This window comes from Mitsuaria sp. 7 (assembly GCF_001653795.1).
Lineage (GTDB): Bacteria > Pseudomonadota > Gammaproteobacteria > Burkholderiales > Burkholderiaceae_C > Roseateles.
On the sequence record NZ_CP011514.1, the window covers coordinates 1,246,809 to 1,471,256 of the forward strand.

General features: G+C 69.0%; 204 protein-coding genes and 6 tRNA genes (2 of these 210 running past the window's edge). 100 read left to right on the forward strand and 110 right to left on the reverse strand.

Annotated features, from left to right (window positions below):
• The 4 genes from ABE85_RS05505 to ABE85_RS05520 all read left to right on the forward strand — a co-directional run.
• On the forward strand, positions 1-242 hold the final stretch of the coding sequence (locus tag ABE85_RS05505; protein ID WP_067270940.1) for a DUF1365 domain-containing protein. It extends 751 nt beyond the left edge of the window; 242 of the gene's 993 nt are visible here — the last part of the coding sequence; its start codon lies beyond the left edge, outside the window; it ends in the stop codon at positions 240-242.
• The gene (locus ABE85_RS05510) at positions 235-1,527 is read left to right on the forward strand and encodes a cyclopropane-fatty-acyl-phospholipid synthase family protein (RefSeq protein ID WP_231993236.1); all 1,293 of its coding nucleotides are present in this window, start codon (positions 235-237) and stop codon (positions 1,525-1,527) included. The genes ABE85_RS05505 and ABE85_RS05510 overlap by 8 nt, the downstream gene beginning before the upstream one ends.
• A gap of 128 nt (positions 1,528-1,655) precedes the next feature.
• Entirely contained in the window at positions 1,656-2,198 is a 543-nt protein-coding gene (locus tag ABE85_RS05515) for a GAF domain-containing protein (protein WP_067270944.1), read from the forward strand.
• A gap of 251 nt (positions 2,199-2,449) precedes the next feature.
• The gene (locus tag ABE85_RS05520; protein WP_067270947.1) at positions 2,450-3,085 is read left to right on the forward strand and encodes a DVUA0089 family protein; all 636 of its coding nucleotides are present in this window, start codon (positions 2,450-2,452) and stop codon (positions 3,083-3,085) included.
• A gap of 129 nt (positions 3,086-3,214) precedes the next feature.
• Here the strand turns inward: ABE85_RS05520 and ABE85_RS05525 are convergent, their stop codons facing one another.
• Positions 3,215-3,457: a hypothetical protein gene (locus ABE85_RS05525; RefSeq protein ID WP_067270951.1), complete on the reverse strand. Its 243-nt coding sequence runs from the start codon at positions 3,455-3,457 to the stop codon at positions 3,215-3,217.
• Positions 3,458-3,701: 244 nt separating this feature from the next.
• Entirely contained in the window at positions 3,702-4,142 is a 441-nt protein-coding gene (locus ABE85_RS05530) for a hypothetical protein (RefSeq protein ID WP_409072594.1), read from the reverse strand.
• Positions 4,143-4,498: 356 nt separating this feature from the next.
• On the opposite strand from ABE85_RS05530, the gene ABE85_RS05535 reads away from it, so the two are divergent.
• Complete coding sequence (locus tag ABE85_RS05535; protein ID WP_067270954.1) at positions 4,499-4,717, forward strand: hypothetical protein; 219 nt, start codon at positions 4,499-4,501, stop codon at positions 4,715-4,717.
• A gap of 3 nt (positions 4,718-4,720) precedes the next feature.
• On the opposite strand, the gene ABE85_RS05540 is transcribed toward ABE85_RS05535, so the two are convergent.
• The gene (locus ABE85_RS05540; protein WP_067270957.1) at positions 4,721-6,499 is read right to left on the reverse strand and encodes a VWA domain-containing protein; all 1,779 of its coding nucleotides are present in this window, start codon (positions 6,497-6,499) and stop codon (positions 4,721-4,723) included.
• Between the two features lie 289 nt (positions 6,500-6,788).
• Between ABE85_RS05540 and ABE85_RS27885 the strand changes: the two genes are divergently transcribed.
• Both ABE85_RS27885 and ABE85_RS05545 read left to right on the forward strand, forming a co-directional pair.
• Positions 6,789-6,953, forward strand: a complete 165-nt coding sequence (locus ABE85_RS27885) for a hypothetical protein (protein WP_197507211.1) — start codon at positions 6,789-6,791, stop codon at positions 6,951-6,953.
• A 144-nt stretch (positions 6,954-7,097) separates the two neighbouring features.
• On the forward strand, positions 7,098-8,825 hold the full coding sequence (locus ABE85_RS05545; protein ID WP_067270959.1) for an NAD(P)/FAD-dependent oxidoreductase: 1,728 nt from the start codon (positions 7,098-7,100) through the stop codon (positions 8,823-8,825).
• Positions 8,826-8,976: 151 nt separating this feature from the next.
• Here ABE85_RS05545 and ABE85_RS05550 read toward each other — a convergent pair whose 3' ends face one another.
• Positions 8,977-10,122, reverse strand: coding sequence for a lytic polysaccharide monooxygenase (locus ABE85_RS05550; protein WP_067270961.1), 1,146 nt, complete (start codon positions 10,120-10,122; stop codon positions 8,977-8,979).
• Positions 10,123-10,252: 130 nt separating this feature from the next.
• On the reverse strand, positions 10,253-11,458 hold the full coding sequence (locus ABE85_RS05555; protein ID WP_197507213.1) for a lytic polysaccharide monooxygenase: 1,206 nt from the start codon (positions 11,456-11,458) through the stop codon (positions 10,253-10,255).
• Between the two features lie 167 nt (positions 11,459-11,625).
• On the opposite strand from ABE85_RS05555, the gene ABE85_RS05560 reads away from it, so the two are divergent.
• The 23 genes from ABE85_RS05560 to ABE85_RS05670 all read left to right on the forward strand — a co-directional run bounded on the left by ABE85_RS05560 (position 11,626) and on the right by ABE85_RS05670 (position 33,412).
• Complete coding sequence (locus tag ABE85_RS05560; protein WP_231993238.1) at positions 11,626-12,684, forward strand: LysR family transcriptional regulator; 1,059 nt, start codon at positions 11,626-11,628, stop codon at positions 12,682-12,684.
• Between the two features lie 46 nt (positions 12,685-12,730).
• Positions 12,731-14,185: a 3-isopropylmalate dehydratase large subunit gene (gene leuC / locus ABE85_RS05565; RefSeq protein ID WP_067270969.1), complete on the forward strand. Its 1,455-nt coding sequence runs from the start codon at positions 12,731-12,733 to the stop codon at positions 14,183-14,185.
• Between the two features lie 27 nt (positions 14,186-14,212).
• The gene (leuD, locus tag ABE85_RS05570) at positions 14,213-14,863 is read left to right on the forward strand and encodes a 3-isopropylmalate dehydratase small subunit (protein WP_067270972.1); all 651 of its coding nucleotides are present in this window, start codon (positions 14,213-14,215) and stop codon (positions 14,861-14,863) included.
• Positions 14,864-14,870: 7 nt separating this feature from the next.
• A complete protein-coding gene (gene leuB / locus ABE85_RS05575) occupies positions 14,871-16,004 on the forward strand; it encodes a 3-isopropylmalate dehydrogenase (protein ID WP_067270976.1) in 1,134 nt (377 codons plus the stop codon).
• Between the two features lie 132 nt (positions 16,005-16,136).
• Positions 16,137-17,267 carry an aspartate-semialdehyde dehydrogenase gene (asd, locus tag ABE85_RS05580; RefSeq protein ID WP_067270979.1) on the forward strand — a complete coding sequence of 377 codons (1,131 nt, stop codon included), beginning with the start codon at positions 16,137-16,139 and terminating at the stop codon, positions 17,265-17,267.
• Between the two features lie 336 nt (positions 17,268-17,603).
• Positions 17,604-20,315 (forward strand): FimV/HubP family polar landmark protein, encoded by a 2,712-nt coding sequence (locus ABE85_RS05585; RefSeq protein WP_231993239.1) that lies wholly within the window; start codon positions 17,604-17,606, stop codon positions 20,313-20,315.
• Positions 20,316-20,429: 114 nt separating this feature from the next.
• Positions 20,430-21,212 carry a tRNA pseudouridine(38-40) synthase TruA gene (gene truA / locus ABE85_RS05590; protein WP_067270986.1) on the forward strand — a complete coding sequence of 261 codons (783 nt, stop codon included), beginning with the start codon at positions 20,430-20,432 and terminating at the stop codon, positions 21,210-21,212.
• A 28-nt stretch (positions 21,213-21,240) separates the two neighbouring features.
• A complete protein-coding gene (locus ABE85_RS05595; protein WP_067270989.1) occupies positions 21,241-21,876 on the forward strand; it encodes a phosphoribosylanthranilate isomerase in 636 nt (211 codons plus the stop codon).
• A 58-nt stretch (positions 21,877-21,934) separates the two neighbouring features.
• The gene (trpB, locus tag ABE85_RS05600) at positions 21,935-23,245 is read left to right on the forward strand and encodes a tryptophan synthase subunit beta (RefSeq protein WP_067270991.1); all 1,311 of its coding nucleotides are present in this window, start codon (positions 21,935-21,937) and stop codon (positions 23,243-23,245) included.
• Positions 23,242-24,039: a tryptophan synthase subunit alpha gene (gene trpA, locus ABE85_RS05605; RefSeq protein ID WP_067270994.1), complete on the forward strand. Its 798-nt coding sequence runs from the start codon at positions 23,242-23,244 to the stop codon at positions 24,037-24,039. Before trpB ends, trpA begins: the two co-directional genes overlap by 4 nt.
• A 60-nt stretch (positions 24,040-24,099) precedes the next feature.
• Positions 24,100-24,972, forward strand: coding sequence for an acetyl-CoA carboxylase, carboxyltransferase subunit beta (gene accD, locus ABE85_RS05610; protein WP_067270997.1), 873 nt, complete (start codon positions 24,100-24,102; stop codon positions 24,970-24,972).
• A 98-nt stretch (positions 24,973-25,070) separates the two neighbouring features.
• On the forward strand, positions 25,071-26,468 hold the full coding sequence (folC, locus tag ABE85_RS05615) for a bifunctional tetrahydrofolate synthase/dihydrofolate synthase (RefSeq protein WP_082938351.1): 1,398 nt from the start codon (positions 25,071-25,073) through the stop codon (positions 26,466-26,468).
• 164 nt (positions 26,469-26,632) lie between these two features.
• A complete protein-coding gene (locus tag ABE85_RS05620) occupies positions 26,633-27,604 on the forward strand; it encodes an SPOR domain-containing protein (protein WP_082938352.1) in 972 nt (323 codons plus the stop codon).
• A gap of 65 nt (positions 27,605-27,669) precedes the next feature.
• Positions 27,670-28,158, forward strand: coding sequence for a CvpA family protein (locus ABE85_RS05625; RefSeq protein WP_067271001.1), 489 nt, complete (start codon positions 27,670-27,672; stop codon positions 28,156-28,158).
• A gap of 70 nt (positions 28,159-28,228) precedes the next feature.
• Positions 28,229-29,740, forward strand: coding sequence for an amidophosphoribosyltransferase (purF, locus tag ABE85_RS05630; protein WP_067271005.1), 1,512 nt, complete (start codon positions 28,229-28,231; stop codon positions 29,738-29,740).
• Positions 29,740-30,975, forward strand: coding sequence for an O-succinylhomoserine sulfhydrylase (locus ABE85_RS05635; RefSeq protein ID WP_067271008.1), 1,236 nt, complete (start codon positions 29,740-29,742; stop codon positions 30,973-30,975). Before purF ends, ABE85_RS05635 begins: the two co-directional genes overlap by 1 nt.
• A complete protein-coding gene (gltX, locus tag ABE85_RS05640) occupies positions 30,972-32,372 on the forward strand; it encodes a glutamate--tRNA ligase (RefSeq protein ID WP_067271012.1) in 1,401 nt (466 codons plus the stop codon). The genes ABE85_RS05635 and gltX overlap by 4 nt, the downstream gene beginning before the upstream one ends.
• Positions 32,373-32,516: 144 nt before the next feature.
• Positions 32,517-32,592, forward strand: a tRNA-Ala gene (locus ABE85_RS05645).
• A gap of 43 nt (positions 32,593-32,635) precedes the next feature.
• Positions 32,636-32,711: transfer RNA gene (locus ABE85_RS05650), tRNA-Glu, on the forward strand.
• A gap of 185 nt (positions 32,712-32,896) precedes the next feature.
• Positions 32,897-32,973 (forward strand) — tRNA-Asp (locus ABE85_RS05655).
• A 47-nt stretch (positions 32,974-33,020) separates the two neighbouring features.
• Positions 33,021-33,096 (forward strand) — tRNA-Ala (locus tag ABE85_RS05660).
• A 62-nt stretch (positions 33,097-33,158) separates the two neighbouring features.
• A tRNA-Glu gene (locus ABE85_RS05665) sits at positions 33,159-33,234 on the forward strand.
• Positions 33,235-33,335: 101 nt separating this feature from the next.
• Positions 33,336-33,412, forward strand: a tRNA-Asp gene (locus ABE85_RS05670).
• Between the two features lie 67 nt (positions 33,413-33,479).
• Here ABE85_RS05670 and ABE85_RS26800 read toward each other — a convergent pair.
• On the reverse strand, positions 33,480-33,785 hold the full coding sequence (locus ABE85_RS26800; RefSeq protein WP_082938353.1) for a helix-hairpin-helix domain-containing protein: 306 nt from the start codon (positions 33,783-33,785) through the stop codon (positions 33,480-33,482).
• 16 nt (positions 33,786-33,801) lie between these two features.
• Positions 33,802-34,479, reverse strand: coding sequence for a transcriptional repressor LexA (gene lexA / locus ABE85_RS05675; RefSeq protein ID WP_231993356.1), 678 nt, complete (start codon positions 34,477-34,479; stop codon positions 33,802-33,804).
• A gap of 114 nt (positions 34,480-34,593) precedes the next feature.
• On the opposite strand from lexA, the gene ABE85_RS05680 reads away from it, so the two are divergent.
• The gene (locus tag ABE85_RS05680) at positions 34,594-35,529 is read left to right on the forward strand and encodes an asparaginase (RefSeq protein WP_067271018.1); all 936 of its coding nucleotides are present in this window, start codon (positions 34,594-34,596) and stop codon (positions 35,527-35,529) included.
• Between the two features lie 94 nt (positions 35,530-35,623).
• Here ABE85_RS05680 and ABE85_RS05685 read toward each other — a convergent pair whose 3' ends face one another.
• The 10 genes from ABE85_RS05685 to queF all read right to left on the reverse strand — a co-directional run bounded on the left by ABE85_RS05685 (position 35,624) and on the right by queF (position 45,385).
• Complete coding sequence (locus ABE85_RS05685) at positions 35,624-36,058, reverse strand: organic hydroperoxide resistance protein (protein WP_067271022.1); 435 nt, start codon at positions 36,056-36,058, stop codon at positions 35,624-35,626.
• 49 nt (positions 36,059-36,107) lie between these two features.
• On the reverse strand, positions 36,108-36,656 hold the full coding sequence (locus ABE85_RS05690) for a MarR family winged helix-turn-helix transcriptional regulator (protein ID WP_067271025.1): 549 nt from the start codon (positions 36,654-36,656) through the stop codon (positions 36,108-36,110).
• Positions 36,657-36,820: 164 nt separating this feature from the next.
• The gene (locus ABE85_RS05695) at positions 36,821-38,827 is read right to left on the reverse strand and encodes an ATP-binding cassette domain-containing protein (protein ID WP_067271029.1); all 2,007 of its coding nucleotides are present in this window, start codon (positions 38,825-38,827) and stop codon (positions 36,821-36,823) included.
• Positions 38,824-39,735: a 50S ribosomal protein L3 N(5)-glutamine methyltransferase gene (gene prmB, locus ABE85_RS05700; RefSeq protein WP_067271032.1), complete on the reverse strand. Its 912-nt coding sequence runs from the start codon at positions 39,733-39,735 to the stop codon at positions 38,824-38,826. The genes ABE85_RS05695 and prmB overlap by 4 nt, the downstream gene beginning before the upstream one ends.
• Positions 39,732-40,883: a succinyl-diaminopimelate desuccinylase gene (gene dapE, locus ABE85_RS05705; protein WP_067271036.1), complete on the reverse strand. Its 1,152-nt coding sequence runs from the start codon at positions 40,881-40,883 to the stop codon at positions 39,732-39,734. The genes prmB and dapE overlap by 4 nt, the downstream gene beginning before the upstream one ends.
• 48 nt (positions 40,884-40,931) lie before the next feature.
• Positions 40,932-42,098, reverse strand: a complete 1,167-nt coding sequence (locus ABE85_RS05710) for a PilT/PilU family type 4a pilus ATPase (protein ID WP_067281971.1) — start codon at positions 42,096-42,098, stop codon at positions 40,932-40,934.
• A 142-nt stretch (positions 42,099-42,240) separates the two neighbouring features.
• Positions 42,241-43,059 (reverse strand): 2,3,4,5-tetrahydropyridine-2,6-dicarboxylate N-succinyltransferase, encoded by an 819-nt coding sequence (dapD, locus tag ABE85_RS05715; RefSeq protein WP_067271040.1) that lies wholly within the window; start codon positions 43,057-43,059, stop codon positions 42,241-42,243.
• Positions 43,060-43,176: 117 nt separating this feature from the next.
• Entirely contained in the window at positions 43,177-44,439 is a 1,263-nt protein-coding gene (dapC, locus tag ABE85_RS05720; RefSeq protein ID WP_067271043.1) for a succinyldiaminopimelate transaminase, read from the reverse strand.
• A 65-nt stretch (positions 44,440-44,504) separates the two neighbouring features.
• On the reverse strand, positions 44,505-44,930 hold the full coding sequence (locus tag ABE85_RS05725; RefSeq protein WP_067271045.1) for an SET domain-containing protein: 426 nt from the start codon (positions 44,928-44,930) through the stop codon (positions 44,505-44,507).
• Positions 44,931-44,953: 23 nt separating this feature from the next.
• Entirely contained in the window at positions 44,954-45,385 is a 432-nt protein-coding gene (gene queF / locus ABE85_RS05730; RefSeq protein WP_067281975.1) for a preQ(1) synthase, read from the reverse strand.
• A gap of 357 nt (positions 45,386-45,742) precedes the next feature.
• Between queF and smc the strand changes: the two genes are divergently transcribed.
• The 4 genes from smc (at position 45,743) to ABE85_RS05750 (ending at position 51,921) form a co-directional block, all read left to right on the forward strand.
• Entirely contained in the window at positions 45,743-49,255 is a 3,513-nt protein-coding gene (gene smc, locus ABE85_RS05735) for a chromosome segregation protein SMC (protein WP_067271048.1), read from the forward strand.
• A gap of 67 nt (positions 49,256-49,322) precedes the next feature.
• A complete protein-coding gene (locus tag ABE85_RS05740) occupies positions 49,323-50,438 on the forward strand; it encodes a cell division protein FtsZ (protein WP_067271050.1) in 1,116 nt (371 codons plus the stop codon).
• A 218-nt stretch (positions 50,439-50,656) separates the two neighbouring features.
• Positions 50,657-51,247: a hypothetical protein gene (locus ABE85_RS05745; protein ID WP_067271053.1), complete on the forward strand. Its 591-nt coding sequence runs from the start codon at positions 50,657-50,659 to the stop codon at positions 51,245-51,247.
• A 5-nt stretch (positions 51,248-51,252) separates the two neighbouring features.
• The gene (locus ABE85_RS05750; protein WP_067271056.1) at positions 51,253-51,921 is read left to right on the forward strand and encodes an RES domain-containing protein; all 669 of its coding nucleotides are present in this window, start codon (positions 51,253-51,255) and stop codon (positions 51,919-51,921) included.
• Here ABE85_RS05750 and ABE85_RS05755 read toward each other — a convergent pair.
• Positions 51,914-52,588: a phosphoribosyltransferase gene (locus ABE85_RS05755; protein ID WP_067271059.1), complete on the reverse strand. Its 675-nt coding sequence runs from the start codon at positions 52,586-52,588 to the stop codon at positions 51,914-51,916. The genes ABE85_RS05750 and ABE85_RS05755 overlap by 8 nt on opposite strands.
• A gap of 248 nt (positions 52,589-52,836) precedes the next feature.
• Here ABE85_RS05755 and ABE85_RS05760 point away from each other — a divergent pair, with 248 nt between their 5' ends.
• Together ABE85_RS05760 and ligD are read left to right on the forward strand one after the other, a co-directional pair.
• Positions 52,837-53,865, forward strand: a complete 1,029-nt coding sequence (locus tag ABE85_RS05760) for a Ku protein (protein ID WP_067271062.1) — start codon at positions 52,837-52,839, stop codon at positions 53,863-53,865.
• Between the two features lie 28 nt (positions 53,866-53,893).
• The gene (ligD, locus tag ABE85_RS05765) at positions 53,894-56,563 is read left to right on the forward strand and encodes a DNA ligase D (RefSeq protein ID WP_067271065.1); all 2,670 of its coding nucleotides are present in this window, start codon (positions 53,894-53,896) and stop codon (positions 56,561-56,563) included.
• On the opposite strand, the gene ABE85_RS05770 is transcribed toward ligD, so the two are convergent.
• The gene (locus ABE85_RS05770) at positions 56,541-60,185 is read right to left on the reverse strand and encodes an ATP-binding protein (protein WP_067271069.1); all 3,645 of its coding nucleotides are present in this window, start codon (positions 60,183-60,185) and stop codon (positions 56,541-56,543) included. The genes ligD and ABE85_RS05770 overlap by 23 nt on opposite strands.
• A gap of 193 nt (positions 60,186-60,378) precedes the next feature.
• Here ABE85_RS05770 and ABE85_RS05775 point away from each other — a divergent pair, with 193 nt between their 5' ends.
• Positions 60,379-61,716 carry a hemolysin family protein gene (locus ABE85_RS05775; RefSeq protein WP_310732601.1) on the forward strand — a complete coding sequence of 446 codons (1,338 nt, stop codon included), beginning with the start codon at positions 60,379-60,381 and terminating at the stop codon, positions 61,714-61,716.
• Here ABE85_RS05775 and ABE85_RS28715 read toward each other — a convergent pair.
• The 8 genes from ABE85_RS28715 to ABE85_RS05815 are packed head-to-tail and all read right to left on the reverse strand — an operon-like array spanning position 61,696 to position 70,190.
• Entirely contained in the window at positions 61,696-62,328 is a 633-nt protein-coding gene (locus ABE85_RS28715; RefSeq protein WP_067271074.1) for a lytic transglycosylase domain-containing protein, read from the reverse strand. The genes ABE85_RS05775 and ABE85_RS28715 overlap by 21 nt on opposite strands.
• Positions 62,328-63,407, reverse strand: coding sequence for a hypothetical protein (locus ABE85_RS05785; RefSeq protein WP_067271077.1), 1,080 nt, complete (start codon positions 63,405-63,407; stop codon positions 62,328-62,330). The genes ABE85_RS28715 and ABE85_RS05785 overlap by 1 nt, the downstream gene beginning before the upstream one ends.
• A 10-nt stretch (positions 63,408-63,417) precedes the next feature.
• Positions 63,418-65,265, reverse strand: coding sequence for a GspE/PulE family protein (locus tag ABE85_RS05790; RefSeq protein ID WP_067271080.1), 1,848 nt, complete (start codon positions 65,263-65,265; stop codon positions 63,418-63,420).
• A gap of 8 nt (positions 65,266-65,273) precedes the next feature.
• Entirely contained in the window at positions 65,274-65,999 is a 726-nt protein-coding gene (locus ABE85_RS05795; RefSeq protein ID WP_067271083.1) for a hypothetical protein, read from the reverse strand.
• On the reverse strand, positions 65,983-67,392 hold the full coding sequence (locus tag ABE85_RS05800) for a type 4b pilus protein PilO2 (RefSeq protein WP_067271086.1): 1,410 nt from the start codon (positions 67,390-67,392) through the stop codon (positions 65,983-65,985). Before ABE85_RS05800 ends, ABE85_RS05795 begins: the two co-directional genes overlap by 17 nt.
• A 14-nt stretch (positions 67,393-67,406) precedes the next feature.
• On the reverse strand, positions 67,407-69,047 hold the full coding sequence (locus ABE85_RS05805; protein ID WP_067271091.1) for a hypothetical protein: 1,641 nt from the start codon (positions 69,045-69,047) through the stop codon (positions 67,407-67,409).
• A complete protein-coding gene (locus ABE85_RS05810; protein ID WP_067271094.1) occupies positions 69,044-69,526 on the reverse strand; it encodes a TcpQ domain-containing protein in 483 nt (160 codons plus the stop codon). The genes ABE85_RS05805 and ABE85_RS05810 overlap by 4 nt, the downstream gene beginning before the upstream one ends.
• Positions 69,527-69,539: 13 nt before the next feature.
• Positions 69,540-70,190 carry a hypothetical protein gene (locus tag ABE85_RS05815; RefSeq protein ID WP_067271099.1) on the reverse strand — a complete coding sequence of 217 codons (651 nt, stop codon included), beginning with the start codon at positions 70,188-70,190 and terminating at the stop codon, positions 69,540-69,542.
• An 89-nt stretch (positions 70,191-70,279) separates the two neighbouring features.
• Here ABE85_RS05815 and ligA point away from each other — a divergent pair, with 89 nt between their 5' ends.
• Complete coding sequence (gene ligA, locus ABE85_RS05820; protein WP_067271103.1) at positions 70,280-72,403, forward strand: NAD-dependent DNA ligase LigA; 2,124 nt, start codon at positions 70,280-70,282, stop codon at positions 72,401-72,403.
• A 252-nt stretch (positions 72,404-72,655) separates the two neighbouring features.
• Here ligA and ABE85_RS05825 read toward each other — a convergent pair whose 3' ends face one another.
• Positions 72,656-73,933, reverse strand: coding sequence for an MFS transporter (locus ABE85_RS05825; protein WP_067271106.1), 1,278 nt, complete (start codon positions 73,931-73,933; stop codon positions 72,656-72,658).
• A 157-nt stretch (positions 73,934-74,090) separates the two neighbouring features.
• Between ABE85_RS05825 and ABE85_RS05830 the strand changes: the two genes are divergently transcribed.
• Positions 74,091-74,681, forward strand: coding sequence for a TetR/AcrR family transcriptional regulator (locus ABE85_RS05830; RefSeq protein WP_067281979.1), 591 nt, complete (start codon positions 74,091-74,093; stop codon positions 74,679-74,681).
• On the opposite strand, the gene ABE85_RS05835 is transcribed toward ABE85_RS05830, so the two are convergent.
• From ABE85_RS05835 to ABE85_RS05845, 3 genes are read right to left on the reverse strand one after another with little or no spacing between them, the layout of a single operon-like run.
• On the reverse strand, positions 74,644-75,534 hold the full coding sequence (locus tag ABE85_RS05835; protein ID WP_067271109.1) for a DMT family transporter: 891 nt from the start codon (positions 75,532-75,534) through the stop codon (positions 74,644-74,646). The two genes, ABE85_RS05830 and ABE85_RS05835, sit on opposite strands and share 38 nt — an antisense overlap.
• On the reverse strand, positions 75,531-76,112 hold the full coding sequence (locus ABE85_RS05840; RefSeq protein ID WP_082938357.1) for a methylated-DNA--[protein]-cysteine S-methyltransferase: 582 nt from the start codon (positions 76,110-76,112) through the stop codon (positions 75,531-75,533). The genes ABE85_RS05835 and ABE85_RS05840 overlap by 4 nt, the downstream gene beginning before the upstream one ends.
• Positions 76,109-77,656, reverse strand: coding sequence for a DNA-3-methyladenine glycosylase 2 family protein (locus ABE85_RS05845; RefSeq protein WP_231993240.1), 1,548 nt, complete (start codon positions 77,654-77,656; stop codon positions 76,109-76,111). The genes ABE85_RS05840 and ABE85_RS05845 overlap by 4 nt, the downstream gene beginning before the upstream one ends.
• Before the next feature lie 181 nt (positions 77,657-77,837).
• On the opposite strand from ABE85_RS05845, the gene ABE85_RS05850 reads away from it, so the two are divergent.
• Both ABE85_RS05850 and ABE85_RS05855 read left to right on the forward strand, forming a co-directional pair.
• Complete coding sequence (locus tag ABE85_RS05850) at positions 77,838-79,226, forward strand: phosphomannomutase/phosphoglucomutase (RefSeq protein WP_067271116.1); 1,389 nt, start codon at positions 77,838-77,840, stop codon at positions 79,224-79,226.
• Between the two features lie 7 nt (positions 79,227-79,233).
• Positions 79,234-80,547: a 3-deoxy-D-manno-octulosonic acid transferase gene (locus tag ABE85_RS05855; protein ID WP_157521970.1), complete on the forward strand. Its 1,314-nt coding sequence runs from the start codon at positions 79,234-79,236 to the stop codon at positions 80,545-80,547.
• A 56-nt stretch (positions 80,548-80,603) separates the two neighbouring features.
• Here the strand turns inward: ABE85_RS05855 and ABE85_RS05860 are convergent, their stop codons facing one another.
• On the reverse strand, positions 80,604-81,725 hold the full coding sequence (locus tag ABE85_RS05860) for a GTP pyrophosphokinase family protein (RefSeq protein ID WP_067271119.1): 1,122 nt from the start codon (positions 81,723-81,725) through the stop codon (positions 80,604-80,606).
• A 130-nt stretch (positions 81,726-81,855) separates the two neighbouring features.
• On the opposite strand from ABE85_RS05860, the gene ABE85_RS05865 reads away from it, so the two are divergent.
• Positions 81,856-82,110: a DUF1488 family protein gene (locus ABE85_RS05865; RefSeq protein WP_067271123.1), complete on the forward strand. Its 255-nt coding sequence runs from the start codon at positions 81,856-81,858 to the stop codon at positions 82,108-82,110.
• 7 nt (positions 82,111-82,117) lie between these two features.
• On the opposite strand, the gene ABE85_RS05870 is transcribed toward ABE85_RS05865, so the two are convergent.
• On the reverse strand, positions 82,118-84,655 hold the full coding sequence (locus tag ABE85_RS05870; RefSeq protein ID WP_082938359.1) for a GspE/PulE family protein: 2,538 nt from the start codon (positions 84,653-84,655) through the stop codon (positions 82,118-82,120).
• A gap of 178 nt (positions 84,656-84,833) precedes the next feature.
• Between ABE85_RS05870 and pcp the strand changes: the two genes are divergently transcribed.
• From pcp to ABE85_RS05885, 3 genes are all read left to right on the forward strand, one after another.
• Positions 84,834-85,472 (forward strand): pyroglutamyl-peptidase I, encoded by a 639-nt coding sequence (gene pcp / locus ABE85_RS05875; protein WP_067271126.1) that lies wholly within the window; start codon positions 84,834-84,836, stop codon positions 85,470-85,472.
• A 189-nt stretch (positions 85,473-85,661) separates the two neighbouring features.
• Complete coding sequence (locus tag ABE85_RS05880) at positions 85,662-85,874, forward strand: hypothetical protein (protein ID WP_067271130.1); 213 nt, start codon at positions 85,662-85,664, stop codon at positions 85,872-85,874.
• Positions 85,844-87,850 (forward strand): DUF692 domain-containing protein, encoded by a 2,007-nt coding sequence (locus ABE85_RS05885; RefSeq protein WP_197507215.1) that lies wholly within the window; start codon positions 85,844-85,846, stop codon positions 87,848-87,850. Before ABE85_RS05880 ends, ABE85_RS05885 begins: the two co-directional genes overlap by 31 nt.
• Here the strand turns inward: ABE85_RS05885 and tolA are convergent.
• The 4 genes from tolA to ybgC all read right to left on the reverse strand — a co-directional run bounded on the left by tolA (position 87,828) and on the right by ybgC (position 90,629).
• On the reverse strand, positions 87,828-88,745 hold the full coding sequence (tolA, locus tag ABE85_RS05890) for a cell envelope integrity protein TolA (protein ID WP_067271136.1): 918 nt from the start codon (positions 88,743-88,745) through the stop codon (positions 87,828-87,830). The two genes, ABE85_RS05885 and tolA, sit on opposite strands and share 23 nt — an antisense overlap.
• 22 nt (positions 88,746-88,767) lie before the next feature.
• Entirely contained in the window at positions 88,768-89,208 is a 441-nt protein-coding gene (gene tolR / locus ABE85_RS05895) for a protein TolR (protein WP_067271139.1), read from the reverse strand.
• A 15-nt stretch (positions 89,209-89,223) separates the two neighbouring features.
• Positions 89,224-89,916: a protein TolQ gene (tolQ, locus tag ABE85_RS05900; RefSeq protein WP_067271142.1), complete on the reverse strand. Its 693-nt coding sequence runs from the start codon at positions 89,914-89,916 to the stop codon at positions 89,224-89,226.
• Positions 89,917-90,092: 176 nt separating this feature from the next.
• A complete protein-coding gene (gene ybgC, locus ABE85_RS05905) occupies positions 90,093-90,629 on the reverse strand; it encodes a tol-pal system-associated acyl-CoA thioesterase (protein ID WP_082938361.1) in 537 nt (178 codons plus the stop codon).
• Between the two features lie 105 nt (positions 90,630-90,734).
• Between ybgC and ABE85_RS05910 the strand changes: the two genes are divergently transcribed.
• Positions 90,735-90,962: a hypothetical protein gene (locus ABE85_RS05910; RefSeq protein ID WP_067271145.1), complete on the forward strand. Its 228-nt coding sequence runs from the start codon at positions 90,735-90,737 to the stop codon at positions 90,960-90,962.
• A gap of 52 nt (positions 90,963-91,014) precedes the next feature.
• Here ABE85_RS05910 and ABE85_RS05915 read toward each other — a convergent pair whose 3' ends face one another.
• On the reverse strand, positions 91,015-92,214 hold the full coding sequence (locus ABE85_RS05915; protein WP_067271147.1) for a pyridoxal phosphate-dependent aminotransferase: 1,200 nt from the start codon (positions 92,212-92,214) through the stop codon (positions 91,015-91,017).
• A 243-nt stretch (positions 92,215-92,457) separates the two neighbouring features.
• On the opposite strand from ABE85_RS05915, the gene ABE85_RS05920 reads away from it, so the two are divergent.
• Entirely contained in the window at positions 92,458-93,801 is a 1,344-nt protein-coding gene (locus ABE85_RS05920) for a hypothetical protein (RefSeq protein WP_067271150.1), read from the forward strand.
• A 3-nt stretch (positions 93,802-93,804) separates the two neighbouring features.
• Here ABE85_RS05920 and ABE85_RS05925 read toward each other — a convergent pair whose 3' ends face one another.
• Positions 93,805-94,926, reverse strand: a complete 1,122-nt coding sequence (locus tag ABE85_RS05925) for an ABC transporter substrate-binding protein (protein ID WP_067271155.1) — start codon at positions 94,924-94,926, stop codon at positions 93,805-93,807.
• 209 nt (positions 94,927-95,135) lie between these two features.
• Between ABE85_RS05925 and ABE85_RS05930 the strand changes: the two genes are divergently transcribed.
• Together ABE85_RS05930 and ABE85_RS05935 are read left to right on the forward strand one after the other, a co-directional pair.
• A complete protein-coding gene (locus tag ABE85_RS05930; RefSeq protein WP_067271158.1) occupies positions 95,136-96,977 on the forward strand; it encodes a glycoside hydrolase family 15 protein in 1,842 nt (613 codons plus the stop codon).
• 11 nt (positions 96,978-96,988) lie between these two features.
• Positions 96,989-97,792, forward strand: a complete 804-nt coding sequence (locus ABE85_RS05935) for a glucose 1-dehydrogenase (RefSeq protein ID WP_067281992.1) — start codon at positions 96,989-96,991, stop codon at positions 97,790-97,792.
• Here the strand turns inward: ABE85_RS05935 and ABE85_RS05940 are convergent.
• Positions 97,743-98,801: a homoserine dehydrogenase gene (locus tag ABE85_RS05940; protein ID WP_067271161.1), complete on the reverse strand. Its 1,059-nt coding sequence runs from the start codon at positions 98,799-98,801 to the stop codon at positions 97,743-97,745. The two genes, ABE85_RS05935 and ABE85_RS05940, sit on opposite strands and share 50 nt — an antisense overlap.
• Before the next feature lie 172 nt (positions 98,802-98,973).
• Between ABE85_RS05940 and ABE85_RS05945 the strand changes: the two genes are divergently transcribed.
• The gene (locus ABE85_RS05945; RefSeq protein ID WP_067271165.1) at positions 98,974-99,522 is read left to right on the forward strand and encodes a nuclear transport factor 2 family protein; all 549 of its coding nucleotides are present in this window, start codon (positions 98,974-98,976) and stop codon (positions 99,520-99,522) included.
• 21 nt (positions 99,523-99,543) lie between these two features.
• Here ABE85_RS05945 and ABE85_RS05950 read toward each other — a convergent pair whose 3' ends face one another.
• Complete coding sequence (locus tag ABE85_RS05950) at positions 99,544-100,467, reverse strand: LysR family transcriptional regulator (RefSeq protein ID WP_067271167.1); 924 nt, start codon at positions 100,465-100,467, stop codon at positions 99,544-99,546.
• 198 nt (positions 100,468-100,665) lie between these two features.
• On the opposite strand from ABE85_RS05950, the gene ABE85_RS05955 reads away from it, so the two are divergent.
• Complete coding sequence (locus ABE85_RS05955) at positions 100,666-102,018, forward strand: MFS transporter (RefSeq protein ID WP_067271172.1); 1,353 nt, start codon at positions 100,666-100,668, stop codon at positions 102,016-102,018.
• 99 nt (positions 102,019-102,117) lie between these two features.
• Here the strand turns inward: ABE85_RS05955 and nusB are convergent, their stop codons facing one another.
• From nusB to ABE85_RS06015, 12 genes are all read right to left on the reverse strand, one after another.
• Positions 102,118-102,642 carry a transcription antitermination factor NusB gene (gene nusB / locus ABE85_RS05960; protein ID WP_067271176.1) on the reverse strand — a complete coding sequence of 175 codons (525 nt, stop codon included), beginning with the start codon at positions 102,640-102,642 and terminating at the stop codon, positions 102,118-102,120.
• On the reverse strand, positions 102,639-103,103 hold the full coding sequence (gene ribH / locus ABE85_RS05965; protein ID WP_067271179.1) for a 6,7-dimethyl-8-ribityllumazine synthase: 465 nt from the start codon (positions 103,101-103,103) through the stop codon (positions 102,639-102,641). The genes nusB and ribH overlap by 4 nt, the downstream gene beginning before the upstream one ends.
• A 12-nt stretch (positions 103,104-103,115) precedes the next feature.
• Positions 103,116-104,237: a bifunctional 3,4-dihydroxy-2-butanone-4-phosphate synthase/GTP cyclohydrolase II gene (gene ribBA / locus ABE85_RS05970; RefSeq protein WP_067271181.1), complete on the reverse strand. Its 1,122-nt coding sequence runs from the start codon at positions 104,235-104,237 to the stop codon at positions 103,116-103,118.
• Between the two features lie 84 nt (positions 104,238-104,321).
• A complete protein-coding gene (ribD, locus tag ABE85_RS05975; protein WP_067281995.1) occupies positions 104,322-105,416 on the reverse strand; it encodes a bifunctional diaminohydroxyphosphoribosylaminopyrimidine deaminase/5-amino-6-(5-phosphoribosylamino)uracil reductase RibD in 1,095 nt (364 codons plus the stop codon).
• A 94-nt stretch (positions 105,417-105,510) separates the two neighbouring features.
• On the reverse strand, positions 105,511-106,044 hold the full coding sequence (locus tag ABE85_RS05980) for a prepilin-type N-terminal cleavage/methylation domain-containing protein (RefSeq protein WP_197507217.1): 534 nt from the start codon (positions 106,042-106,044) through the stop codon (positions 105,511-105,513).
• A gap of 19 nt (positions 106,045-106,063) precedes the next feature.
• Entirely contained in the window at positions 106,064-107,170 is a 1,107-nt protein-coding gene (locus ABE85_RS05985; RefSeq protein WP_067271187.1) for a hypothetical protein, read from the reverse strand.
• Positions 107,167-107,868 (reverse strand): PilW family protein, encoded by a 702-nt coding sequence (locus tag ABE85_RS05990; RefSeq protein WP_067271189.1) that lies wholly within the window; start codon positions 107,866-107,868, stop codon positions 107,167-107,169. The genes ABE85_RS05985 and ABE85_RS05990 overlap by 4 nt, the downstream gene beginning before the upstream one ends.
• 11 nt (positions 107,869-107,879) lie before the next feature.
• Positions 107,880-108,359 carry a type IV pilin protein gene (locus ABE85_RS05995; RefSeq protein ID WP_197507218.1) on the reverse strand — a complete coding sequence of 160 codons (480 nt, stop codon included), beginning with the start codon at positions 108,357-108,359 and terminating at the stop codon, positions 107,880-107,882.
• A gap of 32 nt (positions 108,360-108,391) precedes the next feature.
• Positions 108,392-109,000, reverse strand: a complete 609-nt coding sequence (locus tag ABE85_RS06000) for a GspH/FimT family protein (protein WP_067271192.1) — start codon at positions 108,998-109,000, stop codon at positions 108,392-108,394.
• Between the two features lie 238 nt (positions 109,001-109,238).
• Positions 109,239-109,682, reverse strand: coding sequence for a transcriptional regulator NrdR (nrdR, locus tag ABE85_RS06005; RefSeq protein ID WP_067271194.1), 444 nt, complete (start codon positions 109,680-109,682; stop codon positions 109,239-109,241).
• A 16-nt stretch (positions 109,683-109,698) separates the two neighbouring features.
• The gene (glyA, locus tag ABE85_RS06010; RefSeq protein ID WP_067271197.1) at positions 109,699-110,949 is read right to left on the reverse strand and encodes a serine hydroxymethyltransferase; all 1,251 of its coding nucleotides are present in this window, start codon (positions 110,947-110,949) and stop codon (positions 109,699-109,701) included.
• A gap of 399 nt (positions 110,950-111,348) precedes the next feature.
• Entirely contained in the window at positions 111,349-112,197 is an 849-nt protein-coding gene (locus ABE85_RS06015) for a lytic transglycosylase domain-containing protein (protein WP_067271200.1), read from the reverse strand.
• 306 nt (positions 112,198-112,503) lie between these two features.
• Between ABE85_RS06015 and ABE85_RS06020 the strand changes: the two genes are divergently transcribed.
• Entirely contained in the window at positions 112,504-114,057 is a 1,554-nt protein-coding gene (locus ABE85_RS06020; protein WP_067271204.1) for a UbiD family decarboxylase domain-containing protein, read from the forward strand.
• 249 nt (positions 114,058-114,306) lie between these two features.
• On the opposite strand, the gene ABE85_RS06025 is transcribed toward ABE85_RS06020, so the two are convergent.
• Entirely contained in the window at positions 114,307-115,074 is a 768-nt protein-coding gene (locus tag ABE85_RS06025) for a YdcF family protein (protein WP_067271207.1), read from the reverse strand.
• Positions 115,075-115,162: 88 nt separating this feature from the next.
• Between ABE85_RS06025 and ABE85_RS06030 the strand changes: the two genes are divergently transcribed.
• From ABE85_RS06030 to ABE85_RS06060, 7 genes are all read left to right on the forward strand, one after another.
• Positions 115,163-119,182 (forward strand): DUF748 domain-containing protein, encoded by a 4,020-nt coding sequence (locus tag ABE85_RS06030; protein WP_157521974.1) that lies wholly within the window; start codon positions 115,163-115,165, stop codon positions 119,180-119,182.
• 76 nt (positions 119,183-119,258) lie between these two features.
• Entirely contained in the window at positions 119,259-119,834 is a 576-nt protein-coding gene (gene msrA, locus ABE85_RS06035) for a peptide-methionine (S)-S-oxide reductase MsrA (RefSeq protein WP_067271215.1), read from the forward strand.
• On the forward strand, positions 119,834-120,589 hold the full coding sequence (locus ABE85_RS06040) for an ABC transporter ATP-binding protein (protein WP_067271218.1): 756 nt from the start codon (positions 119,834-119,836) through the stop codon (positions 120,587-120,589). The genes msrA and ABE85_RS06040 overlap by 1 nt, the downstream gene beginning before the upstream one ends.
• Positions 120,586-121,797, forward strand: a complete 1,212-nt coding sequence (locus ABE85_RS06045) for an FtsX-like permease family protein (protein ID WP_067271221.1) — start codon at positions 120,586-120,588, stop codon at positions 121,795-121,797. Before ABE85_RS06040 ends, ABE85_RS06045 begins: the two co-directional genes overlap by 4 nt.
• Positions 121,798-121,964: 167 nt before the next feature.
• The gene (locus tag ABE85_RS06050) at positions 121,965-122,528 is read left to right on the forward strand and encodes a DUF3299 domain-containing protein (protein WP_067271225.1); all 564 of its coding nucleotides are present in this window, start codon (positions 121,965-121,967) and stop codon (positions 122,526-122,528) included.
• Between the two features lie 29 nt (positions 122,529-122,557).
• A complete protein-coding gene (locus ABE85_RS06055; RefSeq protein ID WP_067271228.1) occupies positions 122,558-122,998 on the forward strand; it encodes a hypothetical protein in 441 nt (146 codons plus the stop codon).
• Positions 122,999-123,164: 166 nt separating this feature from the next.
• The gene (locus ABE85_RS06060) at positions 123,165-125,306 is read left to right on the forward strand and encodes a TonB-dependent receptor (protein WP_082938364.1); all 2,142 of its coding nucleotides are present in this window, start codon (positions 123,165-123,167) and stop codon (positions 125,304-125,306) included.
• Positions 125,307-125,386: 80 nt separating this feature from the next.
• Here ABE85_RS06060 and pdxH read toward each other — a convergent pair whose 3' ends face one another.
• Positions 125,387-126,022 (reverse strand): pyridoxamine 5'-phosphate oxidase, encoded by a 636-nt coding sequence (pdxH, locus tag ABE85_RS06065; RefSeq protein WP_067271229.1) that lies wholly within the window; start codon positions 126,020-126,022, stop codon positions 125,387-125,389.
• 152 nt (positions 126,023-126,174) lie between these two features.
• Here pdxH and ABE85_RS06070 point away from each other — a divergent pair, with 152 nt between their 5' ends.
• Positions 126,175-126,819, forward strand: a complete 645-nt coding sequence (locus ABE85_RS06070) for an NTP transferase domain-containing protein (RefSeq protein WP_067271231.1) — start codon at positions 126,175-126,177, stop codon at positions 126,817-126,819.
• A gap of 1 nt (position 126,820) precedes the next feature.
• Here ABE85_RS06070 and ABE85_RS06075 read toward each other — a convergent pair whose 3' ends face one another.
• Positions 126,821-127,444: a gamma-glutamylcyclotransferase gene (locus ABE85_RS06075; RefSeq protein ID WP_082938365.1), complete on the reverse strand. Its 624-nt coding sequence runs from the start codon at positions 127,442-127,444 to the stop codon at positions 126,821-126,823.
• Between the two features lie 306 nt (positions 127,445-127,750).
• Here ABE85_RS06075 and edd point away from each other — a divergent pair, with 306 nt between their 5' ends.
• On the forward strand, positions 127,751-129,571 hold the full coding sequence (gene edd / locus ABE85_RS06080; protein WP_067271235.1) for a phosphogluconate dehydratase: 1,821 nt from the start codon (positions 127,751-127,753) through the stop codon (positions 129,569-129,571).
• 44 nt (positions 129,572-129,615) lie between these two features.
• Positions 129,616-130,251 (forward strand): bifunctional 4-hydroxy-2-oxoglutarate aldolase/2-dehydro-3-deoxy-phosphogluconate aldolase, encoded by a 636-nt coding sequence (locus tag ABE85_RS06085; protein WP_067271238.1) that lies wholly within the window; start codon positions 129,616-129,618, stop codon positions 130,249-130,251.
• A 153-nt stretch (positions 130,252-130,404) separates the two neighbouring features.
• Here ABE85_RS06085 and ABE85_RS06090 read toward each other — a convergent pair whose 3' ends face one another.
• Positions 130,405-130,941: a PaaI family thioesterase gene (locus ABE85_RS06090; protein ID WP_231993241.1), complete on the reverse strand. Its 537-nt coding sequence runs from the start codon at positions 130,939-130,941 to the stop codon at positions 130,405-130,407.
• A 180-nt stretch (positions 130,942-131,121) separates the two neighbouring features.
• On the opposite strand from ABE85_RS06090, the gene ABE85_RS06095 reads away from it, so the two are divergent.
• Positions 131,122-131,625 carry a MarR family winged helix-turn-helix transcriptional regulator gene (locus ABE85_RS06095; protein ID WP_082938367.1) on the forward strand — a complete coding sequence of 168 codons (504 nt, stop codon included), beginning with the start codon at positions 131,122-131,124 and terminating at the stop codon, positions 131,623-131,625.
• Positions 131,626-131,652: 27 nt separating this feature from the next.
• Here the strand turns inward: ABE85_RS06095 and xth are convergent, their stop codons facing one another.
• The 4 genes from xth to ABE85_RS06115 all read right to left on the reverse strand — a co-directional run bounded on the left by xth (position 131,653) and on the right by ABE85_RS06115 (position 135,065).
• Complete coding sequence (gene xth, locus ABE85_RS06100) at positions 131,653-132,417, reverse strand: exodeoxyribonuclease III (protein WP_067271246.1); 765 nt, start codon at positions 132,415-132,417, stop codon at positions 131,653-131,655.
• 76 nt (positions 132,418-132,493) lie between these two features.
• The gene (locus ABE85_RS06105; protein WP_067271250.1) at positions 132,494-133,846 is read right to left on the reverse strand and encodes a type II toxin-antitoxin system HipA family toxin; all 1,353 of its coding nucleotides are present in this window, start codon (positions 133,844-133,846) and stop codon (positions 132,494-132,496) included.
• A 4-nt stretch (positions 133,847-133,850) separates the two neighbouring features.
• Complete coding sequence (locus tag ABE85_RS06110) at positions 133,851-134,135, reverse strand: helix-turn-helix transcriptional regulator (RefSeq protein WP_067271254.1); 285 nt, start codon at positions 134,133-134,135, stop codon at positions 133,851-133,853.
• 201 nt (positions 134,136-134,336) lie between these two features.
• A complete protein-coding gene (locus ABE85_RS06115; RefSeq protein WP_310732602.1) occupies positions 134,337-135,065 on the reverse strand; it encodes a pyridoxamine 5'-phosphate oxidase family protein in 729 nt (242 codons plus the stop codon).
• On the opposite strand from ABE85_RS06115, the gene ABE85_RS06120 reads away from it, so the two are divergent.
• Positions 135,064-135,840, forward strand: coding sequence for a spherulation-specific family 4 protein (locus ABE85_RS06120; RefSeq protein WP_197507219.1), 777 nt, complete (start codon positions 135,064-135,066; stop codon positions 135,838-135,840). The two genes, ABE85_RS06115 and ABE85_RS06120, sit on opposite strands and share 2 nt — an antisense overlap.
• Before the next feature lie 69 nt (positions 135,841-135,909).
• Here ABE85_RS06120 and ABE85_RS06125 read toward each other — a convergent pair whose 3' ends face one another.
• From ABE85_RS06125 to ABE85_RS06175, 11 genes are all read right to left on the reverse strand, one after another.
• Positions 135,910-136,269, reverse strand: a complete 360-nt coding sequence (locus ABE85_RS06125; RefSeq protein ID WP_067271263.1) for an RNA-binding protein — start codon at positions 136,267-136,269, stop codon at positions 135,910-135,912.
• Between the two features lie 187 nt (positions 136,270-136,456).
• Positions 136,457-137,599 carry an aromatic ring-hydroxylating dioxygenase subunit alpha gene (locus ABE85_RS06130; RefSeq protein ID WP_067271265.1) on the reverse strand — a complete coding sequence of 381 codons (1,143 nt, stop codon included), beginning with the start codon at positions 137,597-137,599 and terminating at the stop codon, positions 136,457-136,459.
• Positions 137,596-138,294, reverse strand: a complete 699-nt coding sequence (locus ABE85_RS27890; protein ID WP_067271269.1) for a (2Fe-2S)-binding protein — start codon at positions 138,292-138,294, stop codon at positions 137,596-137,598. The genes ABE85_RS06130 and ABE85_RS27890 overlap by 4 nt, the downstream gene beginning before the upstream one ends.
• Before the next feature lie 32 nt (positions 138,295-138,326).
• Positions 138,327-140,300 carry an IucA/IucC family siderophore biosynthesis protein gene (locus ABE85_RS06140; RefSeq protein WP_067271272.1) on the reverse strand — a complete coding sequence of 658 codons (1,974 nt, stop codon included), beginning with the start codon at positions 140,298-140,300 and terminating at the stop codon, positions 138,327-138,329.
• The gene (locus ABE85_RS06145) at positions 140,297-140,896 is read right to left on the reverse strand and encodes a GNAT family N-acetyltransferase (RefSeq protein ID WP_067271276.1); all 600 of its coding nucleotides are present in this window, start codon (positions 140,894-140,896) and stop codon (positions 140,297-140,299) included. The genes ABE85_RS06140 and ABE85_RS06145 overlap by 4 nt, the downstream gene beginning before the upstream one ends.
• Complete coding sequence (locus tag ABE85_RS06150) at positions 140,880-142,106, reverse strand: MFS transporter (RefSeq protein ID WP_067271280.1); 1,227 nt, start codon at positions 142,104-142,106, stop codon at positions 140,880-140,882. Before ABE85_RS06150 ends, ABE85_RS06145 begins: the two co-directional genes overlap by 17 nt.
• On the reverse strand, positions 142,097-143,518 hold the full coding sequence (locus ABE85_RS06155; protein WP_067271283.1) for a lysine N(6)-hydroxylase/L-ornithine N(5)-oxygenase family protein: 1,422 nt from the start codon (positions 143,516-143,518) through the stop codon (positions 142,097-142,099). The genes ABE85_RS06150 and ABE85_RS06155 overlap by 10 nt, the downstream gene beginning before the upstream one ends.
• Before the next feature lie 129 nt (positions 143,519-143,647).
• Positions 143,648-144,181, reverse strand: a complete 534-nt coding sequence (locus ABE85_RS06160; protein ID WP_067271286.1) for a sigma-70 family RNA polymerase sigma factor — start codon at positions 144,179-144,181, stop codon at positions 143,648-143,650.
• A 1-nt stretch (position 144,182) separates the two neighbouring features.
• Entirely contained in the window at positions 144,183-146,678 is a 2,496-nt protein-coding gene (locus tag ABE85_RS06165; RefSeq protein ID WP_197507220.1) for a TonB-dependent siderophore receptor, read from the reverse strand.
• Between the two features lie 93 nt (positions 146,679-146,771).
• A complete protein-coding gene (locus tag ABE85_RS06170; RefSeq protein ID WP_067271290.1) occupies positions 146,772-147,803 on the reverse strand; it encodes a FecR domain-containing protein in 1,032 nt (343 codons plus the stop codon).
• Positions 147,800-148,333 carry a sigma-70 family RNA polymerase sigma factor gene (locus ABE85_RS06175; protein WP_067271292.1) on the reverse strand — a complete coding sequence of 178 codons (534 nt, stop codon included), beginning with the start codon at positions 148,331-148,333 and terminating at the stop codon, positions 147,800-147,802. Before ABE85_RS06175 ends, ABE85_RS06170 begins: the two co-directional genes overlap by 4 nt.
• A 225-nt stretch (positions 148,334-148,558) precedes the next feature.
• On the opposite strand from ABE85_RS06175, the gene ABE85_RS06180 reads away from it, so the two are divergent.
• Both ABE85_RS06180 and ABE85_RS28290 read left to right on the forward strand, forming a co-directional pair.
• Complete coding sequence (locus tag ABE85_RS06180) at positions 148,559-149,134, forward strand: hypothetical protein (RefSeq protein ID WP_067271295.1); 576 nt, start codon at positions 148,559-148,561, stop codon at positions 149,132-149,134.
• 205 nt (positions 149,135-149,339) lie between these two features.
• Entirely contained in the window at positions 149,340-149,957 is a 618-nt protein-coding gene (locus ABE85_RS28290; RefSeq protein WP_067271298.1) for a PEP-CTERM sorting domain-containing protein, read from the forward strand.
• 130 nt (positions 149,958-150,087) lie between these two features.
• Here ABE85_RS28290 and ABE85_RS06190 read toward each other — a convergent pair whose 3' ends face one another.
• From ABE85_RS06190 to ABE85_RS06215, 6 genes are all read right to left on the reverse strand, one after another.
• On the reverse strand, positions 150,088-151,761 hold the full coding sequence (locus tag ABE85_RS06190; RefSeq protein ID WP_067271301.1) for a hypothetical protein: 1,674 nt from the start codon (positions 151,759-151,761) through the stop codon (positions 150,088-150,090).
• A gap of 142 nt (positions 151,762-151,903) precedes the next feature.
• Complete coding sequence (locus tag ABE85_RS06195) at positions 151,904-152,482, reverse strand: DUF4337 domain-containing protein (protein WP_067271305.1); 579 nt, start codon at positions 152,480-152,482, stop codon at positions 151,904-151,906.
• A gap of 64 nt (positions 152,483-152,546) precedes the next feature.
• Positions 152,547-153,053: a dihydrofolate reductase gene (locus tag ABE85_RS06200; protein WP_067271308.1), complete on the reverse strand. Its 507-nt coding sequence runs from the start codon at positions 153,051-153,053 to the stop codon at positions 152,547-152,549.
• Positions 153,054-153,094: 41 nt separating this feature from the next.
• Positions 153,095-154,312: a hypothetical protein gene (locus ABE85_RS06205; RefSeq protein ID WP_067271312.1), complete on the reverse strand. Its 1,218-nt coding sequence runs from the start codon at positions 154,310-154,312 to the stop codon at positions 153,095-153,097.
• A 10-nt stretch (positions 154,313-154,322) separates the two neighbouring features.
• A complete protein-coding gene (locus tag ABE85_RS06210; RefSeq protein ID WP_067271316.1) occupies positions 154,323-154,625 on the reverse strand; it encodes an antibiotic biosynthesis monooxygenase in 303 nt (100 codons plus the stop codon).
• Positions 154,622-156,358 carry an FAD-dependent oxidoreductase gene (locus tag ABE85_RS06215; RefSeq protein ID WP_067271320.1) on the reverse strand — a complete coding sequence of 579 codons (1,737 nt, stop codon included), beginning with the start codon at positions 156,356-156,358 and terminating at the stop codon, positions 154,622-154,624. The genes ABE85_RS06210 and ABE85_RS06215 overlap by 4 nt, the downstream gene beginning before the upstream one ends.
• A gap of 121 nt (positions 156,359-156,479) precedes the next feature.
• Here ABE85_RS06215 and ABE85_RS06220 point away from each other — a divergent pair, with 121 nt between their 5' ends.
• Entirely contained in the window at positions 156,480-157,190 is a 711-nt protein-coding gene (locus tag ABE85_RS06220) for a response regulator transcription factor (protein WP_067271323.1), read from the forward strand.
• Here ABE85_RS06220 and ABE85_RS06225 read toward each other — a convergent pair.
• Genes ABE85_RS06225 through ABE85_RS06235 form a run of 3 tightly spaced genes read right to left on the reverse strand, consistent with a single transcriptional unit; the run spans position 157,130 to position 160,446 of the window.
• Positions 157,130-157,777, reverse strand: a complete 648-nt coding sequence (locus ABE85_RS06225; RefSeq protein ID WP_197507221.1) for an Isoquinoline 1-oxidoreductase subunit — start codon at positions 157,775-157,777, stop codon at positions 157,130-157,132. The genes ABE85_RS06220 and ABE85_RS06225 overlap by 61 nt on opposite strands.
• Positions 157,774-159,972 carry a molybdopterin cofactor-binding domain-containing protein gene (locus ABE85_RS06230; protein WP_067271326.1) on the reverse strand — a complete coding sequence of 733 codons (2,199 nt, stop codon included), beginning with the start codon at positions 159,970-159,972 and terminating at the stop codon, positions 157,774-157,776. The genes ABE85_RS06225 and ABE85_RS06230 overlap by 4 nt, the downstream gene beginning before the upstream one ends.
• A gap of 3 nt (positions 159,973-159,975) precedes the next feature.
• Complete coding sequence (locus ABE85_RS06235; protein WP_067271329.1) at positions 159,976-160,446, reverse strand: (2Fe-2S)-binding protein; 471 nt, start codon at positions 160,444-160,446, stop codon at positions 159,976-159,978.
• A gap of 206 nt (positions 160,447-160,652) precedes the next feature.
• On the opposite strand from ABE85_RS06235, the gene ppk2 reads away from it, so the two are divergent.
• Positions 160,653-161,576 carry a polyphosphate kinase 2 gene (gene ppk2 / locus ABE85_RS06240; protein WP_157521980.1) on the forward strand — a complete coding sequence of 308 codons (924 nt, stop codon included), beginning with the start codon at positions 160,653-160,655 and terminating at the stop codon, positions 161,574-161,576.
• Between the two features lie 144 nt (positions 161,577-161,720).
• Positions 161,721-164,270 carry a PKD domain-containing protein gene (locus ABE85_RS06245; RefSeq protein ID WP_082938369.1) on the forward strand — a complete coding sequence of 850 codons (2,550 nt, stop codon included), beginning with the start codon at positions 161,721-161,723 and terminating at the stop codon, positions 164,268-164,270.
• Positions 164,271-164,333: 63 nt separating this feature from the next.
• Here ABE85_RS06245 and ABE85_RS06250 read toward each other — a convergent pair whose 3' ends face one another.
• Positions 164,334-165,077: an SDR family oxidoreductase gene (locus ABE85_RS06250; protein WP_067271342.1), complete on the reverse strand. Its 744-nt coding sequence runs from the start codon at positions 165,075-165,077 to the stop codon at positions 164,334-164,336.
• A 102-nt stretch (positions 165,078-165,179) separates the two neighbouring features.
• Between ABE85_RS06250 and ABE85_RS06255 the strand changes: the two genes are divergently transcribed.
• Both ABE85_RS06255 and ABE85_RS06260 read left to right on the forward strand, forming a co-directional pair.
• Complete coding sequence (locus tag ABE85_RS06255) at positions 165,180-166,127, forward strand: AraC family transcriptional regulator (RefSeq protein ID WP_067271346.1); 948 nt, start codon at positions 165,180-165,182, stop codon at positions 166,125-166,127.
• Positions 166,124-166,486 carry a hypothetical protein gene (locus ABE85_RS06260; RefSeq protein ID WP_067271349.1) on the forward strand — a complete coding sequence of 121 codons (363 nt, stop codon included), beginning with the start codon at positions 166,124-166,126 and terminating at the stop codon, positions 166,484-166,486. Before ABE85_RS06255 ends, ABE85_RS06260 begins: the two co-directional genes overlap by 4 nt.
• Before the next feature lie 74 nt (positions 166,487-166,560).
• On the opposite strand, the gene ABE85_RS06265 is transcribed toward ABE85_RS06260, so the two are convergent.
• From ABE85_RS06265 to ABE85_RS06280, 4 genes are all read right to left on the reverse strand, one after another.
• Positions 166,561-167,112 (reverse strand): tetratricopeptide repeat protein, encoded by a 552-nt coding sequence (locus ABE85_RS06265; RefSeq protein WP_067271352.1) that lies wholly within the window; start codon positions 167,110-167,112, stop codon positions 166,561-166,563.
• A gap of 102 nt (positions 167,113-167,214) precedes the next feature.
• Entirely contained in the window at positions 167,215-168,564 is a 1,350-nt protein-coding gene (gene gorA / locus ABE85_RS06270; RefSeq protein WP_067271355.1) for a glutathione-disulfide reductase, read from the reverse strand.
• A gap of 128 nt (positions 168,565-168,692) precedes the next feature.
• Positions 168,693-170,174, reverse strand: coding sequence for a HAMP domain-containing sensor histidine kinase (locus ABE85_RS06275; protein WP_067271364.1), 1,482 nt, complete (start codon positions 170,172-170,174; stop codon positions 168,693-168,695).
• Positions 170,171-170,839: a response regulator gene (locus ABE85_RS06280; protein WP_067271367.1), complete on the reverse strand. Its 669-nt coding sequence runs from the start codon at positions 170,837-170,839 to the stop codon at positions 170,171-170,173. The genes ABE85_RS06275 and ABE85_RS06280 overlap by 4 nt, the downstream gene beginning before the upstream one ends.
• A gap of 154 nt (positions 170,840-170,993) precedes the next feature.
• Between ABE85_RS06280 and ABE85_RS06285 the strand changes: the two genes are divergently transcribed.
• Entirely contained in the window at positions 170,994-171,299 is a 306-nt protein-coding gene (locus ABE85_RS06285; protein ID WP_067271370.1) for a hypothetical protein, read from the forward strand.
• 26 nt (positions 171,300-171,325) lie between these two features.
• Positions 171,326-172,135 carry a MipA/OmpV family protein gene (locus ABE85_RS06290; protein ID WP_067271373.1) on the forward strand — a complete coding sequence of 270 codons (810 nt, stop codon included), beginning with the start codon at positions 171,326-171,328 and terminating at the stop codon, positions 172,133-172,135.
• Between the two features lie 38 nt (positions 172,136-172,173).
• Here the strand turns inward: ABE85_RS06290 and ABE85_RS06295 are convergent, their stop codons facing one another.
• From ABE85_RS06295 to ABE85_RS06305, 3 genes are read right to left on the reverse strand one after another with little or no spacing between them, the layout of a single operon-like run.
• Positions 172,174-172,965: a carboxymuconolactone decarboxylase family protein gene (locus ABE85_RS06295; protein ID WP_409072575.1), complete on the reverse strand. Its 792-nt coding sequence runs from the start codon at positions 172,963-172,965 to the stop codon at positions 172,174-172,176.
• The gene (locus ABE85_RS06300; RefSeq protein WP_067271380.1) at positions 172,943-173,440 is read right to left on the reverse strand and encodes a cupin domain-containing protein; all 498 of its coding nucleotides are present in this window, start codon (positions 173,438-173,440) and stop codon (positions 172,943-172,945) included. Before ABE85_RS06300 ends, ABE85_RS06295 begins: the two co-directional genes overlap by 23 nt.
• A 23-nt stretch (positions 173,441-173,463) precedes the next feature.
• On the reverse strand, positions 173,464-174,219 hold the full coding sequence (locus ABE85_RS06305) for an SDR family oxidoreductase (protein ID WP_067271384.1): 756 nt from the start codon (positions 174,217-174,219) through the stop codon (positions 173,464-173,466).
• 117 nt (positions 174,220-174,336) lie between these two features.
• Between ABE85_RS06305 and ABE85_RS06310 the strand changes: the two genes are divergently transcribed.
• A complete protein-coding gene (locus ABE85_RS06310) occupies positions 174,337-175,227 on the forward strand; it encodes a LysR family transcriptional regulator (protein ID WP_067271387.1) in 891 nt (296 codons plus the stop codon).
• A gap of 43 nt (positions 175,228-175,270) precedes the next feature.
• Here the strand turns inward: ABE85_RS06310 and ABE85_RS06315 are convergent, their stop codons facing one another.
• From ABE85_RS06315 to ABE85_RS26805, 5 genes are all read right to left on the reverse strand, one after another.
• On the reverse strand, positions 175,271-175,966 hold the full coding sequence (locus ABE85_RS06315) for a response regulator transcription factor (RefSeq protein ID WP_082938371.1): 696 nt from the start codon (positions 175,964-175,966) through the stop codon (positions 175,271-175,273).
• 10 nt (positions 175,967-175,976) lie between these two features.
• A complete protein-coding gene (locus ABE85_RS06320; RefSeq protein WP_067271390.1) occupies positions 175,977-177,890 on the reverse strand; it encodes a HAMP domain-containing sensor histidine kinase in 1,914 nt (637 codons plus the stop codon).
• A gap of 3 nt (positions 177,891-177,893) precedes the next feature.
• A complete protein-coding gene (locus tag ABE85_RS06325) occupies positions 177,894-179,147 on the reverse strand; it encodes a DUF4397 domain-containing protein (protein WP_157521984.1) in 1,254 nt (417 codons plus the stop codon).
• Positions 179,148-179,334: 187 nt separating this feature from the next.
• Complete coding sequence (locus ABE85_RS06330) at positions 179,335-180,084, reverse strand: sugar nucleotide-binding protein (protein ID WP_067271397.1); 750 nt, start codon at positions 180,082-180,084, stop codon at positions 179,335-179,337.
• A gap of 30 nt (positions 180,085-180,114) precedes the next feature.
• The gene (locus tag ABE85_RS26805) at positions 180,115-180,720 is read right to left on the reverse strand and encodes a response regulator (RefSeq protein WP_082938372.1); all 606 of its coding nucleotides are present in this window, start codon (positions 180,718-180,720) and stop codon (positions 180,115-180,117) included.
• A gap of 58 nt (positions 180,721-180,778) precedes the next feature.
• Between ABE85_RS26805 and ABE85_RS06340 the strand changes: the two genes are divergently transcribed.
• Positions 180,779-181,345: a thermonuclease family protein gene (locus tag ABE85_RS06340; RefSeq protein WP_067271402.1), complete on the forward strand. Its 567-nt coding sequence runs from the start codon at positions 180,779-180,781 to the stop codon at positions 181,343-181,345.
• A gap of 49 nt (positions 181,346-181,394) precedes the next feature.
• Here ABE85_RS06340 and ABE85_RS06345 read toward each other — a convergent pair whose 3' ends face one another.
• The 4 genes from ABE85_RS06345 to ABE85_RS06360 form a co-directional block, all read right to left on the reverse strand.
• Positions 181,395-182,177, reverse strand: a complete 783-nt coding sequence (locus tag ABE85_RS06345; protein ID WP_231993242.1) for a zeta toxin family protein — start codon at positions 182,175-182,177, stop codon at positions 181,395-181,397.
• Positions 182,155-182,415: a hypothetical protein gene (locus ABE85_RS06350; protein ID WP_231993243.1), complete on the reverse strand. Its 261-nt coding sequence runs from the start codon at positions 182,413-182,415 to the stop codon at positions 182,155-182,157. Before ABE85_RS06350 ends, ABE85_RS06345 begins: the two co-directional genes overlap by 23 nt.
• Before the next feature lie 41 nt (positions 182,416-182,456).
• Positions 182,457-183,284: a thymidylate synthase gene (locus ABE85_RS06355; protein ID WP_067271406.1), complete on the reverse strand. Its 828-nt coding sequence runs from the start codon at positions 183,282-183,284 to the stop codon at positions 182,457-182,459.
• A gap of 129 nt (positions 183,285-183,413) precedes the next feature.
• Entirely contained in the window at positions 183,414-185,153 is a 1,740-nt protein-coding gene (locus ABE85_RS06360) for an ABC transporter transmembrane domain-containing protein (RefSeq protein WP_231993358.1), read from the reverse strand.
• Between the two features lie 294 nt (positions 185,154-185,447).
• Between ABE85_RS06360 and ABE85_RS06365 the strand changes: the two genes are divergently transcribed.
• From ABE85_RS06365 to ABE85_RS06380, 4 genes are all read left to right on the forward strand, one after another.
• Positions 185,448-185,972, forward strand: a complete 525-nt coding sequence (locus ABE85_RS06365; RefSeq protein ID WP_067271414.1) for a MarR family winged helix-turn-helix transcriptional regulator — start codon at positions 185,448-185,450, stop codon at positions 185,970-185,972.
• A 98-nt stretch (positions 185,973-186,070) separates the two neighbouring features.
• Positions 186,071-187,534 carry an efflux transporter outer membrane subunit gene (locus ABE85_RS06370; RefSeq protein WP_067271417.1) on the forward strand — a complete coding sequence of 488 codons (1,464 nt, stop codon included), beginning with the start codon at positions 186,071-186,073 and terminating at the stop codon, positions 187,532-187,534.
• A gap of 96 nt (positions 187,535-187,630) precedes the next feature.
• A complete protein-coding gene (locus ABE85_RS06375; protein WP_067271432.1) occupies positions 187,631-188,878 on the forward strand; it encodes an efflux RND transporter periplasmic adaptor subunit in 1,248 nt (415 codons plus the stop codon).
• Complete coding sequence (locus tag ABE85_RS06380; protein WP_067271445.1) at positions 188,875-190,503, forward strand: DHA2 family efflux MFS transporter permease subunit; 1,629 nt, start codon at positions 188,875-188,877, stop codon at positions 190,501-190,503. Before ABE85_RS06375 ends, ABE85_RS06380 begins: the two co-directional genes overlap by 4 nt.
• 119 nt (positions 190,504-190,622) lie before the next feature.
• On the opposite strand, the gene ABE85_RS06385 is transcribed toward ABE85_RS06380, so the two are convergent.
• From ABE85_RS06385 to ABE85_RS06405, 5 genes are all read right to left on the reverse strand, one after another.
• Positions 190,623-191,036: a response regulator transcription factor gene (locus ABE85_RS06385; protein ID WP_067282030.1), complete on the reverse strand. Its 414-nt coding sequence runs from the start codon at positions 191,034-191,036 to the stop codon at positions 190,623-190,625.
• Positions 191,037-191,065: 29 nt separating this feature from the next.
• Positions 191,066-193,291, reverse strand: a complete 2,226-nt coding sequence (locus ABE85_RS06390; protein WP_067271448.1) for an AsmA family protein — start codon at positions 193,289-193,291, stop codon at positions 191,066-191,068.
• A 68-nt stretch (positions 193,292-193,359) separates the two neighbouring features.
• Positions 193,360-194,853 (reverse strand): phosphatidylserine/phosphatidylglycerophosphate/cardiolipin synthase family protein, encoded by a 1,494-nt coding sequence (locus ABE85_RS06395; RefSeq protein WP_067271451.1) that lies wholly within the window; start codon positions 194,851-194,853, stop codon positions 193,360-193,362.
• A gap of 4 nt (positions 194,854-194,857) precedes the next feature.
• The gene (locus ABE85_RS06400; RefSeq protein ID WP_067271454.1) at positions 194,858-195,394 is read right to left on the reverse strand and encodes a bacterioferritin; all 537 of its coding nucleotides are present in this window, start codon (positions 195,392-195,394) and stop codon (positions 194,858-194,860) included.
• A 35-nt stretch (positions 195,395-195,429) separates the two neighbouring features.
• Positions 195,430-195,606 carry a DUF1328 family protein gene (locus tag ABE85_RS06405; protein WP_067271457.1) on the reverse strand — a complete coding sequence of 59 codons (177 nt, stop codon included), beginning with the start codon at positions 195,604-195,606 and terminating at the stop codon, positions 195,430-195,432.
• Between the two features lie 261 nt (positions 195,607-195,867).
• Between ABE85_RS06405 and ABE85_RS06410 the strand changes: the two genes are divergently transcribed.
• Both ABE85_RS06410 and ABE85_RS06415 read left to right on the forward strand, forming a co-directional pair.
• A complete protein-coding gene (locus ABE85_RS06410) occupies positions 195,868-196,410 on the forward strand; it encodes a hypothetical protein (RefSeq protein WP_067271460.1) in 543 nt (180 codons plus the stop codon).
• Positions 196,411-196,432: 22 nt separating this feature from the next.
• Complete coding sequence (locus ABE85_RS06415; RefSeq protein WP_067271463.1) at positions 196,433-196,636, forward strand: hypothetical protein; 204 nt, start codon at positions 196,433-196,435, stop codon at positions 196,634-196,636.
• 108 nt (positions 196,637-196,744) lie between these two features.
• On the opposite strand, the gene ABE85_RS06420 is transcribed toward ABE85_RS06415, so the two are convergent.
• Positions 196,745-197,404, reverse strand: a complete 660-nt coding sequence (locus ABE85_RS06420; protein WP_067282033.1) for an OmpA family protein — start codon at positions 197,402-197,404, stop codon at positions 196,745-196,747.
• A 353-nt stretch (positions 197,405-197,757) separates the two neighbouring features.
• Between ABE85_RS06420 and ABE85_RS06425 the strand changes: the two genes are divergently transcribed.
• On the forward strand, positions 197,758-198,987 hold the full coding sequence (locus ABE85_RS06425; protein WP_082938374.1) for an EAL and HDOD domain-containing protein: 1,230 nt from the start codon (positions 197,758-197,760) through the stop codon (positions 198,985-198,987).
• A 4-nt stretch (positions 198,988-198,991) separates the two neighbouring features.
• Here ABE85_RS06425 and ABE85_RS06430 read toward each other — a convergent pair whose 3' ends face one another.
• The 4 genes from ABE85_RS06430 to ABE85_RS06445 all read right to left on the reverse strand — a co-directional run bounded on the left by ABE85_RS06430 (position 198,992) and on the right by ABE85_RS06445 (position 204,413).
• Positions 198,992-199,657, reverse strand: a complete 666-nt coding sequence (locus ABE85_RS06430; protein WP_067271469.1) for a response regulator transcription factor — start codon at positions 199,655-199,657, stop codon at positions 198,992-198,994.
• 105 nt (positions 199,658-199,762) lie between these two features.
• Positions 199,763-200,917, reverse strand: a complete 1,155-nt coding sequence (locus ABE85_RS06435) for an HlyD family type I secretion periplasmic adaptor subunit (RefSeq protein ID WP_067271473.1) — start codon at positions 200,915-200,917, stop codon at positions 199,763-199,765.
• 59 nt (positions 200,918-200,976) lie between these two features.
• The gene (locus ABE85_RS06440; protein WP_157521986.1) at positions 200,977-203,061 is read right to left on the reverse strand and encodes an ATP-binding cassette domain-containing protein; all 2,085 of its coding nucleotides are present in this window, start codon (positions 203,059-203,061) and stop codon (positions 200,977-200,979) included.
• A gap of 158 nt (positions 203,062-203,219) precedes the next feature.
• Positions 203,220-204,413 carry a TolC family protein gene (locus ABE85_RS06445; RefSeq protein WP_197507223.1) on the reverse strand — a complete coding sequence of 398 codons (1,194 nt, stop codon included), beginning with the start codon at positions 204,411-204,413 and terminating at the stop codon, positions 203,220-203,222.
• Positions 204,414-204,828: 415 nt separating this feature from the next.
• Between ABE85_RS06445 and ABE85_RS26810 the strand changes: the two genes are divergently transcribed.
• The 6 genes from ABE85_RS26810 to ABE85_RS06475 all read left to right on the forward strand — a co-directional run bounded on the left by ABE85_RS26810 (position 204,829) and on the right by ABE85_RS06475 (position 211,262).
• Positions 204,829-205,188: a four-helix bundle copper-binding protein gene (locus ABE85_RS26810; protein WP_082938377.1), complete on the forward strand. Its 360-nt coding sequence runs from the start codon at positions 204,829-204,831 to the stop codon at positions 205,186-205,188.
• A gap of 248 nt (positions 205,189-205,436) precedes the next feature.
• Positions 205,437-206,090 (forward strand): MEDS domain-containing protein, encoded by a 654-nt coding sequence (locus ABE85_RS06455; RefSeq protein WP_197507224.1) that lies wholly within the window; start codon positions 205,437-205,439, stop codon positions 206,088-206,090.
• Between the two features lie 5 nt (positions 206,091-206,095).
• Entirely contained in the window at positions 206,096-207,700 is a 1,605-nt protein-coding gene (locus ABE85_RS06460) for an ATP-binding protein (RefSeq protein ID WP_197507226.1), read from the forward strand.
• A 9-nt stretch (positions 207,701-207,709) separates the two neighbouring features.
• Positions 207,710-208,624, forward strand: coding sequence for a response regulator transcription factor (locus ABE85_RS06465; protein ID WP_082938379.1), 915 nt, complete (start codon positions 207,710-207,712; stop codon positions 208,622-208,624).
• A gap of 7 nt (positions 208,625-208,631) precedes the next feature.
• The gene (locus tag ABE85_RS06470) at positions 208,632-210,794 is read left to right on the forward strand and encodes a GAF domain-containing protein (protein ID WP_067271501.1); all 2,163 of its coding nucleotides are present in this window, start codon (positions 208,632-208,634) and stop codon (positions 210,792-210,794) included.
• A 114-nt stretch (positions 210,795-210,908) separates the two neighbouring features.
• Complete coding sequence (locus ABE85_RS06475; protein ID WP_067271503.1) at positions 210,909-211,262, forward strand: DUF1428 domain-containing protein; 354 nt, start codon at positions 210,909-210,911, stop codon at positions 211,260-211,262.
• A gap of 36 nt (positions 211,263-211,298) precedes the next feature.
• Here the strand turns inward: ABE85_RS06475 and ABE85_RS06480 are convergent, their stop codons facing one another.
• Positions 211,299-212,240: a Crp/Fnr family transcriptional regulator gene (locus ABE85_RS06480; protein ID WP_067271504.1), complete on the reverse strand. Its 942-nt coding sequence runs from the start codon at positions 212,238-212,240 to the stop codon at positions 211,299-211,301.
• Between the two features lie 341 nt (positions 212,241-212,581).
• Between ABE85_RS06480 and ABE85_RS06485 the strand changes: the two genes are divergently transcribed.
• Entirely contained in the window at positions 212,582-212,875 is a 294-nt protein-coding gene (locus ABE85_RS06485; RefSeq protein WP_067271506.1) for a hypothetical protein, read from the forward strand.
• A gap of 4 nt (positions 212,876-212,879) precedes the next feature.
• Here the strand turns inward: ABE85_RS06485 and ABE85_RS28295 are convergent, their stop codons facing one another.
• The gene (locus ABE85_RS28295; RefSeq protein ID WP_082938380.1) at positions 212,880-214,049 is read right to left on the reverse strand and encodes a glycosyl hydrolase; all 1,170 of its coding nucleotides are present in this window, start codon (positions 214,047-214,049) and stop codon (positions 212,880-212,882) included.
• 285 nt (positions 214,050-214,334) lie between these two features.
• On the opposite strand from ABE85_RS28295, the gene tssA reads away from it, so the two are divergent.
• The 10 genes from tssA to tssH all read left to right on the forward strand — a co-directional run.
• Positions 214,335-215,396, forward strand: coding sequence for a type VI secretion system protein TssA (tssA, locus tag ABE85_RS06495; protein WP_082938381.1), 1,062 nt, complete (start codon positions 214,335-214,337; stop codon positions 215,394-215,396).
• 80 nt (positions 215,397-215,476) lie between these two features.
• Positions 215,477-215,986, forward strand: coding sequence for a type VI secretion system contractile sheath small subunit (gene tssB, locus ABE85_RS06500; RefSeq protein WP_067271509.1), 510 nt, complete (start codon positions 215,477-215,479; stop codon positions 215,984-215,986).
• A gap of 51 nt (positions 215,987-216,037) precedes the next feature.
• A complete protein-coding gene (tssC, locus tag ABE85_RS06505; RefSeq protein ID WP_067271512.1) occupies positions 216,038-217,537 on the forward strand; it encodes a type VI secretion system contractile sheath large subunit in 1,500 nt (499 codons plus the stop codon).
• Between the two features lie 228 nt (positions 217,538-217,765).
• The gene (locus tag ABE85_RS06510) at positions 217,766-218,245 is read left to right on the forward strand and encodes a type VI secretion system tube protein Hcp (protein WP_067271515.1); all 480 of its coding nucleotides are present in this window, start codon (positions 217,766-217,768) and stop codon (positions 218,243-218,245) included.
• A gap of 196 nt (positions 218,246-218,441) precedes the next feature.
• On the forward strand, positions 218,442-218,939 hold the full coding sequence (locus ABE85_RS06515) for a type VI secretion system tube protein Hcp (protein WP_067271518.1): 498 nt from the start codon (positions 218,442-218,444) through the stop codon (positions 218,937-218,939).
• A gap of 57 nt (positions 218,940-218,996) precedes the next feature.
• Positions 218,997-219,800 (forward strand): type VI secretion system accessory protein TagJ, encoded by an 804-nt coding sequence (locus tag ABE85_RS06520; RefSeq protein WP_067271522.1) that lies wholly within the window; start codon positions 218,997-218,999, stop codon positions 219,798-219,800.
• 13 nt (positions 219,801-219,813) lie between these two features.
• Entirely contained in the window at positions 219,814-220,308 is a 495-nt protein-coding gene (gene tssE, locus ABE85_RS06525) for a type VI secretion system baseplate subunit TssE (RefSeq protein WP_067271540.1), read from the forward strand.
• 4 nt (positions 220,309-220,312) lie between these two features.
• Positions 220,313-222,229, forward strand: a complete 1,917-nt coding sequence (gene tssF, locus ABE85_RS06530; RefSeq protein WP_067271545.1) for a type VI secretion system baseplate subunit TssF — start codon at positions 220,313-220,315, stop codon at positions 222,227-222,229.
• Entirely contained in the window at positions 222,226-223,530 is a 1,305-nt protein-coding gene (gene tssG, locus ABE85_RS06535) for a type VI secretion system baseplate subunit TssG (RefSeq protein ID WP_082938383.1), read from the forward strand. Before tssF ends, tssG begins: the two co-directional genes overlap by 4 nt.
• Positions 223,527-224,448, forward strand: the 5' portion of a protein-coding gene (gene tssH / locus ABE85_RS06540) for a type VI secretion system ATPase TssH (protein WP_067271549.1). It continues 1,730 nt past the right edge of the window; 922 of the gene's 2,652 nt are visible here — the first part of the coding sequence; the start codon lies at positions 223,527-223,529; its stop codon lies off the right edge, out of view. The genes tssG and tssH overlap by 4 nt, the downstream gene beginning before the upstream one ends.

Genomic DNA, 224,448 nt, shown 5'->3' on the forward strand with positions numbered 1-224,448 from the left:
ATCCGCTGCTGACGCTGAAGGTGGTGGTCGGCATCCATTGGGAAGCGCTGCGGCTGTGGCTCAAGGGCGCGAAGCTGCAGCAGCGGCCTGCCGCGCCGGACCATCCGATGACCATCGTCCGTGCGGGAGGCTCGACCCGAGCTGAAGCGCCTCGACCTGAGTCGATGCCTCCTCAGCCGATGGCCTCCGAGCCGACGTCCCCTGAACATCCCGATTCTTCCAAGGCGACCTTGCATGCATGACGAGAGCTCGTTCATGACCGCGCCCGCGGTCCTCGAGATCACCCCGGCGACAGTGAGCGGCGACCGGCTCGGCGCACGCCATGAATCGCTGCGGCGCGTGCTGTCCCGCATCCAGCTCGGGCGGCTCGCGCTGACCTTGCCCGACGGTCGCTGCGTCGAGGTGGTCGGCCCTTATCCCGGTCCGGCCGCCGCCCTGCACCTGCATCGCTGGCGACCGGCGTTGCGACTGCTGCTGCAAGGCGACCTCGGACTCGCGTTCTCGTACCGCGACGGCGACTGGAGCACGCCCGACCTGACGGCGCTGCTGTCGTTCGGGATCGCCAATGAGAAGGCGATCGGTGCCGTCGCAGAAACGCGCGGCCCTGCGCGCTGGTTCTCACGTTTCCTGCACCGCGCGAACGCCAACACGCGCAGCGGCAGCCGCCACAACATCGCCGCGCACTACGACCTCGGCAACCGCTTCTACGAGCGGTGGCTCGATGACAGCATGCTGTATTCGAGTGCCTTGTATGAGGAAGAAAACGGTGCGTCGCGCCACCCGGACCACGGCGTCGACGTCGACCTGCCATCGCTGGAGCAGGCGCAGGCGAGACGACTGGATCGCATCATCGAGTTGCTGGACCTGCGTGCCGGCCAGCGCGTGCTGGAGATCGGCTGCGGCTGGGGCACGCTGGCGGCGACCCTGGCCAAGCGCTGCGGTGTGGAGGTGGTCGGTCTCACGCTGTCGACCGAGCAGCTGCGTTTCGCGCAGGCGCGCGCCGAACAGTGGGGCGTGGCCGACCAGGTCGACCTGCGCTTGCAGGACTACCGCGATGTCGAAGGACGCTTCGATCGCATCGTGTCGATCGAGATGATCGAGGCGGTGGGCGAGGCGTACTGGCCGGTCTATTTCTCGACGCTGCGCGACCGGCTCGCGCCCGGCGGCGCGGCCGTGCTGCAGGCGATCACGATCGACGAGCAGCATTTCGAGCGCTATCGCGCGAACCCGGATTTCATCCAGCGCTGCATCTTCCCCGGCGGCATGCTGCCGACGCCGGAGCGCATGGCCGAGGAGGCCCGCAAGGCGCGCCTCAGCTTCTCGACGCAGGCGCGTTTCGGGCGCGGTTATGCGGCGACCCTGGTCGAGTGGCGCCGCCGTTTCCTGGCCGAGTGGCCCGCGATCGAGGCGCAGGGCTTCGACCTGCCGTTCAAGCGGTTGTGGGAGTACTACCTCTGCTATTGCGAAGCGGGCTTCCGCTCCGGGCGGGTGGATGTCGGGCTGTACCGGCTGGCCCACGCGGGCTGAGGTGCCCCGGCGTGCAGGCGCCCGGACGAGTTCCTACAAGCGGTAACCGCCGCGACCCTTCGCTGCCGTGGCCTGCGCCGCTTGGGTAGCATGTCCCTTCCGATTCCATCCTCACTCTGCCTGCGCCGATGTACGACCGCCCGTTCACCGCTCATTCCCTCGAAGTTGCCATTTCCGAGCTGCTCGCCGCGACATCGGACGGATACGACCCTGACCTCGACGCGCGGATCACGGGTGTGCTGAAGGGGCTGCGTGAGCAGCTCGACATGGACGTCGTCTTCGTGTCGGAGTTCCAGGACGGCGAGCGGGTGTTCCGTTTCGTGGATGGCGAGTCGGCGATCGCTGTGAAGGTCGGTGATTCGGCGCCGCTGGAGCAGAGCTACTGCCAGCGGATCGTCGAGGGCCGCGCGCCGGAACTGATGACCAACGCCGCAGCCGTGGCGGCCGAGCTGGCACTCCCGCCGACGCCGGTGCCCATCGGCGTGCACCTGAGCACGCCCGTCGTGCTGTCCGACGGCCGCATCTTCGGCACGGTGTGCTGCTTCAGCCTCCAGCCGAACCCGGCGCTGCGCTCCGAGGACCTGTCCCGGTTGAAGGGCTGCGCGCGCCTCGTGGCACGCAAGGTCGAGGCGCAGGACTTCCTGGACACGCTGCCGTTCGAGAACGATTGAGCGCAAGGCGCGGAGGTAGTTGGTCGTACCGCTTAGGCAACCTGCCTGACGCTTTCAACCTCACGGATAGCGGTGATGTCCTTTTAAGCAGTGACGCAAATGTCAGTGCACAAAGGGACACGAAAAGCGTCGAATATCTTTACATAATCCTCACGTGGTCATGATCGCGCCCAAACGAATCAACGACTTACGCGTTTGGCATGTCCCTTGCTTTTGTTACGTCGGTTCAAACGACAACAGAGGGAAGAGGAATGTTCAAGAAGACGTTGATGGCGCTGGCCATGACCGTGATGGCAGGCGTCGCCGCGGCGGCACCGGTGGTGGTCAAGGGCTCCATCTACAACCTCGATCGCGACGGCGACGGTCGGCAAGAGAGTCGGAAGATCTCGCAAGTGGCGTTCAGCGTTTCGGCAGGTACGCACGTGTTTTTCGATTCGCTGGTGCGTGAGTCCACGGGCGTGGACTTGAACGGCGACGGCCGCATCACCGGGTTCGACAACTTCATGATGCTGCTGCGCGGCAGCACCGAACTCTTCGAACAGGACGACTCCAGCGAGACATTCGCCGACGGCTCGGTCCACTCGTACGATTCGGCCTATGGCTACACGTTCTCGCAAGCCGGCACCTACATGATCACGCTGAGTCAGCTGTCCTACAGTGTCGCGGACGCGTTGGCGGGCTACACGACGACCTCCCTTTTCCGCAACTACGACGGCCCGGACAACACGTTCGGCGCGTGGCAACTGACGATGACCGCCACCAACGGCACGCTGAACGTGCTGTCCGTTGACGGCCAGAGCGTTCCCGAGCCGGCTTCGCTGGCGCTGGCCGGCCTGGCGCTGGCGGGTGTGGGCGTGGCGCGTCGCAAGCAGGCCCGCAAGGCCTGATCGACACGCTGAGTCGCGCGACCTCCGGGTCGCCTTCGGATGCAGAGGAACGGGAGGCCGACGGCCTCCCTTTTTTCGTTCTGCGTTCAGTGCGAGCGCTGTTGCAGTGGCCGCTTCTCGCGGATGGGGTCAGGACTTGAGGTCCGGCCGCGGCACCGCCCAGCGATAAAGCTGCTCCTCGAAGCCGGCCAAGGCGACGACGCGCAGCAGCACGTCGAGTTCATCGAGCACCTGGCCGATCACCGCATGGTCATGGGCGAGCCGGGCTGCGGAGTCGTCGGCGCGCATCACCGCCACGTGGTGCTGCAGCAGGTGGATGCGGTCGCAGAGGCCGTCGAAGGCCGCGCGGGTCGTGATCTTGCGGTTCAGCACGACGCACCTCGATTCGAGGCTTCATGCGTCGTGAGGCCGAAGGCCGTCGTCGCGATCGGGGAGGGGGAGGGATGGAAGTTCGGCATGGGTCTGAAGGGTCATGGCTGTGGAACACCTGAGACCTATCGTCGCGAACGGCGGCGATTCGCGCCATGACCGACTTCAGTGAACGTGGCCGGTCCTATGCCTGGGATCAGTAGGGAGGCCGACTTGGACCCGGGAGGTCGCAGGGGTTCCCGACGTGTCACTTCAGCTTGTGATCCTCGCGCTTGGCCTCTTGCATGGCCTCGGGCTCGAGTTCCTCGGCGGAGCGGTTCAGATGGATGAACAGGCCCCAGCCGGTGAGCAGCGCCCCCACCGCGAAGACCATCGCCGCGGCGTGCAGCAGCAGCGTGGAGTCGGAATGCGCCGCGCGGAAGGTGGCGACCAGGGCCTCGATCGCGAGCGCGACGACGATGACGACCATGAATCGCGACAGGAAGCGTCGCACGCGCGTCGGCGCGCTGATGTGGGCGCTGCGGATGACTTCCTCTTCGGTGATCGTCTGCGCGATCTGCAGCGCCACGACGGCGGCGGCGAGCACGCCCATCGCCTCGATCACCAGTTGCGCGGCCTCGTCGTTCCAGTCGAGGTGGAGCGCCATCCACGCCTCCTTCGCCGCGATGGCGAGCAGCAGCAGCGCCATGGCCGTGAAGAGCAGCGCCAGTGCCGCATGCACGACGGAAAACCCGCGCAGCAGCAGCGGGACGGTGTCCTCGTCGGAAGAGGGCGGCTCGCGGTCGGGGGAGGGCGCGTTCGGCTTCATCCAACCACGTTAGGCGACGCGGACGGCGAAGTCTGTAGGAAGGGCCGCCATGTCGGTGACGGACGAGGCGCGAGGCTTCACGAAACGGACCCGAAATGGACCCCAAACGGACCGGAATCGTCCCTCATACTATTGTTCGGTCGGCGTGGCGGAACGTAGACGCCCTGCCTCAGCAGGCCCTGCAAAGGGTGCAGGCTTCGACACCTGTCGCCGGCCCCCCACAAGAAGGAAGTGAAGTGAAGACGATCGACGAGATGTTGAACCTGGACCTGATCACGGTGGCCCAGCACCAGGAGATCGATGCGTGGATCGCCCGGGCCAGCTCGCCGGAGGAGATCCTGCAGATGCCCGCCGAGCTCTGGCAGGCCGTCGAGCGCGCCAGCGAAGCGATGGGCGTCGACGTGGACCTGCTTCGCCCGCCGGCGCTGGACGCCGGCGGTCACGCGATCGAGTAAGCCTCAGCGCTTCAGACTGGCCGACAGCTCGGCCAGTCTGGCGAACTCCGCGCGGTGACCGTAGCGGTCCTCACCGCGCGCGCCACGCGCCAGCGGCACGAACTGGTCCGGGCCGTAGTCGCCGATCAGCGAACTGCCGCGCAACCACTGACCCCACGCGGCCACCGCCACCGCGAAGCGCGTGTCGGCATCCTGCTCGGCCAGTGCCGGCATCGTCGCCGGCCTGGCGACCGGCAGTTCGACCAGTTGGCTCGCCGACTGGCCCGGCGCCTTGTAGCGCAGCTTGATCCACGCCAGCTCGCCGTGCTTGTCGGTGCGTGGCGCCTCTTTCGCCGTCCGCTTCGTCGACGCCTTGCCTTCGCTGCCCCCATTTCCGTAGCGCAGCGGATCGACCGTGCCCTTCGCGCCAGCCGGGATGAATTCGTACAGGGCCGTGACCTGATGACCGGCGCCGATGTCGCCCGCGTCGACCTTGTCGTTGTTGAAGTCCTCGCGCTTGAGCGCATGCAGTTCGTAGCCGATCAGCCGGTACTCCTGCACCGTCGCCGGGTTGAACTCGACCTGCAGCTTCAGGTCCTGCGCGATCGTCGCCAGCGTCGAGGTCATCTCGTTGACCAGCACCTTGTGCGCTTCCTGCAGCGAATCCAGGTAGTGGTAGCTGCCGTTGCCGGTGTCGGCCAGCTTCTTCATCAGCGCTTCGTTGAAGTTGGACTGGCCCACGCCCAGCGCCGTCAGCGTCACGCCGCTCTGGCGCTCGCCTTCGATCATCTTCTTGAGCGCCTCCTGGCTGGTCTCGCCGACGTTGAGGTCGCCGTCGGTGGCGAGCAGCACGCGGTTGATGCCTTCCGGGATGAAGGAGTCGCGGGCCTGCGCGTAGGCGAGCTTGAGGCCGCCTTCGCCGTAGGTGCCGCCGCCGGCCTGGAGCTGGTCGATCGCACTGTTGATCACCGACTTCCGGTCGCCGGGCGTCGGCGGCAGCGCGATGCGCGTGCCGTTGGCGTAGGTGACGAGGCTCACCCGGTCCACCGGACGCAGCTGCGCGGTCAGCAGCTTCAGCGCCGACTGCACGAGGGGCAGGCGATCCTCCGGGCCCATCGAGCCGGAGACGTCGACCAGGAACACCAGGTTCGCCGGCGGCAGGCTCGCCTTGGCGATGTCCTTGCCCTTGATCGCGATGCGGATCAGGCCGCGCTCGGTGTTCCACGGCGAGGCCAGCACCTGGGCGCGGACCTTGAACGGATCGCGCTCGCCGGCTTCGGGGCCGGCGGCGTCGAAGCCGAAGTAGTTGACCAGTTCCTCGACCCGCACCGCGTCCTGCGGCGGCAGTTGGCCGCGGTTGATGAAGCGGCGGACGTTCGAATAGCTGCCCGTGTCGACGCTCGCGCTGAAGGTGGAGACGGGATTCTCGGAAGACCGCTGCCACGGGTTCTCCGCGTACGTCGTGTACTTGGCCGTGGACACCGGCCCGATGTACGCCGGCGGGCTGGCCCAGCGCTGGACGAGGCCGGAACTCGCCACCGCGACGCGGTCCGGCAAGGTCGAGGCCGGAGCGGGTGCAACCGGCGCCGCGGCGGTGATCGGCTTGAGGGGCTCCGTGGCGCGTCGCGCCGCCTCCTGTCGGGGCGGCGCCGTCTTGGCCTCGGTGGCGCGCGATGCTTCCTGCGAGCGTTCGTCCGCGGCGCGCTGATCCGGCGCCGGGGAGGTGGTGCAAGCGGCCAACGTGGCCAGCGAGGCCGCCAGCAGGACAACCTGCACGGTGGCGGAACGGGACGGCAATGGCATGGGTTTCTCCCTCTGTGGTGCGGCCGGCCGGCGCCTCGGACACCGTCCTGGCCGGATGCGAGTCATCGTCGCAATGACCCGATCGACGGTCAACGGAACCGAGGGGGGATGGTTGACAGGCCGCCGTCCCCGCAGCGGGGGAGAGCGGGGACCCCTCCGGCGCGTGTAAACTCCCGCCCTTCACCGTATTTCCGACGCTGCTCCAGGCAACCGGTCGCCCATTCGGGTCCGAGGCCGGCGAGTCTGTGACTTCGGGCAGGTGTTTTTCAGTTCATTTACCGGAGCCAACATGGGCAACAAGATCATCACCGAAGCCGATCGCAAGGCTTCCCCCCGTCCGACCGCACCGAATGGCGTGACCATCACCACCCATCGCGGCCAGAAGAGCAGCCTCGAGCGCGGTTCGCACACCCGCTCGAAGAAGAACCCGGGCAAGCGTCCGCACTCGGGTTGAGGTCGCGGGGAGTCCCTCCCCATCGATCCGACAACAGGCCCATGCCCTCCGGCGGGGCCTGTTTTGTTTTCAGCGAGGCGCATGGCCTGAATGCATGACCTGCGCGCATGACCTGACCCTCGCGCCGCTGCCCGATCAATCGCCATGATCCGCATCAACGAACTCCGACTGCCCCTCCACCATCCCGAGGAGGCGCTGCGCCCCGCCGTCGTCGAACGGCTCGGCATCCCCGATGCGCAGCTCACCGCCTTCACCGTCTTCAAGCGCAGCTACGACGCCCGCAAGAAGTCCGCGATGGTGCTGATCTATTCCATCGACTGCGAAATCAACGGTGGCGGCGACGCCGCCGCCGAAGACGCGCTGCTCCAGCGCCACGCCGGCGACACGCACATCAAGCCCTCGCCCGACACCGCCTACCGGTTCGCCGGTCATGCGCCGGACGACTTCTTCACCGCGTACGCCGGTGGCCCTGGCGAGGCCGGCGAACGTCCGCGTCCCCTCGTCATCGGCTTCGGCCCCTGCGGCCTCTTCGCGGCGCTGATCCTGGCGCAGATGGGCCTGCGGCCCATCGTGCTCGAACGCGGCAAGCAGGTCCGCGAGCGCACCAAGGACACCTGGGGCCTGTGGCGCGAAAGCGTGCTCGACCCCGAATCGAACGTCCAGTTCGGAGAAGGCGGCGCGGGCACCTTCTCCGACGGCAAGCTCTACAGCCAGATCTCCGATCCGCGCTTCCTCACGCGCAAGGTGCTGACCGAGTTCGTCAAGGCCGGCGCGCCGGAAGAGATCCTCTTCGTCAGCAAGCCGCACATCGGCACCTTCCGCCTAGTGAGCATGATCATCAAGATGCGGGCCGACATCGAGAGCCTGGGCGGCGAGATCCGTTTCCAGCAGAAGGTCACCGACCTCCTCATCGAGCCCGGCGCGGACGGCCAGCGGCACGTGCGGGGCGTGACGCTCGCGTCCGGCGAGCAGCTGCGCGCCGACCATGTTGTCATCGCGCTCGGCCACAGCGCGCGCGACACCTTCACGATGCTCCACGCGCGCGGCGTCCACATGGAGGCCAAGCCGTTCTCCATCGGCTACCGCATCGAGCATCCGCAGTCGATCATCGACAAGGCCCGCTTCGGCCCCAACGCCGGTCATCCCATCCTCGGCGCGGCCGACTACAAGCTGGTCCACCACGCGGGCAACGGCCGCTCGGTCTACAGCTTCTGCATGTGCCCCGGCGGCACCGTGGTCGCGGCGACGTCGGAGCCCAACCGCGTCGTCACCAACGGCATGAGCCAGTACTCCCGCAACGAGCGCAACGCGAATGCGGGCATCGTCGTCGGCATCACGCCCGAGGACTACCGGCAGGATGGGAAGAAGGACGGCAGCGCCGTCAATCCGCTGGACGGCTTCGCGTTCCAGCGCTTCTGGGAATCGCGCGCCTATGAACTCGGCGAAGGCAACTACCTGGCGCCGGCGGCGCTGGTCGGCGACTTCGTCAAGCGCCAGCGCAGCACTGCGCTGGGCAGTGTCGAGCCGAGCTACAAGCCGGGCGTCACGATGACCGACCTGCAGCAGAAGGGCAATGGCAGCCTGCCGCCGTACGCGCTGGACGCGATCCGCGAGGCGCTGCCGGCCTTCGAGCGCCAGATCCGCGGCTTCGCGATGAACGACGCGGTGCTGACGGGCGTGGAGACGCGGACGTCATCGCCGCTGCGCATTACGCGCGGCAAGGACTACCAGAGTCTGAACGTCCGCGGCCTGTATCCGGCGGGCGAGGGCGCCGGCTATGCCGGCGGCATCATGTCCGCAGGGGTGGACGGCATCGAGGTGGCCGAGGCGGTGGGGAAGTCGCTGCTGGGTCTCGACGGGGTCAAGGACTGACCCCGACTGCCTGTCGCGTCGGACGCCCCCCGCGCACCATGCCGCATCGCGGCAGAGGGTGCCGGGGTCGCCGGGGAGGAATGCGGAGCCTGCGACGCGATTGACGACACGGTGACCCCGGCACCCTCTGCCGGCGCTCAGTGGTGGCAGTTCAGACCGGCTGCCAGAGCGTTGTCGCGACCGCAGGATTCCATCCCGCGCCGACATAGGCCGTGTGCGCCTGCAGGCAGCGGTACTGCTTGCCGGCGTAGCTCACGATCTGCCCGACGGTATAGCTGGGTCCTTCGGTCCAGGTGGTCGTGCCCGGCGGGGTCGTCGGAGGGGTCGTCGGCGGCGTCGGCAGGATCACGTCCAGCGCATAGCTCGCGCCGGAGTTCGCGTTCTGCAGGTAGACGTCCATGACCGTCGCGCCGCCCGGCACGACGACGCTGCCGCCCTGCAGGGTGCCGACCTTCACGTAGCCCGAGGTCTGGTTGACCTTGGTTGCGAGCTGGCCCAGCCACGCGGCCTTGGTCGTTGCCGCGGTCAGCACTACCGGGATCGTCTCCAAGTCATTGCCTGCGCTGTTGAACACCCGCAGCTTCACCTGGCTGCCCGACGGCAGGTCCTGCGCCGCCGAGACCTGGCCGATCTGCTTCAATCCCGTCGGGGTGCCGGGCGGCACCGTGCCTCCGCCGAAATCCACGTCGGAGCAGGCATAGAAGGCCTCGGTGCTGTCCGCCCGTTGCCAGGCCGAGAACAGCACATGCTTGCCGGTGCGCCGGGGCAGGTTCAGCTTCATCGTGTAGGTCTTGCCCACCGTGACGATCTGGTCCGGGCCGAGCTGCTGGACCTGCTCCAGGTCCGACCAGCGCAGCGGCGAGGTCGTGGGATTCCAGCCGTCGCGCGTCATGAAGAAGGTCCAGTTCAACGAGCGGTGCGGCGCGGTGGCGTTGTAGCGGTACTCGTACTTGCCGTCGGCGCCTGGCGAGTAGGCCGTGCTGGGCCAGTCCGCCCGGGCGAGGTCGAAGCCCTTGAACTTCTCCTGTCCGCCGGCGCAGATCTTGAGGTCGGGCACCACCGCCTTGTGGTTGCCGTTGGCGGCGGCCTGGTTGACGCCGTTCCAGTCGTAGATGGCCTGCTCGCCGCCGAACGCGATCGCGGCCTGGCAGGCTGGCAGCGACGGGTTCTTGTAGCAGTTGTACTGGCGCGAGATCGGGAACTCCGGCGCGCCGTGGGCGAGGGCGGCGCTCGGGGCGAGCGCGGCGGACAGCGAAGCCAACGCGAATGCGCCGGCGAATCGGGCACGGAAAAGCATCAGGGTCTCCTTGAGGTGGTGGTGATGCCGTGACGCGCGGGCCCGACGCGCACCAAAGCAAGACCACCTTATTACCTCAAAGAGACCAATACAAGTTCAAGACCGGTAACAGGCGTCGCCGGTCATGCCGTTACAGCGGCTGCCACAGCACGTTGATCGAGCCGACGGCGTCCGGACTCCAGCCCGCGCCCTTGTAGGCGGTATGAGCCTGCAGGCAGCGGTACCGGCGATCCTTGCGGGTCACGACGTCGCCCACCCGATAGGTCTGACCTTCGACCCAGGTGTCGGACGAGGAGATCGGCTGCTGGACCGGCGTCTTCGCGACGCCAGCGGGAGGCTGGGGCGGCGTCGCCACAGGCTGCGTGCTCGGCAGCTTGAACTCCAGCACGGCGCTGACGCCGCTGGTGGCCTGGACCGCATAGACATCCATGACGGTGATGTTGGCCGGTACGACGACGGTACCGCCTTGCAGCGCGCCCATCTTCACGTCGGGCGAGCTCGCGTTGACCTGCTGCGCGATGCGCGCCAGCCAGGCGGCCTTGGCCGTCGGGCTGTTCAGCGTCGTGACGATCTTGTCGCGATCGCCGCCCTGCTTGTCGAAGACGCGCAGGGTGATCTGGGCGCCCGCCGGCAGGTCCTGTGCCGCGGACACCTGGGCGATCTGCTTCAGCGCGGAGGCGATGGCCGGCGGCGTGGCGCCGGTGCCGCCGAAGTCCACGTCGGAGCATGCGTAGAACGCCTCGCCGCTGTCCGAGCGCTGCCACACCGAGTACAGCACCTGCTTGCCGGTGCGCCGGGGGAGGGACAGCTTCATTGTGTAGGTCTTGCCGACGGTCTGCATCTGGTCCGGACCCAGCTCGGCCACCAGGTCGAGATCGGACCATTTCATCGCACGCGCCGACGCGTCGAAGCCATCGCGCGTCAGGTAGAACTTCCAGTTCAGCGTGCGGTGGGGGGCGGTGGCGTTGTAGCGGTATTCATACTTGCCGTCGGCGCCTGGAGAGTAGGGCGTCGCGACCCAGTCGGCCCGCGGCAGGTCGAAGCCCTTGAACTTCTCCTGGCCGCCAGCGCACAGCTGGTGGTCGGGCACCACCGCCTGGTGGTTGCCGTAGGCACCGCCCTGGTTGACGCCGTTCCAGTCGTAGATGGCCTGCGGGCCGCCGAAGGCGATCGCGGCCTGGCAGGCGGGCAGCGAGGGGGTGCTGAAGCAGTTGTAGACACGTGCGATGGGGTAGTCCGGGGCGCCGTGCGCTTGTGCGGGCGCCTGCGGCGTCAGGGTGCCGGCGAGTGCGGCGAGCGCCGCAGCGCTCAAGTGTCGAATCTGGGAGAAGGTCACTCGATGTCCTCGGGAAGGTTTGAGACCCGAATTCTTCGAAATTCGAACCGTCAGGTCACTTGCACCGGCTGAGAGGCTTCGTGATCGGGACTGCTTCACATCTGCTACGGGGTCCTGCAAAGAGGGATGAGGTCACAGCGAAGCCGCCACGCCTCCGTCATCGTGGATTGAAAATTCAAGACTTCGCATATCGCGAAGTTGATATCATTAATGCCGGTAGTCTTCAATTTGGGACGAAGGCTAAAGTTCAACCCAGCCGCCGCCACACCATGCGCCTCGACCTCACCACCTTGAATCTCGTGCTGGCGATCGAACAGACTCGATCCATCACCCGCGGGGCCGAGCGCGAACATCTGGCGCTGGCCGCGGCCAGCAAACGGATCTCCGACCTGGAGACGCGCCTCGGCGTGCAGCTGTTCGAGCGCCGCGCCCGCGGCGTCGAGCCCACCGAGGCCTGCCGGGCCCTGGTCCGCCACATCCGCTCGCTGCATGCGTCGCTGCATGCGCTGGAGAGCGAGGTCGTCGAGTTCGCCCGCGGCATCAAAGGCCACCTGCGCATCGCCGCCAACGCCGGCGCGATCGCGGAGGCGCTGCCGCCCGATCTGGCCGCGTTCTCGCAGGCCCATCCGCAGATCCGCATCAGCCTGGAAGACCAAACCAGTGCCGAGGTGCAGGCCGCCGTGGCCGAAGGCCGGGCCGATGTCGGCGTCTTCACCGCGCCGCTGCTGGACAACCGGCTGCAGACCTGGTCCTACCGCAGCGGCCGCCTCGCGGTGCTGGTGCCTGCAGGTCACGAGCTCGCCGGGCGCGAGTCGGTCAGCTTCGACGACCTGCTGGATCATGACCTCGTCGGCCTGCACAGCGGCGCCGCGGCGCAGGAGCTGATGATGCAGGAAGCCATGACCCGCGGCCGCACGCTCAAGGCGCGGCTGCAGGTGCGCGGCTTCGACGCGATCGCGCAGCTGGTCGAGGCCGGTCTGGGTGTCGCGGTGATGCCCGACGCGCCGTCGCGCCGTTTCGCGCAGGTTTTCGACGTGAAGCGGCTGACCCTCGATGAAGCCTGGGCCCAGCGCGACTATGTTCTGGGTGTGGCCCGTCAGGAACGCCTGCCGACCGTCGTCCAGCGTTTCGTCGACGCGCTGTGTCCGGCCGCCAAGGAAGCGGCCGCCACGTCCGTGAATCCCTCGATTCCTGCGAATCCTGTTTCCAAGGCCGGCTCGAAGTGAGCCGCAACGACAGCCATCTTTCCCTGAAGTGATGGAGAGCCATCCCATGACCGCCAACATCTCCAACGCCGCAAACGCCGTTCCGGCCGGTTCGCCCCGCACCCTCTACGACAAGCTCTGGGACGAACACGTGGTGCACACCGAGGAGGACGGCACGTCCGTCCTCTACATCGACCGCCACCTCGTCCACGAGGTCACCAGCCCGCAGGCCTTCGAAGGCCTGGACCTGGCCGGCCGCAAGGTCTGGCGCCTGTCGGCCAACCTGGCCGTCAGCGACCACAACGTGCCCACGACCGATCGCAGCCAGGGCATCGCCGATCCGGTGTCGCGCCTGCAGGTCGACACGCTGGACAAGAACTGCGACCGCTTCGGCATCACGCAGTTCAAGATGAACGACAAGCGCCAGGGCATCGTCCACGTGATCGGGCCGGAGCAGGGCGCCACGCTGCCCGGCATGACGGTCGTCTGCGGCGACAGCCACACCTCCACGCACGGCGCCTTCGGCGCGCTGGCGCACGGCATCGGCACCTCCGAGGTGGAGCACGTGCTGGCCACGCAGACGCTGCTCGCAAAGAAGGCGAAGAACCTGCTGATCAAGGTCGAGGGTCAGGTCATGCCCGGCGTCGGCGCCAAGGACATCGTGCTGGCGATCATCGGCCGCATCGGTACCGCCGGCGGTACCGGCTACACGATCGAGTTCGCCGGTAGCGCCATCCGCGCGCTGTCGATGGAAGGCCGCATGACCGTCTGCAACATGGCGATCGAGGCGGGGGCGCGCGCCGGCCTGATCGCCGTCGACGAGACGACGATCCAGTACGTGAAGGGCCGTCCGTTCACGCCGTCCGGCGTCGAATGGGACCAGGCCGTCCAGTACTGGCGCACGCTGCACACGGACGCCGGCGCGAAGTTCGACGCGGTCGTGGAGCTCGACGCCGCGCAGATCCGTCCGCAGGTCACCTGGGGCACTTCGCCCGAGATGGTCCTGTCCATCGACGACCGCGTGCCCGATCCCGACAAGGAGAAGGACGCCGTCAAGCGCGGCGCCATCGAGCGCGCGCTGCAGTACATGGCGCTGGAGCCCAACAAGGCGATCAACGACATCCGCATCGACAAGGTCTTCATCGGCAGCTGCACCAACAGCCGCATCGAGGACATGCGCGAGGCCGCGGCCGTCGTGAAGCGGCTGGGCGGACGCGTCGCCGGCAACGTCAAGCTGGCGATGGTCGTGCCGGGCTCGGGCCTGGTGAAAGCGCAGGCCGAGGCCGAAGGACTCGACCAGATCTTCAAGGCCGCGGGCTTCGAATGGCGCGAGCCGGGCTGCTCGATGTGCCTGGCGATGAACGCCGACCGGCTGGAGCCGGGCGAGCGCTGCGCCTCCACCAGCAACCGCAATTTCGAAGGCCGGCAGGGCGCCGGCGGCCGCACCCACCTGGTGAGCCCCGCGATGGCCGCCGCCGCCGCGATGGAAGGCCACTTCGTCGACGTTCGCAGAATCGCCTGAGCCCCGAGGACCGACAGGACACCCGCCATGGACAAGTTCACCGTGCACAAGGGCCTCGTGGCCCCGATGGATCGCGAGAACGTCGACACCGACGCGATCATCCCCAAGCAATTCCTGAAGTCGATCAAGCGCAGCGGCTTCGGCCCGAATCTCTTCGACGAGTGGCGCTACCTCGATCACGGCGAGCCGGGCCAGGACCCGGCCAGCCGCAAGCCCAATCCGGACTTCGTGCTGAACCAGCCGCGTTATCAAGGCGCGTCGGTGCTGATCGCACGCGGCAACTTCGGCTGCGGCTCCAGCCGCGAGCACGCGCCCTGGGCACTGCAGCAGTACGGCTTCCGCGCGCTGATCGCGCCGAGCTTCGCCGACATCTTCTTCAACAACACCTTCAAGAACGGCGTGCTGCCGATCGTGTTGCCGGAGAGCCAGGTCGCGCGCCTGTTCGACGAGGTGTTCGCCTTCCCCGGCTACCAGCTGACGGTGGACCTGGAGCGCCAGGTCGTCGTCAAGGCTGACGGCGAGGAGCTGCCCTTCGACGTCCAGCCGTTCCGCAAGTACTGCCTGCTGAATGGCTTCGACGACATCGCGCTGACGCTGCGTCACGCCGACAAGATCAAGGCCTTCGAGGCCGAACGCATCGCCACCAAGCCGTGGCTCAACAACCGAATTACTCGCTGAGGACCTTATGAAGATCGCAGTCCTGCCCGGTGACGGCATCGGCACCGAAATCGTCGCGGAGGCCGTCAAGGTCCTGAACGTGCTCGACCTCCCGTTCGAGCTCGAGACCGCGCCTGTCGGCGGCGCCGCCTACGAGGCCTCCGGCCACCCGCTGCCCGAGGCGACGCTCAAGCTCGCGCAGGACGCGGACGCGGTGCTCTTCGGCGCCGTCGGCGACTGGAAGTACGACAAGCTCGAGCGCGCGCTGCGTCCCGAGCAGGCCATCCTCGGGCTGCGCAAGGCGCTGGGGCTGTTCGCCAACTTCCGCCCGGCGATCTGCTACGAGCAGCTCACGCATGCGTCCAGCCTCAAGCCCGAGCTGGTCGCCGGCCTGGACATCCTGATCATCCGCGAGCTCACCGGCGACATCTACTTCGGCCAGCCGCGCGGCCGCCGCACCGCCGTCGACGGCCACTTCCCCGGCAGCGAGGAAGCCTTCGACACGATGCGCTACTCGCGCCCCGAGATCGAGCGCATCGCCCACGTCGCCTTCCAGGCCGCGCGCAAGCGCAGCAAGCGGGTCACGTCGGTCGACAAGGCCAACGTGCTGGAGACCTTCCAGTTCTGGAAGGACGTGGTCACCGAGGTCCACAAGGACTACCCGGACGTGGCGCTCGACCACATGTACGTCGACAACGCCGCGATGCAGCTGGTCAAGGCGCCCAAGAAGTTCGACGTCGTCGTCACCGGCAACATGTTCGGCGACATCCTGTCGGACGAGGCCGCCATGCTGACCGGTTCCATCGGCATGCTGCCCAGCGCCTCGTTGGACAAGAACAACAAGGGGCTCTACGAACCCAGCCACGGCAGCGCGCCGGACATCGCCGGCAAGGGAATCGCCAATCCGCTGGCTACAATCCTTTCTGCTGCCATGATGCTCAAGTTCTCCCTCAACCAGCCCGAAGCCGCCGCTCGCATCGAGTCGGCGGTTCAAGCCGTGCTGGCCCAGGGTCTGCGTACCGCGGACATCTGGAGCGAGGGCACCCAGAAGGTGAGCACCCGCGAGATGGGTGATGCCGTCGTCGCCGCCATTGCTTCGGGCAAAGGCGTCGCCACGACCGCTTCGACCATTGCGACCACGACCAAAACCATCAAGAGCTAGTCCGCTCCGGTTCGTCTCGCCCCACCTCACACACCCGGCGAAGCGAGCCGGGCAGGCTCCCAGGGTGTGTGACGGTGTTTGGGCGATGCTCGGCCAGCAGTGCCGGGCCTTTCAATGAACGAAGGTACGCAAATGACGACATTGGTTGGTTTGGTGGGATGGCGCGGCATGGTCGGCTCGGTGCTGATGGACCGCATGGCGCAGGAGCGCGATTTCGACCTGATCGAGCCGCTGTTCTTCAGCACTTCGAACGCCGGTGGCACCGCCCCGGCCTTCGCGAAGAACGAGACGGCGCTGCAGAACGCTTTCGACATCGACCAGCTCAAGCGCTGCGAGATCATCATCACCTGCCAGGGCGGCGACTACACCAGCGAGGTCTATCCCAAGCTGCGCGCCGCGGGCTGGAACGGTCACTGGATCGACGCCGCGTCCACGCTGCGCATGGCCGACAACGCCGTGATCGTGCTGGACCCGGTCAACATGCCGGTCATCAAGAACGCGCTGTCCAAGGGCGGCCGCGACTGGATCGGCGGCAACTGCACCGTCAGCTGCATGTTGATGGGCGTGGGGGCGCTGTACAAGGCCGGCCTGGTCGAGTGGATGTCCACGCAGACCTACCAGGCCGCGTCCGGCGGCGGCGCGCAGCATATGCGCGAGCTGCTGACCCAGTACGGCACGCTGAACGCGGAAGTGAAGTCGCTGCTGGACGACCCCAAGAGCGCCATCCTCGAGATCGACCGCAAGGTCATCGCCAAGCAGCGCGGGCTGTCCGCCGACGAGATCGCCAACTTCGGCGTGCCGCTGGGCGGCTCGCTGATCCCGTGGATCGACAAGGACCTGGGCAACGGCACTTCCAAGGAAGAGTGGAAGGGCATGGCCGAGACCAACAAGATCCTCGGCCAGGGCGAAGGCTTCGGCACCGCCGCCATCCCGGTCGACGGCTTCTGCGTGCGCGTGGGCGCGATGCGCTGCCACTCGCAAGCCCTGACCCTCAAGCTGCGCAAGGACGTGCCGCTGGACGAGATCGAGGCCATGATCGCCGCGGACAACGAGTGGGTGAAGGTCGTGCCCAACACGCGCGAGGCCACGATCAAGGACCTGACCCCCGTCGCCGTCACCGGCACGATGACGATCCCGGTCGGTCGCATCCGCAAGCTGGCCATGGGGCCGGAATACGTCGGCGCGTTCACCGTCGGTGACCAGTTGCTGTGGGGCGCGGCGGAGCCGCTGCGTCGGATGCTGCGCATCCTGCTGGATCGTTGATCGGCAGCTTGCCGGTCGTCGTCGACACGACGCCGGCTGGCGCCCGAAGTTCTGAAAGCGGTGGCCATGCCACCGCTTTTTTCATGCCGGTTAGGGATTGCCAGGGGACGTGCGCGTTGCCTTCTAGCGACAAGCCCGTAACGAGCTGTGAATCAAGACTGACTCATCGTTGTTATTCATGAGCTACCTCAGCAACGATGCGTATATGCTTGCCACCGTTGTGATTTTCTACCGCGGGAATGGCTGGGAGCCTGCCCGGGCGCATCAGTCGCACAACAACAATACGTCAGACAGGCGGTCCTTTGGATGGGCCGCCTTGTTGCTTTGGGGGACGCCTTGAAAAAACATGCGAGCGCATATGCGCGATTTGCGCTGAGCCAGGTGGCCGCGGTCACCGCGCTGGGACTGGCGGCGGGTTCCGCTTACGGCCTGGGGCTTGGAAAACTGACGGTGCAATCCGCGCTCGGCGAAACGCTGCGCGCGGAAATCGACGTCAGCAGCCTCACGCCGGAGGAAGCCAGCTCGCTCAAGCTGCGCGTCGCGCCGCCCGAGTCCTATCGGGCTTCGGGTCTGGACTACAACGCGGTGCTGGCCAGCACGCAGGTGCAACTGGCCCGTCGCGCCGACGGCCGGCCTTTCCTGCGCCTGAGCAGCGACCGCGCGGTCCAGGAACCGTTCGTCGATGTCATCCTCGAGGTGAACTGGTCGAGCGGCCGCCTGACCCGCGAGTTCACGCTGCTGTTCGATCCGCCGAGCAACACCAATGTCGCGCGTACGGTCGAGCCGACCACGTCTCCGGTGATCTCGGCGCCCGCGTCGACGCCGTCCGTTGTCGCGCCGCCGCCGGTGGCTCGCGCGCAGGCGCCGGTGTCGTCCGGACCCGCCACGCCGGTGGCACAGCCGCCCGCGCCGGCCACGGCCCGCGCGCCTCGTCCCGCGCCGTCGCCCGCTGCGGCGGCACCGGCCACGCCCGGCTCCGAATACACGGTCCAGCCCGGCGATACGCTGTCGCGCATCGCGGGTCGCACCCAGCCGTCCGGCGTGTCGCTGGACCAGATGCTGGTCGGCCTGTACCGCAGCAACCCGGACGCGTTCATCAGCCAGAACATGAACCGGCTGAAGTCGGGCGCCGTGCTGTCGGTGCCGGGCAGCGAGTCGGTCCAGTCGATCACGCCGCAGGAGGCGCGCCGCGTCATCCAGGCGCAGAGCAGCGACTTCGGCGGTTATCGCCAGCGTCTGGCGGAAGCCGCGCCCGCGCTGAAGGCCGAAGAGAACAGCCGTCAGGCCAAGGGCTCCGTGCAGGCGTCCGTCGAGGACCGCAAGCCCGCGACCTCCGCCGCTCCGGACAAGCTGACGCTGAGCAAGCCCAGTGGCGTTGCCGGTGCCGAGAGCAAGGTGTCCAAGGACACCGAGAAGAAGGATTCGGCGGCCAGAGTCGCTGAGCTGACGCGCAATGTGGAAGAGCTGAAGAAGCTCTCGACCGCCGCGTCGAAGCCGGCTGCGGCGACCACCGCGGCTGCTCCGGCTCCCGCGCCTACGCCGGCTCCCGCACCCGCACCCGCTCCGGCTGTTGTGCCACCGGTGACCGTCGCCGCGAATGTGCCGGTTGCCGCGTCGGAAGCGCCCGCCGCTTCCGCGCCGGCCTCGGCCGCCGTGGCTGAAGTCCCGGCTTCGCGCCCGGTCGCCGCCTCCGCGCCGCGCGCCGTGCCGGCGCCCAAGCCCGAACCCGAGGAGCCCGGCTTCCTCGACTCGCTGAGCGACTATCTGCCCGCGCTCGTGGCCGCCCTGGCCGTGATCGCCGGCGGCATCGGCTACAACCGCTGGCGCGCTCGCCGCGACGCGGCCTCGCGTTCCGAGACGGCCTTCGCGGAAAGCCGCCTGGCGCCCGACTCGTTCTTCGGTCACAGCGGCGGACAGCGCGTCGACACGCGCGACGCGTCGACGACCGGCCAGTCGTCGATGAGCTACTCGCTGAGCCAGCTCGATGCGATCGGCGATGTGGATCCGGTCGCCGAAGCCGACGTCTACCTGGCTTATGGCCGCGACCTGCAGGCCGAGGAAATCCTGAAGGAAGCGCTGCGCGCCAATCCGGAGCGCCTGGCCATCCGCCTGAAGCTCCTGGAGGTCTACGGCAAGCGTCGCGACATCAAGGGCTTCGAGCAACTGGCCGTCCAGCTGTTCGCCGAGACCAGAGGTCAGGGCGAGGATTGGGCGAAGGTCCAGGAACTCGGCCGTCAGGCCGATCCGGAAAATCCGCTGTACCAGCCCGGCGGCGCGCCGACGATGTTCGAGAACGACGACGAGCGTCCCGAGCCGATGAACGCGAGCACCTTGCCCGCGACCGGCATGGCGCATCCGGGTGGCGGCGCGTTGGCCCGCGCGGCGGCGACCGCCGCGGCCGCCGCTGCAGCCACCCCGCGCGACAGCGGTCCGTCCAGCCTGATGGATCTGGATCTGGATCTGGACCTGGGTTCACCGCCGGCGCCGGCCCCTGCGATGGCCGCCACGCAAGCGCTGCCGTCCTCCGCCAGCCAGGCCCCGATGAACATGGACCTGGACCTGAGCACGCCGCCGGCACCGGCCGCCGCCAGCGCCCGTGAACTCGAGTTCGACCTCGGCGACCTGGATGACCTGGGTGGCAGCACGCCGGCCTCGGCGCCCGCGCAGGATCCGTCGTCGCTGGACTTCGATCTGTCGAGCATCGACCTGGACTTGCCGGCCGACGCGCTGGCCGGCCGCGACGAGCGCACGATCGGCAAGGTGAACGACGTCGAGGACATCTCGTCCATCGATCTGCCTGATCTGGACGCGCTGCCTGATGCGAAGCCGACGACGCGCGACACGATGAGCCTGGACGACCTGGGCGTCGACCTCGACAGCATCGATCCGAACGACGGCGAGGCCCTGCAACGTCAGTTGGAGCTGGCCGAGGAGTTCCGCCAGATCGGCGACACCGAAGGCGCGCGCGACGTGCTGCAGGAGCTGGTCGGCAAGGCCGACGGTCCGATGCGCGCCCGTGCGCAGCAGATGCTGGACCAGCTTCGCTAAACTGCGGTCGGTTCACGACAAGGCGCTCGGCCTGGCCGGGCGCCTTTTCTTTTTGGCCGTTCACTTTCCGGCCATCCTTTGCTGACATCGAATGTCCGAGAGCTGGAGACCTGCATGCGCGTGGCGCTGGGCGTGAGTTACCGCGGCGAGGCCTACAAGGGCTGGCAGAGCCAGCCGGGCGGCGGGACCGTGCAGGATGCGCTGGAGGCGGCGCTCGCCCAGTTCATCGCGCAGCCGGTCCGCACGATCTGCGCCGGCCGCACCGACACCGGCGTCCATGGTCTGAACCAGGTCGTCCACTTCGATTCGCCGGTGGAGCGGGAAGTCTTCTCGTGGGTTCGCGGCGTCAACCGTTACCTGCCCCGCGACATCGCGGTCCAGTGGGCCGCATTTCCCGGCGAGGACTTCCACGCGCGCAACCTGGCGCGCGGTCGCCGCTACTGGTATCTGCTGCTGGAATCGAACGTGCGACCCTCGATCCAGGCCGGCGGCGTCGGCTGGACCTTCCGGCCGCTGGACGGCGACGCGATGCGGGACGCGGCCTCGCGGCTGGTCGGCGAGCACGACTTCAGCTCCTTCCGTTCCGCGGAGTGCCAGGCGGCCTCCCCGGTGAAGATCCTGCGCGGCATCGAGATCCACAAGCGCGGTCCTTACTGGCGCTTCGAGTTCGATGGCATCGCCTTCCTGCATCACATGATCCGCAACATCATGGGCTGCCTGATCGCCGTGGGCGCCGGACAAAAGCCGCCGTCATGGATGGACGAGGTCCTGGCCGCGCGGTCCCGCGATGCCGCGGCGCCGACCTTTCCTCCGGACGGGCTGTACTTCGTCGGCCCGAGCTACGACGATCACCTGAACCTGCCGCGCCACACGGCGCCCATGGATTGGCTGCCGTGAAAGGCCGATCCCGACACCGATGAGTCCCATGAGCCGAACCCGCATCAAGATCTGCGGCCTGACCCGCGAAGCCGATGTCGACGCCGCCGTCGAGGCCGGCGCCGACGCGATCGGGCTGGTCTTCTACGAGAAGAGCCCACGCGCCGTCACCGTCGAACGAGCCGCCACGCTGGCGCGGCGCCTGCCGCCGTTCGTGACGCCGGTGGGCCTGTTCGTCAACGCGTCGCCCGATTCGATCCATGCGGCGCTGGCCGCGATCCCGACCTTGACGCTGCAGTTCCACGGCGATGAAACGCCCGAGGACTGCGATCGCTGGACGCGTCCGTATCTGCGGGCGGCACGGATGGCGCCGGGCTTCGATTTGCTAGACTTCGCCACTCGGTTCTCCCACGCCCAGGCCGTGCTGCTCGACGCTTTCGTCGACGGCTACGGTGGCGGCGGAAAGGTCTTCGATTGGTCACTGCTGCCTCCAAGCGTTCCCTCTCCGGTCGTTTTGTCTGGTGGGTTGAGTGCAGCCAACGTGATCGATGGCGTGCTGAAGGTGCGGCCCTGGGCCGTTGATGTCAGCTCCGGCGTGGAGGCCTCCAAGGGCCTCAAGGACGCCGGCAAGATCCGCCAGTTCTGCGATGCCGTGCGCGAGGCCGACCGCCTGAAGTCGACCTGAATCCCTGCTTCCGATCCCTGCGGGGTCACGCACGCGCCATCCTCATTGAGGACCCCTCATGTCCAAGACTTCCATTCCGTTCGTGACCGGCCCGCTCGCGGGCTACGCGCAGCCGGACGCGCAAGGCCGTTTCGGCCCCGTGTCCACCGCCAACTCCCACGGCTACTACGGTGGCCGCTTCGTCGCCGAGACGCTGATCCACGCGCTCGACGAGCTCAACGAGGCTTACGCGCGCTACAGCCAGGACCCGGAGTTCATCCGCGAGTTCCAGTACGAGCTGGCGCATTTCGTCGGCCGGCCGAGTCCGATCTATCACGCCAAGCGGCTGAGCAGCGAGCTGGGCGGCGCGCAGATCTTCCTCAAGCGCGAGGACCTGAACCACACCGGCGCGCACAAGGTCAACAACACCATCGGCCAGGCGCTGCTGGCCAGACGCATGGGCAAGAAGCGCGTCATCGCCGAGACCGGCGCCGGCCAGCACGGCGTGGCCACCGCGACGATCTGCGCCCGCTACGGCATGGAGTGCGTGGTGTACATGGGCTCCGAGGACGTGAAGCGCCAATCGCCGAACGTGTACCGGATGAACCTGCTCGGCGCGCGCGTCGTGCCGGTGGAGTCCGGGTCGAAGACGCTCAAGGATGCGCTCAACGAAGCGATGCGCGATTGGGTCACCAACATCGAGTCGACCTTCTACATCATCGGCACCGTGGCCGGCCCGCACCCCTATCCGATGATGGTCCGCGACTTCCAGCGCGTCATCGGCGACGAGTGCCTCGTGCAGATGCCCGAGATGACCGGCAGACAACCCGACGCGGTCATCGCCTGTGTCGGTGGGGGCAGCAACTCGATCGGGATCTTCTATCCGTACATCCCGCACCAGGACGTCCGCCTGATCGGCGTCGAGCCGGCGGGGCAGGGCGTCGAGACCGGCAAGCACGCCGCTACCTTGACGGCGGGGTCGCCGGGGGTGCTCCATGGCAACCGGACCTACCTGCTGCAGGACGACGCGGGGCAGATCATCGAGACCCATTCGATCTCCGCCGGCCTGGACTATCCGGGCGTCGGACCGGAACACGCCTACCTGAAGGACACCGGCCGCGCCGAGTACGTTGTCGCCTCCGACGCCGAGGCGCTCGCCGCCTTCCACCGGCTGTGCCGCACCGAGGGCATCATCCCCGCGCTCGAATCGAGCCATGCGCTGGCGCATGCGCTCAAGCTCGCGCCGACGATGCGTCCCGACCAGCATCTGCTGGTCAACCTGTCCGGTCGCGGTGACAAGGACATCGGCACCGTCGCCGATCTGTCGGGCGCCGAGTACTTCGACCGGCCCTCGATGGCCGGGCACGCCGTGAAGGGAGGTGCGCAATGAGCCGCATCCAAGCCACCTTCGCCCGCCTGGGCGCCGAAGGCCGCAAGGCGTTGATCCCGTACGTCACCGCCGGCGATCCGTATGCCGACGTGACCGTCGAGCTGATGCTGGCGATGGCGAAGGCCGGTGCCGACGTCATCGAGCTCGGCGTGCCGTTCTCCGACCCCATGGCCGACGGCCCGGTGATCCAGAAGGCCAGCGAACGCGCGCTGGCCAAGGGCATCACGCTGACGCACGTGCTGGAAATCGTCCGGGACTTCCGCAAGCAGGATGACGCGACGCCGGTCGTGCTGATGGGCTACGCGAACCCGGTCGAGCGCTTCGGCCTGGAGCGTTTCGTCACCGAGGCCAAGGCCGCCGGCGTCGACGGCGTGCTGGTCGTCGACTATCCGCCCGAGGAATGCGAGCACTTCGCCGCCGCGCTGAAGGCGCAGGGGCTGGATCCGATCTTCCTGCTGGCACCGACCTCCACCGACGATCGCGTCGCGCGCCTGGGGCGGCTGGCCAGCGGTTACGTCTACTACGTCTCCCTGAAGGGCGTGACCGGCGCCGGCCACCTGGACACCGACGCCGTCGCCCAGGCGATGCCCCGCCTGCGCCAGCACGTGAGCATCCCTCTCGGGGTCGGATTCGGCATCCGGGACGGGGCCACGGCAGCCGCCGTGGCGCGCCATGCGGACGCGGTGGTGATCGGTTCGGCCCTCGTCCAGCTGATCGAGTCCCAGACAAGGGATAATGTCGCGATCCAGGCGGCGGCCTTCATCCGAGACATCCGCGCCGCGCTGGACGCCTGAACGGGGCCGATTGCGGCGATTTCCCGTTCGATCGTCCGGCCTTAGCTATAGGAGCCCGCCATGAGTTGGCTTGAGAAACTGCTTCCCCCGAAGATCCAGCAGACCGATCCCGACCAGCGCCGCACGGTGCCGGAAGGCCTCTGGATCAAGTGCCCGTCCTGCGAAACGGTGCTGTACAAGACCGACCTCGAGCAGAACGTCAACGTCTGCCCGAAGTGCGGCCACCACCACCGCATCGGTGCCCGCGCCCGCCTGGACGCGTTCCTGGACGGCGAAGGCCGTTACGAAGTCGGCCAGGAAGTGCTGCCTGTGGACGCGCTGAAGTTCAAGGACAGCAAGAAGTATCCCGACCGGCTCAAGGAAGCGCTGGAATCGACCGGCGAGACCGACGCGCTGGTCGTCATGGGCGGCGCGGTGATGAGCATCCCGGTCGTCACCGCCTGCTTCGAGTTCGACTTCATGGGTGGCTCCATGGGCTCCGTGGTCGGCGAGCGCTTCGCGCGCGGCGTCGAGACCGCGCTGGAACAGAAGACCCCGTTCATCTGCTTCACCGCCACCGGCGGCGCGCGGATGCAGGAAGGCCTGCTCTCGCTGATGCAGATGGCCAAGTCCAACGCCGCGCTCACGCGCCTGGCCAAGGCGAAGCTGCCCTACGTCAGCGTGCTGACCGACCCGACGATGGGCGGTGTTTCGGCGAGCTTCGCCTTCGTCGGTGACATCGTCATCGCCGAGCCCAAGGCGCTGATCGGCTTCGCCGGCCCGCGCGTCATCGAGAACACCGTGCGTGAGAAGCTGCCCCCCGGCTTCCAGCGCGCCGAGTTCCTGATGGAGAAGGGCGCCATCGACATGATCGTCGACCGCCGCAAGCTCCGTGAGGTCATCGCCCGCAATCTGGCCATCCTGCAGCGGCAGAGCTCCGACGCGGTCGCCTGACGTTCGCGGCTGCGAACCACCCCCGGGGTGGTGACGGTACTCAGCACGGCCAGACCACTCCCGGTCTGGCCGTCTTCATTTGAGCCTTGGAATTCCCGATGTCCTCCTCTTCGTCCCCCTCAGCCGTCTCGAACGATCTGTCCATTCCCGTGTTGACCCCCGGCGGCAACGCGCAGCAGGTGCTCGACGCCTGGCTGGCCCGCTGCGAGCGGCTGCATCCGAAGGAGATCGACATGACGCTGGCCCGCGTCGCCGAGATGCGCCAGCGCCTGAACCTGAACTTCGGTCCGGACACGCCGGTCGTGATGGTCGCCGGCACGAATGGCAAAGGCTCGACCTGCGCCATGCTGGAGAGCGTCGCGCTGCAGGCGGGATACCGCGTCGGTCTGTACATCAAGCCGCACCTGGTGCACTTCCAGGAGCGCTGCCGCGTCGGCGGCCGGCCGGTCGACGCCGCGGCGCTGCTGCCGCACTTCGAGGCGGTGGAAAAGGCCCGAGGCGAACTGGCGCTGACCTACTTTGAATTCACCACGCTGGCGATCCTGCACAAGCTGGCGTCGGAGCCGCTGGACCTGGTGATCCTGGAAGTCGGCCTCGGCGGTCGCCTGGACGCGGTGAACGTCATCGACGCCGACTGCAGCGTCATTACCAGCATCGATCTGGATCACACCGAGTACCTCGGCCCCGACCGCGAGTCCGTCGGCCGCGAGAAGGCGCACATCATGCGGCCGGGCAAGCCGGCGATCGTGTCCGATCCGATGCCGCCGGCCTCGATCGCCGCGTATGCCGACTCCATCGGTGCCGACGTGCGCCAGCTCGGGCGCGACTTCAGCTATTCGGGCGACCGCCAGCAATGGCAGTGGGTCGGACGTGCGCGTCGCTACAGCGGCATGTCCTACCCGGCGCTGCGCGGCGTCAACCAGTTGCTGAACGCCTCCGGCGTGCTGGCGGTTTTCGAGGCCCTGTATGAGCGGCTCCCGATCTCCGCGCAGGCGGTGCGCGCAGGCCTGGCGCTGGTCGAGTTGCCGGGACGGTTCCAGGTGATCCCGGGCTCGCCGATGCTGGTGCTGGACGTCGCGCACAACCCGCACGCGGTCGCGGCGCTGGCGCAGAACCTCGACCAGATGGGCTTCTACCCGCGTACCCGGGCCGTCTTCGGCGCGATGGCGGACAAGGACCTCGCCAACATCCTCGCGCGCATCGCTCCGCTGATCGATCACTGGCATTTCTGCGACCTGCCGATCGCACGTGCGGCGACCGCCCAGGCGCTGCAGGCGCGTTTCGACGAGGCGCGCGCGGCCGGCACGCTGCAAACGCCGAAGGAGGTCGGTGCGTCGCTGCATCCGGACCCCGCATCCGCCCTGGCCGCGGCAGCGGCCGAGGCGGACCCCGCTGATAGAATTTTGGTCTTCGGTTCGTTCTTCACCGTGGGCGGCGTGCTCAGGAACGGCATCCCGAGACTGGGCGGCGGCGTCCAGCCGGAAGCCGAGTCTTGAAGCGGGCGGCATTGAGCGCTTCGCAACGCTGCATTCGAAACGTTCGCAGTTGAAGTCGGCGGCCCTGTCCGTACTTACGGAGGGGCCGCTTTCCACTCCGGGGCCCAGGGTCCCGGAGACACTCCCGCGGCGACGGCGCGGCATCAACCAGGTCCTCCGAGTACATGGGTTTTCTGTCCTTCCTGAAGCGCGGCGAAGCGAACGACTCCGGCGACCGAGGCGGTGAACGGGCCGAACGAGGCCGTTCCGGCGACGGTGGACGCGGTCGCGCCCGCGGCGGCGCCGAGGCGGTCGACGATGTCCAGCAATTGCGCCTGCGTGCGCGCCGGCGCCTGATCGGCGCCGCGGTGCTGGTGGGGGTCGCGGTGATCGTGTTCCCCTTGCTGTTCGAGACCCAGCCGCGGCCGATCGCCGTCGACCTGCCGATCGACATCCCGCGCAAGGACGGCGCAACGCCGTTGACGATTCCCACGCCGACTGCCCAGACCTCCCGCAGCCAGGCTGCTGGCGCCGATGCCGGTCGCGGCATCATCACGGAGTCCGCCGAACAGGCAGCGACTGATCGCCCGGTCCCGCCGCCGGAAGCGCCTCGCGACCCGGTCGCCGATCAGGTGGCCCAGGCCATGCCGCCGACGCGCATGGAGACCAAGCCCGACGATCGCGCGACGATCGCCGAGCCCGCCCGCCAGGCGCGGGTGGAGCCCAAGCCGGAGCACAAGCCCGAGGTCAGACCCGAGACGAAGCCGGAGCGCAAGCCCGAACCCAAGGTCGACGCCAAGCCCGAACGCAAGCCTGACCCGAAACCCGATCCGAAACCCGACACGCGCTCGGCGGATGCCGCGCGCGCGCAGGCGCTGCTGGAAGGGCGTCCGTCCTCCGACAAGAAGCCCGACGCGGCGGCGGCCGGCACGCGCTTCATCGTGCAGGTCGGCGCCTACGCGGATGGCAAGGCGGCGCAGGACGTGCGGGCGAAGGTCGAGCGCATGGGGCTCAAGACCTACACGCAGGCCGTCGACACGGCGGACGGCAAACGCATCCGCGTGCGGGTGGGGCCGTTCAACTCGCGGGAAGAGGCGGACAAGGTCGCGACCAAGGTTCGCGGCGGCGGCCTGTCCTCGGCCGTGCTGACGCTCTGACGGGCCGGCACGGAGCACCTCACGATGCACGACCATGAATCCTGCGCGCAAGCCCGATCGCCGCGATGAACTGGGTCGACCTCGCGCTGCTGGGCCTGCTGGTCGTCTCGGTGCTGTTGGGCGCCTGGCGCGGCCTGGTCTTCGAGCTGATGACGATCGCCGGCTGGCTGGTCGCCTATGCCGCCGCGCCCTTCGTGGCGCCGTTCATCGAGGGCCTGCTGCCGGCGGAGAAGATCGGCCCGGCGCTGATCCATGCTGTCGGACTGGTGCTGGCCTTCATGCTGGTGCTGCTGATCTGGGGCCTGGGCGCGAAGTTGATCCGGGCGCTGATCCACGCGACGCCGCTGGGCGTGCTGGACCGGCTCGGCGGCGCGGGCTTCGGCGTGCTGCGCGCGGTGCTGCTGGCGCTGCTGGCGACCGTCATCGTCGACATGACGCCGGCCGTGCGGTCGCAGCCGTGGACCGAATCGCAGATCGCGCCCTGGCTGCAGGCCACGCTCACGCAGGTGAAGCCGCTGTTGCCCGCGGCCCTGCAAGACTACATTCCGGCCTGAGCGTCACAAGCGCCCCGGCCGTCGCTTTTTCGTCGTTTCCCTCCCGTTCCCGAAGCATTAAGGACTCCCCATGTGCGGCATCGTCGGTGTGATTTCCAAGGCGCCGGTCAACCAGCTGATCTATGACGCGCTGCTGCTGCTGCAGCATCGCGGCCAGGACGCGGCCGGCATCGTCACGATGCAGGGTCAGAAGTGCTTCATGCACAAGGCGCGCGGCATGGTGCGCGACGTGTTCCGCACCCGCAACATGCGCGGGCTGCCCGGCACGGTCGGCCTCGGCCAGGTCCGCTATCCGACGGCCGGCAACGCCTATTCCGAGGAAGAGGCGCAGCCGTTCTACGTCAACGCGCCCTACGGCATCGTGCTGGTCCACAACGGCAACCTCACCAATGCGCATGCGCTGAAGGACGAGCTGTTCGAGGTCGATCGCCGCCACATCAACACCGAGAGCGACACCGAAGTCCTGATCAACGTGCTCGCGCACGAACTCGAAATGGCCGGCCGCGACCTGCCGCTGACGCCGGCGCAGATCTTCAAGGCCGTGGGCACCGTGCACAAGCGCATCAAGGGCTCCTACGCCGTGATCGCGCTGATCGCCGGTCACGGTCTGCTGGCCTTCCGTGATCCGTACGGCATCCGCCCGCTGTGCTTCGGCCAGGCGGCCGATGGCGAGGTCATGGTCGCCAGCGAAAGCGTGGCGCTCGAAGGTACGGGTCACGTGCTCACGCGCGACCTTGCGCCCGGCGAAGCGCTGTTCATCGACACCGCAGGCACCGTCCACACGCAGCAATGCGCCGAGAACCCGACGCTGAACCCCTGCATGTTCGAGTTCGTCTACCTGGCGCGCCCGGACTCGGTGATGGACGGCATCTCGGTCTACCAAGCCCGCCTGAACATGGGCGAGACGCTGGCCCAGCGCCTGATCTCGACGATCCCGCCGAGCGAGATCGACGTCGTCATCCCCATCCCTGAATCGAGCCGCCCGTCAGCGATGCAACTGGCGCACCGCATCGGCAAGCCGTACCGCGAGGGCTTCGTCAAGAACCGCTACGTCGGCCGGACCTTCATCATGCCGGGCCAGTCCACGCGCAAGAAGTCGGTGCGCCAGAAGCTCAATGCGATCGGCCTCGAATTCAAGGGCCGCAACGTGCTGCTGGTCGACGACTCCATCGTGCGCGGCACGACCTCCAAGGAGATCGTCCAGATGGCCCGCGAGGCCGGCGCGAACAAGGTCTACCTGGCCTCGGCCGCGCCGCCGGTGCGTTTCCCCAACGTCTACGGCATCGACATGCCGACGAAGGAGGAACTGATCGCCCACGGCCGTTCGATCGAGGAGATCCGCCAGTTCATCGGCGCCGACGCGCTGATCTACCAGGACGTCGACGCGATGAAGCGCGTGGTGGGCCAACTCCGCCCGGGGCTGAACGGCTTCGAGGCCTCCTGCTTCGACGGCACGTATATCACCGGCGACGTGTCGGTCGAGGACTTCGCGACCATGCAGGCGCAGCGCAAGTCGCAGCCCGAGGAAGAGGACCTGCCGGCGCGCAGCCGCCTGGCGCTGCAGAGCGGCGGAGACCAGTGATGAGCCATGAGAAGAAGGGCGGCATTCCGCGCGTAGACCTGCCGGCCGACGTCCGGCTGGACACGCTTGCCGTGCGCGAGGGCCTGCCGCCTTCGCCCTGGGGTGAGAACTCGGAAGCGCTGTACCTGACCAGCTCCTTCGTGCATCCGGACGCGGCCACCGCCGCGCGCCGTTTCGCCAACGAGGAAGAGGCCTTCGTCTACAGCCGCTTCTCGAATCCGACGGTCATGATGATGGAGCGCCGGCTGGCCGCGCTCGAAGGCACCGAGGCCTGCATCGCGACCTCGTCGGGCATGTCCGCGATCATGCTGCTGGTCATGGGCCTGCTGAAGTCCGGCGATCACGTGGTGTGCTCGCGCTCGGTGTTCGGCTCGACCATCAAGCTGCTGCAGGGCGAGTTCGGCAAGTTCGGCGTGCAGACGACCTTCGTATCGCAGACCGACCTGGCCGAGTGGAAGAACGCGCTGCAGCCCAATACCAAGCTGCTGTTTGCCGAGACGCCGACCAACCCGCTGACCGAGGTCTGCGACGTCGCCGCGCTGGCGGAGATCGCGCATGCGCACGGCGCGCTGCTGGCGGTCGACAACTGCTTCGCGTCGCCTGCGTTGCAGCAGCCCACGAAGATGGGGGCGGACTTCATCATTCATTCCGGCACCAAGTACCTGGACGGTCAGGGCCGCGTGATCGCCGGCGCGATCTGCGCCTCGGCCAGGCACGTCGACGAGGTGTTCACGCCGGTGATGCGCTCGGTGGGCATGTCGCTGTCGCCGTTCAATGCGTGGGTCGTGCTCAAGGGCATGGAGACGCTGTCGGTGCGCATGAAGGCGCAGACCGCCAGTGCCGCGGTGCTGGCCGGATGGCTGGAAGCGCATCCCGCCGTCGAGCGCGTCTACTACCCGGGCCTGAAGTCCCATCCGCAGCATGAGCTCGCGATGCGCCAGCAAGGCGGGCAGGGCGGGGCGGTGGTGTCGTTCATCGTGAAGAGCCATGCGGACGACAAGGGCCGCGCCGCGGCCTTCCACGTGATCGACCGGACGAAGATCTGCTCGATCACCGCCAATCTCGGCGACACCAAGACCACTATCACGCATCCGGCCAGCACCTCGCACGGTCGGCTCACCGAGCCGCAGCGCCAGGCGGCCGGCATCACGCAGGGCCTGATCCGCGTCGCGGTCGGCCTGGAAGACATCGAAGACATCAAGGCCGACCTGGCCCGCGGTTTGAATTCCCTATGACGACTCCCTCCACCCCGGTCCGCACCCGCATCGCCCCGTCGCCGACGGGTTTCCTGCACCTCGGCACGGCGCGCACGGCGCTGTTCTCGTGGGCCTACGCGCGGCATCACGGCGGCGAATTCGTGCTGCGCATCGAGGACACCGACGTCGCGCGTTCCACGCAGGACTCGGTCGACCAGATCCTGGCCTCGATGAAGTGGCTGGGCCTCGACTACGACGAGGGTCCGGTCTACCAGATGCAGCGCCTGGAGCGCTATCACGCGGTCATCGAGCAGATGATCGCGGCCGGCACCGCCTACCGCTGCTACTGCTCGCCCGAAGAACTCGCCACGATGAAGGCGGGCCAGGAGGCGCGCGGCGAGAAGCGCCGCTACGACGGCACCTGGCGTCCGGAACCGGGCAAGACGCTGCCCGCGATTCCCGCGGGCATCGAGCCGGTGGTGCGCTTCAAGAATCCGATCGACGGCGACGTGACCTGGGACGACCTGGTCAAGGGATCGATCACGATCAACAACCGCGAGATCGACGACCTCATCCTGCTGCGTCCGGACGGCGTGCCGACCTACAACTTCGCGGTCGTGATCGACGACTGGGACATGAAGATCACGCACGTCTTCCGCGGCGACGAGCACATCAACAACACGCCGTGGCAGATCAACCTCTTCCACGCGCTGGGCGCGGCGCTGCCGGCGTTCGGCCACATTCCCGTGATCCTGGGCGACGACGGCCTGAAGCTGTCCAAGCGCCGCGGCGCGGTCAGCGTCACGGCGTATGAGGAGAACGGCTACCTGCCCGAGGCGATGCTGAACTACCTGTCGCGCCTGGGCTGGAGCCACGGCGACGACGAGCTGTACAGCGTGGCGCAACTGGTGTCGTGGTTCGACGGCAGCCATCTCTCGAAGAGTCCCGCTCAATGGGATCCGGCCAAGCTGGAATGGGTCAACGCCCATTACATCAAGCAGGCCGACGACGCACGTCTGGCGGCATTGGTCGCGGCGCAGTTGGCCAAGCGCGGTCTGGCTGCGCCGGAGCGCCTCGAAGCGATGTGCGGGGTGTTCAAGGATCGTTGCAGCACCACGGTGGCGTTGGCGGACTGGCTGGCGATGTATGTGTCGCCCGTGACGCCGACCGATGCCGATCGAGCCCAGCACCTGACCGATGCGGTGAAGCCGGCTGTGCTGGCGTTGGCGGACAAACTCGAAGCGCTGCCCGTGTGGGACAAGGCCTCGATCAGCGGCGCCATCAAGGAAACGATTGGCGCTCACGGCTTGAAGATGCCGCAACTGGCGATTCCCGTGCGCGTGCTGGCCTGCGGTCGTTCGCAGACGCCGTCGGTGGATGCGGTGCTGGAACTTTTCGACAAAGAAATTTTGTTGAACCGCTTGCGTTCCGTTTAAAACTCGATCTATACTCTCGTTCTCGCTTGAACAGCGCGACGTTCGAAACGAACTTCGAAGCGGCAGACGATGAATCAAAACGGGGAGCGCGAGCTCCCCGATGAAATTCAAGAAGCCGAAAAGAATTCGAATCGAATCCCCGAAGGGGGTATAGCTCAGCTGGGAGAGCGCTTGCATGGCATGCAAGAGGTCAGCGGTTCGATCCCGCTTACCTCCACCAAACTTCAGTTTGTGTGGCGCGCGGTTCAAGGGAAAAAAGTCCAGTCCCCTTCGTCTAGAGGCCTAGGACACCACCCTTTCACGGTGGCTACAGGGGTTCGAATCCCCTAGGGGACGCCAAGTTTCGAACTTGGTTACTGTCCAGAGATTGAACGAGAAAATCAAAAAATTCTTCGGAAATCGATTTGATCGTTATCAAAATCAGGTACAGTAACGAAATCGACGCAGCGATGTCATCAAGTAGTTCTTGATGATGTTTAAGCGGGAAGAGTTTGATGCGACAGATCCAAAGATCTTGAGTATCTGGAGTGGTAGTTCAGTTGGTTAGAATACCGGCCTGTCACGCCGGGGGTCGCGGGTTCGAGCCCCGTCCACTCCGCCAACACAGTTGAGACTCGGGCGGCGTACCGATTCGATGCGAAAGCATTCGGGGGTATAGCTCAGCTGGGAGAGCGCTTGCATGGCATGCAAGAGGTCAGCGGTTCGATCCCGCTTACCTCCACCAGAATACCTTCGGGTGTGACGGTTGCACAGTACGCGCAGTTCGAGTCAAGACAAGCAGGTCCTGTCCCCTTCGTCTAGAGGCCTAGGACACCACCCTTTCACGGTGGCTACAGGGGTTCGAATCCCCTAGGGGACGCCAAGTTTGACAAGGCTTGGCTGCACTCGGTTCTGAATGGAATCGATGGTTTGCAGCGAAACTTGTTCGCAAATGATATCGATGCACTCAATAGCGTCGTATCTGGAGTGGTAGTTCAGTTGGTTAGAATACCGGCCTGTCACGCCGGGGGTCGCGGGTTCGAGCCCCGTCCACTCCGCCAACATTAAAACCCTGTCGATGCAAATCGGCAGGGTTTTTTCTTTGGCTGTTTGTTGTTTGATTTCCGATCAGAGATCTGGATACTCGCGCTTTCGTTGCGCCGTATAACTCCACCAATCTCGGGGAGGGCTGCCATTCATGAAGTCGACGGCGGCCATATAGGTATCGAGGACGCAGGGATCGTGGCGTTGACCGGTGAGCCTGCAAATCCGCTGATAAAGCGAGAAAGCATCGGCACCCACGAGATCCGCCGGCTGTCGAATCCCCATCAACTCAAAATTCCGCACCATTGCCGGTCCGATGTTGGGGATCTGTCGCAAGCTCGCACATTCGGCGGCCGAGGCCGCCTTGATGTGCGTCTTTCGCGCGCTCATGGCGTGAGCGCAGCAGTCAGTGGAAACCGCCGGAGCGGATCAACCCGACCGCCAGGCCTTCGATCGAGAACTCTTCGTCGGGCGTGACCTCGATGGGGGCGAAGTCCGAGTTCTCGGGCAGCAGGCGAATGCCGTCGGCATGACGCTGGAAGCGCTTCACGGTGACTTCTTCACCGATGCGCGCCACGACGATCTGGCCATTGCGCGCCTCGCTGATCTTCTGCACGGCGAGCAGGTCGCCGTCCATGATGCCGATGTCCTTCATGCTCATGCCCTTCACACGCAGCAGGAAGTCCGGCGCCTTCGAGAACATCGAAGGGTCGACGCTATAGTGCTGCTCGACATGTTGCTCGGCGAGGATCGGCTCACCCGCAGCGACCCGGCCGACCAGCGGCAGCGTCAGTTGCGCGAGGCTGGCGAGTGGCAGCGCGAACTGGCTCTGTTCGCGAGCGCGGTTGACCTGGCGCAGCGCCGTCGACGGCAGCCGGATTCCGCGCGCGGTGCCGCCCACCAGTTCGATGACGCCCTTGCGCGCCAAGGCCTGCAGGTGTTCTTCAGCCGCGTTGGCGGACTTGAATCCCAGCTGCTGCGCGATTTCGGCGCGTGTGGGCGGCGAGCCGGTGCTCTCGATGCTGTCGCGGACCAGATCGAAGATCTGCTGTTGCCGGGCAGTGAGTTTGGGCGGTGTATCCACGAGCAAGCCTTTATTCCATTGAGGACCGGATGTCGAAGACGCGGCGACCTTGATGGTTCGAAAGCCGCCTGAGAATTCATCCAGCATCTGGATTTTTATACAGGAGACGGGAAATTGCAAAGTGCGGCTGAAATCGTCGTGATCATCGGCACCGGCGGGACCATCGCCGGCGCCTCCGGCAGCGCCACGGACAACGTCGGCTACAAGGCCGGATCATTGTCGGTCGCGTCCCTGGTCGGTGCGGTGCCGGCCCTGGCGGCGAAGAGGCTGGAGGCGGAACAGCTCGCCCAGCTCGACAGCAAGGACATGGACCATGCGACCTGGGCGCGACTCGCGCGTCGCGTGAGGGAGCATCTGGATCGCCCGGAGGTCCGGGGGATCGTGATCACGCACGGCACGGACACGCTAGAAGAGACGGCCTATCTGCTGCAGCGCGTGCTGGCGCCGGAGAAGCCGGTCGTCCTGACGGCTGCCATGAGGCCTGCGACGGCGATCCAGGCGGACGGACCGCAGAACCTGCTCGACGCGGTGGCCGTCGCCGAGTCGGAGGGCGTGCGAGGCGTCGTCGCGGTCGTGGCGGGGCAGGTGTGGTCCGGGCTGGAGCTGCGCAAGACGCACAGCTACCGCCTGGACGCCTTCGAGGCCGGGCCGGACGCCGGCCCGCTGGCCGTGGTGGAAGAGGGCGTGCTGCGCCGCTTCCGTGACTGGCCGCGGGGTGAGGCACTGGGCGCGGGCCTGTTGCCTGAGGACGCATCGACATGGCCGTGGGTGGAGGTGCTCGGCAGCCACGCGGGCGCTGATGCCCGCTCGCTCGAAGCGTGGCGCCATGCAGGCCTGCAGGGACTGGTGCTGGCCTGCACCGGGAATGGCACGCTGAACGTCGCGCTCGACGCCCCGGTCCGTGCCATGAAGGAGGCCGGTGTTCCTGTCTGGCGCACGACGCGGTGCGCGCAGGGGCGCATCATCGGCGCGAGCGAGGAGCCCGCTGCCGCGCTGTCGCCCTGGGCCGCGCGGATTGAATTGATGCTCACGCTGCTGCGTCAACGTTGAGCGGGTCGTTCGGCGCCTGTGCCCTCAACGACAAAGCGCCGGCAGTGCCGGCGCTTTTTTCATGGGGAGTCCGGAACGAACCGGACCCTGGGCATCAGACGATCGTCAGCGTGACGTCGATGTTGCCGCGGGTGGCGTTCGAATACGGGCAGACTTCGTGCGCGTCGGCGACCAGCTTTTCCAGTTCAGCGCGGTCCATGCCCGGCACCGAGATCTTCATGGCCACGGCGATGCCGAAGGCGCCCGGCTTGTTGGCGTGAGGGCCGATGCCGACTTCGCTGGTGATCGAGACTTCGGCCGGCAGCGAGACCTTGTTGCGACCCGAGACGGCCTTCATCGCGCCGATGAAGCAGGCCGAATAACCCGCCGCGAACAGCTGTTCCGGATTGGTGCCGGCACCGCCGCCGCCGCCGAGTTCCTTCGGCGTGGACAGGTCGACCTTCAGCGCGCCGTCGGACGATTGCGCGGTGCCTTGACGGCCGCCGGTGGCGGTGGCGGTGGCGGTGTAGAGGGCTTTTTCGATGGCCATGTGAGGCTCCTTGGTGGTGATGGGTTGGGGTGAACGGAAAACTCGGGGGTCAGGTCTCGCCATCCTCGTCGGAGGCGGCGGGATCGCGTGACAGGTGGGTCAGTACGTTGGCACGCAATTCATGCAGGCGGCTTGTCAGCGACTCCGCTTCGGTCGGACCGCAGGCGCTGGCGCAGGCCAGTTGTTCGGGGATGGCGACCGCCTGCTCGCGCAGGGCGCGGCCGGCAGGCGTCAGGTGGATCTCGACGCGGCGCTCGTCGGCCAGCGCGCGGCGGCGCTCGATGAGGCCGTTGGATTCCAGTCGCTTCAACAGCGGCGTCAGCGTGCCGGAGTCCAGGTTCAGACGTTGCCCCAGATCGGAAACGCTGGGGCCGTCCGTCTCCCACAGCACCAGCATCACCAGGTACTGGGGATACGTCAGGCCCAGGGGAGCCAGCAGCGGCTTGTAGAGCTTCGTCATCGCCAGCGAGGTCGAATACAGCGCGAAGCACAGCTGGACATCGAGCTTCAGCCAGTCCGTGCCTGCGGGCACCGGCTGGGTCTGCCGGTCGACCGTCGTGACGGCAACCGGCGGGTTGAAGGGCTTCGTGTTCGGCATGGACTGAACTATAGCGAGCAATTAAATTGCGCGCAATTGAAATGGTCTTTGATCGCGGTTGACGGGAACTATCGGCGGACGGCGTCGGAAGTTCCAGAAAGAACAACGCCCCGAGGACAGGTGTCGCCGGGGCGTTCATGCGGGGAGTGGGAATGACGTCGGACTCAGCCGGTCGCCTGAATCGCGTCTACCTGCTCGCTGAGCTCAAGCCAACGCAGTTCGGCGACTTCGATCTCGTCGCCGATGGCCTTCAGGCGCTTGCCGGCGTCGGCGATCTGCGCGGGCGTGCGGCCCGCGCCGGACAACTGGCCTTCAAGCGCGGCGCGCTCTTCCGCCCAGGCCTTCATGCGCGCGTCGATCTGCTCCATCTCCTTGCGCAGCGGACGGGTCTGCTCGGACAGCTTCTGCCGGGCCTGGCCGCTGAGCTTGCGGTCGTCGCGCTTGACAGGGGCGGGCGGCGGCGGCGCGACGACCACGGGGGCCGCAGCCACCGGCGCGGGGGCAGGCGTCGCGCTGCTGGCGCGCGCGCTGCGCAGCGCCTGCTTGGCCTCTTCCTTCGCCAGCTTCGCGGCTTCCTTGGAACGGTCCAGCAACCAGCGCTGGTAGTCGTCCAGGTCGCCGTCGAAGGGGGCCAGCTTGCCGTCGGCCACCAGCCAGAACTCGTCGCAGACCTCGCGCAGCAGCGCGCGGTCATGGCTGACGAGCATGACGGTGCCCTCGAACTCGTTGAGCGCCATCGACAGGGCCTCGCGGGTCTGCAGGTCCAGGTGGTTGGTCGGCTCGTCCAGCAGCAGCAGGTTGGGGCGCTGCCAGACCAGCATCGCCAGCACCAGGCGGGCCTTCTCGCCGCCGGACAGGCTGCCCACTTCCTGGTTGACCATGTCGCCGACGAAGCGGAACTGGCCGAGGAAGTCGCGCAGCTCCTGCTCGCGGGCGTTGGGGCTGACCTCCTTGGCCAGCCGGATCATGTGCATCAGCGGGCCCTCGTCGGGCCGCAGCACGTCCATCTCCTGCTGCGCGAAGTAGCCGATCGACAGGCCCTTGCCTTCGGTGATGGTGCCGCCCATCGCGCGCTGCATGCGCGCCACCGTCTTCACGAAGGTGGACTTGCCCTGGCCGTTCGCGCCCAGGATGCCGAAGCGCTGGCCGGCCAGCACCGAGCGGTCGATGCCGCGCACGATGACCTTCTCGCTCTCGTCGGTGTCGTAGCCCACCGAGACCGTGTCGAACATCAGCATCGGATTGGGCAGGTTCAGCGGCTCGCGGAACTCGAAGCTGAAGTCCGACGCCATCATCACCGGCGCCAGTCGCTCCATGCGCTCGAGTGCCTTCACGCGGCTCTGCGCCTGCTTGGCCTTGCTGGCCTTGGCCTTGAAGCGGTCGATGAACTTCTGCAGATGCGCCATGCGCTCCTGCTGCTTGCTGAAGGCCTGCTGCTGCTGGAGCATGCGCTCGGCGCGCATGGACTCGAAGGCCGTGTAGTTGCCGCCGTAGCGGTGCAGCTTGGCCTCGTCCAGATGCAGCGTGACCTTGGTGATCGCGTCCAGGAACTCGCGGTCATGGCTGATGATGATCATCGTGCCTTCATAGCGCTGCAGCCACGCTTCCAGCCAGACCAGGGCGTCCAGGTCCAAGTGGTTGGTGGGCTCGTCCAGCAGCATGAGGTCGGACGGGCACATCAGCGCGCGCGCCAGCTGCAGACGCATGCGCCAGCCGCCGGAGAAGCTGTTGACCGGCGCATCGACCTGCGCGCCCTTGAAGCCCAGGCCCATCATCAGCGCCTGCGCGCGGGCGGGGGCGTCGAGGCTGCCCGCGTCCATCAGTTGCGCGTAGGCATCGGCGATGGCGTGGCCGTCGTCGGCCGCCTCGGCCTCGGCCAGCGCCTTGCGCGCGGCCATCAGGCGGACGTCGCCCTCCAGCACGAACTCGGTGGCGGGCATCTCGGTCTCGGGCATGTGCTGCGCCACTTCGGCGAGCGCCCAGTGACGCGGGATCTCCACGTCGCCCTTGTCGCTGTGCAGGCGATCGGTCAGCAGCGAGAACAGGCTGGACTTGCCCGCGCCGTTGCGGCCCACCAGGCCGACCTTCTCGCCGGGTTGCAGCACGACGCTCGCGTCATCGAGGACGACCTTGGTGCCGCGGCGCAGCACGACGTTGCGCAGCGTGATCATGGGGAAACTCCTTGTGTGTCGCTGGGGTCGTCATGGCCGAAGCCCGCGGCGACCAGCGCCTCTCGGGTCAGCAGCAAGACCTGGTCCTCGCCGGCGGAGGTCTCCAGCCAGGCGGATTCAAGTCGGGGGAAAGCGGCTTCGAAGAACTCGCGCTCGTTGCCGATCTCCAGGACCAGCACCGCGTGCGGCGTCATCCGCTCAGGCGCGTCGGAGAGCAGCCTGCGGATGAAGTCCATGCCGTCGGCGCCGCCCGCGAGCGCGAGCTCGGGTTCGGCGCGGTACTCGTGCGGCAGCGCCGCCATCGAGGTGCTGTTCACGTACGGCGGATTGCACAGGATCAGGTCGTACGGACCTTGCGCCGGCGCGAGGCCGTCACCCTGCAGCAGCCGGATGCGGTCACCCAACTGATGGCGCTCGACGTTGATCGCCGCGACCGCGAGCGCATCGGCGCTGAGGTCGATCGCGTCGACCGCGACGTCCGGCCAGGCCATGGCGGCCAGCACGGCCAGGCTGCCGTTGCCGGTGCACAGGTCCAGCACGCGGGTGGTCTGGTCGGACAGCCACGCGTCGATGGTCGCGTCGGCCAGCAGTTCGGCGATGAAGCTGCGCGGCACGATGGCGCGCTCGTCGACGTAGAACGGCACGCCCTGCAGCCACGCTTCGCGTGTCAGGTAGGCGGCGGGCTTGCGCGTCGCGATGCGCTCGGCGACGAGCGCCTCGACCTTCGTCCGGCCCGCGTCGTCGACGGCGTCGGTCTCGTGCGCGTCCAGCGTGTCCAGCGGCAGGTCCAGCGCCCACAGGCTCAGCCAGGCGGCCTCGTCGAAAGCATTCGTCGTGCCGTGCCCAAACGAAACGCCCGCCTCACGGAGGCGGGCGGCCTGGGCCTCGATCAATTCCAGCAGCGTCACAACAGCAGATTCTCCAGGGTGCGCCGGTAGATGCGCGTCAGCGGCGCGATCTGGTCCAGCGGCACGTATTCATCGATCTTGTGGATGCTCGCATTGAGCGGTCCGAATTCAACCACCTGCGGGCAGAGCTTGGCGATGAAGCGGCCATCCGAGGTGCCCCCCGTCGTGGACAACTCGGCGGACACGCCGGTCTCCGCCTCGATGGCCGCGCTGATCGCAGCCGACAGCTCGCCCACCGGTGTCAGGAAGGGCTCGCCGGACAGCGTCCAGTCCAGCGTGTACTCGAGGCCGTGGCGGCCCAGCAGCGCATGCACACGCTGACGAAGCGAACCGGGCGTCGATTCGGTGGAAAAGCGGAAGTTGAAGTCCACCACCATCTCGCCGGGGATCACGTTGCCGGCACCGGTGCCGGCGGCGATGTTGGAGATCTGGAAGGTGGTCGGCGGGAAGTAGCGGTTGCCATTATCCCATTCGCTGACGGCCAGCTCGGCCAACGCCGGCGCGGCCTGGTGGACCGGGTTGCGCGCCAGCTGCGGATAGGCGACATGGCCCTGCACGCCGATCACGCGCAGCTTGCCGGAGAGCGAGCCGCGGCGCCCGTTCTTGACGGTGTCGCCGAGGCGTTCGACCGAGGTCGGCTCGCCGACGATGCAGTAGTCGAGCCGCTCGCCGCGGTCGCGCAGTCGCTCGACGCAGACGACGGTGCCGTCACGCGCCGGACCTTCCTCGTCGCTGGTCAGCAGGAAGGCGACACTGCCGCGATGGTCAGGGTGCATCGCCGCGAAGTCTTCGGCGGCGACGACCATGGCCGCCAGCGAAGTCTTCATGTCCGCCACGCCGCGTCCGTACAGGCGGTCGCCGCGCACGGTGGGGACGAAGGGATCGCTGGTCCACTTCGAGAGATCGCCGGTGGGCACGACGTCGGTATGGCCGGCGAAGACCAGCAGCGGACCGTCGGCCGACTGGCCGCGGCGCACGGCCCACAGGTTGCTGACGTGGAAGTCGTCCGGCCCGCTGTCCATGCGTTCGAGCGTGAAGCCCGCGCCGGCCAGCCGCGAGCCGATCAGTTCCAGGCAACCGGCGTCGGCCGGCGTCACCGAGGGGCGGGCGATCAGCTGCTCCAGCAGCGCGAGGGTCAGGTCGTCCATCGGTGGTCGGTCGTCGGGATCGTCGCTGCCTTCAGGGCCTCGCAGGCCTCAGCCCGGCTGCACGTCCAGCGTGATGGAGGTGAAGTTGGCGGTGTCCTCGGCCGGCTCTTCCTTTTTGGTCGCGCCGGGGCCGCCGGGCTTGACGCCGGGACCGTCGTTCTGCAGGCGCCAGAGCAGGTTGGTCGGCGAGTCGGCGAAGGCCAGGCCTTCCTCGCGCGTGATCGTGCCGTCGGTGATGAGGCGGGCGAAGTGTTCCTCGAAGCTCTGCGAGCCCTCGGCCATCGACTTCTCCATCGCCTCCTTCACGCCGGCGAAGTCGCCTTGCTCGATCAGCTCGGCCACCAGCTTGGTGTTCAGCAGGATTTCCGTGACCGGGACACGGCCGCCCGCGGCGGCGCGCACCAGGCGCTGCGAGACCACCGCCTTCAGGCCGGCGCCCAGGTCGTTCAGCATCGCCGGGCGCGATTCCGGCGTGTAGAAGGACATGATCCGGTTGAGCGCGTGGTAGCTGTTGTTGCCGTGCAGCGTGGCGACGACCAGGTGACCCGACAGCGCGTACGAGATCGCCGCGGTCATGGTCTCGCGATCGCGGATCTCGCCGATCAGGATGCAGTCCGGCGCCTGGCGCAGCGCGTTCTTCAGCGCGATCTGCAGCGACGCCGTGTCGCGGCCCACCTCGCGCTGGTTGACCAGCGAGCGCTTGTTGGTGAACAGGTATTCCAGCGGGTCCTCGATGGTGAGGATGTGGCCGGTCATCGTCTGGTTGCGGTGCTCCAGCATGGACGCGAGCGTGGTGCTCTTGCCGGTGCCGGTCGCGCCGACCATCAGGATCAGGCCGCGCTTCTCGGTGATCAGCTTGGCCAGGATGGGCGGCAGGCCCAGGCTGTCCAGCGTCGGGATGACGTGCGGGATGTGCCGGAACACGGCCGCGATCGAGCCGCGCTGGCGGAAGCCCGACAACCGGAAGCTGCCGACCTTGGGGATGGAGACGGCGAGGTTCAGTTCGCCGTTGGCATCGAGCTCGGCCAGATGCTGCGGATCGATGACCTCGGAGATCAGCGCGCGCGGCTGGGCCGGGGTCAGGAGTTGATCCGACAGCTGCAGCATCTGTCCGTTGATCCGGATCAGCACCGGCATGTTGGCCGACAGGTAGGTGTCGGATGCGCCCTTTTCGGCCATCAGGCGCAGGATGCGCTCCATGTTTCCCGTGCTCATCTCCATCCCTTCTTGCCGACAACCCTGTCCGGCATCCTAAGCGTTGTATTCACCAAGCGGAGCCCTGAGTCCGGCTTCGCCGGACACATGGGCTCGCCCCCTCCTGAGGGGGCCGGCGTCAGCCGGTAGGGGGTGGGCCCAATTACGCGCGCAGCAGTTCGTTGATGGACGTCTTCGCGCGGGTGCCGGCGTCGACCTTCTTGACGATGATGGCGGCGTACAGGCTGTACTTGTCGTTCTTCGGCAGGCTGCCGCTGATCACGACGGAGCCCGCCGGCACGCGGCCGTAGGAGACGGTGTCCGTCTCGCGGTCGTAGATCGGGGTGCTCTGGCCGATGTAGACGCCCATCGAGATGACCGAGTTCTCCTCGACGATCACGCCCTCGACGATCTCGGAACGGGCGCCGATGAAGCAGTTGTCCTCGATGATGGTCGGGTTGGCCTGCAGCGGTTCCAGCACGCCGCCGATGCCGACGCCGCCGGACAGGTGGACGTTCCTGCCGATCTGCGCGCAGGAGCCGACGGTGGCCCAGGTGTCGACCATCGTGCCTTCGTCGACGTAGGCGCCGATGTTGACGTACGACGGCATCAGCACGACGTTCTTCGCCATGAAGCTGCCGCGGCGCGCGACGGCCGGGGGCACGACGCGCACGCCGGCGGCGCGCAGCTGTTCGTCGGACTGGCCGCCGAACTTGGTCGGGACCTTGTCGAAGAAGGTCATGTCGCCGGCGCCCATCTGGCGGTTGTCGTTCAGGCGGAAGGACAGCAGCACGGCCTTCTTGACCCACTGGTGCACGGTCCACTCACCGACGGCCTTGCGCTCGGCCACGCGCAGCGTGCCGGCGTCCAGTCCGGCAATCACTTCGTCCACCGCGGCCCGCACTTCGGGGCTGTTGGCGGAGGTCAGGTTGGCGCGGCCTTCCCAGGCGAGGTCGATGATGGATTGCAGGTCTTGCGTCATGGTGCGGAGGGGTTCGGGGAAAGAGGGTGGATTCGGGGCGAATGCGGGGTGGATGCGTGAGGCGTATTCGCGAAGCGGATCGTGGGGCGGACGGTGGGGCGGACCGGCGGGGCCGGATCAGGCGGACGTCTTGAGTGGCTTCACGAAGGAGACGATGCGATGGGCGGCTTCCAGGCATTCGGCCTGTTCGGCCACCAGCGCCAGGCGGATGCGGCCGGCGCCGGGGTTGATCCCATGGGCGTCGCGGGCCAGCAGGCTGCCGGGCAGAACGCCGACATTGTATTGAGCGAGCAGCCCCTGGGCGAAGCCAATATCGTTACCGTCTGGCACGGCCGCCCACAGGTAGAAACCCGCGTCGGGCAGGGCGACGTCCAGCACCTCGGCCAGCAGCGGCGTGACGGTGGCGAACTTGGCGCGGTACTGCGCGCGGTTGGCGACGACGTGGTCCTCGTCGTTCCAGGCGGCGATGCTGGCGGCCTGGATCATCGGGTTCATCGCCGAGCCGTGATAGGTCCGGTACAGCAGGAAGCGCTTGATCCACGCGGCGTCGCCGGCGACGAAGCCCGAGCGCATGCCGGGCACGTTGGAGCGCTTGGACAGGCTGGTGAACGCGATCAGGTTGCGGAAGTCCGGACGACCCAGTTGCGCGGCGGCCTGCAGGCCCGACAGCGGGGCGGCGTCGGGGCCGTCGCGGAAGTAGATCTCGGAGTAGCACTCGTCGGAGGCGATCACGAAGCCGTAGCGGTCGCTGAGCTCGAACAGCGTCTGCCATTCGGACAGCGGCATGACGGCGCCGGTCGGATTGCCGGGCGAGCAGACGTACAGCAGTTGCGTGCGCGACCAGGTCGCCTCGTCGATCTGCGACCAGTCGGGGGCGAAGTTGCGCGCCGGGTCGGAGTTGGCGAAGGCGGGCGTCGCGCCGGCCAGCAGCGCGGCGCCTTCGTAGATCTGATAGAACGGATTGGGGCAGACCACGGTCGCGCCGGGGCGGGACGGATCGATCACCACCTGCGCGAGGGCGAACAGCGCCTCCCGCGACCCGTTGACGGGCAGGATCTGTGTGGCCGGGTCGAGGCTCAGTGCATAACGCCGCTGCAGCCAGCCGGCGATGGCCTCGCGCAGCGGCAGTTGACCGGCAGTCGCCGGATAGCCGGACAGCCCCTTGAGGTTGGCCATCAGCGCGTCTTCGACCAGCTTCGGTGCCGGGTGCTTCGGCTCCCCGATGCCGAGCGAGATCGGACGGTAGTCGGGGTTGGGAACGATGCCCTTTGTCAGGGCGCTCAGCCGCTCGAACGGGTAGGGGTTCAGCAGGGCCAGGCGGGGATTGACCGGTGGATGGACCGGCGGTTGGACCGGCTGCGAAGCAGGGGTGGAGCTCATGCGCGGAATCATAGGGCGACGGGACGCCGCCCCTGGTACTTACGTTGACAACGCAGACTTGCCGATCAGAGTGAACCGCGGCATCCGGGCGCGCCACAGCGGCACGTCAGGCGACCCTCGTGATGCGTGAGGCCGTAGTCGACGGTGATCTCGTCGCCGGCCTGCAGATCGCGCAGCGCGAAGAAGCTGATCTCGCCGTCCTCGACCTGGATGCGGGCGTTGGGCGAGCAGCTGTGGTTGGTGAAGCGCATCGCATCCTGCGAGCGGCTCGCGTCGATCGCCCGCGCCGGCGACAGCTCGACCAGCATCAGCCGCTGGCTCTCCTGCGCGCGGCGCCGCGCCTCGGCGACGGTGATCGATTCGCCGGTCAGCAGGCCCAGCCGCGTGAAGGCGGGGACGGCCTCGGCCGCGAACACGCCGTAGCCGTCGATGCGGCTGCGCTTGAGCGCGACCGCGACGAACTGCGTGTCCGGGTCATAGGCGAGGGCCATCCTGTGATGCCAGGCTCAGCCGCTCAGCGCAGCAGGCCGGTCTCGAAGCCGTGCGCCGGCAGGTCCACCGCGGGCAGCGGCTTCCAGCCCTTCTTGCGGTGCTCGGTGACGACGTTCGTGTAGATGCCGCCGCGCACGTACCACTTCGCGGTGATGCGGATGAAGCGCGGGTTCGTGACCTTCACGATGTCCTCAAGGATGGTGTTGGTCACCTTCTCGTGGAACGCGCCCTCGTCGCGGTAGCTCCAGAAGTACATCTTCAGGCTCTTGAGCTCGACGCAGTACTGGTCCGCGATCATGTCGATCGTGAAGTGCGCGAAGTCCGGCTGGCCCGTCAGCGGGCAATGGCAGGTGAACTCGGGGATCTGGAACTGGATGACGTAGTCGCGTTCCGGCGCCGGGTTGGGGAAGACGTGGATCTCCTTGCTCGGGCGGCTCGGCGGATTGGGCGGCATGTCGCGCATCTTGGGCGGCACGGCGGTGTCCGGCTTGACGTTCTTCGCCGCCTTGATCGGCTCGACGAACTTCAGCGCCTTGGAGGCCTTGGGCGCCTTGGCGGCCTTGGCGTCGCTGGCTTTGGAAGGGGAAACGGCGGCCGGCGCGGCCGGCTTGGCGGAGGGGTTCTTGGCCATGGGCGGGGGATGAATGCGGGTGGCGGCCGGGTCGCTGCTTCAGAGGGCGGCGGCGGCCGGAATGCGAAGGGCGCGATGGTATCATCCGCCGCGAATCGAGCGCCCCGTGAAGGGGCGTTTCCACAATCAAATCAAAGGCTTAGATCACGTGAGGGCCACAGGGTCCGGTGATCCCACCCGATGCGACTGAACTCGATCAAGCTCTCGGGCTTCAAGTCCTTTGCCGATCCGACGACCTTCCAACTGCCCGGGCAGCTGGTCGGCGTGGTCGGCCCCAACGGCTGCGGCAAGTCCAACATCATGGACGCGGTGCGCTGGGTGCTGGGCGAAAGCAAGGCCAGCGAACTGCGCGGCGAGTCCATGCAGGACGTGATCTTCAACGGCTCGGGCAACCGCAAGCCGGCCAGCCGGTCCAGCGTGGAACTGGTGTTCGACAACACCAGCGCCCGCGCCGGCGGCCAGTGGAACCAGTTCACCGAGATCGCCGTCAAGCGCGTGCTGACCCGCGACGGCACCAGCAGCTACTTCATCAACAACCAGCCGGTGCGCCGCCGCGACGTGCAGGACGTGTTCCTCGGCACCGGCCTGGGGCCGCGCGCCTACGCCATCATCGGCCAGGGCACGATCAGCCGGATCATCGAATCCAAGCCCGAGGAACTGCGCATGTTCCTCGAGGAGGCCGCGGGCGTCTCCAAGTACAAGGAACGCAGGCGCGAGACGGAACTGCGCCTGCGCGACACGCGCGAGAACCTGACCCGCGTCGAGGACATCCTCCGCGAGCTCAACAACAACCTCGAGAAGCTGGAGCGCCAGGCCGAGGTCGCCGCGAACTACCGCAACCTGCAGGAGCAGGGCACGCTGAAGCTGCACCAGCTGTGGTTCCTGAAGCACCGCGACGCGGCCGGCGAGGCCACGCGGGTGAAGACCGAGCACTCGGAGGCGGTCAACGCGCTCGAGGCCAAGATGGCCGAGCTGCGCCAGCTCGAGGCCGAACTGGAGACCATCCGCCAGGCCCACTACGGCGCCGGCGACGAACTGCACGTCGCGCAGGGTCGCATGGCCGAGGCGCAGATGGAGGTCAGCCGGCTCGAGGAGCGCATCCGCTACGTCGTCGAAGGCCGCCAGCGGCTGGAGCAGCGGCTCATCGAACTGCAGGCGCAGAACCAGCAGTGGCAGGACCGTGCCGGGCAGGCGCAGGTCGAGCTCGAGGACGTCGCCACGCAGATCGCCCAGGCCGAGGAGCAGAGCGAGATCCTCGCCGCCCAGGCCGAGGAGCAGGCGATGAAGCTGCCCGATGTCGAGGACCAGGTGCGCGCCGCGCAAGGTCGCGCCAACGAGCAGCGCACGCAGGTCACGCAGGTCCAGCAGCAGATCCAGGTGCTGGCCGCGGAGAGCCGCAGCGTCGACGAGCAGCTCAAGGGCCTGCGGGGCCGGCGCGAGCGCCTTGCGCAGGAGCGCCAGGGTCTGGCCGCGCCGCAGCACGACAAGCTCGACGAGGTGAAGCGCCTGTCGGTCGCCGCCGATGAACAGCAGGCCGTCGCCGATGCGCGTCTCGCGGAACTCGCCGAGGCCGCGCCCGCCGCCGACGAGGCGCGCCAGCACGCGCAGCGCGAATCGCAGCAGCAGGCCGCGAAGCTGACGGACATCGTCGCCCGGCTGACCGCGCTGCGCGCGCTGCAGGAGAAGGTGCAGACCGAGGGCAAGCTCAAGCCCTGGCTGGCCAAGCACGGCCTGCAGGACATCAAGGGCCTGTGGACGCAGCTGCACATCACGCCGGGCTGGGAGAACGCCCTCGAGGCCGCGATGCGCGAGCGCATGGGCGCGCTGTCGGTCGGCCGGCTGGAGACGGTGCAGGCCTTCGCGTCCGATCCGCCGCCGGCGCGGCTCGCGTTCTATTCGCTGCCCAGCGGCGAGATCGTCAACACGCACCGCGCGCTGTCGCCGCTGAGCGACCTGCTGAAGCTGGAGTCCAACGGCCTGAAGGCGCTGCTGAACGACTGGCTGGAAGGCATCTACACGGCGGAGTCCATCGGCGATGCGCTGGCGCAGCGTCCGAAGCTGAGCCACGGCGAACTGATCATGACCCGCGAGGGCCATGCGGTGAGCCAGTTCGCGGTGAGCTTCTACGCCCCGGACAGCGAGACCGCCGGCTTGCTGGCGCGCGCCCAGGAGATCGAGAACCTCGAGCGCGAGCAGCGCGCGCAGACCCTGATCGCCGATGAGGCGCGCGCCCAGTCCGTGCGCGCCGAGGCGGTCTACACGGACGCGTCGCAGCGCCTGGCCGTGGTGCGCCGCGAGGCGTCGGAAACGCAGGCCCGAGCGCACCAGCTGCAGGTCGAGTTGCTGCGCCTGGCGCAGCAGACCGAGGCCGCCGTCGCGCGCCGCACGCAGCTCGACGACGAGCTCGGCGAGATCGATGCGCAGAACGAAGCGCTGATGGAACGCCGCATGGAAGGCGAGGCGCGCTTCGAGGAGCTGGACCTGCAGCTCGCGACCACGCAGGAGAAACACGCCGAACTCGACGACGCGGTGATCAACACCGAGCGCAAGCTCACGGAGGCCCGCGAGCACCAGCGCGTGCTGGAGCGGCGCGCGCAGGAAGCGGTCTTCAGCGCCCGCTCGCTGGCGGCCAAGCGCGGTGAACTGCAGCGCGGGATCGAGACCTCGCGCCAGCAGATCCAGGTCAACGAGCAGACGGTGCAGAGCATGGCGCAGGAACGCGCCGAGCTCGACGACGCCGCCGCGCAGGCCGGCCTGCAGGATGCCTTGGCGCTGAAGATGGAGCGCGAACAGGCGCTGGCCGTCGTCCGGGCCAACTACGACGACCTCAGCCTGCGCCTCAAGCGCAGCGAGGAGCAGCGCATGACGATCGAGCGCGCGCTCGAGCCGCTGCGCGAGCGCATCACCAAGCTGCAGCTCGACGAGCAGGCGGCGGCCCTCGGCGGTCAGCAGTTCATGGAACAGCTGGTGGCGCAGAACGTCGACCTGGAGGCGCTCGCCAGGAGCGTCGAGGACGGCGCCGTCAAGCTCTACGGCCTGCAGGGCGAGATCGACCGCATCAACCGCGAGATCGCAGCGCTGGGCGCGGTGAACCTCGCCGCGCTCGACGAGCTGGGCGCCGCGCGCGAGCGCAAGACCTTCCTCGACTCGCAGATGGCCGACCTCACCAGCGCGATCACGACGCTGGAGGACGCGATCCACAAGATCGACCTGGAGACGCGCGACCTGCTGGGCTCGACCTTCACGCAGGTCAACGAACACTTCGGGCGCATGTTCCCCAGCCTGTTCGGCGGCGGGCAGGCCAAGCTGGTCATGACCGGCGACGAGATCCTCGACGCCGGCGTGCAGGTGATGGCGCAGCCGCCGGGCAAGAAGAACTCGACCATCCACCTGCTGTCGGGCGGCGAGAAGGCGCTGACGGCGATCGCGCTGGTGTTCGCGATCTTCCAGCTGAATCCGGCGCCGTTCTGCCTGCTCGACGAGGTGGACGCGCCGCTGGACGACGCCAACACCGAGCGCTATGCGCGGCTGGTGTCGGAGATGAGCAAGATCACGCAGTTCCTCTTCATCTCGCACAACAAGATCGCGATGGAGATGGCCAAGCAACTGATCGGCGTGACGATGCAGGAACAGGGCGTGTCGCGCATCGTGGCGGTGGACATGGAATCCGCGCTGGCGATGGCCGAGCAATGAGAATGACGACGGTGTCCGCGACGCACAAGGCACACGAGGCGCGCGGGACCGCAGGAGCAAATGAGCGATGACGACGGACTGGAACCTGACGACGCTGTTGGCCGCGCTGGGCGGCGTGGTGCTGGTGGGGCTGCTGGCGCAGGGCTGGTGGAGCGCGCGCAAGGCGGGCCCGCGGCGCGCCGAGGCCATCGTGCCGGCGGGCGATCGCCAGGAGCCGAGCCTGGGCGCCGGCGGCGCCGCGGCGGGCCAGTCGACCGTCACGCTGGACGGCACGGCCGACGGCGAGGCGGTGGACTCGCGGACGATGGACCTGCGCACGCTGGACGAGACCGTGCCGGCGATGGCGCGCGCACGCAAGGCGTCGACGCGGATCGACGCGCTGATCGATGCGATCGCGACGATGACGCCGGAGTCGCCGGTGAGCGGCGAGATGGCGCTGTCGCACCTGCCGGGCAGCCGGCGCGCGGGCACCAAGCCTTTCCACATCGAAGGCCTGAACGCGGACAGCGGCGAGTGGGAACTGCCGCATCCGGGCCAACGCTACGGTGAGTTCCAGGCGGGACTGCAGATGGCCAACCGGAGCGGGGCGCTCAACGAGATCGAGTATTCGGAGTTCGTGCAGAAGATCCAGGGCTTCGCGGACGGCATCGGTGCGATGCCGGAGTTCCCGGACATGCTGGACGTGGTCGGCCGGGCGCGAGAGCTCGACCAGTTCGCGGCGGGTCACGACGCGCAGCTGGCGATCGTGCTGAAGGCGCGCGGCGCGGCGTGGACGCTGGGCTTCGTGCAGCAGGGCGCGCTGCGCCACGGCTTCATGCCCGGATCGATTCCCGGCCGCCTCGTGATGCCGGCGGGCGAGGACGGGGCGCCGCCGCTGCTGACGTTGAACTTCGACGCCCAGGCGGCGCTGGCGGAGGACCCGCAGGCCTCGTCGCTGCGGGAGCTGACGCTGTCGCTGGACGTGCTGCAGACGCCGGAGGCGCTGGAGCCGTTCGCGACCTGGCAGGAGTCGGCGCGCAACCTGGCGCGCGACTTCGAGGCCGATGTCTGCGACGACCGCAACCAGATCCTGAACCTGCACGCGTTCCAGTCGATCGGCCAGGAGTTGTCCGAACTCTACAAGTCGCTGGCCGCGCGCGATCTCGCCGCGGGCAGCCCGGTGGCCAGGCGCCTGTTCAGCTGATCGCGGAACGCGTCTTCGACTGAGAAACGGGCACCCGCTAGGTGCCCGTTTCTCATTCCGGCCGGTGTTCTTCTTGACGTCCACTGGCCGGTTCAAACAGCCAGGCGCAAATTCGTGTCATCACGACTCCGTGTTCATCTAGGTCGCGAAGCAGTTCGTAGAACTTTCAGTCATGGCGTGACAAACGCACCGTCGGCACAGTGAGGGCTTCTGTGTTGATGGACGCGCCCAGCAATGGCACGCGGTGGCAAGTGATGACGATGGAACGTGAGCATGTGAAGGGGTATGCCGAGACGCGCGGGTTCGTCTCGATCGCCCCCAATCTGTGTGCGCTGAGCAAGGAGCGCGCACCGGAAACCCGCCCTGAAGTCTTCGCGGTAGCGACCGCTGAGGGCACTGCGCATCAACTCGCAGAGTTGTTGGGCATTCCGGTCGAGGAGGTCGTCCGGCTCGAGCAGGAGCATCGGCTCTTCTCCGTGTACGACCCCACACTGGGACGTTCGGTGTATCCCCTTTTCCAGGCAATGCCCGACATCGCCGGGCCACATCTGGAGGCGATCCTGGCCCAGCTTTTCGAAGCGATGAAGGATCCCGGCGTATGGTTGGACCGCCTTGCGATCTGGGGATTCTTCACGACGCCGCACATGATGCTGGCATGGTCCACGCCACTGGAAGTCCTGCTCGGGCATCGGATCTACGACATGCCGATCGATTCCGAAGTCGAACTCTACTTTTCTAAGGACGCCGAACTGCGGTTCAGCGCAGTCCTCGGAGCGGTTCACGATGAGATCTGGCACCGGAGGCACTGATTGTCATGCGCGAATCTTCTCTTCCGACCTTCCAAGGCTGGCAACTGGACGCCGAACTGTTTGATGCCGGGAGCATCGAACTGATGCGCGGCTTCGTTCGGCCCGGCGGCGCCTGGACACCGGCTCCGCCCGAATTTCGCAACGGTCGCGTCGATCCTCCGCCCGGCCACAAGTCAGAGTACTCGGTGCTCTACACCGCGACCGACATTCAATGCGTCGCTGCGGAAATGCGGGTGCTGGAAAGCAGCGGCCGAGGGCGGCGCTGGTTTCCGGAACGGGCAAAGGCTGTCCAGGTCGCAAGCTTCATCACGCGCCGCGCTGCCTTGTTCATTCCTCTCGATGGGCGCAACCGCACGGCTTTCGGCGTGCGCGGCAACTGTGACGTGAAATATCGCGACTACCAATGGCTTGGCCTTGAGCTTTTTCGCCGATATGGACATTTGGCGAACGGTCTGTCATGGGAGTCATTCCATGGCGATCAGCCGGGACGTTGCTATGCAATCTGGCACTCTCGCAAGGACGACATGGAGATTACCGTCAACGAGGCGTTTCAATGCCTTCATGACCATGCGGGTTGGAACGCGTTCCTTTCGGACTACTCCCATGTTCAATCGTGGCCGGAAGCTGCCACGCCGGAGGAATCGACCTTGGGAGACGAGGCGATCGTCAACTGACGTCTTCCGTGCGGTGGTGACGAGGTGCGGTTGCCAAGAGGTGCCGCACCTCCTCATCCGTCGTCTGCTCGAACCGCTCGTACCACTGTCCGACGGAGCGGAAACGCTCCGGCGTCCGCGCGCAGATGACCTCATCCGCATCCTGCGAGATCAGGTGGCAGGTCTCCGCAGCAGATACGGGCACCGCGACGACGATCCTCGCCGGCCGCATCTCGCGCAGCGCCTGCACGCCCGCGCGCATCGAAGCACCCGTCGCCATGCCGTCGTCCACCAGGATCACCTGCCGGCCCGCGATCGGCGGCATCAGGCGATCGCCGCGGTAGAGCTTCTCGCGCCGGTGCAGCTCACGCACCTCCGCGCGGGTCACGAGCTCCACCGCCGAATAGCTGATCGCCAGCTGCTGCAGCACCTGCGTATTGAGCACGCGCACGTCGCCCGAGGCGATGGCGCCCATGGCGTATTCGGGCTGACCCGGCAGTCCCAGCTTGCGCACGACCAGGATGTCCAATGGTGCCTCCAGCGCCCGCGCGATCTCCGCTGCCACCGGCACGCCGCCGCGCGGCAGTGCCAGCACCGTCACGTCGTCGCGATGCGCATAGGCCGTCAGTCGAGTCGCCAACTGTCGGCCTGCATCGCGCCGATCCACGAACCGTCGCTCGGCGTCCATCAGCAGTCGGGCGCGCGACTCCGGATCCGGGATGTCGGAGGGTGGGCGGACTGGCGGCATGACAGGGGCTTCCGGGGACATGATGGCCTCGCAACGACGGCGTTTCTATCCCCAGGACGGAGCAAGCCGGATGCCCGCCGCCAGGCGGGTGACGCAGCGCCTCTCTTCCCCATTGCGGCCCCCCGTTAGCCCACGGGCGCGCGATTTGCCGATGAGTCGATTCCACCGAATCCGCCGTCGAGGTCCCCATGCCGAGCAGAACCGCCTCCACGTCCTCCCGGAGTGCCCGCAAGACGGCCCCGCGCGCCGGCACCGCCAGCTCGCACGTGGCCAGCCGCAAGCGTGCCTCCAACGCCGACCGCGCCTCGCCCGGCAAGTCGCAGGGCGCGCGGGCCAGGTCCAACAGCAAGTCGGGCGCCCCGGCATCGACCCGCGGCGACAGCGACGAGGCGCCCGCCGCCCGCCGCGCGATCTGGAAGGGAGCCATCAGCTTCGGCCTGCTGCATGTGCCGGTCGCTCTGTACCCGGCTTCGCGCGACCAGCGCGTGGACTTCGACTGGCTCGACAAGCGCACCATGGATCCGGTCGGCTACAAGCGCATCAACAAGCGCACCGGCAAGGACATCGACAAGACGCAGATCGTCAAGGGCGTGAAGCAGGAGAACGGCGACTACGTCCTGGTTTCCGACGACGAGATCCGCAAGGCCTATCCGACCACCACCCAGACCATCGAGATCGAGACCTTCGTCCCCGCCACGCAGGTGTCCTTCGTCTACCTCGAGAAGCCGTACTACCTGGAGCCGATCGGCAAGTCCGGCAAGGTCTACGCGCTGCTGCGCGAGGCGATGGCGGATGCCGGACTGATCGCCATCGCGCGGCTCGTGATCCACAGCAAGGAACATCTGGCCGCGCTGCTGCCGGCGGGGCCGGCGCTGATGATCGGCATGCTGCGCTGGGCCAACGAGATCCGCCCCTGCGACGACCTCAACCTGCCCGCCGAAGGCAAGTCCGCGCACGGCTTCAAGCCTGCCGAACTGCAGATGGCCCGCCAGTTGATCGACGAGATGAGCCACGACTGGCACCCGGAGGATTACCACGACGAGTTCACCGCCGCGATCCGCGACATGATCGCGCGCAAGGTCGATGAAGGCGAGACCGAGACCGTGACCCCGCTCGAGGCCGCGCCCGAGGAGTCGGGCGAAGGCGGCAAGGTCGTCGATCTCACCGAGCTGTTGCGCCGCAGCCTGGGCGGCAAGTCGAAGAAGAAGGCGGCCTGAGCGCCGCGCGAAACGCCAGGAGTCGCCGATGCCGACCGCGCCGCGCCAGGATCCGCTGACCCGTTACCGGCAGAAGCGGGACTTCCGCATCACGCCCGAACCGGACGACGCCGATCACGGCCCCGGACAGGCCGCCAAGCGGGCGAAGCGGCCGGCGCGCGCCGCCGGGACCGGCGCCAAGACCACTGCAAAGGCGTCGGCGCAGACGCTCTCCTTCGTCATCCAGAAGCACTGGGCGAGCCATCTGCATTACGACTTCCGTCTGGAGCTCGACGGCGTGCTGCTGAGCTGGGCCGTTCCCAAAGGGCCGTCGTACGACACGAAGGAACGCCGCATGGCGATCCACGTCGAGGACCACCCGCTGTCCTACGGCGGCTTCGAAGGCACCATCCCTCCGAAGCAGTACGGCGCCGGTGAGGTCATCGTCTGGGACAACGGCACCTGGACGCCGGAAGGCGATCCGCACGACGGGCTGCGCGACGGCAAGCTGGTGTTCCGGCTGCACGGGCAGAAGCTCGCCGGCCTGTGGCAACTCATCCGCACCTCGCGTGATGCGTCCAAGCGCGAGCAGTGGCTGCTGATCAAGAAGCACGACGGCCTGGAGCGCCCGCATGCGGACTACGACGTCACCCTAGAGCTACCCGACAGCGTGATCCAGCGTCCATTGGGAAAGGCCAAGGTCGATGCCGAGGTAATGACGGCGACGGAGACGGCGGGAAGCACTGAGCCCGACCTGAGCCGCGCGAAGAAGGCGCGGCTGCCCGCCGAGCTCACGCCGCAGCTCGCGACGCTGGTCAGTGCCACTCCGCCCGGCGACTGGATCGCCGAGGCCAAGTTCGACGGCTACCGGCTGATGGCCCGGGTCGACAAGGGCAAGGTCCGGCTGATGACGCGAGGGGGCAACGACTGGACGGCGCGGCTGCCCTCGCTGGCGGAGGCGATCACGGGTCTCGGCATCGACAACGGCTGGCTGGACGGCGAGATCGTCGTGCTGCGCGACGACGGCGCGCCCGATTTCAGCCTGCTGCAGAACGCGATCGGCCATCCGACGCGGACTCGGCATGAGGACATCGTGTACTTCCTCTTCGATCTGCCGTTCCTCAACGGCCATGACCTGCGCGAAGTGCCGCTGATCCACCGCCGCGCCGTGCTGCGCGCGCTGATGGAAGGCCATGAAGACGGCGATGCGGGCGGTCATGCGGACGGTCATGCGGACGGACGGCTGCGCTTCAGCGAGGACTTTGCGGTACCGCCCGAGGAGATGCTCGCCGCCGCGTGCCAGATGCGGCTCGAGGGCCTGATCCTGAAGCGGCCCGACAGCGGCTACGTGTCCGCCCGCAGCGAGGCGTGGGTGAAGCTGAAGTGCCAGCAGCGGCAGGAGTTCGTCGTCGTCGGATTCACGGACCGCTCCGACGGCGCGAAGGCGCTGGGCAGCCTGCTGCTCGGGTACTACGAAGACGGCGCGCTCCGCTACGCCGGGCGTGTCGGCACAGGCTGGTCGCTGAAGCTGGCCGGCGAGATGCACAAGCAGCTCGCGGCGCTGGAGGTCAAGACGCCGCACTTCGATGAACAGACCATCGCCCGCAGCCATTGGGCCCGCATGAGCGGGCGCACCGGCGGCGATGCGCGCTGGGTGAAACCCAAGCTCGTCGTGGAAGTCGCCTTCGCGGAATGGACGCCCGATGGCCACGTGCGCCACGCCTCGTTCCAGGGCCAGCGCGAGGACAAGGCGCCGAAGGACGTCGGGCGGGAGTCTGCCAAGCCGGCAGAGGAGCTCAAAGTGTCGAAGTCCCCATCGTCCAAGTCCCCCAAGTCGTCCAGGTCCCCAAAGTCCCCCAAGTCTTCCGAGCCGACGACCTCAGGCGCTTTGGGGCAACTCCGCATCACGCATCCGGAGCGCGTGATCGATCCGTCCACCGGCCACACGAAGATCGAGCTGATCCGCTACTACGAGAGCGTGGTCGAGTGGATGCAACCCCACCTCGGCCGGCGGCCCGTGGCGATCGTGCGCGCGCCCGACGGCGTCGAGGGACAGCTGTTCTTCCAGAAGCACGTGGATGGCGACGAGCTCATCGTCCTGCGCGACCCGGTGGCGCTGATGCAACTGACGCAGATGAACGCCATCGAGTTCCACACCTGGAACGCGCAGGACGACAAGCCGGCCCGCGCGGACCGCTTCATCATCGACCTGGATCCGGGCGAGGGCGTGGCCTTCCCCGCGGTCGTCGATGCGGCGCGCATCACGCGCGCGCTGCTCAAGGAACTCGGCCTGCAAGCCTGGCTCAAGACCAGCGGCGGCAAGGGGCTGCACGTGGTCGTCCCGCTGGCGCGTCGCCACGACCACGCGACGGCGAAGGCCTTCAGCCAGGCGCTGGTACAGCATCTGGCCGAGACCTTCCCGAAGAAGTTCTCGGCGAAGAGCGGACCGAAGAACCGCGTCGGGAAGATCTTCCCGGACTACCTCCGCAACGGGGAAGGGCAGACCACCGCCTGCGCCTTCACGGTCCGTGCGCGGCCCGGCCTGGGCGTCTCGATGCCCATCGCCTGGGACGAGCTCGATGACGTGAAGCGAGGCGACCAGTGGACCCTCGCCAACGCGCGGGACCGGCTCAGCTTCCAGAAGCTCGATCCGTGGAAGGACTACTGGACGACGAACCAGACGCTGACGGCGGGGCTCAGGCTACTCGGCCTGAAGTGAGCGGCGTGAGCGGCGGGGCGGTCGCGATCAACGGGACGCGGAGCTCGAACCGCGCGCCGCATCCGGTGCCCTCGCTGTGCACCGAGACGCTACCGCCGTGCCGCTCGATCAATTGCCGGACCAGCGAGAGACCGATGCCCAGGCCGCCCTGCGAGCGGTCCAGCGCGCGGTCGCCCTGGACGAACAGGTCGAACATCGTCACCTGCAACGCGTGCGGCACACCGATGCCGTCGTCGCTGACGCGGATCAGCGCCACGCCGGGTCCGCCGTCGGGCGCGCGCTCCTCGCTCATGGCCAAGTCGATGCGACCTCCGGGATCGGTGTACTTCGCGGCGTTCGTGAGCACGTTGGCCACGCACTGCACCAGCCGCGCCAGATCGCCGTGCACGCGCAGCGGCTGGCTGCTGCTGGTCACCGAGAACTGGTGGCGCCGTTCCCGCATCAGGGGTTCCGCCGTCTCCACCGCCTGCGCGACGACCTCCGACAGCAGCAGCGGTCCGAGCTGCAGTTCCACCCGTCCCTGCGTGATCCGCGAGACGTCCAGCAGGTCGTCCACCAGCCGCGTCAGCGTGTCGACCTGCCGGCGGATGATGGCCACCATCTTCCTGGAACGCTCATCGGGCAGGCCGAGCCGCGCCAGCACGTCGCCCGCGCTGCGGATGGGCGCGATCGGGTTGCGCAGTTCGTGCGCCAGCATGGCCAGGAACTGGTCCTTCTGCCGGTCCGCGGCCTCCAGCCGTCGCCGGGCCTTCAGGGGCGCGGAGATCTCGCGGTAGTAGCACACCACGCCGGGCGAGCCGTCCGGCAGCGGGATCCGGCTGATCTGCCATTCGTAGGCCTCGGTGATGCCGAGGTCGCTGCGCTCCTGGATGAACTCGGGCGTGTGGTACGGATCGCCGGTCTCCAGCGTGCGCTGGAAGAGCGACACGATCTGGTCCGACAGCGGATGCCCCCACTGCCGCTCCAGCAGCGCGTCGAAGCGCTCGCCGATCAGGTCCGGCGGATCGCCGAAGGTCGCGCGCGCCGTCGGATTGGCCTCGCGCAGCCGCAGCGTCGCTCCGTCGTGCTCGACCAGGAAGACGCCCATCGGCGCCTCGTTGAGCAGGGTCTCGAACTGCTCGGTGCGGCGCCGGAAGGCCGCCTCCGCCGATTGCCGCAGACGCCGCAGCTCCAGCAGCGCCCCGAGTCGCGCGAGCAGTTCCCGCGACGAGAAGGGCTTGATCATGTAGTCGTCGGCGCCGGAGTCCAGGCCCTCGATGCGGGCCTCCTCGCCGGCGCGCGCCGACAGCAGCACCACCGGCACGCCGCCCAGCCGCGCATCCACGCGGATCGCCGTCAGCAAGGCCAGGCCGTCGAGCCGCGGCATCATGACGTCGCTCAGCAGCAGGTCCGGCGGTTCGCGCCGGGCGGCCTCCAGCGCCTGCAGTCCGTCCGCCGCGAGTTCGACGGCGTAGAACGGCGACAGCAGGTCGCGCAGGTAGGCGCGCATGTCCGCGTTGTCGTCGGCGACGATGATCCGCGCGCCGAAGGTGGCGGCGAAGCGCTGGTCGACGGTCGGCCAGGCGCCGCTCTCCGCGCGATCGGCGGCCACACCGACCGCGCCGACGCGACCGGGCGCGACATCCCGCAGCGGTTCCGGCGCGGGCAGCCAGCGCAGCGCTTCCTCGACATAGGCGCGCGCGCCGGTCGTGGTGGCGGGCAAGGCCGGCGGGACAGGCGGGGCGCCGATGCGCCCGGTCCGCTCCTCCATGGGTTCGACGCGCTCCTGCGGCAGATGCTCGCGACCCAGGGGGAGCAGGACGCGGAACAGCGTCCCTTCGCCGTGCACGCTGGACGCCTCGATCCGGCCGCCGTGCAGGCGCACGAGCTCCTGCACCAGCGCCAGTCCGATGCCGGAGCCTTCATGCGTGCGGCCCTCCGCGCCGGCGACGCGGTGGAAGCGCTCGAAGACCTTGGGCAGTTCGTCCGCCGGGATCCCGGCGCCGGTGTCGGCCACCTCCAGCACGGCCTGGCCGCGGCCGCCTTCCTGCCGCTCACGCAGTCGCACCGTCACCTGGCCGCGCATCGTGAACTTGAAGGCGTTGGACAACAGGTTCAGGACGATCTTCTCCCACATCTCCCGGTCGACGTAGGCGTAGGCGGACAGCGGGGCGCAGTCGACCTCGAAGCCCAGGCTGACCCGCTCCATCGCGGACCGGAAGGTGCTCGCCAGGTCGCGGGTCAGCGCCGCGAGGTCCGTCGCCTGATAGCGCGCCTGCGAGCGGCCCGCCTCGATGCGCGAGAAGTCCAGCAGCGTGTTCACCAGCCGTTGCAGCCGCGCGGCATTGCGCAGCACCAGCGCCAGCCGGTCCCGCATCGGGCCGTCCAGCTGGGGCGCGGTCACCAGTTCCTCGAGCGGGCCCAGCATCAGCGTCAGCGGCGTGCGGAACTCGTGGCTGATGTTGGAGAAGAAGGCCGTCTTCGCCCGGTCCAGCTCGGCCAGCGATTCGGCGCGACGGCGCTCGGCCTCGTAGGCCGACGCGTCGGCGAGCGCGGCCGACACCTGGCCGGCGACCAGGTTCAGGAAGTCGCGGTAGTCCTCGTCCAGCGGGAGGCGCGGGCTGACGCCCAGCACCAGGAAACCGGCGAGGTCCTTGCCGGCGCTTCGCAGCGGCAGCAGCACGGCGCGCGTCAGCGTCTCCGGCCAGGGCGGCAGCGTGAGCGACACGCCCAGCGCCGGCATGTCCGGCAGGTCCCGTGCCGCGCCGCTCGCGGCCAGGTCCGGCAGCGGCCAGCCGTCCGGCGGATCGATCAGGCTGAGCGCCTCGGGGAAGGGCACGGGGCCGCCGTCCGCCTGCGCCGCCGCGGCCGCCTCCGAACCCGGCGGCAGGCTGAAGCAGATCCGCCGCGCGCTCTGCCCGCCGGCTTCCGTCAGGTAGAGCGCGGAGAACGGCAGGTCCAGCGCGGAGTCGGAGACCACGCCGCAGACGCGCCGCGCGCATTCGTGCGTCTCGTCCGCGCCGACGGTGCGCGCCGCGAGGTCGCGCAGCACGCGCAGGCGGCGTTCGCCGATCACGCGGTCCGTGACCTCGGTGACGACGCACCACATGCCGTCCACGCGCAGGTCGTCGTCGTAGACCGGGCTGTACGAGAAGGTGTGATACGTCTCCTCGGGGAAGCCGCTGCGCTCCAGGAACAGCAGCAGGCCCTCGTCCCACGTCGCCTCGCCGGTCGTCTGCACGTGGCGGATGCGGCTGTAGGCGGCGTCCCAGACCTCGGCCCAGACGCGCTGCGACGGGGCGCCGAGCGCCCATTCGCGCTTCAGCCCCAGCGTGGGCAGGTAGGCGTCATTGCAGAAGAAGGTCATCTCGGACCCCCACGCCATCCACATGGCGTAGCGCGAGTCCAGCATCATCCGCACCACCGTCTTCAGCGAGGCCGGCCAGCCGTCCGACGGACCGAGCGGCGTGGCGGTCCAGTCCAGCGCGCGCATGCGCCCGCCCATCTCGCCGCCGCCGTCCAGGAAATGACGGCGGCGCGGGGCCGCGATGGGCGTCGGGATCGTCTCGTCAGCGGGCGGGCCGAGCTGCGGTCCGGGCGGCTCGGGAGGCAGGCCAGCGGAACCGGCGGGCGAAGCGTGCATCGGCAGAAATTTCCTGGTGAGGGCCGGGGTCGGTCGAGTCTATGGGGGGCGAAGCAAGCCGCGCACCCGCATCAGCCCTGGGGCTCCCCTGGCCTTCTTGGGTCGGTGACCGGCGTGGTTCTGGCCTGGATGAGGGGCCGGCGCCGCAGGGGGCGCCCGGTACACTGGGCGCTCCTCCATTCCGAAAGCCGCCTTGAGTTCCAGCCTGCTGCTCATCCTCCTGCTGATCTGTGCCAGCGCGTTCTTCTCGATGGCGGAACTGTCGCTGGCCGCGTCGCGTCGGCTCAAGCTGCGACAGCTGGCGGACGAGGGCGACCCCCGCGCCGCGCAGGTGCTGAAGGTCCAGGAGCAGCCCGGCTACTACTTCACCGTCGTGCAGATCGGCGTCAACACATTGGCCATCCTGGCCGGCGTGGTCGGGGAGGGCGCGCTGACGCCGCATTTCGAGTCGCTGCTGCGCCCGCTGATCGACATCGACACGGCGCAGAAGACCGCCTTCGCGCTGTCCTTCACCTGCGTCACCATCCTCTTCGTCGTGCTGGCGGACCTGCTGCCCAAGCGGCTGTCGATGAACGAGCCCGAAAGCGTCGCGATGGCGCTGATCCGGCCGATGCTCTTCCTCACCCTCGTGCTGCGGCCGATCGCCTGGGCGCTGAACCACGTGGCCGACGGCCTGCTGCGGCTGCTCGGCCGGCCGATGAGTCCGGACAACACGATCACCCATGACGACATCCTCGCCCTGGCCGCGGCGGGCCAGCGGGCCGGCGTCGTCTCGGCGGCCGACCAGCAGGTGATCGAGAACGTCTTCGAGCTGGAGACCCGGACCGTCGAGTCCTCGATGACCTCGCGCGAACGCGTCGTCTACTTCTCCCTGGACGACGACGAGGCGCTGATCCGCACGCGGATCGCGGACGCGCCGCACTCGACCTACCTGGTCTGCGCCGGGGAGATCGACCAGGTCGTCGGCTACGTCGACGCGACCGACCTGTTCCAGCGCGTGCTGCGCGGCGAGGTCATCTCGCTGCGCGCCGAGCCGGCGCTGGTCAAGAAGGTGCTGATCGTGCCCGACCGCCTCACGCTGGCCGAGGTGCTGCAGCATTTCAAGATCGCGCACGAGGACTTCGCGGTCATCGTCAACGAATACTCGCTGGTCGTCGGCGTCATCACGCTGAACGACGTGATGAGCACGGTGATGGGCTCCATGGTCTCCACCGCCGAGGAGGAGCAGCAGATCATCCGGCGCGACGACGGCAGCTTCCTGGCCGACGGCATCACGCCCATCCCCGACGTGCAGCGCGCGCTGGGCGTGGACGACTTCCCCCACCACGGCCAGTACGACACGCTGGCCGGTTTCCTGATGGTGATGCTGCGCCGCATCCCCAAGCGCACCGACGTCGTGGAATGGCACGGCTGGCGCTTCGAGGTCGTCGACGTCGACAGCCACCGCGTCGACCAGGTCATGATCGCCCGGGTGGGCGGTCCGCCGTCGGGGGACGCACCCGCGCCGGGATCACCGGACCTGGCGGACTGAGCGCGGCCCAGCCGGCCCGGTGCCGGGCCCGGCGCCCAGCCTCGCATGGAGCCCGGTGTTCAGCCGCTCGCTGAGCTCTTCGCTGAGTTCCTCGTTGAGGGCGACGTAGTGCCGCAGCACCTGCCGCGCATACGCCTGGCGCTTGACCGGGTCGCGGGCGTTGTAGGCCCCCAGCGCGTCGACCGTCCTGCCCATCGAGCGGAAGTTGCTGCCCAGGATCCAGGCACCGACGAGGATGTTGGCGCAGGGCACGTTCAGGTCGCCTTCCTTGACGCCATGCCGCGCCAGCGTCGGCAGCCATGACGAGTTGATCTGCATCAGGCCGATGTCGGTCGAGCCATTGGTATTGCGGTTGACCGCCGCGGGGTTCAGACCTGACTCCTGGCGCGCGATGGCCTTCAACAGCAGCGGCGAGACGCCGTAGCGTTCCCCCGCCAGCACGAAGCAGCGGTCGAAACGCGTCACGTCGGTGGGAACGGCCGGTCGAGTCGGTCGAGCCTTCTGCGTCTGCGTCGGCGTCTGCGTCCGCGCCTTTGCCTGTGGATCCTGCTGGGCCTGTGCCGGCAACGAGGCCGCCAACGCCGCCAGCAGTCCTGCCGTGATCGCGCGCATCACAGGCCTCCCATGTCGGATTGAAGGCTGCTCTGCGCCTCCATCACGGTGGCCAGGAAGCCGCCGAGCAGGAACAGCAGCAGCATCGCCGCGGCGACCATCAGCAGGCCGTTCAGCCGCGCGGCGGAATCGGCGATGCCCAGCTGCAGGCGGTCGATCGAGCCGATGCCGATCCGCACGAAGGCGGCCACGGGATCGCGGCGCTCGGCGGCGTCCTCCACGCGTTCCTCCATGCGGGGATTGAGCACGCCGGTGGCGAAGGCGCGGCCGAACTGCGCCGACTCCCGCCCGGACAGCCGCGACAGGATCTGGCGCAGGTGCCAGCGCATCCAGGGCGCGCTGAAGCGGCCGGCGCGTTCCAGCGACGCGCGCAGCGACACGCCGGCCCGCATCAGCGACGACAGCGAGATCACCAGCATCGCCCCGGAGAAATCGCGGTAGAGGCTGAAGGGCGGATGCCGGTCCAGCCAGCGCCGCGCGCGGCCCTGCCAGCGCGGCAGGCACCACACGAACAGACCGCCCGCGCCCAGCACCGCGGCGCCCAGCATCAGGCCGTGGTGGCGGATGGTCCATGCGACCGCGTACAGCGCGCGCCCCAGCGGCGGCCAGCGTTCCGGCGCGATCAGATCGGCCAGCACGGGCACCGCATGCAGCGAGAACGCCACCAGGATGCCGGTCATCGCGCCCAGCAGCAGCAGCGGATAGGCCACCGCCTTGCGCACCGCGCGGAACATGCCGTCGACCTTCTCGACGGTGCCGGACAGGAAGTGCAGGCCCTGGGAGAGGCGATCGTCGCCGCCGCCCTGCAGCGCGTCGATCATGAGCAGCTCCGTCGGCGGCACCACGCCGTGCAGCGCGCGGGCCAGCGAGCCGCCCATCGCCGCGCGCAGCATCCGGCGGTACAGCAGCTGGTCGCCGCGCGAGCGACGACGCGCGCGGGCCTCGAGCTTGCGCAGGATCGTGTACAGCGGGACGCGGTCCTCCAGCGCCGAGGCCAGGTCGTAGTAGAAGTCGCCGCGCCGGCGGCGCAGGCGCCGGGCCGCCGCGCGCAGCAGCAGCCAGTCGAGGGGATTGGTCATGGGGGCGGGGTCAGGTGTCGTCCGCGGCGAGCGTCTGCGCCAGCAGCGCCGCGCTGCCGAAGGTGCGCTCGAAGTGGTAGGGATCGACGCGCCCGTGGGCCACGTCGTAGAGCACATGGCCCCAGGCGTCCTTGCCGTCCATGTCCGGATCGGTGAACGGCGCCGTGCGGCGGCGGCGCCAGTGGCGCCGGGCCTCCGCGTCCCGGCCCTGACGCAACAGGTCCAGCAGGCGCAGGTCCGGCACGATCACTTCGGCGCCGACCTTGACGCCGGCCGTGCCGTCGTGGACGTCGGGCGCCTCGGCGCCGGAGCGGGGGCCGTCGGAGGCCAGGGGGTTGTCGGGGAACATGCTGTCCCCGTAGTCGATGCCGGGCCGCCGGCAGTGCGTGCAACCGTGCGCCCTGGCGCAGTAAATCTTGTCCGGATCGAGGCCGAACCCTGTCCGGAAGGTCTGGAGCGCGTCCGCGCCCAGGACGGCGGCGGCGGGCCGCTTGCAGTGCTCGCAATTGATGGGCATCAACACCTGGTAGACCATCGCGGAGAGGAACTCCGGATCGCACAGGTCCTCGCGGGCCAGTCCCAGCAGCCGGGACGAGAGCCGGCCGACGATGCCCAGCGCGGAGGTCGCATGGACCGTCGACAGGATCTTGTGGCCGGTCTGGATGGCCGCCTGCGCCATGGCCGCCGAGAGCCCGTCGCGGATCTCCCCGAACAGGCCGACGTCGGGATCCATCCGCAGGAAGGCCAGCATCGCGCCGTGGAAGGGATCGGCGCCGCCGGCCGCGCCGCGCTGGATGGAGAGATGGCTGACGCCGGGCGTCTCGTATTCGACCGGGTCCTCGATGGTGAAGAGCTTGCGCGAACCGTCCCGGGCCAGCATCGTCATCATCGCGTTGAGCGTCGTGGTCTTGCCCGAACCGGTGACGCCGGCGACGAACACGCCGCCCCAGGCCGAGGCCAGCGCCTCCCGCAGGTGGCCGGCCTGCCACGGCGTGAACCCCAGCGGCTCCAGCGCGGCCGGGCGGCCCCGGCCGGCGTCGCGAGTGCCGGCCGGGCCCGACTGGCCCGCCTGGCCGCTGCCCGACGCGCGCAGCAGCCGGATCACCACGTCCATGCCGCCGACCGCGGGATGGCTCTGGTAACGCAGCGTCAGACGGAGCCCGGGCAGTTCCAGCGGGATCATCGCGGCCTGCGGCACCGAGCCGTTGAAGGCGACCTCGCTGCGGGACCGCTCCTCCGCCAGCATCGTGTAGGCCGCCGAGAGTCCGTCGACGGCGGTGCGCGCGGGATGACGGCCCAGCACGCGCATGCGGCCGTCCAGCCGGACCCGCGCGAGCGCGACGGGGCCGCGCAGCTCGATGTGCAGGTCGCTGGCGCCGGCCAGACGGCAGCGCTGCACGATGGCGCGGAACCACTCCAGCGGTGAGGACCCCGCCACCATCGCGTCGATGTCGCGGGCCGTCTCGGCTGCATGACGCTCGTCGGCGGTGGGGGCGGGCTGGGTTTCCAGCGGGGCGCTGGCGGCCGACGGCAAGCGCGGCGCGTTCCCCGGCGTTGCCGCGCCGTCGAGCAGCGCGGCGAAGACCGCGGGCGACGCCGTCAGGTGGCCGGCATAGGTCAGGCCGCTGGCCTTGCCGGCCTGGACGAGGCGATACCAGTCCGGTCGATGGACCTCGTCCGCCGCCGACACGACGAGGAATCGCCCGCCGTCCAGCGCCAGCGCCGCCAACCGGTCCTGCTTGTGGCTGGCGACCGGCAGCAGGTCGGCCCTGGGGACGGCGAGCAATGCGTCGGCGGCGCCGGACAGCACGCGTTCGAACGGAGGCAGGCGCGCCGGGTCGTCGATGTGGCGGCTCACGGGAGGGCTCAAGGGGCGGAGGCGCGGGAAGGGGCCGCGGCGGGCGCGTGGGCCGCCGTATTTGGGGCCGCCGTATCCGGGACGGCTGGGGACATCGACAGCGGCAATGCGGCGGCGCGCTGGACGGCGTCGTCACTGTTTTCGCCGCCGTCGGCGGCGGGTGATCCGGCGCTGACGAAACGATGGCTCGCCGCCGCGACCCCTCGCGCGGGTGGTGGGAGCACGAGCTGTCGGAGCGGCGGGTGCGCGTGACCGCCTGTCGCGACCTGCTCGACGCGCAGCCCCTCCGTTGCCAGTCCGAGAACGCGCCACGGCCCGATGCGGGTCTGCGGGCCGGTCGGGCCGTCGACGACATGCAGACGCCCGCTCCACAGCACTTCGGCCCGCCAGCGATCGCCCGCGGCCACGAGCGACCAGAGTCTGGGGCCGCCGTCCGGTTTCTCCCGCTGTGCCCGTGCCGGCGCCGCCACGATCGGATCAGCGGACCAGTGGGCCGTGCCCGCCAGGCGCGCCGTGGCTGCGGCCAGTTCGGCCGCCTTGTTGCGTCGCGCGACTTCGACCAGATGGCGCAAGGTCACGCCCGGCGGGGTCTCGGACGCGGGACGCGGGTCGTCCCCGGCCCAGGCCGTCGACAGGGCCGCGAGCAGGCCCAGCCCCAGCGCCGTCGTGCGGCCCGGAGGCGCGAGCCGGGGCGCACGGACGTCAGGCGCACGGCGATCAATAACGCGTGCCATGGGCGAAGAGGGATCCGGAAAGCTCATAGCTGATCTGTGACGCGGCGAAATTCAGGGTGAGGGTCTCCACGACGACGTACGGCGGGACCTGGACCAGCGGCAGCGACCAGACGCCGTCCTTCAGCCGCCAGACCATGCGGACGACCGGCAGCGTGGCGGGGTCGGCGCCTTCCTCGCGGGTGGGGGTCAGGTCTGTCGCATCGGCCTCGCCCCCGCCCTTGAGGGGCGCCGCCGGCGTGAGCGACGCCTCGGCGCCGCCGACGGTGGCCAGTTCCTGCAGATGGCTGCCCCAGACGTTCATGGCCAGGCGCAACGGCGGCAGGCGCGCGGCGATGAGCGCCTCGCGGGCCGTCAGCGGCGGTTCGGCGGTCTCCGCCAGCGCGGTCTGCATCGAGGCCGCGAGGGCGTCCTCGCCGGCCGACGGGTCGGGCCGCGGCGACGGTGCGCCGAGCGCGCCGACCGGCAGGCGGTCCAGTGTCTCGAGGCTGCCGTGGTGGCGCGCCCAGGTGGCGACGCAGCCGCCCGAGCGGTCGCAGTCGACCTGCTGGAGCGTCCAACCGGCGCGGCTCAAGGGCAGCGCGGCGATGGCGTCGCGCCAGCGGTCCAGCGGGGCGCTGCCGGGCCGGCCCGCCTGCTCGAGCAGCCGGGTCAGCCGACGGGCGCGCAGGTCGGCGGCTTGCGCACGGGACGCGGCCGTCGCGGCGAGATGGCGCGCCGCGTCGATCGCCGCGCGACCCATCTCGCGCTCATGCCGTATCCACATCGCGAAGCCGGCGCCGAGACCCAGCACGGCCACGCCCGCGGCGACCGCGGCCGGCCAGCGCGCGGGCAGCAGGGGTCGCAGACGCGTGTCGCCGTCGGGTTGTCCGAACAGCAGGTCCGGGACCAGCGCGTCGCCGAGGCGGTCCCGTCCGGGCAGGTGGCTGGCCACGCGGACCTCCTGGTCCGGATGCATGTCGCGGAACTCCTGCAGCACCGCCAGCGCGGCGTCGAGATCGGGCAGCACGCGGTCGAAGCCGGGCACCGGGCGGCGGTCCATCAGACCGACGAACGCGACCTGCGCGGTGCTGCCGGCGATCAGGCAGGCCTCCGCGCCGCGTTCCGCGAATCGGGCCACCAGCAAGGCCACGGCCGAATGGGCGCGGCGATGCGTGTCGACCCGGCGCGCCAGGCCCACCAGGGCGCCGTCCGGCAGCCGCGCGACGAAGCGGTAGCCGGCCGCGCGCGCGCGGCGCAGATCGGCCCCTGGCTCATCGGGTCTCGCGAGCGGGTGCCACTCCAACCCGAAGGCCAGCCGCACGCCGGCGACGGCGATCACCCGGGCCACGCCGCCCCCGTCGCGCTCGTCGCCGCGTTCGGCATGGTCGCCGCGGTCGGCGCGGTCGGTCGGCATCGATGGTGCGCGCCTCATGGCTCCACCAGCCGCGGCGTGATCAGCACGACCGTGCCCTGCCGGGTCCGCACGCCGCGCCGCGCCAGCGGCACCAGCCCGCGCACCAGGTCCGCCTCGTCGAGCTGGGTCTGCTGGCGCTCGAAACCGGCCAGCACCAGCGTGCGCCCGGCCGGCACGCTGATGCGCTGCAGGGTGCTGAAGCTCATCGTCTCGGGCAGCTGCACGGCGCGCGCCCACTGGCCGCTGCCGCTGGTGAAGGCGCGCAGCTGCCGCAGCTCGCTGATCTGCAGCGCGGTCTGCAGCAGCACGAGGTGCGAGTCCAGGATCACCGGCAGCACCGTCAGGCCCAGTCCGGTCGTGAGCTTGCCGGGCTCCAGCGCGCCGGCGGTGGTCAGGCCGGTGGTCGGGCTCACGGTCGGCGCCGTCGCGCGCTGCACGTACGAGCGCGTCTGCAGCGCGCCGACCGGCACCGGCATCCGGTTCGTCGTCGTGACGACGCTGGAATAGGCGGTGGACACGCGGCCGTACTCCTGCAGCGCCTTGGCGACCCACTCGCTGGGCGATCCGCGCGAGCCCGACGGACCGAGCACGATGCTCAAGGCCGCGGGCGCGCCGGCGCCCAGCGGACCGAGCGCCGTCGGCGCGACGAAGTCCAGCTGCGGGCCCTGGCCGAGCCGTCCCAGCATCAGCCGCCAGTCGATGCCGTTGCTGAACTCGTCGGTGAAGCTCACCTGCAGCACCTCGATCTCGAGCACGACCTGTCGCAGCAGGTTGGCGTTGAGCGCGTCGAGGTAGGTCTGCACCCGCTCCACGTTGGCCAGCGCATCCGTGACGGTCACGAGTCCCGCGCGCGGATCCACCTGCAGGGCCGCGGCCGGGGAGAGCATCGGCTTGAGCGCGTCGGGCAGGCCGGCCCAGTAATCGCTCTGCGTGTTGCCGTCGATCTTGGCGGCGCCGCCGCCGGCGCCCTCCGCGCCGCCGAGCGCGTCGAACGACGCGTTCGCGTCCAGTCCGCCCGGCAGCGCCTTGACGGGCATCGCGCGCGTGACCACGCGGGAGAACACGATGCGTCCCCCGGTGTGGCGCCAGTGCAGCCCGGCCTGCGCCGCGATGCGGTCCAGCAGCGGGCGCAATGGGCCGGCGTGGTCGATCTCCACGGTGTTCTGGTGTTCCGGGGCGGAGATGTCCAGCCGCATCGCGCCCGCGCGGCCGGCCTGGCGAAGCGCGGCGGTCTCCTCGGGCGCGGCGATCGCGGCGTCGAAGGCGGATCGTGCCGCCGGGCCGGGCGCGTAGTCGGCGGCGCTGTGCAGCGCGTCCGGCGTCATGACCACCGGCAGGCCGATGGCGCGCGAGAGCAGCTCCGCCACCGCGGCCAGCGGCAGCCGGCCCGGCGCGTGCAGGCGCACATGGCCGAGGTGGTCCGGCAGCCGCTCGTCGCGGTGCAGCGCGATGGACCGGCTCGCGAAGCGGGGCGCGTCGTCCGCCACGACCAGCGGCGGCGGTGCGACCGCTTCGCGCAGCCGGGACTGCAGCGCGCTCGTGCGATCGAGCATCTCCCGATGGGCCTGTTCGGTCTGGTGCGCGGCCGGCACCGCGCATCCGCCGAGGGTGACGCAGGCCGCCACCCCGCCGACGATCACGAGGCGGCGCTTCACCGGCGCGCTCCATCGGGCAGGTGGCGGCCGATGCGCACGACGCGGCTCTCCGCCTGGATGCTGGCCTGCAGCGGAAAGTCGGTGTCGCGCAGCACGGCCATCGCCTGGTTCATCGCCGCGAGCAGATTGCCGTGCAGCGTGACCTCGGCGTCGATGGGGAAGTCGCGCTCCACGTCCCAGACCAGTTGCCAGCCGGCCTCGCGCATCCAGCGCTGGAGCGCCTGATGCACGGTGCCGTCGGCGCACAGGAAGGTCCACGCGGTCGGGGGCTCGGCTTCCAGCGCCCGCCAGGCGATCGACGCCGGGGCGTGAGCGGCCACGGGGGGCGCACCCGGCGAGTCCTGCGCATCCTGCGCGTGCGTCGTGTCCGGTACGTCCGGTACGTCCGGCACGTCCGGTGTCTGGGCCGCGACCGCGGGACGCGGGGCCAGCGCGGCCAGGACGATCAAGGTCGCGGCGAGGTGGGGAATGGACTGCACGGCGTTTCCGATCTCACACGCCCATCAGCACATGGATGCTCACGGTGTCGCCCGTCGCCGGCGAACACTGCCGTGCCAGCGCGCTGATGTCGATGGGCGCGTCCGAGCCCGGTGCGCGGAGCATCGCCGCCGATGCGGGCATGGCCGGGGGCGAGGCGACGGCGGCATCGATCCAGAGGCCTTCACCCAGCATCGCCAGGCCGCGGGCGACGCCGGCGCATTGCTCCACCGGGATGCCGGCATAGGTGAGCGAGAAGGCCCGCCCCCCCTTCAACGGCAGCAGGTCCTGCGCGAGACCCTTGGCGTGGATCTGACCGCCGAACGGGTGGGTGACCTTGGCGTCGGCGCCCGAGCCCGTGACCATCTCCCTGGGGAAGGCGCCCATGGCGATGGCGCCGGCGGTGTCGAGCCTGGAGAAGTCGGCGGCCGCGCCGTAGCCGGCCAGGCTCACCTTGATCTGGGGCGCCTGGCGCAGCAGCGCCGACCGGTCCATCTGCGCGTTCAGGCTGCGCAGTCCCATCAGCACGATGACCATGACGACGATGATCACGCCGACCCCGATCAGGAGTTCCAGCAGCGTGACGCCGCGTTGCGGGCGGGTTCCGGCGCGGCGGCGCGACGGACGGGCGAGGGGAGCGGATGCGGTGACGACGTCGAGGGTCATGGAGCGGACCTCCTTTCCAGAGAGTGCGAGAAGACAGGGATGCCGGCGTGACCAGCGGCGGCTCAGTGGGGGTGCGCCACAATGCGCGCATGACTCCCTCGAGGTCCGCTTCCGTGTCTTCGCCCTCCGCCCCACAGACCGTCCCACAGACCGCCGTACAGGCCGCCGCGCGCGCCGCGGAACTCCGCGCGCAGCTCCATCACCACGCCCACCTCTACTACGTGCTCGACACGCCGTCGCTGCCCGACGCCGAGTACGACAAGCTGTTCCAGGAACTGCAGGCGATCGAGGCCGCGTTCCCGGCGCTGCTGACGCCGGACTCGCCGACGCAGCGCGTGGGCGGGCAGGTGCTGGACGGCTTCGAGCCGGTCAGGCACGTGGTGCCGATGCTGTCGATCCGCACCGAGACCGACACCGAGGCCAGCGGCGCCGAGAACTTCGACGCGCGCGTGCGCCGCGAGCTGGACCTGGGCGAGAACGCCGCGCCGGTCGAGTACGCGGCCGAGCTGAAATTCGACGGGCTGGCGATCAGTCTGCGTTACGAGCACGGCGTGCTGGTGCAGGCCGCCACGCGCGGCAACGGCGAGACCGGCGAGGACGTGACGCAGAACGTGCGCACGATCAAGCAGATCCCGTTGAAGCTCAAGGGCGAGGGCGCGAAAGCCGCGGTGCTGGAAGTGCGCGGCGAGGCCTACATGCGCCGCGACGATTTCGAGGCGCTCAACGAGCGCCAGCGCGCCGCCAACGAGAAGACCTTCGTGAACCCGCGCAACACGGCTGCGGGCGCGATCCGGCAACTGGATCCGGCGCTGGTGCGGCAGCGGCCGCTGAGCTTCTTCGCCTACGGCATCGGCGAGACGCAGGGCTGGGAGATCCCGGCCACGCACGGTGCGATGCTGGAGGCGCTGCAGAGCTACGGCCTACCGGTCAACGCCGACCGCGCGGTGGTGCGCGGCGCCGAAGGCCTGGTGGCCTTCCATCGTTCGATCGGCGGGAAGCGCGACGAACTGCCCTTCGACATCGATGGCGTCGTCTACAAGGTCAACAGCCGCGAGCTGCAGCGGCGCCTGGGATTCGTCTCGCGCGAGCCGCGCTGGGCGGTGGCCCACAAGTACCCCGCGCAGGAGCAGGTCACCAGGCTGGATCGCATCGACATCCAGGTCGGACGCACCGGCAAGCTGACGCCGGTGGCCAAGCTGGAGCCGGTCTTCGTCGGCGGCACGACGGTCAGCAACGCGACGCTGCACAACCTCTTCGAGATGCGCCGCAAGGGCATCCGCGTCGGGGACCAGGTCATCATCCGGCGCGCCGGCGACGTGATCCCGGAAGTGGTCGGCAAGGTCGACGCGAAGCGCGCGAGCTACGTGCCCAACTTCCGCATGCCCAGGCACTGCCCGATCTGCGGCAGCGACGTCGTGCGCGAGAGGGGCGGCATCGACCACCGCTGCAGCGGCGGCATCTTCTGCCCGGCGCAGCGCAAGCAGGCGATGCTGCACTTCGCCGGACGTCGGGCCATGGACATTGAAGGACTGGGCGACAAGCTCGTCGACCAGCTCGTGGACGGCGGCATCGTCACCAGCCTGCCGGGGCTCTACAAGCTCGGCGTGGCCAAGCTCACCGCGCTGGAACGCATGGGCGACCGGAGCGCGCTGAACCTCATCGATGCGCTGGAGAAGAGCAAGCGCACGACGATGGCGCGCTTCCTCTTCGCGCTGGGCATCCGGCAGGTCGGTGAGACGACGGCGAAGGATCTCGCCAAGCACTTCGGCAACATGGACGGGTTGATGAGCGCGACCGAGGAGCAGCTGCTTGCGGTCAAGGACGTCGGTCCGATCGTTGCGAAGAGCATCGCCGCCTTCTTTGCCGAGGCGCACAACCGCGAGGTCGTCGAGCAGCTGTTCGCCGCGGGCGTCGAGTTCCCGCAATCGGAAGGGGCCGCCGCGGCGCCGGCCGGTCCTCAGCCGCTCGCCGGCAAGACGCTGGTGCTGACCGGCACGCTGCCGACGCTGTCGCGCGACGAGGCCAAGGAACTGATCGAGGCCGCCGGCGGCAAGGTCAGCGGCTCGGTGTCGAAGAAGACCAGCTACGTGATCGCGGGCGAGGAGGCCGGTTCCAAGCTCGACAAGGCGCGCGAGCTGGGCGTCACCGTCCTCGACGAGGAAGGTCTGCAGGCGCTATTGGCCGCGCCGCCGGACGTCCTCGCGGCTGGCTGACTGCACAGGCCGCTGGCCCTCACCCCTGCCCTCTCCCGCAAGCGGGAGAGGGAGTGAGAATGCACCGAGCTGACCCAGCGGCGGCGGAAGTACTGAACCCTTCTTGCTCCCTCTCCCGCTTGCGGGAGAGGGCAGGGGTGAGGGCCAGCGGCGGCGGAAGTACTGAACCCTTCCTTCTTGCTCCCTCTCCCGCTTGCGGGAGAGGGCAGGGGTGAGGGCCAGCGGCGGTGGCAGTACTGAAGCCTTCGGCGCTCAGGCTGCCGCAGTCTTCCGGCGGATCACCATCGCCATCACCGCCGCGATCAGGCAGGCCGCACCAGCGACGTACAGCGCGGGCGAGTAGCTCAGCAGCAGGCTGCGGCTCAGCCCCGCGCCGTACGCCGCGACCGCCGCGCCGATCTGATGGCCCGCGAAGATCCATCCGAACACCATCCCCACCTTCGCCGCGCCGAAGCGCTCGGCGGTGAGTCGCACCGTCGGCGGCACGGTCGCGATCCAGTCGAGTCCGTAGAACACCGCGAACAGCGACAGGCCGTAGAGCGTGAACTCCGCGTTCGGCAGCCACAGCAGCGACAGCCCGCGCAGCGCGTAGTACCAGCACAGCAGCTTGCGCGTGTCGTAGCGGTCGCTGAGCCAGCCCGACAGGATCGTGCCGATGAAATCGAAGATCCCCATCATCGCGAGCACCGAAGCCGCCGGCACCGCCGCCAGGCCGTAGTCGCCGCACAGCGAGATGAAATGGGTCTGCACCAGTCCGTTGGTCGACAGCCCGCAGATGAAGAAGGTGCCGAAGAGCAGCCAGAAGGTCGGCTGCGTGGACGCCTCACGCAGCGCGGTGAACGGCGTGAGCCAGGTCACCTTCGCAGCGGGCGCCGCAGGCGCCGTGGCGACTTCAGGATCGGCGCCATACGGCGCCAGACCCACGTCGGACGGCCGGTCGCGCATGAACAGCAGCACCAGGCTCATCACCGCCAGGCACAGCGCGGCCAGCGGCAGCAGCGGCGCGCGCCAGCCCCAGCGCTCGATCATCCACGCGGCGATCGGCAGGCAGATCAACTGGCCGGTCGCGGCGCTCGCGGTCAGGATGCCCATGATCAGCCCCCGGCGCGTCGCGAACCAGCGGTTGGACACGATCGCGCCCAGCACCAGCGCCGTCATCCCGCTGCCCAGGCCCAGCACCACGCCCCACAGCACGACCAGGTGCCAGAGCTGCGTGACCAGGCCGGCCATCAGCATGCCGCCGCCGACCAGCCCCAGCGCCACGCTCACGACCGCGCGCACGCCGAAGCGCTCCATCAGCACCGCCGCGAACGGCCCCATCAACCCGAACAGCGCGAACCGCAGCGCCAGCGCCGACGAGATCTGGCTGGTGGACCAGCCGAACTCTGTCGCCAGCGGCTGCAGCATCGCGCCGGGCAGGCCCAGCGCCGCCGACATGAACAGCATCGTCAGGAAGGTCAGCCCGGCGATCACCCAGCTGAAGTGCAGACCCCGATGGGTCATGCGTCGGGACATGGCGGCGGCAAGCATGCGGGAGGATCCTTCCAGGGGCGCTTGTTTTAATGATGGTCGACATCGTATCGAGATTTCCGATGCTCGCCGCAGATTTGATGATGACCCTACTCAAAATCGTGACTTCGCGCTGTCGACGGAAGCGGCAGGCGGTCTTCCTACAATGGTGCTCATCATGAAAGTCACCAAAGAGCAATCGGCCGCCAACCGCAAGGCGCTGGTCGACGCGGCGTCCAGGCTGTACCTGGAGCGCGGCGTGGCCGGCGTCGGGCTGGCGGAGATCTCCCGCGAGGCCGGCTTCACGCACGGCGGCTTCTACGGGCGCTTCGCGTCCAAGGAGGAACTCGCGGCCGAGGCCTGCGACGTGGCCTTCGAGGGCTCGCTGGCGCGGCTGGGGGCGCAGCTCGAGAAACACGGCGGCGACTACCAGCCCTTCCTCAAGCGCTACTTCGGCGCGGCGCATCGCGACGCGCCGGGCGCGGGGTGTCCGATGGCGGCGCTGGGCGTCGACGCGGCGCGCGAGGGCGGCCTGCTGCGCGAATCGATGAGCGGCGGCATCGCCGCCTACCTGCGCGAACTCGCCGTGCACCGGCCTGACGGCACGGTCGTCGACGAGCCGACCGCGGAGGACGAGGCCCGCGCGATCGGCGTGCTGACGACGATGGTCGGCGGGATGATCCTGGCCCGGGCCTGCGCGGGCGCGGCGCCGGGCCTGTCCGACAGGATCCTCAGGACGTCGCTGGAGGCGACGTCGAAGGCAGCTTGAGCACGCCCACCGCCAGCGCGGTCCCGAGCAGCACCACGAGGCATCCCGCGGCCATGCTGGTGCTCAGCGTCTCGCCGAGGAAGATCCAGCCCCACAGCAGTCCGAAGACCGGGATCAGGAAGGTCACCGAGATCGTGTTGGTCGGGCCGACGCGCTTCATGAGCCGGAAGAACAGGATGTACGCGATGCCGGTGCACAGGAGCGCCAGCAGGGCGACCGCGCCCCACGCGTGACCGCTGGGCAGCGCGGCCGGACGCAGCGTCCACGCCGGCGCGGCCAGCAGCAACGCGGCGGCGAACTGGCTGCCGGTGGCCACGGCCAGCGGGCTGGCGCCGGTGAGGTAGCGCTTGGTGGCGCTGGCGGCGATGCCGTAGCTCAGCGCGGCGATCAGGCAGGCGACGATGGCGAAGCCGCTGCCGCCGGGCTTGAACGAGGCCTTGTCCCAGGCCAGCAGCACGACGCCGGCGAAACCCAGCGCCAGGCCCAGCATCCGCGATCCATCCAGGCGTTGCCCGAACCAGGCCCACGCGACCAGCGCGCCCCACATGGGCGTGGTGGCGTTGAGGATGCTCGACAGGCCGGCGTTGATCGACAGCGCGGCGAAGCTGAACAGCGCGAACGGGAAGGCGCTGTTGAGCAGACCGACCAGCAGCAGGCCCTTCCAGTGGGTGCGCAGGTCGCCGAGGCCCTCGCGCAGGCCCAGCAGCGGGAGCAGGAACAGCGAGGCGCCGGCCACGCGCACGGCGGCCGTCGCGACCGCGCCGAACTCGGGCGCGGCGACCCGCATGAACAGGAACGAGGCGCCCCAGATGGCGGCCAGGACCAGCAGTTCGATCAGATCGCTACGCTTCACGCGGGGGCCTCTTGATTGTTGTCGTGCTTGCCGGGACGGCGCGTGGCCGCATTCCCGGGAGGAGTCTCTGTCGGCGAGGGGCGAAGCTTAGCGGGCAGTCCACCTTCGATTGTCAGTAGGGCTTCCTTGCGGTGGAGGCCGCCGGCATAGCCGGTCAGGCTGCCGTCGGCGCCGAGCACGCGGTGGCACGGGATCAGCACCGAGACCGGGTTGCGGCCCACCGCTGCCGCGACGGCGCGCACGGCGTCGGGCCGGCCCAGGCGCGCGGCGAGCTGGCCGTAGGTGACGGTCTCGCCCGCCGGGATGCCGAGCAGCGCCTGCCACACGGCCTGCTGGAAGGCGGTGCCGGATGGGGACATCGGCGGCAAGGTCGCGGCACGACCGGCGAAGTAGTCCTTCATCGCCGCGACGGTGTCGCGCAGCAGCGCATCGTCATCGACGCGAGGAGCGCTCAGGGCGCCCGGGTGATACTTCTGGTCCTCGAACCAGAGGCCCGACAGACCCTCGGCGTTGCGCGCGATCAGCAGGCGGCCGAGCGGGGTGTCGGTGTCGGTCCAGGCGGTGTGCGTCGGCTTCATGACGGGATTCCTTTGACGGTCTTGACCTTGGGTTTGAGCGCCGCATCCCGCCATAGTTGCAACACGGCGTAGCTGCGGTAAGGCGCGAAATGCTCGGCGGCGGCGATCAGCTCGCGGGGGCGCAGCGGCTGGCCGGCGCGTTCCTCGAGGCATTGCTTCAGCACGACGTCGCCCGGCAGGTAGGCGTCGGGCCAGCTCCAGCCGCGCATCAGCATGTAGTGCGCGGTCCAGGGGCCGAGGCCGGGCAGGGCGGCGAGCTCCGCGATCGCGTCCTCCACCGTGCCGCGACCATGGGCGAAGGCGAGCGTGGGCCATTGGCGGGCGAGGTGGATCAACGCCTCGGCGCGGCGGCCCGGCATGCCGAGCGGGGCGATGTCGTCGACGGTCGCGGCGGCCAGCGTGGCCGGTGTCGGGAACACGTGCGTGACGCCGGGCGGCGCGCCTGCGGCATCGGGCAACGGCTCGCCGAACTTGGCGATCAGGCGCGTGGCCAGCGTGCGGGCGGCGGCGACCGTGATCTGCTGGCCGAGCACGGCGCGGATCGCGAGCTCGAACCGGTCGAGCGACCCCGGCAGTCGCAGCCCAGCGGCGGCGGGACCGAGCGTCTCGCCGAGCGCCGCGGCGATGGCGTGAGGATCGGCGTCGAGGTCGAGCCAGCGACGCAGGCGCGGCATCAGCGGCGCGATCACGGGCCACAGCGAAGGGCTCAGCGACAGGCGCACGCGGGGCCGTTCGTCCCCGTCGGCGGGCAGGCGCACCGACAGCCAGCCGAGCACATCGGGCAGACCCGGTCGCACAAAGCGCACGCTGCGCGACAGCGAGAGGCGCTCTACATCGACCTGCTCAACACCTGGCACCGCGCGGGCGGCGAGGAAGTTCAGCAGCGCCGAACTCAGCAAGGGCGGACGCAGGTCCAGGCGCAACTCGGCCGTTTCCAGCGCATTGCCGGGCGGGCTCGCGTCGGCCTCGGCGCCGCCCTTGCGCAGCGCGGACGGACTCAGTCGGTAATGCTCCTGGAAGGCGGCGTTGAAGCGGCGCAGACTGGAGAAGCCCGCCGCGAGCGCGACCTCGCCGATCGGCAGGCGCGTGTCGGTCAGCAACTGCTTGGCGAGCAGCAGGCGGCGTGTCTGCAGGTACTGGAGCGGCGCCACGCCGTGCACGGCCGTGAACACGCGGCGCACGTGACGTTCGCTCACACCCAGGTGCGCGGCGAGCGCCGGCAACGAGGCCTCTTCCGGCGCGCATTCGTCGAGCCACCGCGCCGCTTCGCGGGCCAGCACCTCGGCGGCGTCCATCGTGCTCCACGGTCGTGCGGCGGGCGCCAACTCGGGGCGGCATTTCAGGCACGGGCGGAAGCGTGCGGCTTCCGCCAGCGTCGCGCTGGGGAAGAAGCGGCAGTTCTCGCGCCGCGGCGCACGCACCCGGCAGATCGGTCGGCAATAGACGCCGGTCGACGTCACGCCAACGAACCATTGACCGTCGAAGCGCGCATCGCGCGCCAGCAGTGCCGGGTAGCAGTGATCGGGGTCGAGGAGGAAGTCCATGGAAAGGATCATAGGAGCCGGGGTCCTGCGGTTCTCGCCGTTTTCGGACATGTCCCTGAAGGCCCCTGGCCCGGGAATTGCCCTCTAGGGACCTCCGTGCACCGGGTTACACGGAGGCCTCATACGCGCTGCCTACAATGCGCCCCAGTTCGAATCTCCACCAATTCCTGCAAGGAAGCACATGCAAGTTCACGCATCCATCTTCAAGGCTTACGACATCCGCGGCGTCGTGGGTACGACGCTGGACGAGGCGCTGGCCGAGGCGCTCGGCAAGGCCTTCGGCACCGAGGCGATCAACGGCGGTGAGAAGGCGGTTGCTGTCGGCCGTGACGGCCGCCTGTCGGGCCCGTCGCTGGTGGACGCGCTGATCCGCGGTCTGAAGTCGACCGGACTGGACGTCGTCGACATCGGCGCGGTCACGACGCCGATGCTGTACTACGTCGCCGCCACGCGCGGCAAGCACGGCTGCAACTCCGGCATCATGGTCACGGGCAGCCACAACCCGAAGGATTACAACGGCTTCAAGATGGTCCTGAAGGGTGCCGCCGTCTACGGCGAGCAGATCCAGGGCCTGAAGCGCCGCATCGAGGCCGAGGACTACGTCACCGGCAACGGCCGTGTCGGTCAGATGGACGTCATCGCCGAGTACACGCAGCGCATCGTCAAGGATGCCAAGCTGTCGCGTCCGATGAAGGTCGTGGTCGACAGCGGCAACGGCATCCCGGGCGCGACCGCTCCGGCGATCCTGCGCGCGCTGGGCTGCGAGGTGATCGACATCTTCTCGAAGGTGGACGGCGACTTCCCCAACCACCATCCGGATCCGTCGCGTCCCGAGAACCTCGAGGACCTCAAGCGCATCGTGCACGCGACCGACGCCGAGCTGGGCCTGGCCTTCGACGGCGACGGCGACCGCCTGGGCATCGTGACCAAGGAAGGCACGATGATCATGCCGGACCGTCAGATCATGCTGATCGCCGCGGACATCCTGACGCGCCTGCCGGGCTCGGAGATCATCTTCGACGTCAAGTGCACGCAACGCCTGGCGCCGTGGATCGAAGAGCACGGCGGCAAGCCGCTGATGTGGATGACGGGCCACTCGCTGGCCAAGGCCAAGCTGAAGGAAACCGGCGCGCCGCTGGCCGGCGAGCTGTCGGGCCACATCTTCTTCGCCGAGCGCTGGTACGGCTTCGACGACGCGATGTACACCGCCGCGCGCATGCTGGAGATCCTGTCGCGCAGCGATGACCCGAGCAAGGTCCTCAACGACCTGCCCAACAGCGTCAACACGCCGGAACTGAACGTCCCCTGCAAGGAAGGCGAGCACCACGAGGTCGTCGCCAAGCTCAAGGAGATCGCCGAGTTCCCGAACGCCAAGGACATCATCACGATCGACGGCATCCGCGTGGAATACGACGACGGCTTCGGCCTGGTGCGTGCGTCCAACACGACGCCGGTGCTGGTGCTGCGCTTCGAAGGCCACACCCAGGAAGCGCTGGAGCGCATCCAGAAGGAAGTGCTGGCCCAGCTCAAGCGCGTGAAGCCGGACATCACCTTCACGTCCGGCCACTGATCGTCCCTTGCCCGCCGATTCGTTCAAGGAGCGCCTGGCGCGCGGCGTCTTCAGCACGGTGCTGAGGCTCGCCTCGCCAGCGTACTTCCTGCGCCTGTTCCTGCGCGGACGCCAGGAACCGCTCTATGCGGTGCATCCGGGCGAGCGCTTCGGCTTCGGCGAGGCGATCGCGCCGGGCGCGATCTGGGTGCATGCGGTCTCGCTGGGCGAGACGCGCGCGGCGGCGGCGCTGATCGAGCGCCTGCGCCAGGAGCGGCCCGGCATGCGACTGCTGCTCACGCACACGACGGCGACCGGCCGGGAGGCCGGCGGCTCGTTGCTGCGCGACGGCGACACGCAGCGCTGGCTGCCCTTCGACACGCCCGGCGCGGTGCGTCGTTTCCTGAAGCGCACGCGACCGGCGGTCGGCGTGCTGATGGAAACCGAGATCTGGCCCAACGTCCAGCACGAGTCGCAGAAGGCGGGCGTGCCCATGGTGCTCGCCAACGCGCGGCTCTCCGCGCGCAGCCTGCGTCGCGGCGAGAAGTTCAAGGCGCTGCTCGCGCCGGCGGCGCGCAGCCTGAAGCTCGCGCTCGCGCAGACGGCCGCTGATGCCGAGCGCCTGCGGCAGGCCGGGGTCGAGGACGTGCGCGTCTGCGGCAACCTGAAGTTCGACCTTCAGCCCGATGAAGCGCTGCTTGCGCGCGGCCGCGCGTGGCGTGCCGCGTTGAATCGACCGGTGGTGATGCTGGCGGTCTCTCGCGAAGGCGAGGAAGCCGCGATGCTGGCCGCCTGGAAGGCTGCCAGCGAGGCGAGGGCGGCCGCGGGTTCACCGCTGCTGCTGATCGTGCCGCGTCACCCGCAGCGCTTCGATGAGATCGCCGCGATGGTGACCGATGCGGGGCTCACGCTTGCGCGACGCAGTGCCTTCGGCACCAGCGACATCGCCACGCCGCCATTGAGCGCGGGAGTGGCGGACGTGTGGCTGGGCGATTCAATGCGCGAGATGGCGCTGTATTACGGCCTGGCCGATGTCGCGCTGCTCGGCGGCAGCTTCGAGAAGCTGGGCGGCCAGAACCTGATCGAGACGGCGGCGTGCGGCGTGCCGCTGTTCATGGGACCTCACACCTTCAACTTCGCCGAGGCGGCGGAGCTGTCGCTGCAGGCGGGGGCGGCGCGGCGCGTCGAGACGCTGTCGCAAGGGCTAGATGAAGCGCTGACGCTGCTGACGAAGTCTGGCGAGCGCGACGCCATGGCCGCAGCGGCCACGGCCTTCGCCGCGGCGCATCGCGGCGCGGCCGCGCGGATGGCGGCGCCTATCCTGGCGCTTCTGGGTCGTTAGGCCCGGGCGATCCTGCGAGGAGGGTCAGGTCATGCGCGCGCCTGGACGCCATGGCATCAGAGTTCCTCGGCGGCCTGAACCGAGAGCCACTTTTCGAAGTTCTTCCTGGCCAGCGTCGCCAGCATGCCTTGGAACAGTGTCTTGTCGCCTAGATAGAGGCTGTGACGTATCACGGTAAAGGGGTTCATCCGGTTCTCGGAACTGTCTTCAAAGTGAACCTGGTACCGCTTGACGATGCCGATGTTCTCGCGCAGATATTGGTTGAACTCCGAGCGCGAAATGGACGGCTGCGCTGTCACGATCTCCTGAACGAAGCCATCCACCTTCTGCGGCACAAAGTCGAAGGCGGGGAAGAAATGGCTGGCGATCTTCAGGAAATTGAATGCGTTGAGTTTCGCGCTGCGACGCTCGATGGCGGGGGACGCGGGAGGCTCGGTGCGCGGCGCTTCAACCGGTCCTGCACCGTTGACGCCCTGCGCCGCCGCCGTGTCGGCGGGTTCGGCCGGCTCGTCCTCCTCCTTCTGGATCTCTTCTTCGGTGGAGTCCCGGATCTGCCGGAACTCCCGGTCGGCCAGTTCGAAGAGTGCGGCCAGCGTGTTGATCCGGCGCTTCAGATGGTTGGGGATGGACTTCTTGTACTTGATCTTGTGATCCAGCACGCTCCATGAGTCCTGGACGATTGTTCGTACCTGCACTTCGAACTGAAGGTCCGCATAGGCGCGGTACTCGGGCAACTCAAGTCGCGGGTTCTTGAGCTTGAGATCGAAATGCAGACCCTTGTAGCCGAACGATGCCTCCGTGTTCTCGATGGTCGAAATCTTGTCCGTGACTTCGACAACCTCGAACTCGCTCTGGAGAATCGCGCCGATCTTCTCTATGTCGTCCTCATAGAGGCAGACGATACGAAGACCGACCAGGTCACTGATGTGACTTCTGATCTCGTAGTCCGTCGATTCGGTCTCCAGTGCCTGGCGGTACTTGAGATTGAATTTCTTGATGCACTCCTCACGGTCCTTCAGCCGCGATTCGATCTTGGAGAAAGGCACCGAGCCGAGTTGTGGGAGGAGGTCCGTGAGGAGGCTGACAAGCGAGCGGCCAGCATTCTGCAGCCTCGCTGAATTGGCTTCGTAGAAAACCCGGAACCGTGCCTTCTCGCCCTCGAAATCCAGACTGCCCATATTTTTCCTCCCTGTTGCCAAGGCGCACCGGATGGGCGCCGCAGGCCTGTGTGTGCCAGTGCACAGACGGCACAGTTGAATGCGCCCAACCTGACCCTTCACGGCGCCGCCCCGGCGCCAGGGAGGTCTTGTGAAACCCGCCGCGTTCTACGACCTGAGTTCAGGGACCATCCGCTTCTGGGTGCTCGTGGATGAGCAATTCGTCGGCGCTTCCGTCCGGCGCGAGTCGCTCCACTATCGCTACAGCCCCCACAACACGAACGACGATCCGCTGCAGACCTTCCAGGCCCATACGGAAGAGCTCGAGGGGATCGTTCGACGACGCATCGCCAGCGGCTCGCGCGAACCGGTGATGCTGCGTGACCATGACCTGATGGCCGGGTAGGGGCCCGCTACTGATTGCTGGTCGACCTGACCTCACCCAGCGTCGTCACGCCCTGCAGCACCTTCGCGATGCCGTCCTGGCGCAGCGTCGTCATGCCTTCGGCCATGCCCAGGTGCATGAGCTCTTCCGCGCGTCCACCGGTCTGGATGAGCCGGCGGATCGGCCGCGTGACGCTCAGCAGTTCATGCAGCCCCGCGCGGCCCTTGAAGCCGGTGTGGTCGCACTTCTCGCAACCGGGCGCGTGGTACTGGAGCAGGTTGGGCTGGCCGTAGAGGCGCTTCCACTCGGCGAGCACCTTCTCGCGATCCGGCCGGTTGTCGGCCGAGAACACGTGCAGGTAGTCGTCGAGCAGCTCGTTGAGCGTCGCGTCCGACATCGGCTCCGACGTGCGGCACGACGAGCAGATGCGCCGCACCAGCCGCTGCGCCAGCACCGCGAGCAGCGAGTCGGCGAAGTTGAACGGGTCCATCCCCATGTCCAGCAGCCGCGTGACCGTTTCCGGCGCGCTGTTGGTGTGCAGCGTGGAGAGCACCAGGTGGCCCGTCAGCGAGGCTTCCACGGCGATCTCCGCGGTTTCCTCGTCGCGGATTTCGCCGACCATGATCACGTCCGGGTCCGCGCGCAGGAAGGCGCGCAGCGCCTTGGCGAAGGTCCAGTCGATCTTCGGGTTGACCTGCACCTGCCGCAGGCCGGCCTGCGTGATTTCGACCGGGTCCTCGGCCGTCCAGATCTTGCGCTCCGGCTTGTTGATGTTGGAGAGCACCGAGTGCAGCGTCGTCGTCTTGCCCGACCCCGTCGGGCCCACGCACAGCACCATGCCGTAGGGCCGCTCCGACGCCGCCTTCAGCTCGCGCAGGTTGCGCTCCGAGAACCCCAGCTTCTCCATCGGGATCGGCTTGGCCGACGCCAGGATCCGCATCACCACGTCCTCGAGGCTGTTGTTGGTCGGGATGGTCGCGACCCGCAGCTCGATCTTGTGGCGCTCCGAGAACTTGGCGAAGTTGATCTTGCCGTCCTGCGGCTTGCGGCGCTCGGAGATGTCGAGGTCGCACATGATCTTGATCCGCGCGATCATCGCGCTGCGGTAGGTGTGCGGCAGCTCCAGGTGGGGCTGCAGCACGCCGTCCTTGCGGAAGCGGATCTTGACCTTCTCCTTGCCCGGATAGGTCTCGATGTGGATGTCCGACACGTTCTGGTTGTGCGCGTCGATGATCATCGTGTTGATCAGCCGCACCAGCGAGTTGTCGCTCTGCTCGATCTGCCGGTCCTTCTCCTCCTCGCGGGCGGTCTCGCGGGCGGACTGCTCCTGGCCCTCGCGCTCCAGCGTCTCGATCAGCTTGTCGGAGCTGTCGAGCTCGAAGTCCATCGTCAGCGCGGGCAGGGCGTTGCCGATGGCGGAGGCCGGCATCGAGCCGAAGCGCTCGTAGGCGCCGGGGATCGCGAAGGTCAGCGAGCCCAGGCGCGCCAGCGCCGGCACGACCTTGAGCTGGGTGATGAACTCGACCTCGTCGATGCAGTCGCGCCGCGTGGGATCCTCCATCGCCACGATCAGGCGGCCGTCGCGCAGCACCAGCGGCAGCACCTCCAGCCGCTTGGCGACGGAGAAGGGCAGCTTGCGCACCGAGTCCGGCTCGATCGCGAAGTTGTCCGCGTCGACCAGCGGATATCCCATCTTGCGGGCCAGCGCCGATTGCAGCTGCGCGCGCGTGACGATGCCCTTGCGCACGAGCAGCTCGCCCAGCGGGACCGAGCGGTCCTGCTTCTGCTGCGCGAGCGCCTCGTCGAGCTGCGCCTGCGTGATCAGCTCCAGCGCGAGCAGCGCCTCGCCGATGCGCACCATCGGCATCTTGGCCTGCTGCTCGATCGCCTGCATCAGCTGCTCGGCGCTGACGATGTGCGTGGCCACCAGGATGTCGCCGACGCGGCGGTCGCGCAATTCGCGCTGCTCATCGGCCGCGGCGTCGACCTGCGCCTGCGTCGCGACCTCCTGGCGCACCAGCAGGTCGCCGATGCGCTCGCCGACCTCGAAGCTGCTCAGCACCTCGCGCGGCACGAACATGCACCGCACCCAGTCGCTGGTCTCGCTCACCGGCGGGAACAGGAACAGGCCCAGCTCGGTCTCATGGTGGCCGATGGTCGTGCCCTTCTGCTCCTCGCCGCCCTGGTAGACCAGCTTGAAGTCGGTGCGCGGGCGCTGGTCCAGCGAGGTCGGGTCGTTGGCCGAGGCCGGATCGCGCGGCGGGACCTCGATCGCGTGCAGCAGCTTGAGCGCCTTGAACTGCGAGAACTTCAGCGGCATCGCGTTGCGCGCCGGCGGCACGACGACCTGCGCCAGCCGCTCGGCCGGCACCATCAGGATCACCTTGCCGACCGTGCGACTGCCGTTCAGGCCGAGGATCTCGCAGGCCTGGGGCTCGCGCTGCGGGCGCGGCCGCGGGTAGGCGGCGTAGGGCGGGGTGGGCCATTCGAACGGCGGTGACGCTTCGGCCGCCGCGCTGGCTGGCTGGGCTGTGGGCCATTGAAGCGGCACGGACGGGTCGGTCATCGGGCGGTCTCCGCGGGGAATTTGTATCTGGACATTCTTGAGGCGGGAGATTAACCCGTTTGAAGAGTGCTCACTACCCAGATAAGCAGGTGGCATGCCCGGCTGCGGCTGCGGTCGGACCGCCCGCGGCCGCTCGAGAAAGCGACGGGGGTCAGGACTCGCGTCTAGACTCGTCCCCATGAAAAACCTTCTGGTCACGGGCTTCGATCCGTTCGGGGGCGAAGTCGTCAATCCGTCCTGGGAACTGGCGCGGTCGCTGAACGGCGAGGTGATCGCCGGCGCCCGCGTCGTGGCCGTGCAACTGCCCTGCGTGTTCGGAGAGGCCCTGCAGCGCCTGGACGAGGCCCTGCAGCGCGTGCGGCCCGCGATGGTGCTGGCGATCGGCCAGGCCGGCGGACGCTGCGACCTGTCGCTGGAGCGGGTCGCCATCAATGTGGACGATGCGCGCATCCCGGACAACGCCGGCGCGCAGCCGGTGGACGAACCCATCGTGGCCGAGGGCCCGGCGGCGTATTTCTCGACGCTGCCCATCAAGGCGATCGTGGCCGGGCTGCGGGCGGCGGGGTATCCGGCGTCCGTCTCGCAGACGGCGGGCACCTTCGTCTGCAACCACCTGTTCTACGGCTTGCAGCACCGCTTGCACGGCCTGGGCGTGCGCAGCGGGTTCATGCACATCCCCTACCTGCCGGAACAGGCCGCGCGCCATCCCGGCGCACCCAGCCTGCCATTGCCGACGCTGGTCGCGGCGACCCGCCTGGCCATGGAACTGGCCGTCACCGCCGAGGAGATCCGCGCCGGGGGCGGGCAACTGGACTGAGGCGGGCGGGGCCTGGGGGCATGGGGCGAGCACGCTCTTGACCGATGTCAATGAACGGGGCCCAGGTGCAGAGCGAGGGGACGCGATGGCCCAACTGAGGAGCCAGGCGTGGCGAGGCGGTCGATCCGATCGATGACCGCCGCCATCGCCCGTCACCTCGCGGGAACCGCCCCGCTCATCGGAGTCCCCATGTCCATTCGCCAGATCGTCCTCACCGCGCTGACGGCCGCGCTGTCCGCCGGCACGTCCGCCGGCGCGTCGGGCGGCGCGCAAGCCACCGACCGCAAGGCCAGGGGCCAATGCCACGACCTGGCCAAGGCGGGCCAGCACCTGTGCACCGGCCCCTCGACCGTCGACCCCGCGCCCGGCGAATGGGTCTACGGCGCCAAGGGCGCGCGGTGAAGCGCGGCGCGACCTTGTGGCCGGTGGCCGTCGGCGTCGGCTGGCGCCAGCCCCACTACCGGGAGGTGATGGCGCCTGGCGCACTCGATCTCGATTTCCTGGAGGTGCATACCGAGAATTTCCTGGCACCCGGCGGTGCGTCCCGGCAGCTGCTGCTGGACGCCGCGTGCCGGTTTCCGATCAGTCTGCATGGGGTGGGGCTGGGCCTGGGCTCGGCGGCCGGCATCGACCCCGGGCACCTCCGGCGCGTGCGCGCGCTGGTGGACGCGGTCCAGCCCGCGGTGGTGTCGGAACACGCCGCGTTCGCCCGCGCGTGGCAGGGGAATGGGCAGGGGAGCGGGCAGGGGAATGGGCAAGGGGGAGGGATCGCGCATGCGCACCAGCAACTGCCGGTGCCGCTGAGCCCGCGCGGCCTGTCGCTGCTGGCGTCGCAGGTGGATGCGGCGCAGCAGGGCCTGGGTCGGCAGATCCTGATCGAGAACCTCGGCGCCTGCATGGCGTGGGAGGAGGACGTGATCAGCGAGCCCGACTTCCTGAACGCGCTGGCGGACCGCACCGGGTGCGGGCTGCTGCTCGACCTGAACGGCGTGTTCGTCCAGGCGCTCAATCGGGGGCTGGACGACGAGGCCGCGCTGCGCGCCGGCCTGGCCTGGCTGGACGGCGTGGCGCCGGCCGCCGTCGGCCAGTACCACGTGGCGGGCCATTCGCGCGCAGACGGCCTGGTGCTCGCGGACCACGGCGGCCCGGTCGACGAACCCGTGTGGTCGCTGTACCGCCATGCGTTGACGCACATCGGCGCGCGACCGACGCTGATCGAATGGGACCACGCGCTGCCCGCGCTGGCGACCCTGTGCGGGGAGGTGGCCCGGGCCCGCCGGGAGCAGGCCGCGCTGGACCGGGAATTGATCGCCCCGCCGCCGGTGCGGCCGTCCTCGCGTCAGGAGCGTCTGCGGACCTCGCGCGTGGCGAACGGCGAGACCGGTGCGATGCCGTCGATGGTGTCGTCCCGGTCACCCGCCCGCAACATGGTGGACCAGCAAGCCCCGCAGGACCACCGAGACCAGCAGCAGGAGGCGCAAGCCCGGCAGGACCTATCGGCTCAGCAGGCCGGCCTGATGACCGCGCTGCTGGCCGCGCCGGGCGTCGACATCGCGCTCCTGGCACCCGTCGGACTGCGCGCGCTGGCCGGCATCTCCGGCGGGCTGCCGCGGGTGCTGCGCGCGCATCAGGCGCAGCTCAGCGTGCAGGCGGAGCGCACGCTCGCGGCGGTGTATCCGCGCCTGCGCGATCTCATGGAGGCCGATCGGCCCGGGAGCTTCGCGTCGCTGGCCTGGGCCTGCTGGCGTCGCGATCCGCCCTCGCAGGGCGATCTGGGCGAGTGGGGCGAGGCGCTCATCGGCCTGCTCTCCGGCGCCGAAGCCGACGGCCTGCCGCCGCTCTGGACGGCGACGGCCCGCATCGAATGGGAACTGCACGGCGTGGAGCGCATCGCGGATCCTCGGACGGACCTGGACTCGCTCGCGCTGCTGGGACGTCTGCCGGCCGGTGGGGTGCGCCTCGTGCTCGCGGACCACGTCGCGCTGCATGGCGGCGACGCACCCGGCCTGAAAGCCTTGCTCGCCCTCGCGGACGAGTCCTTCGGCGACGGCCCGCGCACCGCGCTGCTGGTGTGGCGGGACGGCTGGCGCGGTCAGTCGATCGCGCTGGACGCCGTGGCCGCGCGCTGGTTCGAATCGCTGCGCGCCGGGCTCGATCTGGAACGCGCGCTGCTGGACGCGGGGGCGGCTTTCGACTTCAGCGCCTGGTTGTCGACGGCGGTCACGCGCGGCTGGCTGGCCCGGGTCCAGACCGTGGAGACGGCCCCGACCTTCCCGATCCTGTCGGCGCTTCCCACCCTGCCCATCCTTCCGACGCTCCCGAACACGCTGAGCCTCCCGATCATCGGAGGCGTGCTCATTCCCTGGGGCGGAAGGTGATGATCATCACCTTGGGCACGGTGCCGTCGGTGTCCGCGGGGAAGGTCTCGGTCTTGTCCAGGGCCCGCAGCACGGCGTTGTCGAAGTCCGGCAGGCCGCTGGACTTGACGATCTTGCGTCCGATGATCGAGCCGCCAGGACCCGTGCGCACCTCGACTTCCGCTTCCGGATTCGAATCGCCACCCGGATCGTTGTAGATGATGTTCGGACGCACGCGGGCCTTGATCCGGCCCGCGTAGTTCGCCGACGGCCCGGAGCTTCTCGCGGCCGTGCCGGTCGCGCCCGGCGCGCCGGTACCACCTGCCATGCCCTGGATGCGCTTGAGGTTCTCCTGGCGCTGCGCTTCCTGCTTGGCCTCGGCGTCCTTGCGGGCCTTCTCGGCCTTCGCCTTGTCGGCGGCCTTGGTCTCGTCCTTCTTGGCCTCGTCCTTCTTCGCCTGCTCTTCCTTGGCCTTGCGGTCGCGTTCCTTCTGGTCCGCCTCGTCCTTCTTGCGCTGTTCCTGCTTGCGCTTGTCCTCGGCCTCGCGCTGCTCCTGGTCTTCCTTGAGCTTGCGTTCCTTGGCCTTGGCGATCGCGATGTCCGCGTCGCGTTGCGCCTGCACTTCCTGCGGGGTCGGTTGTTGCGGTTTCGGGGGCTCGGGCTGTGGCTTGGGCGGTTCGGGTTGCTTCTCGGTCGGCAACTGCTCCTTGGGCGCGGCCGCCTGCGGGATGGCGGACCAGAGTTCGGCGTCCATCGCCGGCACCGGCGCCGAGCGCCAGCTCACGCCGAAGCTCAGCGCGGCCACCAGCAGGATGTGCGCGACGACGGCGAAACTGAAACCGCGGCCCAGTCCGGGCGCGGGCGGCGGACGCAGGGGATCGCGGTCCGGGTGGAATCGGGAGACCAGGGTGCTCATCGCGTGCGATCGTGTCCCGGTCTCAGCGGTCCGCCGCGGCGCCGTTCTTCACGGACAGGCCCACGCGCTGGATGCCCGCGCGCTGCAGCACGTCCATCGTCTTGACCACCGCTTCGTACTTGACGTTGCGGTCGGCGGAGATCACGACCGGCGTGGCCGCGTCGCCCTTCTGCGCGTCCTTGACCCGGGCGGCCAGCGCCTTGAGCGGCACCGGCGACGGATCCTGGTCGCCGTCGAGCTTGATCTTCAGCTGCTCGTCGGTGCCGACGATCACCTGGATCACGTGCTGCGGCTGCGTGCGGCTGCTGCCCACGCTGGGCAGGTCGACGACGCCGGTGGTGATGAGGGGCGCGCTGACCATGAAGATGATCAGCAGCACCAGCATGACGTCGATGAACGGGACCATGTTGATCTCGTTCATCGTGCGGCGGCGCGAGCCGCTGCGGGAGGACATTCCAGCCATGGCCTGCCTCCCGGATCAGCGCTGCGCGGCCGGCGCGGGCTGGCCGGCGTTGCGCTGGAGGATGTTGGAGAACTCCTCGATGAAGGTCTCCAGCGTGATCGCGTTGCGGTCGATCTGGCGCGCGAAGCGGTTGAAGGCCAGCACGGCCGGGATCGCGGCGAACAGGCCGATCGCGGTCGCGACCAGCGCTTCGGCGATGCCGGGCGCGACGGTGGCCAGCGTCACCTGCGTCAGGTTGGACAGGCCGACGAAGGCATGCATGATCCCCCAGATGGTGCCGAACAGGCCCACGTACGGTGACACCGAGCCCACCGATGCGAGGAAGGACAGGTGCGATTCCATCGCGTCGAGCTCGCGCTGGAAGCTGGCGCGCATCGCGCGGCGGGCGCCGTCCAGCAACTGGCCGGAGTCGACCACGCGCTTCTCGCGCAGCTTGAGGAACTCGCGCATGCCGGACGCGAAGATGCGTTCCAGCGGCGCGCCGTCCTGGCGGTTGGAGACGCTGTTGTAGAGGTCGTTGAGGTTCTTGCCCGACCAGAACTCCTGCTCGAAGCCCTCGTTGCGCGAGCGGATGCGGCCCAGCGAGATCAGCTTGCTGAAGATCACGCTCCAGCTGGCCAGCGAGACCAGCAGCAGCGCGGCGATCACCAGCTGCACCGTGAGGCTGGCATGGGCGATCAGGGAAACGATGGAGAGGTCTTGGTTCATGAGGTCGGCGGTGGGTGGTCGCGGATCAGGGACGGAGCAAGGGGGCGATCAATGGACGATCAAGGGGGAATTGTGACAAGACTGGCGGGGTCCCAGGCAATCGGCGGACCAGCCACATGCAAAGAAGCGTGTCGGCGGGCGCTGCACGTCGTCGCGGTCCGGACGCCAAGGCGCGGCTAGACGGGGGCGACGGTCCCCGGCGACGGCTGCAAGGCTTGCAGGATGCGTGCCGGGATGCGCGCGGGTTTCAGGCTGATCGCATCGACGCAACCGATGCGGATGCGACCCTGGGTCAGGAGTTGCTCGCCGCGCCAGACCTGCTGGTCGATGACCAGGCTGGCGCGACCGACCTCGGCCGGCACGACGCTGACGCGCAGCCAGTCGTCCAGCCGCGCCGGCGCGAGGTAGCGCAGGGCGGTGTCGCTGACGACGAACATCAGCCCCTCGTCGCGGCGCATCGTCTCCTGCTCGAAGCCCAGGCCGCGCAGCCATTCGGTGCGGGCGCGTTCCATGAACTTCAGGTAGTTGGCGTAGAAGACGACGCCGCCGGCGTCGGTGTCTTCCCAGTAGATGCGCAGCTCGTGCTGATGGACGGGCGGGGCGGGCGAGGCGCCGGTGACGGCGAGCGGGCCGCCGAGCAGGGCGGGGACGGTGGCGTCGCCGCCGTCGGCGCGGGGATCGGAATGGGAATCGGAAGAGGAACCGGAACTCATGCCGGGATGATAGGGCGTTTGCCGCGGGCGCCCGGAGCGACGGGCCGACACGGTGGGCTGGCACGCCGCGTGCCCTGTCGGCTCGTGTTCCTCTTGCGACGCGCCATGCACCCCTTCGATCTCGACTACATCGGCCAGCTGGCCGCCGCGGCGGTCACGCCCAAGGGCCGGCAGGCGTCCAAGGCGTCTCGCGCGGCCTCCCGGCGCATCACGGCGATGCGCACCTCCGACGACCCGCATCAGCGGGTGCTGGGCGCCGGCGGGATCCCCGGTCTGGGTCAGCCCGCCGATCTGGCGAAGACGGGTCGCATCCTCAAGCCGACCAACCTGTAGCGGGCGACCCCACGACGCCACGACTTTGCAACGCTGCGGCGTTGCGATCTCGTCAGGTCCGCGCTTTCAACTGGCCGAGACGGACGCTGACGCGGGCGAGCGCCTCGCGCAGGTCGTCCATGCTGCTGGCGAAGGACAGGCGCAGGAAACGTTCGCCGAAGGCCGGGCCGAAATCGCGGCCGGGTGTCAGCGCGACCTGCGCGTGTTCCATCAGATCCATGCACAGGTCCCAGCTGGACAGGCCCGTGCCCGACGCATCGGCCCAGGCGTAGAACGCGCCGTCGGGCATGACCGGCACCGGCAGTCCCATGGCCTCGAGCGCGGGCACGACGACGTCGCGGCGGCGGCGGAGTTCTTCGCGACGGCGTTCGTATTCGGTGATCGACGCGGGCTCGAAGCAGGCCAGCGCGGCGTGCTGCGCGATCGTCGACGGGCAGATGTAGAGGTTCTGCGCGAGCTTCTCGATGGCGCCGACCATCGCGGGCGGCAGCACCAGCCAGCCGAGCCGCCAGCCGGTCATGCCGAAGTATTTGGAGAAGCTGTTGATCGAGACGACGTCGTCGCCGAGCGTCAGCGCGCTGCGCGCATAGCGGTCGTCGTAGCCGAGCGGCTGGTAGATCTCGTCGACGATGGTGACGCCGCCGCGCTCGCGCACGAAGGCGTGGATGGCGGCAAGTTCCTCCGGCGGGATCGAGGTGCCGGTCGGGTTGCTCGGCGAGGCGAGCAGCACGCCGCGGCTGCGTTCGTTCCAGTGCGCGCGCAACCGGTCGAGGCTTAGCTGGAAACGCTCGCCGGCGGTCGACGGGATCAGCACCGGCGTCGCGTCGACGGCGGCGACGAAATGCCGGTTGCAGGGATAGCTGGGGTCCGGCATCAGGACCTCGTCGCCGGCCTGGAACAGCGCCAGGCAGACCAGCTGCAATGCCGCCGACGCGCCCGCGGTGATCACGATGCGATCGGGGTCCAGGGTCAGGTGTTGCGTCTGGCCGTACCAGTCGGCGATGCGCTGGCGCAGCGCGCGCAGGCCGTTCGCCTGCGTGTAGGGGATGCGGCCCTCGGCGGTGAAACGCGCGGCGGCCTCGCGGACGGCGGGGCTGGCGCCGAAGTCGGGCTCGCCGATGTTCAGGTAGATCATGCGCCGGCCGCCCTGGGCCGGATCGCAGATCGCGGAGCGCGCGATCTCGTCGGCCCGCTTGGCGCATTCCATGACGTAGAACGGGTCGATGCGCGCTACTCGATCGGACAGTTTCATGGGCCAATGATAGGGGGTTCGTCAGTCCCCCATCGATCGCGCCTTGAATCGTCCGTGGCCCGTCTTGAAGCGATCGTGAGGCCTCCTTGAAGCGGTGTTGAAGCGACTTTGAGGGGCTCGTGAAGCGCCCTTGACGAGGCCTTGAAGTGCCTGACAAGCCGATACGGATGAGGCGCGAAACCTGTCAACGACGGGGCTCGAAGTCCCGTTGGCAAGGGCATCGCAGTCAATCCGATCACCCCCATGAGCCACCCGTTCCGTCTTGCCGCGCCGGCCGCGGCCGTCCTCGCGTTGCTCCTCGCCGGATGCGCCGCGCCGACGCACACCAGCGTCCATGCCGACGCGTCCTACCGCACGTCGCCGACCTGGGCGCCCCTGCCGCCACCGCCGCCGCCGGCACCGGTCGTCAGCGTGTACGTCGAGCCTCCGCTGGTGCAGCCCGAGCCCGTCTTCATCGACGTCGCGCCGCCGCCGATGCTGGTCGAGGTCCCGCCGCCGCAACCCTATCCCGGCGCCGTGTGGACCGGCGGCTACTGGGGCTGGCAGGGCCGGTGGGTCTGGTGCGTCGGGCGCTGGTCGTCGCCACCGCGTGCCGACTATGTCTGGGTCCAGCCGTATTACGAGCATCGCGACGGCGCCGTCGTGTTCGTGTCCGGCTACTGGGCGGCGCATGGGGTGGGATTCGTCCCGCCGCCGCCGGGGCTGCACCTCTCGGTCCAGATCGCGATCGGCGGCGGCGCCCGTCCGATGGGGCCGATGGGCGTGTTCGTGCCGCCGCCGCCGGGATCGCGTCTGGGCCTGATCGTCCCGGCACCGGTCGGGACACCGCCCGCCGTGGTGGTCAGCGCGCCGCCGGTCACCAACGTCGGCATGCGCATCCAGCACAACATCAACAACATGCAGATCAACCACACGGTCATCAACAACTCGGTGGTCAACAACAACACGACGGTGAACAACGTCCGCAACGAGACGAACATCACCAACGTGACCATCGTGGCACCGCCCAACGCGACGGCGAACGGCAAGGCCTTCCAGGGCGAGGTGCCGGCCGCCGCGCATCTGGCAGCGGCACTCCCGGCGGTCGTGCACGCGCCGGCTCCGGTGCTGCAACAGCAGCCGCAGGCATCGCAGCATCAAGAGCCGCAGCCTCAGCCGCAGCCGCAGCCGCAGCAGGTGAACCACCCGGCGCCGACGCCGTCATCGAGCAACGTGGTGTCGCCACCGTCGATCCCTTCACGCGCGATGCCGGAGCAGATCCTTCCCCCTCCTGTGCGCGACCGGGCGCCTGAGCAGGCACATCCGCGCGACGGCGTGCGGGAGCAGGAACTCCAACGCGAGCGTGAAGCCGCTCAGGCCCATGACGCAGCGCGCGAACGCGAAGCCGCGCGGCAGCGAGAACTCGCGGCACAGGCACCCCGTCCCGCGGCGAGCGCGCCACCGCCGCGCAAGGCCGCGCCTGCCGATGATCGTCGTGAAGGCGGCCGGGCCCACGACCACGATCACGATCACGACAAGCCGCATGCGAAGGACAACGACAAGCAGCGCGAACTCGAGAAGGAGAAGGAGAAGGAACGTGAGCGCTGAGCCTCAGCGGACGAAGCGGTTGCCTTCGCCGACGATGGAGAGGTCCGCGAAGTCCAGGCCGGAGTGGTCGCTCGGGCTGTAGCTGATCTCCAGCCCGCCGATGTTGACCTTCTGCATGTTCTCCAGCGTGTCGCGCAGCTTCTGGCGCGTCGGGTGCGGGCCGGCGCGGCGCAGCGCTTCCACCAGCACCTTGGCGCCGGCGAAGCCCTCGATCATGGCCGGCGTGATGTCGCCGTGGCCCTGCGCGGTGGCCAGGCCTTGCGCCTCGGTCACGATGGCCGCGTTGCGCGAGCGCTCGTAGGGGAACACCTGCCCGACGATGATGCCGCGCGCGTTCTTGCCCAGCGAGGCGACGAAGCCCGACGAGGCGTTGTTGGACAGGGTCACGATCTGCACGCGCGAGCCGCTGTCGCGGATCGCGGCCACGCCGTCGACCACGGCCTGGCCCGACCCCAGGAAGATCACGGCCTGCGCCGAGGTCGACTGGGTCTTGGCGACCGAGGCCTTGAAGTCCGGGTGGGCGCGGTCGAACTTCTCCAGGAAGGCCGCCGTCTTGCCGACCGCGGCGAAGCCCGCCATCACGCCGACCACCGCGTCCGCGCCGAACGAGTCGTCGACCTGGACCACGCCGATCTTCTCGATGCCGATCAGGCTCAGATGCTTGACGGCGCGTTCCGCTTCGCGCTGGTAGGTCGCGCGCACGTTGAAGAGCCACGGATGGACCGGCTTGTGCAGCGCCATCGCGCCGGTGGACGGGGCGATCAGGGGCACGCGGTGCTCGGTGAGCAGCGGCATGATGGCCTGGTTGTGGGGCGTGCCGCGCGTGAGGAACAGCGCCAGCACGTTGTCGTTGACGATCAGCGTCTTCGCGTTCTCCGCCGCGAGCTTCGGATCGAACTTGTCGTCCAGCGAGATCAGCTTGATCTTTTCGCCGTGCACGCCGCCGGCCTTGTTGACCGAGTCGAGGTAGAGCTTGGCGCCGTCGGTCGTTTCCTTGACGCTGGCGGCGACAGGTCCCGTGAATCCGGACGTCTGGCCGATGAGCACATCGGCGTGGCAGGTCGTCGCGGTCATGGCCGCGAAGAGGAGGGAGAGCATCAGCCCACTGAGGTTTCTCACGTGCATTCCTGGCAAGAGGTAGGGGCGCCATGATCAGGCGCCTCGCGGACTTCGACGTCGTCGGCGCGCCACGTCGGTGCGCGCGGGCGGCTGGCGATGCGAAGGGTCGTGTCGAGGTGCGAAGCGCCGCATCGCGGTGCCTCACGCAGCGGAATGTACGGCGATGCGGGAACACCGCTTGCAGGGGCTTCCCGGGTTTGCTCACCAGGAGTTGCATGAGTTACCCCGAAATAGCAGCGCATGGCGTGATAGGCAACCTGCGCACGGCGGCGCTGGTGTGCACCGACGGCACCATCGACTTCTTCTGCTTCCCCCGCTTCGACTCGCCCAGCGTGTTCCTGTCCCTGCTGGATGACCGGCGGGGCGGGCATTTCGCCATCCGGCCCGTCGCCGGCGCCGACATGCACACGCGGCAGATGTATCTGCCCGACACGAACGTGCTGCTGACCCGCTACATGTCCGCCGCCGGATTGGTCGAGGTCATCGATTACATGCCTTTGCGCACAAACGGTCCGCAGAGCGCCCTGGTGCGCCGGGTCCGTTGCATCCGAGGCGAGCAATCCTTCGAGATGCGCTGCGAGCCGAGGTTCGATTACGGCCGCGCCGACTGCGCGGCCCACATCGGCGACGACGGTCTGCTGGCGACCTTCACCGTGGATGCGTCGCCGGGACCGATGCAGTTGCGCAGCACGGTCGCGCTGCAGGTGGATGGCGATGAGGTCGGCGCGGTCGGCGCCGTGATGCACCTGAAGGCCGGCGACGAGGTGGGCTTCGTCTTTGAATGCACGACCGAGCGTCCCACCGACGACGAGGACCTCCATGACTTCCTCGAAGCCTCCTTCACCGAGACGGTGGCGTACTGGGAGGCCTGGAGCGAACGCTCCTCCTACCGCGGCCGATGGCGCGAGATCGTGCTGCGCTCCGCGCTGATCCTGAAGCTGCTGAGCTCGGCCGAGCACGGCGCGATCATCGGCGCCGCGACCTTCGGCCTGCCCGAGCATGTGGGCGGCGTGCGCAACTGGGACTACCGCTACTGCTGGATCCGCGACGCGGCGTTCACCGTCCATGCGCTGCTGCGGCTGGGCTACACCGAGGAGGCGGACCGCTTCATCGCCTGGGCCAAGGGCCGCGCGGACGACGACGAGGCAGGCTCGACGCCGCAGGTGCTCTACGCCGTCGACGGCGGCCGCATCGAGCAGGAGATCGAGCTCGACCACCTGTCGGGCTACCGCGGCTCGCGGCCGGTGCGTGTGGGGAATGCGGCGGCGACGCAGTTGCAGCTCGACGTGGTGGGGGAGCTGGTCGACGCGATGTACCTGGCCGACAAGCACGGTCCCGCGCCTTCCATCGATGTGTGGCGCCGGCTCGCGTCGCGCATCGACTGGCTGTGCGAGCACTGGGACCAGCCGGACGACGGCATCTGGGAGATGCGCGGCGAGCGGCGCGACTTCCTCTCCGGACGGCTGCTCAGCTGGGTGGCGCTGGACCGCGCGCTGCGCATGTCCAAGCGCTATGCGCGTCCGGCGCCCATGCTGCGCTGGGTCGAGACGCGGGACGCCATCGCCTCGCAGATCATCGATGAGTTCTGGCATCCGGGGAAGCAGGCCTTCGTGCAGTACCGCGGCGGCGACACGCTGGACGCCGTGGTGCTGCTGATGCCGATGGTCAAGTTCATCGGCTCCAGCGATCCGCGCTGGCTGTCCACGCTGGACGCCGTGGGCCGGGAACTGAGCGTGGACGGACTCGTGGCGCGCTACGGCACGGTGGACGGGCCGGACGCCGCCAACCTGGACGGGTTGCACGGACAGGAGGGCTCGTTCACGGCGTGCTCGTTCTGGTACGTCGAATGCCTGGCGAGGGCAGGGCGCGTCGACGAGGCGCGGCTGCACTTCGACAAGATGCTCACCTACGCGAACCACCTCGGCCTTTACGCCGAGGAGATCGGGCGCGGCGGCGAACACCTCGGCAACTTCCCGCAGGCGCTCACCCATCTGGCGCTGATCAGCGCCGCGCTGGCGCTGGATCACGCCATCGAGAAAGGAAGATCACCGTCATGAACGCACATACGCTGGAGCAACGGCTGGAGCAACAGGTGGCCCTCGTCACCGGGGCGAGTTCGGGCATCGGCAAGGGCATCGCCGTCGCGATGGCCGAGGCCGGCGCGGCCGTCATCGTCAACTACCACTCGCAGCCGGATGCGGCCAAGGAGGTGGTCGAGCACATCACACGATCCGGCGGCCGCGCGATCGCGGTGAAGGCCGATGTCGGCTCGGAGCCCGAGGTCGAACAGCTGTTCGAGAAGGCGGTCGAGGCGTTCGGTCGGGTCGACATCCTCGTGGCCAACTCCGGCATCCAGCGCGATGCGCCCATCGGTGAGATGACGCTCGATCAGTGGAACGAGGTGATCGCCACCAACCTCACCGGACAGTTCCTCTGCGCGCGCGCGGCGGTCCGCCTGTTCCGTCGACAGGGCCGGGATGAAGCGCGCTCACGCGCGCTGGGCAAGATCATCCACATCAGCTCCGTCCACCAGCTCATCCCGTGGGCCGGCCATGCGAACTACGCGGCGTCCAAGGGCGGCATCGACCTGTTCATGCGCAGCCTTGCGCAGGAGGTGGCGCAGGAGGGCATCCGGGTCAACGCCATCGCGCCCGGCGCCATCGCCACCGCCATCAACCGCGAATCGGTCGAAGACGACACCGCACGGAAGAAGATGCTGTCCCTCATCCCCTACGGCCGCATCGGCGCGCCCGAGGACGTGGCCGCCGCCGCGTTGTGGCTGGCGAGCGATGCCTCGGACTACGTGGTCGGCACGACCTTGTTCATCGACGGGGGGATGAGCCTGTATCCGGAGTTCCGGGACGGGGGCTGAGCGGGAACCGCAGCTCCCTGAGGATGTGCTCGAGGTCCTTCAACGCGGCGGCCGCCGTGCCATAGGGACTCGATCCGCCGCCGACGAGGGTCAGGTCTCCCATGAGGTCGGTCACGACGTGCACCGCCTTCGTCCGGCCATGGGCCTGCGCGAACGGGTGGTCGGGACCGCAGAGCTCGATGCCCACCGATGCCTCGCAGACGCCGGCGGAGCGGTCGACGCGGCCCACCAGTCGTGGCACGACGCCCTGCGACTTCCAGCGGCGGACGTCATCGAGCGTCACGTGATCGATGCCTTGACGCTTCATCGCCTGCACGTCGATGACGTCGCCGAACGCCGCGCTGCACAGGATCGCGATCTTGCAGGCGGTGTCCCAGCCGTGCGTGTCGAGCGTCGGATCGGATTCCGCGACGCCCAGGCGCTGCGCTTCGGCGAGCGCGTCGGCGAAGTCGCATTCCCTGTCCATCATCTCGGACAGGATGATGTTGGTCGTGCCGGTCACGATGGCGGCGAGCGAGCTGACCTCGCAGCCCGCCAGGTTGTACTGGACGAGATCGACGATCGGCATCGCCGAGCCGGCCGCGCCGCTGACCTTGAGTGCCAGGCCTTGACGGGACGCCAGCGCCTGCAGTCCGGGGAAGTCGTGGACCAGCGCGCCCTTGGAGATCGCGATCACATGCATCTGCCGGCGCAGCGCCGTCCGGAGATAGCCGAGCGCCGCGCCGCCGGTGCGGAAGTCCGTGGGGCTCGCCTCGATCAGGAGGTCGGCGGGGACCTGCCCGATGAAGGTGTCGCCGGTCAGGCCGGGTGTGTAGCCCGCGCGATCCGACAAGGCGTCCAGGCCCAGACCGGTTTCGTCGATGAGACCGGCGGAGGAGCCGCAGACGCCGACGATGCGGACGTCGAGGCCGTAGTGGCGCTGGTAGCGCTCCGCGCGGGCCGAGAGCAGTTCAGCCACCTTGCGGCCGATGCCGCCGAAGCCGGTGATGGCGATGTTGAGTCGGGACATGAGGAGAAGCGCTGAGCGCGAGTAGGGGGAGCGAGGTGAACGTGGATTCTGCGTGATGGGCGCCAAGGGGCCGGCGCCGACCGGATCGGGCAAGCGATCTGGAGGATCGTGCCAGCCGTCCTCCCGGCTCACGGCCACAGTGATCCTGTCATCAAGACCTGGAGAGACCGACATGCAAAGCGCCCATGCCCCTCGTCGATGGACCCGCGCGATCGCGCCGCTCCTGGTGGGGATCGTCCCGCTGCTGTTCCCGCCGCTGCTTCATGCGGAGTCGGCGCCGACGGCCTCCGTCCCCGTGGACGCGCGGAACGCGGAGCGCAACCGCGCCCGTGTCGCCGAGGCCTTCGAGGCCTGGGCCAAGGGCGGCAACACCTTCTTCGACGATCTGCTGTCGCCGTCGGTGCGCTGGACCATCCGGGGCAGTGGGCCTTATGCGGGGACCTACGTCGGACTGGAGGACTTCGTGGCCCGCGCGGTGCGTCCCTTCGCATCGAGGCTGTCGAAACCCGTGAGGCCGGTCGCCGTGCATCAGGTGTTCGCGCAGGGCGACGAGGTGGCCGTGCATTGGGACGGGGCGGCCGTGGCCCGTGACGGACAGCCGTATCGCAACAGCTACGTCTGGATCTTCCGCATGAAGGACGGGCGCGTCGCGGAGGCCACCGCCTTTCTCGATCTCGCGCCGTATGAAGACGTCATCCGGCGCGTGCCGCAGCCGAAGTGACTGCGCGATGTCGCGGCTGGATCAAGGGGATGAAGGCGCCGCCATCGATCGGCACAGTTCGAACACCATCCCGCGCAGCCACTGGTGCGCCGGATCCTTCTCCAATCGCGGGTGCCACATCTGGGAGACGGTGATGGGCTCGGTCGGCACGGGCAGCGGCATGGCGCGCAGCGCGCCCTGGGCCAGGTCGGGCCGGAAGAAGGAGGAGGGCACCAGCGCCACCAGGTCCGTCGCGGCCGCGATCGACAGCGCCGCGCGGAAGCTCGGGACGACCACCGCGACGCGGCGCTTCAACCCGCGCGCGGCGAGCGCCTCGTCGACCGGACCGGCGCGACGGCCCCGCCGCGACGTGACGACGTGGGCGCAGGCCGCGTAACGCGCTGCATCGAGTTCACGCTCGTCCAGCAGTTCGTGGCCCGCGCGCACCGCCGCGACGAAGTGGTCGCGATAGAGCGCCTGGATCCGCACCTCGGGGCCGGACTCGCCGAGCACGCCGATGTCGAGATCGATCAGACCCTCGCGCAGCGGGCGCACCTCCTTGTCGGGCTTGGGCGCGAAACGAAGGCACACGCCCGGTGCTTCTTCCGCCGCGCGGGCGACCAGCGCCGGCGCGAAGGCCTCGATGAAGCCGTCGTTCGCGCGCAGCGTGAAAGTGCGCTGGAGCTCGCGCAGGTCCCAGCCCGCGCCGGCCGGTTGCAGCACGGCGCGCGCCCCCTGGGCGAGCTCCCGGACCTGGTCGCGCAGCGCGAGCGCGTGCGGCGTCGGCACCATGGTGCGGCCCGCGCGCACGAGCAGCGGATCGCCGGTGGCCTCGCGCAGTCGGGCCAGCGTGCGGCTCATCGCGGATTCGCTGAGCCGCAGGCGCTCGGCGGCCCGCGCCACACTGCCCTCGGCGAGCAGCGCGTCGAGCGCGGTGAGCAGGTTGAGATCGATGTCGTCGGCCATCCGGCACGCTAGCACGCGCGCGAGCAGTGCGGATGGCGTCGCGTGCAGGGACTCCCTGCGCCCGGCGCGCTGGTCGCGTCGCCGGGCGGCTCCTATGCTGGACGCACCGCCTTACGAGTCGCCGTCCCGATGTCCGCCATGCCGTCCGCTTCCACTGCTTCCGCCGCTCCCGCCACTCCCACTGGAACCTCGCCGGGCATGCCCGACGCAGACACCGACGGCGTGCCGCTGCCGCGCCGTCACGCCGCGGTGACCGCATTGCTCGGTGCGATCGCGCTGGTCGTGCTGGACGGCGCGATCGCCAACGTCGCGCTGCCCAACATCGCGCAGACGCTGAACAGCTCGCCGGCCGATGCCATCTGGGTAGCGACGGCCTATCAACTCGCGGTGGTGATGTTCCTGCTGCCCGCATCGGCGCTCGGCGAGCGGCTCGGCTACCGTCGAGTCTTCGTCGCTGGCGTCTCGCTGTTCACCGCGGCGTCAGCGCTGTGCGCGCTGGCGCCCTCGCTGGGATGGCTGGTGGCGGGGCGTTGCCTGCAGGGCCTGGGCAGCGCGGCGGTGATGCCACTGGGTCTCGCGCTGCTGCGCTTCACCTATCCGAAGCGACTGCTCGGGCAGGCCATCGCGTACAACGCGCTGGCCGTCGCAGGCGCGTCGGCGGCGGGGCCCGCCATCGGCGCTGCAATCCTGTCGGTGGCCGGCTGGCCGTGGCTGTTCGCGGTGAACCTGCCGGTCGGTCTGCTGGTGCTGGTCGCCGCTCGCGGATTGCCGAACACGCCCGGCACGCGGCGCCCGCTCGACGTGGTGAGCGTCGCCCTCAATGCGGGGATGTTCGCGACCTTCGTGCTCGGTGGCGATCGGGTGCTGGCGAATCCGCTGGAAGGCGGCGCGCTGCTGGCCGCAGCGGTCGTCTGCGGCACGCTGCTGGTCCGTCGCGAGCTGCCGCGCGCGGCACCGCTGATCCCGCTCGACCTGCTACGCTCGCCGTCGTTCCGGATGTCGATCATCGCGTCGGTGTGCTGCTTCACCGGACAGATGGCGAGCTACGTCGCACTGCCGTTCTACATGCATCACGTGCTGGGGCTGAGCGTGCTAGAGACGGGATTGCTGATGACGCCGTGGCCGTTGGCGGTGATGCTCGCCGCGCCGTTGTCCGGACGACTGGCCGATCGCCTGCCGACCGCCTGGCTCTGCGCGGCGGGCGCCGGTTGTCTTGCCGCGGGGCTCGCGCTCTGCGCGGCCTGGCCGGTGCAGGCCGATCCGCGACCGTCTCTGGTCGTCTTCACCGCGCTGGCGGGGCTGGGCTTCGGCTTCTTCCAGACGCCCAACAACCGCAACATGCTGCTGTCCGCGCCGAAGGAGCGCAGCGGCGCCGCCGGCGGCGCGCAAGGCGTGGCACGGCTCACCGGTCAGACGCTGGGCAGCCTGTTGATGGGGCTGCTGTTCACGTGGCTGCCGGCGTCACGAGCCTCGCATGCGGGCCTGGGGATGGCTGCGGGATTCGCACTGGTGGCAGGGCTGGTGAGCGTGTTGCGAGGGCGGGCGACGTAGGCGACGCGCTGGCTCCAGCCGCCAGCACGGTGCTCGCAACAATGAAAAAGGCCGACGCCTCCCATACGGGAGAAACGTCGGCCTTGCTCCGTGTGGAGATCAGCTGCCGCGAACGGCCTTGACCTCGACGGGACGCAGGTCGATCGCCGCGCGGTCCAGCACGCCGTTGACGTACTTGTGGCCGTCGGTGCCGCCGAAGGACTTGGCCAGTTCGACGGCCTCGTTGATCGCGACCTTGTACGGGATGTCGATGCAGTTCTTCAGCTCGTACGCGCCGATCATCAGGACCGCGTGCTCGATGGGCGACAGCTCGGTCGTCTTGCGGTCGGCGTGGCGGGCCAGCACCGCGTCCAGATCGGCCGCTTCCTCGATCGCGCCGTTGAACAGCTTGTCGTAGTGACCGCGGTCGGCCTTCTCGAAGCCCTCTTGCTCACGCGTGTGCGCGTCGATGACGCCGACGTCGTCGCCGGTCACCAGCCATTGGTAGATGCCTTGCAGCGCGTGCTCGCGCGAGCGGCGGCGGGCCGACTTGGCCGGGGCCTTCTTCGCGGCCGGCTTGCCGCCCGCGTTGCCACCGTTCTTGGGAGCGGGCTTGCCGGCGGGAGAGTTGTCGTTCGTGTTCACTTGAGTTCTTTCAGCAGCTGTGCCATTTCAACGGCCACGGTCCCGGCATCGCGGCCCTTGTCTTCGGCCCGCGCCCAGGCCTGTTCCTCGTTCTCGACCGTCAGGATCGCGTTGGCGATCGGCAGGCGGTGGTCCAGCGTCAGGCGCGTCACGCCGGCACCGCTCTCGTTGGCGACCAGTTCGAAGTGGTAGGTCTCGCCGCGGATGATGCAGCCCAGCGCGACGAGCGCGTCGAACTTCCCGCTGACGGCCATGGCCTGCAGCGCCAGCGGCACTTCCAGCGCGCCCGGCACGGTCACGTGGCGGATGTCGGCGTTCTGCACGCCCAGCCGGGCCAGTTCGCCCAGGCAGGCCTTGGCCAGCGCCGTCGTCAGTTCGTCATTGAAGCGCGCCTGGACGATGCCGACGCGCAGACCGCGTCCGTCCAGTCGGGTCGATTGACCCTTGTCAGATCCTTGCATGCGGGCCTCGGTTCAGCAGTTCTTGTCAGTGGCGCCAGCGGCGCCTTCCTGGGCGGCCTGGAAGCCGGTCACTTCCAGCCCGTAGCCGGTCATGCTCGGCATGCGGCGCGGGCTGCCCAGCAGCTTCATCCGCTGCACGCCGAGTTCGCGCAGGATCTGCGCACCGACGCCATAGGTGCGCAGGTCCATGGTCTGGCGGGCGTCTTCCGAGGCGGTGGGCTGCAGGCGCGCCAGCAGGGCGTCCGCGTCCTCGCCGCAGTTCAGCAGCACCGCGACGCCGGCGCCTTCGCGCTGGATCGCCGCCAGCGCCTGCGGCAGCGGCCAGCTGTGGCCGCAGCGGCCGGCGTCGAGCAGGTCCATCGCCGAGAACGGCTCATGCACGCGCACCAGGACTTCCTGGTCCGGCTGCCATTGGCCCAGCGCCAGCGCCATGTGGACGTTGTTCGAGCGGTCGCGGAAGACGTGGCACTCGAAGCGGCCCTCGCGCGTGTCCAGCGGACGCTGCGCGATGCGCTGCACGATCGATTCGTTGCGGCTGCGGTACTCGATCAGGTCGGCGATGGTGCCGATCTTCAGGCCGTGTTCCTTGGCGAAGATCTCCAGGTCCGGCAGGCGGGCCATGGTGCCGTCGTCGTTCATGATCTCGCAGATCACGCCGGCGGGCGTCAGGCCGGCCATGCGCGACAGGTCGCAGCCGGCTTCCGTGTGGCCGGCGCGCATGAGCACGCCGCCGTCCTGCGCCTGCAGCGGGAAGATGTGGCCCGGCTGCACCAGGTCGGCCGCGACCGCGCCCTTGGCGACCGCCGCCTGCACGGTGCGCGCGCGGTCGGCGGCGGAGATGCCGGTGGTGACGCCGGTGGTCGCCTCGATCGAGACGGTGAAGGCGGTGCCGTGCTTGGTGCCGTTGCGCGTGGCCATCGGCGGCAGTTGCAGCAGTTCGCAGCGCTCGCGGGTCAGGGTCAGGCAGATCAGGCCACGGCCGTGCTTGGCCATGAAGTTGATCGCTTCCGGCGTGACGTGGTCGGCGGCCAGGACGAGGTCACCCTCGTTCTCGCGGTCCTCTTCGTCGACGAGGATGACCATGCGGCCGGCTGCCAGCTCGGCGACCAGCTCGGGAATCGGTGAAATAGGCATGGGGCGATTGTAGGCGGGGCGGCCCGGGCATCCGGCGCGCGAGGTTCCTCGGGAAGCGTGGGTGTCGTGGGCACTACAGGGGTGCTACGCGGGGACCGGCCGCAGTCTCAGCCGCAGATCGCCCCCGACGGCCTGGCAGTCGACCATCCGGAAGCGCGGCGCCCCGTCGAGGGCCGTCAGTCCGCCCAGGTCGACCATGCCGCGGCCTTCGCCCAGCAACATCGGCGCGACGTAGATCAGCAGCTCGTCGATCAGCCCGGCGCGCAGCAGCGAACCGTTGAGCTTGTAGCCGGCCTCGATGTGGAGCTCGTTGACCTGGCGCCTGCCCAGGTCGCGGATCGCCGCACCGAGGTCGACCTTGCCCCTGACCGGATCGGCGACGGAAACCAGTTCCGCCCCGCGAGCCGCGAGCGCGGCGCCGCGCTCGCCCGGCTCGGCCAGCGCGTGATAGATCAGCAGTTGGCCGGGCGGCGCCAGCAGGCGCGCGTCGGGGGCCAGCTCCAGACGAGAGTCGATCAGCACGCGCTGCGGCTGCAGCACGGTGTCGACGTCCCGCACGTCCAGGCGCGGATCGTCCTCGCGCGCGGTGCCGATGCCGGTCAGCACCGCACCGGCACGGCGTCGCCAGGCATGGCCGTCGCGCCGGGCCTCGGGGCCGGTGATCCATTGGCTCACGCCGTTCGACAGCGCGGTCCGCCCGTCCAGGGACGCGGCGATCTTCATCCGCACGAAGGGGCGTCCGTGACGCATGCGGGTCAGGAAACCGACGTTGAGCTCGTGCGCCTCGACCGCGGACGGATGGTCGGTCGGCAGGACCTCGGTGGCGATGCCGGCGGCGCGCATCCGTGCCAGTCCTTGACCGGCGACCTGCGGATTGGGATCGTCGAGCGCGACCACGACCCGTCCGACGCCGGCCGCGATCAGCGCGTCGCAGCAGGGCGGGGTGCGGCCGTGGTGGGCGCACGGTTCGAGGGTCACGTAGACGGTCGCGCCGCGCACGTCCTGACCCCGGGCCTGGGCGTCGCGCAGGGCCATGACCTCGGCATGCGCCTGCCCGGCGGCCTGCGTGTGCCCCTGGCCGAGCACGCGATCCTGGCCGTCGACGATGACGCAGCCGACACGGGGGTTCGGGTCGGTGAGGCCGACCGCGGCCTGGGCCAGGCGCACGGCCTCGGCCATCCAGCGGTCGTCGCGCGGCGGCGTGACCGGGCTGCGTTCATGCGACGGAGCGGGCGACAAGGCGGGCGATGGAACGTCTTGCATGGCGCGGAGTCTAGCGGTGCGATCCCGGAGGCAGCTGCAGCAGGCCGGAGAGGGCCGGATCGGTGACGGGAAGCAGGCTCTCGAGGGTGACGGACTGGGACCTGCCGGTGCGATCCGTCCACTGCACGCGCACCTGCACCGGGCGCAGCGGCGGCGTGAGGGCCACAGCCTCCGACCCGCCCTCGTCGGCGCCGCGGCCCAGTGCGTCGGTCGCGGGCGCCGCACGGCCCGCGACGGCGTACTCGATGTCGGGCCCTTCCCATGACAGCGTGGGGGAGGGACCGTCCGGCTGCCAGCGCCAGCGCTCGAGTTCGTTGTGGGCGAGCCGCAGGGCCTGGTCGTGGTGGCGGGCTTCGTCCGCGACCACGCGCAGCCGCACCTGGAGCGTCATGAGGGCGATCGCGCCGATGGACAGCAGCACGAGCGCGACCAGCGCCTCGATCAGCGTGAATCCGCTGCCGACGCGGTGCCGGACGCGGCCGCATCGTGGATCGCGGGGGAAGGGGGCCGAATGCTTCATCGGGGACGTCGTCGGGGGCTTCATGGGGGCTTCATTGGGGGCTTTATCGGGTGGGTGTCCAACCGCCGGGGACCGGCACGAAGCTCCCCATCTGTCGATGGATGCGATAGAGGACGGCGGCGTCATGGATCAGTTCGACCGAGCCGGCCTTGTCGACGCGGGCCTCGCTGATCACCGCGCCGCGCAGCGAGGTCGACAGGCCGGCAGGCGGATGCCAGTCGACGCCGTCCTTCGCGTAGAGCACCCCTTGCGGATGACCGGCGGCCGTCAGGTCCAGCCGGCCGTCGACGATCAGCACGAGCGGCGTGCCGTCGAGCGCCGATTCGGGCCACTGGGACAGGTGCGCGTCACCGTCTATCCAGATCAGGCGGCGTCCGCGCGCCAGCGCCTGCGCGAGCGATCCGTCGCAATCGCCGCTGCAGCGCAGCCGGGTGAGGGCAGGCTGGTCGCGATAACGTCCCGGCGGATAACCGAAGACCCGGAGAAAGCTCCCCGGCCCTTCGATCACTGCGGTGGGCGGCGGCACACGCAACGCGCTGAGGAGCGCCAGATGCTGCGCGACCTCGGCCACGCCGATCGGGCCGTTGGAGATGTCGTCGCAGTCCGCCCGGCGGTCGCTGCAGCCGCGTGCGATGAGCTTCAACTGCCCGGGGCGGCCCGCGTCGGCGAAGCGGATGCTGAACTGCGGTTGCGCTTCGCCGTCTGCGCGCGGCACGGCTGCGTCCGCGTTCCCGCCGACCGCGCAGCGACAGGACCAACGCAGCGGCCCTGAGTTCGCGCAGAACGGCGCGGCAGTCGTCGTTGCCGCGGGTGCCGCCGCGGACGGCGGACTGGGCGCGTGATAGTGGCCGTCGGCGCCGATCAGCAGGAAGCGGCCGCGGAAGTCCGAGGACGCCCCGCCGTCGGCCGCCGATCGAACCGTCGCGGGTCGGCAGGCGTCATCGATGGCGCCGCCGTTGAGCATCGCGACCGCCCAGGCCATGCCGGACTCCGCGGCCTCGCCGGCCGCGGCGGCGCGCAGGTCGTTGGCGGCCACCCGCTGCGCCGTCGTCAGCTGCCGCGCCGCCCAGGCGGCTCCCAGCGCGAGCACGCCCAGCAGCACCACGCACATCGCCAGCGTGCCCAGTCCCCGCTCCTTGCGCCGCATCATGAGCAGGCTCCCGACAGTGCGTGGTTGTGCAACGGGCTCAGCAGTTCGAGGTGATGAGTCACGCGTGGGTCGTGCGCTGCCTCGGCATCGACGATCAGGGTCACCAGACGCGCGGACAGCGTCGGCGCGCAGGCGGCGCCACCGACGGCGCAGGACGGGTCGCAGGCGTCGCCCAGCGGATGCCCCTGCGACGCGAGACGCACTTCGAGCCGCCGCACGCGCAGCAGGTCGGGGTCCGTCAGCGGCTGGTAGCGGCCGGAGATCAACTGGTCGATCCGACCCTCGCTCAGGCGGAAGCCGGAGGTCTCGCGGACGCTTGCGCCGCCGGAGGCGCTCCCGTCCCGGGCGAAGCTGTAGGTCAGTCGCCGGCCGGTGTCCTCCACCGTGACATCCGCGTAGGGATTGCGGACCGGCACGTCCGGGTCGTCCTGCCAGACGCCGTCCTGCGCGCGGTCCCAGAACGCCGCGCGCCTGAGATCGCGCAGCATGAGTTCGGCCGTCGCGCGCAGTTCCTGCTGGACCTGCAGCTCCAGCATCAGCCGGTGGTGTTCGCCCAGCTGGACGCCCGCCATCGCGAAGGCACCGGCCAGCAGCAGGAGACCGATCGTCAGGCCGATCATGAATTCGACCAGGGTGAAGCCGCGTGTGGATCCTGGCGAGCGGCGGCGCGGCACGGCGCCTTGGCGGTGATGGCTCATTGCTTTCTCCCTCACTGCGGCCAGCAGGCGTTGGACTGCTCGACGCCCTGCGCGTCGAAGCCGGTCGTGGTGACGGAACCGACCTCGAGCCGCAGCGTCAGCACGCGGCACTTCGCGTCCGCGGTCTGACTGCCTTGCGCTGTCGCCTCGACGCGGTAGCGGGTGGCATCGGCCTGAACGATCCGCAGTCGATAGAGACCGCTGGTCGTCGTCGCGGGCTGCTCGATGTCTTCCAGGCGGTCGGCGTATCGAGGGTTGCGCGAGCGGAAGCGTTCCTGCGCAAGCTGGATCGCCTGCAAGGCGTCACGCGCCTCGGCGCGACGGCCCTTCACGACCTGATCGCGGAAGCCGGGCAGCGTGAGCGTCGCCAGCACGGCCACGATCGCCAGCACGGTCAGCAGCTCGATCAGCGAAAAGCCGCGGCGTTTGATCCAGGCGGTCGTTCGCTCATCCATGCGCTCATCCATGCGCGCGGTCATGCGATGGTTCATGCGATGGCTCAAGGGATGGTTCGTGCGCGCGGTCATGTGCACCTCGGCAGGCGGTTCAGCGCGCCATCGGGCGTGCAGCTGCGCACGCGGCCCGTGATGCTGACGATGTGACGGACCGAGCCGATGCCGGCCATGCGGACCTCCACCGTGCCGCTGACCGACACGGTCCCCTGGCGTCCGCTGAACAGCATCGAGGGCACGTTGGCCGTGACCTCCGGCCGGCCGAGGTCGCGCACCCATCGCACCTGCTTGATCGCCTGCGCCTCGGCGCGGCAGGTGGGCGGCGCGTCCAGATGGCAGTCGCAGCCGCCGGCGGCCCCGGTGTGCAGCACGTAGCAGCGTCCGCTGCCACTGACGGCGGATTCATCGCCGCCGAATCGCAGGATCACATTGCGCGAGCCCTGGATCGCCTCGCTGCGCGCGAGCTGAAGATCGCCGAGGACCGCCTGCGCGGCGTTCGCGAGTCGTTGACGCCACAGCCAGTCGCGCAGTTCGGGCCCGGCGAGCAGGGCCACGAGCACGACCAGCGCAACGCTGACCAGCACTTCGATGAGGCTGATGCCGCGCGGGGCGGTCAGGGCAGGGGATGTGAACGGGGAAGCGGAGGACGGAGCGGAGGGCGGAGCGGTGGAGGGCTGCAAGGAAGATCTCCCGAAGAGTTGCTGAGAACTCTAGGGAGATGGCCTGCGTTGCGCTTCGCCTTCAGGAGGGAAACGCCGACCCGCTGAAGGGGGCCGGCTTTTGGGGGAGAAGTCGGGCAGAAAACGGGCGGAAACGGAGGCGATGGGGGATACGCCTGAAATGCCCGTGAAGGGCGCGTGATCCCGGACCACGCGCTGACGAACTGGGGGGGCTGCTCAGCGGTCGCTGAGCGCTCGCTCAGATGTCGCGGATCAGCTGCCGGAACTCGTCGACGTCCTCGAACGAGCGGTACACCGACGCGAAGCGCACGTAGGCGACCTTGTCGATGCGCTTGAGCTCGCGCATCACGTGCTCGCCCAGCTTGGTCGACGGGATCTCGCGCACGCCCGTGCTGAGCAGCTTCTCCTGGATGCGCTCCAGCGCCGCGTCGATCTGCTCGATGCTCACCGGCCGCTTGCGCAGCGCCAGCGTCATCGACGCGCGCAGCTTGCCCATGTCGAACTCGGCGCGCGTGCCGTCCTTCTTCACGACCATGGGCAGCGCGATGTCCGCGCGCTCGTAGGTCGTGAAGCGCTTGTCACAGGACTGGCAGCGACGGCGGCGACGGACCACGTCGCCTTCGTCGGACTCCCGGGTCTCCGACACTTGCGTGTCACCGTGACCGCAGAACGGGCATCGCATGCGCCGCGGCCCCGCTTCAGCGGTAGACCGGGAACTGACGCGTCAGCTCGGCCACCTGCTCGCGCACGCGGGCCAGGTTGGCCTCGTCATGCGGGTTGTCCAGCACGTCGGCGATCAGGTGGGCGGTCTTGCGGACCTGCTCCTCCTTGAAGCCGCGCGTGGTCATGGCCGGCGTGCCCAGGCGGACGCCGCTGGTCACCATCGGCTTCTGCGGGTCGTTCGGGATGCCGTTCTTGTTGCAGGTCATGTGGGCGGCGCCCAGGATGGCCTCGGCTTCCTTGCCGGTCAGGTTCTTCGGACGCAGGTCGACCAGCATCACGTGGCTTTCCGTGCGGCCGGAGACGATGCGCAGGCCGCGCTCGATCAGCGTGTCGGCCAGCACCTTGGCGTTGGCGACGACCTGCTGCTGGTAGGCCTTGAACTCGGGTGTCAGCGCCTCCTTGAAGGCCACCGCCTTGCCGGCGATGACGTGCATCAGCGGACCGCCCTGGATGCCGGGGAAGATCGCCGAGTTGATCTTCTTGGCGATCGCTTCGTCGTTGGTCAGGATGATGCCGCCGCGCGGGCCGCGCAGGCTCTTGTGCGTCGTGGAGGTGACGACGTCGGCATGCGGCAGCGGGTTCGGGTAGGCGCCCGCGGCGATCAGGCCGGCGTAGTGCGCCATGTCCACCATGAAGTAGGCGCCGATCTCCTTGGCGATCTTGCCGAAGCGCTCGAAGTCGATGCGCAGCGAGTACGCCGAGGCGCCCGCGATGATCAGCTTGGGCTTCTTCTCGCGCGCCAGCGCTTCCATCGCGTCGTAGTCGATCTCTTCCTTGGCGTCCAGGCCGTAGGAGATGACGTTGAACCACTTGCCGCTCATGTTCAGCGCCATGCCGTGGGTCAGGTGGCCGCCTTCGGCCAGGCTCATGCCCATGATGGTGTCGCCGGGCTGCAGCAGCGCGAAGAACACGCCCTGGTTGGCCTGCGAGCCGCTGTTGGGCTGCACGTTGGCGAACTCGGCGCCGTAGAGCTGCTTCAGGCGGTCGATCGCCAGCTGCTCGACGATGTCCACGTACTCGCAGCCGCCGTAGTAGCGCTTGCCGGGGTAGCCCTCGGCGTACTTGTTGGTCAGCTGGCTGCCCTGGGCTTCCATCACCGCCGGAGAGGTGTAGTTCTCCGAGGCGATCAGCTCGATGTGGTCTTCCTGGCGCCGGGTCTCCTGCTGGATGGCAGCGAAGACTTCGGCATCGACGGTGGCGAGGGTCTGTTGGGTGCGGTCAAACATGATGATGTCGGCTCAAGGGTTGGCGCCGCCCGGCCGTCAACGCATCGTCGTGGTCGCCGGTCAAGGATGACAGGGCGACCCGGCGACGGAGGACGGAACGACGGCGGCCCAGGCGAACGGCACGGACAGCCAGGGAGATCCCCGGCCGTTCGCGCTTCCCGGTGGTGGCCCACCTCGGGCGACGCCTGCGCCGGAGACAGATCCGTCTCCGGTCAGGGCGCCCTGATCGCCAGTTGCGCGAAGCCCGCAGTGTAGCCGCACCAGCCAGGGGCGCCGGCCGACTCGTGACATTGTTCCCACGGCAGTGGGGCGTAGGCTTCACCCAATGAAGAACGGGTTCCGATGGAACCCGTTTTCAGGACTGCGCCCCATGGCGTCGGAAGACCGGGGAACGTCCGCTCAGTGCATGACGGTCATCGCGACCTGCTCGCCGGTCGACGCCGGCGCGGACGCCGGCTCGCGGATCGGGCGCGGCGCCGACGGGCTGACGTTGCGGCCCTGGGCGACGGCCTTCAGCAGGTCCTGCTCGGCCAGCACGCGCGAGGCGTAGCCGGTGTCGTCGGGCAGGTTGGCGGCGCCGACGTAGCGGCGCAGGCCTTCCTCCAGGCTGCCGGCGCGCTGGATGCATTCCTTGAGCACCTGCACGCCGACGCGCAGGTTGGTGACCGGGTCGAAGGCGGCGAAGTTGCCGCCGAAGGCCTCGTACTTGTCGTCGTGGACGCGCGTCATGACCTGCATCAGGCCCTGGGCGCCGACGGCGCTCTGGGCGAAGGGGTTGAAGCCCGATTCGATCGCCATGATGGACAGGATCAGCGTCGGCTCGACGCGGGCGCGCTGGCCGACTTCCCAGGCTTCCTTGACCAGGCGGCTGACAGGCTCCGGCGCGACGCGGTAGCGGCGGGCCAGGTAGTTGGCCACCAGCGCCTGCTGTCGGGTGAGCTCCTTCGGATCCACTGCGGTGGCACGGGTGATCGCGTCGGGCTCGGCCATCAGGGCGAGCACGTCGCCGGAGGCTTCGACGCGGGCCTCGTGGCGGGCATTCAGCCACCCCAGCACCTGGCCTTCCAGTTGCTGGCGCAGGTCGGCCTGGCTGGCGAAGACCAGCCCGACGGCGACGACGGCGAAGCCCACCAGGGCGAGCGTGTTGTGACTGACGACCAGGAGGCCCTGGCCGATGTCCTTGACGAAAAGCACCAGGGCGGCTTGCGCCTGGCGGGGCAGGGATAGCAGGTCTGAACGCGCTGTCATGCGACTCCTTTCTTCGACCACACCCGGTGTTTGTCTGGCGAGCCGCTCGAAGCGTTCACTCGCGAAACAGCCACCTGGGGGTGGTGATAATGGGCCGGCTCGGGCGTCGTCGACAGCCTGGAGGGCTCTCAGAGGGCTCCAGGCTCTTGATGCGACAGACGGGCGATCCAGCGTCCATTGGCAGCACACCGGTTTTGCGTCCCACAGCAAAGACCGGGATAACCCTGGGGTCAGGGCAGGGCGCGATTTTATGGATCAAAAATAACCCGTCAACCGTATGGGCCTTGTTCTTAACTACTTTGGGTTATGAAGTACCGAGATCTGCGTGACTTTATGGGCGCTTTGGAGGCCATGGGCGAGCTGCGCCGCGTGGCCGAGCCGGTGTCGCCGGTCCTCGAGATGACGGCCGTCAGCGACCTCGTCCTCAAGGCGGAGGGCCCGGCCCTGCTGTTCGAACAGCCGACCGGCTATCGCATGCCGGTGCTGGCCAACCTGTTCGGCACCCCGAGACGGGTGGCGCTGGGCATGGGCGCCGAGTCGACCACCCAGTTGAGGGAGGTCGGCCAGCTGCTGGCGACGCTGAAGGAGCCGGAGCCGCCGCGCGGCCTGCGCGACGTGGGCAAGCTGGCCCAGATGGGCAAGGCGCTGTGGGACATGAAGCCGTCGCTGGTGAAGCGGCCGGCCTGCCAGGAGCAGGTGGTCGAGGGCGACGACGTCGACCTCAAGCGCCTGCCCATCCAGACCTGCTGGCCCGGCGACGTCGGTCCGCTGCTGACCTGGGGTCTGGTGGTGACGCGGGGGCCGCAGAAGATCGCCAATCCGCGGCTGCGTCAGAACCTCGGTATCTATAGACAGCAGCTGATCGGGAAGCGGCAGCTGATCATGCGCTGGCTGGCCCATCGCGGGGGTGCCCTGGATTTCCGCGACTTCGGCATCGCGAATCCGGGACAGCCGTTCCCCATCGCCGTGGCGCTGGGCGCCGACCCGGCGACGACGCTGGGCGCGGTGACGCCGGTGCCGGACACGCTGTCCGAATACCAGTTCGCCGGCCTGCTGCGGGGCTCGCGGACCGAGGTCGCCGACACGAACGTCGGTGAGGCAGGCCGCATGCTGCAGGTGCCGGCGACGGCGGAGATCGTGCTCGAAGGCCATATCCCGCCGGCCGCGCCCGGCTTCACCGGCCACAGCGAGGACGGCATCCCGCTGAAGGAGAAGGGCGGCTACCTCCACGCGCTGGAAGGCCCTTACGGCGACCACACCGGCTATTACAACGAGCAGGACTGGTTCCCCGTCTTCGAGGTGAACCGGATCACGCAACGCGACGGCGCGATCTACCACTCGACCTACACCGGCAAGCCGCCCGACGAGCCCGCCGTGCTGGGCGTGGCGCTGAACGAGGTGTTCGTCCCCATTCTCCAGAAGCAGTTCCCGGAGATCGTCGACTTCTATCTGCCGCCGGAAGGCTGCAGCTACCGGATGGCGGTCATCTCGATCAAGAAGGCTTATCCGGGCCACGCCAAGCGGCTGATGTTCGGCCTGTGGAGCTACCTGCGCCAGTTCATGTACACGAAGTTCATCGTGATCGTCGACGAGGACGTCGACATCCGCAGCTGGCAGGACGTGATCTGGGCGATCACGACGCGCATGGACCCGGTGCGGGACACGACGCTGGTCGAAGGCACGCCGATCGACTACCTGGACTTCGCCTCCCCGGTGAGCGGCCTGGGCGGGAAGATGGGCCTGGACGCGACCAACAAGTGGCCGGGCGAGACGCCGCGCGAATGGGGCCGCGTGATCGAGATGCCGGCCGAGCAGAAAGCCCGTGCCGCGGATCTCTATCAGCGTTTGTTCGGGGGCTAGGAAAGTACGGGTTCGGGCGGGTCAGGCCTTGAAAGGGCCGTCGCGCGGACCTACTGTTGTTGGGCCTTTCCGGCACTTCAACTGGCGCAGTCTCTGCGCGCCAGGAGCCCTGCGGCAATTCGCCGCGGAGCCCCAAAGGCGGCTGGTCCGCCCACCCCTTCCTCGTCCGGCACGCCCGGCGCGGAGGGGGTTTCTATTTGGGTCGACGATGTCCTGTCGAGGGGTTCGACGCCTCGTCGCCCCGTCGGCTCAATGACCGCCGACGTAGCCCAGCCATTCGTAGCCCAGGTAACGCGCCCGCGAGATGCCCTCCTGCGAAGGCAGCAGGTCGCGCCATTCGAAGCCGGGCAGCGCCAGGCCGAGCGGTGCGGGGACGACTTCCACCTCCGGCGGCAGCGCCTCGCGGAAGGCGCGCAGCGAGCGGCGCATGTGCACGTCGTGCGTGACCAGCACGACGCGCCGGATCGGCTGCCCGCGCAGCAGTTCGGCGGTGAATTCGGCGTTCTCGCGGGTGTCGGTGGCGCGGTCTTCCTTGGCCGCGAGCGTGAAGCCGAATTCCTGTGCCGCGGTGCGCTCGGCCAGGGCCGCTTCGGTCATGCGCTCGTCCGACGAGTCGCGCGGCGTGCCGCCGGTGAACATCAGCGGGATGCCGGTCTGCCGCGACAGCCAGATGCCGTAACGCAGCCGCTCGATCGACAGGGCCTTGAGCTGGGCGCCGCCGTATTCCGGCATCAGCTTGCGCGCGCCGCCGCCTAGCACCACGATCATGGTCTCCTTCGGCGGAACGTCCTTCAGACGCTCGACCTGCACGGCCTGCTGAGGCCCCAGCAGCCGGTCCTGCAGCCACAGTGCGCCGAGCTCGGTGCTGCCGATCCACACGGCGATCAGTCCGGTCGCGAACAACGCACCGGAGAGCCAGCGGCGGCGGTGCCGCAGCCACCACGCGAGCAGCAGCAGCGGAAAGGCGCCGGTGGGCGGCAGCAGGAGCGCCGCGACCGCATGTATCAGGTCGTTCATCGAGAGCCGGGGATCGGTGTCAGGTGTTGAGGCCCGCCAGCATAATCAGCTTCCTTGACGACTCGTCCGGGTTCCGCCGGCTGCTCCCGTGTTCTTCTCTGCTCTTCCCGTCTGGCCGCGGCGCGCCTTGCGCGTGCTCGTGGGTCTGGTGCTGTCCGTCGTCGCGCTGCTCCTAGCGGCGTGGATCGCGCTGCCGATGTGGATCGAACGGGCGGGCGTGCGGATCGCGTCGGACCAACTGGGACGTCCCGTCACCCTGGGCAGCGCGAGCTTCACGCCGTGGCGGCTCGCGCTCACGCTGGATGAGCTGAAGATCGCCGGCCCGACGACCAGCGCGCCGCCGCTGTTCGAGGTCAGGCAGGTCCGCACGGTGCTGTCGCCGCGCTCGCTGTGGCATCTGGCGCCGGTGCTGTCCTCGCTGACGGTGGCGTCGCCGCGGGTGCGCGTCGCGCTGCTGGCCGACGGCAAGACGGACCTGGACGACATCGTCGCCCGGCTGGCCGCGGCGCCCAAGGCGCCGACCGCGCCGGACGAGGGCCCCGCCGAAGCGGCCCTCTACAACATCGAACTCACCGACGGCGAGTTCCGCCTGGACGACCGCGGCGCGGGGATGGTCCATGAACTGAAGGCGCTCCACCTCGGCATTCCGTTCCTGTCGACGCTGGATGCGGACGTCGAGGTGCATGTGCAGCCGCGGCTGTCGGGGCGACTGAACGGCGTCGGGTTCCAGAGCGAGGGCGAGGTGCAGCCCTTCGCTGACACGCGCAGCGCGAGCATGACGGTCAAGCTCGATGCGCTGGACCTGTCGGCCTACCGCGCCTACTGGCCGAAGGAGCTGCCGATGCGGCTGGCCAAGGGCCTCGTCGATTCGCAGTTGACGCTGAATTTCAAGCAGGCGCCGAAGCAGCCGCCCGAGGTCAAGGTCAGCGGCAAGGCGTCGGTGCGCGAGCTGTCGCTGCAGCGGCGCGCGGGTGTTGGATCGGACGTGAAGGCGGACACTGGCTGGGAAGACTGGCTGCGCTGGCAGGCGCTGACCGTCGACCTGGCGGACGTGCAGCCGTTGAAGCGGCAGGTGCTGCTGGGCGCGGTGACCTTGAAGCAGCCGGAACTGCTGATGGGCCGCGACGCGCAAGGGCGCCTGTGGCTGCCGGAGATGCCCGCGGCGTCGACGCCAGCATCGTCCGATGCGGACAGGACGCCGGCAAAGACGCCAGCGAAGGCCGCCGCACCCTGGCGCGTCGGCGTGCAGCAACTGGCGCTGGAAGGCGGTCGCGTCGGCTGGACCGACGAGACGCTGCGTCCGGTGGCCCGGTGGAACGTGGACGGTCTGACGGTCAAGGGCAGCGGGCTGAACTGGCCGCTGGCCGCCAAGGCCGCGCCGGTGGAGATCGGCGCGACGCTGTCGCCCGAGGGCGGGAAGAGCCCGGCCGCGTTCAGCGGCAAGGGTGAGGTCGGCACGGCGGGCATCGCGCTCGACTGGGCGCTCAAGGACCTCGCGCTGGACGGCTTCGCGCCGTATCTGAAAGCGGCGACGCCGCTGTCGGTGCAGGGCCGCTTCGCGACTCAGGGCACATTGCGCGCGGGCCCGGCGGGTGAGGACCTCAAGCTGTCGTTGAAGGCGCTCAGCCTCGACGAGGTGCAATTGGCGGACGGCAAGACGCCGGTGCTGACGTTGAAGCAGTTGAGCCTCGATCAGGCGGAGCTTGCGCTGGACAGCCGCAGGCTGACGGCCGGGCGACTGGCGCTGGTGGCGCCGAAGGCGCAACTGGGTCGGGACAAGGCCGGGAAGTGGAGTTGGGACGCCTGGAAGGGCGCTTCGACGTCGACGCCTGCTGCGAGCGGGCAGGGGGCCGCGACGGCCACGTCGACTTCGCGTCGGCGCGGATCCGAGGGGCGCGGCGATCGCTTGACGCTGGACGTGCCCGAAGTGCTCGAACGCCCCGCGGCCGCGGCGGTACCGGCCAACGACGCGCCCTGGACGGCGCAGATCGCGGAGATCGCCGTCGAAGGCGGCGAGGCGACCTTGCTGGACCTCGCCACGCACGTGCTCGACGACGAGCCGGCCCGGCCGATCGGCGTGCAGGACCTGGTGCTGAAGGTGTCGGGCATCGACTGGGACGGCCGCCAGCTGCGCAAGCCGCTGCCGGTGCAACTGGGCGCCACGCTGCGCCGACCCGACGCCACGCGCCGCAGCGCGCGCGAGGTGCCGAAGTTCCGCTGGGACGGTCAACTGGCGCTGGCGCCGCTGAAGGCGTCGGGCCGCCTCACCGCCGAGCACCTGCCGTTGCATTGGGCCGATCCCTACCTCGATCCGGCCATCGGCATCCACCTGCAGCGCGCCGAGGGGTCGATGCGCGGCGGCTTCGATTTCACCGAAACGCCCAAGGGACCGTCCGTGCGCGCCGGCGGCGAACTGGTGATCGCGGATCTCCGGCTGCGCCAGGCGCGGCTGCAGGACGGCAGACGCCGTTCGGCCGAAGACCTGCTGAGCTGGCAGAGCATGAAGCTGGTCGGGCTGCGACTGGCGCTCGCGCCCGGCGGCGCGCCGGACGTGAAGATCCAGCAGGCCGTGCTGGACGAGTTCTACGCGCGCCTGATCATCAACGAGCAGGGGCGCCTCAACCTGCGCGACCTGAACCAGACCGAGCAGGGTCAGGCCGTGCCCGCCGTGCCGGGCTCGCCGGCGGCGTCCGCGCCGGTCGCGGCGACGGTGGCCCGCGCGACCTCGGCACCGGGTCCGGCAGCGAACGTTGTATCGAACTCAGTTGCGGTCGCGACCGGCGCTCCGGCGTCGGCCGGCGCCGCCTCGTCCGCGGCCGGCGATCCGCCGCTGCGCATCAGCATCGCCGAGACCCGCCTCAACGGCGGCAAGGTCGACTTCAACGACCGCTTCATCAAGCCCAACTACAGCGCCAACCTCAGCGAGCTGACGGGGACGCTGGGCGCGTTCTCCGCAGGTTCCGCGGCGATGGCGCCGCTGCAGCTCAAGGGCAAGGTCGAGGGCACCGGCCTGCTCGACATCAGCGGCCAGTTGAACCCCAGCGGCGCGCCGCTGGCGCTGGACATCACCGCCAGCGCGACCGACATCGAGCTCGCGCCGCTGTCGCCCTATGCCGGCAAGTACGCGGGCTACGCGATCGAGCGCGGCAAGCTGTCCACGCGGGTGCATTACCAGATCGAGCCCGGCGGCCGGCTGGAGGCCGACAACAAGATCGTGCTCAACCAGCTGACCTTCGGCGACCGCATCGACAGCCCGACGGCGACGCGGCTGCCGGTCAAGCTGGCGGTGGCGCTGCTCAAGGACAGCGACGGCGTCATCGACGTCAACCTGCCGGTGAGCGGCTCGCTCAACGATCCGGAGTTCAGCGTCGGCGGGCTGGTCGTGAAGCTGATCGTGAACCTGTTGACGAAGGCGCTGATGGCGCCGTTCTCGCTGCTGTCGGGCGGGGGCGGTGGCGCCGAGATGAGTCAGCTGGAGTTCAAGCCGGGCACGGCGGCACTGCAGACGGAGGCGGCGAAGAAGCTCGAGCCGTTGACCAAGGTGCTGGCCGACAAACCGACGCTGCAGTTGAGCATCACGGGCTGGGTCGATCCCGAGGGCGAACGCCGCGCGGCGCAGGGGGCCCGGCTGGAGGACGCGATGATCGCCGAGCGTCGCCGCGAACTGCGGCGCACGGCGGTGACCCAGGCGGTCACGCAGGCGGCGAGCGCGCCGGGGGGCGCTGCATCGGGCGCGTCGGGCGCCGTCGACGCGGGCCCGGCCCCGGTCGTGCTCGACGACGCACAACGCGCGCGGCTGCTCAAGGTCGTCTACGACAACGCCAAGCTGCCCAACAAGCCGCGCAACCTGATCGGTCTCGCCAAGGACATCCCGGCGGCGCAGATGCGCGAGCTGCTGATGGACAGCTACACCGTCACCGACCAACAGCTGCGCGAACTCGCCCTGCAGCGCGCGGTGACCGTCCGCGACGCGCTGCTCGAGCGCGGTGTGCCGAACGCGCGCATGTTCCTGGCCTCGCCGAAACTGCATGCGAAGGACGACGAGCGCGGTGCCGACAAGGACAAGGCCTGGCAACCGCGCGTCGATCTGGCGCTGAGCGCACAGTAGGTCCGGGGCGCCCGGGCTTGATCGCCGATGATCCGCCCACAAGTGACCCGGCTGACCGACACATGAGGACCCCGCCATGACCACCACCCCGAACTCCGTTCCACTCCAAGCCGGCGAGGACCTCATCACCCTCGGCGGCGGCTGCTTCTGGTGCACCGAGGCGGTCTTCCTGCGCGTCAAGGGAGTGCTCGGCGTGGAGTCGGGCTACACCAACGGCCCGCTTGCCAACCCGACCTACGAGCAGGTCTGCTCGGGCAGCACCGGCCATGCCGAGGTGGTGCGGGTGCGCTTCGACACGAAGGTCGTCAGCCTGGAGGACCTGCTGCAGGTCTTCTTCACCATCCACGACCCGACCACGCTCAACCGCCAGGGCGCCGACGTCGGCACCCAGTACCGCTCCGGCATCTACTACACGAGCCCCGCGCAGCTCGGCGTGATCCGCCAGGTCGTCGACGAGGCGCAGCGCGCGCACGGCGGCAAGGTCGTCACCGAGATCCAGCCCGAGCAGAACTACTGGCCTGCCGAGGCCTATCACCAGGACTACTTCGCCAATCATCCGGAGCAGGGCTACTGCGCCTTCGTCGTCGCGCCCAAGGTCGACAAGTTCGCGAAGAAGTTCAAGGAGCTGCTGAAGGACGAGGCCGCGAGCTGATGGTCGTCCTGGACGGGCTGCGGTATCGCTACGGCGGGCAGGCCAGGGCGGGCGAGGGCGAGGGCCAGGGCGAGACTCCCGTCGCTGCCGACCTGCGCTTCCCGGACTTCGTGCTGCCCGTCGATGGACATCTTCTGTTGAGGGGCGCATCGGGAAGCGGAAAGAGCACGCTGCTCGCGCTGATGGCGGGCCTGTTGACGCCGACCAGCGGACGACTCGTGATGGGAGAGGTCGAGGTCGGCACGCTCGCGCCCGCGGCGCGCGATGCCTGGCGTGGCGCGCACCTCGGCTTCGTGCCGCAACGGCTGCACCTGAGCCCGTCGCTCACCGTGCGCGACAACCTGTCGCTGCCGTATGTGGCCGCCGGCTTGTCGCCGGACCTCGGGCGCATCCAAGCGGTACTGGATGAGCTCGGTGTGGGCGCGCTCCAGGATCGCCGTCCGCACGCGCTCAGCCAGGGGCAGGCGCAGCGCGTGGCGCTCGCGCGGGCGCTGCTGCGCGCGCCGCGATTCGTGCTGGCCGACGAGCCCACCGCCAATCTCGACGACGAGGCCTGCGACGCGACGCTGGTCATGCTGCGACGCGCGGCCGCCGAGCACGGCGTGTGCCTCGTCATCGCCTCGCACGACGCGCGCATCGAAGCCGCCTGGGCTGACTGGCCTGCGCTGCACCGGCTGCGGCTCACGGGCCGCAGCGCTGTGTCTGCCGGCTCGGCCTCCGGCCATGCCGAGGCTTCGGCGGCTTCGACTTCATGAGCCGCGCGCCCTTGAACCTGCCGCGCCTCGCGTGGCGCTACCTCTGGGCGCGTCCGATGCTGACGGCGCTCAACCTGATGCTGCTGAGCCTCGGGCTGGCGGCGATCGGCTTCGTTGTCCTGGTCAGCGAGCAGATGGAGCAGGGCCTGAAGCGCGATCTCGGCGGCATCGACCTGGTCGTCGGCGCCAAGGGCAGCCCGATGCAGATCCTGCTGGCGGGCGTGTTCCACCTCGACCAGTCGACCGGCAACATCCCGCTGGCCACGGTGTCGCAGCTGCGTGCGCAGCCACTGGTCGCGCAGGCGGTGCCGATCTCGCTGGGCGACAGCTTCCAGGGCTTCCGCATCGTCGGGACGACGGGCGACTATCTGTCGCTCTATCAGCTCAGCCTGACTCAAGGTCAGGCGTGGAAGGCGCCGATGCAGGCCTTGGTCGGTGCCGAGGTGGCGAGGCGGTCGGGGTTGAAGCCGGGCGACCGGTTCCACGGCACGCACGGCCTCGCGTCCGGCGGCGACGAGCATGAGGAAGCCTACGAGGTCACCGGCGTGCTGGCGCCGACGGGCGGCGTCGTCGATCGGCTCGTGCTGACGGACCTGGCTTCCGTATGGGAAGCGCATGCGGCGCATGGACATGGCGAGGCTGCGCATCAGGACGAGGCCTCGCTCGAAGTCAGCATGGTGCTGGTCCGCTACCGCAGCCCGCTGGCCGCGGTGATGCTGCCACGCTGGGTGAATGCGCAGCCAGGTCTTCAGGCCTCCGTGCCGGCGCTGGAAACGGCGCGGTTGCTGAGCATGGTCGGCGTCGGTGTCGACGTGCTGCGCGGCTTCGGCGGCGTGCTGCTGCTGGCGGCGGCCTTGTCCGTGCTGGTGGCCCTGCTGCACGCCGTCCGTGAACGCCAGGGCGATCTCGCGATGCTGCGCATGCTCGGCGCCACGCCGACGCGCGTGGCCGCGCTGATCGCGATGGAGGCGCTGATGCTGGCGGCCCTGGCCACGGTGCTCGCGCTGGTCCTGTCCCACGCACTGACCGCCGGCCTTGGCGCGGTGCTGGCGCAGCAGCAGTCGGTCCGGATCTCCGGCGCCTGGATGTCCGCTTGGGAAACGCTCGTGCCGGCACTGGCGCTCGGACTGGCCCTGCTCGCCGCCGCGTGGCCGGCGTGGCGCGGCTATCGGCTCGACGTCACCGAACTGCTCCAGACGCCTCGGTGAGGCCGTGCCGGACGCTGCGCTGGACCTCGTGGCGACCTTGACGCGGAACGTGGCTCGCCCGCCGGTTGCTTCGGGCGGTCACCGAGCCGGTGCACAATGGTGAGCTTCACGCGGCCCTGCCTCTGCATTGAAGCCGCATTGACGCCGCACCGACGCCGACGCCCTCGATGACCCCTCGCTCCACCACCGCTGCAACGCAGGCCCGCCGGGCTTTGCTCGCGCTCGTGACGACCGTCATGGCGGGCGCCGTGTTCGCGCAGGCCGCCTCGTCCACGCCGGCCATGCCGGCCACCTCCGGCGCCGCGGTGACCATGGGCTCCGGCCCCGGCTATCACGACCCCCGCAGCCCCTTCAAGCCGCTGCAGGAGGTCGAGGGCGTTGTCAGCTGGAAGCTGCTGTCCTCGGTCACCGTGAAAGCGGACAAGAGCAAGGTCACCCCGAGCTTCCCCTCCGGCGTGCTGGCGCTGAACCAGCGCACCGTGAAGGTCCAGGGCTTCATGATGCCGCTGGAGCCGGGCGACAAGCAGAGCCACTTCCTGCTGTCGTCGGTGCCCACGAGCTGCTCGTTCTGCGTGCCCGCGGGTCCGGAAGGGCTGGTCGAGGTCCGCAGCAAGACGCCGGTCCGCTACACGCTGGACGTCGTGACCGTGGAAGGCCAGATGGCCGTCCTCAACGACGATCCCTACGGCATGTTCTATCGCGTGACGGACGCCGTCCGTTCGACGCGTTGAAGTGCTGAAGCGCTGAAACACTGAGGCCCATGTCCCGTTCGCCCGCCATCGTCATGACCCGCCAGCAGCGCTGGTGGATCTGGCTGTGCGTGGTGACCGTCGTGGGTTTCCAGGCGCTGGGCCTGGTCCACCGGGCCTTGCACGGTGGGCCCATGCCCGAGCCGATCCGTCTCGCGGCGGCCGCTGCGAAGCAGGCCGCGGCGATCGAGCGCGCCCAGCAGATCGCGCTGGCCGAGCTGGGTGATGCCGACGCCGATGCCGACGCTGGTCCGATCCTGAAGTTCGGGCACATCGCCGGTTCCGGCGATTGCCAGTTGCTCGACCAGCTCAGCCATGTGCTGGGTCCCATCGTCCAGGCCTCTGCCTGGGCCGCGTTGCCGCCGGACATGCCCACGGGCATCGATCAGCCGCATGACGCCACGCTCGCGCAGCTCTGGCGCAAGGGCGCCCGCGGGCCGCCGAGAGCCTGACACCTCCATCGATTCCGCCCTTGCTCAGGCGCGTCCGTTCCGGGCGTGTCCGTTCACGCGACCGGGCCGTTCGCGCATGCCTTCGGCATCGCGGCGTGCCGGCATGGGCCCTCCAAGAATTTGATGGCGCCGCGGCGTTCCGCCGCCGGTGCTCGAGAGTGTTTCCATGGCCATCCTGTCCTCTTCGATCCGTTCGTCGGCGTCCTCGCGCGCCCCTTTCCAACCCACGCTGCTGGCCGTCGCGCTGAGCATCGCCGCCGGAGGCGCCTGGGCGCAGCAGGCCCCGGCCGCACCTGCGCCGGCACCCGCCGCGACTGACAGCGCCGCGGACGCCGGCACGCCCTCCGGCGGCGCGGACCGTCCCCACAAGCACAAGCTCGACGTGGTCGTCGTGACGGGCAATCCGCTGAGCCAGAAGGAACTGGCCTCGCCCGTGCAGGTGCTGAGCGGCGACGCGCTGACCCTCAAGCGCGGCGCCAGCCTCGGCGAGACGCTGGACGGGCTGGCCGGCGTGGGCTCGACCTACTTCGGACCGAACAGCAACCGTCCGACGATGCGCGGCCTCGACGGCGACCGCGTGCGGATGCTCAGCAACTCCGGCGCCTCGGTCGATGCGTCGAGCCTGAGCTTCGACCACGCGCTGCCGGTCGATCCGCTGGTGCTGACGCGCGTCGAGGTGCTGCGCGGCGCGGCCGCGCTGCAGTACGGCGGCAACGCGATCGGCGGCGTCGTCAACGCGATCGACAACCGCATCCCGCGCCTGGCGCAGCCCGGCCTGAACGGTGCGGCGGAACTGCGCCTGGGCGGCGCATCGAACGAACGCGGCGGTGCCGTGGTGCTCGACGGCGGCACGACCGGTTTCGCCTGGCACGTGGATGCGGCCGACCGCCGCGCCGACGACCAGCGCGTGCCGCGCTTCGAGAGCGAGGACGGTTCGTCGACGCATGTGCGCAACTCCGACAGCCATGGCCGCAGCGGCGCCGTGGGCGGCTCGCTGCTGTTCTCGAAGGGTTACGCCGGCGTGTCGGTCGAGGACTATCACAACGAGTACGGCGTCACCGTCGAGCCCGACGTGCGCATCGAGATGCAGCGTCAACGCCTGGCGACCGCCGGCGAATGGCGCGATCCGCTGCCGGGCCTGGCGCGCGTGACCTGGCAGTTCGCCAGCAGCCGCTACAAGCACCAGGAAGTGGAGGGCAGCGGGGCGGTCGGTACCGTCTTCTCCTCCGACGGCAAGGACGGCCGCGTCGAGGCGACGCATTCGGCCTTCCAGGGCGACTGGGGCTCGGTGCAGGGCGTGCTCGGCTGGCAGTGGGAACTCAGCGATTTTTCCGCGCTCGGCGAAGAGGCGCTGGTGCCCGGCACCAAGACGCGCAACAACGCGCTGTTCCTGATCGAGCAGTTCCGCTCGGGCCCCTGGAGCCTGCAGGCCGGCGCGCGCGCGGAGCGCGTCAACATCGGCTCGACCGGCGGCGACGAGGAGCGCTTCGGCGATCCGGCGACGCGGCGCTTCAGCCCGAAGAGCTTCTCCCTGAGCGGCGCCTATGAGCTGGGCAACGGCTTCAGCCTGTCGAGCAACCTCAGCAGCAGCGAACGCGCGCCGACCTTCTACGAGCTCTTCGCCAACGGCGTGCACGTGGCGTCGGGCGCGTACGAGGTGGGCGACATCAACATCGGCCTCGAGCGCGCGAAGTCGGTCGACCTCGGCCTGCACTGGAAACAGGGCGATGCGAAGTGGAGCGTGCAGGTCTACCAGACGCGCTTCTCCAACTACATCGCGCTGGACGCGAGCGGTCGCAGCATCGACGAGGTCGGCGAGGATGGCGAGATCGCGTCGATCCCCGAGTACCTCTACCGCGGCGTTCGCGCCCGGATGCACGGCGTGGAGTTGGAAGGCAAGCAGCCCCTGCCGAAACTGGCGGGCTGGGACCTGACGCTGGGCACGACGATCGACCTGGTCCGCGGCACCAACCGCGACACCAACGAGGCGCTGCCGCGTCTGGCGCCGGTTCGAGGCGGCGTGTCGCTCCAGGCGGAGAGCGGCCCGTGGCTGCTTCAGGCTGAACTGCGCGGCGCGATGCGCCAGGACCGCGTGCCGGCGCTGGACGCGCCGACGGCCGGCTACGGCATCCTGCGGCTGAACATCGCGCGCCACTTCGACATCGGCAACCTGGACGCGATGTGGTACGTCAAGCTGGACAACCTGGCCAACAAGCTGGCCTACAACGCCAGCAGCGTGCAGACGATCCGTGAGCTGACGCCGCTGCCGGGTCGCAGCCTCTTCGCGGGGCTGCAGGTCAAGTTCTGACGCTGCTCATCTCCCTCTCCCGCTTGCGGGAGAGGGCAGGGGTGAGGGCCAGCGGCGGTGGCAGTGCTTAAGCCTCGTGATTAGGGCGCGAGCCGTTCGCGGATCCACGCGTTGCCTTCACGACGATAGACCAGCCGATCATGCAGCCGCGACTTGCGCCCCTGCCAGAACTCCCAGCGCTCGGGCACCAGCCGGTAGCCGCCCCAATGCGGAGGCCGGCTCGGGTTCAGCCCGTGCTGCGCGGCGGCCTTGGCCGCATTGGCCACCAGCACGGCACGCGAGGAGATCACCTGGCTCTGCGGCGACGCCCACGCGCCAAGCCTCGAGTCCAGCGGCCGCGACGCGAAGTAGGCATCGGACTGGGCGCCGTCGACCTGCTCGACGGTGCCCTCGATGCGGACCACGCGTTCCAGCTCCACCCAGTGGAACTGCAGTGCGGCGTACGGATGCAGCGCCAGCTCGCGGCCCTTGCGGCTGTCATAGTTGGTGTACCAGACGAGGCCGCGTTCCTCGATGTCCTTGATCAGCACGATGCGGGTGGACGGACGTCCCTCCGCGCCGACGGTGGCCAGCGTCATCGCGTTGGGCTCGGGCACCTGCGCGTCCAGCGCCTGCTGGAACCACTCGCGGAACTGGCGCAGCGGTTCGCCCGCGGACTGGTGTTCGTCGAGCTCGGCGCGCTCGTAGCTCTTTCGAAGGTCGGAGAGTTTGTCCATCCTTCGGAGTATCGGGCGAATCCTTAGGTAAAGCTCCCACTCTGGAAACTCCGGGTGGGAGCGCTTTCGTGCCGCAGGCATGCTTGGTCCCGTCGAGCCACGCCGCAGAGCGGGGCCCAGGGGGATCGGGACCAAACCAGAAGGAAGTTCGCATGAATCAGCGACGACCCGCCGTCGTCGTGCTCGCGGCAGGGCGCGGCCAGCGCTTTCGCGGCGAGGGCCACAAGCTGGAACAGGTCTTGAACGGAGAGTCCGTGCTGGCGCTGACCTTGCGCCAGACGATGGCCTCCGGCCTGCCGATGCTGGTGGTGACCTCGACCGCGTTGGCGCCTCTGGTCCGACGCCATGTGGCCTCGCGCGACATGCTGGTGCTGCCCGACCAGGACCGCCTCGGGCGCCCCGCGCCGCTGGGCATGGGGCATTCGATCGCGGCCGGCGTCGCCGCGACCGGGGACGCGCCGGGCTGGCTGATCCTGCCCGCCGACATGCCGATGGTGCGGTCGACCACATTGGCCGCGGTCGCGCAGGCGATCGAGCGCGATCCGATCGCGTATGCCCAGCACCGCGGACGGCGCGGACATCCCGTGGGCTTCAACGCGGAGCTCTTCTCCGAACTCACCAGCCTCCAGGGCGACGAGGGCGCGCGCCGGTTGCTGGCACGTTATCCGGCGCAGGCGGTCGACGTCGACGATCCGGGCGTGCTCATCGACGTCGATACCGTCGAGGACCTCCAGCGCCTCGCCGTCGATCCGTCGACGCCGCGTCCCAGCGGTGAAGGCGTGCGGACGCTGGGCTGATTCAAAGTCCGTTCGATCGGGCCAGCGCCAGCTGGCGCTCCAGCGCACGGTCATGGATGCCGTGCTCCCGCAGACAGGTCACCGCGCGCTGCAGGTAGTCGAGCGTCGTGCCGTAACGCCCCCGCGCGTGCCGCAGGATGTGCAGCAGCCGGTCGTCGGCGATGTCGCCGACCCAGCCCGGACTGCGTCGCGACAGCGTGAAGGCCAGCGCCTTGCGCGTGCCCAGGCCGTCCCCGCAGTGGCAGTCCAGCCAGCGCGGCACATAGGTGCCGACCACCATCTCGCGCAGCCACAACCGGTGCAGCGTCGCCTCGCTGTCCTTGGGCTCGACGCGGTACATCAGGCCTCGGCAACTGCCGCCCGACAGCAGCGTCATCACGAGGCCCGGCTGCTCGTTGCTGCCGCGGTTCACCAGCGAGCGCAACCGCAGCGCGCGGTGGTAGCCCTGGACCCTTGCCACTGAAGTCTGCGCGGGTTCAAACCCCGGGTTCCACATCAGCGAGCCATAAGCGAACATCATCAGGCCGTGCCCGCGGTCCCAGGTGCGTTCGGCCACCTCCAGCAGCTGCTGGCTGTGGGCGGGGAGGTCTTCCAATCTGGCTTCGGCGAGTGGGTCGGCGATCATGGGAGAGATGCTGCCATAGGGCGGTCGGCTACCTGCAACGATCGGTGCGCTGGTCGCGAGGACATGGGGCCCCCGCGGCGAGCGCGGAAACCCCACGCCCTCCCGCCCCCGACCACTGTCCGACGTCCACGGTCTTGCTACCGAGGACTTCAGCGTAGGAACGTGGCGTGCCGCGTGTTGGTTGCTCCCGGAACGTTTCTGTAACCAGCTTGTACCCGGGAAAGGCCTGTTGGAGAGCCGTTGAGCCTCTCGGGCGTGTAATATGGTTACCAATCTAACCCTGGCCGAGTTACATCGGCAGTCGGCATGAACAAGACACTTCTGGAGGTCACCGCGCGGATCAAGGCGCGCAGCGCCGCGTCGCGCGAGCGCTATCTGGACCTGATCGAGCGCATGGCGGGTCGACAGCGCGGCGTGCAACGCCTGGGCTGCGCGAACGTGGCCCACGCGGTGGCCGCGATGCCGGCCAACGACAAGCTCCGCATCGTGGCCGAGAAGGCGCCCCACCTGGGCATCGTCACGGCCTACAACGACATGCTGTCGGCGCACCAGCCGTACGAGACCTACCCCGCGATCATCCGCGACGAGGTCCACCGCCTGGGCGCGACCGCGCAGGTCGCCGGCGGCGTGCCGGCGATGTGCGACGGCGTCACGCAAGGCACGCCGGGCATGGAGCTCAGCCTGTTCTCGCGCGACACGATCGCGATGGGCACGGCGGTGGCGCTGTCGCACGACGTGTTCGACGCGGCGCTGCTGCTGGGCATCTGCGACAAGATCGTGCCGGGCCTGCTGATCGGCGCGCTGCACTTCGGGCATCTGCCCTGCGTGTTCGTGCCGGCGGGACCGATGAGCTCGGGTCTGTCCAACAACGACAAGGCCAAGGTGCGCGAGCTCTACGCGCAAGGGAAGGTCGGCCGCGACGAGCTGCTGCAGGCCGAGTCCCAGGCCTATCACGGCGCGGGCACCTGCACCTTCTACGGCACGGCCAACAGCAACCAGATGCTGCTGGAGGCCATGGGCCTGCACGTGCCGGGCGCGGCCTTCGTGCATCCGCACGACGGCCTGCGCGAGGCGCTGACCCGCGAGGCCGTGCGCCAGGCGCTGAAGATCATTCCGCAGCGCGACTACACGCCGATCGGCCGCATGGTCGACGAGCGCAGCATCGTCAACGCGATGGCCGCGCTGCTGGCCACGGGCGGCTCGACGAACCACCTGATCCATTGGGTGGCGGTGGCGCGTTCGGCGGGCATCCTGATCGACTGGAGCGACTTCTCCGAGCTGTCGGGCGTCGTGCCGCTGCTGTCGCGCGTGTACCCGAACGGCAGCGCCGACGTGAACCAGTTCCAGGCCGCGGGCGGCCCGGGCTTCGTGATCAAGGAACTGATCGGCGCCGGGCTGATGCACGGCGACGTGCTGACCTCGGTGTCGGGCCAGAACCTGAGCGCCTTCGGACGCCTGCCGCATCGCGCGGACGACGGTTCGGTCAGCTGGACCGACCTGCCGGCCAAGAGCGGCGACGACACCGTCGTGCGCACGGCCGCCGCGCCGTTCTCGCCGACCGGCGGCTTGAAGCTGCTGGCGGGCAACCTGGGCCGCGCGGTGATCAAGGTGTCCGCGGTGCCGGAGGACCGGCACACGGTCGAGGCGCCGGCGCGCATCTTCGACAGCCAGGAAGCGATGCAGGCCGCCTTCAAGGCCGGCGAGCTGGAACGCGACGTGGTCGTCGTGGTCCGCTTCCAGGGCCCGCAGGCCAACGGCATGCCGGAGCTGCACAAGCTGACGCCGCCGCTGGCGGTGCTGCAGGGCAAGGGCTTCAAGGTGGCGCTGGTGACGGACGGCCGCATGAGCGGCGCGTCGGGCAAGGTGCCGGCGGCCATCCATGTGAGCCCCGAGGCGTTGGCCGGCGGTCCGCTGGCGAAGCTACGCGACGGCGACCTGGTGCGCGTCTGCGCCAACACCGGCGTGCTGAGCGCGCTGGTGCCGGCCGACGAATGGGACCGCCGCGAACTGGCGCAGATCACGGCCGATGCGGTGATCGAGAACGGCGCCGGCATGGGCCGGGAGCTGTTCGCGGGCATGCGGCGCAACGTGACGACGGCGGAGGAGGGCGCGATCAGCTGGCTGTGAGGCCGAGTTGAACGCCCACTGATTTCGACTACAAGGACATCCACATGACTTCCATCAAGGACACCCTGAGCCTGGCCGAGTTCGGTCCGGTGATTCCGGTCATCGTCATCGACCGCGTCGAGGACGCGGTGCCGCTGGCGCGCGCCCTGGTGGCGGGCGGCGTGCGGGTGCTGGAGGTGACGCTGCGCACGCCGGTGGCGCTGGAGGCGATCGCCGCGATCTCGCGCGAGGTGCCCGAAGCCATCCTCGGCGCGGGCACGCTGCGCACGTCGGCGGATGCCGTGGCGGCGAAGAAGGCCGGTGCGTGTTTCGCCGTCAGCCCGGGCTTCACGCAGGACGTGGCCGGCTCCTGCGAGGCCAACTTCCTGCCGCTGCTGCCGGGCGTGTCGACGGCCAGCGAGGTGATGATGGCCAGCGATGCCGGCTACAAGTTCCTGAAGCTGTTCCCGGCCACGGCGGTGGGCGGCGTGAACCTGCTGAAGGCGCTGGCCGGACCGTTCACCGACGTCGTGTTCTGCCCCACGGGCGGCATCACGGTGCAGACCGCGCCGGACTTCCTGGCGCTGCCGAACGTGAAGGTCTGCGGCGGTTCGTGGCTGACGCCGGCGGATGCGGTGAAGGCGGGCGACTGGGCCCGCATCACGCAACTGGCGAAGGAAGCGAGCGCGCTACGCGCTTGAATTCACCCGGTGAACGAGGCTCTGGCAGCCGCGTTTTATCGTTTCGCTCCCACCCCATCCCCGCCCTCCAAGCGGGCGGGGCAGATGTCACCCCACCCCGGCCCGCCCCCAAGGGGCGGGTGAGCGGCGGCAGTCTTGGCGCTGAGGGCGGGCTTAGCGCTTAGGCGGATCGAAGACCAGGCACGTGGTGCTGGCGTGCGCATACAGCTTGCCATCGTGGCCGACCAGGTCGGCCTCGGCCGTCGCCATCTGGCGGCCGACGTGCCGCACACGGCCGATGGCGCGCACGACCGGCACCTTGTCGCTGAGCGCGCGCACGAGGTTGATCTTCAGCTCGAGCGTCGTGTAGGCGCGGCCCGCGTCCATCGTCGTGTGCACGGCGCAGCCCAGCGCCGAATCCAGCAGCGTGGCGTACCAGCCGCCGTGCACCGTGCCCATCGGGTTGTAGTGCCGGAACTTCGGCGTGCCCTGGAAGATCACCTCGCCCTTGGCCGCGCGCAGCAGCGTGAAGTCCAGCGTCTGCGCGATCGGCGGCGGCGGGAGCTGGCCGTCGAGCATCGCCAGCATCTGTTCAAGGCCGTTCATGCCGGCGATCTGCGCCATCGTGGCCACACCAGGCTCCGGACGGATCTTCGCGCGGACTTCGCGCTCCTCCTCCTGCCATTGAGCCAGCGCTTCGTCGTGAGACACGACGCCCGATGCGACGGGTGAAGCGGTGGGCGAGGGAGTCAGTGCTGCGCTCATCATGAAATCCTGTGAAAGTGGCCGGAAGGTCTGCGGCGTGAAAGCGTGGAAGCTTGTGGCTGCAATGGTTGCAGCTACAATCATTCGCTGTCAAGCCTCCCGGCGACAGCCTGAGAGATCACTCCAATGAGCCCCTCTGTCTCGCCCTCGAAGATCACGCCCGCGCAGGGGCAGACCCTGGCGCAGGCGGAGCCGATCTCGCCCAAGGGCTGCACGAACTTCAAGCTGCGTCAGGTGACGCGGCTGGTGTCCAACCACTGCGAGGCGCAGTTCGCCGAGTCCGGCCTGACGACGACGCAGTACGCGCTGCTGTCGCACATCGTGGTGCTGGGGCCGATCCAGCCGAGCGAGCTCGCGCGGCGCATGGACATCGATCTCTCGACGCTGTCGCGCAACGTGCAGCCGCTGCAGGCGCTGGGTCTGGTGGAGACGCTGCCCGGCGTCGACGCACGCAGCCGGCAGCTGCAGGCGACGGAGGAAGGCCACGCGCGGCGCAAGCAGTTGAAGGCGACGTGGAAGCGCGCGCAGCTCTCGCTCAACGAGCGGCTGGGCGACGAGCGCGTGCAGCGTCTGCACGCGTTGCTGGACGAATGCGCCGCGCTGATGCGGGGCGAGGCCGCGCCGGACTGACCGGAGCGCGGGCGCTCCGGCTGGGGCTCAGTCGATCGTGACGATCACCGGCGCGTGGTCGCTGGGCTTGGGCAGCTTGCGCATGGCCCGGTCGATCGTGCAGGCGGTGACCTGGTCCTTCAGCGCCGCGCTCACGAGGATGTGGTCGATGCGCAGGCCCTTGTTCTTCTGGAAGCCCAGCATCCGGTAGTCCCACCAGCTGTAGCTCTTGGGCGGCTGCTCGAACATCCGGTAGGCGTCGGTCAGTCCCAGGTCGAGCAGCGCCTGGAAGTGCGCGCGCTCCTGCGGCGAGGTGTGCGTCTGGCCGACGAAGGCGGCCGGGTCGTAGCAGTCGCGGTCCTCGGGGGCGATGTTGAAGTCGCCCATCAGCACCAGCTTCTCGTGCTGCTGCATCTCGGTGGCGAGCCAGGCGCGCAGGCCGTCCAGCCACGCCATCTTGTAGACGAACTTGTCGCTGTCCAGCGCCTGCCCGTTCGGGAAGTAGCCGCCGATCACGCGCACGTCGCCCACCGTGCCCGCGATCAGCCGCGCCTGCTCGTCCGCATAGCCGGTGATGTTCTTGACCACGTCCTTGGCCGGCGTCTTGCTAAGCAGAGCGACGCCGTTGTAGGTCTTCTGACCGAACCACTGCACCTGGTAGCCGGCGTCGGCGATCTCCATCGTCGGGAACTTGTCGTCGGTGAGCTTGGTCTCCTGCAGCACGAGTGCATCGACCGGGTTGGCGGCCAGCCAGTCGAGCAGCTGCGGCAGGCGCACGGCCAGGGAGTTGACGTTCCAGGTGGCGAATTTCATGACTTCTCTAAGCGATTGCGCAACGCGCCATCGTATCCAACTGGATGGCGTCCCGCCGACAGTCCGCGTCGCGGAGTCAGGACCTTGCCAGGCGCTCCGCGGCGATCTGCAGGCCTTCAAGGATGCTGCTGGCCACCGACTCGGGAAAATCGTCCGGCAAGACGGCGCGCACTGCCTGCACGACGGCGGGCGTGCTGCCGATCAGATCGTCGATCAGCAGATCGACCTCGCGGCCGTCCTCGGTGATCACACCGTGCCTGGTCCCGAGGGCCACCCAGTGACGACGCAGGATGTCGCGCATCTTCCAGTGCGCATTCTTCGAGCGCACGGCCATGGCCATCTTGATCTTGTGAGGCGAGATCTTCGCAGGACCTTCGCCGAGCACCGGATAGGCGGACAACACGTCATACAACGGCGTCAACTGATAGCGGCCGCCTGGGCGCAGGAACAAGCTGAAGTTCTTGGCGTGGCCGTCTGTAGCGCAGAGCATCCAGAAGAGCAGTTGCGCCTTGAAGAAGTCGCGCCGGTCCTGTTCCCTGGTGATCGAGCCGTCGAGCAGTTCCAGGATGCGATCCATGCCCGGGCCACCCTCAGCCTCGTATTTGGCTTCCGGGGCGACGCCCGTCGCCTGGCACATGTCTTCCTGCGGCAAGCGCAGAAGGTGTCGACCGCCGTCCGAGGACGTCCACCACGAGCGGTCGAACCGTTCGACGACCAGCGCCGCGATGTCCTCGAACTGCATCGGCTGGCAGGGGGCAACCGGCAGACCGAACGCCTTCAGGATCAGCGCACACAGCCACTCGTTCTCGACGGAGTGGCGCATGTCCAGCTTCATGCCGCCGATCAGACCCAGCGGCAGCTTGAAGATGTGGGTGGTTGGAGTGTTGGCTCGCGGCAGACACCATTGCCCGTCCCGCAGGAGGAGCGCAGTCTTCTCCTGCGCTCCTGCGATGGAAATGCGGAATTCGTTGTCCTCGTCTCCCCAGCCAAGAGCCTGTGGCGTTGTCGCGCTCCGCAAGACCTGCGCAATTTGTGCGTGGTTCAACGCCTCGGCCTGTACGCTGCTCGGCCCGGACGAGACCTGACCCTCAGGCAGGATCTCCAGCGCACCGACGCAATCCCTGCCGATCTCGGCGAGAAGTTCGAATGCATCCGTCGAGCCGGTGCTGAATCGGCGGGCGAGGCGCTCGCGAATGTCCTTGCTGTCTGGCAGTAGGTTCTCGAAATAGGCGCGCACCTTGTCGCCGCGGTGCGCACTGTTGCCTGGCTTGAAGGGCAACGACAAGGACAAGGGGCGTCCTTGCTCCGACTCGACCCACGCCTCGTCGTATTGCAGCGTGTCGGGCGCATTCGGCGCGAGGCTCCATTGCCCAACCCGGGCACCGTTCATCCAGAGCCCGAGCGTGCGGGTATGAGAGCGACGTCCCATCGTGTCACCAAACGGGCTTGTCGGTGCCCGGAGACGCGCTTGGACCGCCTGGGGTCGACAGGTGGGGTGGGGAGGGCTTGTTCAGGTCCAATTCAACACCCAGGATGTTCAACAGCTTCAGCAATCGTGCGGCCCCGACCGTGTCGGCATTGCGCTCCAGTGCGGAGTACGTCTGCTGCGTGACACCCAGGCGCAGTGCCACTTCCGCCTGGGTCAGACCGGCTTCCTTCCGGTAGGCCTGCAGGAGGGTGGGCAACTGATCGGCGGTCCGTATCGTGAATCTGGGCATACAGTCTATATGCTGTATCTTTGTTTTACAGCATTTGATATGTTTTCTCAGAATACGCACTGCAGGCTGTGAACGCAACCCTGTGCGCTTCTCCAAACCGCGACGGCCATGTCGTCGAGACGAAAAAGACCGGCTCCACCGAGCCGGTCTTTCGTGAGCAGATCGTCGACACGCGAACGGCCGCAGTCCGGCAGGTTTCAGTCAGAAGCGCAGGTCGCCCTCGATCGAGTCGTCCAGCGTCTTGCCGATCGCAGCGCCGATGGCCATCTTGGCGCCGGCCACGATGTCGCCATGCTTGTTGTCCCAGTAGTAGCCTGACATCGGCGTCACGGCAATGGTCGTGATGCGCGGATCGTCCTTGCCTTCGGTGAACCAAGTCTTCATCAAGGGGCTCCAGAGCTCCTCGATCCTGGCCTGGTCTCGGGACACGGTCGCGCGCCCGTGCAGCGTGACGAAACCCGAATGCTCCGACGCCTGGAAGAAGAGCCAGACCAGCGGGTTCTGCGCGATCTCGGCATTCTTGTGGCTGTCGGACGCGCTCATGAACCAGAGCGTGCCGGCGTCGTCGACCTGCAAGGCGCCCATGGGACGGGTCGCCTGTGACCCGCCGGTGCTCACGCCCGTACAGAAGAAGCAGGTCTGATTCTTCTTCACGGCGCTGCGGACGCGCTCGATGGCGTCTTCGCCGCTCAGGTCGGCGCGGTTGATCTCGGGCTGTTGACGATTGATCGAGTCCATGGCGAGCTTCGGGAGTGGGGATAGCCCTCGATGGCAAATGGCGCTCCGCGCTTGGTGCATGATGAAAGCGATGAACTCCTCAACAAGCGGCCAAGTCAGATCCCGGCCCATCGCGATGGCGTTGACTGCCGCGCTCGTCTCACTCGCCGCGTTCAGTCCGGCCTGTGAGGCGGCGCCGTCCAACTTCGGCATGCTGGCCTTGTGGGACCAGTCGCCTCGCAGCTATGAGGGGCGGGTGCCACCGGGCAGTCTGGTCGTCATCGGCCCCGTGCAGGGCGTGCAGCGCCTCGATGCGACGCAGCGGGCCAACTGGAAAGCGGTCATCCGGACCATCCGGTTGCAAGGGGGCAAGGTGCTCGGCTACATCGCCATGGGGCACGGCGGCGTGACGCAGGACCAGCAGGCCAGCTTTGCCGCGGTGCCGCTGGAGATCGCTGCCTATCGGGATGTCCTGGACGGGGTGGACGGCTTCTTCTTCGATCAGGCGGGACCCGATCCGATGATCGCCGGCAAGCCCGACGCGTGCGAGACCGCGAATACCCGCTGGCAGGGCGTGCGTGCGCATCTGTCCGCGCTCAACGTCGGGGGCACCGTGGTCTGGAATGCGGGCGCCCCCGGACCCAACCATTGCTTCCTGCGATCGGCCCGCGCCGGCGAGCATGTGGTGAGCTTCGACGGCCCGGCCGACGACGGGCGCGGGCAGTCCTTCGACGCGCAGGCACGAGCAGTCGCCGACACGCTCCAAGTCAACACCTGGACGCTCGTCCATTCGGCCACACCAGCCCAGATGCAGGACGCGCTGAAGCGGGCCCGCACGCATTACGTCTATGTTACGGACGGGGCACGCGCGTTTGCGTGGGGCGGGCCGGTCTGGAACTACCCGCCCGGCTACTGGGGAACGGACAGCGACCCGCGGTCGGAGCGCGGGTGTCTGCGGCGGGTGCAAGCCGGCGCGGCCTGCAACTGAGGGGGCGGGCGCGTCCGGACGAAAAAAAACCGACTCGGAGGAGTCGGTTCTTCTTCGGGCCTGCCGGGATCAGTAACGACCGCCGCCGAAACCGCCGTTGCCGTAGCCGACGTCCGAGCGCTTGGTCGAGCGGAACTCGCCCGAGCCGCTGTTGCTGCGGCCGCCTGCGTCATTGCCGCCTTCGCGGGGGCGGGCCAGGCTGACGACGATGGAACGTCCGTCGACCTGCATGCCGTGCAAGGCGGTGATGGCCGCCTGGGCGACTTCGGCGGAGTCCATTTCCACGAAGCCGAAGCCCTTGGAGTTGCCGGTGTCCCGGTCGATCATGACCTTGGCGGACTTGACGGTGCCGAACTCTCCGAAATTGCTTCGGAGGCTGGCGTCGGTCACGGAGTAGGGCAGATTCCCAACATAGATCTTGGTGCTCAAGTCGAGCCTTTCTGAGTCATGGCGCACCGTCGGAAGACCGAGGTGCAGATGGCGCGCGCGGCGCACGAAGCGTAGACAGGATCCCGGGTCGGCAGATCGTCGATACGCAGGGGGCAATGGTCTGGGCGGTTGCCAGCCAGCCTTGGGTCAGCTCGAAAGCCGCAGCGATTATAGCGCGCCCGGGGCTTCAGCCCCCCATCGTCAGCCGGTACCACTCGTGGAAGTGGCGCATGCCGTCCTCCATCGGCGATTGATAGGGGCCGGCATCCGTGGTGCCGCGCCGGCAGAGCGCCCGGCGTCCGGCGTCCATGCGTTCGGCGATTTCGTCGTCTTCCACGACGGTCTCGTTGTACGCGGCCTGATGCGCCTCGACGAACTCGCGCTCGAACGCGACGATGTCCTCGGGGTAGTAGAACTCGGTGACGTTGAGCGTCTCCTGCGGGCCGCGCGGGTGCAGCGTCGAGCGCACCAGCGCGTGCGGGTAGAGCTCGATCATGTGGGTCGGGTAGTAGGTCACCCAGATCGCGCCGAAGTCCGGCGGCACGCCGCCGCGGTAGGCGAGCAGACGTTCATGCCAGGCGCGGTAGACCGGTGAGCCCGGCGAGTCGAGCTCGCGGTGCACGCCCACGCGCTGCACGCTGAAAGGCGCGGCGAACTCCCAGTCGAGGTCGTCGCAGGTCACGAAGCTGCCCAGGCCGGGATGGAAGGGGCCGACGTGGTAGTCCTCCAGATAGACCTCGATGAAGGTCTTCCAGTTGTAGCGGCAGGTGTGGGTCTCGATGCGGTCCAGCACATAGTCCGAGAAGTCGAACTCGGGGCGTTTGAACAGACCGGCCAGGTCGCGCGCCGGATCGCGCGGGCCTTCGAAGAAGGCACCGTCGAATTCCTTCAGCGGATAACGCGGCAGATGCGCGCAGGGCTGCGGCGAGAAGTGCGGCGCGCCCACGAGCTCGCCGGCATCGGTGTAGGTCCACCGGTGCAGCGGGCAGACGATGTGTCCGCCCGAGGCCGCCGGCAGGCGGCCGTGCGAGGTGCCGGACGTCACCGCGCCCGGGTCGCCGCCGAGGATCAGCGCCTGGCGGTGGCGGCACACGTTCGACAGCAGTTTCACGCCGTCGCGTCCGTTCACCAGCACGCGGCCGTTGTCCTCGTGCGCGAGGGTGCGCCAGTCGCCGGTCTCCGGCACCCATTGGCGATGCCCGACGTACCGCGGGGCCTGGCGCGCGAACATCGCCATCTCGCGTTGAAAGAGCTCGTCGTCGAAGTAGGCCTGCGCCGGCAGTTGCGGCTGGGTGGACAGCAGGTGCGCGCGTCGGACGATGTCGTTCATGCGGAGTTCCGGAGATCTTGGGCGCCCAGCCGCCGCAGCCGTTCGGCGCGCGGCAGGCGCGGGCAGGTGTTGCACATGTCGCCGCCGGCGCGCCTGTCGTCGAGGCAGCACACGCCGCGGTCCAGCGCCAGGCACGTGGTGCCGGGCGCGGTGTCAAAGGCCAGGTAGCCGCTGTCGCCGGACGCGCCCAGGAGGCGGAGCCAGTCGGCGCCGATGTCGTGCAGGTCATCGTCGGTCTGCCTCGTGAGCGGTTGCACTCTCAGCAGTGCCGCGAGCACGCAGTCGGCGAGCTGTCGCCGCGCCGCCTTGGGATGCAGCGGCAGGTTGGCCTGCACCGCGACCAGCAGCGTCGCCGACAGCGTCCGCAATTGCTCGGCCGCCCTGGCACGACCTGACCCCGACGTCGTCGCCGCGAAGCTGGCCGCCGGAATGGCAAAGCCGGTCACGTCCGCCTCGTCGATGTCCACGTCCCAGCCGAGGCCGGCCAGCGGCAGCACGCCGCCCGCGAGCTCGACGGCAAACACGCTGGCGTAGGTCGGCTGCCAGACCAGCCGCGACCAGGCGCGCAGCGCCCAGTACGCGCGGCCCGCCTGGGGATCACGCGCCCGCAGCGCGGCGACGAGGCCTTCGGCGGCCACGTCCGCGGACTGCGCCGCCGCGTCGGCGTCGCAACGCCCGTGCAGCGACGGCACCACGGTGCGCGCCCGCGCGAAGAACGCGGCGAGGGTCAGGATGCGACCTCTGCCGGCGCCGGCGCCGCCGACGCCGACGCCGACGCCGACGCCGACGCCGACGCCGACGCCGTTCCGCGCTTCGCCGCGCCGGGCGCGACGGACGACGCCGGCGCGAACGGGTACAGCGGGTTGTCCAGCGTGCCGACGATCTTCAGGTTGGCCGCCGGATCGGACAGGTTGATCATCTGCGTGTTGTTGCCCATCTGCAGCCGGTTCAGGCAGGACTGCCGGAACGTCGGCACGAAGAGGTCGTAGCGGGCGTACTTGTCGCGGTACTGCGGATGCTCGTCCTGGTAGACGCGGATGTTGTCGGCCACCTCGCCCCAGAAGTCCTGCTCGCTGCACGTGCCGTGCTCGACGAGGATCTGGTTCATGTACCGGAAGAAGCCGTCGAAGATGTCGATGAAGACGGCGAGCGTCTTCAGGTCGTCCGGGAAGTCCATCACCAGCCGGCGGACGTTCTCCGGCAGCTGCGCCGCGGTGTTGAAGATCGCGGCCTCCTCGGCGATGTCCTTCATCATCACGCGCACCGGCACGTGGTCCTGCATGACGAGGATCAGGTTCTCGCCGTGCGGCATGAAGACCAGGTCGTAGGCATAGAAGCAGTGGATCAGCGGCGTGAGGTAGGCCTGGAGGTAGCGCTTCAGCCAGGCCCGGGCGCTGAGCCCCGAGGCTTCGATGAGCGCCGGCAGCAGGGCCACGCCGTCGCGGTCGACGTGCAGCAGGCTGGCCATGGTCATCAGCCGCTCGCCGGCCTTCAGCAGGGGCAGCGGGTTCTCGCGCCACAGGGCCGAGAACATCTTCTTGTAGGGCGTGTCGGTCTCGACGGCGGCTTCGTAGTAGTGGTTGCGGAAGCCCATCGAGGCGACCTCGCGCAGCATCGTGAAGCCGTTGGCGCGCAGCTCGTCGTCGCGGTCCAGCAGCTCCTTGATCCACTGGTTGATCGCCGGCGTGCCGGACATGTAGTACGGCGAGAGCCCGCGCATGAAGCCCATGTTGAGGATGGACAGCGAGGTCTTCACATAGCGCTTGTGCCGCGCGCTGACGTTGAACATCGTGCGGATGGACTGCTGCGCGAGGTACTGGTCCTCGCCCAGGCCCAGGAAGACGATGCGCCGCTGCGCGACGTAGGGCGCGAAGGCCACCGACAGCTTGTTGGCCCACTGCCAGGGATGCGCGGGCACGACGAGGTAGTCCGTCGGGGTCAGGCCTTGCCCGCGCAGCTGGCGGTCGAAGCGGGCCAGCGTCTCGTCGCCGAGTTCCTCGCGCAGGAGCTGCTCGTAGCTGAGGTCGGGCACGCAGTGGAAGGCCGCCTGGTCGCGGTGCACGGCCAGCCACACGATCTGGAAGGGCGAGGCGGCCTCCGGCGCATAGGCGCGGTAGTCGGCGCCGTCGAAGCCGAGGCGGCCGTTGTTGGCGACGAAGGCGGGGTGGCCCTCGGTCATCGAGGTCTCGACCACCTGGAAGTCGGTTTCATGGATCAGCGCGCGGCTGCCGTGCACGGTGTTGAGCCGCTTGTAGGCGCTGCTGTAGAGCGTGCTGCAGATCTCGTCCAGGTAGATGGGCAGCTGCTCGGGCTTGAGGCCCAGCGCCTGCTTGAAGTCCGTCATGAAGCGCAGCGCGTCGACCTCGCGGCTGACGCCACCCGCCAGGCATTCGATGGAATCGACGTCGACGGCCCAGTGGCCGAGGGCCATCAGACGCGCCTCGAAGCGGTAGACGGTGTGGCCGTCGGGCGTGGCCAGCGAATAACACTGGTGGAGCGGGCGTCGCGCGGCGATCGCGGGTTCGGGCCGCGGCTCGACGATGCGCTCATGCGCGTACTCGGAGAGCGCCTTGCGCACGAGCAGCCGGTTGACCTTGCGCCAGACCTCAGGGTTGAGGTGGTCGATCACCGCGGCAGGCGAGGAGGGCGAGGTCGTGGAAAGCGAGGTCGTGGAAGGCGATGCAGTGGAATGCGAGGTCATGCGGGGATCTCATGGAGGTGTTGCAGGGCGGTGCGGTAGTCCGCGCGGGTGCACAGCGCGAGGCTCGCCACCTTTTCGCGCAGCTGCACGTCGCCGCGGTAGACGAAGCCGAAGGTCTTGTTGAGCACGTGGATGCGGTCGTTGTGCGCGTCGGGCTCGACGACGACGCGGCGCGCGCCCAGGCCGTCGAACATCAGGTCCATCACGGCCTGGAAGACCCGGCGCGAGAAGCCGCGCACGGGCCGGCGGGCCGGCGCCACGCAGATGTGCATGCCGAGGTCGCCGGGCAGCACGGCGTAGTGGTCGGCCAACTGGTCGAAGCGCGGGTCGTAGGACTCGGCCAGCACCACGGGCTCGCCATCCAGGGAGCCGATGTGCACGTCGCGGAAACCGCTGGCGAGCTGCGCGGCGTAGAGCTCGCGCACCTCCGCGACGCTGCTGCCCTGCAGGCACCAGAACTTCGCGTGCGGCTGCTGGAACCAGCCGTGGATCAGCGGGATGTCGTCCGGGATGACGAGGCGGCGGAACACCAGGCCGCCGGGCGAGGTGTAGGTCGCTGGCGCTGAAGCGAGGGCGGATTCAGGCGACGGGCGCATGGGAAGAGTCCTCCGGGTTGGGGTTGAGGGCGGACGCGTGTCCCGCGGGGCGCGCCTTCGGGAAGCTCCACAGCCACAGCGCGGCCGCGAGCAGGAAGGCCACGCAGGCCACGATGAACGGCGCCCGCAGCCCGAGCGTCGCCACCAGCGAGCCCGCGGTGAACGACGCGAGCAGCACGCCGCAGTTCTGGAAGATGTTGATGACGCCGTAGTCGCGGCCGAAGTCGTCCGGCGTGCTGAGCTGGTAGAGCTGCACGTCGAAGTTGATGACCAGCTGGTACAGCGCCCAGCCGAGCAGCACGCGCCCGATCAGCAGCGTCGCCATGTCGGGCACGGCCTGGAGCCCCAGGCCGACGGCGCCCAGCATCAGGTTGGCGAGCGTGCGGCGCGTGGGATGCTGCTCCGGCAGCGTCAGCCAGCGGTGGATCAGCAGCGCGCAGACCGCGACGATCTTGGGCACCGCGAAGGCCGCGCCGGCCACCACCTCTCCGCCTGCTTCGCTGATGCTGGACCAGTAGAGCGAGAAGAAGGGCCGCACCAGCGCCGCGCCGAAGTCGAACAGCAGCATCACCACGGCCAGCTTCAGGATGGCCGTGTGACCGGTGAGGCTGAAGCGTCGCGGGGCGGTGCGTTCCTCGGCATCCTCGGCCAGCACCGGCACCATGCGCCGGCTGCGGATCAGCCAGGTGCACAGGCCCATCTGCACGACATCGGCGAGCGCCATCAGCAGCACGCATCCGCGCACACCCCAGTGCTCGATCACCGCGCCGCCCGCCACCGCGCCGAGGACCACGCCCAGATGCGCCGTCACCGACAGCAAGCCGATGGTGCCGCCGCGCGTCTCGTCGGACTCGGTGCGCATCAGGTAGGGGAAGTTGAGCAGGTAGCTGCTCTTGAAGGCGAACATCGCCATCGACAACCCCCAGTAGCTCACCAGGTCCGGCGCCCAGTAGCTGGCCAGGCACAGCGCCGCGGCGATGCCCTGCGTGTACTGCAGGATGTGCAGCGTTTCGACGCGGCGCGCGACGCGCACCCACAGCGGGAACACGCACATCACCGTGATGGAGATGAAGGCCACGTAGGCGCCGACGTGCCAGGGGCTGGCTTCGCCGTAGCGCTCCGCGAAGAACTGCGGATAGAACGGGATCAGCAGGGCGTCGCTGATGACGGCGAACAGCGTCATCAGGATCAGTCCGTGTTTCAGGCGCATGCTTTGTCCTGCGGTGAATGCGGTGAATGCGGCGAATGCGGGAAGAGGGCGGCGGACGGGAGCGCCCTGAACAGCGGCGAGCGCGGCACGCCGAAGCTCTGCAGCGCGAAGCCGGTCTCGATGGGGTAGTGCTCCCTGCCGGTGAGCTCGCGGATCAGGCAGGAGTTGCGGTAGCAGGCCAGGCCCAGCTCGGGGTTGCTCAGCCCGTGGCTGTGCAGGCCGCCGTTCTGCACGTAGACCTCGCTGCCCGCGCTGTCGACCGCATAGTTGCGCGTCGGCTGATAGCGGCCCTGGCGGTCGAAGCGCAGGCGATGCTCGATGCCGCCGAGGAAGCGCGGCACGCGCTGCCGGTAGCCGGTGGCGAAGATCAGTCCGTCCGTCTGATGCTCGAAGACCTCACCCGTGTCGGTGCGATGGAACTCCAGCACGTGCTGCCCGCTGGCCTCGTCGAATCGGCAGCGGCGCAGCTCCGACTGGGTGACCAGATGCGCCGGGTGGCTGCGACGCTGCCGCGCGCGCTCGAGCTGGTGGTAGATGTCGTCCATCAGCCGCGCGTTGATGCCCTTGTAGAGGCTGTCCTGCCGGGCCAGCACGGCGGGCTTGCGGTCCTCGGGCAGGTCGTAGAAGTAGTCGGTGTAGTCCGGGGAGAACATCTCCAGCGTGAGCCGGGTCGTCTCCATCTGGAAGAAGTAGGGGGAGCGCGTGATCCAGTTGACCGTGGTGCCGCGTGACGCGGCTTCCTTCAGCAGGTCGTGACAGACCTCGGCGGCGCTCTGGCCGCTGCCGACGATGGTCACGGAGCGCTTGTCCAGCAGCTGCGCCTTGTGCTGCAGGTAGTGGGCCGTGTGCAGGTAGGGATGGGCGTCGCCCTCGCAGCAGGCCGGCAGGCTGGGTTGGGCGCCGACGCCCAGCACCAGCTTGCGCGCGAGGAACTCGACCAGCGCGCCGTCCGCGCGGCGCGCATGGACGCGGTAGGCGGCGCCGCCCGCGGCGTGGGCGTCATGGGACACGGCCACCACCTCGTGGCCGAAGCGCACGTTGGGCAGGCGCCGCGAGGCCCACTGGCAGTAGCGGTTGAAAGCCTCGCGGGTGATGTAGTGCGGACCGTTGATGTAGTGCGAGTAGATCTCGCCGCTGTGCTTGCAGTAGTTGAGGTAGCTGTATTCGCTGGTCGGGTCGGCCAGGCTGACGAGGTCGGCCAGGCAGGGGTTCTGCAGCGTGGTCTCGTCGATCAGCATGCCGGGGTGCCAGTTGAATTCCCGGTGGCTGTCGAGGAAGAGCGCGCGGCACGGCACCGGCGCGTCGGCCAGCGGCGCCATCAGGCACGCGAGGCTGAGATTGAAGGGGCCGAGGCCGATGCCGATGACATCAAGGACCTCGGCGTCGGTGGATCGGGGATCGTTGCCAGGCATCGTGGCCGCCTTCCAGTCGCTGAGAGTGGGGTGCGCGGTGGTCGACCGCGCGCTACCTCCCTTTGACGGATCCCGCGCCGGAATTTTCAGGAAGAGGACCTGCGATCCGAGGGGCTACTCCGGGGACGCTCAGTTCGAACGGCCGAGTTCCGGGCACCGCGTCAACGCCCGCAGTGCGTCCTGCACCATGGCGTTCACGAGCGTGGTCGAGACGTCCAGCCGCTGCGCCACTTCCTGCTGCGTGTGGCCGTGCACGCGGTGCAGCACGAAGGCCTGGCGCGTGCGCGCGGGCAGACCGCGCAGGCATCGATCGACACACTGCAGGAGCTGGCGGCCCATGGCCTGGTGTTCGGGCGTGCCGGTGCCGGCTTCGAGGTCCTGGCCCTCGCCCTCGTCCTCCTCGCCGATCAGTTGCCGCTCGGTCTGGCGGCGGCGGAGGTGGTCGATGCAGAGGTGCTTCACGACCCGCATGCAATAGGCCACCGGCTGTTGCACGCCGGGCGGCGGCGTGCTCTGCATCAGCTTCATGTAGGCCTCCTGCACCACGTCGTCGGCGAGGTCGCGGTCGCCCATCCAGCGCCACGCCGCGCGCTTGAGCAGCGGACGGTGGGCGATGAAGTCGGCGACGACGGGGTGGGTGGACGGCGACTGCGGCGCCGTCATGTCAGAGCTTCCAGTTCAAGGTGAGCTGGCCGTTGCGCCCGGCGCCCTGCAGGCTCTGGTCCCAGTAGAGGCTGGCCAGGTACTTCCGGTCGGTCACGTTGTTGATCAGCAGATGGGCGCTCAGCCGGTCGCTGAAGTCGTAGCGCGCCATCAGGCCCAGCACGGCATAACCGGACTGCCGGGAAATGATGTCGCTGCCGTCCGGCGCGGCCTGCGTGCCGTTGACGCGGTGGATGGCGCTCTGCCAGCGCAAGGTCGTGCCGAGCTTGAGTTGAGGCAGCGCGGGCACGCGGTAGCGCGCCGACAGGCGCGCCGTGCGACGCGGAATGAAGGTGCGGGCGTCGGCGCCGGCGGCGTCCTCGATGCGCAGCTGCGTGTAGCCGGCCGTCAGGTCCCAGTCGGCACTCAGCCGGCCCGTCATCTCGAGCTCGAACCCCTTGGACGCCGCATCGATGCGGCGGTAGTACGAGAACCCGCCGTCGGTGTCGAAGCCGGCGTACTCGGCCAGGTTGTTCTGTTTGGTGCGGAACACGGCGACCGAGCCGTTCAACTCGCCGTTGAGCCATTCGCCCTTGGCGCCGAGTTCCACGTTGCTCCCGGTGATCGGCCCGAGCAGCGCCTGGCGCGCATCGACCTGCGTCTGCGGGTTCACGATCTTGGTGTAGCTCGCGTAGAGCGAGTGGTGCGCGTCGACGTCGACGACCGTGCCGACGTAGGGGACGGTCTCGGCCTCCTTGTAGACGCGCGGCACCGCGCGGAAGCCCAGGCCCTCGCTGCGCATGCGGGTGTGGTTGAGTCCGAGCAGCAGCTTCCACGGATCGGCCAGGTTCACGCGCGTCATGGCGTAGATCGACTCGCGCCGGTTGACGAAGTCGGCCGAGCCGGTCCCGCCGCTCCAGGCCGGCTCGGGATAGCTGCCCCAGCCGTCGGGCGCCGTGATCGCCGTGCCGTTGCCGGCGCCGCGCTGGTAGGATGCCTCGTTGTGCACCCGCGCCGTGTTGATGCCGACCACCGCATCGTGGCGGCGACCCAGCAGCTCGAAGGGGCCGGAGGCGCTGACGTCGAACAGCTTCTGGGTTTCGTCGGTCACCTGCGTGGAGAGCCAGCTCTCCGTGCCGGTCCCCGTCGTGCGGTCGGGCAGGGCGCCCGCGATGCTGAACAGCTTGCCGTCGGCGCGCAGCGTGCGGTAGCTCGCCATCGCCTTGGCGTTCCAGCCGTTGCCCAGCGCGTGCGCGAGCTCGACGAAGCCCGTCGTGTCGGTGTTGTCCCAGTGGGACCAGCGCGGCGCCGCCGCGGTCGAGCGCGGGTAGTCGGTGGGCGAGCCGTCCGCATAGTTCAGCGGCAGGCCGCCCCAGGCCGTGCCTTCGGGGCGGTTGGCCTGCCGCGACAGCCCCAGCGTCAGCGTCGTGCGCGGCGTGAGCGAGGCTTCGAGCAGCCCGGCCGCCAGGTTCTTGGTGAGCGCGTAGTTGTCCATGAAGGACTCGTTGCGCTGGGCCATGACGATGGCGCGACCGCGCAGCGTGCCGGCCTCGTTGAGCGGACCCGACACATCGCCTTCGGCGCGCTTCTTGTTCCACGAGCCGAGCGTGAGGCCGACCGAGCCCTGGAAGTCCGCCGTGGGCCGCTTGCGCACGTAGTTCACGGTGGCCGCGGGATTGCCGGTGGACGACAGCAGGCCGTTGGCGCCGCGCAGCACTTCGACGCGGTCGTAGAGGGCGGTGTCGATGTCGCCAAGCTGGTCGCCGTTCGTGAACGGCATGCCGACGCCGTCGATCTGGAAGTTGGAGATGTCGAAACCGCGGGCGTTGAAGTAGGTCCGGTCGGTCTCGACCACGTCGACCGAGACGCCGGTGGTGCTGGCGAGCACGTCGTTGGCGTTGAGCAGGCCGAAGTCGTCCATGCGCGCGCGGGTGACGACGGTGACGGACTGCGGCGTCTCGCGCGGCGACAGCGCCAGCCGCGTGGCCGTGCTGGAGGCGAGTGCGCCGTAGCGGTCGGTCGTCTCGCTCGCCGCCAGGCCGTTGCGGGCCTTGATCCGCACCGCCGGCAGGATGCCCGACGGCATCGCGGCCGCCTCATCGGGCGTTGCGCGCTCGACGACGAAGCTGCCGTCGGCCTGGGCCACCGCCTTCAGCGAGGTGTCGGTCAACAGGCTGCGCAGGCCGGCGTCCACCGTGTAGTTCCCGTTCAGTCCGGCGCTTTGACGACCCTCGACCAGCTTGGGGTCGAAGGACAGCAGGACGCCCGCGCTGCGGGCCAGGCGGTTGAGCGCCAGATCGAGCGGACCAGGCGGGATGTTGAAGCTGCGTGCGGCCGATGCCGCCGGCGCGACGCCACCGCTGGCGTTGGCGTTGTTGCTAGCGCTCTGTTGCGCGAGAACGGCTGCCGGCGCGAGCGGCAGGGCGAAACAGGCCGCCATGCTCGCGGCGGACAGGGAGGAACGCTTGAACAGGATCGTGGAAGCAGCAGGGGCGGCGCGGAGGCGTCGGGCGGTCATGGAAACCTTTCGTCGGAGAGTGGTGGTTTTCCTGTGAACCGAACGAGTCGCCGAAAACTGCAGTCCCTTCTCAAAAATTTCTCGAAAAAATTTTCAGCGCGCCTCCAGGGTCACCCACCAGGAGGTGCGCGCGCGTGCCCGGACCGGCAAGGTGCGCTGGATCGCGGCCACCACGCGGTTCAGGTCGTCGACGGGAAACACCCCCGAGATGCGCAGCCTGGCCACGGCCGGGTCGCAGCGCAGCCAGCCGTGGCGGTAGCGCGCCAGCTCCGCGGCCAGTGCCGCGAGCGGCATGTCGCGCGCCACGAGCAGGCCATCGACCCAGGCGCCGGCGCCGCCGTCGGCCGCCTCGATGGCGCCCGCGCCGCGGGCGTCGAAGTCCCATTGCTCACCCGGGGCGAGTCGGCGGCGGGGCAGTTCCCCGCTGCCCGGGCTCACGTCGACCCAGCCCTCCAGCGCCTGCACCATCGTTCGTGCGGCGAGTTGGCGCACGATGAAGCGGCCTTCTTCCGTCTGGATCCTGCCCTGCGCCGTACGGACGACGAAGGGCCGTGACGCCGCGGCGTCGGTGCGGTTGCCGTTTCCCTTGCCGTTGCCGTTGCTGCGGGCGCACTCGACCAGCACCTCGCCGGCAAAGAGGTCCACGCAACGTTCTTGAGCGTCGACGCGGGCATCCAGCGCCGTGGCGGTGTTGAGATGCAGCACGCTGCCGTCCGCCAGCGCCACGCGTCGTCGCTCGCCCACGCCGGTGCGGTGCGAGGCCGCCAGACATTGCCAGCCGCCGTCGGGCGAGCTCGCGAGTCCGATGCCCGCGGTCCCGGCCAGCAGCGCCAGACCCTTGAGCATCGACCGGCGTCGCGGCGCGGGCTCCGGCTCGCGCGTCGCTGCCAGCGTGCTTCGCGCCAGCGCAGGCGGCAAGGCCTTCAGCCTCAGGCTGAACGCACTCATCAGGGCCCACGCCTGCGCATGCTCCGGCCGTTCGTGCTGCCAGCGCTCGCAGGCCTGGTAGTCCTGGGGCGTCGCGCGTCCGGATTGGAGCTTGACCATCCAGGCCACGGCGGCCTCGACGGCCGCGTCTGCGACCGGCGGGTGCAACTCGCCCGGTGCCAGGCCGGGGCTCGTCATTGCAGCGACATGCCTTGCCGAGCCTGGTAGCAGGCGTTGAAGGCCTTGGTCATGTACTGCTGGACGGAGCTGAGCGAGACGCCGAGTTCCTTGGCGATCTGGCTGTACGGCAGCCCGTCGATCTGCGACAGCAGGAAGGCCTGCTGGACCTTGGCGGGCAGTCCGCGGAGCACCGCATCGACCTCGACCAGGGTCTCCAGCATGACCTGCTGGTCCTCGACCGACGGCGTCTGGTCTTGCGAGATCAGCGAGAGGGCTTCGAGGAACGCGCGCTCCAGCGCCGCCCGCCGCAGGTGGTCGACCATCAGCCCGTGGGCGATGGTGCTGAGCAGGGCCTTGCCGCCGCCCAGATCGGCATGCCAGGTGAGGGCGTCCCGGCGCACCAGCACGCGCGCGAAGGTGTCGTGCGCCAGGTCCGCCGCATGATGGGGACACCCGAGGCGGCGCCGCAGCCAGCCGACCAACCACTGGTGATGGCCACGGTAGAGGTGGCCCACGGCGGTGAGGTTGAGGGTGTGCGTGTCTTGCATGGGGCGGCTCGAACGGGCGACCTGCGTGTCGTTTACAAATAAAAACGATTCGCATTTACGCACAAACCGCCGCGACAGGTCAATGCTTGGGCCCAGAGGTCCTGGGTGCTCCCAGGGGGCTTCAGCCCTTGAGCATGGCCCCGAACAGGTGGCGCCTGAACCGCTCCAGCGGCGCGGTGCTGTGATGCAGCCGGGACATCAGGATCGCGCCCGGAGACCTCCGCCATGACCCTGCAAGACACCCGGCGCGCCCTCGTCGGCGATTGGCGCAGCCTCGCGCCCGAAGTGCGACCCAGCGCCGCGAAGAACCCGGACGGGACGCTGCGGCCGTTCTATCTGAGCCGCGCGTTCACCGCGTTCAGCGACGACCGTTTCGAGCTGACGATCCGCAACTGGGCGGACCCGTATGGAAAGGTGGAGGTCGCGCGCATCGTCCTGCGGGGCCACATCGGCTGGCCCGGGCCGCATCCGCTGATAGCTGGCGCGCAGAAGGCCGATTTCACCGCTGACGAGGCTTACGAGGTCACGCCGATGGCGCAGGGCTTCGCGGATCTGCTCAACCAGGTGGCGACCATCGACGGAGGACCGTGGGTGGTGGGGCAGGGACGCAGCGTGTTGGGGCGGCGCTTCTTGCCGTTCGGGCTGGTCGAGGGGCAGCACTTCAAGGAGTACGACCTGATCCACCTGGACGGCGACTTGCTGTTCTGGGGAGCGCGACACATCGACGGGCGCGGGTTCGATTCGGAGGAGAACCGGCCGACGAATCTGCAGATCCCGATGCGTCGGGTCGCGAGGTCCTGAAACGGAGTCCTGGCGCCCGCACCGCGAGTCGTGAACTACGTCACGGCAAATGGCGTGCCCGATGTGTCGATTTTGTTTACGTTCATGCCCCTAGTACTAGGGGTGATTGAAAAAATCTCATATGAATCATTGAGTTAATGAAGTGGCACGACGGTTGCTTTTGCACCTGCATCAACCATCAGCCGACCTCCCCGTCGCCACGACCATGAAAACCAAGATCGCCGCTCTGCTCGCCACCCTGGCCTTCGTTGGCGCCGCCCAGGCGGCCCCGACCTACCTGCCGGTGGGCGCCCAGACCAACGTCGACATCAACAGCGTCCTGAACGGCGGCTGGACCCAGTGCTACGTCGGCACGATGGACCTGGCCATCGGCAGCAACGCCCAGAACGTGCTGAGCGCCTGCTCCGGCGACTACCTGATGATGGCCGGCCGCGCGACCGGTTCGAACACGCTGCTGTCGCTGGCCGCCGCCCTGCGCGCCGACACCATCATCGACACGGGCCACACCAGCAACACGCATGTGGCCAACGGCGCGAACTGGTACTACTCGCCGAACTGGTCCTGGGGCTTCACCGCGCTGGGCGACGGCGTCGCTAACGGCGAGTGCGACACCAGCAGCGGCGCGCAGAGCATGTGCCTGCATACCTTCGATTTCGTCGGCGGCTACCGCATCAACGACCTCCAGGGTCTGAACGGCAGCACCGACTACCAGAAGATCTTCTTCCAGGCTTCCGCCGCGGAAGTGCCGGAACCCGCCACGCTGGCGCTGGCCGGCCTGGCGCTGGTCGGTGTCGCCGTGTCGCGTCGTCGCAAGGCGGCCTGATCGGCAGGTCACGTGATCCTCACGTGACCGCGTGATCCGGCGCCGCCCTCCATGGGCGGCGCGAAAGCAGGAAAGCCCCGCGGCGTGAGTCGCGGGGCTTTCCTGTTTCTGGCGTCAGCGCTTCAGCGCTTCAGCGCAACCGCTCGGTGAAGCTGCGCTGGGACGGCCATTCGTTGTGCGTCGTCGCCTTGAAGTCCTCGATCTCCGTGAAGGTCTTGAGCTTGTGCTCGTCGGTCTTGCGCATGGCGCGCGAGAGCGAGTCCTTCACCGTGTCGATCAGCGTCGTGACGGTCTTGCTGTCCTTGACGGTGGCGGCGTCGTAGTTGCCCTTGCCGCGGTCGAGCGTGAAGGTGCGCGACTTCTCGTAGTGGGCGTCCATCTCTTCGGTCTGCGTCTGCGTGATCGCGCGACCGCCGGTCGCCGCGTTGGGCCGCTCGGTGGTGGTCTGGCTGATCTTGTAATCGGCGTGGCCGGCTTCCTTGACGCTGCCGATGCGGCTCGTGCGCTGCGAGTCGGCGCTGAAGTCCGCCTTGAAGTCCGCCAGCCCGCTCTGCAGCGACTGCACCTGCGAGCGCAGGCCGTCGCTCATCGCCGGCAGGGCGGCGGCGACATCGTCCGCACCTCCCGCCTTCGCGGCGTTGGTGGTGAGCGCGATCGCGGTGGGCTTCGCGGGATCGCCGCCCGACGCGTCACCTGAAGCGTTGCCCGATGCGCCGGCGGCATCGGCGTCGATCGGCGGCGCCTGCAGTTGCTGGAATGCGTCCTTGAACGACTTCGTCATGGCGGCATCGGCGTGACCGCGATCGGCGGCCGCGTCGATCTGCTTGAGCAGCTGATCGATCGACGACCAGCGCTGCCCGCTGTTGGCGGCGCCCGTGGGCGGCGTGGCGTCGACCTCCAGGTTCATCTCGCCGCTGGTGGTGCGCAGCGACACCGACTTCGTGTCCGAGCCCAGGTGCAGCGAGAACGCCTGCATCGCGCCGGGAACGTTGGCCGGCGCGTCCGGGTTCTCGATCTTCAGATCGAGCCCGGACAGCACGCCGTCCCGGTCGAAGGCCATCAGCTTGGACAGATCCAGCGTGGGTGCGCCTTCGCCGAGGCCTTCGAGCGCCTGGTCGAGCCCGTCGCCCAGGTCGGCGAGCGCCTTGCGCTCCGCGCTGCTGAGCGCGCCGGAGCTCTTGACCTCGACCTGAAGGCCGCGCGTGCCGCCCTGGTCGCCGCTGTTGACGGCGATCTTGAGCTCGACGGTGTGGCCGGAGCGCGTCTGGATCTGGAGGTTGACCTCGGCGGCGTTCGTGCCGACGCCGCCGACGGCCTGCTCCTGCAGCGCCGCCGCGGCGGCAGCGGCTTCACTGCCGCTGGTGCCGTCCGCCGCGCCGACGCCGTCGGCGGGCGGCACGTAGTCGGCGAGCGTCTGCTTGTAGGCCGTGCCGGTGTCCGCCAGCTGCTTCAGCAATCCGCCGCCCAGCCCGCGCCAGCGGTCGGACAGCGTCACCGCATCCTTGCCGCTGTTGCGGGTCATCTGTTCGCTGAGGCGGTCATCGCGCGCGTTGGCCCAGAAACGCTGGGGGCCGAAGCCCGGCGTTTTCGGCTTCGCGTACACGAGGTCGCTGGCGTCGGCGGCGTCAAGCGTCACGCGCGTGGGCGCGGATGAACTGGAGGAGGCGGACGACGAGGACGATGCGAGCTTGGCGGCGGCGTTGGCCGCTTGCGCTGACACGCCCGCGGGGCGGAAGGTCGACGCCGTGCGGCTGGCGGCGATGCGGTCGAGCACGCCGGCGCCGGTCGAGGGGATGAGGGTCATGCGAAGCGCCTCCCTGGCGGCTTGTCCCGCAGTGCTCTGATGGCGTGGCGGTGATCCCTTCGCTATCGACCGATCGTTCTCGAACTTGAGCGTCCTCCCCCGACGGAGGGAGGCCCGCCGGGGCGCACGGTGCGACCTGCGATCAGACGTGGACCCAGGCGGCGATGCCCAGGCCGATGCCGATCGCCCCGGCGCCCAGCGTCGCGTATTCCATCCAGCGGCGCTTGGTCAGCAGCGCGATCGCGGCGAGCGCGATGGCGACTTGCAGCGCCGTCGTGGCCTGCGCCCAGCGGTGGTGGAGGTGCAACTGCTCGTCGCTCTTGTGGTCCCACTCGGTGGACTCGGCCTCGAGCTTCTCGGCCTGGACCTTGATCTCGTTCTTCTCGGTCTCGTAGCGGGCGATCTTCTCGCGGTACTTGGCGCGCTGCTCTTCGCTGGGGGTCAGGTCGAGCGCGAACTCGGCCAGGTTCTGCTTGCTGCTCTTGGCCTGGAAGTAGTTCCAGCGGTTGGCGGCCTCGGTCTTGGTGATCGCGGCGTTGTTCTTGAAGAGGCCGGCGTTGGCTTGAGTGGCTCCGCCCATGTACGAGAAGCACGCGCCCAGCGTGGCCAGGACGGCGGTGATGACCGCCAGCTGGCCGGCGAGCCCGTGGGGCTCGTGCTGCGCGGCGTGTTCGAGCTCGTGGTCGTGCGGACCGTGGACGTGGAAATGGTTGCCGGACATGGTTCGGGATTCGGTGGAGGTGGCGAATTCGGTGAAGGCGGCGCAGGTGAAGGCGCCGGAAATCTCAGTCGCGCCGCTCGTAGCGGACGAAGTCGTAGTGCCAGTCGTGCCCGCGGTCGGCGGGACTGTGGTGGCGCTCTCTGCGCACCTCGGCGAAGACCGACGGATCGACGGCGGGGAAGAACGCGTCGGCGTCGAAGGCGGCGGCGATCTCGGTGAGTTCGAGGGCGTCGGCGCGGGGCAGGGTGAGCTCGTAGACCTGGGCGCCGCCCATGACGAACACGGCCTCGTCGGCCGCGCAGGCGGCGAGCGCATCGTCGAGCGTCGCGAAGACCTCGGCGCCGTCGAGCGTCAGCCCCGGCTGCCGCGACAGCACGAGGTTGCGCCGCTGCACGAGCGGCCGGAACTTCGCGGGGATGGAGTCCCAGGTCTTGCGTCCCATGACGACGGTGTGACCGATCGTGAGCGCCTTGAAGCGCGCCATGTCCTCGGGCAGGCGGACCAGCAGTTCGTTGTCGCGGCCGATGCCGCGCGCGCGGTCGAGGGCGGCGATGAGGGTCAGGTGGGGCATGGGAACTTCAGTGGCGGCGAGGGCGTCGGCAGGGCAGGAGTTTAGGCCGGCTCGGGCGCGTGACGGATCAAGGACGCCGGCGCCCATCCCTCGTCGGAGGGAGCCTCCACCAGCGCGGCCGCATAGGAACCGAGGTCGATGCCGAAGACAGACTTGGCTGCGGCGGCGCCGGCGTCCTCGGACCCTCCCGCCGCGCGCAGGAAGGCGAGGAAGCCGTCCCATTCGCGGGACATCTGTTCGACGATGATCCGCGCGAGTTCGTACGACAACAACGAGCTGTCGTCCCCCGATTTCAGGAAGGACTCACCGGACCAGAAGCCCTGGATGCGGGCGGCGTCCCAGTGCCGGACATGCATCGCATGCAGCTCGTGCGGCGTGTACAGCGACCCTTGCGGACCGGCGACGCGACGCTCGGTGTTGACCGCGACGCCCTCGTCGAGCCAGCGCGGGAGTTGCAGATGGGCGAGGGCGGCATGCGTCAGCTCATGCGCGATCACCGGCTCGACGTGCTGCAGATGCCCGCGCACCACGACGAAGTGCGGGCAGCCAGCGTCGATGAACATGCCGCTCGACGTGGAGAACTCGCCGTCCGGTTGGTAGATGGAGACGTAGCGGTAGTAGTCGTCCTCGTCGTCGAGGACCAGCAGGATGCTGCGATGACCGGTGGGGAACTGGACGACGTCGCCCATCAGCCGCTGGATGCGCGCCCGGGCGGTCGCGACGTAGTCGGCCGTGCTGCGTTCCAGCTTCCGGTCCAGCGACGAGAGCACGAAGGCCTCGTCGGTGACGAACAGCCCCATGTGCGCGCCCAACTGCTCACGCAGGTGCAGCAGCCAGGCGTGACGGCCGCGCTCGATGGCATCGGCGCTCGCGCCCGTTGCGACGGCGTCGGCCCCGTCACCTGCCGTCGGTGCCCACTCGGCCAGGGCCTGCCAGTCCAGGATCGGAAGACCGTTGGCCTGTTGCATGCGCTCGATGAGTGGAAACTCGCCGCCCTCGGCCGAGGTCAGGACGGTCGGCGGCGGGCCGTAGTCGCCGCTCCGGTCATGGTGCGTCGCGCCTTTGACGACGCCTTCGGCGACCCGGCGCGATGGCGTGTTCCCCAGGGCCATGAGCGCGCCGATGAACGGCAGCAGCCAGATCGTCGCGACGAGCATGCGCTGGGGCAGATGAACCAACTGGCCGATCGTCAGTACGCGGCGGGTGGCGAAAAGATTGAGGGCGAGCCAGAGGCCCGCCACGATGGCGAGTTCGAACATGCCGGGATTGTCATCCCGCCGCGCCGGCCACCACCTCGTAATGCGACACCGTCGGCACCGGGTCGTAGAAGTGATGCAGCAGCGCGCGCCAGTCCTGGTACTGCGGCGACTTGCGGAAGCCGATCTCGTGGTCCTCGAGTGTGCGCCAGCGGACGAGCAGAACGTAGTCGCTCGTCCGCTCCAGGCAGCGCTGCAGTTCGTGCCCCAGGTAGCCGGGCATGGACGCGATGATGGCCTGCGCCTGCAGGAAGGCGGCTTCGAACGCGGCCTCGTGGCCGGGGCGGACGGGGAGCAGGGCGACTTCAAGGATCATGGGGACCTCCGGGGCCGCATTCTCGCCAGACATTGATGGATCTGTGCGACCACCGCCGCCCCTTCGCCGATCGCGCCGCCGACCCGCTTCACCGATCCCGAGCGCACGTCGCCGACCGCGAACACGCCGGGCACGCTGGACTCCAGCGCCGCCGGGCCGCTCTCGATCTGCCATTCGAGGTCCGCGGCCAGCGTCGGGTCCGCCTTGCGCTGCGCACGTCTCACGTCCGCGCCGGTCAGCACGAAGCCCTTGTCATCGGACAGCACCGGACAGCCCGCCAGCCAATCGATCTCGGGCTCGGCGCCGACGAACAGGAAGACGTTGCGCGTGTCCTGGCGCGACTCGGTGCCGGTGCGGCCGCAGCGCCAGGTCACCGCTTCCAGTCCGCGCAGCGGATCGCCGTGCAGTTCGGTGATCTCCGTGTAGGGGCGCAACTCGATGTTGGACGTCGCCTCGATGCGGTCGATCAGGTAGCGCGACATGCTGTCGGCAAGACCCGGCCCCCGCACCAGCACGTGCACGCGCGAGGCGTGCTCGGACAGGAACACCGCCGCCTGTCCCGCCGAGTTGCCGCCGCCGACCAGCACCACCTCGCTGTCCACGCACAGCGGCGCCTCCAGGGCCGAGGCCCAGTACCAGATGCCGCGGCCTTCGAAGTCGCTCAGGCGCGGCACCGCCAGCCGGCGGTAGCGCGCGCCGCTGGCGATGACCGCCGTGCGTGCGCGCAGCTTGCGGCCGTCGGTGAGGGCGATGAGGAGCTCGCCCTCCGGGCCTTCGCGGGCGCAGTCCAGCGACTGGACTTCGGTGGGGATCAGCAGCTCGGCGCCGAATTTCTCGGCCTGCACGCAGGCGCGGCCCGTGAGCGCGCCGCCGGAGATGCCGGTCGGGAAACCGAGGTAGTTCTCGATCCGCGCGCTGTTGCCCGCCTGGCCGCCGTAGGCCCGGCGATCGAGCACGACCACCTTCAGCCCCTCGGAGGCCGCGTACACCGCGGTCGCCAGTCCCGCCGGACCCGCGCCGGCGATGGCGACGTCGAAGAGCTCCTCGCGCGGCGTCGCGTCCACCATGCCGATGCAGCGCGCCAGCGTCGCCTCCGGCGGATTCACCAGCACCGCGCCGTCCGGGCAGACCGCGACGACGTCGCCCGGCGCGGCGCCGTACTCCTCGATCAGCGCCGCCGCCGCCGCGTCCTGCGCGACGTCGACCACGCGGTACGGCTCGCCGTTGCTGTGCAGGAAGCTCTGCAGCCGCAGCAGCGCCGCCGAGTTGGGCCGGGCGATCAGCACCGGCCCGCTCGCGCCCGATTCGATCAGTCCCACGCGGCGCAGGATCATCGCCCGCACCAGCCGCTCGCCGAGGTCGGCCTCCGCGATGATCAGCGCGCGCAGCTGGCTGGGCGGGAGCAGCAGCGTCTCGACCGTGTCCACCGCGATCGCGTCGACCAGCGAGGGCTTGCCCGACATCGCCGCCAGCTCGCCCGAGAAATTGCCCCGCGTGTGCCGGATCAGCGGCGTCGTGTTGCCCATGCCGTCGCGATGGCACACGTCCACCGTGCCGCCCAGGATCAGGTAGAGCCCCGGTCCGGGCTTGCCCGCGCTGAGCAGCGTCTGGCCGGGCTGGAACGTCAGCGGCGTGCCGAAGCGTTGCATGCGGGCCATGTCGCAGGCGCTCAGCCGCGGATACATCTGGTGGCGGCGGGTTTCCAGCGAGTGGTGCGAGGCTTCTGCGTTCATGGCGTGTCCCCTGCGTCGGTGCGCGGGTTGGTTGCGGTACCGCTACTCGCGGAATTACATTGGGTCGGGAGTCTAGAGCGCCGGGGTGTCACCCCGGACCAGCACAACGAGGTGCGCGACCATGTCTCATCTTGGACCGACCTTCATCCAGATCGTCCACGAGGAAGCCCTGACCTGCGCGGGATGCGCGGCGGTGCTGAGCCAGCGGCCCGACTTCGCGGCCTCGATCTGCAGCCTGTCGCACGCGGTGCGGATCGTGTCGGGGGAGTCGCCCGAGCGATGCGACCTCCTCATCGCCGACTACACCAGCGCACTGGCTTTGGCGCTGACCGCGCGGCAGGCGGCGCGACGCCATGGGGGACATCCGGCGGGCCGATGTCCCCGCATCCTGGTCCTGACGGCGATGGACCGCGAATGGGATGTCCGCGCCGCGATGGAGGCGGGCGTGCAGGGCTACCTGCTGCAGCGCTGTCGTCCCGAGCAGCTGGTCGAGGCGGTGGACGCGGTGATGCTCGGCGTGCAGTTCGTGTCCGTCGAACTGGCGCCCAAGCTCGCACGCAGCCTGACCCAGGACCGGCTCACCAAGCGCGAGATGGAGGTGCTGCTGGCGATGTCCACCGGTGCGTCGAACAAGGACATCTCGCAGCACCTGGGCATCACCGACGCCACCGTCAAGACGCATGTGCGGGCCATCCTCAGCAAGGTCGGCGCGGGCGCGCGCACCGAGGCCGTCGCGATCGCCGCGCGCAGCGGACTGACCGCGCGGCCACCTCACTTCGCCGGGCAGAAGGCGCCGGTCCTGATCCAGGCGTCGACGAGTTCCCCGAACTGAGCCTGCGTGCCCGGCGCGGGCTCCCGATGCGCGCCCGGCATCCACGCCCAGCCGACCAGCGTGTCGTGCGCCATGTGCTCGTGGATCTGCGCCAGCGTGCGCCTGCCGTTGCGCGCGGGATCCTTGATCTGCTCGCAGATCTCGCCGAGCGACAGGTTCTGCCACGCCATCTCGCGCGGCGCGACGTGCCACAGGGCATGACCCGGCACTCCGGAGGCGTCGTTGTTCTTCACCTGGTGGCAGCTTGAGCAGCGCAGGGCGGGCACGCCCTTGCCGTCGGCGCCGCGCGTGACGTTGGGGATGTGCAGCCGCGTCTGCACGCCCTGACCCTGCAAGGGGCGGTCGCCGCTGGGATGGCAGTTCACGCAGCGCGGGCTCTGGATGACGCGGCCCGCCTCGACGAAGAGCGCGCGCGAGCGCTCCTGCGGATCGGCGATCGCGTCGAAGCTCTGCACGGTGCGCAGCGGCGTGACGGAGGTCGGGCGTGCGTCCTGCGCCGAAGCGGGGGCCGTGAAGGCCGCGAGGACCGTCAGCACCGTCAGCACCGCAAGGGCGGACGGCGTCATGGGGGCGTTCGGGTGGTTCATGCCTTCAGCTCCTCGGCGGCGACGGGATAGCTGCGGAAACGCCGGCCGGTGGCGGCGTACAGCGCGTTGATGTAGGCCGGCGCGATGATCGCGGTGCCGATCTCGCCGACGCCGCCCGGCTCCGCGCCGGAGCGGACCAGGTGCACGTCGATGCGCGGCGTCTGGTCGATGCGCATCAGCGGGAAGTCGTGGAAGTTGCTCTGCTCCACGCGGCCCTTGGCGATGGTGAGCTTGCCCAGCATCACCGCCGTGAGGCCGAAGATGTGGCCGCCTTCCATCTGCGCGACGACGCTGTCCGGATTGACCGCGATGCCGCAGTCCAGCGCCGTGGTCAGGCGGCGCAGCATCACCGCGCCGTCGGGCGTGACGCCCAGCTCCATCACCATCGCGATGTGGCTGCCCCACGCGTTGAGCACGGCCACGCCGCGCCCCGTGCGCGCCGGCAGCGGGGTGCCCCAGCCGGACTTCGCCGCGGCCGTTTCCAGCACCGCCTTGAGCCGCGGGTTGTCGCCCAGGTGCGCGAGCCGGAAGGCCACGGGATCGGCCTTGGCCGTGACGGCGAGCTCGTCCATGAAGCCCTCGACGGCCCAGGCGTTGTGGTTGGGCCCGACGCCGCGCCAGAACGCGGTCATGTAGCCGGGCGGCGGCTCTACCGGGACGTACTCGACGATCTTCGCGGGGATCGAATAGGGGGTCTCGGCCGCCTCGACGGCATCCGGATCAGCGACGCCGGGCTGCAGCCATTGGGGCGCGTAGCGGGCCACGATGGACGAGCCCGACAGGCGGTGCGAGAACGCCGTGATCTTCCCGGCGCCGTCCAGCGTCGCGGCCATCTCGTCGCAGTAGAGCGGGCGGAAGCTGCCATGGCGGATGTCCTCCTCGCGGCTGTAGATGACCTTGAGCGGGAAGTCGACCTGCCTGGCGAGCTTCGCGGCCTGGCCGACGTACTCGGCGTCGAGCCGGCGCCCGAAGCCGCCGCCGATCAGGAAGTTGTGGACCTGGATCTTCTCGACCGGTACGTTGGTGACGGCGGCGATCGCCTGCTGCGTCTTCACCGGCGCCTGCGTGCCCAGCCACACGTCGCAGGCGCCGTCGTGGAAGTGCAGGGTGCAGTTCATCGGCTCCAGCGGCGCGTGGACCATGGTGGGCGCGTCGTACTCGACCTCGACGAGCCGGGCGCCCGGCGCGGCCTTGGCTGCGGCGAAGTCGCCATCCTGCTTGGACACGATGCCCTTGCGCTTGAGCGCGTCGCGCACCGAGGCCTTCCAGGCCGTCGTCGAGAAGTCCGCATTGGGCCCGTCGTCCCAGTCGATGACCAGCGCGGCGAGGCCCTTGCGCGCGGCGCCGTAGTGGTCCGCGACGACGCCGACGATGTCGTCCGCGACCAGCACCCGACGCACGCCGCGCACGGCGAGCGCCTTGCTGTCATCGACGCGGCGCACCTTGCCGCCGACGACGGGGCAATGGGTGATCGCGGCGACCTTCATGCCGGGCAGCCGCGTGTCGATGCCGAACTGCGCGCTGCCGTTGGTCTTGCTCTTCGTGTCCAGCCGTTTGGCCGGCGTGCCGACGAGCTTGTAGGCCTTCGGGTCCTTGGGCGACACGTCCTTGGGCACCGGCAGCGCGGCGGCCTTGGTCACGAGCGCGCCGTACGACAACTGCTTCCCGGTGGCCGCCTGCACGACCTTGCCGTCCCGCGTGACGCACTCCTGCGCCGTGCATTGCCAGGTGTCGGCGGCGGCGTTGACGAGCATCGCGCGGCAGGTCGCGCCGGCGGTGCGCACGGCCTTCCACGCGGCGATCATCGACGCCGAGCCGCCCGTGATCTGCATGCCGAAGACCGGATTGGCGTAGCGCTTCTCGTCGGCCGGGGCCTGCTCGACGGTGATGGTCGAGAGCGGAACGTCCATCTCCTCGGCCAGCATCATCGGGATCGCGGTGAACGAGCCCTGGCCCATCTCGACGAAGGGGATCACATAGGTGACCTGACCCGAGGGCGCGATGCGGATGTAGACGTTGGGTTCGAAGGCGGCGCCCGCGGAGGCGGCGGTCGCCGAGGTCGCCGCGGTGGCGGCCTTCGCGCCTTTGGCGCCGGTCGCGGCACCGGCGGCATTCGTGGGCAGAGGCAGGCAGAACGAGGCCACGAAGGCGCCGCCCGTGCCGGCACCGATCTTGAGGAAGTCACGGCGTTCCATGGCTTACCCCTTGACCGGCGCGCCGGCAGCCGCCGACAGGATGGCGGACTTGATGCGCGGGTAGGTGCCGCAGCGGCACAGGTTGCCCGACATCGCGGCGTCGACGTCGGCCTCGGTGGGGCGCGGGTTCTGCTTGAGCAGCGCGCAGGCCGACATGATCTGGCCGGACTGGCAGTAGCCGCACTGCGGCACGTCCTTGTCGACCCAGACGGTCTGGATGCGCTTGCCGACGGGTGTCTGGCCGATGGCCTCGATGGTGGTGACGGCCTGCCTGCCGACGCCCTCGACGGGGAAGGAGCAGGACCGGACCGGATTGCCGTCCAGGTGCACGGTGCACGCGCCGCACATCGCCATGCCGCATCCGAACTTGGTGCCGGTCAGGCCGACGACGTCGCGCAGCACCCAGAGCAGCGGGGTGTCGCCGTCGACGTCGACGGACTGTGTCTTGCCGTTGATCTTGAGCTGATAGGCCATGGGCGGGGTCCTCCTGTGGAAGACCCACTGTCCGGCGACGCCCGGCCGGTGTCGTCAGCACGGGGGATGCGTGGCGCCTCCTTCCAGGCGGGGAGGCCGGGCTCATCCTTTGGGAGGACGCGAAAGGATGCGGTCAAGGCGTCGTCACGACGCCGTCACCGGCGAGGCGGATGATCGAGGCTTCCGCAATTCCGTCTTCTGCCGCCATGAGCTCAGCATCCGACCGCGACGACCTCGTCGAACGCATCCGCCGCGACCTGCAGGACGGCTACGACGAGGAGCTGGAGCTGGAGATCGAGGACCGTCACGTCGACGAGGCGCTGCGCGCGCTGGACGAGAGCGGTTCCGACAGCGCGCACAACGAGCGCATCGCGTATTTCAAGCACCTGTTCCGCCTGCAGCGCGAGCTGGTGAAGCTGCAGGACTGGGTGCAGCACACGCGGCAGAAGGTGGTGATCCTCTTCGAGGGCCGCGACGCCGCAGGCAAGGGCGGCGCGATCAAGCGCATCACGCAGCGGCTCAACCCGCGCGTCTGCCGCGTGGTGGCGCTGCCCGCGCCCAACGACCGCGAGCGCACGCAGTGGTACTTCCAGCGATACGTGCCGCATCTGCCGGCGGCGGGCGAGATCGTGCTCTTCGACCGCAGCTGGTACAACCGCGCCGGCGTCGAACGGGTCATGGGCTTCTGCGGCGAGGACGACGTCGAGGAGTTCTTCCGCTCGGTGCCCGAGTTCGAGCGCATGCTGGTGCGCTCCGGCATCACGCTGATCAAGTACTGGTTCTCCATCAGCGACGAGGAGCAGCATCTGCGCTTCCTCGGCCGCATCCATGATCCGCTCAAGCAGTGGAAGCTGTCGCCGATGGACCTGGAGTCGCGCCGGCGCTGGGAGGACTACACGCGGGCCAAGGAAGTGATGCTGGACCGCACGCACATCCCGGAGGCGCCGTGGTGGGTGGTCGCGGCCGACGACAAGAAGCGCGCGCGGCTGAACTGCATCCAGCATCTGCTGGACCACTTCCCTTACCACGAGGTCGAACGTCCCGAGATCCGCCTGCCGGATCGCGAGCGCCACGAGGACTACCAGCGCCATCCGGTGCCGGAGGCCATGTTCGTGCCGGCGAAGTACTGAGCCCCCCGCGTTCACGGGGTTACCCGCTCCGGTCGACACGCATCGGCGCTTAACAATCCCGACATCGGACCGCCGCCCGCGCCTCCCAGGCGCGACAACAAGCACATCCGTTCGGCGCGGCGGTCGAGGGAGGATTTTTCCGTGATGCGACCGTTCCTGCGCTGGCGCCAGACCGCCGGCTTGCTTGTGCTTGTCCTGATGACCGCCTGCGGCGGTGGTGGCGGCGACGCCCCGGCGGCCAACCCCGGTACGTCGACCGGGCAGCCACCGCCTCAGGCATTGGGCGGATGGAAACTCGAGGCCGTCCCGGTGGCCGGGCAGGTCCCGACCGAAAGAGGCCCGATGGTGCTGTTCAAGGCGTCCGGCACCGGCACGGTCGTCTCGGTCGAGTGGGACTTCGGCGACGGCGTGAAGCTGATCAACACCACCAGTCAGGAGGCTTCGCACACCTTTCTGAAGTCGGGCGACCTCACCGTCACGGTCACCCTCGTCGGCGCGGCCGGTGACCGGGTGGCGGCCACGGCGACCGTCAAGGTGCTGCCGTCGCTGTTGGAGGTGGCCATCGATCAGACCGGCAATCCGGACCAGCCGCTGCTGCGCAGTGCGCGAGTGCGCTTCGCGGCACGCGTCGTGACGCCGTTCAGCGACCACATCCGCGCAGCGCAGACGCCCGCCGGACTGCGATACCGCTGGACCTTCAGCGACGGCGCGACCTCCGACGCCTCCGCGCCGGCGCATGTCTTCGAGGCCGCGGGCGACCACGACGTCACGCTGGCGGTGACCGATGCGCAGGGCCGTGTCGTGACCGCCAAGCGCGTGGTCACGGTCAACGGCGATATCCGGCCGACGATGATCCAGACCAATCTGGGCGGATCGGGGGCCTCGAACGACGGGGCGATGAGCCTGCTGGGTTCGCCTGACGGGATGGCGCGCGACAAGGATGGGTCGGTGTACGTGCTGGACTTCGCGAACACGGTCATCCGGAAAGTGGCGCCCAACGGCGAGGTCTCGGACTTCGCCGGCGCGAGTGGCGTGCCCGGATTCCTCGACGGCACGGGCGGTGAGGCGCGACTGGGCAATCTTGCCCATGGACTCACGATCGACGCCGCGGGAACGCTGTATTTCTCGGATGGGGGCGCTCTGCGCAGCGTGTCGTCGGGCGGCGTGGTGAAGACCTTCGACAAGGCGGTGCTGGTCGACAACGACGAGGCCGAGTTGAAGCGCAACTGGATCGTCGACGGTCTGGCGGCGGCGCCGGACGGCACGCTCTACTTCATGGACAGCTCGCGGGTGATGAAGCTGAAGGACGGCAAGGTGAGCGTGCTCGCCGGCAGCCTCGAGCACACGGTGGCGCGCGTGGACGGCCCGGGGGCGCAGGCGCGCTTCGGCCGCATGTCCGCGATGACCATGCGGCCCGACGGGAAGTTGGTGCTGCTCGACAGCTGCTACGGCGTGCGCACGATCGACCCCGACGGCAGGGTCGGCACCTTGATCCCGGACGCCGACACGTCGAAGACGCCGAACCAGTTCAACGCCTGCAGCCAGCAGGGTCGCAGCCTGGCGGCCATGGCGGACGGGCGCGTGCTGATGCTGTGGGACTCGTCGCTGCGCGTGATCGAGGCGGACGGCTCGGTGCGCACCGTGGCTTTCCCGCTCGGCGGTGAGCACGTGATGGCCGTGAACGCGACGACGGCCTGGGTCAGCAATCAGCAGCGGCACATCATCGAGTGGGTCCGACTGGATAACGGCAGCCATGGCACGCAGCTCGGCCGCCCTTCCGACATCGGCGAAGCCGTCCCGGCCCTGGCGCCGACAGTGCCGGCGTACGTGGAACCCTGGCAATCGATCGCGATCGACCAGAACGGCAAGGTGCTGTTCACGTACTTCGGCGAGATCCATCGCTACGACGCGGCAACGAAGAGCTCGCAGAAGCTGGCGGCCGGCAGTGGGCCGGCGATGCTGGACGGCCTTCCGGGGAACGCGCAGGTGGTTGCCGCCGTCCATGTGGCCACCGATGCAGCAGGCAACCTGTATTTCACGGACAGTTATCGTGCGATACGGCGCATGGCGGCGTCCGACGGCGCCATTCGCACCCTGTCGGGTTCGTCCACCGGCGGCACGGCCGACGGCCCTGGCGTGGGGGCGCGTTTCGAGCAGATCTCCGACATGACGGCCGCGGCCGACGGCACGGTGTATGTGATCGACAAGCGTCGGCGGCTGGTGCGCGTCAGGCCGGATGGGGAGACGACCACCTTGCTGACGCTGCCGGAAGAGGTGACGACCGGCATGGCGGTCACGCCGTCGGGGCAACTGCTGGTGGCGTACCAGGGACTTCTGAGACGACTGGAGCACGACAACTCGCTGACGACGATCGCCGGTGAGCTCTATGGGACGACCCCTCAACTGCCGCTGGCGCGCAGGCTTTCGACCAGCGCCCAGCCGCTGGTGTCGTCGAGCGGGCAGGTCTACCTGATCGACTGGAGCGCGAAGCAACGGGTGTTACGCCGCCTCGAAGCCGATGGCTCGTTCGTCGACCTCGCCCAGGACGGGCCGCTGGCCCTCGCGCTGGTGGACGGGCACGGTCCGGTGGAGCTGTCGTTCTCGTTCAGCCGCGCGGCGTTCATGCCCGATGGCCGGCTGATGGTGTGGGCCGGTCAACCGCACTCGTGGTGGACGCTGGACGGTCTGCGTTGAGTCGATGCGCATTCCGGCTGAGCCGGCGTGTTCCCCCGTCGTCCGGGTCGGCGTCGACCCGAGTCAACCCCGGTCTGCAAGTGCCACCGCGTCCGGCCCCGCCGCGCGATGCAGTCGGTTCGTCGTGTCGTTGGCGGCGAGCCAGACGGCCTCTGCCACGTCTTCAGGCGTGGTCGTGAGCGTGGCGCCCATGAACTCCGCGAAGACGCCCTGCGCGTACGCCGCGTACGGTTCGGTGATCAGACCCTGGATGCGGTCGTCGGCGTTGGCGGAGAAGTTCGTGCCCGGACCGTAGCCGGGTTCGACGAGCCGCACGCGCACGTCGAAGTCGTGCAGTTCGAGGGCGAGCGACGCGCTGAAGCCCTCGATCGCCGTCTTGCTGGCCGTGTACGCGGCCACGAGCGGAAAGGGCGCCAGCGTCGCGCTGGACGTCACGTTGACGATGGTGCCCGAGCGCTGCGCGCGCAGACGCGGAATGACGGCCTGGCACATCGCCATCGTCCCGAAGGTGTTGGTCTCGAAGACCTCGCGCACGGTGGCCATCGGCGTGGCCTCGAAGGCGCCGAACAGGCCGATGCCGGCGTTATTCACGAGCACGTCGAGGGGGCCGATGTCGTCGAGTGCGCGGCCGATGCTCTCCGGCCGCGTCACGTCCAGCGCGACGACCCGGAAGCGCGAGGATGGGGCGATGTCGAGTTCGCGCGGTGTGCGCATCGTGGCGATGACCTTCCACCCCTGGGCGTGGAAGTGGCGGGCGGTGGCGAGGCCGTAGCCGGACGAGCAGCCGGTGATCAGGACAGTCTTCATCGGGAATCTCCGTGGGTGGGTGGACACAGGGAGCAACGATAGGGATCGGGCGCCGGACGGGCGACGGTGTATCGTCCACTTTTCTTTGGCCAACGTCCGGACATGAGCGATCCGCTTTCCGATGTCGTGCGCCTGCTGCGTCCGCGCGCGGTCATGGCCAACGTGATCAGCGGCAAGGGCGGCTGGGCGGTGCGCTACAGCGAGTACGGCCAACCGAGCTTCTGCATCGTGCTGGAGGGGCACAGCCGGTTGGCGGTCGACGGCCATGAACCGGTGGCGCTCCAGGCCGGGGACTTCGTCCTGCTGCCGACGACGCCGGCCTTCACGCTGTCGAGCGTCGACGCGGTGCCGGCGATGCCGATGGATCCGCGGGAGGCCGCGAAGACGCGCGGTGAACTGCGCTACGGCGAGCGCCGAGGCGCGGCGGACATGCGCTCGCTCGGCGGCGCGTTCGAGTTCGACTGCGCCGACCCCGGTCTGCTGGTGGCGCTGCTGCCGCGCGTGGTGCACGTGCGAGGCTCATCGCGGCTGGCGCTGCTCGTGCAATTGGTCAGCGAGGAGGCGATGACGCCCCGGCCGGGCGGCGACTTCATGATGACGCGCCTGGTCGAAGCGATGCTCATCGAGGCGATGCGCGCGAGCGCCACGGCCGACGCGCCGGCAGGGATGCTGCGCGGGCTCGGGGACGATCGGCTGGCGAAAGCATTGGAGCAGATGCACGCGAAGGTCGAGCGCCCCTGGACGGTGGCTCAACTGGCGAAACTGGCGGCGTTGTCGCGTTCCGCGTTCTACGAGCGTTTCACGCGCACGGTCGGCGTGGCGCCGATGGCGTATCTGCTGGCCTGGCGCATGGAGATCGCCAAAGAACTGCTACGGGCGGGAAAGCTGACGGTGTCGGGGGCTGCGGAGCGCGTCGGCTACGGTTCGACGAGCACGTTCAGCACGGCGTTCAGCCGGCAGGTGGGAATGGCGCCGAGTCGATATGCGCGTGGAGCGCCGAACCGCGAGAATGCGCGCGTTCCAACAACGACAGAGGGAGTGGAATCATGAAACGCACACACCGGAATGCCCTGATCGGACTGGTCGCCTCGCTGGCGGCCGTCAGCGCACAGGCCGCGGGCTACGACGCTGCGAGCGGTCCGCGGGCGATCAAGGAGATCAATTTCCAGATGACGCCGGAGACGGCGGGCGGGGCCTATTACATCGTGGCCGAAGGCGGATGGCAGGCGACCGGCTGCCCCAACGCGCGCTTCGCCTACGTGCCGGAATCGTGGAGCGGCGCCAAGTCCGCGCTGGCGATGGCGCTGACCGCCAAGGCGTCCGGCCGCATGGTCCGCGTGTCGGGCTACTGCGGCGACTCTGCCGGAGACCCGGCCTACATGCGGCTCTACTACATCACCATCGAGTGATGGGAGACGCGGCAGGGGGCGCATGGGCTCGTCAGAGAAAGGCCCGGATGGGCCCTGTGTCTCGTCGGCGTTGATCAGCTCAGTTGCCGGTTCGACTGGTTCTCGTCGACGAGGCGGCGATAGACGCGGAAGTGGGCGGCGGAGGCGCGCGGCTCGCCGAGCTGTTCGCACAGCGCGCCCAGGCGGTAATGCGCTTCGGCGAGTGCCGGGTTCAGGTCGAGCGCCTGCTCGTACGCCGCGATGGCCTTCGTCACGCGACCGGCGCTCTGCTGGACCTCGCCGGCGAAGAAGTACAGCGAGGCGATGTCGCTGCACCAGCCCACGGCCTGGTCGATCAGCTCGAGCGCGTCGTCATGACGGCCTTGCCGGCTGAGCAGCGAGGTCAGTTGCGAGAACGCCTCGATGTGGCACGGATCGTTGGCGATGGCCTGACGGTAGCCCGCTTCGGCGGCGGCTTCGTCCGTCGTCTCCGTGATGGCCGCGAGTTCCACCAGCGCATCCAGCGCCGCGTTGCTCAGGCCGCGCGCCGAGCTGTGCAGTTCGACGTCCTCCACGTGTTGCGTGGGTCGTGCGGAAACGATGCGGAGGAGGATGTCGGCGGCGGAGATCGGCGGGTTGGTCGTCATGGCTGTTCCTGGTGGATTGCCGTGAATGGTGCCCAGGGTCGGGTGTTGCCTCTGCCGGAGAGCGGTGGGATCGCGTGTAGGACAAGCGGAAGTGAGCCCACCTCACTTGAGCGTGACGAGCTCTTCCGCGATGGTCGGATGCAGGGCGACCGTGCTGCGGAAGTCCAGCCAGGTCGCGTTCGCCTTCAAGGCGACCGCGATGAACTGGATCATCTCCGCGACGCCTTCGCCGAGCAGGTGCACGCCCACCACGCGGTCCGTCGCGTCATCGACGAGCACCTTGAAGAAGACCTGATCCTGCGAGCCGGCGAAAGCCTGCGCCATTGAGCGGAATCGCGTCTTCAGCACGCGCAGCTGGGGATGACGTTCTCGCGCCTGCGCCTCGGTCAGGCCCACGACGCCGATCTCGGGCGTCGTGAAGACGGCGGTCGGGACCAGCGCGTAGTCGATCTCCGGTGACTCGATGCCGCCGTAGTGGCGGTCCGAGAACGCCTGGCCCTCGCGAATGGCCACCGGCGTCAGGTTCAGACGATCGGTGACGTCGCCGATGGCGAAGATGGAAGCGACGCTCGTGCGGCCGCCAGGGCCAACCACGATGGCGCCCTTGTCGTTGACCTCGACGCCGGCTGTCTCAAGCCCGAGTCCCTCGATGTTCGGGCGACGGCCGGTGCTGAGCAGGACCGTGTCCACCTCGAAGGAGCGACCGCCGGTCGTTTCGACCTGCAAGGCCGCGCCTTCGCGCCGGACCCGTTCGATGCGGTCATCGAAGACCAGATCGACCCCGCGCAGGGACAGGTGCTCGCGCAGCGTCCCGGCGATCTCGTCGTCGAAGCCCCGAAGCAGCGCAGGGCCCCGCACAAGCTGCGTCACCTGACTGCCCAGACCGGCGAAGACGCCGGCGAACTCCACGGCGATGTAGCCGCCGCCGACGATCAGGAGGCGACGCGGCTGCTTGTTCAGATGGAAGAGCTCGTCGGACGTGATCGCCAGGTCGACGCCGGGGAAGCGGGGACGGTCAGGGGCGGCGCCGGTGGCGATGAGGATCCGCTCGGCCGTCACGACCTTGCCGCTGGTGCGCAGCCGCACCGAGTGGGCGTCCAGCAGCGTGGCGTGTTCGGAAAAGGTCTGGACGCCGACCCCGTGGAGATTGCGCTCGTAGACGTTCTCCAGACGATTGATCTCCGTGTCCTTGTGGTCCATCAACGCGTGCCAGTCGAAGCTGGCCTCCGGCGCGTGCCATCCGAAGGCCTTGCCGGCCTTGAACGCATCGGGGAAGCGGCTGGCGTAGACCATCAGCTTCTTGGGGACGCAACCGCGGTTGACGCAGGTGCCGCCGAAGTTGGCGCCCTCGGCGATGCCCACGCGGGCGCCATGTTTTGCGGCGACCCGGGCGGCGCGTGCGCCGCCGGAACCTGCGCCGATCACGAAGAGATCAAAGTCGAACTGCTGCATACGTCAATGGCCCGGATGTGGTCCCGGGCCCTCCAATCGATACGGGAGAGTAACGACGCATGCTCCGGCCATCAACGAGGGGCGGGGGAACAGGGAATTGTCCGGGTCGGAACAATGCGGTCGCCGGGTCAGGTCTGAGGTTCGAGCGGGGCAAGCGACGCTCGCGCTCCGGACGCATCCGCGAGCGGCAGCGTGACGGCGACTTCCAACCCGCTGCTCGTGCCGTCGGTGCCAACGGTGCCAACGGTGCCAACGGTGCCGTCGTGGCGATCGCGCATCTCGATCCTCCCGCCGAGCTGGTCCAGCACCGCCTTGACGATGGCCAGCCCCAGCCCGCTGCCGGGCTCGCGCTGCGCGGGATCGCGGAAGAAGCGGTCGAACACGCGCCCGCGCAGCGCCGGCGGGATGCCGGGGCCCTGATCCGTCACGTACAGCACGGCCTCGCCGCCGGCGCGCTTCAACATCACGCGCACCGTGCCGCCGACCGGGCCGTACTTGACGGCGTTCTCGACGAGGTTGTCGACCAGCGACTCCAGCGACGTCATCTGCGCCGCGACGCAGAGGCCGGGCTCGGCGCTCAACTCCAGTTCCACCGACCGCGCCGAGGCCAGCGGCGATAGCACCGCCAGGCGGTCCTGCAGGAGGCGGTCCAACTCGACGCGCTCGACCGGATCGGCGCCGTGCGCCTCGCTGCGCATCAGGCGCAGCAGCTGGTTGACCATGCGCGTCGCGCGATGGCCGCTGCTCATCACGCCGGCCATGAGCTGGCGTTCCCGCTCGTCGCGCGCGTCCGCCTTCAGCGCCTCCACGTTGACGAGCATCGCCGCCAACGGCGTGCGCAATTCGTGGGCGGCGTCGGCGACGAAGCTGCGCTCGCGTTCGCTGCTGTCGCGGACGCGCCGCATCCAGCCGTTGATCGCGTCGACCATGACCGCGAGTTCGCGATGACCGCCGCGATAGGCGAGCGGGGACAGGTCTTGCGGACCGCGCGCGGTCATCTCGCGGGCGACGCCGGTCCAGGGCCGCATGGCCAGGCGGATCGACAGCCAGGCCGGCAGCAGCAGGAAGGGCAGGCTGATGAAGAGCGGCAGCAGGTAGAAGCTCTTGGAGAAGATCGTGATGAAGACGTTCATCCCGTGGTTCTGGGCGAGGAACGTCGTCCGTGTTCCGCTGGGCGCCATCACCGTCTTGGCAACGTAGCCCACGCCGTCGATGCGAAGCGGGTACTCCTCGTCCAACGGTCCGGACGGAACGACCGCAGGCGCCTGCGGGCTGCGATAGGCGACCTGCCCGCGCTGCTCGACGATGAAGCTGGGTTTCGGATCGTTGAGTTCGTCGAACTCATCGACGATCGCCTCATGGGCGCGGGTCAGGACGCGGTGGCGGCGGGCGGGATCGTCGACGAGCTCGTCGGCGATCGCATTGATCGTCTCGTAGATGCGATGGCTCTGGAGCAGCGGCCGCGCCCCTTGGAACAGCAGGTAGGCGAATCCGATCGACCAGAGCAGCGTCAGCAGCAGCATCTGCGCCACGAGCAGCCGACGGACGAGGCTGGGCCTGAAGACGGCGGCCATCGCGACCTTCGGCCATCGGAGGGCCGACGCGCTCATGCCCCCTCCTGCAGATCGATGACGTAGCCGACGCCGCGCACGGTGCGGACATACCCGTCGCCGATCTTGCGGCGCAGGTTGGCCATGTGCACGTCGAGCGAGTTGCTCGCGTTGCTCTGACCGCCGGGGAGCACCTGCTCCTCCAGCGTGCGGCGGGTGACGATGCGGTCGGTGCGCATCATCAGCAGTCGCAGCAGGTCGTACTCGCTGACGGTGAGTTCGACGGCGCGTCCCGAGACGGTGACGCGACGCGTGGGGATGTGCAGCTGCAGCTCGCGCACGGCGAGCACGTCGCCGTCGAAGCCGTAGCTGCGGCGGGCGAGGGCGCGGATGCGCGAGACCAGCTCGGCGATCTCGAAGGGCTTCACCAGGTAGTCGTCCGCGCCGGAGTCGAGGCCCTGCAGCCGGTCCTTCAACGCGTCGCGCGCGCTGAGGATGAGCACGGGGAGGGAGCCTTGCTCGCGTCGCAGCCGCGCGAGCAGATGCAGGCCGTCGCCGTCGGGCAGACCGAGGTCGAGCAGGACCAGGTCGCAGGGCGTGTCCTGGAGCTGGCGGAGTGCGCCTTCGATGTTGCGCGCCCAGACGATGTCCATGCCGTGGTCGGTCAGCGCGATGCGCACGCCGTTGCCCAGGTCCAGGTCGTCTTCGATGAGCAGGATCTTCATGCCGCCATTGGACCAGTCCGGCGGGCCGGAAAGTGCCGTGGCGACGGGCGCTTCATCCTTTCTTCATGTGCGGCTCAGGTGGGGTTCATGGGGTGTTTCGACACTGCCCTTGGCGGTCCGGTGTGTTGCCGGGCGCTGTTCAGGGAGTGACGACATGACTGCTGCATCTCAAGACCGTCCGCAGGCACGCGGACAAGACCTGGCCCCGCGGAACGCGACGCGCGCGCCGTCGCTGGTCCTGATCGTCTGCGCGCTGGGCGCGGGCGCGGCGGCCCTCGATCCGCTCCTCGCGGCGCAGGAGCGCAAGGACTTCGTCGTCACCTGCGCCGGTCCTGAAGGCTGGGCCGCGTGCGACCGGACGGCGGCGGAATGGTGCAAGGGCAACTTCCGGATCACCGCGCGCAAGGCGGAGGGCATGCGGCTCTCCGGCGAATGCCGTCCTTTCAAGCGCTTCGAGTGAGCGCCATCCACTTTTCAATGACATCCATGACCACCACCATGAAGCTCTCTCCTGTTGTTCTCGTCTCCCTGATGCTGCCGATCTGCGGCGGCGCGCAGGCGCAATCCACCGCGGCGGATGCGTCGTCGGCCACGGTGGTCGTTCAAGCCGGCGTGGCCGTCGCGACGCGCTATGCGGGCTCCGACGAGCGGGCGGTGGTCCCGCTGCTCGGCCTCGAGTACGCGCATCCCAGCGGCTTCTTCGCGAGCACGCAACGCGGCCTCGGCTACGCGGGATCGGCGGGACCGCTGAGCTACAGCGCGGCGCTCGGGTATCGCGGCAAGCGGGAGGAGAAGAAGACCACCGGCCTCGGCTTCAGCAGCGGCAGCAAGTACCTGCGCGGCATGGGGGAAGTGAAGGGCAGTGCGACGGCGAACCTGACGCTGAGCTATGCCGTGATGGAACGGCTGCAGCTGCAGGTGGCGACGGAGCAGCCGGTCTCCAACCGGGACAACGGCGCGCTCTACAGCGTGGGGGCGGCGGCGACGCTGCTGGAGGATGGGAAGAACACGATGGTGCTGTCGGTGGCGGCGAACGCGGCCGACAGGAAGTACATGCAGACGTACCACGGGGTGACGGCGGCGCAGTCGGCGAGGTCCGGCTATGCGGCCTATACGCCCAAGGCCGGCGCGCATCTCGCAGAGGCCGGTGTGAGCTGGCAGCACAAGCTCTCTTCGGAGTGGAGCGTCACCGGGATGGTCGGCGCGCAGACGCTGCTCGGGGATGCGAAGAAGAGCCCGCTCACCCGGCGCACGACGTCGCTGGTGGGGGCGGTGTTTGTGAGTTATTCGTATTGAGGGGCCGACCGCAAAGATGTCGACCTGCCCGTGCTCGCTCAACCCGACTTCAACGCTTTCAGGTGCTTGTCCACGGCGGAGAACAAGCTTTCGCCAGCCTCCGCATGGCCTCGGTGCTTGAGCTCGCCCGCGAGCTGGCGCAGTTGATCCGCCGTCAGCCCGACATTCAGACTGATGCGAACGTGCGCCAGCAACTGCGACTCGACGCCGACCATCGCCGACAGTGCCGCCACGGTGGCCAGTTCCCGGCTCCCCCAATCGAGCGCGTCACGGACGAAGATGTCGCCGAACAGATGCGTCTTGAGGAACTGGTCGATGGTCGGCGCGAAATCGAAGAGCGCCCCGCGCACCGGCGCCCCCGCCAGCTTCGTCTGGTTGGCCGTGCCGGCGGCGAGCAACGCGGCGCCGGTCGGCCCGGGACCGGACTCTTTGCCGGCGGTGTCCTGCACGCCGCGGGCGCGCCGCTTGTCGAGCACCCCCATCAGCTCGCCCAATGCATTGAGCGAGCGCGGAAAGCCGGCATAGGCGTAGAGCTGCACCAGCACTTCCTTGGTCTCGCTGACGGTGAGGCCCGCATTCAATCCTTGATCGAGCGCAGCGGCCAGTCGAGGCATGTCGCCAACGGCACAGGCGGCGGCGATGGGGCCGATGGCCAGCTGCCGGTCGGTCAAGGCGTTTGTCGAGGGTGTCGTCATGCAAGAAGGTCCGGAAGCGCTTGAAGGGTCAGTCCTTGCCTGGCCGAGTGCGACGCCCGGGGCAGCGGCGACCAGCAGGGTCAGCAGTTCGCGGCGCGTCGCCGTGCCGTCGTCAGCGGGCGAGGTACTGCTCATCGCTGACCTTTTCCATCCAGTCGACGTTCTTGCCGTCGAGGGCGCCGGTCACAGCCATGTGCGTCATCGCCGTCGTAGGCGCTGCGCCGTGCCAGTGCTTCACGCCAGGCGGGCACCAGACGACGTCGCCGGGGCGGATCACCTGGATCGACCGGCCCCATTCCTGCGTCAGTCCGACGCCGGCCGTGACCACCAGATATTGGCCCAGCGGATGCGTGTGCCACGCGGAACGCGCGCCCGGCTCGAAGGTCACCAGGCCGCCAGAAGCGTTGATGGTCTCGTTGGCGGGATAGACCGGATCGATGCGTACGCGGCCGGTGAAGAACTCCGCCGGCCCGGGGATCGAGGCGGACGCGCCGGCGGGCGTGATCTGCTGTATGGCGGTCTTCGCAGGCAACTTGGTTTCGGCTTCGGCTTCGGCGCCGGCGCTCGCGAGTGCCGCGTAGGCGAGGCAGACGAATGGGCGATTCAGCATGGAGATGCTCCTCAACGTTCGGGTCAAGCGACGAAGCCGCCGTCCACGGGAAGTGCCACGCCCAGCACCATGCTGGCGGCCGGGCTGCACAGCCACAGCACCGCAGCCGCCACTTCCTCCGGACGTCCCATGCGGCCGATGGGTTGCAGCTTCAGGAACGCCGTCATGGCGGCGGGATCGATCTCATCGCCCATGGGCGTCTCGATGCACCCGGGGCAGACGGCGTTGACGCGGATGCCGCGGCTGGCCACGTCCAGCGCGGCGCTCTTGGTGAGCCCGATCACGCCATGCTTGCTGGCGTGATAAGCCGCGCGCCCCGAGAGTCCCACGAGCCCGCCAAGCGACGAGCAGTTGACGATGGCGCCGCTGCCCTGCTTCTTCATCTGCAGCAGCTCGTGCTTCATGAAGGCCCAGACGCCGCGCAGGTTGACGGCTTGCGTGGCGTCGAAGCCTTCGACGGTCTCTTCCGACATCTCGCACATCGGGCCGAGGATGCCGGCGTTGTTGTAGGCCATGTCGAGGCGTCCGAATTCGGACACGGTATGTTCGACGGCGGCCTTGGCCTGCGCTTCATCGGACACGTCGCACACGATGGCGATGGCGCGATGGCCCGCGTCCGTCAGCGTCCGGGCCGCAGCGGCAACCCGCACGGCGTCACGGTCCACGAGCGCCACGGCGGCGCCGGACTGGGCGAAGGCCTGGGCAGTGGCCAGCCCGAGACCGGAGCTTGCGCCGGTGACCAGAGCGACCTGGCCGTTGAAGTTGTAGGTGGGGTTCACGAGTGCTTTCTCCAAGGGTGGGGGCTGCGTCTTGCAGGGGATGGAGGCACTGTAGGGACGTGACCTTTGCCTGACTAGACATCACAATCCGCATGCACTTGTGAATGGGATTCAACGATGGCGCGCGACAGGATCAGTGATGTGCAGGCGTTTCTCCTCGTGGCGAGAGAGCGGAGCTTCACCCGTGCGGCGGCCCAGCTGGGTGTGTCGCCTTCGGCGTTGAGCCACACCGTGCGCAGCCTGGAGGAAGGGCTGGGCGTGCGTCTTCTGACCCGGACCACGCGCAGCGTCTCGGTGACGGAAGCGGGCGAGCGGCTGTTGAAGTCGGTGGGACCGCGGTTGGCGGAGGTGGACGCGGAGCTCAACGCGGTCAGCGACCTGGCCGACAAGCCCAAGGGGACCATCCGCATCACGTCGACGGACTACGCCGTGGACACGGCGCTGTGGCCGAGGCTCGCGCCGCTGCTCATCGACTATCCCGACCTGAAGGTGGACGTCACGATCGACTACGGTCTGGTCGACGTCGTGGCGCAGCGCTACGACCTGGGCATCCGCTCGGGCGACCAGGTCGCGAAGGACATGATCGCGGTCCGCATCGGCCCGGACCGCCGGATGGTGATCGTCGGGACGCCGGGTTATCTGCAGTCGAGGGCGGCGCCGCGCAAGCCGGAGGACCTGCTCGGACACAACTGCATCGCGCTGCGTTTTGCGAGCGGCGGGCTCTACGCGTGGGAGTTGAAGAAGGGCAAGCGCGAGCTGCAGGTTCGTGCGGAGGGGCAGGCCACGTTCAACGGGGCGTATCAGACGCTCAATGCGGCGCTCGCCGGGTGTGGGTTGGCGTTCGTGCCGGAGGACCTGGCGGAGCCGCATGTGGCGGCGGGCAGGTTGCAGTACGTGCTGGAGGACTGGTTTCCGACGTTCCCCGGGTTGCACATGTACTACGCCAGCCGGCGGCAGCCGTCGCGGGCGTTGTCGTTGATCATCGACGCGTTGAGGTACAGGGGTTGATCGCTGACTTGGCCGCTTTGCTTCATCCCGATGCAGCGTCTCCCTAACGGAGGAACTTGTACCCCCGCCGATGAAGCGTGATCAGGTGTTTCGGGTTGCGGGGATCCGCTTCGATCTTCTGCCGGATACCCGCCACATGGACATCGATGGTTCGCGTGGTGGGGAGGAAGTCGTAGCCCCACACGTCCTTCAGGATCTTGCTGCGGGTCAGCACCAGCCCCTTGTTCTCGATGAAGTAGCGCAGCAGCTTGAACTCCATCGGCGGCAAGGTCAGCCGCTCGGCGCCGCGGATGATCTCCTCGCGACCCAGATCCACGGCGATGCCGCCGAAGGTGACGACCCGCTCCTCGGTCCTTGCCGCGTACCGCCCGGAAGCTCCCCGCCGCTGCAGCGCCTCCAGACGGGCCAGGAGTTCAGCCGTGTGGAACGGCTTCACCACATAGTCGTCCGCGCCCGACTTGAGTCCCTGGACCCGATCCTCGGCCTGCCCCCGTGCGGTCAGCATCAGGATAGGTACGGACCGTCCCGCGGACCGGATGCCCTTGCAGACCTCGAAGCCATCCTTCCTGGGCAGGCGGACGTCCAGGATCACGACGTCGAAGGACTCTTCGATCGCCATGGCCAGGCCCCGTTCTCCGTCGGTGGCCTGCGACACCGCATACCCCTCGCTCGACAGGCGATCGGTCAGGGACATCATCAGACCTTCCTCGTCCTCCACCAGCAGAATCCGTGGATACACCGACCGCTCCCTATGCCTGATCGCCGACGTATTCCGGCAGCCACATCGTCACGACCGTGCCCTGGTCGGCACGGCTGCGGATCTCGACGGATCCGCCGTGACTCTCCGCGACGCGTTTGACCAGGCTCAGTCCGATCCCGGTGCCGGGGATGTTCCGCTCGATGGCCTGCCGGCCCCGCTTGAAGGGTTGGAACATCTGATCCAGTTCCGCCGCCGGAATGCCGATCCCGCGGTCCTCGACCGACACCCCCACCCAGGACCCCGATGCGTCGTCGCGCGTCAGCACCGACACGGTGATCTGACGCACGGCGTCCGAGTACTTGAGCGCGTTCGACAGGAGATTCTGGACGGCGCGTTCCACCGCGTGCGCGTCGCCCATGACGCGGTTCGTCGCCTCGTCACCGATGACGACGCAGGAGAACTTCCATTCGCGGATCAAGGCCTCGTGGGCGTCGAGCGCGGCATGAACCACCTGGGCGAGGGGAAACGGCAAGCGCTGCGGTGATTCGTTCGAGTCGATCCTGGCGAAGGCCAGGACCTGTTCCGTCATTTCCGCCAGCCGACGCCCTTCCCGGAGAATGACCTGGCCGTACTGCTGTACCTGGCTGGGCTGAGAGACCACCCCGTCCGCCAGATTCGCCCCTGACATGCACACCACCGACACGGGGGTCCGCAGCTCGTGGGAGATGCCGGCGACGAATTCCAGCTGTTGTCGCCGCAGGTCGGCGGAGCGTTGCCACGCCAGGAGCGCGGCGGACGCGGCGGTCAACAGCAGCAGCAGGACGCCGGCGCTGATCATGAGGTTGCGCCGCCACGTGGCGTCCACGAACGACGCCAGGGATCCCGAACGGTGCAGCGCCGTCAGGCGCCAGGGAGCCGCTGGGGGTTCCGACCCCAGGGGAAGCGCGGGCGTCGCGACGCCTGCCCTCACGATGTTGATCGCCGGAGGCATCCGCTGGGAAGACGCCGCCGGTGCTGTCGCACTGGCGGCCGCCACCCCGGCGATCATGACGGGCTGGAACGCGAATGTCGGCGGCTCGAGCTGCAGCAGGGGCACGCTGGCATCGGGGGCGTGCTGTTCTTCTTCGACGTTGCTGAACGTCGAAAAGACAATGTCTCCCGCCGGCGTGTTCTTGCGGACTGCGATGTCGTAGTCGCCCGCATCGCGCGAACCGGAAGTCCCGATCTGGAAGTGCTTCATCGCCAATGCCGGAAGCACGGTGTTCAGGATCCGGGACCGATCCAGGACGATGAACGCGAACCCCTGAGGCCCCCCTGCTGCGACGGCGGTCGGCTCATCCTGATCCGAAGGCCGGGTGGGCGTCGACGCATTGAACATCGGGGCGATGAGCGTCAGCGACTGCTCGTCCAGCCAGGTGGGTTCGCGCCACGCGACCGTCGAGGAAGGGCCGGTGGCGGTGGTGGTGGTGGGAAAGATCCCGAGGCTCACCGCCGCTTCGTCCAGCAGCGGCGTCAAGTGCTTCGGCAGGTCTTCGGTCATCAACCGCTTGGTCGCCGGGTCGAAGCGTCTGGCGGTCCACGACCGTTTGCCGGGCGCGGCAGCGATCGCCGGCCCGCCGTTGTCCGACGCCACCACGACCCAGATCTCCTGGATCAACGCCGGAAACCTGGCCTGCCGCCGCCAGGCGTCGTAGTGCCCGGCCAGACCGTCGGCGCCCGCCTGGAAGGCGGAGGCCGCGTTCAACTGGAACCGCAGCTGGAGCTCCGACAGCTCGCCATCGAAGTCCTCCGCGAAGCTGGTCAGGCTGGTCTTGAGGCTGCGCATCTGCCTCTCCTTGTCCAGCTCGCCGACCTTCGCCATCCACTGGTACTGGAGGACACCGAAGGCGGCCACCAGCAGGGCCAGCACGACGGCGGCGATGCGCGCTCCCTTGCCTTGAAGGGCCTTCAGAAGAACTTGCATGGATCATCTGTCCTGGATGAAGCGGGCCGTCACGTTGGAGGCGTCGCCGAACAGGATAAGCGAGTACACCCGCTGCGTCGTCAGCGTGGCGCCGGGTTCATCGGTCTTGAACAGGGGCGTCGTGGTAGACGGCGTGGTCACCTCGATGCGCACGGGAGATCCGGCGGTCACGTCGGCGGGCGAGGAGACGGTCCCGAAGGCGATGCTGTCGGCGATCGACTGGTAACCCGCGCTCAGCGCCATGGTGCCGGGCAGACCGTCGACGAGATGCATCAGGCGCAGCCTGGCGCGGCCCGGCACGTCGGTGAGGGCGTTGTTGTCGGCGAACAGCTTCACGCGCGGTGACGCGGCCGTCCCGTAGACCGCCAGCGTGGCCTCCGTGCCGGCCTGCAGCGACAGTCCGGACACGTCGACGGCGGCGCCGTTCACGGTCACGCTCAATCCCGTCAATGCGGCGGGCACGAACACATAGGACGACTCGACCGAGGGCGCCTGAACCGCCTTGTCGAGGCTGGCGTCCGTCGTCTTCACGGTCACCCTCGGGTTGCCCCCGGTCACCGCCGCGACGCGAAGCAGCGCATGCGTGCCCTTGTACGAGGTCACGCCGCCGCCTTGCGTCATCATCAGACCGTTGAGCAGCCGGCTCGACGGGATGCCGGTCACGGCGAAGGTCGCGATCTGCTGGTCCGAGACCGTGACGTCGGGGATGTCCAGCCGCAGGTCCGTCTTGCTTCCCGTGCCCGTGACCCGCAGCCGGTAGGTGCCTTTGCCCAGTTCCACGTAGGTCGAGACGTTGGTCGGCGACACATTGGACGCAGTGGGGGATACGGCGCTGAGGGCGGCGTCCTGCGCGGTCATGTAGATGTCCACGCTGCCGGACGACACGGCGGCATTGAAGAAGCGCAGCGCCGCCGTTCCGGTGCTGGGCGGCGCCTTGTCGTCCGCGAAGTTGGTGAGCCTGAGCACCCCGGCCTCGTTGTACGCGAGCAGGGTATAGATCTTCTTCTTCGTCAGCGTCAGGGAGACGGCGGCCGCGGTCGCGTTGTTGCCAGCCTGCTTGACGCGGAAGTCGTAGGTGCCTTCATCGAAGGACAGGTAGTCCGTCCCCTTCGTCGCCTCGATCTGCGACTGGACCTTCTTGTCCACGTTGTAGAAATCCAGCGCGCCGTACTGGGCCGTGGCGTTGACGAGCCGGATCCGGGCCTGACTGCCGTCGTCGCCCCCTCCGCCGCACGCCTGCAACATCACTGCGGACATCAGCAGCAACGACTTCCAACCAAACCTTCCGATCACGTTCGCTCCTCACGAAATGGGATGGTCGGAATGCTCGCTGCTGGTGGTTGGCGAGAAGTTAGCGATTTGCAAAATCGGAAGAGGGCGGCGCAATGCCATCGGCAGGCGCTTTGAGGATCGCCGGTGTGAGGTTGTGGGGCTGGGGCTCGTCCTACGCGAGATGCACGCTCAACGCCGGCAGCATCGACCCACCGCTCTCATTTACGAGCCTTTGGTCATGCACGTAGTCCTGCGTCACCTCGACCACCCAATCCCGCTCGAACTTCTTCCCCAGCCGCTGAACCAGTTGATCGAACGTCATCGCATCCAACGCATTGCTGTCCAGATGAACCGGCCCGCCGGTGCCTTCCTGAACGAGATCGCAGAGCGCCGCCGCCGTATCGGACATGAACGAGCACGCCGGTCGCCAGGCTGAACTCGCGCGGATGCGCCCATCCCGGGCGTGCTGCTCATCCAGGTGGCGGAGCATGTTGTTGCCGACAGCGTCCGCCGCGATCTGCCAACCGATGCGGGCCACCGTCGCCGACGGGCAGGCCGTCAGCACCGCGTCCTCGCATCGGATCTTGTACTGCCCGTAGTCGTCCTTGGCGGTCCGCGGGTCGCGGGGACGATGAGGTCCGCCTGACGATGCGTCGAAGACCATCGCGGTGCTCACGAAGACCATGTGCACGCCGTGCAGCCTCGCGAAGCCCGCCAGTTGACCTGCCCAGGATTCGGCGCCCATCGCCAGATGGACGATGGCATCCGGCGCCTCGGCGCGCAGGAAGGCCAGGGCCGCCGACTCATTGGCGGGGTCCACCACGCCGCGGTCCCAACCCACCACGTCCCAGCCTCGCGTCTGCGCTTCACGGCTGACCCAGGGCGCCACGGTGCCGTTCAGTCCGGTGATGAGGAACTTCATGTCCGGTGCCCATCCTTGGCTGTTTGAGGGTCAGAGTTCGGCGATCTTGAGCGTCGACCGCGTCGGCGGGGTCGGGGCATCCGCGATCACGATCAGCGCCTGCACCAGACGGTCCAGGTCATGGATCTTGTCGTAGTAGCCGTCGATGCCCGCGGCGATGCACAGCGGCCCGAACACGCTTTCGTCCCCGCAGGTCACGGCATACGCCGTGCCTTGAAACCCGCTGGCCCGGAGTCGCTCGACCGCCGAGAAGCCGTTGCCCGTGCACAGGGTCAGGTCGGTGAGGATGACGTCCGGCCTGCACAGGCCGGCGGCCATGACGGCTTGATCCTCATGCTCGGCCTCTCCCACCACTGCCGCACCGGGCACCCGGGTCAGCCGGTCTTGCAGCCGACGTCGGAAGGAGGACGAAGCGTCGATTAGCAGAATTCGCATTTTTGTCGGTTGACGGCAGCCATCCCACTTTGCTGCGCGAGCAAAAAAAGTAGCCCGAGCCGCTTGCACGGCCGGGCGTAATCGACTTCTGTCGACCCCGCTCAGGGAGGAAAGCGGGGACGTTGCCTTCGCTCTTCGCGACCTGACAACGTGAAATGAATTTTGCATTTCTATCATTTGTGCGGATGCCGGCAAATCCATTAAACGGTTGTCGGGAAATGACCTACAAAGCGGTCCCCGCCGTCACTCCGCATCGTTCATGTCCGTCCTCTCCGGCAGATCCGTCTCTCCGTTTTCCTCGCCCCGCGCATGCCTGATTGCCATCCTCTCTTGCAGCTTGCTCGGTACCGCCAGCGCAGCGACGCTCCGCGGCGAAGTCGTCGGCCTCGCTGACGGAGACACGCTGACCGTGCTCGACAAAGAGCGCCAACAGCATCGCGTTCGGCTCGTTGGCATCGACGCACCGGAGAAGCGCCAAGCCTTCGGGGAGCGTTCGCGCCAGAACCTCTCGGCGCTGGTGCTCCGGCAGGATGTGGTGGTGGACTGGAAGAAGAGAGACCGCTACGGCCGCATCCTCGGGGTCGTCCACGTGCGGTCGGTCGATGTCGGCCAAGCTCAACTGAGAGCAGGCCTGGCCTGGCACTACAAGGCGTACGAGCGGGAGCAGGCTGCCGAGCAGCGCATCCTGTACTCGGCCGAGGAGGTCGATGCCAGACGCGCGAGACGCGGGCTGTGGAGCGAAGCGGCGCCGACTCCTCCCTGGGAGTTCCGCCGCAGCAAGGTGACCGGCGCCAGAGCCGCTGCGGAAGATCCGGCTGCCCGTTGAGGTGCCAGGTCTTGCGCCGTGGCCCTAGTGATAGTTCACAAGTCCGGGATCACGAATTGAACGACCGCCACAGCTCCGTCTCAGTGAACCACCTTGGCATCGCCCCGGCCTCGATCTCCATCGACTCCCCGTCGATGACCTGCACCAGCAGCTTGTGCTTGTCCCCGGAGTTGTCGAAGACGTAGGCCCGGTTGGCCGTGCCGGCGGCCTCGGTCAGCAGGTCGATGGACCGGACATACCGCTCGCGGATCTTGTCTTCCGGCACCGGATGGCCGCCTTGCTTCACGCGGATCTTCACGCGGTCCACGTTGATCGCCGGGTCCTTCGTCGCCACGAAGTAGAGGTACACGCGGTAGCCGCGCTCCCGCGCTTCCCGCATGAAATCGACCTTGTCGCCCGATGACATGACCGTCTCGAACGTGAAGGTCTTGCCTTCGTCGAGCAGCTCCCGCCGGATGGCATCGGCCAGGACCGACGCCAGGTAGGAATTGAAGGGCCCCGGCACCTGGAGCATCAGCGCGCCATCGACGCGCATCTTCCCCAGCACCGCATGCAGTCCCAGCTTGCGGGCGAAGGCGGACTCGCGGATGTGGGTCTCCAGGCTGTCCAGGACGCGCTCAGGCGCCGCCGTGATCCCGAGCGAGGCGAGGTCGAGGCGTCCCTCGGACTCGCGCAGCGTGCGCTCGATCTCGTCGGCGTTGATGAACACGCCGATCCATTGAGGTCTGAGTTCGCGCTTGATCGTGCTCTTGCCGGAGCCGTTGGGCCCGGCCAGCACGCGAAGGCGTGGCTGCGACGCCTGGGGGCCGTCAGGCAGCTTCTTGCTTGACACGCTTGAGCACGACGCCGACCTTGACGCGCTTGTCCGGCGGCAGGGCCTTGATGACCGTGACGGACCCGTCCGACTTGCGCTCCACCAGTTGGCCCTTGCTCGTCGCCACCACCACGGCGCCGGTCTCCGCCATCGCCTGCTTGTACGCCGCCCGGCCCGCCTTGGCGGCGAGCTCCGGGAAGCGGCGCTCGGCGGCGCGCATCGCGGATTCGGTCAGGTCTTCAGGGCGGCGGGCCATGGCGGGTTGCTTTCGGGGGGAACGTGAGTGCCAGTCTAGCGTCAGACCGCCACCGGCGCCTTGATCGCCGCGTGGTGCTCGTACGCCTGCAGCTCGAAGTCCTCGAACTCGTAGTCGAAGATCGACGCCGGCTTGCGCTTGATGTGCATCGTCGGATAGGGGAAGGGGCTGCGCGCCAGCTGCGTCTCCACCTGCTCGAAGTGGTTCGAATAGATGTGGCAATCCCCGCCCGTCCAGATGAAGTCCCCCAGACCCAGCCCGCATTGCTGCGCCACCATCTGCGTCAGCAGCGCGTAGCTCGCGATGTTGAAGGGCACGCCCAGGAAGATGTCCGCGCTGCGCTGGTACAGCTGGCACGACAACTTGCCGTCCGCCACGTAGAACTGGAAGAACGCGTGGCAGGGCATCAGCGCCATCTGGTCCAGCTCCGCCACGTTCCACGCCGAGACGATGATCCGGCGCGAGTCCGGATTGGTCTTCAGCTGCTTCACGACCTCCGCGATCTGGTCCACGTGCCCGCCGCCGGCCTTCGGCCAGCTGCGCCACTGCACGCCGTACACCGGGCCCAGGTCGCCGTCCTCGCGCGCCCACTCGTCCCAGATCGTGCAGCCGCGCTCCTGCAGCCACTTGACGTTGGAGTCGCCGCGCAGGAACCACAACAGCTCCAGGATGATGGACTTCAGGTGCACCTTCTTCGTCGTGACCAGCGGGAAACCCTCGCTCAGGTCGAAACGCATCTGGTGGCCGAACACGCTCCGCGTGCCCGTCCCCGTCCGGTCGCCCTTGGCCACGCCGTGCTCGTACACGTGGCGCATGAAGTCTTCGTACTGGCTGCGCACAGGGCGCACGGAGGTGAGGTCGGCGGTCATGGGAAAGGATTTTAGAGGGGTGGACGGGCACGGCCGCTGGCCCTCACCCCAACCCTCTCCCGCAAGCGGGAGAGGGAGTAAGAGTCAGGCCTTCTCCCCGCAGCGGGAGAGGGGAGAAAGAGACGGGGGTCAGGCGTTGAATTGGAGCGCGGCCAGGCGGGCGTAGAGACCGCCGCGGGCGACCAGCTCGGCATGCGTGCCTTGCTCGACGATGCGGCCGTGGTCCATCACCACGATGCGATCGGCGCGTTGCACCGTCGACAGACGGTGCGCGATGACCAGCGTCGTGCGGTCACGCATCGCCTCGTCCAGCGCCTGCTGGACCAGCCGTTCGCTCTCGGCGTCCAGTGCGCTCGTGGCCTCGTCGAGCAGCAGCAACGGCGCGTCCTGCAGCATCGCCCGCGCGATGGCGATGCGTTGGCGCTGTCCGCCGGACAGGCGCACGCCGCGCTCGCCGAGGAAGCTGTCGTAGCCCTGCGGCAACTGGCAGATGAACTCGTCCGCATGCGCGGCCTTGGCCGCGGCGATGACGGCCTCGCGGCTCGCGTCAGGGCGGCCGTAGCGGATGTTGTCCAGCGCGCTGGCCGAGAAGATCACGCTCTGCTGCGGCACCAGCGCCATGCGACCGCGCAGGTCGGCCAGCTTCACGCGGTCCAGCGACACGCCGTCCAGCTGCAGCTTGCCGCCCTGCACATCGAAGAAGCGCTGCAGCAGCTGCAGCACCGTGCTCTTGCCGGCGCCGCTCGGGCCGACCAGCGCGACGGTCTCGCCGGGCTCGATGCGCAGCGTGAAGTCGTCCAGCGCCGCGCGGTCAGGGCGCGACGGGTAGTGGAAGCGGACCTGTTCGAAGCTCACGCGCGCCGGGCCGGTCGAGGCGGGCAGGGCGACCGGCGCCGCCGGATCGGCCACCGGCGATTGCGCCGCGAGCAGCTCCATCAGCCGCTCCATCGCGCCCGCCGCGCGCAGCAGGTCGCCCCAGACTTCCGCCAGCACCGCCACCGACGACACCAGCAGGATCACGTAGACCACCGTCTGTCCCAGGTGGCCCGCGGAGATCTTGCCGGCCATCACCGCCTGCGTGCCCTGGTACAGGCCCCACAGCAGCGCGCCGAAGGTCGCCGTGATGATGAACGCGACCAGGAAGGACCGCACCTTGGTCCGCTTGCGCGCGGTGTCGAAGGCGGCCTCGCTCGCGACGTCGAAGCGCACGGCCTCGCGCGCCTCCTGCGCATGCGACTGCACGACGGTGATCGCGTTGAGCATCTCCGCCGCGATCGCGCTGGTGTCGGCGATGCGGTCCTGGCTCGAGCGCGACAGCCGTCGCACGCGGCGTCCGAAGAACATCGCCGGCGCCACGACCAGCACCAGGATGCCCAGCACCTGCGTCATCACCCACGGGTTGCTGTAGATCAGCAGCGCCACCGCGCCCAGGCCCATGATCACGTTGCGCAGCCCCATCGACAGGCTGGAGCCGACGATGCTCTGGATCACCGTCGTGTCCGTCGTGATGCGGCTGATGACCTCGCCGGTCTGCGTGGTCTCGAAGAACTCGGGGCTCTGGCGCAGCACGTGGCTGTAGACCGCCGTGCGCAGGTCGGCGCTGACCCGCTCGCCCAGCCAGGTCACCGCGTAGAAGCGCAGCGCGGAGAACACGCCCAGCGCCGCGCCGGTCGCGAACAGCCAGACGAAGTGCTCCCGCAGCGCCATCAGCCGGTCGCCTGGGTCGGCGGAGATCAGCCCCTGGTCGATCAGCTGGCGCAGCGCGAGCGGGAAGACCAGCGTCGCCGCCGCCGCCAGCACGAGGAAGACGATCGCCGCGGCGATCCGTCCCCGGTAGGGCTGCAGGAAGGGCCACAGCGCCGGCGCCATTGCCCGCAGCGGGGGCGATGCCTTGGGCGGCGTGCGCACGGCGTTTGCCTGTCCGCCGGAAGGAGGAGCCGACTCGGGGCGGGTGGCCGTCGCCGAGGGGGGCGCGGAGGGAGAAGAAGGGGACATGGCGGACATGGGCTCAGTTTAGGGGCCACGTGTTGCGGGAATGTCCCTACGCACGGAAAGCCCATCCCAGGCAGTGATTGGCACGGCAATCATTGCCTAAGCAATAATTGTCATCAAGCATTTCCGCAAAGTCCGTCCCGGAAATCCGAAGTCACGAAAGACGACGCCATGAATGCCAAGCTGCCCCCGCCCGCCGATTTCTACAGCGCCGACAGCTTCACGTCGGAGCCCAGCCTGGGCTGGCTGCTGCGGCAGATCAAGCAGTCCATGGTGCTGCAGGCCGACAAGATGCTCGGTGAGCATGACCTGACCCATGCGCAGTGGGCGCCGATGTTGCGTCTGCGCTTCAACGGTCCGATGTCCAGCGCCGCGCTCGCCCGCGAGCTCGCGATGGACGGCGGCGCGATGACGCGCCTGCTGGACCGGCTTGAAGCCAAGAACCTGGTGCGCCGAGAGCGCTCGGTCGAGGACCGGCGTGTCGTCATGGTCTCGCTGACCGAGGTCGGCGTGAACGCGATGGCGGCCGCCCCGGGCGTGCTGTCCAAGGTGTTCAACGACCACCTGGCCGGCTTCACCGACCAGGAGTTCCGCACGCTGATCGGCCTGCTGCAGCGCATCGTCGTCAACGGCCAGGCGATCCGCGACGCGGGCCTGACCTCCGAGTCGTCGACGCTGGTCGACAAGTGCGAATGACGAGCGACTGACCGGCGAGTCACGACGAACAAGTGCGAACGATGCTTCCTTTTTCAATTGCCTGCTCCCTCCAAAAGAACAACATTGAGGACCCCCCGATGACCTCCCGATTCCTTCACCGCACCACGCTGGCCCTGGCCATGGGCGCGGCGCTGCTGATGGTGCTCACCGCCTGCGCGCCCATCCCCAAGCTGGCCGAACCCGGCCGCCCGATCGACGGCGCCGAAGCGGCCCGCCTGGGCCTCGACGACAGCCAGACCCAGGCGCTCGACGTGTCCTGGTGGAAGACCTTCCGCGATCCGCAACTGGACGCGCTGGTCGACCAGGCGATCGCGAACTCGCCGAACCTGGCGCTGGCCCGGGCCCGCATCGCGCGCGCCGCGGCGATGACCGAGAACGCCGAGGCTGCGAAGCGTCCGGCCGCCGAGCTCGAAGCCGACGCGACCCGCCAGCGCCTCACCGAGCACGGCATCTACCCGCCGCCGCTGGGCGGCAGCGTGGTGACCCTGGCCAACATCCAGGCCGGGCTGAGCTACGAGTTCGACTTCTTCGGCAAGCATGACGCGGCGCTGCAGGCCGCGCTCGGGCAGCAGCGCGCCGCCGAGGCGGACGCCGCCGCCGCGCGGTTGAGCGTGTCCAACGCCGTGGCCAAGGCCTACGTCGCGCTGGCGCGCAGCCAGGCGCAAGGCCGCCTGCTGGCGCAGCAGAAGTCGCTGCGCGACCAGTCCTTCGACCTCGTGCGCCAACGCAGCGCCGCCGGCCTGGACAACGGCCAGGACCTGCGCGTCGCCGAGGCGCCGCTGCCCGACATCCAACGCCAGCAGGTCGTGCTGCGCGAGCAGCAGGCGCTGTTGCGTCATCAGCTCGCCGCGCTGACCGGGCAGGGCCCGAAGGCGACGGAGTCGCTGGACGCCGCGCTGCCGGTCGCGCTCGACTGGCAGCAGGCGCCTCACCTGGACCTGCTGGGCCGCCGCCCGGACCTTGCCGCCGCGCGCGCCCGGGTCGAGGCGACGGCGCAGGACATCCGCGTCGCCCGCGCGCAGTTCTATCCGAGCGTGAGCCTGACGGCCTTCGTCGGCCTGAACGCGATCGGGCTGGATGAGCTGTTCAAGAGCGGCAGCCGCCAGTACGGCGCAGGTCCCGCGCTGCATCTGCCGCTGTTCGACAGCGGCCGGCTGCGCGCCAACCTGCGCGGCAGCGCCGCCGAGCAGGACGCTGCGATCGCGAGCTACAACGTCGCGGTGCTGGACGCGGTGCGTGATGCCAGCGACCAGTTCACGACGCTCGAATCGCTGCGCCAGCAGCGCACGCAGCAGGACGCGCTGGTGGCCAACGCCGACAGCCAGGCGACGCTGGCCGATCAGCGCCACCGCGCCGGCCTGACCGGCCGCATCGCGGTGCTGAGCGCGCAGCAGAACCAGTTGCTGCAACAGCGCGGCCAGATCGATCTGCAGGCCTTGACGGTCGACGCTCAGATAAACCTGATGCGCGCGCTGGGCGGCGGTTACGCCGAGCCCGCCCGAGGCGCCGCGCAGACGACGGCTTCCGCGGATCGCAACTGACCGAGCGCCCGCTGACAGGCATTGAATCCGACTTGACGCGCCGGCCTCCACCACGCCGCCGACGCCCCGAATCACAAGAATCCCGAAGAGCACACCATGAGCGCAACGCCTCCGAACAACACGCAAGCTCCCGCCAAGAACGGCACCCGCAAGAAGGGCCTGACGGCCATCGCCGCCGTCGTCATCGTGGCGGGCCTGGGATACGTCGCCTATGAATGGATCGTCGGCAGCCGCTACGAGTCCACCGACAACGCCTACGTGCAGGCCAACGTCGTGCAGATCACGCCGCTGGTCGGCGGCACGGTGCGCGCGGTCTACGCCGACGACACCGACTTCGTGAAGGCCGGCCAGAAGCTGGTGAGCCTGGACCCGGTCGACGCCCGCGTCGCGCTCGAGCAGGCCCAGGCGCAGCTGGCGCAGACGGTCCGCGAGGTCCGCACGCTGTATGCGAACAACAGCGGCTTCGAAGCCCAGGTCAAGGTCCGCGAGGCCGACCTGAAGCGCGTCACCGTCGACCTGGATCGCCTGCAGTCCGACGTCACCCGCCGCCAGCCGCTGGTCGCCACCGGCGCCGTCGGCAAGGAAGAGCTGGAACACGCGCAGTCGCAACTGACCTCGGCCCGCGCGCAGGCCGCCGCCGCGCAATCGGCGTTGCAGGCCGCGAAGGATCAGCTGAGCTCGAACCAGGTGCTGACCGACGGCGTCAAGGTCGAGGAACACCCGAACGTGCTGCGCGCCGCCGCGCGTCTGCGCGAGAGCTACCTCGCGCTGCAGCGCGCCGAGCTGATCGCGCCGGTGGACGGCTGGGTCGCCCGCCGCTCGGTGCAACTGGGCCAGCGCGTCGCGGCCGGTTCACCGCTGATGGCGGTGGTCGGACTGCAGCAGGTCTGGGTCGACGCCAACTTCAAGGAAAGCCAGCTGGCCAAGCTGCGCATCGGCCAGAAGGCGACGCTGGAAGCGGACGTCTACGGCAAGAAGACCGAGTACCACGGCACGGTGCAGGGCCTGGGCGCGGGCACGGGCGCGGCCTTCGCGCTGCTGCCGGCGCAGAACGCGACGGGCAACTGGATCAAGGTCGTGCAGCGCGTGCCGGTGCGCATCGCGCTGGACCCGAAGGAAGTGCAGGAACATCCGCTGCGCGTGGGCCTGTCGATGGACGTGCAGATCGACATCCGTGACCAGGGCGGCGCGATGCTGGCCGCCGCGACCGGCGCCAGCGCGCCGCGTCTGCAGACCACGATCTTCGACGTCCAGGAGAAGGCCGCCGACGAGCAGGTGAACAAGATCATCGCGACCAACCTCGGCAAGGCCGCGGCCAAGGCGAACACCAACCGCGTGCAATGAGCGATTCCACTCCAACCGCGCCCGGCGCGCCGGCGGCTCCCGGGCCGTCCGCGACGCCTGCGACGCCCGCTCCGGCGGGACCACCGGCGGGTCCCGCGCCGCTGACCGGCACCGCGCTGGTGCTGGGCACCATCTCGCTGTCGCTGGCGACCTTCATGAACGTGCTGGACTCGTCCATCGCGAACGTGTCGCTGCCCGCGATCGCCGGGGACCTCGGCGTCAGCCCGGTGCAGGGCACCTGGGTCATCACGAGCTTCGGCGTGGCCAACGCGATCTCCGTCCCGCTGACGGGCTGGCTGACGCAGCGCTTCGGCGCGGTGCGGCTGTTCACGACCAGCGTGCTGCTGTTCGTGCTGGCGTCCTGGCTGTGCGGCTTCGCGCACTCGCTGGAGATGCTGGTCGTGGCGCGCGTGTTCCAGGGCCTGGTGGCGGGGCCGATGATCCCGCTGTCGCAGACGCTGCTGCTGTCGAGTTATCCCAAGCACAAGGCGGGCACGGCGCTCGCGTTATGGGGGATGACGACGCTGGTCGCGCCGGTGGTCGGGCCGCTGCTGGGCGGCTGGATCACCGACAACGTCACCTGGCCGTGGATCTTCTACATCAACGTGCCGGTGGGCCTGTTCGCGGCCGGCCTGACGTGGAGCATCTACCGCACCCGCGAGACGCCGACCAAGAAGCTGCCGATCGACACCGTCGGGTTGTCGCTGCTGGTGCTGTGGGTGGGCTCGCTGCAGGTGATGCTGGACAAGGGCAAGGAGCTGGACTGGTTCGAGTCCAACCAGATCATCGCGCTGGCCGTGGTTGCGGTCGTGGGGCTGGCGGTGTTCATCGTCTGGGAGCTGACGAACGATCATCCGGTCGTCGACCTGCGGCTCTTCGCGCGGCGCAACTTCCTGTTCGGGGCCTCGGTGCTGTCGATCGCCTACGGCCTGTTCTTCGGCAACGTGGTGCTGCTGCCGCTGTGGCTGCAGCAGCACATGGGCTACACCGCGACGGCGGCGGGCTTCGCGCTGGCGCCGGTGGGGGTGCTGGCCATCCTGCTCTCACCGGTGGTGGGGAAGAAGGTCTCGGTCTGGGATCCGCGGATGATGGCGAGCTTCGCCTTCGTGATGTTCGCCATCGTGCTGTGGATGCGCTCGCTGTTCACGACGGACACGGACCTCGGGACCATCATGATCCCGACGATCCTGCAGGGCGGGGCGCTGGCGTTCTTCTTCATCCCGCTGACGACGCTGACCCTGTCGGGCATCACGCCGGACCGGATCGCCGCGGCGGCGGGGCTGTCGAACTTCGTGCGGATCACGGCGGGGGCGATGGGGACGTCGATCTCCACGACCTTGTGGGAGAACCGCGCGGCGCTGCACCACCATCATCTGGCGGAGCGGCTCGCGCTGGGCGACCCGGCGGAGACGGCGGCGCTGGACACGCTGCAGCGCCAGGGCTTCAGCCACGACCAGGCACTGGCCTACATCAACCGGCTGGTCGACCAGCAGGCGTTCACGCGCGCGGCGGACGACATCTTCCTGGCGTCGGCGGTGCTGTTCGTGGTGCTGATCGCCTTCGTGTGGCTGACCAAGCGGCCGCCGAAGATGGGGGCGCCGGTCGATGCCGGCGGGGCGCATTGACGCCTTGATCGGAGAGGCGGCAGTCGTCGCCCGACAACGAAAAGGGGTCCTGCGGGACCCCTTTTTCCTGTGCGACCGGCGCTTGCCGGTCGCGCTGCAATACGCGTCTGCGTACGGCGTCAAGCCTTGGAAGACGCCAGCTCCAGGCAGTACGCGATCAGCTCGTCCAGTTCGCTGGACTTGTCGAAGACCTTGTCGGCGCCCAGCCCCTCGCAGCGCTGGCGCATGTCGGCCGTGGCGTAGTTGGTCAGCACGATCACCTTGGCCTCGGGCTGCAGCAGCCGCGCCTTGGGCAGCAGCGAGATGCCCGATCCGCGCTTGAGGAAGAGGTCGATGATGAGGATGTCGCACGGGACCGCGTCGTCGTGCAGCCAGCGCAGCGCGCCGGCCTCGTCCTCGGCCGTGCCGACCACGTCGAGGTCGAGCATCTCCTGCAAGGTGGCGATGAGGTTCTCGCGGATCAGCGGGCTGTCCTCGACCAGGAAACAGTTCAGCGTGCCGGGCGTCGGTGCGGTGACGGGAACGGTGGACATGGGAATGGGCGTGAGCGAGGCGCCCATTATCACGAACCCGAGCCCCGCTTCGATGTCGGCGTCAGCCGCGCGTTGCATTCAGACAGCGCCTTCAGACTCTCGGGGTCCGCGTCCTCGCCCAGGTCGATCAGCGGCACGATCGCCGCCAGCGGCGTCACCGCGACGCCCAGCACCGCGGCCGGCAGCAGCTTGCGCAGCAGCGGCGCCTTCTGCAGGCTGAGTTGCGGATCGCCCAATGTCCCCTGGATGTTCAGCGGCGTGCGCAGCGTCAGCGGACTCTTGTCCTTGGGATCGACCTTGGCCGTCAAGGCCAGCCGCTCCGTCGCCAGCGACATGCCGCCATCCACCAGGACCACCGAATCCTTCGTGTCGATGACCATGGGCTTGGGCGTCACGACCCCGTCCTTGACCTGCAGGTCGGCGACGCCGCAGTAGACCTGCAGCGGCTCGTCGCCCTTCACCAGCATGCCCAGGCCCTGCGCGATGTCGATGCCCGCGGCCTCCACGATCAGGTGGGAGATGGTGCCGTCGGTCCAGTACAGCACCATGCGGCCGTCCGCGCTCGCCAGCAGGTCGGCCGTGGACTTGCCCTCGCCATCCAGCGCGATGCGCCCGCCCATCAGCCCCGTCACCCAGCGCTGGCCGTTCTTGCGCTCGAGGTTCAGCCACTGCTCCAGATGCACGCCGCCGACGCGCAACCGCGCCTGCCACTTCGCCTGTGGGCCGCGGCCATCCAGCTTCATGGTGCCCGCCACCTGACCGCGCGCCACGCGCGCGTCGATGTCGCGCAGCTCCAGCACGCCGTCCTGCAGCACGATGCGGGCGTTGAGCGGCTCGGCCGCCTGCAGGATCGCGGTGCCGGATTCGAAACGCGCCAGCTTCACGTTGACATTGGCGTTCATGGCCCGCAGCGAGGGCAGGTCGAACTGCTTGTCCGGCAGCACGCGCGAGGGCGCCTTCTTCACCTTGGGCGCGCCCGGTTCGGCCGGCACACCGATCGTCGGTCCCAGGTCCGCCAGCCACAGCTCGCGGCCGCGCAGTTCGCCGGTCAGCGTCGGCAGTCCCTCCGCCTTCTTGTCGTACTGGAACTCGCCGCTCAGATGGCTCTTGCCGATCGTGGCCTGACTGACCGCGGTGGTCCAGCGCGAGCCGTCGCGCGTCAGCTTGCCCTTCATCGCGAAGGCCGGCGTCGTCGGCAGCGTGACGCCGAGCGGCTCGCCGACCGCGGCCAGCGAGGGGCCCGCCAGCGTGTACTGCCCGGACAGGCCCTGGCTGACGAGCAGGTCGCGGACCTGGCCGTCGAAGCTCAGTTGGGCCTTGCCGATGTTGCCCCGCAACGTGACCGGCACGGCCGGTGCGTTCGGGTCCGAGGACAACCACGGCAGCGCGGAGCCGGTCTGCAGCGCGGCCTTGATGGGCAGGTCGCGCCAATGGCCCTCGGCCTGCGCGGTCACACCGTTGCGGCCGCCTTCTCCCGGACCGGGTTCATCAGCGGCGGCCGACGCGCCCTTGGGCTTGCCCGCCACCCGCTCGCCGAAGTCCACGGCGAGCCGGGTGCCCGAAGCGGCCGCGCTGGCCACGCGTGCCGCCGTCGTGGGCGCGCGCTGAGCGGAAGCCGCAGTCGCCGCGGTCACCGCGGTCGAGGCCGCGCCCGATGCGGCGAGGCTCGAACGCACCGCCGACGCGGCGTCCTCCGGCGTCGCCCAGGTCTCGCGCAGCGCGAAACGACCGAGCAGCGACAGCTGCTGGATCTTGTCGTCTACCACCACCGTGCCCCGGCCCACTTCGAGCAGGTCGAAGCGGATGCCGTCGACGTTCGGACGCTTGCGCACCTGCGTGTCGCTGGGCGGCTGCTTGCCGAACTGCCAGCTCGCGCGGCCTTCGACGTCGCGTTCCAGCTTCATGCTCAGTTCGCCCGCGCGCAGCGCCTTCACCTGCAAGGCCTGACCCTCGTGGCGCAGGGCCAGCAGATCCGAATATCGCAGCGTCAGCGCGGCGTCCTGCGCCTGCAGCATGGGGCCGCCCAGCGTGCTCCAGCTCGGGCCGGCGATCGTGAGGCTGTGGGTGCGCAGACGCAGGTTGCCGATCAGCCGGAGCTGCCAGGCGGTGTTGTCCTCGTCACCGTCGAAACGCACCTGACGGTCCAGTTTCTGGCTCAGCCATTGCTCCGCGGGACGGCGCAGGAAAGGCCATCCCAGCCATTCGCAGACACCGACCGCGATCAGCAGCATCGCCAGCAGCACGAGCAGGCTCATGGCCCAGCCGCGGCGGGCACGTCGTCGAGGACCGGGCGTGGGCGCCGGCGCGGAGGAGGGCGCGTTGTTTACCACCATTGTTCAAACATCCTCGAAAAGTATTCCTTGCCCCGTTGCCACAGCCCGCGGTCCTGCCAGCGCTGCAGTTCGATCGTCTTGGAGGCGGTGCGATCGCGCTCGAACATTCGCGTCATCGCACCGCCGAAGTCCTCGCCCAGCACGACGGCGTTGACCTCGTTGTTGTGCACGAAGCTGCGCCAGTCCATGTTGCTGGACCCGATCGTGGAGACCACGCCGTCGATGACGGCGGTCTTGGCGTGCAGCACCGCGTCCTGCAGTTCATGGATGTGCACGCCCGCCTTCAGCATGCGCTCGTAATGGCTGCGGCCCGCCTGCATCACCGGGCCGAAGTCGCTGCGCGAGGGCAGGATCAGCTGGACGTCGACGCCGCGCTGCGCGGCTTCGCTCAGGGCGTCCACCATGTCCTGGCCCGGCGCGAAATAGGCCATCGTCAGGTACACGCTGCGTTGCGAAGCGCGGATGCTGCCCAGCAGCAGCGTGTAGATGCGGTTCTCGGTGTCCTGCGGCGTGGACGGGATGACGCGCATCAGCTGCTGGCCGGCGGGCGGGCCGGGCGGGGGCGCGATCTCGGCGACGGCGCCTTCGCAATGCTGCTGCGCCCAGACCTCGCGGAACAGCGTGTGCAGCTTCTGCGTCGCCGGTCCGCGCACCTGGATCATCGTGTCGCGCCAGCCGTTCTCATCGGCCTTGTCTCCGGACTTGCCGTCGGACCTGGCTTTGCCGTCGGCGGACTCGCTGGCCACGGCCTTGGGCCTGGGCGGCTTCGACGGTCCGCGGCTGCCGAAGCCGCCCGAGCCCGACGAGTACACCGCGCTGATGTTGATGCCGCCGGTGAAGCCGGTTTCGCCGTCCACGACCAGCATCTTGCGATGGTCGCGCTGCGTGATCTTGTGATATTTCGTGCGCTGCTTCAGCGGGTTGACCGGATTGAAGGCGCACACGGCGACGCCGCCTTGACGGAGGCGGTCGAAGTAGGTCTCGTCCGTGCCCATCGAGCCGACGCCGTCATAGAGGACCGCCACCTCGAGCCCGTCCGCCCGCCGCTTCAGCAGTAGATCGGCCAGTTGTCGCGAGACGTCGGCGTCCTCGATGATGTAGCTTTCCAGGACGATCTGCCGGCGCGCCTTGTCGATCGCCGCGAACATCGCGGCGAAGGTGGCAGGGCCGTCGACCAGCAGTTGCGCATCGTTGCCGGCGTAGAGGTCCACGTCGCCGAACGCGGACATGGCCGCGATCTGGCGCTTCAGCAGGTCGGCCTTGCCCTGCGCGGCGGCGGCCTGCACGGCCTGCTCGCGGCTGGCCTGGTTCATCGGTCCGCGCGGGCCGACGACGTCGACCTGGGCGGCCACCCGCGTCAGCGTCGGCGCAGTCCCCGGCGGGTCCGGGACCCGGCCGTTGACCGGCGCGCGCGGCGTGCCGCAGGCCACGAGACCGACGCTCGCGCCGAGCGCGAAGAGCAGGGCGGCGACGCGTCGGCCCATGGCGTCAGTCCCTCAGCAGGTCGGCGAGGTCGTCGGCATGCTCTTCCTCTTCCGCGAGGACTTCCTCGAGGATGCGGCGCGTCGTCGGGTCCTTGTCGCCGATGAGCTGGATCATCTGGCGGTAGGCCTCGACGGCGATGCGCTCGGCGATCAGGTTCGATCGCAGCATCGCCTTCAGGTCCTTGGACTCGTCGTACTCCGCGTGGCTGCGCTGGGTCAGCGAGTCCGGCCGGAAGTCCGGATCGCCGCCCAGCTGCACGATGCGCTCGGCGATGCGGTCGGCATGGACCGCCTCCTGCGTGGCGTGCTCGAGGAACTCCTCGGCGATGCGCGGCGAGTTCAGGCCGTGCGCGGTGAAGTAGTGGCGCTTGTAGCGCAGCACGCAGACGAGCTCGGTCGCGAGCGCGTCGTTGAGCAGGCGGATCACGTCGTCGCGCCACGGGCCGTAGCTCGGCGTGACCGGGCCTTCGTCGAGGTGCTGGCGAGCGCGCTGCAGGGCCTGTTCGTCAAGCTTCAGGTGCTTGTGTTCGGGGGCGTTCATGGGCTGGCTCCTCTGGGTTCAGGAAACGGTGAGCGTCACTTTCGAAGCGCGTTCACGCCGGTGATGCCGAGTACCAGCAGCACCAGGAAGATGACGAGGAAGATCCCGAACAGGATCTTGGCGATGCCCGCCGCGCCCGCGGCGAGACCGGTGAATCCGAGTACACCCGCGACCAGCGAGATCACGGCAAAGATCAAGGCCCACTTCAACATGACGATGTCCTTTCCATCTGTTGGCCGCGGCGCGGCGCTTGAGGCCACTGTAGAAGCGGCAGGGAGCCGGAAGGATCAGCAGGGCCCACGTCCGGGTGTAGGACAGGACGCCGCCCGGGCGCGGTGGAAGGCGATGCCGGACTCGTCCTACACACGGCTCCGGCGCGGTACGACAGACGGCGGCCGACGACGGGCCTAGCCTTGCTTCATCTTCTCCCCCCGTCTTCCGACCCCGGCGCCCAGCGCTGCAAAGGAACCAAGATGATCAAGCTCAACAAGACCTTCACATCGCCCTCCGCCGCTGCCTGGATCACCGCCGGCGCGGTGCTGTCGGCCGTCATGATCGTGACCACGCCGGCGTTCGCGGCCGGGGCGTCGTCCCATGCGTCCAAGTCCGACATCCAGTCGACTTACGAGCAGGAACGCGCCAACTGCCTCGCCGGCAAGACCGGCCAGGCGCAGGCCGCCTGCCTGAAGGAAGCCGGGGCGGCGCGCCAGGAAATGCAGCGCGGCAACCTCCGGACGGCGAGCACGCAGGATCTGGCCAACAACGCGATGCTGCGCTGCCAGCGCGTCGCCGAGGAAGACCGCGAGGACTGCCGCATGATGGTCATGGGGCAGGGCACGCGCGACGGCAGCGTGCAGAGCGGCGGCATCCTGACCCGCATCGACCGCATGGTGCAGGAGAACCCGACGGCGGCGGGCATTCCGTCCGCCCCGGCCACGCCGCCCAGCGCCACGATGCGTCCGGGTCCCGACGTCCCGCCCCCGCGCCAGCCCAAGGCCAGCGCGCCGGCCCGTTGATCTCTCGAAGAGGAGCGACACCATGCTGATCAAACGCCTCCTGCCGCTCGCGCTGTCGAGCCTGGCCGGCTACGCCCTCTGGCAATGGCAGACCCGGCGCTTCGAGCAACGGCACAAGACGTCGCACGCGCATCCCGAGGAAGTCACCACCTGGGAAGGCGAGGGCGGCGCGCTGCACGGCACGGGTCCGCACATGGGACCCGAGCCCGTCAAGACCACGCCTTGACGCCACTCACGACTTGACCCTGCCGACGGCAGTTGACGAGCGACAAGAAAAAGGCGCCTCTTGCGAGGCGCCTTTGTCATGCGAGCGCCGGAGCGCTTCCGCGGAGGATCAACCGCCCGAGCCTTGTTGCGGTTCGCGCAGGAATATCTCGACGCGGCGGTTCTTGGCGCGGCTCTCGGCCGTGTCGTTGGACACGAGCGGCTCGCGCGAGCCACGACCGGCGACCTCGACGCGATCGGCACGGACACCACGGTCGGCCAGGTAGCCCCGCACGCTCTCCGCTCGACGCAGCGACAAGGGGTCGTTGATCGCATCGGAGCCGGTGTTGTCGGTGTGGCCGACCACCCGCACCACCGTCGGCGACGGATTGCTGTTCAACCCGTTCGCGAAGGCGTCCAGCACCGGACGCAGCCGCGGTTCGACCGTGGCGCTGTTGGTCGCGAACGAGATGTCGCTGGGCACGTCCAGTTTCAGCTGGTTGTCCGCAGTGCGCGTCACTTCGACGCCGGTGCCCTGCGTGGCCTGTTCCATCGCGCGGCGCTTGTCCTCCATGTGGCGTGACCAGACGTTGCCGGCCACGGCGCCGAGCGCGCCGCCGATCAGCGCGCCGGTGCCCGCCTTGCCGCCCGTGGCGGAACTGAGGACGGCGCCCGAGACGGCCCCGATCGCCGCGCCGCCCGCGGTGCCGCGCTGGCGGTCGTCCATGTTGGCGCAGCCGGCCAGGACGGCGGCCGCCAGGGCGGCCGCGGCCAGTCGGGTATGTCGCATCTGCATGTTGCTTCTCCTTGTGATCCGGGAAAGAAAACCCAACGACCCGGGAGGCGGTGCCGCCGCCCGCGCGAGGCAGTATCCCCGCGCGGCAGCGGACCCGTTCCAGGTCCGGAGGGTGAGTTGCCCGCGCCTCGCACCGGGGTTCCGGTCCGGGCGCGTGTCCGACGGGTGACGGAAGAGGGCAAGTGCGGCACCCGCCTCATCCCTCGTGTCGCCCCCCTTGTTCCAGTCGGTGGCCCCCTCCCATAACTGCTATCCCCTCCCGGGGGATGACACGTGTTTGTTATTCAGCGTCCGGCCCCGGGTTCTTAGCATGAAGCCTTCTTCGCTACCCGCTCCGCGGAGTGCCCATGTCCCGCTCGTCCGAACCCGGTCACACCCCCGTCAGCGGTGTGGATCTCTCCCCCATTCCGCCGTCCCCGCCGTCCCCGCTGCCATTGTGCGACCAGGCGGACTGGCAGGCCGAACACCTCGGCTCCCACCTCCGCTACGCCATGCAACCGGTCATCGATCGGGCCGGTCGCGTCGTGGCCACCGAACTGCTGTTCCGCTGGAATGCCAGCGACGACGGCGTCGGCCCGGAACTCGGCGCCTACGCGACGGCCGCGGCCCTCTCCGGCGCGCTGATCGATGGCGAGCTGCTGATCGATGCGCCCGCCGCGGAGCACCCCATCGGCGATCTGCTGGTCAACATGGACCGCCGCACGCTGATGAGTCCGATCGCCGAAGCGTTGACGCCCGATGTCGGTGTGATCGAGCTGCTGGAAACCGTCGTCGTGGACGCCCCGCTCATGCGGCGCATCCAGGACCTTCATGGCCGGGGCTACCGTTTCGCCCTGGACGACATCGTCCGCGCGGACGACGCGCGATGGGCGCTGGCCCCCTGGGTGCAGTTCGCCAAGATCGATGTCGTCGGACTTGACGCGGAGCAACTGCCGGCACTGGTCCGCCAGGCGCATGGCCTCGGCCTGGCGGTCATCGCCGAGAAGATCGAGGATGACGAGGCTTTCCAGCGCGCGCGCCGTGCGGGCGCCGACTATTTCCAAGGCTACGGCATCGCCCGCCCGACGACCCAGGCCGTGCCCGCGTTGCCGGGCTGCGATGCGAACGTGGTCGGACAGCTGTTCCTGCTGGCGCGCTCGGGGGTCTCGGCCTCGTCGCTCGCGCTGATCGCGGGACGTCACCCGGCCTTGGTCGCGCGACTGCTGCGTGTCCAGGCGATCCATGCGCCCCACGGCGCGGCGACCGCGGAATCGCTGACGGATGTGCTGATGGCGCTGCCGCGCGCGGTGCTGGTCGCCTGGTTGGCGGTGTTCAACATCGCCGCCGTGCATGGACGGGATCGGGACCTGGCGCGGCTGCTGCGCGGTGAATTGGCCGAAGGGCGGCTGCGGCTGCGTCGTGAGGGACTGGGGAGTACGTCGGGCGCGCTGGAGCGGGCCTCCTTCGTGCTGTGCAAGCAGCTGCTGCGCATGCGCCTGTTGTCCAGGCCCGCCGCGGCGTTCTCGTCGATCTTCGGTCCCGGCAAGTCCGCTCGAGGCGGCACATCCGGCGGAGGCCTGGCGATGGCCGCCGCTTGAGACCTCACTCGTCGATCAACCCGTGCAGCCGGGCCACGCTGGTGGCCATGGCACGGGAGTTGACGTTCAGCTTGCGATAGATCGACCGCAGGTGCTGATTCACCGTGAAGCGGGAGATGGACAGGCGGCTGCCGATGTCGACGATCGGCAGCCCTTCGATCAGCAGGTTCAGAACGCTCCATTCGCGTTGACCCAGGCCGAGTTCCTTGAGCTTCTGCCCCTTGTCCACCTTGGGCTTCACGCCGGTCTCCAGGCTCTCGAGCTTGTCGAGCACCAGGCGGGACACGGCGGGGCTCAGGGGCGCGTGGCCGTTGTGGGTGGCGATGATCTTGTCGATCAGGCTGGGCTGGATCTCTTCCTTCAGCAGGTAGCCGGAAGCCCCCGAGCGCAGGCTGCGCATCACGTGCTTGGCATCGCCGAAGGTGCTGATCACGATGCTGTGCGCATCGGGGCACTTCTCGTCGATCAGCTTGATCAGGTCGATGCCGTCCACGTCAGGCAGGCCGAGGTCGACCAGGTAGATGTCGGCACGATTGGCGAGGATCGCGGAGACCGATTCCCCGCGATTGCGGCCGATGCCCACGATCTGGCAGGCACTGCTGGCCGACACGACGTCGATCAGGCGCTGGAGGACGGTGGCATCGTCTTCGATGATGGTGACGGTGATCATGGCATGTTCCCCTGTAGTTCGGAGTTGTTGTTGCTGATGGTCGATGAAGAGGGATGACGTGAAGTGAGTGGTGCTCGCGCAAGCGTCGTGCGGTCGCCACGGCTTTCAGCGCTCGCCGAGGGATTCCGACACCGTTTTCCTGACCGGCTTGAGCAGGTAGTCCAGCACCGTGTGACGGCCCGTGATGATCTCCGCCGTCGCCGTCATGCCGGGCTGGATCACGATGCGATCGGCCTTCTCGCCCTTGAAACGCTTCCCGCTGATGCGGATGTGGGTGCGGTAGTAGGCCTGTTCGCCTTGCGCGGTGCGCTCGGTCAGGGCGTCCGGGCTGACGTAGGTCACGCTGCCGTCGAGGGCGCCGTAGATGCTGTAGTCGAAGGCGTCCACCTTGACCACGGCCGGCATGCCGGGCCGGATGAATCCGATGTCGACGGCGCGCAGCCGGGCCTCGATGATCAGGTCTTCCCCGGTGGGCAGCAGCTGCATGATCTCGTCGCCCGGTCGCAGGACCGCGCCCTCGGTGGTCAGCGTGATCAGGTTGACGATGCCGTCGACCGGCGCTCGCAGCTGCGTGTGTTCCAGGTTGCCGCGACGGTCGTTCAGCATCTGCTGCACGCTGGCGAGCTCCTCTTCGGTCTTGGCCAGTTCGGCCTGGGAATCCTGGAGGAAGCGGTTGCGGCGCAAGGTGACCTGGCCCGCCGCCTCGTTCGCGGTGCGCTGCAGCCGCAGATACTCGGCCGCGCTGATGTCGCCGGCCTTGTAAAGGGGCTCGTTGAGTTCGGCCTCGCGCCGGGCGAGATCGGCGGACGTCGTCAGCACCGCCAGCTCTTCCTGCAGGGCCGTGCGGCGGCGTTCGTAGAGCTTGCGCTGCAGCTCGTTGAACGGGCCCGAGCCGGCGGGGCGGTAGGGCGTCCCCAGCGTCTCGGCCCGCAGGCGCGCCAGCGATGCGTTCAGCGCATCGGCCTTTTCGCTGGAGTCCGCCAGCGCGGCGCTGGCCTTGGTGTTGTCGAGTTGCGCCAGCAGGGCGCCCTTGCGGACCGCGTCTCCCTCGCGCACAAAGAGCTTTTCCACCACACCTCCGTCGGGCGCCTGGATCACCTGTGTGCGAGAGGATGCCATGACCTTGCCGCCAGCGCGAGTCACCTGCTCGATCTGCGCCTGCGAGGCCCACCACAAGCCGGCACCCAGCGCCGTCACCGTGGCGAGGACGGTCCAGCGCACCCGCGCTTGACTGTCGTGGAAGGGGTTGGTCGTTGTCATCTACGTTCTCTTGATGTCGGGAGTTCCGGGGGCGTTCGCGCGGCTCTTCAAAGGACGCTTCACGCGGCCTGCTCGGCGGCCACGGGCCCCGCTGCCAGTGCCGGTCGGCCCTGCAGCCTGGCCAGCACCTCGTCCCGCGGTCCATCGGCCAGGACGCCCTGCGGCGAGAGCACGATGACGCGGTCGACCAGCGCCAGCATCGACAGGCGATGGGTCACCAGCAGCAGCGTCGCCTCGGGCTTGAGCAGGTGCTGCATCAGGCGGACGGTGGCCTGTTCGAGTCCGTCGTCCATGCCCGAGGTCGGCTCGTCGAGCAGCCATACCGCGCGATCGGCCAGGACGAGGCGCGTCAGCGCCACGAGTTGACGCTGCCCGCCCGACAGGCCGCGGCCGCCTTCCGAGAGCTTGCGGTCCAGGCCCAGCGGATGCCGGGCGACCATGGACCACAGGCCGGTCTTCTGGCAGGCGGCGACCAGGTGGTCATCGCTGACGTCGGGCAGTCCGAACAGGAGGTTGTCGCGCAGCGTGCCGGAGAACAGCCATGCGTGCTGCGGGCAATAGGCCAGGTGGCTCGCACGCCATCCGGCGTGGATCTGCTGCTGGTCGATGCCGTCCAGATAGACAGTGCCCCGCGTCGGTTTGCTCAGGCCGCAGGCGAGCGACAGGAGCGTGGTCTTGCCGGCGCCGATGGTCCCCAGGATGGCGACCTTCTCGCCGGGGAGGAACCGCAGGTGGCCGAAACGCAGGGGCTCCTTCTGGCCGGGATAGGCGAATTCGACGTCCTCGAAGCGCAGTTCGCCGTGCAGGACCTGCGGCACGATGGCGCGGTCCATGCCGTCGTTGTCCACCTGCAGCCGGAAGATCGCGTCGAGCGCCTTCATGGACGCCCGGGCGCTGCCCAGTTGCACGAGCAAGGGCGGGATGGAGGCCAGCGGCGACAGCACGCGACCCGACAGGATCGAGCAGGCCACGATCGCGCCTTGCGTCAGATGCCCGTCGATGGCGAGCACGGCGCCGACACAGATCAGGGCGATGTAGCTCGCCTGCTGCAGGGCGGCGGAGATGTACGAGGTGGTGTCGCTCTCATGCTTGAGGGCCAGGCTTTGCGCGGCGTTCACCTCGCACAGCGCCGCCCAGCGGGCCTCGAAGCGCCAGGTCGCGCCGAGGCCCTTGATCGCCTCGGTCCCTTCGATGGTCTCGACCAGCAGGCCGGTCTTGGCATTCGCCCCGGACTGGCTGCTCGCGGTCAGCCGGGCGATGCGTCGGGCCCGCATCAGTCCCGTCAGCACGGTCACGCCGAAGAGCACCACCGCAGGCAGTGCCATCCAGAAGCCGCCGATCGCCGCGATCACAAGCGCGAAGATCAGCGCCATCGGCATGTCGAAGAGGAGGAACAGCGTGCTGGCCGACAGGATGCCGCGGATCGACTCGAAGCTCTGCACCTGCGATGCCAGCGTCCCGACGGAACCGGGGCGCTGATCCATCCGGACCGCGTTCAGCCGTGCCATCAACGCATTGGAGATGCCGACATCCAGTTGCTTCAACCGCGGTTCGAGCAGCGAGGCCCGCGCCAGCTTCAGCAGGAACTCGATCACCACCGCCAGACCCACGCCCAGGGTGAGGACCCACAGGGTCTCGTGCCCCTGGCTCGGGATGACGCGGTCGTAGACCTGCATCGAGAAGAACGAGATGGCGATGCCGATCGTCGCAAGCACCAGCGACAGGCCTGCGGCTTCCATGAAGATCGGCCACTGGCCCCGGACTTGCGCGAGCATCATGCCGCGCGCGCTGCGGCTCGTGGCGCGGTGGGTCTCGTGGTCCACCACCGCGTGCAGGCAGGGCTGGTCGTCCAGCACGAGTTCACGGCGGACCTGATCGGGGCCCGCGCAGGTCCAGAGCCCTTCGGGCGTGCGCGCGGTGATCACCTGCCAGCCGTGCTCGGCGTGGTGGCACACCAGCGGCAACGCGGCGAGCTGCGGTGCGTCGAGCAGCACGAAACGGCTCTGCTGATCCAGCGCACCAGCCAGCAGGCGCGCGCCGTCGAGTTCCTCGCCGGTCAGCCCCAACTCCGCCTGACGTTGGCGGACCAGCGCGGCGGGCACGGGGCGTCCCTTCAGGCGCAACCAGTGGGTGAGGGTGGTCACAAGGGCGACCGAGGGAAGCGACGACGCGGGCGTCGTTCGCTTGAAGGGATTCCATGTCATGGCGGGCGTCTCGCGGGTGGCGATGGGCAGGGGGGCGCTGCGGGAGGTGCTGCGGGAGTTACGGCGGACGTTGCTGAAGAAGACGGACGTCGACCCGCTCAACCGGGCGACGGGCCGCCGTCCAGGAGCAGGCGCAGGCGGTACAGGCCGGCGCGTTCGTCGATCGCGGCGTCGCGCTGGGACTGACGGGTGGCGTAGGCCTCGCGGACCATGTTCAGCAGGTCCAGCCACGCGCGTTTGCCGGCATCGAACTGGCGTCGGTACGAGGCCAGCACCTCGTCGCCGGTCGCGGCCGTGAGCTCGGCGTTGCGCAGCGAGGCGACCGCCGCGGCATGGCGGGTGAATTCCAGCTGGTAGTTGCTCAATTGGTCCTGTTCGGTCGCGGCGACCTGAGCCTCGGCCGCGGCGATCCGGGACCGGGCGGCATTCACGCCGGACAGGGCCGACAGTCCCCCCGGCAGTCCGGCCTGGATCACGAAGCCGATGCGATCGTCCTTGTAGGCACCGCTCTGACGGTCCAGGCGAAGGCTGACGGTCGGCAGCAACGCGGCCTTGGCCTTGGTCAGTTCCTCGCGGTACAGGTCGACGTTGGCGCGCGCGATCGCCATCTCGGGCGAGAGCTGGATGCGGTCGAGCACCTGGTTCAGCGCCGGCGGCGCGGGGAGCTCCCCATCGAGCACGAGGCGCACGCCATCGTCGACGGGGCGGCGTGCCAGACGCTGCAGGCGGTCCCGCTGCAGGGCTTCCTCCAGCCGGGCCTGCGCCAGCTCGGCCTGCACGGCGCTCAGCCGGGAGGCCGCCAGCGCCGCGTCGGCATTGGTGGCCACGCCCGCCTGGTTGCGACGGCGGATCATCTCCAGCAGCCGCTGGTGCTCCGCGCGCAGCGCCTCCAGGCTGTCGACGCGACCGCGGACCTTGGCCCAGTCGGCCCAGGTCTGCACGATCCGCAGCTTCAATTGCAGCTGCGCGGACCGCAACTCCATCTCGCTGCTGCGCAGGCTGGTCCGTGCGGCGTTCAGGTTGGCCGACAGCAGCCCGCCCGTGTAGAGGGGCTGCTGGAGGCTCAGCATATTGACATACCGGCTGGTGCCGGCGGCGAGCTGGCGGGAGAAGCTGGGCGAGGGTCCGAACTGCCACTTCGCGGCGGTGACGCCATCCTCGGCGGCGGCGATCGAGGCACGGGCGCGCTCGATCGACGGATCCGCGGACAAGGCGCCGCCCAGGAAGTCGTCCATGGCGAACCCCCAGGGCGCGGCGTTCGCAGGCAGCGGCGCGCTCGTGGATGACGCCACGAGGGGCGCTTCAGGCACGGGCTCGTCTGCCGCCTGACGCCCGTCGTCCGCGTGGGCCGCCAGGCAGATCAAAGCCAGCGCGGCGAGCGGATATCGCCAGCCGGCGGCGGTATCGATATTCGCCGATCGGAATGAGCGCAAGGGGCGCAAAGGAGTTTGGCGGTTCAAGGGGAAACCCATCGGGCTGTTTTCTATGCCCTCAGTTTCGTTTCCCGTCCTGCCGTCTCACAATGACATTTCCTTGCTAGCCTTTTGACGTCGACAACCATTGGTGGTTCATTTGTGCAAAGAAACTAGCAAGTATTTGCTAGTACCTTCCGGCATTCGAATGTCCCGCGAGTGCGCCATGTGGCCGTGCCCCGGGGGAATGGCGGTTGCCGGATGGCGGCACCTCTTACCTTGAGAAGGACCCGCGATGACCAACCCCACTGAAGACCTGGAACCCTGCATGAAGGCGTGTGCCGAAGCGCTGCTCGCCACGCGTCAGTGCGCCAATGCGTGCATCCGCTCCGGCGATCGCCTGCTGGAGGCCTGCGCTCTGCTGGATCTGGATTGCGCCGCCGTCTGTGAAGCGACGATCGGCGTGCTCTCGCGGGAGTCCGCTCACCATGGAGATTTCTGTGCGTTGTGCGCCCATCTGTGCCGGGCTTGCGCCGATGAGTGCGAGAAGCATCAGCACGCGCATTGCAGACGTTGTGCCCAGGCCTGCCGGGCTTGCGCGGCGGCTTGTGACGTCCATGCGGGAGAGCGCCACGCGCTGGGGGCCCACGCTTGAGCGCCGGTCCGACTTACTGCTGCCGGATCACTGATTAATTGCAGTAATGGGTTTCGGGGCGGTGTCAACTTTGAATTTCACGGATTTAATTTCCTTTGGGTGATCGCGAGTCGTCAACTGTTCCAGAAACGGTGACGCTTCACGGCTAACATGCGGGCATAGCCGCTCAGAGCCAGCCGACTGGCCGATGCAACTCGGGACGGAGGACGCCCGTTGGCCCAAGACGCCGCGGACGGTGCGAGAAAGCAGTGATCACCCCTCATTTCCATATCTGCGCCTTTTTCGACAGCCGGGAGGACGCGTGCCAGGTGCTGGCGCCGTTCTACCGGGAAGCGGAACAGAACAACGAACGCAACCTGCATCTGATCGAGCCGGGCGGTCTCGACGAGCACCGGGCACGCCTGGTGGGCGCCGGGATCGACGTCGTGGCGTGCGAACACCGCGGCCAGCTGGCCTTGTGGCCCTGGCCGCAGGCGTCGGGCGCGCTCGACGTGGAGGCCCTGCTGGCGGCCATGGCGCTGGCCACGTCGGCGCAAGGCGGCGCCCAGGCCGGATTCGACGGGCTGCGCGTCATGTCGCAGATGGGCTGGGCCGTCCGGCACGGCTTCGACCGTCTGGACCTGCTGGAGTACGAGGCGCGCCTCAACGGCGTCCTCGACACGAATCGCCGGCTGGCGATCTGCGTCTACGACCTCGCGCCGCTGGACGGCGCCACCATGATGGATCTGCTGCGCACGCATCCGCTCACGATGATCGGCGGCGTGCTGCGAGAGAATCCGTTCTTCACGCCGCCGGCCGAGATGCTGCGCGAGCTGTCCGCGCGCCGTGCCACGGGGCGACGTCGCGCTCGCTCCGCTCCGGTGGCCCTCCCAGTGCCGGCACGACACCGGCGGGCCGAATGACCACGATGTCCCGAGAAAGAGAACCGTCCGCCGCCGATCAGGCGCTGCGCGACCTGATGGGCCTGCTCGCGCTGCCGGCCCTCTGGGTCGGGCGTGACGCGGCCACCGTCCTGCAACTGACGACCGAGGCCGTGAACCGGATCGTCGGCACGGCGGTCTGCCTGCTGCATGCGCCGCTGGTGCCGGACGCCGCGCCGGCGACGGTCCTGCAGCTCGGCGGCGTGCGCGTGTCGCAGGAGGCCTGGACCGATTTCATCCTCGCCTGCCGCCAGATGCCCGACACCGCGGACCACGCGACCGCGCTGGAATCGCCGCTGGGCACCTTGCGCGTGGTGCGGCTCTACCTGGGGCCGGCGGGCCGGGCGGGCAGCCTGTGGTTCGGCTCCTCGCGACCGGACTTCCCGTCGCCGCACCAGAGTGCCTTCATGCGCGCCGCGGCGACGCTGGCGTCGACCGGCCTGCACGCGGCGCGACTGGATCACGAGCGTGAACGTGCCGCGAGCGCGAAGGACGAGTTCCTCGCCATGCTCGGTCACGAGCTGCGCAACCCGCTGGCGCCGATCTCCACCGCGCTGCACCTGATCCGCCTGCAGACGGGCCAGCTGTCGCGCGAGCACGAGATCATCGAGCGCCAGGTCGGCCACCTGTCCAAGCTGGTCGACGACTTGCTCGACATCACGCGCATCACGCGCGGCAAGATCGAGCTGTCGCGCGAACCGGTGGACGTGCCTTTCCTGCTGAGCGACGCGATCGAGGGCGTGAGCCCGCTGCTCGAGGAACGCAACCACCTGCTGCGGGTGGCCTGCGAGGTCGGGCCGGAACTGCGGCTGGTGGGCGACCGGGCGCGGCTGCGGCAGGTCGTCGTCAACCTGCTGAGCAACGCCGCCAAGTACACGCCGACGAACGGCGAGATCCGCGTCGGGGCGCGCGCTGTCGGCAACGCGCTGGTGATCGAGGTGCAGGACAACGGCGCCGGCATCGATGCGGACATGCTGCCGCGGGTGTTCGAACTGTTCGAGCAGGGCTCGACGACGCTGGACCGCTCCAAGGGCGGGCTCGGCATCGGGCTGGCGATCGTGAAGCAGCTGGTCGAGATGCATCACGGCCAGGTGGCGGTGTTCAGCGCCGGACCGGGGCAGGGCGCGACCTTCCGCGTGACGCTGCCGGCGGAAGTGCATGCGGAGCCGCCCACGCCCGGCCCGGCCACCGAGGCGCTGGACACGCTGCCGCCGGTGCAGGGGCGGGTCCTGGTCGTCGACGACAACCGCGACGCCGCCGAGACGCTGGGCATGGCGCTGCGCTATGCCGGGTACGACGTCGTCACGACGACGCTGCCGCAGGAAGCGCTGGACCGGGTGCGCGCCGCCCGGTTCGACGCCGCGGTGCTCGACATCGGCATGCCGGTGATCGATGGCTACCAGCTCGCGACGCTGATCCACCACGAACTCGGTGCAGCCGCGCCGCGGCTGATCGCGCTCACCGGGTATGGCCAGGCCTCCGATCGCGACAAGGCGCTGAGCAGCGGCTTCGACGAACACATGGTCAAGCCGATCGACCTGGATCGCCTGACGCGCACGCTGGAGCGGCTGATGCGTGCGGACGCGCTCTAATCGGGGCTCATGACCGCGCCTGATTTCCCTCCTTCCACGACCGCCCCGGCGAGCGCGCCCGCACCGGCGTCTGCGCCATCGTCCGCGCCCGTGCCTGCGCACCTGGCGATCCTCGACGACGAGCCCGACATCACCCAGTTGCTGGCCGGTTACCTGGCGTCGCACGGCTTCCGCACGACGCAGCTCCACACCGGCCGCGCGTTGATGGACCTGATGGCGACGGACACGCCCGACCTGGTGCTGCTGGACCTGGGTCTGCCCGGCGAGGACGGATTCGTGATCGCGCGTCAGTTGCGCGAGCACTGGCGCTGCGGCCTGGTGATCGTCACCGGGCGCGGCGATGCCGTCGACAAGGTCGTCGGACTGGAGGTCGGCGCCGACGACTACGTGACCAAGCCTTTCGACCTGCGCGAGCTGGTGGCCCGTGTGAAGGCCGTGCTGCGTCGCCTTGCCCCCGGGCCGGCGGCGCCTGCTTCCGCACCGACATATCCCGTGAGTTCGGGCACCTCCCTGGGGTCGATGTCGGCGGCGTCGTCGTCTGCGTCCATGCTGCGCGGACAGCCGGGCGAAATCGTCCACGACCTGTCCGCCGGTCGTGAGCGGCTCCACTTCGAAGGCTGGACCGTGGACGTGTCCGCTCGTCGCGTGACCGGGCCGGACGGCGTGGACGTCGCACTGACCACCGGCGAGTTCGATCTGCTGCACATCCTCATGCTGCATCCCGGGCGCGTGCTGTCGCGGGACTTCCTGCTGGAGCACACGCGGGGCCGCGAGTCCGGCCCGTTCGACCGCACGATCGACGTCCAGGTCGGACGCCTGCGTCGCAAGCTCGGCGCCGAGTCGGGCGAGGGCCAATGGATCAAGTCGGTGCGAGGCGCCGGCTACCTGTTCGCGCCGAGGGTGACCTCGACGATCTCGACCTGAGCGTGCCATGGGCGACGCGACCAACGACGCCACTGCCGGCGCGATCAATGCGATCGATGACGGGGTGCCCGCCCTCGACGAGTCCGCGATCTTCCGCGCGTTGTTCGCCGCGTCGCCGGACGGGCTGCTGCTGGTCGACGACCAGGGGCTGATCCGGCTTGCGAATCCGACCGCGTCCCAACTGCTGGGTTATGCGAACGAGGCGTTGATCGGCGCCTCCGTCGAGATGCTGGTGCCTGACAGCATCCGTCCGCGCCACGCGTCTTACCGGCATGCCTACGAAGGGGCGCCGCGATCGCGGCCCATGGGGGGCACGGCCACCGAGCTGGTCGCGCGTCGGCGTGACGGGTCGGAGGTCCTGGTGGAGATCGCCTTGAGCCCGTTGCAGCCGCTCGGGCTGCCCTACACGATGGCCTCGATCCGCAGCGTCGCCGAATACCCGCGCGTGCGCCAGGCCTTGCAGCGGGCGCGCTACAGCGAGCATCTGGCGCAACTGGGCAAGATCGCCGTCGATTCGCTCGATCCGCAGGAGGTGCTGCGCCAGGTGCCGGCTATCGCCGCGCAGGCGCTCGAAGCCGACGTGGCGGTGGTGTTCCTGCTCGAGCCGGGCCGCACCGAGTTGCGCCTGGCTGGCGGCGTCGGCCTGCTGGAGGACGAGGCCCTCGGCGCGAAAGTCCCCAACCGTCCCGCGACGCCTCAGGGTTTCGTGCTGACGCAGGGCGGTCCGGTCGTGGTCGAGGACTACGGCAACGAGCATCGGTTCACCGTGCCCGACGCCTATCGAGAGGCGGGCCTGGTGTCCTCGCTGGCGGTGCCGCTGTCCGATCGGGGGCGGCCCGTGGGCACGCTGGCCGTGCGCTCGCGCCAGCCGAAACGATTCGGCGACGCGGAGGTGCGCTTCCTGGAATCGGTCGCCAACCTGCTCGGCACCTGCCTGCAGCGGGCGCAGACCGAAGAGGCGCTGCACCACTCGCAACGGCTGGAGGCCGTGGGCCAATTGACGGGCGGCATCGCGCACGATTTCAACAACCTGCTGACGGTCATCCAGGGCAACCTGCAGGTGCTGGCCGAGCTGCCGGCGGTGACCGACGACGGCTTCGCGCCGCAACTGGTCGCGGCGGCGACGCGGGCCTCGCGCCGCGGCGCGGAGCTGACCGGCAAGCTGCTGGCGTTCTCGCGCCGGCAGCGGTTGCAGCCGGCCAGCGTCGATGTGGGCGCGATGGTGCGGTCGCTGGCCGACATGCTGCGCCGCACGCTCGACCAGCGCATCCGCATCCGCATCGAGGTGGCGCCCGATTGCCCCGACGTGCAGGCCGATCCGGCGCAGTTGGAATCGGCGCTCCTGAACATCGCCATCAATGCGCGCGATGCGATGCCCGAGGGCGGGGAACTGGTCTTCGAAGCCGGGCCGCTGAGGGCGATTCCACCGGCGCTGCGCCGCGAGCTGGAAGAGGATGTCGAGGATCCGACGCCCGCGAGTTCCGGAGCGGGCGCGACGCGCTACGTTCGCATCGCCATCTCCGACAGCGGCACGGGCATGCCGGAGGACGTCAAGGAACGCGCCTTCGAACCTTTCTTCACGACGAAGCAGGCCGGCCGGGGCACCGGACTGGGACTGAGCACCGTCTACGGCTTCGCGCGCCAGTCGCGTGGAGCGATCGGCATCGACAGCACGCCGGGCCACGGGACGACCTTGTCGTTGATCCTGCCCCAGCCGCCGGCCGCGAAGCGCGAGGCCATCGAGCACGATGCGGCAGCCGCGGCCGTGCCGCCAGGACTGCGCGTGCTGCTGGTGGAGGATGACGCTGAGGTGCGCGCGGTCGCGCGTCGCTACCTGGCCGACCTCGGCTGCAGCGTCACGGCCTGCGCCAGCGCGGAAGAGGCTTTGCGGCATCTGCGCGAGCTGGAGGCCGCGGCTGATCCTGCGGGGGGCGGCCCGTTGCCACATCTGCTGCTCAGCGACATTGCGTTGGGCGCGGGCATGCGCGGCACCGAGCTGGCGTCGCAAGTGCAGAAGCAATGGCCCGACATCGCCGTGCTGCTGATGTCGGGGTTCTCGGCGGAGCTGCTGTCGTCAGGGCATGAGAGCGCGCTGGACTGGGCGCTGCTGCCCAAGCCCTATGAGCGCGCCGCGCTGGCGCGGGCGATCGGTAAGGTCCTGTCGCGCTGAGGGGCATCCGCGGCCGGAAAGCGCCGGCCTCTCGCTATCCTGTCGATTTCCCGCATCGCCATTCGTCGTGGAAGAGGGGCGGCAACGAGCCGCGCCAACAACCGGAGAACCGCAATGGACTATGTCGATGGATTCGTGGTCGCCGTGCCGACCGCCAAGCGCGAGGCCTATCGCCAGCTGGCGCAGGACGCCTCGGCCGTGTTCAAGGACCACGGCGCGCTCAGCGTCGTCGAGTGCTGGGGTGACGACGTGCCGGAGGGCAAGGTGACCTCGTTCCCCATGGCCGTGCAGCGCAAGCCCGACGAGACCGTCGTCTTCTCGTGGATCGTCTGGCCGTCGCGCCAGGTGCGCGACGAAGGGATGAAGAAGTCGATGGAAGACCCGCGCATGAACCACGATCCGAAGAACATGCCGTTCGACGGTCAGCGCATGATCTTCGGCGGCTTCGAAATCATCGTCCAAGCCTGAACCGTCGAGGCGGCACGCCGCCTCGCGCCGCCCGGCTCACGCCGCCGCCGCCAGCTTCCCCCGCGCCATCGAACCCCCGATCACGAACTGCTCGAGGCGTTCCCGGCTCGGGATCGAGATCTGGCGACGGCCGCGCTCGCCGAACAGGATCAGGCCTTCGCGGTTCAGCTTGGACAGGCAGCGGCTGACCGTCTCCAGCGTCATGCCCAGGTAGTTGCCCAGGTCGGCGCGCGTCATCCGCAGCGTGAGTTCATCGGCGCGCAGGCCGCGCTGATGCATGCTGCGCGCCCAGGCGCAGAGGAACTCCGCCACCCGCGCCAGTGACGCCAGGGTGCACACCGACATCAGCGACTGACGTTCATGGGTGATCTCGGCACTCATGCCTTCGTGGACCACGGCCATCATCTCCGGGTAGCGCGCGCAGGCCTGCAGCAGCTGGTCGTACGGAATGATCGAGATGTTGCCGGTGTCCATCGCGACCGCGTCGCAGGGATGGCGTTCGTGCGCGATGCCGCTGAAACCCAGCCAGTCGCCGCGGAACTTCAGGCTCACGATCTGCTCGCGGCCGTCCAGGCTGCGGCTCACCAGCTTGAACGCGCCTGCGTTGATCAGGTACACGGTGTTGAAGGGCTGGGAGGCGCGGAAGACCATGTCGCCGGCGCGCACGACCTTGGCGGCCGGCTGGATGATGTCCCGGATGGTGCGCATCACGTCGAGCATGCGCTGCTGCGGATCGCGGGAGACGACGCGCGGTTCGCACAGGGTCACGTGCAGCGGTGGGCGCAGTTGCGGACGCAGGTCTGGCGCGATCAGGCCGGGGGTGGTGCTGGCGACGATCGCGGCGGTCGACAGCGGGGCCGCGCCGTCACGAGGCGGCTTGGCCGCCGGCGCCACGCGAGGCCGGCCGGCCGGGGCATCGCGCAGGCGGTCGCGGGGGAGGTCGCTCGGAGGGGAGGCGAGGGCGATGGCGCTGTGCATGATGATCTCGTGGTTGAAAGGATTGCTGGGGATGCTAGAAACGGCCCGCAACGGCGGCACCAATCCTTGACATCGATCAGCAACAGTCGGTGAACCCACGGTGACGGTTCAGTAACGGCCCGTCGGGCCCGCACAGGGCGCACGGTTCCCGTCGGCAACGAGGCCTTCGCGTTGACATCGGTCAACGCGTCTTTCCGTGAGCTGACTACGCTGCGCAGCTCGCCTTTCACGCCTAGCGCCCGACCATGCCGCCGCCCGCCTCGTCTTCCCGAACGACGCTTCCGCCCTTGCTGGGTCTCCGGATGGGGATGGTGTGTGGGGACGGGGGCGCGCCCGCAGCGATGCTGTTCCAGCAGGCGGTGCTCGAACTGGGCGCGCAGGTGACCGTGCTCGATCCCGCGCGGGTGCTGGAGGACGGCGCCGCGCTGGAGGAGATCGCCCGCCTGCTGGGGCACCTGTACGGCGCGATCGCGTGCGACGGCCTGCCGCCCGCAGTCGTGCGGCGGCTGACGGCGGCGGCCGTGGTGCCGGTGGTGGAGGTGCAGGCGCTCCTCACGCCCGCCCAGGGGCTGGGCGCCGATGCGCAGGAACGGCGCCGCGCCGCGCAGGCGGCGTTGATCGCCGCGCTGCGCTGATCGCTCAGGCCTTGGGCAGGCTCTTGTACTGCTGGCCGACCTGGGTCAGCACGCCGGACGCGCCGAACAGGCTCGTGAAGTGCGGATCGGGCGACATCCGGCCAATGAACCACGAGTAGCGGAGCACGTCGCTGCGCGACTCGCAGATGCCGACCATGTCGGCCATCTGCGCCATCTGCTTGGCGGGCGTGTCGATCTGCGCGCTGCCGTCGCCGTTGTGCCAGTTGGCCATCTCGGTGACCCAGAACGGCTTGCCGTATTTCTTGAGCCGGTCCAACTGGCCTGCGAGACCGTAGTCGTACCAATGGAACGCCAGGGCGTCGATCTGCGGATCGCGCCCGTTGGCGCCGCGGAAGGCGGCGAGGAAGGCGTCCATCCACTTGATCGGATCCTCGTAGCCGGCCATCGTGCCCCAGTTGAGCGCCGGCCCGATCAGCCGCACGCCGGTCTGGCGCGCGATGTCCTCCAGCTTGAGCCACTGCACGGCGGCGTCTGCCGGCGACAGGTTGGCCTGATCGGTCAGGTTGGGCTCGTTGACCACGAGCAGGTCCTTCACCGCGGGACGCGCCTTCAGCGCCGCGACGACGTTGGCGACGTTGACGTCCTTGGAAGTCCAGACCATGGGCACGTGCTGCATCGCGCCGGCGATCGACGGGTTCGACCGGACGTTCGCGTCGGGCTGGAGCGCCCAGTTGTACCACCAGCCCACGCTGCCGCCGGACAGCGCGTTGAAGTCGGCCGCATCCTTGAGGTCGTAGGCGATGCCACGCTTGACCGACGGTGCCGGCGGAGGAGGCGGCGGCGGGGGCGGGGGTGGCGATGCGGGAGGCGGGGGCGACGCCGGGGGCGGCGGTGAAGCCGGGGGCGATCCCGAGGGCGGCGGCGCAGCCGGAGGGGGTGGTGACGCCGGTGGCGGCGGAGCGGCCGGGGGTGGCGGTGAGGCCGGCGGTGGTGGTGAAGCGGGCGGCGATCCTGGCGGGGGCGCCGCGGGTATTGCAGGCGAGTCCCCGCCACTGCCACCACCGCCGCAGGCGGCCAGGGTGACGGACAGCGCGCCCGCGCCGGCCAGCGTCAGCAGGCGACGACGGTCGGCGTCGGGCGGCGGCGGCGCGACGAGCGTCGTCGCGGTCGGGGCCGCCAGTGCGTTCAAGGAGGATTCAGCCGGATGCTTCATGGAGGAGCTCTTGCAGCGTTGGAGCGATCTGTCCCTCGCGAAGGGGACAGGTCTTGCGGGCCGCAGTATGGGTGGCTCGACATGTTCTTGTCCCGCACCGAAACACATTGTTAATGTTGCTGACGGCTCGCATTCATCCTGCTACCTCGGAAGAGGGTGTCGCGCGTGATGACGACGTGCCTCCCCTTGACTTGCGCGGGGCGGCAATCCCTAGCCTGAGCGCCCCTGTGTCGAGCCAAAGTGACTTTCGACCACTGCGCTCGGTTACAGCCCTCAATAGAGTCCATGGCATGCAACCGTTTTGCTGCCTCCGACGCGATGGCTGACCTCGACCTGATTTCGCTGCTTGCCCCCTTGCAGGACGACGCCCCATGCGGCGCCGACCTGGAGTACGACGCTGCCTTCCTCGCCCTGGAAGCGGCGGGTGCGGGCAAACCCGAGCAGCAATTCGGCGACACCATCATCCCGGCCGAGGAACCCGACTGGCACGCCGTCCACGAACAGGCCCTGGCGCTGGCCAAGCGGACGCGCGACCTGCGCGTCGCCGTCTGGCTGGTGCGCGCCGGCGCCCGGCTGCAAGGCTTGAGCGCCGCCATCGATGGCCTGGCGCTCATCCGCGGTCTGCTGGAACAACAGTGGGCGCATGTGCATCCTCAACTGGACGCCTCCGACCACGACGACCCGACGATGCGCATGAACGCGCTGCAGCCGCTGACCAGCGTCATGGCTGGCATCGCCGACCTGCGCGCCGCGAGCCTGACCGGCCAGCGCGGCGGTCCCCGCGTGCGCGACGTGGAACTGGCGCTCGGCAATGCCGATCCGATGGGCGAGGAGTCCGTGCCGTCGACCGAAGGCCTGATGGCCGGACTGTCGGCGCAGGCCGCGAACGATCCCGCCTTCGCCGCCCGACTGCACGAGGCGCTGCCGACGGTGCAAGGCATCGTCGCGGCGATCGAGGCGCCGCTCGGCACCGGACAGGGCCCTGATTTCTCGCCGCTGCTGCGTCTGTTCAAGCCGCTCGCCGCGGCCGCCGGACAACTGCAGGGGCAGGGCGGCGATGCCGCCGCCGCTTCGGACGATGCGACCGGCGCGCCGGCCGCGGATTTCGGTGGCGGGGCCGTCGGCGCGGTGTCCGCGCCCGGCGCGATCGCCAGCCGCGACGACGCGGTCCGGGCGCTGCAACGCGTCTGCGACTGGATCGAGCGCCACGAGCCCAGCAATCCCGCGCCGCTGCTGATCCGCCGCGCGCAGCGGCTGATGAGCAAGAGCTTCCTGGAGATCATGCGCGACCTCAATCCCGAGGGCGTGCACGAGATCGAGAAGCTCGCCGGCACGACCAGCGAGTAGGCGCCCGACAGCGACACCGAGACCGACGCCGTTCTTCAACCTTCCGCCTTTCACCCGATCCCCGCTTCAAGGAGCACCCCATGGCCACCAGCAGCCAGAAGTTCATCGCCAGGAATCGCGCCCCGCGCGTGCAGATCGAGTACGACGTCGAGCTCTACGGCGCCGAGAAGAAGGTGCAGCTGCCCTTCGTGATGGGCGTGCTGTCGGACCTGTCGGGCAAGCCCACGGAGCCGCTGCCGCCGGTGTCGGACCGCAAGTTCCTGGACTTCGACGTCGACAACTTCGACGCCCGCATGAAGGCCATGAAGCCGCGCGTCTCGTTCGCCGTGCCCAACACGCTGACCGGCGAAGGCAACCTGATGGTCGACCTGACCTTCGAGTCGATGGACGACTTCTCGCCGGCCGCGGTCGCGCGCAAGGTCGACGGCCTCAAGCAGCTGCTCGAGGCGCGCCAGCAGCTCGCCAACCTGATCACCTACATGGACGGCAAGGCCGGCGCCGAGCAGCTGATCGCCAAGGTCGTCAAGGACGAGGCGTTGCTGAAGTCCCTGGCCACGGCCCAGAAGCCGGCCGACGGCGGCGCGCAGTAAGCGCGGCGCCGACACCTTCCAGAACCCGACGGACCCCACGGAGCACGCACCATGGCCGATGAGACCCTCGCGCAATCAGCGCCTTCACTGCAGGGCATCGAGTACGAAGGCGGCGAGTTCGCCTCGCTGCTGAACAAGGAATTCAAGCCCAAGACCGACGAGGCCAAGTCCGCCGTCGAGCAGGCGGTGCTGACGCTGGCGCAGCAGGCGCTGTCGCAGACCACGCTGATCGGCAGCGACGTCATCGTCTCGATCGAGGCCATGATCGCCGAGATCGACAAGAAGCTGTCGGAGCAGGTCAACGCGATCCTGCATCACGCCGAGTTCCAGCAGCTGGAGTCGGCCTGGCGCGGCCTGCACTACCTCGTCAACAACACCGAGACCGACGAGCAGCTCAAGATCCGCGTGATGAGCATCTCGAAGAACGACCTCGGCAAGACGCTCAAGCGCTACAAGGGCACGGCCTGGGATCAGAGCCCGATCTTCAAGCGCGTCTACGAAGAGGAATTCGGCCAGTTCGGCGGCGAGCCTTTCGGCTCCATCGTCGGCGACTACTACTTCGACCACAGCCCGCCGGACGTCGAGCTGCTGGGCGAGATCGCCAAGGTCGCGGCCGCCGCGCACTCGCCCTTCATCGCCGCGGTGAACCCGTCGCTGATGCAGATGGGCTCGTGGCAGGAGCTCGCGAATCCGCGCGACCTGACCAAGATCTTCAGCACGCCCGAGTATGCCGCCTGGAAGTCGCTGCGCGAGTCCGACGACGCGCGCTACATCGGCCTGGCCATGCCGCGTTTCCTGGCGCGCCTGCCCTACGGCGCGAAGACGAATCCCGTCGAGGAATTCAACTTCGAGGAAGAGACCGGCGGCGGCGAACACGCCAAGTACACGTGGGCCAACTCGGCCTACGCGATGGCGACCAACATCAACCGCTCGTTCAAGACCTACGGCTGGTGCACCCGCATCCGCGGCGTGGAAGCGGGCGGCGCGGTCGAAGGCCTGCCGGCCCACACCTTCCCGACCGACGAAGGCGGCGTGGCCATGAAGTGCCCGACGGAGATCGCGATCAGCGACCGCCGCGAGGCCGAGCTGGCCAAGAACGGCTTCATGCCGCTGGTGCACCGCAAGAACTCGGACTTCGCCGCGTTCATCGGCGCCCAGTCGCTGCAGAAGCCCGCCGAATACGACGACCCCGACGCCACCGCCAACGCCAACCTGGCCGCGCGCCTGCCTTACCTGTTCGCCTGCAACCGCTTCGCGCATTACCTGAAGTGCATCGTGCGCGACAAGGTCGGCTCGTTCAAGGAACGCGGCGACATGGAGAAGTGGCTCAACAAGTGGATCATGAACTACGTCGACGGTGATCCGGCGAACTCGTCGGAGACGACGAAGTCGCAGAAGCCGCTGGCCTCCGCGGAAGTGGTCGTCGAGGAGATCCCGGGCAACCCCGGCTACTACTCGTCGAAATTCTTCCTGCGTCCGCATTACCAGCTCGAAGGCCTGACCGTGTCGCTGCGTCTGGTCTCGACGCTGCCGTCGCAGAAGGGCAAGTAAACGCAAGACCCAGGCGATGACTGCGAGGCGGTCATCGCCGGCACAAGAATTTGAGAATCGCGCGCGACGACGCGCGACGTGTTGAAGGGAGCGCCTCCGAAGGCGCGTTCTGAACTTTCGAGGCACCCCGCCATCCGGACCTTCCAAGGTCCGAAATCCCTGGTCTCCGTCGCGGTCAGCGTCGAGTCGGAGACCGTATTCACAGAGTTCATCTAGGAGAAATCGACCATGACGATCGACGCCAATCTGAAGTTCGCCGGAGTCGAAGGCGAATCCACCCACAAGGACCACAAGGGCGAGATCGACCTGCTGGCCTGGTCGTGGGACGTGCGTCAGGAAAGCACCGCCGCCGCCGGTACCGGTTCGGGCAAGGGCAAGGGCGTTCCTGGCCAGTTCGTGTTCGCGCACTACTACGACAAGGCCTCCCCGGTGCTGGCCAAGGCCTGCGCCTCGGGCAAGCATTTCGACCAGGCCGTGCTGACCTGCCGCAAGGCCGGTGAAGGCCAGCAGGACTTCCTGAAGGTCACCCTGAAGCAAGTCCTCGTGACCGCCGTCTCCCCGTCCGCTTCGGCCGGCGGCGAGATCAGCGAAAGCGTGTCGGTGTCCTACGCCGACATCGAGTTCGAGTACAAGGCTCAGGACGCCAAGGGCGGTCTGGGCGGCGCGGTCAAGTTCGGCTGGAACGTGGCCACGACCGAAACGCGTTGATGCATTGAGGGCGGTGCGCCGGCTTCGCGCTGGCGTATCCGCCGTCGATGATCCCCGCGGCGCGACGGACCCCGGTCTGTCGCGCCGCGCTCGGACAACGAATGACGGTGCGGCGGTGCGCGACACCGTCGAGTGCTGTCGAGTGCCTTGAGGCGCCGACAGGTGCCGTCATCCGTTGTCCATGCCGGAGCGAAAGATGAATCCGTTGACCAGCGGCGCGAGCAGCGCCGACATGTACCTGGACCTGTCGCTCAAGCGCGCGGGCAAGGTCAAGGGCGAGTCCACCTCGGCGGGCCACGCCAACGACGTCGTCGTGCGCGGCTTCAGCTGGGGCGTGGGCGCCGCGGGCGATGCCGTGGCCGGTCAGCAGACCGGTCGCCGCAGCTACCGCCAGCTGACGATCACCAAGGGCCTCGACAGCGCCAGCACCGCGCTGATGAGCGCGGTGGCGACCAACGACGAGGTCAAGAGCGCCAAGCTCTACCTGCGCAAGGCCGGCGGCGCGCAGGAGGACTACTTCTGCCTGACGCTGGAGAAGGCGCGCATCGCGTCCTACGACATCGAGTGCGACGAGACCGGCGCGCCGGTGGAGCGCATCTCGATGAGCTTCCAGAAGGTCAACATCGAGTACCGCACCCAGAACGCCAAGGGCGCGATGGGCGGCACGCACACCTTCGACGACGACCTCACCTGAGGTCCTTCCGGCGCGCCCGCGGGCCCGCCGGGGCATTGAATTCCACGGGAGTCTTGAATGAGCGCAGTGCAGGAACTGCTGGCGGCGGGCCGCCCGACCGAGGCCTTGGCCGCGGCGCAGGCGGAAGTGCGCCAGCGTCCGCAGGATGCGAAGCTGCGCACGATGCTGTTCCAGCTGCTGGCGGTGACGGGCCAATGGGCCCGCGCGGCCGCGCAGCTGGAAGTCTGCGGCGAGCTCGACGCGGGCACGCTGGCGATGGTCAACACCTACCGCGAGGCGCTCAAGTGCGAGCTGGTGCGCGAGGCCGTCTTCGAGGGCCGCACCACGCCGATGGTGATGGGCGAGCCGGCCGAGTGGGTCGCGAATTTCGTGCACTCGCTCAAGCTCGAACATGACGGCGACGTCGCCGGTGCGCGGCAGCTGCGCGCGCAGGCGCTGGACGCCGCGCCTGCGACGCCCGGATCCATCGACGGCCAGGCTTTCGACTGGATCTGCGACGGCGACTCGCGCATCGGCCCGGTGCTGGAGGCGGTGATCAACGGCCGCTACTGCTGGGTGCCGTTCTCCGCGATCAAGGAGATCCACATCGAGGCGCCGACGGACCTGCGCGATCTCGTGTGGTCCGCGGCGCACCTCGAATTCCCCAACGGCGGCGGCTCCGTCGCCCTGATCCCGACGCGTTATCCGCGCAGCGTGGCCTTCGACGACGAGCGCGTCTGGATGGCGCGCCGCACCGAATGGCAGCCGCTGCCGGGCTCGCAGGACGACCAGTACGCCGGCGTCGGCCAGCGCGTGCTGATGACCGACCAGGGCGAGACCGGCCTGCTCGACGCGCGCCTGATCGAACTGCGCCAGTCGTGAGCGCGACGCGCTCATGAGCCAGATCCACCGCGACCGCCTGCAACCGGCCCTGCTGGACCGGTTGACCGACGACGATCCCTACCACCGCGTCGAGGCGGAGGAGCGCCGCGTCATGACCAAGTCGCAGCTGCGCCAGGCCGTGCTGCGCGACCTGGGCTGGCTGTTCAACGCCATCCAGCCGATGGGCAAGGCGTGCGATCCCTACTCGCACGTCGGCGACAGCGTGCTGAACTTCGGACTGCCGGCGCTGTCGGGGCAACTGGCCTCGCGCGTGGACGTGCACCTGCTGGAGAAGCAGATCCGCCAGGCCATCCTGCGCTTCGAGCCGCGCATCCTGCCCGACACGCTGGAGGTCCGCGCGATCGAGACGCAGAGCGTCATGGACACCCACAACGTGATCGAGTTCGACATCCGCGGTCACCTGTGGGCGCAGCCGATCCCGCTGGAGATCCTGCTGCGCACGCAGATGGACCTCGAGGCCGGCCAGGTCGAAGTGCGCGAGGGCTGAGGACATGGATCCGCGCCTGCTGCGCCTGTACAACGACGAGCTCGCCCACCTGCGCGAGGTCGGCGCCGAGTTCGCGCGCGACTTCCCGAAGATCGCCGCCCGGCTCGGGCTGGAGGACGCCGAAGTCGCCGACCCCTACGTCGAGCGGCTGCTGGAGGGCTTCGCCTTCCTGTCGGCGCGGGTCCAGCTCAAGCTGGACGCCGAACATCCGCGGCTGATCTCGCACCTGCTCGAATCGATCTACCCGAACTTCCTCGCGCCCATCCCGTCGATGATGATCGCGCGCCTGAGCGTCGATCCGACCGACCCCAACCTGTCCAAGGGCCATCCCGTGCCGCGCGGCAGCGTGCTGCAGTCCGCCATCCCGCGCGGGCAGGACACGCGCTGCGAATTCCGCACCGCCCATGACGTCACGCTGTGGCCGCTGACGCTGGACGACGTCCAGTACTTCACCCATGCGCCGGACCTGCCGGTCTCGCGCCTGCCGGATGCGGCCGGCAGCCGCGGCGGCGTGCGGCTCAAGCTCAAGACCGGCGGCGGCATCCCCGTGCGGCAACTCGGACTGGACCGGCTCGCGCTGTACCTGAGCGCGCCGGACGAGGTCGCGTACCGCCTGCATGAGCTCGCGCTCGGCGCGCCGCTGGGGACCTACGTCACCGGCGACGGCATCGACGCCGCCGCCGTGCCCGTGCAGTGGCGACCCGCGACGAGCATCCGTCCGGTCGGCTTCGCGCCCGACGAGACGCTGCTGCCCGAGACGCATCGCAACTTCTCCGGCAGCCGCCTGATGCAGGAGCTCGCCGCGATGCCGCGGCGCTTCCTGTTCCTCGAGGTCGATCAACTCGCCGACCGCCTCGCGCGCATCGACGGCACCTCCTTCGAGATCGTGCTGTTCTTCTCCCGCGGCGACGGCGCGCTGGAGGCGATGGTCGATGTCGACAGCGTCTCGCTGCACTGCACGCCGGCGATCAACCTGTTCCCGAAACGGCTGGACCGCATCCAGCTGGGTACCGGCAGCTGGGAGTACCACGTCGTGCCGGACCGCACCCGGCCGATGGACTACGAGATCCACAGCCTGCAGTCCGTCACCGGCTATGGCGCCGGTGCGCTCGGCCAGCAGGGCTTCGAGCCGCTCTACGCGACGTACCACGAGGCGCCGCCCGACGCGCCCGGCTTCTACACCGCGCGGCGCGAGCCGCGGCTGATGTCCTCGCGCCAGAAGGAGCAGGGGCCGCGCACCGGCTACATCGGCGACGAGGTCTTCCTCTCGCTGGTCGATCCGCGCCATGCGCCGTATCGCGAGGACATCCGACAGCTGTCGGTCTCCGCGCTGGTCACCAACCGCGACCTGCCGATGCTGCTGCCGCACAACGGCGCCGGTGTGTGGCGGCTCGATGCGGCGGGTCCGGTGCTCAAGGTCGATGCGGTGCACGGCCCGACGCGACCGGTCAATCGCCAACCGGCGGGCGAAGCGGGCTGGAGTCTGGTCGGCCTGCTGACGCAGCAGCAACTGCCGTGGGGCGACGAGCCGCCCGCGCAGGCGGCCGCGACGCTGCGGCGTCTGCTCGCGCTGTACGGTCCGCCGGGCGACCCCGGCTGGTTGCGGCAGGTCGAAGGCGTGCGCGCCGTCGAGTCGAAACCCGTCGTGCGACGCCTGCCGTTCACCGGGCCGTTGAGCTTCGGCACCGGCGCCGAGATCGTGCTGGAACTCGATGAGCACGCCTTCCAGGGCCACAGCACCTTCCTCTTCGCGAGCGTGCTGGAGCGCTACTTCACGCGCCACGCGGCGATCAACAGCTTCACGCAGCTGAGCCTGCGCACGACGCAGCGCGGCCTCGTGAAGCGCTGGGCGCCGCGCATCGGCGGCGATGCCGAAGGACGCAGCGACCGCGCCAACGGACGCGACGGGGACCGCGGATGAACATCCACGGGCCTGGCTCGACCCCCGACGACGACGCCACCGGAGAGTCCGGCGGCGGCGCTGTCGCGCAGGCGTCCGACGCCAAGTCCGATGGCAAGTCCGATGGCAAGTCGGATGGCAAGGCCGACGCCAAGTCCGACGACACATACGACGACGTCGAGCCGACGCCCGAACCGACGCCTGAATCCCTGCTCGCGCGCCGGCCCGAGAAGCGCAACGAGCGCGATGCCGCGCTGCGTGCCTTGTTCGAGGGCGTCGAGGCCACACCCTGGGCCTTCGACTTCTTCGCGCTGCTGCGACGCATCGAGGGCCTGACGCCGGACGTGCCGCGGCTGGGTCGCGGCCTGCGTCCGTCGCAGGAGGCGATCCGTCTGGGCCAGGAGCCCGAACTCGACTTCGCGCCGGCGGCGCTCGCCAGCCTGACGCGCGGCCAGAACCCCGCGCCGCGGCTGGGCGTGCGCTTCTTCGGCCTGCTCGGACCGCAGGGGCCGATGCCGCTGCACCTGACCGAGTACACCCGCGAGCGGCTGCACCAGCGCGGCGATCCGACGCTGAGCCGCTTCCTCGACGTCTTCCATCACCGCCTGCTGCTGCACTTCTACCGCGCGTGGGCGCAGTCGCAGCCCGCCGTGCAGCACGACCGGCCCGCGACCGACCGCTACGCGGCGTGGCTGGGCGCGGCGACGGGACTCGACGGCGCGCAACGCCCCGGCGACTCGCTGCCGCAGACGGCGCGCCTGTTCCAGGCCGGCCTGCACGGCGGCCGCGCGCAGCATCCGGAAGGCCTGGCCAAGATCCTGTCGTCCCACTTCAAGGTGCCCGTGCGCATCGAGCAGCACGTGCCGCACTGGCTGCCCGTCGAGGACGGCGAGCGCACGCGGCTGGGCTTCGCGCGCCAGCGGCCCGAGCGCATCGGCAGCGAGCTGCCGCGCCTGGGCCGCAACACCTCCGCGGGCAACAAGGCCTGGGACCGGCAGTACCGCTTCCGCGTCGTCCTGGGGCCGCTGACGCTGCGCCAGTACGAGGGCTTCCTGCCCGACGGCGACGCGTGGCGGCCGCTGAACGACTGGATCCGGCAGTACGTCGGCCACAACCTGCAATGGGAGCTGCAGCCCGTGCTGCGCCGCGACGAGGTGCCCGCCGCGGCGCTCAGCGGCAACGCGCGACTGGGCTTCACCTCCTGGACGGGCCGCTCGGGCGGCCGTCCGCATCGTCACGACCGGGGCGACCTGCACCTGCATCCGCATCAGCGGGTGAAGGGGCGGGCCACGCCGCCGGCATCACAGGGAGCATCGTCATGACTGAAATCGCCCGCACCAGCCTCTTCGGCAAGCTCAACCCGCTGGCCTACAAGGCGATCGAAGGCGCCACCGTGTTCTGCAAGCTGCGGGGCAATCCGTACGTCGAGCTGCAGCACTGGCTCTACCAGATCCTCAACACGCCCGATTCCGACCTGCATCGCATCGTCAAGCATTACGGGCTGGACGCGGCGCAGCTGTCGACGGACCTGATGGCCTCGCTGGACCGGCTGCCGCGCGGCGCGACCTCGGTCACCGACCTGTCGAGCTGGGTCGAGAACGCGGTCGAGCGCGGCTGGGTCTACGGCTCGCTGATGTTCGGCGACCAGCAGGTGCGCACCGGCCACCTGGTGCTGGGTCTGCTGAAGACGGCGTCGATGCGCAACGTGCTGCTGTCGGTCTCGAAGCAGTTCGAGAAGATCAACGTCGACGACCTGGGCGAGAAGTTCAACCAGATCCTCGAAGGCTCGCCCGAACGCGCGATGCGCGCCGCCGAGCCGGGTGCCGCGCCGGGCGATGCCAGCGGTGCCATCGCGCCTGCCGCGATGGGCAAGCAGGAAGCGCTCAAGCGTTACGCCGTCGACCTGACCGAGCGCGCGCGCAACGGCGAGATCGACCCGATCGCCGGCCGCGATGAAGAGATCCGCCAGATCGTCGACATCCTGATGCGCCGCCGCCAGAACAACCCCATCCTCACGGGCGAGGCCGGCGTCGGCAAGACGGCCGTGGTGGAAGGCTTCGCGCTGCGCCTGGCGCAGGGCGACGTGCCGCCGCAGTTGAAGGACGTGTCGCTATACATGCTCGACATCGGCCTGCTGCAGGCCGGCGCGAGCATGAAGGGCGAGTTCGAGAACCGCCTGCGTCAGGTCATCGACGAGGTGCAGGCCTCGCCCAAGCCCATCATCCTGTTCATCGACGAAG

What these genes read in the sequence shown, in the direction of transcription:
- ABE85_RS06260 (WP_067271349.1), top strand. Translation starts at nt 166,124, where the DNA reads ATGAAACGCACACACCGGAATGCCCTGATCGGACTGGTCGCCTCGCTG.
- ABE85_RS06365 (WP_067271414.1), top strand. Translation starts at nt 185,448, where the DNA reads ATGAATGCCAAGCTGCCCCCGCCCGCCGATTTCTACAGCGCCGACAGC.
- ligD (WP_067271065.1), top strand. Translation starts at nt 53,894, where the DNA reads ATGCCGACCGCGCCGCGCCAGGATCCGCTGACCCGTTACCGGCAGAAG.
- ABE85_RS06420 (WP_067282033.1), bottom strand. Translation starts at nt 197,404, where the DNA reads ATGCGACATACCCGACTGGCCGCGGCCGCCCTGGCGGCCGCCGTCCTG.
- dapE (WP_067271036.1), bottom strand. Translation starts at nt 40,883, where the DNA reads ATGGACGACCTGACCCTCGCGCTGCTGGAGCAGCTGATCGCCCGCCCC.
- ABE85_RS05910 (WP_067271145.1), top strand. Translation starts at nt 90,735, where the DNA reads ATGCACCCCTTCGATCTCGACTACATCGGCCAGCTGGCCGCCGCGGCG.
- ABE85_RS06375 (WP_067271432.1), top strand. Translation starts at nt 187,631, where the DNA reads ATGAGCGCAACGCCTCCGAACAACACGCAAGCTCCCGCCAAGAACGGC.
- ABE85_RS06175 (WP_067271292.1), bottom strand. Translation starts at nt 148,333, where the DNA reads ATGCAAGACACGCACACCCTCAACCTCACCGCCGTGGGCCACCTCTAC.
- ABE85_RS06485 (WP_067271506.1), top strand. Translation starts at nt 212,582, where the DNA reads ATGCTGTTCCAGCAGGCGGTGCTCGAACTGGGCGCGCAGGTGACCGTG.
- ABE85_RS28715 (WP_067271074.1), bottom strand. Translation starts at nt 62,328, where the DNA reads ATGCGCGCGATCACGGCAGGACTGCTGGCGGCGTTGGCGGCCTCGTTG.
- ABE85_RS05530 (WP_409072594.1), bottom strand. Translation starts at nt 4,142, where the DNA reads ATGGCGCTGCTGCTGCTCGCCATCGCGGCGAAGGAGGCGTGGATGGCG.
- ribBA (WP_067271181.1), bottom strand. Translation starts at nt 104,237, where the DNA reads ATGCCTATTTCACCGATTCCCGAGCTGGTCGCCGAGCTGGCAGCCGGC.
- ABE85_RS06465 (WP_082938379.1), top strand. Translation starts at nt 207,710, where the DNA reads ATGACCGCGCCTGATTTCCCTCCTTCCACGACCGCCCCGGCGAGCGCG.
- ribD (WP_067281995.1), bottom strand. Translation starts at nt 105,416, where the DNA reads ATGGCCGAGGCCGTGCGCCTGGCCCAGGCCGCGGTCGGCCTCACCGAC.
- tssF (WP_067271545.1), top strand. Translation starts at nt 220,313, where the DNA reads ATGGATCCGCGCCTGCTGCGCCTGTACAACGACGAGCTCGCCCACCTG.
- ABE85_RS05770 (WP_067271069.1), bottom strand. Translation starts at nt 60,185, where the DNA reads ATGCACGCTTCGCCCGCCGGTTCCGCTGGCCTGCCTCCCGAGCCGCCC.
- ABE85_RS05625 (WP_067271001.1), top strand. Translation starts at nt 27,670, where the DNA reads ATGAACTGGGTCGACCTCGCGCTGCTGGGCCTGCTGGTCGTCTCGGTG.
- ABE85_RS06390 (WP_067271448.1), bottom strand. Translation starts at nt 193,291, where the DNA reads ATGAGCCTGCTCGTGCTGCTGGCGATGCTGCTGATCGCGGTCGGTGTC.
- tolQ (WP_067271142.1), bottom strand. Translation starts at nt 89,916, where the DNA reads ATGAACCAAGACCTCTCCATCGTTTCCCTGATCGCCCATGCCAGCCTC.
- ABE85_RS05945 (WP_067271165.1), top strand. Translation starts at nt 98,974, where the DNA reads ATGCAAAGCGCCCATGCCCCTCGTCGATGGACCCGCGCGATCGCGCCG.
- ribH (WP_067271179.1), bottom strand. Translation starts at nt 103,103, where the DNA reads ATGCAAGGATCTGACAAGGGTCAATCGACCCGACTGGACGGACGCGGT.
- ABE85_RS06300 (WP_067271380.1), bottom strand. Translation starts at nt 173,440, where the DNA reads ATGCTGAATCGCCCATTCGTCTGCCTCGCCTACGCGGCACTCGCGAGC.
- ABE85_RS05745 (WP_067271053.1), top strand. Translation starts at nt 50,657, where the DNA reads ATGGACGCGCCCAGCAATGGCACGCGGTGGCAAGTGATGACGATGGAA.
- ABE85_RS06230 (WP_067271326.1), bottom strand. Translation starts at nt 159,972, where the DNA reads ATGGAACGCCGTGACTTCCTCAAGATCGGTGCCGGCACGGGCGGCGCC.
- ABE85_RS06220 (WP_067271323.1), top strand. Translation starts at nt 156,480, where the DNA reads ATGTCTCATCTTGGACCGACCTTCATCCAGATCGTCCACGAGGAAGCC.
- ABE85_RS06075 (WP_082938365.1), bottom strand. Translation starts at nt 127,444, where the DNA reads ATGATCGCCGACCCACTCGCCGAAGCCAGATTGGAAGACCTCCCCGCC.
- ABE85_RS06480 (WP_067271504.1), bottom strand. Translation starts at nt 212,240, where the DNA reads ATGCACAGCGCCATCGCCCTCGCCTCCCCTCCGAGCGACCTCCCCCGC.
- ABE85_RS06255 (WP_067271346.1), top strand. Translation starts at nt 165,180, where the DNA reads ATGAGCGATCCGCTTTCCGATGTCGTGCGCCTGCTGCGTCCGCGCGCG.
- ABE85_RS06340 (WP_067271402.1), top strand. Translation starts at nt 180,779, where the DNA reads ATGTCCGTCCTCTCCGGCAGATCCGTCTCTCCGTTTTCCTCGCCCCGC.
- xth (WP_067271246.1), bottom strand. Translation starts at nt 132,417, where the DNA reads ATGAAATTCGCCACCTGGAACGTCAACTCCCTGGCCGTGCGCCTGCCG.
- ABE85_RS05760 (WP_067271062.1), top strand. Translation starts at nt 52,837, where the DNA reads ATGCCGAGCAGAACCGCCTCCACGTCCTCCCGGAGTGCCCGCAAGACG.
- ABE85_RS05685 (WP_067271022.1), bottom strand. Translation starts at nt 36,058, where the DNA reads ATGGCCATCGAAAAAGCCCTCTACACCGCCACCGCCACCGCCACCGGC.
- tssA (WP_082938381.1), top strand. Translation starts at nt 214,335, where the DNA reads ATGGCATGCAACCGTTTTGCTGCCTCCGACGCGATGGCTGACCTCGAC.
- ABE85_RS05830 (WP_067281979.1), top strand. Translation starts at nt 74,091, where the DNA reads ATGAAAGTCACCAAAGAGCAATCGGCCGCCAACCGCAAGGCGCTGGTC.
- ABE85_RS06280 (WP_067271367.1), bottom strand. Translation starts at nt 170,839, where the DNA reads ATGAAGATCCTGCTCATCGAAGACGACCTGGACCTGGGCAACGGCGTG.
- ABE85_RS06515 (WP_067271518.1), top strand. Translation starts at nt 218,442, where the DNA reads ATGAATCCGTTGACCAGCGGCGCGAGCAGCGCCGACATGTACCTGGAC.
- asd (WP_067270979.1), top strand. Translation starts at nt 16,137, where the DNA reads ATGACGACATTGGTTGGTTTGGTGGGATGGCGCGGCATGGTCGGCTCG.
- ABE85_RS05885 (WP_197507215.1), top strand. Translation starts at nt 85,844, where the DNA reads ATGGGTCTACGGCGCCAAGGGCGCGCGGTGAAGCGCGGCGCGACCTTG.
- pcp (WP_067271126.1), top strand. Translation starts at nt 84,834, where the DNA reads ATGAAAAACCTTCTGGTCACGGGCTTCGATCCGTTCGGGGGCGAAGTC.
- ABE85_RS06195 (WP_067271305.1), bottom strand. Translation starts at nt 152,482, where the DNA reads ATGTCCGGCAACCATTTCCACGTCCACGGTCCGCACGACCACGAGCTC.
- ybgC (WP_082938361.1), bottom strand. Translation starts at nt 90,629, where the DNA reads ATGAGTTCCGGTTCCTCTTCCGATTCCCATTCCGATCCCCGCGCCGAC.
- ABE85_RS06200 (WP_067271308.1), bottom strand. Translation starts at nt 153,053, where the DNA reads ATGCCCCACCTGACCCTCATCGCCGCCCTCGACCGCGCGCGCGGCATC.
- ABE85_RS06520 (WP_067271522.1), top strand. Translation starts at nt 218,997, where the DNA reads ATGAGCGCAGTGCAGGAACTGCTGGCGGCGGGCCGCCCGACCGAGGCC.
- trpB (WP_067270991.1), top strand. Translation starts at nt 21,935, where the DNA reads ATGTCCAAGACTTCCATTCCGTTCGTGACCGGCCCGCTCGCGGGCTAC.
- ABE85_RS06130 (WP_067271265.1), bottom strand. Translation starts at nt 137,599, where the DNA reads ATGAACGACATCGTCCGACGCGCGCACCTGCTGTCCACCCAGCCGCAA.
- ABE85_RS05995 (WP_197507218.1), bottom strand. Translation starts at nt 108,359, where the DNA reads ATGAACCATCGCATGACCGCGCGCATGGATGAGCGCATGGATGAGCGA.
- ABE85_RS28290 (WP_067271298.1), top strand. Translation starts at nt 149,340, where the DNA reads ATGAAAACCAAGATCGCCGCTCTGCTCGCCACCCTGGCCTTCGTTGGC.
- ABE85_RS06430 (WP_067271469.1), bottom strand. Translation starts at nt 199,657, where the DNA reads ATGATCACCGTCACCATCATCGAAGACGATGCCACCGTCCTCCAGCGC.
- ABE85_RS26800 (WP_082938353.1), bottom strand. Translation starts at nt 33,785, where the DNA reads ATGAGCGCGCGAAAGACGCACATCAAGGCGGCCTCGGCCGCCGAATGT.
- ABE85_RS06155 (WP_067271283.1), bottom strand. Translation starts at nt 143,518, where the DNA reads ATGCCTGGCAACGATCCCCGATCCACCGACGCCGAGGTCCTTGATGTC.
- ABE85_RS06025 (WP_067271207.1), bottom strand. Translation starts at nt 115,074, where the DNA reads ATGAACGACCTGATACATGCGGTCGCGGCGCTCCTGCTGCCGCCCACC.
- ABE85_RS06370 (WP_067271417.1), top strand. Translation starts at nt 186,071, where the DNA reads ATGACCTCCCGATTCCTTCACCGCACCACGCTGGCCCTGGCCATGGGC.
- ABE85_RS26810 (WP_082938377.1), top strand. Translation starts at nt 204,829, where the DNA reads ATGACCAACCCCACTGAAGACCTGGAACCCTGCATGAAGGCGTGTGCC.
- ABE85_RS05930 (WP_067271158.1), top strand. Translation starts at nt 95,136, where the DNA reads ATGAGTTACCCCGAAATAGCAGCGCATGGCGTGATAGGCAACCTGCGC.
- ABE85_RS06205 (WP_067271312.1), bottom strand. Translation starts at nt 154,312, where the DNA reads ATGTTCGAACTCGCCATCGTGGCGGGCCTCTGGCTCGCCCTCAATCTT.
- ABE85_RS06250 (WP_067271342.1), bottom strand. Translation starts at nt 165,077, where the DNA reads ATGAAGACTGTCCTGATCACCGGCTGCTCGTCCGGCTACGGCCTCGCC.
- ABE85_RS06470 (WP_067271501.1), top strand. Translation starts at nt 208,632, where the DNA reads ATGGGCGACGCGACCAACGACGCCACTGCCGGCGCGATCAATGCGATC.
- ABE85_RS06015 (WP_067271200.1), bottom strand. Translation starts at nt 112,197, where the DNA reads ATGACAGCGCGTTCAGACCTGCTATCCCTGCCCCGCCAGGCGCAAGCC.
- leuD (WP_067270972.1), top strand. Translation starts at nt 14,213, where the DNA reads ATGGACAAGTTCACCGTGCACAAGGGCCTCGTGGCCCCGATGGATCGC.
- ABE85_RS06350 (WP_231993243.1), bottom strand. Translation starts at nt 182,415, where the DNA reads ATGGCCCGCCGCCCTGAAGACCTGACCGAATCCGCGATGCGCGCCGCC.
- ABE85_RS06170 (WP_067271290.1), bottom strand. Translation starts at nt 147,803, where the DNA reads ATGACGAGCCCCGGCCTGGCACCGGGCGAGTTGCACCCGCCGGTCGCA.
- leuC (WP_067270969.1), top strand. Translation starts at nt 12,731, where the DNA reads ATGACCGCCAACATCTCCAACGCCGCAAACGCCGTTCCGGCCGGTTCG.
- ABE85_RS06085 (WP_067271238.1), top strand. Translation starts at nt 129,616, where the DNA reads ATGACTTCCATCAAGGACACCCTGAGCCTGGCCGAGTTCGGTCCGGTG.
- truA (WP_067270986.1), top strand. Translation starts at nt 20,430, where the DNA reads ATGCGCGTGGCGCTGGGCGTGAGTTACCGCGGCGAGGCCTACAAGGGC.
- ABE85_RS05620 (WP_082938352.1), top strand. Translation starts at nt 26,633, where the DNA reads ATGGGTTTTCTGTCCTTCCTGAAGCGCGGCGAAGCGAACGACTCCGGC.
- ABE85_RS06325 (WP_157521984.1), bottom strand. Translation starts at nt 179,147, where the DNA reads ATGTCCGCAGTGATGTTGCAGGCGTGCGGCGGAGGGGGCGACGACGGC.
- ABE85_RS06045 (WP_067271221.1), top strand. Translation starts at nt 120,586, where the DNA reads ATGAGCCGCGCGCCCTTGAACCTGCCGCGCCTCGCGTGGCGCTACCTC.
- ABE85_RS06415 (WP_067271463.1), top strand. Translation starts at nt 196,433, where the DNA reads ATGCTGATCAAACGCCTCCTGCCGCTCGCGCTGTCGAGCCTGGCCGGC.
- ABE85_RS06425 (WP_082938374.1), top strand. Translation starts at nt 197,758, where the DNA reads ATGTCCCGCTCGTCCGAACCCGGTCACACCCCCGTCAGCGGTGTGGAT.
- ABE85_RS06355 (WP_067271406.1), bottom strand. Translation starts at nt 183,284, where the DNA reads ATGACCGCCGACCTCACCTCCGTGCGCCCTGTGCGCAGCCAGTACGAA.
- tolA (WP_067271136.1), bottom strand. Translation starts at nt 88,745, where the DNA reads ATGAGCACCCTGGTCTCCCGATTCCACCCGGACCGCGATCCCCTGCGT.
- ABE85_RS06110 (WP_067271254.1), bottom strand. Translation starts at nt 134,135, where the DNA reads ATGCCCAGATTCACGATACGGACCGCCGATCAGTTGCCCACCCTCCTG.
- ABE85_RS05920 (WP_067271150.1), top strand. Translation starts at nt 92,458, where the DNA reads ATGAGCCACCCGTTCCGTCTTGCCGCGCCGGCCGCGGCCGTCCTCGCG.
- ABE85_RS05635 (WP_067271008.1), top strand. Translation starts at nt 29,740, where the DNA reads ATGAGCCATGAGAAGAAGGGCGGCATTCCGCGCGTAGACCTGCCGGCC.
- ABE85_RS26805 (WP_082938372.1), bottom strand. Translation starts at nt 180,720, where the DNA reads ATGGATTTGCCGGCATCCGCACAAATGATAGAAATGCAAAATTCATTT.
- ABE85_RS05840 (WP_082938357.1), bottom strand. Translation starts at nt 76,112, where the DNA reads ATGAAGCCGACGCACACCGCCTGGACCGACACCGACACCCCGCTCGGC.
- ABE85_RS06210 (WP_067271316.1), bottom strand. Translation starts at nt 154,625, where the DNA reads ATGATCCTTGAAGTCGCCCTGCTCCCCGTCCGCCCCGGCCACGAGGCC.
- ABE85_RS05815 (WP_067271099.1), bottom strand. Translation starts at nt 70,190, where the DNA reads ATGACCCTCGACGTCGTCACCGCATCCGCTCCCCTCGCCCGTCCGTCG.
- queF (WP_067281975.1), bottom strand. Translation starts at nt 45,385, where the DNA reads ATGCCGCCCAATCCGCCGAGCCGCCCGAGCAAGGAGATCCACGTCTTC.
- ABE85_RS06405 (WP_067271457.1), bottom strand. Translation starts at nt 195,606, where the DNA reads ATGTTGAAGTGGGCCTTGATCTTTGCCGTGATCTCGCTGGTCGCGGGT.
- ABE85_RS06120 (WP_197507219.1), top strand. Translation starts at nt 135,064, where the DNA reads ATGCTGGCCTTGTGGGACCAGTCGCCTCGCAGCTATGAGGGGCGGGTG.
- ABE85_RS05845 (WP_231993240.1), bottom strand. Translation starts at nt 77,656, where the DNA reads ATGGACTTCCTCCTCGACCCCGATCACTGCTACCCGGCACTGCTGGCG.
- ppk2 (WP_157521980.1), top strand. Translation starts at nt 160,653, where the DNA reads ATGAGCTCAGCATCCGACCGCGACGACCTCGTCGAACGCATCCGCCGC.
- ABE85_RS05750 (WP_067271056.1), top strand. Translation starts at nt 51,253, where the DNA reads ATGCGCGAATCTTCTCTTCCGACCTTCCAAGGCTGGCAACTGGACGCC.
- ABE85_RS06400 (WP_067271454.1), bottom strand. Translation starts at nt 195,394, where the DNA reads ATGAACGCCCCCGAACACAAGCACCTGAAGCTTGACGAACAGGCCCTG.
- ABE85_RS05925 (WP_067271155.1), bottom strand. Translation starts at nt 94,926, where the DNA reads ATGCACGTGAGAAACCTCAGTGGGCTGATGCTCTCCCTCCTCTTCGCG.
- ABE85_RS06140 (WP_067271272.1), bottom strand. Translation starts at nt 140,300, where the DNA reads ATGACCTCGCATTCCACTGCATCGCCTTCCACGACCTCGCTTTCCACG.
- gorA (WP_067271355.1), bottom strand. Translation starts at nt 168,564, where the DNA reads ATGCAGCAGTTCGACTTTGATCTCTTCGTGATCGGCGCAGGTTCCGGC.
- ABE85_RS06050 (WP_067271225.1), top strand. Translation starts at nt 121,965, where the DNA reads ATGACCCCTCGCTCCACCACCGCTGCAACGCAGGCCCGCCGGGCTTTG.
- msrA (WP_067271215.1), top strand. Translation starts at nt 119,259, where the DNA reads ATGACCACCACCCCGAACTCCGTTCCACTCCAAGCCGGCGAGGACCTC.
- ABE85_RS06285 (WP_067271370.1), top strand. Translation starts at nt 170,994, where the DNA reads ATGACTGCTGCATCTCAAGACCGTCCGCAGGCACGCGGACAAGACCTG.
- ABE85_RS06460 (WP_197507226.1), top strand. Translation starts at nt 206,096, where the DNA reads ATGTCCCGAGAAAGAGAACCGTCCGCCGCCGATCAGGCGCTGCGCGAC.
- ABE85_RS06320 (WP_067271390.1), bottom strand. Translation starts at nt 177,890, where the DNA reads ATGCAAGTTCTTCTGAAGGCCCTTCAAGGCAAGGGAGCGCGCATCGCC.
- ABE85_RS06265 (WP_067271352.1), bottom strand. Translation starts at nt 167,112, where the DNA reads ATGACGACCAACCCGCCGATCTCCGCCGCCGACATCCTCCTCCGCATC.
- ABE85_RS06275 (WP_067271364.1), bottom strand. Translation starts at nt 170,174, where the DNA reads ATGAGCGCGTCGGCCCTCCGATGGCCGAAGGTCGCGATGGCCGCCGTC.
- pdxH (WP_067271229.1), bottom strand. Translation starts at nt 126,022, where the DNA reads ATGGACAAACTCTCCGACCTTCGAAAGAGCTACGAGCGCGCCGAGCTC.
- ABE85_RS05725 (WP_067271045.1), bottom strand. Translation starts at nt 44,930, where the DNA reads ATGGCCCTCGCCTATGACCCGGACACGCAGTTCGTCGCGGTCGCGCTC.
- ABE85_RS05710 (WP_067281971.1), bottom strand. Translation starts at nt 42,098, where the DNA reads ATGAGCACGGGAAACATGGAGCGCATCCTGCGCCTGATGGCCGAAAAG.
- leuB (WP_067270976.1), top strand. Translation starts at nt 14,871, where the DNA reads ATGAAGATCGCAGTCCTGCCCGGTGACGGCATCGGCACCGAAATCGTC.
- ABE85_RS05545 (WP_067270959.1), top strand. Translation starts at nt 7,098, where the DNA reads ATGATCCGCATCAACGAACTCCGACTGCCCCTCCACCATCCCGAGGAG.
- tssE (WP_067271540.1), top strand. Translation starts at nt 219,814, where the DNA reads ATGAGCCAGATCCACCGCGACCGCCTGCAACCGGCCCTGCTGGACCGG.
- ABE85_RS06245 (WP_082938369.1), top strand. Translation starts at nt 161,721, where the DNA reads ATGCGACCGTTCCTGCGCTGGCGCCAGACCGCCGGCTTGCTTGTGCTT.
- ABE85_RS05955 (WP_067271172.1), top strand. Translation starts at nt 100,666, where the DNA reads ATGCCCGACGCAGACACCGACGGCGTGCCGCTGCCGCGCCGTCACGCC.
- ABE85_RS06180 (WP_067271295.1), top strand. Translation starts at nt 148,559, where the DNA reads ATGACCCTGCAAGACACCCGGCGCGCCCTCGTCGGCGATTGGCGCAGC.
- ABE85_RS05795 (WP_067271083.1), bottom strand. Translation starts at nt 65,999, where the DNA reads ATGGCACGCGTTATTGATCGCCGTGCGCCTGACGTCCGTGCGCCCCGG.
- ABE85_RS05690 (WP_067271025.1), bottom strand. Translation starts at nt 36,656, where the DNA reads ATGCCGAACACGAAGCCCTTCAACCCGCCGGTTGCCGTCACGACGGTC.
- ABE85_RS05520 (WP_067270947.1), top strand. Translation starts at nt 2,450, where the DNA reads ATGTTCAAGAAGACGTTGATGGCGCTGGCCATGACCGTGATGGCAGGC.
- ABE85_RS05850 (WP_067271116.1), top strand. Translation starts at nt 77,838, where the DNA reads ATGCAAGTTCACGCATCCATCTTCAAGGCTTACGACATCCGCGGCGTC.
- ABE85_RS06290 (WP_067271373.1), top strand. Translation starts at nt 171,326, where the DNA reads ATGACCACCACCATGAAGCTCTCTCCTGTTGTTCTCGTCTCCCTGATG.
- ABE85_RS06380 (WP_067271445.1), top strand. Translation starts at nt 188,875, where the DNA reads ATGAGCGATTCCACTCCAACCGCGCCCGGCGCGCCGGCGGCTCCCGGG.
- ABE85_RS06095 (WP_082938367.1), top strand. Translation starts at nt 131,122, where the DNA reads ATGAGCCCCTCTGTCTCGCCCTCGAAGATCACGCCCGCGCAGGGGCAG.
- ABE85_RS06070 (WP_067271231.1), top strand. Translation starts at nt 126,175, where the DNA reads ATGAATCAGCGACGACCCGCCGTCGTCGTGCTCGCGGCAGGGCGCGGC.
- ABE85_RS05800 (WP_067271086.1), bottom strand. Translation starts at nt 67,392, where the DNA reads ATGCCGACCGACCGCGCCGACCGCGGCGACCATGCCGAACGCGGCGAC.
- ABE85_RS05980 (WP_197507217.1), bottom strand. Translation starts at nt 106,044, where the DNA reads ATGAAGCCCCCGACGACGTCCCCGATGAAGCATTCGGCCCCCTTCCCC.
- dapD (WP_067271040.1), bottom strand. Translation starts at nt 43,059, where the DNA reads ATGACGCAAGACCTGCAATCCATCATCGACCTCGCCTGGGAAGGCCGC.
- gltX (WP_067271012.1), top strand. Translation starts at nt 30,972, where the DNA reads ATGACGACTCCCTCCACCCCGGTCCGCACCCGCATCGCCCCGTCGCCG.
- ABE85_RS06115 (WP_310732602.1), bottom strand. Translation starts at nt 135,065, where the DNA reads ATGCCGAAGTTGGACGGCGCCGCCTCACAGGCCGGACTGAACGCGGCG.
- ABE85_RS06435 (WP_067271473.1), bottom strand. Translation starts at nt 200,917, where the DNA reads ATGACAACGACCAACCCCTTCCACGACAGTCAAGCGCGGGTGCGCTGG.
- ABE85_RS06040 (WP_067271218.1), top strand. Translation starts at nt 119,834, where the DNA reads ATGGTCGTCCTGGACGGGCTGCGGTATCGCTACGGCGGGCAGGCCAGG.
- tolR (WP_067271139.1), bottom strand. Translation starts at nt 89,208, where the DNA reads ATGGCTGGAATGTCCTCCCGCAGCGGCTCGCGCCGCCGCACGATGAAC.
- ABE85_RS05540 (WP_067270957.1), bottom strand. Translation starts at nt 6,499, where the DNA reads ATGCCATTGCCGTCCCGTTCCGCCACCGTGCAGGTTGTCCTGCTGGCG.
- ABE85_RS06020 (WP_067271204.1), top strand. Translation starts at nt 112,504, where the DNA reads ATGAAGTACCGAGATCTGCGTGACTTTATGGGCGCTTTGGAGGCCATG.
- ABE85_RS05510 (WP_231993236.1), top strand. Translation starts at nt 235, where the DNA reads ATGCATGACGAGAGCTCGTTCATGACCGCGCCCGCGGTCCTCGAGATC.
- ABE85_RS06060 (WP_082938364.1), top strand. Translation starts at nt 123,165, where the DNA reads ATGGCCATCCTGTCCTCTTCGATCCGTTCGTCGGCGTCCTCGCGCGCC.
- ABE85_RS06160 (WP_067271286.1), bottom strand. Translation starts at nt 144,181, where the DNA reads ATGACGGCGCCGCAGTCGCCGTCCACCCACCCCGTCGTCGCCGACTTC.
- tssB (WP_067271509.1), top strand. Translation starts at nt 215,477, where the DNA reads ATGGCCACCAGCAGCCAGAAGTTCATCGCCAGGAATCGCGCCCCGCGC.
- ABE85_RS06190 (WP_067271301.1), bottom strand. Translation starts at nt 151,761, where the DNA reads ATGACCCTCATCCCCTCGACCGGCGCCGGCGTGCTCGACCGCATCGCC.
- folC (WP_082938351.1), top strand. Translation starts at nt 25,071, where the DNA reads ATGTCCTCCTCTTCGTCCCCCTCAGCCGTCTCGAACGATCTGTCCATT.
- tssC (WP_067271512.1), top strand. Translation starts at nt 216,038, where the DNA reads ATGGCCGATGAGACCCTCGCGCAATCAGCGCCTTCACTGCAGGGCATC.
- ABE85_RS05915 (WP_067271147.1), bottom strand. Translation starts at nt 92,214, where the DNA reads ATGAAACTGTCCGATCGAGTAGCGCGCATCGACCCGTTCTACGTCATG.
- ABE85_RS05985 (WP_067271187.1), bottom strand. Translation starts at nt 107,170, where the DNA reads ATGATGCGGCGCAAGGAGCGGGGACTGGGCACGCTGGCGATGTGCGTG.
- ABE85_RS05695 (WP_067271029.1), bottom strand. Translation starts at nt 38,827, where the DNA reads ATGATCACGCTGCGCAACGTCGTGCTGCGCCGCGGCACCAAGGTCGTC.
- ABE85_RS06150 (WP_067271280.1), bottom strand. Translation starts at nt 142,106, where the DNA reads ATGCGCCTGAAACACGGACTGATCCTGATGACGCTGTTCGCCGTCATC.
- ABE85_RS05755 (WP_067271059.1), bottom strand. Translation starts at nt 52,588, where the DNA reads ATGGACGCCGAGCGACGGTTCGTGGATCGGCGCGATGCAGGCCGACAG.
- ABE85_RS05825 (WP_067271106.1), bottom strand. Translation starts at nt 73,933, where the DNA reads ATGCTTGCCGCCGCCATGTCCCGACGCATGACCCATCGGGGTCTGCAC.
- ABE85_RS06475 (WP_067271503.1), top strand. Translation starts at nt 210,909, where the DNA reads ATGGACTATGTCGATGGATTCGTGGTCGCCGTGCCGACCGCCAAGCGC.
- ABE85_RS06360 (WP_231993358.1), bottom strand. Translation starts at nt 185,153, where the DNA reads ATGGCGCCGGCGCTGTGGCCCTTCCTGCAGCCCTACCGGGGACGGATC.
- ABE85_RS05990 (WP_067271189.1), bottom strand. Translation starts at nt 107,868, where the DNA reads ATGAGCCATCACCGCCAAGGCGCCGTGCCGCGCCGCCGCTCGCCAGGA.
- ABE85_RS06225 (WP_197507221.1), bottom strand. Translation starts at nt 157,777, where the DNA reads ATGAACCACCCGAACGCCCCCATGACGCCGTCCGCCCTTGCGGTGCTG.
- ABE85_RS05595 (WP_067270989.1), top strand. Translation starts at nt 21,241, where the DNA reads ATGAGCCGAACCCGCATCAAGATCTGCGGCCTGACCCGCGAAGCCGAT.
- ABE85_RS06215 (WP_067271320.1), bottom strand. Translation starts at nt 156,358, where the DNA reads ATGAACGCAGAAGCCTCGCACCACTCGCTGGAAACCCGCCGCCACCAG.
- purF (WP_067271005.1), top strand. Translation starts at nt 28,229, where the DNA reads ATGTGCGGCATCGTCGGTGTGATTTCCAAGGCGCCGGTCAACCAGCTG.
- ABE85_RS06105 (WP_067271250.1), bottom strand. Translation starts at nt 133,846, where the DNA reads ATGGGACGTCGCTCTCATACCCGCACGCTCGGGCTCTGGATGAACGGT.
- ABE85_RS05870 (WP_082938359.1), bottom strand. Translation starts at nt 84,655, where the DNA reads ATGACCGACCCGTCCGTGCCGCTTCAATGGCCCACAGCCCAGCCAGCC.
- ABE85_RS05515 (WP_067270944.1), top strand. Translation starts at nt 1,656, where the DNA reads ATGTACGACCGCCCGTTCACCGCTCATTCCCTCGAAGTTGCCATTTCC.
- ABE85_RS06165 (WP_197507220.1), bottom strand. Translation starts at nt 146,678, where the DNA reads ATGACCGCCCGACGCCTCCGCGCCGCCCCTGCTGCTTCCACGATCCTG.
- ABE85_RS06055 (WP_067271228.1), top strand. Translation starts at nt 122,558, where the DNA reads ATGTCCCGTTCGCCCGCCATCGTCATGACCCGCCAGCAGCGCTGGTGG.
- ABE85_RS06510 (WP_067271515.1), top strand. Translation starts at nt 217,766, where the DNA reads ATGACGATCGACGCCAATCTGAAGTTCGCCGGAGTCGAAGGCGAATCC.
- ABE85_RS06145 (WP_067271276.1), bottom strand. Translation starts at nt 140,896, where the DNA reads ATGCGCCCGTCGCCTGAATCCGCCCTCGCTTCAGCGCCAGCGACCTAC.
- ABE85_RS05550 (WP_067270961.1), bottom strand. Translation starts at nt 10,122, where the DNA reads ATGCTTTTCCGTGCCCGATTCGCCGGCGCATTCGCGTTGGCTTCGCTG.
- ABE85_RS06295 (WP_409072575.1), bottom strand. Translation starts at nt 172,965, where the DNA reads ATGAGCAGTACCTCGCCCGCTGACGACGGCACGGCGACGCGCCGCGAA.
- ABE85_RS27885 (WP_197507211.1), top strand. Translation starts at nt 6,789, where the DNA reads ATGGGCAACAAGATCATCACCGAAGCCGATCGCAAGGCTTCCCCCCGT.
- trpA (WP_067270994.1), top strand. Translation starts at nt 23,242, where the DNA reads ATGAGCCGCATCCAAGCCACCTTCGCCCGCCTGGGCGCCGAAGGCCGC.
- ABE85_RS06330 (WP_067271397.1), bottom strand. Translation starts at nt 180,084, where the DNA reads ATGAAGTTCCTCATCACCGGACTGAACGGCACCGTGGCGCCCTGGGTC.
- dapC (WP_067271043.1), bottom strand. Translation starts at nt 44,439, where the DNA reads ATGAGCTCCACCCCTGCTTCGCAGCCGGTCCAACCGCCGGTCCATCCA.
- ABE85_RS06395 (WP_067271451.1), bottom strand. Translation starts at nt 194,853, where the DNA reads ATGGGCCGACGCGTCGCCGCCCTGCTCTTCGCGCTCGGCGCGAGCGTC.
- ABE85_RS06235 (WP_067271329.1), bottom strand. Translation starts at nt 160,446, where the DNA reads ATGGCCTATCAGCTCAAGATCAACGGCAAGACACAGTCCGTCGACGTC.
- smc (WP_067271048.1), top strand. Translation starts at nt 45,743, where the DNA reads ATGCGACTGAACTCGATCAAGCTCTCGGGCTTCAAGTCCTTTGCCGAT.
- ABE85_RS06410 (WP_067271460.1), top strand. Translation starts at nt 195,868, where the DNA reads ATGATCAAGCTCAACAAGACCTTCACATCGCCCTCCGCCGCTGCCTGG.
- ABE85_RS05880 (WP_067271130.1), top strand. Translation starts at nt 85,662, where the DNA reads ATGTCCATTCGCCAGATCGTCCTCACCGCGCTGACGGCCGCGCTGTCC.
- ABE85_RS05940 (WP_067271161.1), bottom strand. Translation starts at nt 98,801, where the DNA reads ATGTCCCGACTCAACATCGCCATCACCGGCTTCGGCGGCATCGGCCGC.
- ABE85_RS05950 (WP_067271167.1), bottom strand. Translation starts at nt 100,467, where the DNA reads ATGGCCGACGACATCGATCTCAACCTGCTCACCGCGCTCGACGCGCTG.
- accD (WP_067270997.1), top strand. Translation starts at nt 24,100, where the DNA reads ATGAGTTGGCTTGAGAAACTGCTTCCCCCGAAGATCCAGCAGACCGAT.
- tssG (WP_082938383.1), top strand. Translation starts at nt 222,226, where the DNA reads ATGAACATCCACGGGCCTGGCTCGACCCCCGACGACGACGCCACCGGA.
- glyA (WP_067271197.1), bottom strand. Translation starts at nt 110,949, where the DNA reads ATGTTTGACCGCACCCAACAGACCCTCGCCACCGTCGATGCCGAAGTC.
- ABE85_RS05785 (WP_067271077.1), bottom strand. Translation starts at nt 63,407, where the DNA reads ATGACCAATCCCCTCGACTGGCTGCTGCTGCGCGCGGCGGCCCGGCGC.
- ABE85_RS05740 (WP_067271050.1), top strand. Translation starts at nt 49,323, where the DNA reads ATGACGACGGACTGGAACCTGACGACGCTGTTGGCCGCGCTGGGCGGC.
- ABE85_RS28295 (WP_082938380.1), bottom strand. Translation starts at nt 214,049, where the DNA reads ATGAAGCATCCGGCTGAATCCTCCTTGAACGCACTGGCGGCCCCGACC.
- nrdR (WP_067271194.1), bottom strand. Translation starts at nt 109,682, where the DNA reads ATGCGATGCCCGTTCTGCGGTCACGGTGACACGCAAGTGTCGGAGACC.
- edd (WP_067271235.1), top strand. Translation starts at nt 127,751, where the DNA reads ATGAACAAGACACTTCTGGAGGTCACCGCGCGGATCAAGGCGCGCAGC.
- ABE85_RS06310 (WP_067271387.1), top strand. Translation starts at nt 174,337, where the DNA reads ATGGCGCGCGACAGGATCAGTGATGTGCAGGCGTTTCTCCTCGTGGCG.
- ABE85_RS05860 (WP_067271119.1), bottom strand. Translation starts at nt 81,725, where the DNA reads ATGGGCAGTCTGGATTTCGAGGGCGAGAAGGCACGGTTCCGGGTTTTC.
- ABE85_RS06385 (WP_067282030.1), bottom strand. Translation starts at nt 191,036, where the DNA reads ATGTCCACCGTTCCCGTCACCGCACCGACGCCCGGCACGCTGAACTGT.
- ligA (WP_067271103.1), top strand. Translation starts at nt 70,280, where the DNA reads ATGACTCCCTCGAGGTCCGCTTCCGTGTCTTCGCCCTCCGCCCCACAG.